The sequence below is a fragment of the Nocardioides sp. NBC_00368 genome (assembly GCF_036090055.1).
Classification (GTDB): domain Bacteria; phylum Actinomycetota; class Actinomycetes; order Propionibacteriales; family Nocardioidaceae; genus Nocardioides.
This window is the reverse complement of record NZ_CP107970.1, coordinates 3400053-3625059: the sequence shown is the minus strand read 5'-3', so window position 1 is coordinate 3625059 and position 225007 is coordinate 3400053. Positions and strand designations below refer to the sequence as shown.

Below are 225007 nucleotides of genomic sequence, written 5' to 3'. Positions count from 1 at the left end.
CCTTCCGGACGACGTACGCGAACAGCTGGTGAAGTCGGCGGAGAAGGTTGCGACCAGCGACGAATGGGTCACCTGGGCCGAGGAGCAGGGCAACGTGCCGGCGGCGGTCGTCGGGGACGACCTGACTCAGGCCCTGCGCGAGCAGCGCAAGCAGTTCGAGGCTGCCCTCGAGCTCGCCGATCAGCACCAGGACTGATGTTCGGCTCATGAGCTCAGTCGTGGAGAGAGGAACAGTCATGCAGACAGTTCGCCATATGGACGGTCGACGACTCGGCCGGTTGGCGCTCGGGCTGGTGAGCGCGGCGGTTGCCATCGGCTACCTCGTCAGCGCCTACAACATGCCGCAGGGAGATCTCGCCTCGCCGGGGCCCGGGATGTTCCCGATGGGAGTCGGATACCTCTGGGCACTCGCATCCGTCGTCGTCGTGCTCGAGGCCATCCTCAGCAAGCAGGACGCCGGTGGCTTGGATCTACCGCGCGGGTTCGAGCTCCGGCAGGCGCTCGTCTTCATGGGGACGTTGGTCGGCTTCATCGCGATCCTGCCGCTTCTCGGGTTCGTGATCTCGGCCTCGTTGTACGCCACTGCGTGCCTGAAGCTTCTCGGCCCCTATTCATGGATCCGCGCCGTCGCGTACGGCGTGGCCATGGGGATCGCCACGGCCTTCCTGTTCGGGGACGTCCTTGCCCTGCCGTTGCCAACCCCGGGTCTGTGACCGGACAAGGAGACTTTGATGAATCCCCTCGAAGGGTTGATGCACGGGCTGGGTCTCGCGCTGACCCCCGAACTGCTGCTGGCTGCGCTGATCGGAGCGTTGGCCGGCACCCTGATCGGCGTCCTTCCGGGGCTCGGGCCGGTCGCCGGCGCCGCGCTCATCCTCCCGCTCACATTCGCCTACGACCCCGCGGTGGGTCTGATCATGATCGCCGGTGTCTATCTCGGGGCGCAGTACGGCGGTTCGACCACCTCCGTGCTTCTCAACATCCCCGGTGATGCATCGGCGGTGGTCGCCACGTTCGACGGTCACAAGATGACGAAGGCAGGTCGTGGCGGAGCCGCACTGACGATCATGGCATTCGGCTCGTTCATCGCCGGATGTATCGGCGTCGTGATCTTGCTGCTCACCATCCCGGTGGTCTCCGGTGTGGCTCTCGAGTTCGGAGCACCGGAGTTCCTCGCGATCACCGGCGGAGGACTGCTCCTGCTCGCCCGGATCTCCGGAGGAAGCCTGGGGTCGGGGTTGTTGCCCATGGTCCTCGGTCTGGCTCTGGCGACCGTCGGAGCCGAGCAGACGCAGAGCTACAACCGATTCACGTTCGGGAACCTCGACCTGACTCTCGGCATCGCCCTGGCCCCGGTCGCTGTGGGCATCTACGGCATCTCCGAGATGCTCTACATGCTCGAGGACAAGGACAAGTCGAAGGCGCCGATCCGGGTCCGCATGAAGGAGTTGCTCCCGACGCGCCGCGAGTTGCGCAGGGCGAGCGCCCCGTGGCTCCGAGGGTCGTTGCTCGGCTTCCTCTTCGGCATCCTCCCCGGTCCTTCCGCCACCCTCTCGACCTTCGCCTCCTACAAGCTGGAGAAGTCCATATCGCGGAGGCCGGAGGAGTTCGGAAAGGGCGCCGTCGAGGGTGTCGCCGGGCCCGAAGCAGCCAACAACTCGGCAGCGATCGGCAGCATCGTGCCGGTGCTCATGCTGGGACTGCCCTTCTCGGCGACCCTTGCGCTGATGATCTCGGCCATGACGGTCCAGGGCATCGAGCCCGGCCCCCTGCTGATGACCCAGCAGCCCGACCTGTTCTGGTCGATCGTGGCCGCGGTTCTGGTCGCCAACTTCATGCTGCTGGTGCTGAACCTCCCGTTGGTCGGCATGTGGGTCCGCGTCCTCCGGACGCCCATCCACTTCCTGGTGCCGGCGATCATGCTGCTGGCGGTGATCGGCGCGTACAGCATCAACAACAACTTCATCGACGTCCGCATCATGCTTGCCATGGGTGTCGTCGGGTACGTCCTGCGGAAGCTCAACTTCAGCCTCGCCTCGTTGCTCGTGGGCCTGGTTCTCGGCCCGCTGGTCGAGAAGTACTTCGTGCAGTCCATGCTGATCAGCGGTGGCGATGTGTCGGAGGTCGTGTTCGCCTCGCCGATCGCCATCGGGACCTGGCTCCTCGTGGCTGCGGTGCTCGTCCTGAGCCCGGTCGCGGCGGCTGTCAAGCGCCGGCGGCTGAAGAACCGAGGCCTGGTTGAGCCGCCCGTCGTCCTCGAAGACGCGGACGCCCGCTAGGCGGAGACTCCGGGAAGATCCGGGATTCACGCCGGGGCCGTGCACCAAGAAGACCTCCGGGTGAGGGTGGATATCCACTCTCACCCGGAGGTCTTCGTCAGTGTCCGGCTGCCGGAGGCCTGCGCCTCGCGGCCCGGGTCCGCTCAGTCGCAGCGCGCCGTCATGCCTCCGTCGACGACGATCTCGGTGCCCGTGACGAACCTCGCCTCGTCGGAGGCGAGGAAGAGCGCGGCGTACGCGGTGTCCCGTCCGTCGCCCATGAAGGCGAGCGGGATGCGGGCCAGCCTCTGGGACAGGAGGGTGTCCACGTCACCGCCCGTGCGTTGACCAGCGAGCCTGCTCTCGACCATCGGGGTGTGCAGCTGCCCTGGCACGACGGTGTTGACGCGGACGCCGAAGGGTGCGTACTGCACCGCTGTCACCCGCGAGAACTGGATGATGGCTGCCTTCGACGCGGCGTATGCGACCTGGGGAGATCCGGTGTAACGGAGCCCTGAGGTCGAGGCGATGTTGACGATCGAGCCGCTCTGCTGATCCAGCATGTGGGGGATCGCTTCGTGGCATGCGCGATACACACTGGTGAGGTTGAGATCGAGCTGGTTGTGCCACTCGGCCTCGGAGAGCTCGGCGGCGCCGCCATGACGGGATCCTCCGACGACGTTGACGAGGACGTCGATGCGTCCTGCGGCCCGGTGCACCTCTGAGACCAGGGACGCGACCGATTCGGTGTCTCGGACGTCGCAGGTGTGGGCGGTCAGGGAGTGGCCGGCCTCCTGGATCGTGTCGACCGTGGAGGCGAGTGCGGCCTCGTCGAGGTCGGCTCCGTGGACCTGGGCACCTTCAGCCGCGAAGATCGCGGCGGTTGCGCGGCCGTTCCCCCATCCGGGGCCGGCGCTCCCCGCGCCGATGACGAGAGCCACCTTGTCCTTCAGACGTTCCATCAGTTCCTCCTCGAGTTCTGGTCGGTGCTCGTGGTTGCACTGTCGACCCTGAAGTTGAAGCAAGTAGTGGGGTTGTCGACGAGCAGCAGCTGCCGCTCCAGCTCGGTCGGGGCGATGATCGCGATGCCGTTGACGAGGTCGCTATCGACGGGCATGAAGCCGTGGGTGTTCGGGTGCGGGAAGTCACTGCCCCAGACGCACCTGTCGGGACGGTGCTCGAAGAAGGAGCGTGCGAGCGCGAGCCCGTCCGACATGGACGGAAGCTCCTCGGACACACGGTCGGCCCCGCTGAGCTTGATCCAGACGTCGTCCTCGTTCAGCAGGTCGAGGATGGTGCGGTGCTCGGCAGGGCTGCGGTCCACAGGCATGGGAAAGCGGCCCATGTGGTCGAGCACGATCCGCAACGGCAGCTCGGGGTAGTAGTCGGCGAAGTCGAGGATGCCGGAGCCCATCGTGTGCACCTCGAGGTGCCAGCCGTGTGGGCTGATCAGGTCGCACAGGCGTGCCAGCGCATCCGGTGAGGGAGGTGCGCCCAGGTGAGGGGCGAAGTGCACGCGGACTCCGCAGAACCCGGCAGCGTCCAGGGTCTCGACCTGACGGGCATCGGCGTCGTCGCCGAGCAGCGCGACACCCCGGTAGCGGTCGGGATATCGCGTCAGGGCATCGAGGACCGCGGCGTGGTCCTGTCCGTGGGCAGCCGTCTGCACCAACACTGCTCGTGCGAAGCCCATGGTGTCGTGCATGTCCTGGAGCAGCTCGAGCGGCGCGTCCTCAGGCGTGAACGGACGGCCCGCCGCGTAGGGGAATTGTCGGTGCGGGCCGAAGATGTGCACATGTGAGTCGCATGCACCCGCGGGCAGATCGATGTCCGGAGCTGCGAAGTCGCGGTGCGGGCCGGGAGTGGTGGGGGTGAGGTCATGCATGACGGCCGACCTCCATCGTCGCCGCTTCGCGGTCCTCGGTTCGCACGTCGAGCGCGACGAGGAAGCGGCTGACCATGTTGTAGACCGCGGTTGTCGCCGTGATCTCGACGATCTCGCTCTCCGTGTGGTGGCCGCGTAGGGCGTCGACGACATGCTCGGGAACCTCGACGTCGAGCGTCATGGCGTCGACGTAGGCGATCACAGCGTCAAAGGCCTCGTGACCTGTCATCGCGACGTCCTGGGCCAAGCAGTCGATCACGTCCTGCGGCAGACCCTCGCGGACGGCTACTGGCAGGTGTGAATCCCACTCGTAGGGAGCGCGGTTGAGCCTGCCGACGCGCAGGATGATGAGCTCTCGTACGTCTCCGCCGATGGTGAAGTTGCTTCGAACCCCACCCAGCAGGCGATCCCACCCCAGAGCCAGCGACTCGTTGTGGGACAGCAGCAGGTCGAGCGGCGTCAGCACACCTCCTCTGCGGGCCGCGATCTGCTCGGCGGTGTCGGCCGTGGGTTCGGCATAGGAAACTCGGGGCAAGGTGTGTTCCTTATCTGGTGGTGCTGGGTTACCTGACTGCTGGCTAGCGGTCGGCGTTGGTGAAGACGGTGTCCGCGAAAGATGCGATCGCCTCGCTCACAGCGCGTGGCTGCTCGGGGAGCAGGGCGTGCCCGGCGTCGCGGATGAGACCGACGCTCACGCGCTCTCCGAGCAGTGGTTTGAAGAGGTTCGGAATCACCACGGCATCGAACTCGGCCTGAAGATCGAGGATGGGTACGCCGCCGGCATCGAAGTAGTCGTCGACAGCCGTGTTCTCCCGAGCTTGGGCCTGCACCTCGTGCGTCGGCCAGGACCAGCCGTCGAGCCACACCATCGGGTCGTGGCCCGGAGCGAAGAAGGCGGCTTCGAGGCAACGGATCCGGGTCTCGACTGGCAGAGCCGGGTTGCCGGACCCATCGATCTCCGCCCGCAACCTGGAGAAGGGTGCCTCTACCGCGCCTGGAGGCATCTTGCCGGCCGAAGCGGCAGCGAGAACGAGGCCGGCGACGAGGTCCGGGCGTTCGGTCGCCAGCATGCGCGCCGGTTGGCTCCCGAACGCGTGTCCGACGACCACGGCAGGTTGGTCCAGCAGAGCGTCCATGACGATCGCCACGTCGTTCGCCAGATCCTTCATCGACACCTCAGTCATCGGGCCGGCGCTTCGGCCGATGCCTCGGGGCTGTGGTGTGAGGACACGAAAGCCTTCGGCCGCGAGGTACGTCGCGATCTCGGCGAAGTCGGCGGCGCCACGGCCGAGAGACGGGAGAAGCACGATGGGGCGGCCCTGGCCCAGGCTGCCGCACTCGATGGTGACGGCGCCGCGCGTGTGGGTGCTCCACCGGACGCCCCTCGCGGACGTTTCCGAGCCGCGCTCACTGGTCTCGTTCTGAGCGGCTGGTTGGCGCTGGATCATCGGTCAGTCCTGTCTGTGATGGTGAGGAGACGCTTGCGGCGTGCGGACATAGCCGCGAAGCAGGCGCCGGCAACGATGAGGAGCAGCACCGCGTAGATCGAGCCGCTCACAGGCGTGAAAAGGCCGACGATCGAGCCCTCGCTGATAGCGAGGGTGCGGCGCAGCTCCGTCTCGGCGAGCGGGCCGAGGATGACGCCGATGATGAACGGGGCCAACGGCACTCCCGTCTCACGCATCAGCAGCGCGACGAGGCCGATCACGACCATGGTCCCCACGTCCCACGTCGAAGAACCGAGTGCGTAGACACCGAATGCCGCGAAGACCGAGATGCCTGCGTACAGGTAGGGCCGTGGAATCAGGAGCAGCTTGGCCCACAGGGACGCGAAGGGAAGGTTGATGAGAAGCAGTACGGCCAGGCCGATGAACAGGCTCGCGATCAGCGTCCACACCAGGTTCGGGGCTCGGTCGAAGAGGAGTGGTCCGGGTTGCAGGCCGTACTGCTGGAAGGCGGCGAGCATGACGGCCGCCGTCGCCGACACGGGCAGGCCTAGCGTGAGGAGTGCGCCCATGGCGGTACCTGTCGTCGCGTTCGAGGCTGCCTCCGGTGCCGCGACACCGCGGATGGCTCCGCTGCCGAACTCCGGATCGGGCAGCTTGCTGTCGAGTCGCTTCTCCAACCCGTAGGCGAGGAAGGTGGGCACCTCCGCCCCGCCGACCGGGATCACACCGAACGGAAGACCGAAGCCAGTGCCTCGCAACCAGGCCGGCACCGCCTTCTTGAACTCGGCGCGCGTGAGCCAGGCGCGTCCCTTTCCGGTCGCAATCGCACGGGCCTTGTCCCCGCCGGTCAGACATACGTGGAAGACCTCTCCGAGGGCGAGCAGGGCGACCGTCACCAGGACGACACCGACACCATCGAGAAGTTGAGGATGCCCGGCGGTGAAGCGCGTCGCGCCGGACATCACGTCCATGCCCACCAGGGCGATGGAGAGCCCGAGGGTCAGGGAGACGAGCCCCTTGAGCATCGAGTCGGACACGACCGCGGCGATCGCGACGAATGCGGTGAGAGCAAGTGCCAAGTACTCGGGTGGGCCGAACGTGGATGCCAGCTCAGCCATGAGGGGCGCGCCGAAGGCGACGATCGTGGTCGCCACCACCCCTCCGAGGAAGGCTCCGATCGCAGCCGTGGCCAATGCCTGCGGGGCCCGGCCGTTCAGCGCCATCCGGTGACCCTCGATCGAGGTCGCGATCGCCGACGACTGGCCTGGTGTGTTGGTCAGGATCCCGCTGGTTGAGTCGCCGAACATGCCGCCGTAGTAGATGCCCGCGAACATGATGAAGGCAGCGGTGGGGTCGAGGGTGAAGGTGAGGGGGAGGAGGAGCGCCACGGCCATCGATGAACCGAGGCCAGGCAGGACGCCGACGGCGGTACCGAGCAGCGCGCCGAGGGTGACCCACATGAGATTCATGGGGGAGAGAGCGGTCTCGAAACCGCCGAGCAGCGAGGTGACCGATTCGAGCATCAGAACCACCCCATGATGCCGACGGGGAGATAGAGACCCAGCCCTGCGGAGAAGACGAGCTGAACGGTCGAGGACACGATCAGCGCCACTGCGAGGTCGAAGACCGGCCTGCGACTGCCCAAGCTGGTGGCAAGACCCCAGAAGAGAAGCGCTCCAGAGATCAACCAGCCGAACAGATCGAGAACAAGGACGAAGGCGGCGAAGGTTCCGACAGCCAAGGCCAGCCCACTCCAGCGACGTGCGGTCGGCTTGGCCGCTGACTGAGCAGGTGGGTCTCCGGCAGAGCGCAGGTGTCGCCAGCCTTGGAAGCCAAGAGCCAGCGCGACGGCGTAGCCCAGTCCGATCACGATCGTCGGAAAGAAGAGCGGTCCTGGTGGGGTGGAGGTCTCCGGGATCCGCATCGTCAGCGCGCCCACCAAGAGGTAGGTGCTCACCACCGCAGCGAGAGCAGACAAGGCGAAGAAGCCGACGGGACTCGAAGTGGAGTCGGCGATCTCCGTTATGTCGGTCGAGTCGAGTGGCGGAGTCTTTGCTTCAGGTGTAGCCATGGTCACGTCCTAATCTGTGTCAGTCGGAGATGCCGGACTCGACGATGACGTCGCGAACGCGGCGCGACTCACTGTCGAGGAGGGTGGCGAAGTCGTCTGCGGGTCGGTAGGAGTCGGTCCACCGGTTGCGCTCGCGCGCCTCGGCCCACTCGGAGGTGGCGACGGTCTCGGCGATGATGTCGCCGAGCTCGTCCTTCGCCTCGTCGGAGATTCCGGGAGCTGCCACGACTCCTTGCCAGTTGGGGACGTAGAGGTCTAGGCCCTGCTCGGTGAAGGTCTGAACGTCGATGCCCGGTTGATGCTTTGGTGCCGTGAGAGCCAGGGCCTTGAGCTTCCCGGCTTCCACCTGGTCCTCGAACTCGGCGTACCCGCCGATCGCCGCGTCGACGCTGTGGGACAGCAAGGCAGGCAGCACCTCGCCGCCGCCGGCGTAGGGGATGTAGTTCACCGATGCTGGATCGATGCCCACCTCTTCGGCGAGGGTGTGCGCGATGAGGGAGTCGGTCCCGCCGAGGGCGCCACCGCCGATGGCGGTGCCGCCGGGGTTCTTCTTCCATGCCGAGATCAGGTCGTCCAAGGTCTGGAAGGGCGAGTCGCCGGGGACGAACACCGCTTGGTAGTCCTGCACCAGCTGGGCGATGGGGGTGGTGTCGGCGACCGCCTCAGGCGAGTCGTTGACCACGACGCCGCCGAGCATCACGGTGCCCGTCATCATGATGATGTCTTCCCTGCCGTCCATCTGGACAAGCTGGCTCAGCCCCAGCGTCCCGGCACCGCCGGGGAGGTTGATGACCTGTGGGTTGGCGACGATCCCGTTCTCCTTCATCGCTCGCTGGAGCTCGCGGGCGTTGGTGTCCCACGTCCCGCCAGGAGCCGAAGGCACCAGGATCGTGAGGCTGTTGCGGGTGCCCGATCCGTCGCGATTGCCATGAGCGTCGATGGCCGCGGCGGTGAAGGTCACCGCGGTGATAGCTGCGAGCAGGGCTCGGGGCAGAACTCGACTCCGTGTCACGTCCACTCCTCTGTTGTACGCATTGCGTACTTATGTACGCATCGTGGAAAGTGAACGCCATCACGCCGCCGTGTGTCAAGCGCCACTTCCTCGGCTGGTGGTGGGCGTTGCTGTCGGCGGGCGCGAAGAGGAGCGGTGATCCGGTGTGAAATCGGTCACTTGATCGATATTCGGGCCGGATCTCTTGACGCGCACGGGATGACTCAGCAACCATTGAGTCAATGGATGTTGAGCGACAAGCCGAACTGGGACGTCGAACCGCGTTGCGTCCCTACGCGTGAGGAGCAGCCCCATGGACACCGAGGTCACCCGCACCACCGCTCACCCCGGCGAGGAGTTCCGCGGCAGCTATGACGCTGCCGCGATCGAGCAGATCCTGCACGCTTCCCTCGATGAGCAGGCGAAGAGCTCGGCCGCTGATACCGACGAACCGTCGCTGGCCGAGCAGTTCGCCGGCATCGTCTACTTCTCGGAGATGGCCGCCGGCACCCAAAGGGATCCACGTCCGGCCTACGGCCGCGCCAACCGTGCTGCAAGGAACGGGACCGACACCGCGCGCTCTGCACGCGGACGTCGAGCCCCGGTTCCGCCGTGGCGGCTTCCCGCCGTCACGCGGAACGCCAAGAGCTGAGAAAATCTAGAGCCGGGCCCGCTCAGGGTGTGATCGCGGCACCTGATGCGTCGTGGCGTGAGGTGATGTCCTCGCCCTCGATGGGGCGGCGGGACCAGTAGCTCGCCAGGGTCGAGCCGGACACGTTGTGCCAGACCGAGAAGATCGCCGCAGGCAGTGCGGCCGCGGGCGAGAAGTGGACGGTCGCGAGGGCGGCGGCGAGGCCGGAGTTCTGCATGCCGACCTCGATGCTGATGGCGCGGCGGCTCGAGACCGGCATGCCGCACAGGCGCCCGACGGCGTACCCGAGGGTCAGGCCGGCGACGTTGTGCAGCACCACGGCGGCGAAGACCAGGAGCCCGACGGAGAGCAGGGTGGACGCGCTGCCGGCCACGACCGCCAGCACGACACCGGTGATGCCGGCGACGGAGATCAGCGGGAGCAGGTCGACGACCCGCTCGACGAGACGCGGAAACACCAGCCGGAGGACAAGCCCGAGCAGCACCGGTACGAGCACGATCTTCACGATCGAGAGGAACAGCTCGCTCGCGGAGACCGGGAGGTCCTCACCGATCAGCAGCAGCACGAGCAGCGGAGTCAGCACCGGGGCGAGCAGCGTCGACACCGACGTCATCGCCACGGAGAGCGCCGTGTCGCCGCGGGCGAGGAACACCATGACGTTGGAGGCGGTGCCGCCGGGCGCGCAGCCCACCAGGATCATGCCGGCGGTGAGCACAGCGGAGAGGCCGAGCAGGTGCGCGATGCTCCAGCCGAGCAGCGGCATCAGGGTGAACTGCGCGGCGACGCCGAGCAGGAGTGCCCAGGGCCGCCGACCGATGATCACGAAGTCGCCGGGTCGCAGCGTCATGCCCATCCCGAGCATGATGATCTGCAGAAGCAGGGGCACCTGGGCCGCCCACCCGTCGAAGGTGCTGGGAGTGGCCAGTGCGATGGCACCTGCGATGAGGACGATCAAGGCGAACCAGCGCCCCACGAAAGCGCTGATCCTTCTGACTGTGTTCATGCTCTTCCTTCCCGGACGGTGAGCGGCCAGTGGGCGCTCGCATGCGCGAGCGCCGGCTTCTCGAGCACGTCCACCAAGCGTTCGAACAGGGCGGTCGCGGCGGGCGCGCTCCAGTCAGGGGCGAGCACCTCGTGGGGCAGACCCGGATCGCGGAAGGGCAGCTTGCGCCAGCGCCCGACGATGCCGAGGTACGCCACGAAGGCCTCCTGCCCCGATGGCGCGGCGCTCTCGATCCGCTCGGAGAGATCGCCGTGGGCCGTGATGAAGTCGCGGTAGCTCTGGTCGATCGCCGCCAGGTCCCAGCTGTTGTAGAGCAGCTCGGTGAGGTCCTGGGTGCCCTGGTAGCCACCGACGAAGATCGCCGCGTAGGACGCCAGCCCGAGCTCGGTCACCGCTCGCTCGGCCGCCTCGCGCATCCGTGCCGGCGCGATCCAGAGCGCGGTGCCGACGTTGCCGAAGCCGAGGTGCGAGAGGTGGGCACGCAGCTGGTGGCGCTTGGCGCGCAGCGACTCCGGTACGCCGAAGTGCACGATGCACCAGCCGTCGGCCAGGTTCGCGGGCTCGCGCGCGTGCCAGATCACCTCGTCGCCGGCGGCGAGCGTGGTCAGCGCCGTCGGGGTGAGGGAGTATCCGCGGGTGCCGTCGCGGGTCTCCGAGGCGAGCCAGCCGTTGCGTTTGAGGCGGTGGACCGCGGTGCGTACGGAGGGGGCGTCCAGGCCGGCCTGGGTGAGCAGGTCGACAGCGCCGGCGATCGGCATCCAGTCCCCGAGCGGGCGGACGACAGCACCGAGGAAGGTCACCATGGTGGTGCGCGATCGTCGGTTCTGCTGTGTTGCCGGTGCAGCCTCCGTCATGGTCACCTGCGGCATTCTGCCGGATTCTTTGCCGGCCTCCCGGGCGTCCACCTCAGGTGGACATCGTCGGTCTCGCCGGCCCGGAGCAGCTGCAGGCGCGGCGGGATCTTGTCGCTGCGCGACGTCGGTGGCTTGCGCCGGCCGGCCGCCCACGGCACCGGCCAGTCCGCTGCCGCACCCTGGTAATCCTGCTCGGCGGCGGCGTGCAGCGTCCAGCTGGGGTCGAACAGGTGCGTGCGGCCGAGAGCGCAGAGGTCGGCACGGCCCGCGAGCAGGATCGAGTTGACGTCGTCGTAGGACGAGATGGCACCCACCGCGATCACGATGGCCCCGGCCGGTTCGGCGACACGGTGGCGGATCTTGTCGGCGAACGGGGTCTGGTAGGAGCGGCCGAAGGCCGGCTTCTCGTCCTTGCTGACCTGGCCGGAGGAGACGTCGATGGCGGCCGCGCCGTGCTCGACGAACGCGCGGGCGATCTCCACCGCATCCTCGTCGGTGTTGCCGTCGGGCATCCAGTCGGTCGCGGAGATCCGGACCGTCACCGGGATGTGGGCCGGCACCGTCGTACGGACCGCGTCGAAGACCTCCAAGGGGAACCGGAGGCGGTTGACGAGCGGCCCGCCGTACTCGTCGTCGCGGTGGTTGGCGAGAGGCGAGAGGAACGAACTGAGCAGGTAGCCGTGCGCTGCGTGGATCTCGATCAGGTCGAAGCCGGCCTCGACCGCGCGCCGGGCGGCGGCGACGAAGTCTGCGACCACCGTGTCCAGGTCGGATCGCGTCGCCTCGCGCGGGACGTGGCAGCCGTCGCCGTAGGGGAGCGGGGAGGGCCCGATCACCTCCCAGTTGCCATCCTCGAGCGGCTCGTCCATCCCCTCCCACATCAGCTTCGTCGAGCCCTTGCGGCCCGAGTGGCCCAGCTGCATGCCGATCTTGGCGGTGGAGTGGCGGTGCACGAAGTCGGTGACCCGCCGCCAGTGGGTGCCCTGGTCGTCGGTCCAGATGCCCGGGCAGCCGGGCGTGATCCGGCCCTCGGGGGAGACGCAGGTCATCTCGGTCATCACCAGGCCGGCTCCACCGAGCGCCTTCGAGCCGAGGTGGACCAGGTGGAACTCGTCGGGGACGCCATCCACAGCCGAGTACATGTCCATCGGCGAGAGCATGATCCGGTTCTTCAGCTCCAGCTCGCCGATCCGGACCGGCTGGAACATCGCCGGCGCAACGGTGGGCGCGCCCTGGTGGCGGGCGAACTCCGCCTCCATCCGGCGCGCGAACTCGGCGTCGCGCTCCTTCAGGTTCTCGAAGGTGATCCGGCGGGAACGGGTCAGCAGGTTGAAGACGAACTTCGCGGGGTCCTGGTCGGCGTACATGTCGATGTTCTCGAACCACTCCAGCGAGGCCTGGGCCGCGCGCTGGGTCGACTCGACCACCGGCTTCCGCTCGGTCTGGTACGCCTCGAGCGCCTCGTCGAGGGAGGCGTGCTCGTGCAAGCAGGCGGCGAGCGCGAGCGCGTCCTCCATGGCCAGCTTGGTGCCCGAGCCGATCGAGAAGTGGGCGGTGTGGGCGGCATCGCCGAGGAGCACCACATTGCCGTCGAACCAGTGCTCGTTGCGTACGGTCTGGAAGCTGATCCACCGCGAGTTGTTGGTCAGGATCGTGTGGCCGCGGAGCTCGTCGGCGAAGATCTCGGCGATCCGCTCGACGGCGTACGCATCGGAGGCGCCCGGCGTGAGGACCTGGTCCTCGGTGCGGTCCAGGCCGGCGCGGCGCCAGACCTCCTCGCGCATCTCCACGATGAACGTCGAGCCGCGGTCGGAGAACGGGTAGCCGTGGATCTGCATCGTGCCCCACTCCGTCTGTTTGACGAAGAACTGGAAGGCCTCGAAGACCAGGTCGGTGCCGAACCAGATGTACTTGTTCCGCCGCCGGTCCAGGCTGGGGCCGAACCGGTCGGCGTACTTGGTCCGGACGGCCGAGTTGACGCCGTCCGCGGCCAGCACCAGGTCGTACGAGGCCCGCAGCTCATCGGGGTCGGGGGCTGCGGTGCGGAAGTGGACGGTCACGCCCAGCTCGGCGACCCGCTCCTGCAGGATCTGGAGCAGGTCCTTGCGCGACATCGCCGCGAACCCCTGCCCACCGACGGTGAAGGAGTGGCGCGCGCCCTGCCGGTCGGTGAGGCCGACGTCGATGTCGGTCCAGCGGGCGAACAGCTCCTCCATCCGGTCATGCACGACCTGGTCGGCGCCCTCGATGCTGCCGAGGGTCTCGTCGGAGAAGACCACGCCGAAGCCGAAGGTGTCGTCGGGGGCGTTGCGCTCCCAGACCGTGATCTCGTGGCTCGGGTCGAGGGTCTTCATCAGGGTGGCGAAGTAGAGCCCGCCGGGCCCGCCGCCGACGATCGCGATTCTCATGTTCCAGCCCTCATGTCCCGGTCTCCGAGGCGATGATCTGGCGCAGCTTGAAGTGCTGCAGCTTCCCGCTGGTGTTGCGTGGCAGGGACGTGACGAACCGGACGTGGCGCGGGTACTTGTAGGGAGCGAGCCGCCCCTTGACGTACTGCTGGATCTCCTCGGCCTTGGCGGCATCGCCGTCGACGCCCTCGCGGAGCACCACGAAGGCGCACACGATCGCACCACGGTCCGCGTCGGGTCCGCCGACGACGCCGGCCTCCACCACGTCGGGGTGGGTGCCCAGGGCCTCCTCGACCTCGGGTCCGGCGATGTTGTAGCCGGAGGAGACGATCATGTTGTCGGTGCGGGAGCGGTACCAGTAGTAGCCGTCCTCGTCGCGGACGAAGGTGTCGCCGGTGACGTTCCAGCCGTCGACGACGTAGCCGCGCTGGCGCTCGTCGTCGAGGTAGCGGCAGCCGACCGGGCCGATCACCGCAAGGCGTCCTTCGACCCCGGGGCCGACCTCGTTGCCCCCGGCGTCGAGGACGGTGGCTCGGTAGCCGGGCACCGGCTTGCCGGTGGCACCGGGGCGGATCTCGTCGCCGGCGGCGGAGATGAAGATGTGCAGCATCTCGGTGGCGCCGATGCCGTCGATGACCCGGAGCCCGAGCTCGCGCTCGAGGTCCTCCCAGGTCACCTGGGGCATGTGCTCGCCCGCGGTGACCGCGACGCGCAGTCCGGAGAGCTGCCCGATCTTTCCGGACTTGAGGATCTGCTTGTACGCCGTCGGGGCGGTCGCGAGCGCGGTGACACCGTGCTCGGCGATGAGGTCGGCGAGCTGAACGGGTGAGGCGGCCTCGGTGAGCAGCGCGCAGGCCCCCGCCCGAAGGGTGAAGACGACCAGCATGCCGAGGCCGAAGGTGAACGCGAACGGTGCCGTGCACGCGACCACGTCGGTGGGTTCCAGTCGCAGGGTCGCCCGCCCGAAGGTGTTGTCGATGGAGAGGATGTCGCGGTGGAAGTGGGTGGTGATCTTCGGGACGCCGGTGGTGCCCGAGGTCGGCCCGAACAGCGCGACGTCGTCGGCCGCGGTGTCGACGGCGGTGAAATCACCGGGCTTGGTCAGGATGCGGCGGGTCAGGTCATCCTCGGCCGCGCCGCCGTAGGTCACGACGGTCAGGTCGGGTGCGACGGTGTCCCGGACCGCGTGGACGTCGTCGATGAACCGGTGGTCGACGAGCGCGACCGCGGGCCGGGTCTTCGCGACGATCGGCCCGAGCTCGGTCGCCCGGAGCGCCGCCATCGTGGTCACCACGATCCCGCCGGCCTTGAGCACGCCGAGCCAGGCGGCCACCGTCCACGGGTTGTTCGGGGAGCGCAGCAGCACCCGGTTGCCGCTGACCAGACTGAGGTCGTCGACCAGCACGTGGGCGATCTGGTTCGCGCGGGTGAGCAGCTCGCCGTAGGTCCAGACCGTGCCGTCCGGGGTGCGCAGGGCAGGGCGTTCAGGTCCGTGGGTCGCGATGGTCGCGTCGATCAGCTCGGTGGCCGCGTTGAGGCGCTCGGGGTAGTCCAGGAGCGGGGTGGTGAACTCGAGCGTCGGCCACTGCTCGGCCGGCGGGAGGTGGTCGCGGGCGAAGGTGTCCTGGTAGCCGCTCGGGCTCAGCTCGGTCATGACGCGGCCCCTGCCGCGCGGATCATGCCCTCCTGGACGACGGTCGCGACGTGCACGCCGTCGGTGGTGAAGAACCGGCCGATCCCGGTGCCACGGCCGTCCTCGAGCGAGACGGCGTCCTGGGCGTAGAGCAGCCAGTCGTCCATCGCGACGGGGCGGTGGAACCACATCGCATGGTCGAGGCTCGCGGTCACCAGGCCCTCGTCGGCCCAGGCCAGACCGAGCACCCGCAGGGCGGGCTCGAGGATCGTGTAGTCACAGACGTAGGCGAGGGCCGCGGCGTCGCGCTGCTCGTCGGTCAGCCCTTCGACCGGGCGGAGGGCGTCGTACGGCTTCACCCAGATGGCCTGGTGCGGCGACCGTTCGCCCTCGACGGTCAGATAGACCGGCCCCGGGACGTGTCGCATGTCGAAGCTGCGCCCGCCGGACCAGTACGCCTTGGAAGTCTCGGTCATCGTGCCGCCGGTGCGGTCGGCGAGGTAGGCCGCGGAGGTCGGCACGGTCTCCGGACCGGGTACGTCGGCCGGCATCGTGACCTGGAAGCTGCCGCTCGGCTCGCCGGCGGCGAAGCTCGCCAGGCACACGTAGACCGGCTTCCCGTTCTGGAAGCCGCGAACCTGGCGGGTGCTGTAGCCGCGGCCGTCGCGCAGCACCTCGACCTCGTAGCGGACCTCCGCGCCGATGTCGACGGGGCGCATGAAGTAGGAGTGCATCGAGTGCATCGCCTTCCCGTCGGTCACCGACCGGGAGGCGGCGACCAGCGCCTGGGCGACCATGTCGCCGCCGTACGCCTTCGGCCACGGGCACGGCTGGGTGGTCGCGGTGAAGGCGAGGTCGAAGACTTCCGCCGTGCACTCCTTGAGGGTGACGGCGTCGGTGAATGTCTCAGAGGTGGCGGCGGTCATGGACGGTCCGCCCAGTCGCGGAGGTCGGCGTCGTCGACCTGGGGCAGGTTGACCACGATGTTCTCGGGCGTGCGCGTGGTCATCCAGGTCAGCGGATGGTTGCGGTCGAGGTTGCACTCGACGTGCGGCATGAACGGCGGCACGAACACCCAGTCGCCCTCGGACATGTCGATGTAGTCCTCGAACCTCTCGCCGAAGTAGATCCGGGCCCGGCCCGACAGCACGTAGCCGCCGGTCTCGGCCTCGCCGTGGTGATGGGGGACGGAGCGGTAGCCGGCGAGGTTGTGCACCTTGCCGAACCACAGCTTCGTCGCGGGCGTGTGCTGGATGCTCACGCCGCTGATCCGGGTCGCGCCCTCGCTCTGCCCGGTCAGGTCGGGCTCGAAGCCGGCGCGGGTCACGACCGGGACGACGAGACCGTTCTCGGAGGCGTACGCGGTGTTGTCGCCCTCGAGCACGAAGTTGGCGGGATTGGGGTCCATGGGGGTGTCCTGTCTGTGCGCTTCAGGATGTGTTTCATTTTCTGCACGAACGTTGTAGAGATGTCAATAGATGCCCTACCGTCGAACCATGAACACGGACCTCACGCCCGTACCGGTCAACCCCGCGGCACTGCCTGCGCCGAGCGGCTACTCGCACGGCACGCTCAGCGGAAACACGCTCCACCTCGGCGGCCAGACCGCGCTGGACGAGAACATGCGGATCGTTCCCGGAGGGATCGTCGAGCAATTTCGACAGGCGTTCGGCAACGTACTGACCACGCTGCGGGAGGCGGGCGGCATCCCCGAGGACCTGGTGTCGATCACCATCTTCCTGACCGACATCCCCGACTACCAGGCGCACGGCAAGGAGATCGGTGCCGTCTGGCGCGAGCTGGCCGGGCCGGTCTACCCGGCGATGGCCGGGATCGGGACGACCGCGCTGTGGCAGCCCGAGGCGATGATCGAGATCCTCGGCGTCGCCGTCATCCCCGACGAACGGATCGTGCGTCCGGACATGCAGTGAGGTTGTGAGACCTAGGAGTCCTGCATGTTTACGCCGCCGTGGTTGTAGGTGCGACCGGGCTCGCCGAGGATTGACGGGCAAGAGGTCAGGCGCCTCCCGTTGCCCCGCTCGTGTCAGAGCCACCGACGGATGTGGCCCCTTCGTAGGACCCACTTCTCTCGTCGGGCGCAACGGTGCGACCCTCGCCACCAGCACCAACAACTGGAGACCCTACGGGGGGTGCCATGTCTGCCACGGATAGTGCCGAGACGCCGACGTCGAGCACGAAGCGGCGCGTTGTCGCACACGTCGACCTGATTGTCCTGTCGTTCGTATGGACCGCGCACCTGATGAGTCCATACGCGGTCGCCAGCGCAAACGGGCTGGGCGCCGCGCCATCCAGCCGCATCTCGGTGCCGGTGGAGGCGCCGCAGGCACCGGCGAGCTACTCCCAACCCGCGGTCGTCGGGGCCGACGTGCCGCAGAAGCGTGGTGTGCAGGTTGCATCGGCCGCTCCAGCAGGTGGCATCCCGAGACCTGCGCTTGCCGCGTACCAGCGCGCTGAGACCGTCATCAACGCTGCCGACGCGGCGTGCAACATCGACTGGCAGCTGCTCGGGGCCGTGGGCCACGTGGAGTCGGACCACGGCCGCTTCGGCGGCAACACACTGGGCGCCGACGGCGTTTCCCGTCCAGGCATCTATGGCGTCCCTCTTGACGGTACGAACGACACCCAGGCGATCGAGGACACCGACGCCGGGCAGTACGACCGAGACAAGATCTGGGATCGTGCTGTCGGTCCGATGCAGTTCATTCCCGGCACCTGGTCGGCCGTCGGCGTCGACGCCGACGGCGACGGCCAGAGGAACCCGCAGAACATCAATGACGCCGTGCTCGCGGCAGCGGTGTACCTGTGCTCGGGGTCCGATGACCTCGGTAGCGAGGCCGGCCGCTACGAAGCGCTCCTCCGCTACAACCGGTCGCGGTCCTACGCCGACCAGGTGCTGCGGACACGAGTGGCGTACCTGAAGGGTGACTACGCCGCCGTTCCCGACCACATCGGGCCGGCGACCTCCATGTCGGGCTCCTATCAACGGGCTGACGCTGCTGCGACCGGCGAGAACGGGGCGCCGAACACAGGGCGGTTCCCGCGGGGTGACGACGGCGCCACGGTTCGCCCGGGCTCCGCTCCGAACCAGGATCGTGGTGGTCAGGGAGGCACGGAAGACGAGCCTGAGACCCCACCCGAGTCACCTGCTCCGGAGCCGTCTTCGCCGCCCGAGCAGGGGCAGGACGAGGGCGAGGGGATTCTCGAGAAGGTCACCGAGCCACTTCCAGCCCCTGTCGGCGAACCTGTCGATCAGGTCTTGACGCTGACCCAGGCGATCACCCGGTGCACGGCGAGCGGTGTGAGTCGGCTCGACCTGGTGGCCTGGAACCGGTGCATCGACGACCTGGTCCGCTGAGCCCTGACGCGGACGGCGCCCGCCGGCGCGGTGAGCTGTCGGCGGACGTGTCAGGCTCCGAACAGCAGGTAGAGGCCCATGTAGGTGTAGAGCACCATCGCGACGAGTAGCGGCAGCTGGCCGGCGACCTGATGGCGCCGGGGGAGGATCTCCAGGGCGCGGTCGTGAGCGGCGATGACGCCCAGGACGTGCCCGGTCACGATGGCGACCACCTTGGTGGTGGCCAGGAAGGCCGCATGCTGGGAGAACCAGTAGTTGACCTCCCAGTCCCCGGTCCCAAACAGATTTGCCCCGGTTCCGACGGGATCGCTGATCTGGATCAGAGTCTGTGAGCCGACCTGTACGAAGAAGCTCAGGTAGTGCGCCACCATGTAGCCGACGACGATCGGGACGATGGAGTGAGCGAGCTGACGCGGGAGCTGCCGGCGATCGACGCTCTCATCGGCCCCCGTTGCCATCGACGCCGCCACGAAGACGACTCCGACGACGGTGACCGCCGTCAGGAGCCCGGCCGTTCCCAACACGGTCTGATCGATGCCACTGGACTGGACGAACCGGATCCAGGTCACGCTCTCGCGCCAGCTGTCGTACGCGGTGCTTGCGAGGAGGACGGCGACCGTGGCCACCAGTCCTGCTTCGCCCGGCACACGGGCGATGTGCCGCAGCGGACTGATCCAGACGAGGTCGCCTTCGTCGTTGCGTGCCCATGGTGAGAGGTGGGCCAGGAGGGTGGAGTAGACCTCGAAAGGGTCGGCCCGCTCGAGCCATCGTTCGCCGAAGACCGCGCCGCCGAGCAACATCGCCGCCAGGTAGCACGCGAACCACGCGCGAACCGAGCCCAGGTAGGTCGCTTGGGGTGAGACGAGCTCGAGCCAGACGAAGGCGAACAGACCGATTGCTGCGGGCCAGTACCCCAGGCGGGCCGGATATCGGCGAATGCCTTCGCCAGGTGGTCGTCCCGCGACCTTCGCGAGGATCAGGTGAAGGGTGCGGGCCGGGCTGACGGCACGGTAGAAGCGGCCGAACAGCAGCGAAGCCGGGACGATACCGACCCAGAGCCAGACGTAGACCACGCCGAAGGTGGGGTTGTTCAGCTGGTCCGGCCCGAACAGCGCGGGCCAGAGCATGAAGCAGAAGAACGTCATCCCGAGTGTGCGGAGGCTCATCGTCCAGCCGCGACTGTCCAGGAACGCTGCGAGGCCCAGTGGGACAGCTCGTTCGCCGCCGGCCGTCGCGAACCGAGGTGTACGCCACGCCACGAGCAGAACGAGGAAGGACAGCGCGAGGGCGGCGGTGCCGCCCGCGATCGCAAAGGGGGCCGGAATGGGCAGGTCGGCGCCCCCGCCCAGGCCATGCATGGGCAGGATCAGCGGGAACAAGTCAGCGCACCTCGATGAGGGCGACGACGGCGGTGGTGTCGTGGTCCTCGACCTCGACGGTGCCAGGCGTGTTCACGACGATCTCGCTGTTCGTGGTCCCCGCGGCGAACTCGATGAGCTGCTCAGCGGCCGAGTGGACGTGCAGCTCGCCGGCTCGATCGGAGTCGATCTCCACGAGAAGCCTCTCTCCGGTGTCGAGATCGATCTCCTCAGCATTGGGCGACACCTCGTCTCCGTCGATCGTGACCGTGAGCATCGGGCCGCGACCGGTTGACGCGGTCGTGGGGCTGACCGGAGTTGCTGGCGATGTGGTGACCGACGGGGTCGCGGAGGACGTTGTGTCGGTCGACTCGGCCGATGGGGCGGTGTCATGGTGGGCGCTTCCGCACGCGGCGAGCGCGAGGACGAGCGTGAACGTTGCCGCGATGGTGGTGCTGAATCGCCCGAGAGGGCGGTGGTGCGTAGGCATGGGTACCTCTCGTGTGAGCCGCTTCCTAACCGGGGAGGGCCGAACCGGGGAGCGCTGCGAGCGCCACGACGGTGGCCGAGGCCGACACCGCGGCTACGTCCTGCAGCCGCCGGCGAGCGGGCTTGTCCCGCCGACCGTTGCCTTTCTCGGGATCGGGTCTGCGCCGCCGCTCCCGGATCAGAAGTGCCACCTCCGTGCCGAAGATCACCACCGCCAGCGCGCCGTACGCGATCAGACGCCAGCCGTCGGCCGCTGTCGTCGCGAGCAGCATCGCCGCACCGGCCACCGGCATGATCCGGGCAAGCAGCCGCTTGGCGGGCGTCGCCTGTCCACCGGCTCGACGCAGGGTCGTCCACTGCATCACCGCGGCGCCGACGACGACCGCAGCCGCGAGTAGGAGCGCGGTGCCCGCAGTCACGGTGAGCGGCCCCGGTCCCTCCGGTGCGTTCGGGCGGGCGAAGACCCAGGTGGCCGCCAACGCCGAGGCGGCGCCGAGCACCGTGGCCGCAGTCGTCCAGCGCTCGACCGAGGTCCGGGCGGGCGCGCTCCGCAGGAGCTGCCAGAAGCCGAGTGTGACCGGCACCAGGATGAGCAGCCTGGCCATGAGAGCCGCCCCGATGTCCGACTTGACCGTCCCGGCGAGGAGCGCCGGATCGAACGCGTCACCGAGCGAGGTCCGGGCGGCGTAACCGCCGAACGAGAGCAGGGACACGAGCGTCGCCAGCACGATGGTCACCCAGGTGTACCGAAGCAGACGGCGCGTTCCCGAGCGGCGGGCGCCGTCGGGCCAGGCGACCCCGAGCACGAACACGGTCCCGACACCGAGCACCAGGGCGGCTGTCGCGAGGGCTCCCGCGACTGTGTAGACCGTGACGACGACCGGGTCGCGGTCGACGACGAGCCCTGGGACCGCGGTGAGCCTCGCCGCGGAGAACACCGAGAATGTCGACGACCCGACCATCGGTTCGAGGGCACTGGACGGCACCGACCAGACGACCGAGTAAATCCCCTCGTAGCGGGTCTTCGGCATCGGCACGGCAATGGTGTCGTCGGCACCCGGCGGGTTGTACGGCCGGGTCGACACGATGCGTTCGCCTGCGGGATCCGTCATCTGGACCGTCGCGAGCTCCGCGGGGACCGGCCGGTCGAACGTGATCCGGACCTCGTCGGGGGACCTGACCGTCTCGCCGTCCTTCGGGCTCAACGAGACCAGCACCGGGTCACCGGTTGGCGACGGCAACACCGTGAGCAACACTCCCCAGCAGACCGCAACCAACACAATTAGCCCGATCACGCGCCGACGGAGCCCGGGGCGCGGCGGGGTCGTGACAGCCTGTGGGCGAATCTTCTGCGCCGTCATCGGCCAGCCTCCTGCATGAGTCGGAACCTGGACGAAGTGCCAGGCCCCGGGTGGAGACGGTCCGGGGCTGGGCTGCGCTGCACAGCCCCGGACCGTCGGTGGTGTCAGATGGTGATCAGCAGGCCGACTTGTCGATCGGGTTGATCTGCTCGCAGGTCAGACCCTTTCGCCAGGCCGCCGGGATCTCCTGTGACCAGCCGTTGTAGACCAGCGGGAGGGCCAGGACGCCCTGTCCGCCCACACCGGGGTGGGCGACGAGCTCGTCGTCCATCTTGGTGTCCGACGTCGGGCCCAGCGGCAGCTGGCCGGCGATGGCGGCATCCGAGATGTCGCCATCGTTGTTCGGGTCGACATCGATGACCTGCATGGCGTTGGAGAACTTGTTGGAGACGTAGGCGTAGTAGCCGCCACCCTCCTTGGCGCCGAAGTTGGCGCCGTGGCAACCGGCGTTGCACGGCAGATCCTTGATCAACTTGTGTGTCTTCGGGTCGATCACGTTGACCGTCTGGGACAGGGTGTTCACCGCCAGCAGCGCCTTACCGTCCGGGCTCACCGGGAGCTGGATGGTCAGTCCGCCCCACGACTTGCCCTTCTCAGGACCGGTCTGTGGGTCGTAGTTCTCCCACAGGTCGATCGTGGAGTTCTTGGCCACACCGCCGTCGGGGGTCGCACACGCGTCCTCCTTCAGCGACACGCACGAGACGCTCATGCCCAGGAAGTTGGACAGGTACGCCTTCTTCGAGTCCGGCGTCATAGACGTGGCGATCGGGAACGCCCCGACCGGCTCGTGCCTGACGGTCCCCGAGTCCAGGTCGGCGATGACGGCCTCCTCGGTCATCGTGTTCGGCGCGACGACCGTCTTGCCGTCATGGCTGGTCCAGTGCGCGTGCGGGTGCGGGGTCATGCCGCTGTCCGGGTCGGCGTGGATGCGCTTGACGACCTTCGTGGCGCCTGGTGCCGCCTCGACGATGTCCGTCCCGGCGTTGATGCCGATCGTGAGGTTGTCGTTGCCCGGACGGGTCATGACGTGCGCCGGGTTGGGCCCGACCTCGAGGCTCCGCACGAACTTGCCGGTCTCCCGGTCGAACACGTCGGTCTCGTTGTCGAACCACTCGTTCCCGTACACGTACTTGTAGTTCTTGTCCGACCACATGTTGTGGACGTTGTTCATGTTGATCTCGGGGGCCGCGATCTTCCGATCGATCGTCCAGTTCTCCACGTCGATCTTCGTGATGGAGCCGTGCTTCTCCTTCCCTGCGTAGTCCTCCATCTGAGTGGCCATCCAGACCTCACCCACGCCAGGGGTGGTCGGCTTCTTCAGCGCCGGCAGCTTCCTCGGGTAGTCGAACTTCTGGTCGTAGTACGCGTCCAGGTTCGGGATCAGCACCGGCTTGCCGTCTGCGTCGTACTGCAAGATCGGGGCGGGCGGCTGGACCGGGTTCCAGGACACCTCCTTGGTGCTGCTGAACTGCTGCCAGTTGTTCGGGTTGGTGATGGTGAAGAAGGCGTTCACCAGCCGCTGGATGATGTCGGCGTTCGACGGAACGGCCTCGGGCTTGCCGTTGACCACCAGCTTCTCGCCGAAGTCGAGACCCAACGTGAGCGGGTCGTCGACCACGACCGCGCCGAGCATGTACGGCGCGACCGAGTCGGTGAAGGCGTACAGCCCCGGCTCGGTGAGCTGGATCGTCTTCTCGCCGAAGAAGGCGCCCTTGGCATCCATGTACGGGAACTCGTCCGCCCCCTCCGGGGCGATCAGCCCGATCGGGTTGCGGATTCCCTGCGACTTGGCCGGGTCCACGTTGAACGTGACGGTGACCGGAGGCCCTTCGACCGCGAACTCCTGGAGGGAGTCCAGGACACCCGCCAGGTCCACGCCGACCGGCAGCGAGGCCAGGTCGACCGGCTCGTCCGCCGGCATGTCGGCGACGGTCGCCTCGAGCTGGCCGATCAGCTTCTCGGCCTCGGCGGCCTTGGAAGCCGCCTCCGGCGAGGACTTCCCGATGCCCTTCACGGTGGCCAGGGTCGTGTCGAGGGCCAGCGGATCGGTCGGGGCCCCCGCCCCGCCGGTGGCGCCGAGCCCGCCGAGGAGGTTCTCCACCAACGACCCGTCAGCCGGCAGCACCGGGCCACCGACAGAGGGCAGGCCGCCGGCAGGTACGCCGACCCGGGGGAGCACGCCGACCGCGAGGGACTTGCTGCCGAAGAGGTTGAGACCGGCGTCGAACCATCCTCCGTTCTCATCGGTCAGGTCGAAGGTGATGGGGAGCGGGCCCACCCCGATCGGCTGCTGGCCCACCGCCGGCATCGTGGTCAGGCTCGCCGCTGTGATCGCCGAGGCCGCCGCCACGGCCACTGCACCGAGCCGTCGTCGTCGCTTCTTGGGCCCCAAGAAGCCTTGGGGAGCTAATTCAGACATAGAGAATGCATCTCCTTTTCGCGCATTGATTTGGGCTCCAAGGTGAAGATTTGGGGATTCCGAGGAGTGCGATCCACTAAATCCTGTGCGCATTAAGGCCCCAGAACCCTGGGCGAAATCTAATCGTTAATGGGACCTCACAGCCTCACGAGCGGCATTAGAACCGGAAAGTGATGAGGCGAAAATCGGGCCTGTTGTTCTCGATGATACCCCGGGTGGTTTCGCTTCGATAATACCCCCGGGTGCTTATTTGGGACAGCTAATGCTGGGCTGGAACGAGCTGTCCGAAAAGGGAGTATTGGATGCCGGCGAGCTCTTTTTACTGTCGCGTTACGTTACAGCGACGAAGCAGACATACCTGGTCGGCCTACTGGCTATCTGACCCCGAATAGCGCTTCTGTGAAGCCCTGAAACATCCAAAACAAGCCTCTGAAACATCCACAACCAATGGGGTGGAGGGAGGTGAAAAGTAAAGAAGGAGAGGCCATGCCCAGTCTTACCTACGTTCACCAGGACGGCGCCGGAAGGAAGATCCGGGTGGTCGGCGCCGGCGCGGCGTGCAAGCGGGAGCTGGCATGACCACGATCCCCGCCGAACCCTCACCGCCTCGGGCTGGTGTCGGCACGCCCGATCGAAAGCGTTCCGGCGCCCTGCTGTGGTTGCTCGCTCGACGTGTGCACTTCACGGCGGGCCTTCTGGTCGCGCCGTTCCTCGCGGTGTTGGCGTTGACCGGCCTGGCCTATGCCTTCAGCCCCCAGATCAACGATGTGCTGTACGGCGACAAACTGTATGTCGAGGCGCAGACCGGAAGCCCGCGACCGCTGTCGGAGCAGGTCGAGGCCGCCCTCGCCGTCCATCCTGACGCGTACGTCACGTCGGTCGTTCCGGCGGACGAACCCGACCGAACCACCGAGGTGGTGCTCGGGGGCATCGAAGGCCTGAACGAGACCGGGAGCGACTTCTCCTCGGAGTCGCTGACCGTGTACGTCGATCCGTACACCGGTGGCGTCAACGGGGAACTGGTCACCGTGGACAACCGGCCACCGGCGCAGGTGTGGCTGCGCGAGTTCCACGGCAACCTGCACCTGGGTGACGTCGGTCGGCTCTACTCCGAGTTCGTTGCCAGCTGGCTGCCCTTCATCGTGCTCGGTGGCCTGGTGCTGTGGCTCGGCAGACGCGCCCGTGGCCGATCGCTGCGGACCGTGCTGGTGCCGTCCTTCACCGCGAGGGGACGTGGACGCGATCGGTCCTGGCACGGGGTCCTGGGTCTCTGGCTGGCGGTCGGACTGCTCGGCATCAGCATCACCGGCCTGACCTGGTCGAACTACGCCGGTGGCCGCGTCGACGCCGCGATCACGGCCCTCAACGGCAAGACCCCCTGGCTCTCCATGCCGGAGGTGACGCCCGCGGACGGTGCCGAGCCGATCGGTTTCGACCGTGCTGTCGAGGTGGCCAGGTCGGAAGGTCTGCAGGGTGAGCTCACGCTCGTCCCGCCGCACACCGCCGAAGAGCCCTTCGTCGTCAAGGAGTCCTCCGACGGGCTGCCGATCCGCAAGACCTCCGTCGTCATCGATCCCTACACCGAGCAGGTCACTGCCCGCCTGGGCTGGGAGGACTACCCGCTGATGGCCAAGCTCACCAGCATCGGTATCGCTGCCCACGGCGGCACCCTGTTCGGGCTGGCCAACCAGCTTGCGCTGGCCCTGCTGGCCGTGGGGTCGCTCGTGCTCCTGGGCCTGGGGTATCGGATGTGGTGGCAGCGTCGCCCCAGTCGGTCCGGGCGTACCCTCCCGGCGCCGGTGTGGCGCACCCTGTCGGTGCCGATGCTGGTCCTGGTGATTCTCGCGGCCGGTGCTCTGGGCTGGGCGATGCCGGTCTTCGGCGTCACCCTCGTCGCCTTCGTCGTCCTCGACGGCACCGTGGGTGCGCTGAGGCGGCGCCGTGCCCGCGTGGGCGCTGCGTGAGGCGCCAGCGAAGCCGTCAAAGCCTCGGCGGCGTGTCACCCTGCCCTTGACAAGGGGTCATCGCACATCAGAGCGGACGCCCGAGCGCCGTGGCCAGCGAGACCGCCACCGCCATCACGGCGAGCTCGAGTCCGGCCCACACGGTCAGTGGCGTGGGCTGCTGGCGCGCCACGCGGTCGACGACGGCAGTACGGATGTACGCCCCTGAGCAGCCCAGCAGGGCCATACAGGCGAGCTTGCCCATGACCAGCCAGCCGGCACCGGTCTGTGTCAATGCGTCGACCGCCTCTCCGAGGGACGGCGTCACGTCGCCGGTCAGCCGGGTCGTGGCCAACAACAGGCCGCTGATCCCCACCAGCACGAAGCTCGCCTCGGCGACCCTCGAGAACCGGGGTAGAACGATGGCCAGCGACCGCCGGTCGGCGCCGACGATCAGAGCGGTGATCGCCAGTCCGCCCACCCAGAGTGCCGCTCCGGTCACGTGGAAGGCGCTGGCCGTCATCAGCAGCAACGCCGGCTCACCCTGCGAAGGATGCCCGCTCATCGACACGGCCGTGAGGCCCGAAAGTGCGATCAGAAAGCCCACGTCCGGCGGCAGCGACGGCCGCCGCAGGCGGGCAACCGAATAGGCGGTCAACGCTCCTGCCGACCCGACGCTGATCAGCAGTGCGAGACCCAGGCTGACGTTTCCGCCGTAGCCGAGCACGCCGCCGACCGGCAGCCGTAGCTGGCGGAGCGAGATCTCCGCCGCGTTGAACCAGAGACCAAGCAGCGCCGCGACCGCCCAGACCGCTGCGGTCCACGCTGCCGCCGTTGACGTACGCCGCGCCAGGGCAGGAGCACGGTCACGACCAGCCTCACCCAGAAGTACCAGCACCAACACGGAGCCCACGGCTCCGATCGCGCACACGTTGGCGATCCAGCGGAGCAGCGGGATCCCGGTGCGCACCACCACCGACGGCTCGGGAATGCCGACCACTGGCTTGGGCAGCGTGACCAGGATCCCGAAGGCAAGCACAACGAGACTCGCGCCGACAATCACCGAGACCTGTAGGAGCCGGACGCGGTCGTTCATGTCGCATCCGTTCGGCGTACGGTCCGGCGACCGGCAGCCCCGACGCACACCGCGATCACGGTCAGCAGCGCGATCCACAACCACGTGGGCATCGCTGCCAAACCACGTGGCTGATCCACGTCGAACGCCGTCATCGCGGAGGCCGCGGACGCCGTGGAAACGGCGGGAACGGTGGACGCGGTGGACGCGGTGGACGCCGACGGCCGGATGTTGATCGGCACCGACCCCGTGATCGGATGACCGTCCGCTCCGAGCACCCGGTAGTGGATCTCGTAGTTGCCCGGAGGCCCCACATCACTCATCGAGGCGGTCAGGGTGTCCCCGTTGATGCGAGCACGACCACACGCCCAGTGGCTGCTCTGTGGTCCGGTCACCACTATGCCGTTTGCGCCGGGAAAGGCTTGGACCGGCTGGTCGAAAGTGAGCACCACCTCGGACGGGCCGGCGGCGAGCACGGCGCCGGCCCGCGGAAGGCTCTTGACCAAGTGGGCGTGCGCAGACGCTGGCGCCGCTGTGAATAGCACGGGGATCAGGAACGAGAGCGCAAAGATCATCGCTGCGAACCCCGTGGCGAGGCGCTGCGAGCCGCTTGTTGAAGAATTCGACATTGCTTTCACCTAAGCGAGTTTCGAGAGTCATCGAACTAGGGATGGTCCGTGGCTCAGCCGACACCGGGCCCGCGCATGAGAGAGCAGTGCCACGTGTCGGGCGCCTTCTATGGCCTCAGTGCCCGGTGGCGAGGACGAATGGGATGGGGATGGCGGCAGTGCCGCGGGCGATGACTCTTCCGCACGGCGGATGCCCATTCTGTGCTCGCGACCGCGCACGGCAATGCGTACTCGGCTAGCTCCGAAATCCGGCACTTATAGTTCAACTCAGACCGGTTCCGGAGCAGTTACGTGTGCGCTTGTCCCCGGTAACAAAGAAAAGTGTTGAGTGAAGTGTTCTTAACGCTGGTGTTCAGGGAATTGGGGTGGCTGCAACAGCCCCGTAACACCTTCGTTCGCGTTCAGCCTTTTCGACGTTGGGGTGAGTGTGTCGTGACGTGAGAATGCAGTTACGTGCTGGGAAATCGACTTCAGGAGGAAACATTTGTGCCCATGCGCCTCGCGCGGTGGAGGAGCCTCCTTCGCCCGGCGCCAGAGCATGCAAGAAGCCAGGCCCGGCTGGCTGCCGGAACCTGGCTTCTCGCGGAGTTGCTGGGTGAGTCAGGCCTTCTTGGTCGCCCAGAAGATCTCGGCGATCTCGTCGATCTTGGCGAGGAGCTTGTCGGCGGTCTCCAGGTCGAGGGTGCCCTTGGTGCCGGCGGCGCCGGCGAGCTTGGTGGCCTCGTTGACGAGGGTGTGGAGCTGGGGGTAGGCCTCGAAGTGCGGGGGCTTGAAGTAGTCGGTCCACAGCACCCACAGGTGCTCCTTGACCAGGTTGGAGCGCTGTTCCTTGATGATGATGGCGCGGGTGCGGAAGTCGGGGTCGTCGCTGTCCAGGGCCTTGGCGATGACCGCCTTGACGGACTCGGCCTCGATGCGGGCCTGGGCGGGGTCGTAGACGCCGCAGGGCAGGTCGCAGTGGGCCGAGACCTCGATGGTGGGAGCGAACAGACGCATGGTGGATCCTCTCGGTGATGTGGTGGAGAGACCGTCGAGCTCGACGGTCAGGAAGCCTTCTCGGGTAGGATGCGATCGAGCGGCACGGTGCCGGCGGACGGGCCGAGCGACCAGTAGTCCCGGTCGTGGTGGAGGAGCGGCTCGGCGGACTCGTCGAGGCTGACGGCGTCGATCTCGAGGAGCACCAGCCAGGCCTCGCCGGCAGGGACGACCCGGACCACCTGCCCGTAGAAGCTCGCTGCCGCGTCGTCCAGGACCGGCGGCTCGCCGTGCTGCAGCGTCCAGCCCTGCGCCACCGTGAACCGGGGCGCGGTCCGGTCGGCGAAGGCCGCCGCCACGTGGGCCTGGGAATCGGTCAGTACGTGCACCGCGAGACGGTCGCTCCCGGTGAATGCGGGCCCGGACCGGCCGGACCGCGAGACCGAGAACGACAGCATCGGCGGGTTCGCACTCACTGAGGCCACGCTCGAGACCGTCGCCCCGACGGGCCCGGTGTCGGTCGAGGTGGCAACGACGGCCACGCCGGTGGGGTATCGACGGAAGCCGGCCTTGAACTGGTCGGTGAGTGTGTCGCTCACACCCCCTCCTCTCTCTTTCGCAGTGACGCTAAAACATCAAGTCCAGTTGAGGTCCAGTCATCCACGGTGTGATCGCCGACTCATCTGTCGTTGCGCACCTGAGATCATGTGAAGGGCCGGAGGTGCTGCTTGTTAGACTAGCTAAGCACTTGTTATACAACTCCGGTTGGGATGGCGCAGTCCGCCGATTCCAGCGTCTGTCGCCGATGCCGTCGACGGACGCTGCGGCCGCTACGACTTCGAAGCTTGGACCCCGGTCGCCTAATCTTCCCAAAGAAACGCTCTGCCTCACGATCTAAGGAGTCCCTTCGTGGACGTCTCCCCGCTCATCTGGTGGTTGACCATCGGCATCGCCAGTGCCGTGCTGCTCTTCGACGTACTCGTCATCGGCCGACGGCCGCACGAGCCGTCGCGTCGGGAGCTGATCATCGCGCTGAGCGTCTACATCGGCCTGGCCGTACTGTTCGGCATCGGTGTCTTCGCGTTCTCCGGTCCGAAGTACGGCACCGAGTTCTTCGCGGGCTGGCTGACCGAGTACTCGCTCTCGGTCGACAACCTGTTCATCTTCATCATCATCATGTCCAAGTTCGCGGTGCCGAGGCAGTTCCAGCAGAAGGCGCTGCTGATCGGCATCATCCTGGCGCTGGTCTTCCGCGGCATCTTCATCGCCGTGGGCGCGGCCGCCATCGAGAACTTCAGCTGGGTCTTCTACCTGTTCGGCGCGTTCCTGATCTACACCGCGGTCAAGCTGGCCATGGAGGGTGGCGAGGACGAGGACGAGTACGAGGAGCCCGCCGTGGTGAAGTTCCTCGAGCGCCACATCCCGCTCACCTCGAGCTGGGACAGCGCCAAGATGTTCATCCGTGAGAACGGCAAGCGGATCGCGACCCCGATGTTCGTGGTCATCTGCGCCCTCGGCACCACCGACCTGCTGTTCGCGCTCGACTCGATCCCGGCGATCTACGGTCTGACCAACGAGGCCTACCTGGTCCTGACCGCCAACATCTTCGCCCTGATGGGTCTGCGTCAGCTCTACTTCCTCATCGGTGGTCTGCTCGAGCGCCTGGTCTACCTGTCCTACGGCCTGGCGATCCTGCTCGGGTTCATCGGTCTCAAGCTCGTCTTCCACGCGCTGCACGAGAACGAGCTGCCCTTCATCAACGGCGGCCACCACGTCGAGTGGGCCCCGGAGGTCTCCATCGAGGTCTCGCTCAGCGTCATCGTCGGCATCCTCGCGATCACCACCATCCTGAGCCTGCTGAAGTCGCGCAGCATGACCGAGAAGGAGCGTGACGACGCCACCGGCCCGCGCAGCATGTGACGTAGAACAGCCCGACTGGGTCGGGACGACGGCAGGTCCGCTCCGATCGGAGCGGGCCTGCCGTCATTTTCAGAGCTCGGGCTGTGGCGGCAGCGGCCGCGAGCACAGGTCGGCCGCGTCCTGCTTGCTCATCCCGAAGGCTCGCAGGAGGCGTACGGTCATCTGGTCGGAGAGCGCGTCCGCGTCCGCATCCGGCTCGGTCTCGAGCAGCTGCAGCAGGCCGAGCAGTGCGCCGCCGGCGGTCATGAGGGCGAGCTGAACGTTCTCGATGTCGAAGCGTCCTGCGGCCACCCCGGCCTCGATGTCGTGCAGGGCCCTGGGGGCCAGTCCGCGGTCGTGGATGAGCACGCGCATCCCCTCGTTGAGGATGACGCGTACGAACTCCGGCAGCTGCCGCTGGAGGCGTCCGGTCATGCGGAAGCTGACCGCGAAGACCTCGGCGGGATCGTCGTACGTGGCCACCAGGTCGTCAAGCATGGTGCCGTAGGTCTCGAGCACCCGGGCGACGGCCGCCTCGAAGAGCCCTTCCTTGCTGTCGAAGTGGTTGTAGAAGCTGCCGAAACCGACGTCGGCGGCGTCGGTGATCTGCTGGATGCTCACGTTCGGCTGGCCGTTGGCAAGGAAGGTCGTCGCGGCCTCGAGCAATGCGTTCCGCGTGCGTTCCTTGCGTCGATCGATCCGCGTCGGTGGCGACGCCGCTTCCGAGGTCATGGGTCTGACCCTACCTGATGATCTCATCAGAAACGCTTGACAGATAGAACCATCGCTAGTGATGATCTCATCAGTTAACCGATGAAGGGACACTGATGACCACTGTGGGCGACTGCGTCGAGCGCACCATCCGCGTCGGGCGACGCGACATCTTCGTGACCGAGGCCGGATCCGGCCCCGCAGTGGTGCTTCTCCACGGCGGAGGCGCCGGCGCGACGGGTGCCTCGAACTACGCGCGGAACATCGACGCCCTCGCGCAGCACTTCCGCGTGATCGTCCCGGACATGCCGGGCTACGGGCGTTCGACGAAGGACATCGATCACGATGACCCGTTCGGCGACCTCGCGGCAGCCGTCCGAGGTCTCCTGGACGAGATGGACATCGACCGGGCCCACCTGGTGGGGAACTCCTACGGTGGGGCGGCGGCTCTGCGCTTGGCGATGGACCGCCCTGACCGGGTCGACCGGCTGATCCTGATGGGACCCGGAGGCATCGGCACCACGCGAGCCCTGCCCACAAAAGGTCTCAATGCGTTGCTCGACTACTACCAGGGCGAGGGGCCGACCCGGGAGAAGCTCGAGACCTTCATCCGCGACTACCTGGTGTTCGACGGCTCGGACGTGCCCGACGAGCTGATCGAGCTGCGCTACCAGGCCAGCATCCAGCCGGAGGTGGTCGCCGACCCGCCCCTGCGTCGTCCGTCCGGCAGGTCCGCCCTGCGGACGCTGTGGCGGATGGACCTGACCCGCGATCGCCGCCTGGCCGACGTACGAGCGAAGACGCTGGTGATCTGGGGGCTGGACGACAAGGTGAACCGTCCCTCGGCGGCGCAGCTGCTCGCCCGGACGATGCCGAGCTGCGACGTCTACCTGGCAGCCAACACCGGCCACTGGGTCCAGTGGGAGCAGGCCGACCTGTTCAACGAGCTGGCGACGGCGTTCCTGGCATGAGTGTCTTCGGCAAGGTTCAGCTCGGCTATCTGGTGGTCGAGTCGCAGCGCTTCCGTGAGTGGCGGAGCTTCGGAGCCGATGCGATCGGGCTGCACGTCGACGAGCTCGACGCCGACACGATGCGATTCCGCCTCGACGAGCGTCAGTGCCGCTTCCTGATCCAGCGTGGTCCCGCCGAGGACCTGATGGCCATCGGCTGGCACATCGCCGACCACACGACGTTCGACCGCGTCATCGGCCGGGTGACGGACCGGGGCGTACCTGTCGTCGAGGGGGCGCCGGAGGAGGCAGCGCTGCGCGGCGTCGAGAGGCTGTGGCGCTTCCCCGGCCCCAAAGGCATCGTTCAGGAGGTCTTCACCGTCGCCCACGACTCCCCGAAGCCGCTGCGCATGACGACCTCGGCGTTCGTCACCGGCGACAGCGGTATGGGCCATGTCGCGATCACCTCCCGGGAGCCGCTCGCGATCCATCGCTACTACGACACGGTCTTCGACTCACGGCTGACCGACTACATCGACGAGAACATCGGCGGGCTGACGCTCAAGATCCGGTTCCTGCGGGTCAACGAGCGCCACCACTCGATCGCGGTCGCCAACGTCCAAGGCCTGAAGATCGAGCCGGTCCGTACGCGTTGCCAGCACGTCAACATCCAGGCCGCGACGCTCGAGGACATGGTGGGCGCGTACAGCCGCGTCCGCGATCTCGGCTTCAAGATGGCCTGGTCCATCGGCCAGCACACCAACGACAAGGAGCTGTCCTTCTACTGCGTGAGCCCATCGGGCTTCGAGGTGGAGGTCGGCTGGAACCCCATCGTCATCACCCCAGAGCTGGAGGATGCCTGGCAGGTCGCGACCCATCAGGGCATCAGTATCTGGGGCCATCAGACCGTCGACCCCGGCATCCTCGACAAGCTCGGCCAGCTCCGCCAGGCGGCCGCCCACCTGCGCCACCCGGAGATCACCGTCCCTGCCCTGAGCGGAGCATCTGCATGAACACCTACGACATCGCCGTCGTCGGACTCGGCCCGACCGGCCTCACCCTCGCCCACCTGCTCGGCCGCAGGGGCCTGTCAGTGCTGGTTCTGGAGCGGGAGCCGGAGTTCTACGGCAACGCCCGCGCCGTCTACACCGACGACGAGGCGCTGCGCGTCTTCCAGACCGCGGGGGTGGCCGACGAGATCCATCAGGACATGAACATCGACTCCGCCGTGCAGTGGGTGAGGTCCGACGGCACGACCCTGGTCCAGTTCCGTGAGACCCGGCGCCCGCTGTGGTGGCCGGTCGTGAACTTCCTCTACCAGCCCTACCTGGAGACCAGGCTCGAAGCGCTGCTGGAGCGTAGCCCCCACGTCGAGGTATGCCGCGGGAGGGAGGTCCTCGGCTTCGCCCAGGACCACAACGGTGTCACCGTCCGGCACGCTGCCGCGACCGGAAGCCAGTACGGGAGGCGCGAGAACGTCGTCGACGAAGCCAACGCTGAGACCGTGCGGGCGGCGTACCTGATCGCCGCCGATGGCGGGCGGAGCGTGGTGCGGACCCAGCTCGGGATCGACATGTCCGGCAGGAGCTACCCCGAGCGTTGGCTCGTGGTCGACCTCGCGGCGAAGGAAGGGGCCGACCCCTTCCGCCACCTGCCGTACTTCGACTTCGTCTGCAGCCCGGACATGCCGACGGTCAGCTGTCCGCAGCCGGGTGGCCACCACCGGTTCGAGTTCGCGCTGAAGGACTCCGACGACAAGGCCCACTTCGAGTCCGACGAGACCGTCCACCGGCTCGTCAGCCGGTACGTCGACCTGGACGAGGTCGAGGTGAGACGCCAGCTCGTCTACACGTTCAACGCGGTCACCGCGGACCGCTGGCGCGAGGGCCGGGTCCTCCTCGCCGGCGATGCCGCGCACATGACGCCTCAGTTCATCGGGCAGGGGATGAACGCCGGTGTGCGTGACGCAGACAACCTCTCCTGGAAGCTCGAGGCGATCCTGCGGCACGGCGCGGACCCGGCGATCCTGAACACGTATGAGACCGAGCGGAAGCCGCACGCCAAGGCGATGATCGCGCTCTCGGTCTTCAACAAGTCCCTGGTCTCCCTCAAGCACCCGGTCGGGGCGAAGGCGCGCGATGCCGCGATGTGGACCGCACTGCGCGTCCCCGGGCTCGGCGGCTGGATCGAGCGGGCCGGCATGAAGCCGAAGCCCCGCTTCGGTCGCGACGCCTACCTCGGCATGCCCCGCGGTCTCCTGGGTGCCGAGGGCACGCTGGCGCCTCAGCCTGTCGTACGCCGCTACGACGGCCGCCCGGCCCGCTTCGATGATGCCGTCGGAATCGGATGGGCGGTGGTCGGCATCGGGGTCGACCCACGCAAGACGCTCGGCAGCGACATCGCCACCTGGGAACGGGTCGGGGCGACCTTCGCGACGGTCTTCGCACCGGGCGCGCGTCCACAGGGCTCCGTGGGCGACGGCCGTCGCCGGATCGGCCTGGCCGATCTCGAGGACACCACCGGTGAGCTGGGTCGCTGGCTCCGGCGTCACCGGATCAGATCGGGTGACGTGCTGGTCCTGCGTCCGGACAAGTTCGTGTTCGGTGCGGGCAGCGATGTCGCTGCCCTGACCGCCGGACTGCGGCAGCAGCTCGGTCTGCCTGAGCAGCACCTCGCCGCCCAGCCCGCCGAGGCGATCTGATGCGCCGGCAACCTGGCCGAGTCGACGTACACCACCATGCGGTGCCCGCGTTCTATCGCCGCCTCCTCGAGGACCGCGGGCTCCGGCCCGGGGGAGTGGACGTTCCGGACTGGACCCCGGAGAAGTCGCTGCGGGTCATGGACCGCAACGGCATCGCGACGAGCATCCTGTCCGTCTCCACGCCCGGGGCCTGGCTGGGGGACGACCCTCAGGCGCGTCACCTGGCGCGCCGGCTCAACGAGTTCTGCGCCGGCGTCGTCGACGACAACCAGCCGCGCTTCGGCTTCTTCGCCACGCTCACCCTGCCCGACGTCGTGGGCGCCATCGCGGAGGCCGAGCACGCCCTGGACGTACTCGGTGCCGACGGCGTCGCGCTGCTCAGCAACGCTGCGGGCAGCTACGTCTACGCCCCCGAGTTCGAGCCGCTGCTCACCTACCTGCACGAGCGGCGGGCCGTCGTCTTCCTGCACCCGGGTGAGCTGCCGGCGGAGCCGGCGCCGGGCATCCCCTCGTTCACCGCCGACTTCCTGCTCGACACCGTTCGGGCCGCATCGGGACTGGTCCTCAGCGGCGCCCTGGAGAAGTACGACGGGATCAGCTGGATCCTGGCCCACGCGGGCGGTTTCCTGCCGTACGTCAGCCATCGGATCCTGCTGACGATGATCCGCGGTGAGCACAAGCTGTCCCAGGCCAAGGCCCTGGTCGACCGCAAGCGCGAGACCAAGCGCCGCCTCGACCTGCTGCGCCGGTTCTACTTCGACGTCGCGCTCTCCTCCAGCCCATCGGCCCTACCGAGCCTGACGGCGTTCGCCGACCCGAGCCGGCTGCTCTACGGCAGCGACTTTCCGTTCGCTCCGGCGCCGGCGGTGCGCTTCATGCGTCAGGAGTACGAGGAGACGGCGATCGACGCCGATCTCCGGGTCGCCATCGACCGTGGGAACGCCCAGGACCTGTTCCCTTGGCTCGCACGAAAGGAGCTCCTCCCATGAGTACACCCGCCTTCGGTCGTCGAGCCCTGCTCGGCGGCGGGGCCGGCTTGGCGGCGGGCGCCCTTGTCACCCGTGGTGCCGACGCGGCCACGACGAGCCCGCGGGGCGCCACTCCGTCGCGTATCGACGTGCACTGCCACCACATCCCCGACTTCTACCGGCAGTCCCTCGCCCAGCACGGGATCGTCACGGCCGGCGGCATCCCGATCCCCGTGTGGACGCCGCCGGCGGCGGTGAAGTTCATGAACGACTACGGGATCGCCGCCCAGGTCGTCTCCATCTCCGAGCCGGGAGTCACCTATCTGGACACCGCAGTGGAACGGAAGGAGATGGCCGAGCGGATCAACGACTGGACCCGTGAGACCCTCGTGACCACGGCAGACCCGTTGCTGGCCAACCGATTCGGTGGTTTCGCCGTACTTCCGCTGGGGGACCCGGACGACCCGGTCGACGTCGCGAACGCCTGTGCCGAGGCTGTTCGTGCCATCAGGACCCTGGAGCTCGACGGCATCGGCGTCTTCAGCCACTACGACGGCGTCTACCTCGGTGACCCGCGGCTCGAGCCGCTGATGGCGACCCTGAACGGCCTCGGCGCCTTCGTGTTCGTACATCCCGTGACCCCGGCCGCCTATCCGGATCTGGGTCTGCCGACCTTCCTCTACGAGTTCCCCTTCGACACGACTCGGGCTGCAGTCAACATGAGCTACCACCAGGTCTTCACCCGATACCCGCGGGTGCGCTGGCTGCTGGCTCATGCCGGTGGCACGCTTCCGTACCTGGCCTGCCGTACGTCGCTGCTGCAGGTGACCACCGCGGTCGCCCAGAACCTCGACCTGAGGCGCTTCGACGAGCAGAACCTCGACTTCGGGCGGCTGTACTACGACACCGCGCTGTCTCCGGTGCCCTCGGCGATGATGTCTGTGCGTGAGGTCACCTCGGTCTCCCACATCATGTTCGCGACGGACTGGCCGTTCTCCGGACCGGTGTTCGTCGTTCCGGGGGACCCGGCACCGCAGCTCGCCGAGAGCTTCGGTCCGGCTGAGCTGCCGCGAGTCCTGCGGACAAATGCCCTCGAGCAGCTGCCGGGGCTGCGCGCGCGGATGCGAACTGCCTAGTCACGGAACGCACGACGACCTGCACATCGACTCGGCTGCGCCGCCTGCTGATTTCCATGGCTGCCACGACGACCTCGTCCTAGGGTGAGCGCATGACCGTGGCAGCCGCTCCCGGACCCCGCTGGCTCGGGGACGTCGGACAGGTCGCGTTGGCCGGGGCGCTCGCGCTGGTGCTGCTGCCGGTCGGCTGGACGTCGGTGGTCGAGGGTGAGGTCGCCAGAGGCTGGGAGATCGCGCTCGTCGCCGCCCTGGTCGTCCTGCACAGCGCCGTGGCCACCGCCCGACGCCGGCCGCTGGTGTCCTTCGCCGTCGGGGCCCTGGCCGAGCTGGTGCTCGTCGCCGCTCCGGATCTGAGCGGGCCCACGGCCGAGGCAGCAGGCAGCGACTACGGGCCGGTGCTGCTGCCGAGCAGCCTGTGCTTCTTCGTGCTGCTCTACGCGGTGAGCGCGGAAGATCGACGGCCCTGGCCAGGGGTGGCCCTCGGCATCGGGCTGGTGGGGTGCCTGGTCACCGTCGTACGCCTGTCGGGGTTCGAGGGCACCGGCCTGGAAGGGTGGACGTGGTGGCTGATGGTGGCCACCGCGACGCTGGGTGCGACGGTGGCGGCATGGGCGCTCGGCCGGTTCCGAGCCACTCGGGCCGCCTGGATCGACCAGCTCGCCGACCGAGCCGCCGCGGAGGAGCGCCAGCGCATCGCGCGCGAGATGCACGACGTGGTCGCGCACTCGCTGGCGGTCGTGGTCAGCCACGCCGAGGCCGGCCGGATGGTCGTCGGGCAGCAGCCCGAGCGGGCCTCCGGGATCCTCGACACCATCGCGACCACGGGTCGGGAGGCGCTCGACGAGATGCGCGGGCTGCTCGGTGTGCTCGGCGGCGAGTCATCTCGACAAGCTCGATACATCGCCTCGACCGAGCCGCAACCCGGGCTGGACGATGTCGGCGACCTCGTCGAGCGGATGCGCGAGGCCGGTCTGACGGTCCACCTCGACGCCGATGATCTCGGTCAGGTCGCGCCGGCCGTGGGGCTGACCGCCTACCGCGTCGTCCAGGAAGCGCTCACCAACGTCACCCGCCACGCGGGACCGGGAGCGGTCGCGACCGTGTCGGTGACCCGCGCCGGGCGCCAGCTCCGGATCGAGGTCAGCGACGATGGCGTGGGGATCCGACGACCGCCCGGCCGTGGGCTGAGCGGCATGCGCGAACGGGTGTCCGCGGTGGGCGGCACGCTCGAGGCCGGGCCGAGCGAGGAAGGCTGGCGTGTCCGCGCGATGATGCCGCTATGACCGAGCAAGAGGCCCCCATCCGGGTCGCGATCGTCGACGATCAGGAGCTGATGCGCTCGGCCCTCCGGATGATGGTGGAGAGCCAGCCCGACCTGGAGCTCGCCGGGGAGGCGGCCGACGGTCACGAGGCGCTCGCCCTGGTGCGTACGAAGCGGGTCGACGTCGTCCTCATGGACCTGCGGATGCCGCGCCTCGACGGGATCCAGGCGACGGCCGCGATCACCGGCGAGCAGCCGGCGACGAGGGTGGTCGCACTGACCACGTTCGACCTCGACGACTACGCGTTCCCGGCAATCCGCGCCGGCGCCAGCGGGTTCCTGCTCAAGGACGCCCGGGCCGAGGAGATCGTGACCGCGATCCGCACCGTCCATGCAGGTCACGCGGTGGTCGCGCCGTCGACGACGCGTCGTCTGCTCGAGCACGTGGCGACCGCACCAACCCCGGACAACGGGAAAGCCGCCGAGATCCGGGAGACGCTCACACCCCGCGAGCTCGACATGCTGCTCGAGCTCGCCACCGGTGACAGCAACGCCGAGATCGCCCGCCGCGTCCACCTCTCCGAGGCGACGGTGAAGACGCACGTCGGCCATGTGCTCGCCAAGCTCGGCCTGCGCGATCGGGTGCAGGCGGTCGTGCTGGCGTACGAGACCGGGTTGGTCGGACCCCGGAGCTGAGTCTCATCCCAGAGGTGGAGACGTCCGCGACCTGAGGGCGACGCACCGCCGGCTCGGGCCGACCAGTGTGGAGGCATGACCACACCAGCACCCACGAGACCACTTCCGTCGGGCGTCTACTCCAGTCGACCCTGGCGGATCCACCAGATCACCGAGGACTTCGAGCTCGAGGACGTCTGGGCCCTGCCCGTCCAGGGCGGCGCCGACGACTTCCCGCGCTTCGTCGAGTCGACGATGAGTGGTGACGACCGTGACTTCCCCGCGGCGTACCGCTTCCTCTTCGCGGTCCGCTGGGCCCTCGGCCGGATGCTCGGCACCGAGCAGGACGAGCACGGGCTGGGGCGCCGCGTCGCCTCGCTGGGCGACCGGCTGCCCGACGACCTCCGCGACCTACCCGCGCCCGAGCGCGACGACAGCCCGTTCCATCCGCTCTACCTGACGGATCGGGAGTACGCCGCGGAGATCGCCAATCGCACGATGCACGGCGTCCTGCACCTCGGCTGGGTCGAGGACGATGGCGCGCCCGACGGCTTCAGCGCGCAGCTGAGCGTGCTGGTGCGGCCGAACGGGCTGTTCGGGGAGGCATACATGGCCTTCATCAAGCCGTTCCGCTACCTCGTCGTCTACCCGGCGCTGCTGCGCACGGTCGGCCGCCGCTGGGAAGCTGCTCAGGAGGTGGGCAGGTGACCACCACGACTGAACGTACGCAGCCCCGATCGTCCGTGCGGCGCGCGGCGCCCTGGGTGGCCGGTGCCTGGGCCCTCGCCTTCGGTGCCCTGTCCGGGCTCGCGCTCGTCGGCCGGACATCCGACCCGTGGGCGCCCGAGGCCGCCTCGCCGCTGGGCGGACTCAGCGGCACGCAGATGTCCTGGGTGGTGACCGTCGCCGCGTTCCTCGTGCTGGTCGCCGGAGTCGCGGGAGCCGTCGGCCGGGAACGCCTCGCGCACCGACGGGCCGGCTGGCTGCTGGTCGGGGTGGGGCTCGTGGTGGCGCTGGTCGTCTCCGACGTCCGCGCGCTCTCGTTCCTCGGCTATCTGCCGCAGACACTGCTCGCGCTGGTCGGCATCGGCCCGGCCGCCGGCCACCTGAACTGGGCGATCTTCCTCGATTCGGGCACCGCGCTCGCCCACGCGGTCGGTGGGATCGCGAGCGTGGTCGCCGGTATCGGCCTGCTCGAGCGAGCCGCCCCGGAGGGTCGGATCGGCTGGGCCCGCTGGGCGCGCTGGGGGCGCCCCGCCGTCACGGTCGCGGTCGTCGTACCCCTTCTCTACGCCGTCACCCGGATCGCCTGGGCGGTGGGCGTGCCGTTCGGGATCAGGCAGGAGATGCTCGACGAGCTGGGCTCGGCGAGATGGGCCGGCCTCGGACTGGCGCTCTTCGCGGTCGTCGGGGCCGTGCTGACCTGGGGTCTGATCGCCCGCTGGGGCGAGGTCTTCTGGGCGTGGGTGCCGCGGTTCGGTGGCCGTCCGGTGCCGGTGGCGATGGCGCTGGTGCCCGGGATCCTGGTCGCCGCCGCGGTCACCTCCGCCGGGTTGTCCTTCTGGCGGATGGTGTTCGCCGGTGACCTCTGGGCCGTCCCCGGAGCCACCTCGGACTGGGCGGCCTGGGCTCCCGAGATGCTGTGGCCGGTGTGGGGTGTGGCACTGGCTGTCGCCTGCCTCGCCTATCTGGGGCGCCGTGTCGGGCGCCGCTAGCGCGCAGACGGGCCCGCTTGACCTGGAAAACCCCAGGTCAAGCGGGCCCTGTCGGTCGTCAGGCGGTGACCGCGAGCTCGCCGAGCTCGGACCACTCCTGACCGTGCACGTTGGTGTTGACGATCCGCGGCGTCTCGGCGAGATGGCGCGGCAGCTCCTCCTGGGCGTGCTTGAAGTGGGCCGAGGTGACGTGGGCGGCCCCGGCCTCGTCATCGACGAAGGCCTCGAGCAGGAAGTACTCGTCGGGGTCGTCCAGGCTGCGGGCCCAGTCGAACCAGAGGTTGCCGGGTTCGGCCCGGGTGGCCTCGGTGAACGGGCCGGAGATGGCCGGCCAGTCGTCGGCGTACTCCGGCTTGATGCGGAAGCGGGCGGCGATGAAGATCATCGGGCTCTCCTGGGTGTCGAGGGGATCGGTTGACCGGCTCGTTCGACCGTTGCCTGGATCTGCCGGCCGGCGATGTCGGAGAGCCAGCCGAGCAAGGCACCGACCACGAGCGCGATGAGTGTGCCGCCGAGGTCGAACGAGGTGCCGAAGAACACCGCGGTGCCGGCGAAGGCCCCGGGGATGAAGGACAGCAGGTCCACCGCCGCCTGCAGGCACAGGATGAACGCGACGACCGTGACGACCAGGGCCACCGCACCGGTGAACGTGGCGTAGGTCAGGACCAGGCTCGCGAGGTATCCCCACAGCGCGCCGGCCAGGTTGGCCGCGAGGCCTTTCCGGAAGCCCTCGCGTCCACCTCCCGCCGCGAAGTAGCAGGCCCAGGCGACGAACCCGACCCAGGTGATGAGCGCGAGCTCGATGCTGACCTGGGTCCAGATGCCGGCGAGCGCTCCGACCGAGATGCCGATCCCGATGAGGTTCTTCATGTCGTCACCTCTCAGGGACCAGGATCGCGCGGCCGCGGACCCTGCCGTCGTCGAGGTCGGAGATCGCGGTCTGGAAGTCGTCGAGCGCGTACTTCTGGGTATGCAGGGTGACCGCGCCGCGGGCGGCGAGCGCCATCAGGTCGCACAGGTCGTTGTAGGAGCCGACCAGGTTGCCGACGAAGTTGATCTCCGTCGAGATGATGTCGATGGTCGGGACGTCGATGTTCTCGCCGTAGCCGACCACGTGGTAGTCGCCCGCGCGGCGGAGCATCTGGACCCCTTCCGCGGTCGCGCCGCCCTCGCCGACGAAGTCGACGAGCACCTCCGCGCCCGCGCCCGACGTCAGCTCCAGCACCTGGTCGACCTGCGTGCCGTCGGCGACGACGCCGTGATCGGCACCGATCGACAGGGCCAGCTTCACCGCCTCCGGGTTGCGGTCGACCACGATCAGCTCGGCCGGGCTGAGCGCCTTGAGGACCTGGATGCCGATGTGGCCGAGCCCGCCGGCACCGATGATCACGCACCGGTCGCGCGGGGTCAGCCGGCGGGCGGCCTTGGCGGCCGCGTGGTAGGCGGTGAGCCCGGCGTCGGCCAGGGCGGCGACGTCGGCCGGCTCCAGGGAGTCGTCGATCTTCACCACCGAGCGGGCCGAGGTCTTCAGGTACTCCGCGTAGCCGCCGTTGGTGTCGATGCCGGGGAACTGGTTCAGCTCGCAGTGCACGTCGTCGCCCGATCGGCAGGCGCGGCACAGTCCGCAGGTGATCAGCGGGTGCAGGATCACCTTGTCGCCCTCGGCGACGTTGGTGACGGCATCGCCCACCGCATGCACCCAGCCGGCGTTCTCGTGGCCGATCGTGTAGGGCAGCGTGACCCCGGACTTCTCCTCCCACTGCCCTTCGAGGATGTGCAGGTCGGTGCGGCAGACGCCGGCGCCGCCGATCCTGACGATGACGTCGAACGGACCGGTCGGCTCGGGGACCGGGACCTCGGCCATGGCCAGGGGCTGGTGGTAGCCGACCACCTGGACGGCTCGCATGGTGCTCATGATGAAGCTTCCTCTCGGTGAAGGTCGGTCAAGGGAACGAAGGCGGGCGAGGTGACCTCGTCGCCGTAGCGCGTCGCCAGCAGCCCCCGGCAGAAATGGGCGTTGCCGTCGATCGAGATCCGGGTCGAACGCGCCCTCCGCAACGCCAGGGGTACGTCGCCGGGTCGCTCCCCGGCGTGGTCGACCAGGACGTACGCCTCCGGCAGGTCGGGCAGCCCGAGGGCCGCCCGGCGCCGCAGGAGTGCGGCGGTGAACTCGTCGTCGGGCAGGTCCCCGAGCCGGACCTCGCCCACGGCGGCCTCGGCCAGGTCCGGCTGCCCCCTCAGCAGCCGGGTCAGGCAGCGCTCGAGCGCGGCCGTGTGGGCCTTGCGGTGGAACGTCGTCCGCAGCTCGTCCAGCGACGTCTCGGCCTCGTGGCGGAACGTTCCGAGGTAGCCGGCATCGGCCGCCAGGCCGGCGTTGATGAGGTCGGAGTCGTGGTGGTCGTCGAGCTCGACGACCACGTCGTCGGTCCACGGCAGCGCGGTCAGCGCGTCCTTGGCGTCGCTCGCCATCAGGTAGGCGAAGTTGGGCGAGCAGAACGACGTCGGCAGTCGCAGGTGGACCTCGATCGAGCCGGTCGCGGATCCGGTCGAGGTGACGGTGAGCGAGCGGACGAAGCCGAGATCGGTGATGGGCTCGTCGAGCTCGGGGTCGACGACCGAGCCGAGCGCTGCGTACGCCTGGGTCTCGCGGGTGTTCTCGCAGGTCAGCAAGGCCATGTCACACCGCCGCGAGGTCGGCGCGCTCGGGCTCACGGGGACCGGTGGCGGTCTCGTCGGCCGGGGGCAGGCGCAGCTCGGCGGGGACATCGAGGTCGTACATCTTCGCCGCGTTGAGGCCGAGGATCTTCTTCTTCTGCGCCACGGTGAGCGGGGCGTACTCGGTCATGTCCTCCGGGATCTGGAAGTCGACGAACCGCTCGATCAGCCACTTGGGCGTCCAGAGGGCGTAGTCGGATGAGAACTGGATCCGGTCCTCGCCGATCCAGTAGACGAGCTCCCCGATGATCTGGGCGAAGTAGCGCGGCCGGGTATGGATGAACGGCATCGCCACCGCCAGCCCGCCGTGCACGTTCGGCTCCTGGGTGCCGATCCAGCAGAAGTCCTCCAGGCGCGGCAGACCGACGTGCTCGACGACGAAGTTCAGGTCCGTGAAGTCGCTGGCGACGTGGTCGATGTCGGCGACGTCGAAGGCGTCGCGGTCCAGCGGCCGGATCGTCGGACCCTTGTGGATGTGGATGTTGGTGATCCCGAGCTCCCGGCAGGCCTCGAAGTAGCGGTAGGCCCACGGGTCGGTCAGCTTCCAGCCACGCGACTCCCCGTGCCACTCGGCGGTGTAGAGCTTCACGCCCTGGAGCCCGAACCGCTCGGCGTCCGCGTGGAGCTGCTCGAGCCCGGCCTCGCCGTTGCGCGGGTCGAAGTGGTGGTTGTACGTCAGCTGGTCGGGGTGCTTCGCGGCCAGCGCCGAGGCCTCCTCGGTCTGGCCGAAGCCGTTGTTGTAGAACTCGCCCAGGTGAGCCGGCTGGAAGATCGCGTGATCGACGTAGCCGACCTCGAACAGGTCGTGCATCAGTCGCTCGCCGCCCTGGTAGAGATAGTCCTCGTAGGGCCACTGCTCCGACTCGGGGGAGAGGTTGCGGTGGTAGTCGTAGAAGCAGTCGATGAACTGCTTGCCGTGGATGTTGCGCTGGTTCTCCGGGCGGGCGTCCCAGAGCGCGACGTGGGCGTCGACGATGAAGTAGGACTCGCCGTCTTTCGTGTACATCAGGTCCTCCGATCTGTGGCTTCCGTCACAGGACGCTAGGGCGGCTGCGCGGTGCAGATCAGGGGTGCGGCGTCTCAATGTGAGACCTCGACCGTCTCAATCTGAGACGTTGCCCGACTGCCGTCCGCGACCGCCGGATGTAACGTCGATCACATGACCGGGCGCCATCCTCCTGTGCAGCGCACCGCGGCGGTCGACCCCGCCGCGCTGGCGCCTCGCGTGCGCGCCTCCTGGCAGCGCAGCCAGGAGTACGGCGTCTCCGTCGAGGACGTCGACCCGGTCTTCTCCGGTGCCTACGACCAGGAGTCGCTCTTCTTCCAGTGCGGCCAGGAGGTGCTCGACGACCTCCATCGCACCCTCGTCGACGAGCCGGTCAGCCTGATGCTCACCGATCCCGGCGGCCTGGTACTCAACCGGCTCAGCGGCGACCAGCAACTGCTCCGGGACCTCGATGCAGTTCACCTGGCACCTGGGTTCAGCTACGCCGAGCGCGCGGCCGGCACCAACGGGCTCGGTCTCGCCCTGGCCGACCGGACGCCGACCGTGGTCCGGGCCGAGGAGCACTACTCGCTCTCGCTGTGCAGCTACACCTGTGCTGCGGCGCCGGTGATCGACCCGATCAGCGGGCGCCTGGAGGGCAGCGTCAACCTGACCACCTGGTCGGAGTCGTCCCACGACCTGCTGCTCGCCCTGGCCCAGTCGGCGGCCAGCAACACCGCCTCGCTCATGCTGGCCCGCGCCCATGGCCGCTTCCCGCGACCGGCTCCCCGTGGCGAGGTGTTCCGGGTCGAGGCGCCCCGGCTGGAGCCGGGCGCCGGCAGCCTCCGAGATCTCTCCTCCGGCTGGCGCGAGGCGTTGGGAAAGGTACGAGACGCCCTGACCGCCGGCCGACGGGTCGCGGTGGTCGGGGAGCCCGGGGTGGGACGTACGACGCTGGTCGCGCAGGCCTTCCGCGACCTGCGGCCCCGCGACCGGATCCTCGCGGCCTCCGCCCCGGACCCCGCCGACGCCGAGGCCTGGCTCTCGCTGTGGACACCGGAGCTCGCCAAGCAGGACACCGCGGTGGTCGTACGCGACGTGAACATGCTTCCCGCGTGGGTCGCCGAGCGGCTGCACGCCCTACTCGTCGAGGTCGTGCCCGGGACGGTCGCGGCGGTGCCGTTCGCGATGACCGCCGACACCTTCGACGGCATCCCGGCGGCCCTGGCCGACCTCGTCGACACTGTGGTCGAGGTGCCGCCGCTGCGGGAGCGACCCGAGGACGTACTGCCGCTGGCGCATCGGGTGGGCCTGCGCCTGCGCGGCCGGGAGATCGCGCTGACCCCGGCCGCGGAGCGGGCGCTGCACGACCACGGCTGGCCGGGCAACGTCACCGAGCTAGTCCACGTCGTCCAGCGGGCCGCGAGCGCCGGCGACCAGATCGACCTTCGCCACCTGCCCGCCGAGGTGCTCTCCGACACCAGGCGCCCGCTATCCCGCATCGATGCCTTCGAACGCGGCGAGATCGTCCGCGTCCTGACCCGCCCCGGCATCACCATGCAGGAGGCGGCCGCAGAGCTCGGGATGTCGCGGGCCACGGTCTACCGGAAGGTGCAGCAGTACGGGATCCGGCTCCGGCCGGGCTAGCGCACGGGGCAGCGGAACTCTTGGCCAAGTCCAGGAAAACTCTCGGGTGATCCGAGGCTGGAACGACGCTCAACAGGGACTATGTACCCATGCGTATCCGTCCCCCACGCGCCGGTCGCCAGCATTTGAATCATCTGACCGGACAGGGCGGACCCGCTCTGAACAGTCAGAGCCTTGCTGACCGGCTTGCCCAGGAGAACCGATTCTCTGCTGACCAGGCCTCCGCCATCGTCGCGCAGGTGGCGCGCATCCTCGAGGCGGGCCACGCCGTCGGACAGGTGCACGGCGACGTCCGGCCGGCCACCATCGGATACGCGCCCGACGGCCGGATCGCGCTGATCGGCGCGGTCCCGCCGCGCGGCGGCGAGGCCCTGCCCTACATGTCGCCCGAGCAGATCGACCGCCGGCGGACCAGCCCGGCCAGCGACATCTACTCGCTCGGTGCGGTGTTCTTCGAGCTGCTCGTCGGGCGTCCGCCGTACGCAGGCATCGAGCCCGAGCGGGTCGGCACGCTGGTGACCGTACCCGGCCACCTGGACGGCATCACGACCGCGATGCTCGCCGAAGACCCGGGCAAGCGCCCCCGGGCCGACGAGGTCGCGGCGGTGCTCGAGAGCGGGGTCGCGGCCCCACCGAAGCGGATCGTACGTCCGACCGGCATCACCGGCCCGCGACTCTCGCCCACGCTGCTGGGTGTGCTGATGCTGCTGGTCCTGCCCGGGCTGGTCCTCGGCGGCTGGAACACGCTCCGGGCCGGCGACACGACGTCGACCGTCGGGAGCGCGCGTCCGCTGGCCGACATCTTGCCGACCAGCTTCCAGCTCGCCTTCGACCTCTCGATAGAGCGCGACGCGCTGCGGACCGACGCGGACTTGACCGAGGACTTCCTGCAGATCACCGACAGGTCCATCGAGGCCTGGACCACCGAGGTCAGGGACCTCGACTCCACCGGCGACCCGGGCCTGCGGCGGCGTACGGAGCGGACGGCGGCCGCCATCGAGCGGCTCTCGGACATCCGCGCGGCCGCCCGCGCGGGCGACCGGTCCGGGAAGCTCGTGGCCGTCGAGCTGTACACGAACGCGGTCAACGGGCTCTTCGACCTCGCCGCCGAGCTGCCCACGTTCCAGGACGACTCGCTGGCGCGGCAGGCGCGGAACCTCGAGCTGATCGGGTCCGTCTCGGAGGTGCTCGGGCTCGAGCGCCGGATCATGGCGAACGCGTTGCGCAACGAGCGGATCAGCGAGCAGGGCATCGCCGATCTCAGCGCGGCCCAGGACTCCTGGGCGACCCACTCGCAGTCGATCTACGCCCACGCCGACCCGGCGACACGGCAGACGCTCGACAAGATCTCGGGTCAGTCGTTCGAGTTCGGGTCCTACGCGGTCTCCTCGCAGCGTGCCGTCATCCGCCTGCTCAACGCTCGTGACGTCGACGACCTGATCCGGCAGCTGAAGGACAGCTCCGACGGCAGGCCTGTCGACCAGGTCTGGCTGGCCGATGCGGCCAGCTACGTCCAGGACCTGAAGAAGGTGGTCGTGGACTCGGCTCGGCAGCTCGCCGACGATGTCGACCGCGAGCACCGGGAGGCGAAGAACCAGACGATCGGCTGGGGCATCTTCACCGGCATCGTGCTGACGGTGCTCGTCGGGCTCGGCATCGCTCTGCTGCGCGCGCGAAAGCGAACGGTTGATGCGTAAACCGGCGACTTCAGCGAAGATCGGCGGATTTCATCGGTGCGTACACGAGACGCACAGGGTGTGAGTCCGACACCATATGCGCATGCGAACGCGCCCCCCGATCGCAGGCCGCTACCGCCTGCACCGACTGCTTGGCCGCGGCGGGATGGGCGAGGTCTGGCAGGCGGCCGACATCAGGCTCGAACGCTGGGTCGCCGTGAAGGTCGTGGAGACCTCGGCCGACCCGAAGGTGACCGAGCGGTTCCGGCGCGAGGCCCTCTCGACGACGGCGGCGAGCCACCCCGGAACGGTGCAGGTGCATGACGTCGGGGTCGAGCAGACCGAGTACGGCAGCATCGTCTATCTCGTCATGGAGCTGCTTCCCGGGCCGACGCTGGCCGACCGGCTCGAGAAGCAGGGACGGTTCAGCATCGAGGAGACCGGCGAGGTGATGGTCCAGGTCGCGCGTACCCTCAGCGCGGTCCACGCCTCCGGGATCATCCACCGTGACATCAAGCCGTCCAACCTCGTCTACGACGGCGACGGCCGGATCCGGGTGCTCGACTTCGGCATCGCCCAGCTGGCCAACCATCAGGCCGAGCGGCTCACCTCCACCCGCCACGTGATGGGGAGCCTGCCCTACATCTCTCCCGAGCAGGCCGCCGACACCGTGGTCGGCCCGCCGAGCGACATCTACGCGCTCGGGTGCGTCGCGTTCGAGCTGCTCACCGGGCGGGCTCCCTACGCCGGCTCCGAGCCGGTCTCGATGATCTACCAGCACGTGACCGCTCCGGTTCCGCGCGTCAGCGACGTCGTCGCCGTGCCCGCCCACATCGACGAGTTCGTGGCGTCGATGTTGGACAAGGACCCGTCCCGGCGGCCCACTGCCGGCGAGGTCGTCGCCTTCGCGCGCAGACCCGCGGTCGTGCCCGCGATCACGGCCGGCAGCCGGGAGCTGTCGCCGGCACCCAAGCTCGCGGCGATCGCCGCCCCCAAGTCGTCCTCGCCCTCCTCGCCGTCGCCGGCCTCGCCGGTGACGGCGATCGCCGGCGTGGCGGAGTCGGGGCAACGTACGCCTCGGTCCCACGCCGCCCCGAAGCCGAGACTCCTGCGCACGCGGGTGCTCGGCACGCTTCTGGTTCCGGTCGTGATCGCGCTGGTGCTGGGCGGGATGACCTTCGTCGACGCGTTCGAGGAGCGGTCCGTCTCCAACCGCGCGATGACGATCGCGGGCGCACTCCCGGAGAGCTACGAGCTCGGGATGGACCTCATCTTCGAGCGGGACGCGCTCGGCTCCGACCAGGTCCCGGACGCGGTCCGGCAGGCCTATCGCCAGGTGACCGACGACTCGATCGAGGCGTGGCACGCCGACATCACCAAGATCGACCTCGCCGACACCCCGAGCCTGCGGGAGCGGGTCGAGCGCACCTACACCGTCCTCAAGGGCATCGACGCCTATCGCAACGACCTCGAAGAGGGCGACAAGGCGAGCACGGAGGCCGCGATCGCCGCCTACACCGACACGGCCTACGAGCTGCTCGACTTCGCGACCGAGATGCCCAACATCCGCAACGAGAAGATCTACAAGCAGGTCACCAACCTCAAGTACGTCCGGTCGGCGGCCGAGTCGCTGGGCATCGAGCGCGCCGTCATGGTGCCCGCGCTGATGACCGGGAAGATCGACGAGGATTCGATGGAGGCGATGAGCGAGGCGCGTACGTCCTGGCAGCTCACCTCACGCTCCTTCTACGCCGACGCCCCGAAGGCGACCCAGAAGGCACTCGACAAGATCTCGGACGGCACCTTCGCGGACGGCTCCCGGGGCGTGGTGTCGCAGAACGCGGTTGTCCAGGTCATCAACGACGGGTCGCTCGAGGGCGTCGTCCCGGACCTGGAGGACCGCGGTCTGGGCCGGCCCGCCGCACAGGTCTGGGCCGAGGACATGACCCGCTTCATCCAGCTCCTCAAGGACACCATCGTGGCGATGACGCTGATCGTCTCCGACGATGTCGGCGAGGAGCACCGGAGCATCCAGACGAAGGTGGTCCTGAGCGGGATCCTCGCCGCCGCCGCGTTCCTCGCCGGTCTCGCGCTGCTGGCAGGGATCTTCGTCGTGCGCCCGCTTCGCGGGCGACGGCGGTTCGTCGAGGGCTGATCGGGGAGCCGCCTCGGTCAGACGAGGGTGCTGAGGTTCGAGATCAGGACTTCCCATCGGCTGTCGACGTCGAATCCCATCTGGCTCAGCAGCGCCCAGCCGAAGCCGACGATCGCGTAGAGGCTGATCGGCGTCATCACGACCCACTCCCGGACGGAGCCGGCGTCGCCGAGGATGGGGAGGGCGAAGTTGCCGCCCCGGGTCCACATGTTGTCGAAGGGCAGCCACTTGTTACGCCGGACCCATCTGGGCGGCTTCGGCGCGATCGGCCAGAACAACGGGATCCCCATCGTGGTCACGAAGTCGCCGATGAGGTGGACGACGCAGCCCAGGGCGACCGAGAACGGCATCCACCACCACTCCTCGGGCGCGAAGATCGCGATCACCGTCGCCAGCGTCACCGCGGACACCCAGGGCCAGATGAATCCCCTGCGGGTGAGCTTCAGCGCGTTCATCGCGAAGGCGACCAGCAGGACGCACATGATGCCCGGGCCGATCAGGATGCTGCCGAAGCGCTCGGTCTGCATGGACAGCGTGCCGGCGCCCCAGGCCAGGCCGGTGAAGGCGAGCACGCCGAGGATCGAGTGGGTGCCGTTTCGGTGGCCGCCGGAGACCTGCCCGACGATCCTGGTCAAGCCATCGGAGATCGGTGGCAGCGAGTTGGCGATCGTGCCGTTGTGGTGGTCCGCGTCCGGAAGCAGCGCGGCGCCGGCGCACACCAGGGTTCCGGTCATCACGCCCACGTCCGAGACGCCCGGGTACCACCCGAAAGCGATCGGTGCCGACGATGTCACTGCGATCCACGCGGCAGCCCCAGAGGCCGCGTGATGCCCGCCCATCATGTGAAGTTGTGTCCCTCTCCCGTGTTCCCCCGCCGAATGACCGCGGACGAACGTACCGGTCATCGGCGCCCTGCATGTGCGTTGGGGTGGTGTGTCTCGTGACGAGATTCGAATCACTGTTCGAGGGGTGATCCGAGGAGCGAAAGGGGTGCGGCCGGGGCGGCAACCTGAATATGATCCGCGGTCATGACGACTCCCGGCGCCCAGGGCGAGGCCCGCCGTGCGCCGTGGACGTTCGAGACCGGCCGGTGCGCGGCCACGGTGACTCCCGAGGCGATCGAGTTCCGGTTCATGGTCGCCGCGCCCGACGGGTCGCTGAGTGAGATGCTGCTCTCGGTCGGCCGGCACGACATGCCGACGCTGCTCGAGGAGATCGCCTTCGAGATGCCCGAGGCGCTCGAGTGGATGTCGGCCGCGATCATGACGGTCGCCCGGGAACGGCGCCTGGCCGAGGTGGCCTCGTCCGTGCCCCATCGGCGCGGGGCATAACCTCGGGCAGAGCTAGGTTGTCCCCCTGCACCGCAACTCGATCGAGGAGAGACCTGTGACCACCACGTACGACTTCGAAGTGAACGCCGCCGATGGCAGCACCGTCTCGCTCAGTGACTACCAGGGCAAGCTGCTGCTGATCGTCAACGTCGCCAGCAAGTGCGGTCTGACGCCGCAGTACGAGGGCCTCGAGGCGCTCTATCGCGCCACCAGCGACTCCGGCGTCGAGGTCATCGGGTTCCCGTGCAACCAGTTCATGGGTCAGGAGCCCGGCACCGACGACGAGATCCAGGAGTTCTGCAAGACGACCTACGACGTGACGTTCCCGGTCCTCTCCAAGATCGATGTCAACGGCGAGAACTCTGCTCCGCTCTACGAGTTCCTTCGTGCCGAGGCGCCGGGCGACATCCAGTGGAACTTCACCAAGTTCCTCATCGGTCGCGAGGGCGAGGTCGTCAAGCGCTACGAGCCGCAGGTGACGCCCGAAGAGATCCAGGCGGACCTCGCCCAGTATCTCTGAGGCGATGCCGGACGGCGTTCGATCCCGATGTCTGCGGGGTCGGGCGCCGTTCTGCATAGATAGTTGATCAGAAGATAGTTCCGTATCAGATGGTTCGTTATGATCTAGTTCATGACCGGACCGCGTATTGACCTGCTGTTCCTGCTCAACCAGTCGGCTCACGCCTTCGCGGCCCAGGTCGGTGAGGCGTTGGCGGACCTGGAGCTCTCGGTGCGGGAGTACTGCGTGCTGATGAAGGCTGCCGAGGGGGAGTACACCCAGAACGCCGTGGCCGAGATGGCCATGCTCGACAAGACCACGATGGTCACCACGCTCGACAACCTGGAGCGCCGCGGGCTCGCCGAGCGACGCGTCTCGAGCACCGACCGCCGCGCCCGCATCGTCGCCCTCACCCCGGCCGGGGCGAAGGCCCTCAAGGAGGCATCGAAGGCCTACAACGCGACGGTCGAGAGGGCTCTCGAGGGCTTGGCACCGAGCGAGGGTGAGGCGTTCATCGAGGCGCTGCAGCACCTGGTCGAGGGGCCGTGGGCCACGCCGTCGCACACGATGACGCTGCGACGCCGCGCGCCTGCGTCGACCCGCTGAGAGATAGGTCTAAAACCGAATATCCAGAAACAGATTGTTTCATAACAAACAATCTTCTATGGTCGTATCTATGACGACCAAGACAGTCGCGCTCGCGACCCTCGCAGCAACTCAGCTGATGGTGATCCTCGACGGCACGGTCGTGACCGTCGCCCTTCCTGCCATCCGTGACGACCTCGGCTTCGGCGACACCTCGCTGGCCTGGGTCGTCAACGGCTTCCTCCTCGCCTTCGCGCTCGTCCTGCTTCCGGCGGGCCGGGCCGACGACGCCTTCGGGACCCGCCCCGTCTTCCTCGCCGGGTTGAGCATCTTCACGCTCGCCTCGGCATGGTGCGGCCTCGCCTGGGACCCGGCCTCTTTGGTCGCGGCCCGGTTCGTCCAGGGTCTCGGCGGTGGCATCGCCTCGGCCGTGGTGCTCGGCATGATCGCGGGCCTCTACTCCGAGGCCCGCGACCGCCTCCGCGCCTTCGCGGTGCTCGCCTTCGTCGGCTCGATCGGCGCTTCGGTGGGGACGGTCCTGGGTGGCGTACTCACCGAGGTCGCCTCGTGGCGCTGGGCCTTCCTGATCAACGTGCCAGTGGGGATCGTCGCGCTGATCGTGGCGCTCCGCGCGGTGGAAGGTACGCCGCGCACCGGTGCCAAGGGTGGCCTGCTCCCGCGCGGTCTGTTCGCCGAGCGCAGGTTCGCCCTCGCGAACCTGATCCTGCTGACCCTGACCTTCGCCGGGTTCACGTTCCAGTTCGTCACCACGCTCTACCTCCAGGACGTCCTCGGTTTCGGGGCGCTCGCGACGGGCCTGGCGTTCCTGCCGGTCAGCGGGGTGATCGCGGTCGCGAGCCTGGGATTCAGTGCCACGCTGGCCGAGCGGTTCGGTTCCGAGCGCGTCCTGGTCGCCGGTGTGCTCGGCTTCGCCGCCGGCATGCTCTACCTGGTCCGTCTGCCGGAGGCCGGCAGCTTCCCGTTCGACGTCCTCCCGGGCGCGGTCGTGATGGGCCTGGGCTTCGGACTCGCGATGCCGCAGGTGACGGCGCTGGCGATGGGCGCGCTGGCGCCGGAGCACGCCGGGATCGGCTCCGGCCTGACCACGACCACCCAGCAGGCCGGCGGGTTCATCGGTACCCTGATCGCGGCAGGCCTGGTCACGACCGCCGGCTACGGGGCCGCCTATGCCTCGGCGGCGATCGCGCTGGCCGTCGGTGCGGCGGTCGCGGCGTACCTGCTCGTGAACACCGCACGCGCCCGGGACCCGAAGGTCTCCGAGCGTGTGCCGGACGAAGTCAGCCTCTGAGCTCTCGATGCCGGAGCCGGACCCTTCGGCGCTACCTCCGGACCGGGAGGACCAGCGTCGAGGGGTTCGCCATCGTGTGATGGACCGTGACCACGCCGGCCACGCCCCGGACCAGCTGCTTGACGTTGGGCAGCAGGTGGGGGACGTCGTAGGAGTGGACGGTGACCCGGAGACGGTGGCCCTTCTCGATCACCGCGCCGGTCGGAAAGACCTCGACCGGGACACGGTAGATCTTGCCGGGCGTGACCGGCTGCTCGGCCTCGCGGGTGAAGGGGTGCCAGGGCTGCACGACCTGGCCGTTCAGCGTCCGCGACCTCGACGGGATGACGGCACGGTGGCGCAGCGTCTGCCACCCGCCGGTGATGCGGTCGACGGACCCGTCAGGCGCGACGTCCTCGACCGAGACCGAGATCAGTCCGTCGGTGCCGGTCGTGGAGACGGACAGGTCGGCGTTGAGCGGCCCCGAGAATGCCGTGCGAGAGGTGGCCGGAGCTGTCTCGTAGGAGACCCCGAGCGCGTCGTTGATCCGGTTGTCGGTCACGCAGCCGGGGATCGCGAGGGCCCCGGCGGTCCATTGTGCGGTGCTGCGAGAGCACAGTCCCTGCACCGGCAGCGGCGCGATCGTGTCACCGCCGAGCGGCTTCAGGTCCGACCCGAGGGCGTACGTCCTGGCCCGGACCTCGCTCCCGAGCCACGACTTCATCGTGCGCCACTTCCCGGACCCGATCTCGTGATAGGTCACCGGGGCGACGTCCTTGTCGAGGGTCGCGTCGGGGATGTCCTTGATGTAGGTGTCGAACCATCGCAGCGCCATCTCGCTCAGGTTGTCGATGCCGCTGCCCTCCAAGCCGGCTCCGGTCGAGGCCTCGGCGTGCGTCCAGGGGCCGATGAGCAGCTTGGTGTCGACCCCGTTCCGCTGCATCCGGTCGAAGAGCATGGGCGTGCCGCGCTGGAAGATGTCGTACTGCCCGGCCGTGACGAACGTCGGCACATCGATCTCGTCGACCACGCTCAGCGGCGATCGCTTCGCATAGAACGGCCCGTCGTAGCCCGCGTCGCTCCCCAATGCCGCGCTGACGAGCATGGGCACCTGGAACCCGAGGGCACCGCCGACGTGCTGCAGCAACGTGGTCAGCGTGGCCTCCGGGCGGGTCTTGTTGACGGCCGGCGGCACCAGCCCCGATCCGGTGACCAGTCCGAACCACAGCGGGATGAACCCGGCGTCGATCTGCCCGCCGGAGGCGACGACGTCACGGTAGACGTCGCCCGCCGGCACGATCGGGAACATCGCCTTCAGCCCGCGCGGGTGCTGGGCCGCGGTGAAGAACTGGTTGATCGCCATGTAGGACGGACCCCACAGGCCGAGCTCGCCGCTGCTCCACGGGCGCTTCTTCGAGGTTGCCCAGTTGGCCACCTCGAGGCCGTCCTTCTGCTCGCGGTCGCCGAAGGCGTCCCACTGGCCGGCGGAGGAGCCGGTGCCGCGTACGTCGGTCTGGACGAAGACGTAGCCGCGCTGCACGAAGTAGTCTCCGCCGCTCCCGCCGGCAACGTTCTTGTTGTAGGGGTTCTGCGTCAGGATCACCGGGAACCGACCCGGCGCGGCGGTGCCGTCGGCCTTCGCGGGACGGTGGATGTCGGCGCGGAGCACGACGCCGTCGGACATCGTGAGCTCGACGTCCTTCTCGACCACCACGCCGTACGTCGCCGGGCGCGGCTTCCACGTCCCGGCCCGCGCCTGCGGCACCTGGGCGGTGACCGCAGGTGCCGCCGAGGCGGCGGGCGGGGAGAGTGCTGGCGGCAGAAAGGTCGTGACGAGAGCCAGGAACGGAACGAGGAACGCCAGTCTGCCGAGTTTCACGACTCACTCCAGGGGGTGTGGTGGGTATCACACCCCGAAACGAGGAAGTGCAAACGCGAGTTACGGAACCCCGCTCCGATATTGGATAGTGAGACTAAGCGACGGCTGCTGTCGTCTTGTCGACGACCGGCGCGCCCGTGGCCGCCACGACCTGGTCGTACGTCACCCCGGGAGCCAGCTCGACGAGCTCGAACGCCTCACCGGCGACATCGAGAACCCCGAGGTCCGTGATGACCCGCTTCACGATCCCGCGGCCGGTCAGCGGCAGGTCGCAGGCCGCCAGCAGCTTGGGGGCGCCCTTCTTGGTGACGTGCTCCATCAGCACGATCACGCGCCCGGCGCCGGAGACGAGGTCCATCGCGCCGCCCATGCCCTTGACCATCTGGCCGGGGACCATCCAGTTGGCGATGTCGCCGTTGGTCGCGACCTGCATCGCACCGAGGACAGCGACGTCGATGTGGCCGCCACGGATCATCGCGAACGAGGTCGCGGAGTCGAAGTAGGAGGCCCCCGCGAGCACCGTCACGGTCTGCTTGCCGGCGTTGATCAGGTCGGGGTCGACCTCGTCCTCGTAGGGGAACGGGCCGACGCCGAGGATGCCGTTCTCGGCGTGCAGCACGACCGTCGAGGTCTCCGGGATGTAGTCGGGGATCAGCGTCGGCAGGCCGATCCCGAGGTTGACGTAGTCCCCGTCCTGGAGCTCCTGCGCGGCGCGCGCGGCCATCTGGTTGCGGTCCCAAGCCATGACTCAGGCCTCCTTGCTCGAAGTGGTCTCGGTGGGGCGCTCGCCGCGCGTCGTACGCTTCTCGATGTCCTTGCGTGCTGCCTGCTCAGGCGTCAGCGCGACGATCCGCTTCACGAAGATCCCCGGAAGGTGCACGTCGGCCGGGTCGATCTCGCCCACCTCGACGACCTCCTCGGCCTCGACGACGGTCACCCGACCGGCCATCGCGGCCGGCACGTTGAAGTTGCGCGAGGAGGCGTGGAACTGGGCGTTGCCTGCCCGGTCGACGCGGGTCGCACGTACCAACGCGAAGTCGGTGATGATGCCCTCCTCGAGCACCATCTGCTTGCCGTGGAACTCCCGGACCTCCTTCGGCTCGGAGGCCTCGGCGATCGTGCCGTCGGGGTGGTAGCGGTAGGGCAGGCCGCCGTCGGAGACCATCGTGCCGACGCCGGTCGGGGTGTAGAACGCGCCGATGCCGCTGCCGCCGGCGCGCATCCGCTCCGCGAGCGTGCCCTGCGGGGTGAGCTCGAGGGTGATCTCGCCGGCCAGGTACTGGCGGCCGAACTCCTTGTTCTCGCCGATGTAGCTCGCGATCACGCGGGAGATGCGGTGGTCGTCGAGCAGCAGCCCGAGCCCCGCACCGTCGACGCCGCAGTTGTTGGAGACGACCATCAGGTCGTCCGCCCCCTGCTCGCGCAGCGCCTCGATCAGGAACCACGGGATTCCTACCAGCCCGAAGCCGCCCACGGCCAGGCTGGCCCCGCTGTGAATGTCGGCGACCGCCTCTGCGGCCGACCCGACCACCTTGTCCAGACCCATGTCTTCTCTGCTCTCTCGAGATTTTCCGTACGAAGCGTGCCGGCTGCTCAGCGGACCGACTCGAACACCGCCGCGAGCCCCTGCCCGCCACCGATGCACATCGTCTCCAGGACGTACCGGGCCTCGCGGCGCTGCGCCTCGCGGGCGGCCGTGGCGAGGATCCGGGCACCGGTGGCGCCGATCGGGTGGCCCAGCGAGATGCCCGAGCCGTTGGGGTTGAGCCGCTCGTCGGTGGCGTCGATCTTCCACTCGCGCAGGACGGCGAGGACCTGGGCGGCGAACGCCTCGTTGAGCTCGATCAGGTCGATCTCGTCGAGGGTGAGCCCGGCCCGGCCGAGCGCGGCGCGGCTGGAGAGGACGGGGCCGATGCCCATCCGCTCGGGCTCGCAGCCGGAGACTGCCCACGACTTGAGCGTCAGCAGGGGAGTGAGGCCGCGCCTCTCGGCCTCGGCGCGGGTGGTCACGATGCACATCGCGGCGCCGTCGTTCTGGCCGGAGGCGTTGCCCGCGGTGACCGTCGACTCCTCGTCGATCTTCAGCCGGATCGGGCGCAGCGAGGCGAGCTTCTCCAGGGAGATGTCGGCGCGCGGGTGCTCGTCGCGGTCGACCACCACGTCGGGCTTGCGGCGCCCGCCGGGGACGGTCACCGGGACCAGCTCGTCGGCGAACTTGCCGGCCTCGTGGGCGGCGACGGCGCGCTGGTTGGAGCGCAGCGCGAGCTCGTCCTGCTCCTCGCGGGAGATACCGTACTCGCGGCGCAGGTTCTCGGCGGTCTCGATCATGCCGCCGGGGATCGGGTGGTCCTTGCCACCTGCGGTCTCGCGAGCCCGGTCGAGGCGGTCGAGCAGCTCGATGCCGCCCTGCTTCACCCCGCCGCGCAGCCCGAGGGCGTAGTGCTCGACGTTGGACATCGACTCCGCGCCACCGGCGATGACGAGGTTCGCGGCGCCCGTGGCGACCGAGCCCGCGGCGTACAGGATCGCCTGCAGACCCGAGCCGCAGCGGCGGTCGATCTGGAGGCCGGGCACGCCGGTGCCGAGGCCGGCGTCGAGGGCCGCGATGCGGCCGATCGCGGGGTTCTCTCCGCTCGCGTAGCCGTTGCCGAGGATGACGTCGTCGACGTCGCCCTCCTGCAGGCCGGTGCGCTCGACCAGCTCGCGCAGGACCGTCGTGGCGAGGTCGGTCGCGGTCAGGGGCGACAGGGCTCCCAGGAAGCGGCCGACCGGGGTGCGGAGGGGCTCGCAGATGACGATGTCGTTGGCGGAGCTGCTCATGCCTTCGACGGTACGCGCGCAGTCATGACTTGAGAAGTATTCATTTGGTGCCGATTGACACCTGTGAAGTCTTGATTCACTACCCGACCGGACAGTGCGCGGGCGAGGCTATTGCGATAAGTTCGCGTTAGCAGTTCTCATGTCTCGGGCTCCCCTTCGACCGACCCCACGCAGATCCCAGAGGTGACCATGCACGTCCCCGACGGCTTCCTCGACGCTCCGACGTCGATCGCCACCGGCGCTGTCGCTGTCGTCGCGGTCGGCGTCGCGCTGCGCGGCGCTCGCCGCGAGCTCGACGACAAGACCGCTCCGCTGGCCGGCCTCGTCGCCGCGTTCGTCTTCGCGACCCAGATGCTCAACTTCCCGGTGGGCGCCGGCACGAGCGGACACCTGATGGGCGGCGCGCTGGCAGCCGTGCTGGTCGGTCCGTGGACCGGGGTGCTGTGCGTCTCGGTCGTGCTGATCGTGCAGTCGCTGCTGTTCGCCGACGGCGGCATCACCGCCCTCGGCACCAACATCCTGCTGATGGCCGTCACCACGGTGGTCGTCGGCTGGGTCGTCAGCCGGGTCCTGATCAAGCTGCTGCCGAAGCGGGTCGGCCTGGTCGCGCCGGCCGCGGCGATCGGCGCCTTCGTCTCCGTCCCCGCGGCCGCGCTCGTCTTCACCGCCCTCTATGCCGTCGGCGGCACCGCCGACATCTCGCTGACGACGCTGGCCACCGCGATGCTCGGCTGGCACACCCTCATCGGGCTGGGCGAGGGCGCGATCACCTTCCTCGCGGTCGGTGCGATCCTGTCCGTACGCCCCGACCTCGTCTACGCCGCCCGAGGCGTGATCACCGAGCGCGACCTGGTCATCAAGCCCAAGGAGTCGGTGGCGTGAGCACGACGACGAAGAAGCACGTTCCGTTCACGTGGGTCGCCGTCGGCATCGCCGTCGTCGCCCTGCTCCTGGCCGGCGTGGTCTCCTACTACGCCTCCGCCCACCCCGACGGCCTCGAGTACGTCGCCGGCAAGACCGGCTTCCTCGACAGCGCCTCCGACCACGGCGCCGCCGACGGCCCGCTGGCCGACTACGGCACCAAGGGTGTCGACAACGAGCGGCTCTCCGGCGGTCTCGCGGGGGTGATCGGCACCGTGGTGGTGCTCGTCCTCGCCGGCGGCCTCGCTCTGGTCGTACGCCGTCGTTCCGCCGAGTCCGACGAGGCCTGAGGTGCCCGCCCATCTGAAGGTGCTGGCCCTCGTCGGCTTCATGCTCGTGGTGGTGGCGACCCCACGGGAGTGGTTCGCTGCGTACGGAATCTTCCTCGCCGTCCTGGTGACGGTCGGGGCGGTGGGCCGGGTTCGTCCGGGATGGGTGCTGAAGCGGATGGTGGTGGAGACGCCGTTCGTGGTCTTCGCGGTGCTGATGCCGTTCATCTCCCACGGGCCGCGGATCGAGGTGCTCGGGCTGAGCCTGAGCGAGTCGGGCCTGCTCTCGGCGTGGGGGCTGCTGGCCAAGGGCACGCTCGGCGTGATCGCCGGCCTGCTGCTGGCCGCGACGACGACGCCGCAGGAGCTGGTCCACGGCCTGGAGCGGCTGCGGCTGCCTCAGCAGCTGGTGCAGATCATGGCGTTCATGGTGCGCTACCTGGAGGTGGTGACCGACGAGATGCGCCGGATGGCGGTGGCGCGAGCCTCACGAGGCTTCGTCGCCCGCAACCCGCTCCACTGGCCGGTGCTCGCCCGCTCGGTCGGCGCGCTGTTCATCCGTTCCTTCGAGCGCGGTGAGCGGGTGCACCTGGCCATGGTCTCGCGCGGCTACACAGGGAGAATGCCCCGGTGACGACTCCAGTCCTCGACGTACGCGGCTTGGCCTTCGCCTACCCCGACGGCCATCAGGCGCTCTTCGGCGTCGACCTGCACGTCCACCGCGGTGAGCGGGTCGCGCTGCTGGGGCCCAACGGCGCCGGCAAGACGACGCTGGTCCTGCACCTCAACGGCATCCATCTCGCCGGCGCCGGATCCGTGTCGGTCAGCGGGCTCCCCGTGACCAAGGCCAACATCAAGGAGATCCGCCGCCGCGTCGGCATCGTCTTCCAGGACCCCGACGACCAGCTCTTCATGGGCACCGTCCGCGAGGACGTCGCCTTCGGCCCCGCCAACCTCGGGCTGCGCGGGGACGCCCTCGAGGCGAAGGTCACCGAGGCGCTCGCGAAGGTCGGGATGGAGGACTTCGCCGACCGGCCGCCCCACCATCTCTCCTTCGGCCAGCGCCGTCGGGTCGCGGTCGCCACCGTGCTCGCGATGGACCCCGAGATCCTGGTCCTGGACGAGCCGTCCTCCAACCTCGACCCGGCCTCGCGCCGCGAGCTCGCCGACATCCTCCGCGACCTCGACGTCACCGTCCTGATGGTCACCCACGACCTGCCGTACGCCCTCGAGCTCTGCGAGCGCTCCGTCATCCTCGACGGTGGCATCGTCGCCGCTGAGGGTCGCACCGTTGACGTACTCTCCAACGCCGACCTCATGCGCGCCCACCGCCTGGAGCTCCCCTTCGGCTTCGACCCCGTGGCCGCTGCCGCCACCCTCTAGCCGAGACCGCAGTTCTGGTGGGCGAATCTGTAGTTGTGGACGCCGAGATTGCAGTTCTGGGCGACGAAACGACAGTTTCGTCCGCCATTTCTGCAGTCTCGGCCGCCGCAACTACCTATTCGGCGAGGCGCCTCGAGCGGTAGTGGAGCTTGGCGCTCACGTAGCCGCGCCAGCCGACCAGGGTGAGGCCGAGGAAGAGGATCGAGACGACCAGGAAGGCCGGCGCGAGGCCCTCGCCGGTGAGGCCGCGCAGCACCATCCCGATGGCGTACGTCCCCAGCCAGACGATCACGCCCGCCGGCCAGGCGCGGAGCGCCTGCCAGCGGCGCCAGGCCAGCACGGCCCAGGCCACGACGAGACCGACCAGGAACGGCCAGGCGATGCGGAGCACGACGAGCGCCGGACCGGAGTCGTGGGACTGGCGTCCGGCGAAGGCGAAGAGGAGCACGAAGAAGACGTCGACCGCGAAGGCAGCGACCGCCCACTTCGGCACGAGCCCGGCGACGAGTGGGGAGGAGGACTCCGTGGAGGACATGGTGCTCAGGATACGAGCCCGGCCTACGCGGACAGCCAGGCCCCGCCGCGCATCACCCGGGTCGGCCGCAGCGACTCGTCGGTGATCACCAGGTCGGCGCGGGCACCGGGCTCGAGGCGGCCCGCGTCGAGCCCGACCACCGACGCCGGCCGCAGGCTCGCGGCCTTCATGAGCATGGCCAGATCGATCCCCGCGGCCGCGTGGCGGCGTACCTGGTCCAGGAGGCGCGAGGTGCCGCCGGCGATCGACCCGTTGCCGGTCCCGTCGGCGACTCGGGCGACCCCGGAACGTACCTCCACGGACAGCGGGCCGAGCTGGTAGTCGCCGTCGGCCATCCCGGCCGCGGCCATCGCGTCGGTGACCAGCACGACCGAGCCGGGCACCATCGACATCACCGCCCGGACGGTCTCGTCGTCGAGGTGTACGCCGTCCGCGATCAGCTCCACGCAGGCATCTCCCACACCCGCGGCTCCCAGGGACCCGAGCACAGGCCCAGGAGCGCGATGGTGCGCGGGCGGCATCCCGTTGAACAGATGGGTGACCAGACCGCCCGGTCCGGCGAGGAACGCGCGGGCCCGGGCGGCGGAGGCGGCGGTGTGCCCCAGCGCCACCACGGCCCCGGCCTCGGTGAGCACCGCGGCGACCTCGTCGGCGCCGGGGAGCTCGGCGGCGAGCGTCATCACCCGCAGGTGGCCGCGTGCGGCGGCGACGAGCTCGCGGGCGAGCCCGGCATCCGGCGCCATCAGCAGCTCGGGATCGTGGGCGCCGCGGCAGGAGTGCTCCAGGAACGGCCCCTCCATGTGGATCCCGGCGATCAGCCCGTCCTCCGCGGCGGTGGCCAACGCGGAGACCACCGACAACAACCGCGCAGGCGCGTCGGTGACGGTCGATGCGAGCAGCGTGGTCGTGCCGGCGGCATGGTGCACGCCGGCGGCGACGGCGATCTCGTCGGCGGACGTGGAGTGGAACGACGCGCCACCACCGCCGTGGTTGTGGATGTCCACCAGGCCTGGCAGCAGAATCCCCGAGGACGCAGCGTCACCGGACACGGCGGCCCGCACGTCGGAGACGACCCCGGCGGACACCGTCACGACGACGTCGTCGAACCCGCCCGGCCGGGGCACCCGGCCGCGTACGACATGGTCTAGATCCATCGCTTGAACCAGATCCTCGTCAGCCATTCCTGCCGGGTGAGCAGCTCGTCGGTGTAGATCGGCCAGAACCAGGCGAAGTTGAGGATCACCAGCACCACGAAGATGCCACCGGCGACAGCACCCCCGACCCGACGCCGACTGGCGACGCCCCCACCTGCCAGAGGCGGCGGCCGGTCCAGCAGCTTGCCCAGACACAGGCACAGGCCGAGCACCAGGAACGGCAGCGCGATGATCATGTAGAAGGAGAAGATCGGCCGCCCGGCGTACTGCAGCCACGGCAGCCACGTCGACAGCACCCCGACGACGGCGACCCCGAACCTCCAGTCGCGCGCGGCAACCCACATGAATCCCGAGACGATCAGCGCGACGAACGCTCCCCACCACAGCACCGGGGTGCCCAGCAGCAGCACCTGGCGCAGGCAGGTCCCCGCCTCCTCGGGGCCGTCGCCGTCGGGATCGGTCGAGGGCGACGCCTCGCACATCTCTCCCCGCGACTTCGAGCCGGACAGGATCCCGGTGTCGGCGGCGACACCCACCGGCCTGTTCAGGACGAGCCACCCGATCGGATGCGAGCCGTAGGTGTGTTCGGCGCACTCCAGGAAGTGGGTGTGGAAGGTGAAGACGTCGCGGTGGTAGTACCACAGCGACCGCAGCGACTGGGTCGCCTCACCGAGCCCCGAGGCGTCCGGCTCGGTCGCGGTCGGCCAGCGGTTGTCGTTGAGGTTCTCGGGGACGTACGACTTGTTCTCGCAGTGCCCCTCGCCGGTGTAGCGCGTGTACTGCGTCGCCGAGAGCGCGCCCTCGTAGACGTCGGCATGGGCCATCCACGGGATCCAGGTCATCACGTAGACCGCGAGCGCGACTCCCACCAGGTGCACGAACGCCGTCGGTCCGTCGGCCACACAGGCACGCAGCCAGGACAGCCGTACGCCGAAGGAGCGCCGCATCCCGGCGGACCAGGCGACATAGAGGAGGCCGAAGGCGGCCAGCGGGTAGAGCGCCTCCCACTTCGAGCCGATCGCCAGGCCCCAGGCGACGCCCGAGCAGAGCAGCCACGGCCGGAACAGCATGCGCCGGACCGGTCCCCACGCGCCGGGCTCGGCGAGCTGGGTGGGCGCGAGCGCAGAGAACCGGCGCCGGCACCAGTCGCGGTCCATCACCATCAGGTGCACCGCGAGCAGCAGGAAGAAGGCGACGAAGAGGTCGAGCAGGGCCAGCCTGGAGAGGACGAAGGCGAGCCCGTCGAAGGTGACCAGGATGCCGCCGACCAGACCGAGCAGCATGGACCCGGAGACGCGGCGTACGAACCGGATCGTCAGCAGCACCAGGAGCGAGCCGATCACGACCGAGGCGATCCGCCAGCCGAACGGGTCCATCCCGAAGAGCTTGATGCCGATCGCGATGAGCCACTTGCCGACGTCGGGGTGGACGATCATCGACGGCCCGTCGGCGAACTGCCCGTCGAGCCGGCCGGCCAGGATGTTCTCGTCGGCGCCCTCGATGAAGTTGCGGGCATAGCCGAACTCCAGCAGCGCCCAGGCGTCCTTGGCGTAGTAGGTCTCGTCGAAGGCGAAGACCTTCGGCGTGCCGAGGTGCCACAGCCTCAGCAGGAACGCGAGCGCGGTGATCCCGATCGTGGCCGTCCAGCCGGCTCGCGGCGAGCCGCTGATGCGGCGCCGGGCGCGCTCCCAGGCGGTCGGGAGAAGGTGACCCGAGGGGGTGCTCGCGAGCCCCTCCATGGGCTCGTCGGCCCTGGTCACCGTCGTTGTCACGATGGCACCCTATAGGCCTGCGACAATATCGGGGTGGTAGTTCCAGACGACGGCGTGCTCGTACTCGCGGCAACCCCCATCGGACGTGTCGAAGATGCCCCACCCCGTTTGGCCTCCGAGCTGGCCACCGCGGACGTCATCGCTGCCGAGGACACCCGCCGCCTGCGTCGGCTGACCACCGATCTCGGGGTCGAGCTCAAGGGCCGCATCGTGTCCTACTTCGAGGGAAACGAGAGTGCTCGTACGCCGGCGCTGCTCGCAGATCTGCTCGACGGCAACCGCGTCCTCCTGGTCACCGACGCGGGCATGCCGTCGGTCTCCGACCCGGGCTATCGGCTGGTCGCCGCGGCGGTCGAGAAGGACGTACGCGTCACCGCGGTGCCCGGGCCCTCGGCCGTGCTCACGGCGCTGGCCGTCAGCGGCCTTCCCGTCGACCGGTTCTGCTTCGAGGGCTTCCTGCCGCGCAAGGCCGGCGAACGCTCCCGCCGCCTCGCGTCGCTGGCGAAGGAGGAGCGCACCATGGTCTTCTTCGAGGCCCCTCACCGCACCGAGGCGGCCCTGGAGGCCATGCGCGAGGCCTTCGGCGACACCCGCGCCGCCGCGGTCTGCCGCGAGCTCACCAAGACCCACGAGGAAGTACGCCGCGGAGGCCTCGCCGAGCTGGTGGCCTGGGCCGCCGAGGGCGTGAGGGGTGAGGTCACGATCGTCGTCACCGGCGCCGACCCGAGCGCCGAGATCGGCAGCGACCCGGACAGCCTGCGCGCGGCCGTGGCCGACCTGGAGAGCGATGGCCGCACCCGGAAGGAGGCCATCGCCGAGGTCGCCAAGCTCGCCGGCGTACCGAAACGTGAGGTCTACGACCTCGTGCACAAGAGCGTATAGAAGACTGGTGAGCATGAGCTTCGCCCCGGCACCCGAGCCACTGCCCGCACCGGTCGTCGACAACCACACCCATCTCGACATCGTCCGGGGAGACGAGAGCCTCCCTGTCGAGGAGGCGCTCGCCCAGGCGGCGGCGGTCGGCGTGACCAGGGTGGTCCAGATCGGCTGTGACCTGCCCGGGGCTCGCTGGGCGGTCGAGGCGGCCGAGACGTACGACAACATGGTCGCCGGCGTCGCGCTCCACCCGAACGACGCTCCGCGCCAGCCCGACCTCGAGGCCGCTCTCGACGAGATCGAGAAGCTGGCCGGGGCGCACGACAAGGTGCGCGTGGTGGGGGAGACCGGGATGGACTTCTTCCGCACCGACGAGGAGGGCCGCGAAACCCAGGCCTACTCCTTCCGGCGCCACATCGACATCGCCAAGCGCCTCGACAAGACCCTGATGATCCACGACCGCGACGCCCACCAGGCGGTGCTCGAGGTGATCGACAGCGTCGGCCCGCCGGAGCGCTGGGTGATGCACTGCTTCTCCGGCGACGCCGAGTTCGCCCGGCAGTGCCTGGACCGCGGGGCCTACCTCTCCTTCGCCGGCACGGTGACGTTCAAGAACGCCCAGTACCTCCGCGACGCCCTCGCGATCACGCCCCAGGACCGCATCCTGGTCGAGACCGACGCCCCGTTCCTGACGCCCCACCCCCACCGCGGCGCGATCAACTCCAGCTACATGATCCCGGCCACGATGCGGGTGATGGCCGAGGTACGCGGCGACGACCTCGAGGCGCTCTGCAGCGCCGTCAACACCAACACCGAGACCGCCTTCGGCGGCACCTGGTGATCTGCGGACGCTGACCGGCAGACTGAAGAAGGGCCCGAGGCGATCGCCTCGGGCCCTTCTGTCACGGCTGAGTCAGGTCAGGAGACGCTGATCTTCATGATGCCGGCCCTCTCGTCGGAGGAGAGCACCTGAATCTTCACGCCACTACCGGCCGTCTTGGTCGAGTGGCGGGGGTTGTCGGCGTTCCAGTAGGCCGTCTCCGAGCTGTCGAAGAAGGTGGTGACACCCTTTCGCGACGGAATGTCGAGGACGTTGTTCGGAGCGCCGGCGATCTCGCTCTCCAGGTGGAGCGCGTTGGTGCGGTCCACGTCGAAGGTCGAGTCGTAGCCCTGGATCCGGTTACGGGACAGGGTGCCGTTCGACCACTTCTGGACGCCGGCCGTGGCGTCGACGATCAGTGCCTGGCCACCACCGGGGTGGGCGGAGGTGTTGTTGTCGGTGTAGAGACCGTTCTGGTACCAGACCAGCAGGCCGTCCTGGTAGCGGTAGTGGTCGACCTTGTCCGGCGCGGTGACGGCGTAGCCGAAGTTGTACGGACCCTCGGCCAGCGTCTTGTCGTAGCCCTTGTACTGCCGGTTCTCGGCGATGTAGAAGTGCTTGTACGGCAGGGTGTAGGTGCCGTCGGTGAGCTCGAAGTACTTGTTCACCGTCCAGCCGTCGAAGGACGAGAAGTCCGTCGTGTAGGCCGAGCCGACGGCCAGGTCGTCGATCGCGAAGCCGTAGTAGTGCAGGCCACCGTCGTTGGCGGTGCGGAAGCGGAGCTTCACGTTCTGGCCTGCGTACGCCGACAGGTCAGCGGTCAGGTTGGTCCACTCGACCGGGTCCTTGGTCGCGCAGTTGCCGGTGCAGGAGCTGTCCGAGGTGCCGTGGATGCCGTTGTTGTACTCAGCCGTGGACAGGTTCGTCGCGATCGGCGTCGACCAGGTGGTGCCGCCGTCGGTGGAGGCCTCCAGGAAGGTGAAGTCGTACTCCGCCTCGAGGTCGTACTTCACCTTCGCCGACAGGGTGCCGCCTGCGGGGACGGCGATCGACGGGCTGACGGCGGTGGCCGTACGGTCATCGCCCTTGCCCGAGTAGAGGAACGAGCGCCCGGAGGAACCCTCGCCGGCGTCGTACGTCTTCTCACCATCGGGCAGGTTGACGATCAGTGCCTGCGGCGTCTTGGCGCCGGTGTCGTGGTACGACGGGCCGAGTGCGAGCTTCTTGGCCGTGCCGGCCTCGACGGTGGCGTAGTTGAGCCAGCCGAGGAAGAGCTTCTCCGGGGCACCCATGTGGTTCGGGGTGGTGCCGATCGCGCCGTCGCCGTGACCCAGCCACGAGCCGGAGCTCATCAGGGTCCAGAAGCCGGTGCCGTTCTCGCCACCGGCGGTGTCGTAGAAGTCCGGCAGGCCGAGGTCGTGGCCGAACTCGTGCGCGAAGACGCCCAGACCGCCGTTCTCGGGCTCCGTGGTGTAGTCACGGATCCAGATGTCGGTGTTGCCGATCTGTACGCCGCCGACCTTCGGGAAGTTTGCCGGGCCCTCGGAGCCGGAGGCGTTCGCGGCCCAGCGGTGCGACCAGATGGCCCACGGGTCGGCGCCGGCCTCCTCGCCCTCGCCGGAGTGGATCGCCTGGAAGTGGTCGATGTAGCCGTCGGCCTCGTTGAAGTTGCCGTCACCGTCGATGTCGTAGCGGTCCCAGATGTCGTAGTCCTTCAGGTAGGACACGATCTCGGCGTCGGTCTTGCCGGCGGCCTTCTGGGCGTCGTACCAGGCGTTGGCGCTGTCCTGGATGAAGTTCTTCATCGAGCTGGCGGTCTCGTCGCCGGTCTCGCTCTGGTAGTAGGACGCGGCGTGCGGGAGCTTCACCCAGTCGCTGGTGTCGCCCTGGAGGTCGAAGCGGCCGCTCGACATCTCCTTGTAGACGTTGTGGAACGACTCAGCGCTCCGGTCTTCGTTGAAGAACATGTCCTGGTAGTGATCCCGCGAGAAGTCGGGCTCCCAGTAGGTGGAGTTGTCGCCCTCCTCCGGGGCCTCGATCTCGTTGTGGAGCGGGCCCGAGGTGTTGTCGGGGAATGCCGGGTTGCCGCCCTCGCCGAACTCCACCAGGAAGCTCAGCAGCTGGGACTTCTCGGTCGGCTGGTGCTCGACCCAGCGGGTGTTGTCGCCCTTGCCCATCTTGACGACTTCGCTGCCGTTCTTGGTGACAGTTGTCTTGTCGCCCGTCACAAGGGCCTCGGCAGCGGCCTGCTTCAGCTCGGTGCGCTTGGTGTGGAGTGCGTCTGGCTTGTTGTCGATCTTCTGCTTCACGCTGGCGGAAGCCGGGGTCCTGTTCACTTCGGCGGCGCTTGCCGTCGAGTGGGAGAGGACAACCGGCGTCACTCCCGCGACCGCAACTGCGGCGAGGGCGCTGAAAACGCGCTTGTTCATCGTTCCTCCGGAGTCTGGTGACATCGCGCACATCTGCCTTCCCCGAGAACTGACCGGCACGACGGGCCATCACGACAGAGATGGCTTCGGAGTACAACACCAAGCAACGGAGTTACCTGTAAAGGATTTGTCGCCTATTGGCCAGCGGCCGCGATATTTCGTGGCGGGATTACGACATCGACCATGATCAACCCGCTTGACCTGCGATTTCGGCGTGGTGAATCGCACAGCTGTCATTCGGTACGACAGGTATTGACAGCCCTGTCTGACCCTCATTTGATGCCAAGATTGCATGCTTGTTATTGCCTGCGGAGCGGGCACGGGACTTGCATTTAACCGCCCGCATTTGGTCCGCTGTCCGGCGAGATAGCCGGGATCGGGATAGATCCGGACGGTGTTGGGGGTGGGCCTCAGCGCGTAGATCACCAGATCTCGCAACATCGTTCGCCCGTGCCCGGGGAGCACGAACATCGGAGCATTGTGCCCGTCAGCAGCACCACCTCATGGGTTCGCAACATCGCATCCACCCGTCGCCGTAAGGCCCTGTTGGTCGGCGGACTCGCCGCCGCAGTCGTCGCCACAGGCGGCACCGCGTACGGGGTCAAGTCCTCCCAGACCGACGTCATCCTCTCGGTCGACGGCAAGGCCAAGGACGTCAGCGTCCACGCCGACACCGTCGGCGAGGTCCTCGAGGCGCAAGGCATCGAGATCGGCGACCGTGACGCCGTCGCCCCCTCGGTCGACACCGAGGTCGAGGACGGCAGCGCCATCAGCGTCCGCTACGCCCGGCAGCTGAGCCTCGAGGTCGACGGCAAGTCCCAGGACCACTGGGTGACCGCCACGACCGTCGGCGGGGCTCTCGCCGAGCTGGGCCGTGACTACGACCGGGCCGAGCTCTCGACCAGCCGCGGCGCCTACATCGGTCGCGACGGGATGTCGCTCGACGTCATCACGCCGAAGACCGTCAAGGTCGCGCTGGCCGGGAAGAAGACCAAGAAGGTCAGCGTGACCGCGCTGACCGTCGGCGACGCGCTCGAAGACCTCGGTGTCGAGCTCGAGCGCCGCGACAAGGTCTCGCCGGCCTCCGACAAGGCCCTGAAGACCGGTCAGAAGATCGTCTTCACCGACTTCTCCGCCAAGATCCGGAAGGTCGCCCGCGAGAAGGTCGAGGCGCCGGTCGAGGAGCGCGAGGACTCGACGATGTACGAGGGGGAGACCGAGGTCGTGGACGAGGGCTCCGACGGACTCCGTTCGGTGACCTACCGCGTCTTCTACAAGAACGGACAGGCCGTCTCCAAGAAGGTCCTCGAGCAGAACGTGATCGAGAAGGCCGAGCCGCGCATCGTCAAGGTCGGCACCAAGGAGAAGGAGGCCCCTGCGGCCAACTTCGCCGGTGGCAGCACCGTCTGGGACCAGCTCGCGCAGTGCGAGTCCGGTGGCAACTGGGCGATCAACACGGGCAACGGCTACTACGGAGGCCTGCAGTTCAACCTGCAGACCTGGCAGGCCTACGGGGGTCCCGGCTACCCGCACGAGGCCAGCCGCGAGACCCAGATCGCGATCGCGACCAAGGTCCGCGACGCCAACGGCGGCTACGGCTCCTGGCCGCACTGCTCGCAGCAGCTCGGTCTGCCGCAGTAGGGCTGTTTCGGCCTTCGGGCCATAGTCTGTACCCATGACCGACCGCACCCCGCCGCGCCTGTTGGGCCCGGCGGAGGTGCGGTCGCTCGCGTCCGAGCTCGATCTGCGTCCCACCAAGCAGCGTGGGCAGAACTTCGTGATCGACGCCAACACCGTGCGCCGGATCGTCCGCGAGTCCGGCGTCGACGCCTCCGACGTCGTCGTGGAGGTCGGCCCCGGCCTCGGGTCGCTCACCCTCGCCATCCTCGAGACCGGCGCGAGGGTGACCGCGATCGAGATCGACGAGGTCCTGGCCGAGCGCCTGCCGCGGACGATCGAGGAGTACGCCCCCGACCAGGCCGGCGCCTTCAGCCTGATCCGCGCGGACGCTCTCCGGGTCGACTCCGTCCCCGGCCCGCCGCCCACGGCCCTGGTCGCCAACCTGCCCTACAACGTCTCGGTCCCGGTCCTGCTGCACCTGATGTCCCTGCTGCCCTCGCTGCGCCACGGATTGGTCATGGTGCAGGCCGAGGTCGCCGACCGGCTGGCCGCCAAGCCCGGCTCCAAGGTCTACGGCGTCCCGTCCGTCAAGGCTGCCTGGTACGCCGACGTACGCCGCGCCGGAGCGATCGGCCGCAACGTCTTCTGGCCGGCCCCCAACGTCGACTCCGGTCTCGTCTACTGGAGCCACCGCGAGCCGCCGTCGACCGAGGTCTCCCGCGAGGAGGTGTTCGCGGTCGTCGACGCCGCGTTCGCGCAGCGTCGCAAGGCGCTGCGCGGCGTGCTCAAGCCGCTGGCCGGCTCTGCCGACGCGGCCGAGAAGGCGCTCGTCGCGGCCGGCATCGACCCGCTCGCGCGCGGGGAGTCGCTGACCATCGCGGACTTCGTACGCATCACCGAATCGCTCCAGAAGGTTCCCTCATGACGACCACCGTCCGTGCGGCCGCGAAGTTCAACCTGCACCTCGGCGTGGGGCCTGTTCGTGAGGACGGGTATCACCCGCTGGCGACCGTCTACCACGCGATCGGGCTCTACGACGACGTCACCGTGAGCGAGGCCGACGGGTGGCAGGTCGCGGTCACCGCTGAGGACCACATCGCGCTCGGGGAGGTCCCCACCGGCGACGACAACATCGTCGTGCGGGCCGGCAAGGCTCTCACCGCCCACCACGGCGTCGACAAGGCGGCGAGGGTCGAGATCCACAAGGGCATCCCGGTCGCCGGCGGCCTCGCCGGTGGTTCGGCCGACGCCGCCGCGACGCTCGTCGCCCTCGACCGGCTGTGGTCGCTGGAGACCTCCGACGAGGATCTGCTGAGCCTGGCGGGCCAGCTGGGCTCCGACGTACCTTTCGCGCTGATCGGCGCCACCGCCGTCGGCGGCGGCCGCGGTGAGATCGTCGAGCCGGTCACCGACAACGGTGCCTGGTGGTGGGTCGCGGTCGGCAACGAGCAGGGGCTCTCCACGCCGTCGGTCTACCGCGCCTTCGACGAGCACGCCGGTGCCGAGATCGGCGACCCGCAGGTTCCCGAGCGCCTGCTCATGGCGCTGGAGAAGGGCGACCCCGACCTCCTCGCCGAGGCGCTCACCAACGACCTGCAGGCCCCGGCGCTCGGGCTCCGTCCCGACCTCGCCCAGACCTTCGCCGACGGCGAGGAGGCCGGCGCGCTGGCGGTCCAGCTCTCCGGCTCGGGCCCGACGGTCCTGATGCTCTGCCGCGACGCCGCCCACGCCCGTGAGGTCGCCGGAGCGATGCAGGCCAAGGCCTACGACCGCGTCTGGACCGCTCCGGGCCCGGTCGCCGGCGCCCACGTCGTCACCTACTGACCCGACCCTGCCGAGGCGTCGGCGGCGTCGGCCGAGGCGTCAGGTAGGACGGTCGAGATGTCAGCGTATGACGGCTCGACCGACCTAGCCGACGCCTCGGCCGACGTACGTGACGCCTCGGCGGGAGGTCAGGCGGCGCTGGAGACGACCTCGTCGGAGATCGCGGCGGCGGCGCGGCGCAGGTGTCGGGTGATGGTGGCGGCGTTGAAGCCGGCGGCGCCGCCGGAGACGGAGACGGCAGCGATCGCCCGGCCCTCGATCATGATCGGGACCGCGGCGCAGACGATGCCGAGCTGGGCCTCCTCGCGGTCGAACGCGATGCGCTCGCTGTTGGCGCGGCGGAGCTCGGCGAGGAACTTCGCCGGGTCACCGTGCGAGTGCCGGGTGCGCCTCACCAGGCCCGACTCCAGCACGGCCGCGATGTGGTTACGGTCGCTGAAGGAGAGGATCGCCTTGCCGGCGGCAGTGCAGGCCGCGGGCGCTCGCCCGCCGACGTACGTGTCCGGCTGGATGCCACCACGTCCGGTGATCTTCTCCAGGATCACGATGTCGGTGCCCTCGAGGATGGCGAGGTGAACGGTCTTGCCCGTGGCCACGTAGAGCTCGGCCAGATGCGGCATCGCAGTCTCACGGATGCCCTGCGGGCGGCAGATCTGGACCGCGTTGCCGAGCTCGAAGAGCCGACGTCCGAGCACATAGTGACGGCCGGTGCGCTCGACGTATCCGCTCTGCTCGAGGTGACGCAGGAGGCGGAAGGCGGTCGACTTGGGCAGGCCCGCGGTGCGTGCGATCTCGCTGACACCGAGCTTCGGGCCGGCTCCGAGAAATGCCTCCAGGATCTGGAGGGCCTTCGTCGCAGACGGGGTAGCCGAGGAGGTCGTCCTCGGGGCACCTTCATGGTCGTGCTGACTAGCCAGGGTGGGGATAGCAGAGACGCTCATGGGGGGATCTCCTTAACTGAGACAGAGGCACACCACGAGGGGGGATCTGGTGGCTCGGACTCTCTGTGACAGCAGTCACTGTAACGATCGTTCCGGAGGTTGTGGCGGAAATGTTGGATAAATCTCATTCCTGACCTGCGGAAATAGATGACACAGCACACATTTCAATGCGTTTTCGACCGTTAGCGTCGTAGACCGTCTGTGGGTCTACGGTAGTAGGTCAGTGGCTTATCTGTGCATGAATCGGCGTCGCCGTGACCAGTCGCGCCAGCAGGTCCGAGGTCGTGGCCGGTGGCATGTCGGCGCTGTCGAGCGCCTCGGCGAAGAGAAGTCCGTCTGCGATCACGAGCAGTAGCGCGGCCATCTCCTCGGCGTGATCAACACCGTCGTCGCCGAGGGCTCCGCGGAACCAGCCGGCGAAGTCGTCGCGCGACTGGAGGCGTACGGCGAGGAACCGGTCACGGCCGGGGAGCGGCTCGGGCCGCTTGGGAAGCACCAGCATGAGGCCGATCCGAAGGAACGGGGGCAGGCGGCGGAGGCTGGCCACCAGGGGCCTCAGCATCCGGGGGAGCTCGGTCGCCCAGTCGCAGTCCGCGCTCGGCGGCTGCCACGAGGACTGAGCGCTGCTCCAAGCGCGGTAGGAGTCGTCCACCGCGGCCGAGAACAGGTCGTCCTTGTTCGCGAAGTGCCAGTAGACCGAGGAGGCCGGCAGCTCGGCTGCCGCGCAGATCCGGCTGATCGAGGCGCCCTCGTAGCCGCTCTCCGCGGCGACCTCCAGCGCGGCCGCGACGAGCCTCTCGCGGCTGCTGCCCCTGCTCTCGTACGTCGAGGGCGGCAGGTCCACGTCCTCCGGGACGGTCGTCGGGTCCTGTTTGCGGAGGTGGCCCGCGACCTCGGCCAGCCCGTCGGCGAGCCGTTGCCGGAGCGGGTCGAGCTCGGCGTACGCATCGGTCTGGACGTGGATGAAGAGGCCGTCGTGGGCGGCGAGGGTCAGCCGGGCGAGGGTCTCGATGTGGGCAGGCGGAAGGTCGACCGCCTCGGACCACCACAGCTCGAAGCCGGCCAGCGTCTGGGTGCGGATCTGGAGGAAGCGCTGACGCGGGCCGTCGCCGACCGTCGGCCCGGACTCGAGGGCGAGCATCAGCCCCATCCGCCACCAGTCGGCACTGGCGTCGCGGGTGTCCGACGTCGTACGCCGCAGGTTGGCCAGCAGCCGTTCGCGCAGGTTGCCTCTGCTGGGTGTCTCCTCCCATCGGGGGACGGCCCGGTGCCAGCGGGTGTAGCCGTGCTCGAGCGCCTCGGCGAGAAGCTGGTCCTTGTTGGGGAAGTGCCAGTAGAGAGAAGACGGCGGGAGACCGGTAGCGCGTCGGACCAGCGCCATCGTCGTCCCGACATAGCCGCGCTCGGCCGCCAACCGGAGCGCTGCTTCGAGGATCATCTGACGCGAGCCGTGGGTGTGCTCGCGGAGCGTCTTCTCGACCATTGCATGGAGTCTAGGCAGGTCAGCGGCGCTTTGTCCGCCCGGTGTGCCGCTGGGTGGCCGCCGCGATGGTGGCCGCCTCACCGCCCTCGGGGACAATGGGAAGCGATATGGCGAACCTCCTCAACCTCGAGCACGTCTCCAAGGCCTACGGCATCCGGCCCCTCCTCGATGACGTCTCCCTCGGCATCAACGCCGGCGAACGGGTCGGCATCGTCGGCCGCAACGGTGACGGGAAGACGACGCTGCTGCAGGTGATGACCGGCTTGGAGGAGCCCGACTCCGGTCGCGTCTCGCGCCAGCGTGGCCTGCTCGTGGGGTTCCTGCACCAGGGCGACCAGCTCGTCGACTCCCACACCGTCCGCGAGGCGGTGCTCGGTGGCCGCTCCGATCACGAGTGGGCCGCCGTACCCGCGCTGCGCGAGATCGTCGAGCAGCTGCTGGCCGGGATCGATCTCGACCGGGCGGTGATGGGTCTCTCCGGCGGCGAGCGTCGTCGCTGTGCCCTGGCCGAGCTGCTGCTCGGCGAGCACGACCTGATCGTGCTCGACGAACCCACCAACCACCTCGACGTCGAGGCCGTGGCCTGGCTCGCCTCCCACCTCGCCGCGCGCACCTCCGCGCTCGTCGTGGTCACCCACGACCGCTGGTTCCTCGACGCGGTGTGCCAGTTCACCTGGGAGGTCCACGACGGCCAGGTCGACGCCTACGAGGGTGGCTACGCCGCCTTCGTGCTGGCGAAGGCGGAGCGGCAGCGACAGGCCGCGGCCTCCGAGGTACGCCGCCAGAACCTGGTCCGCAAGGAGCTGGCCTGGCTGCGCCGTGGTGCCCCGGCACGTACCTCCAAGCCGAAGTTCCGCATCGATGCCGCCAACCAGCTCATCGAGGACGTACCTCCGCCGCGCGATCGCTTCGAGCTGCAGAAGTTCGCCACCCAGCGGCTCGGCAAGGACGTCATCGACGTCGAGGACGTCGACCTCTTCCGCGGCGAGCGCCAGCTGCTGTCGCACGCCACCTGGCGGATCGGTCCGGGCGACCGGATCGGCATCGTCGGCGTCAACGGCGCCGGCAAGACCTCCATGCTGTCGCTGCTCGACGGCTCCCTGGCGCCTGCGGCCGGGAAGGTACGCCACGGCCGCACCATCGCCCTCCAGCACCTGACCCAGCAGCTCGACGACCTCGACCCCGAGGCCCGGGTACTGCCGACGGTGGAGTCGATCAGGCGGGTCACCAAGACGACCGACGGGCAGGAGCTCTCGGCGACCTCGATGCTCGAGCGCTTCGGCTTCACCGGCGACAAGCTGGTCACCCGCATCGGCGATCTCTCCGGTGGTGAGCGCCGCCGCTTCCAGCTGCTTCGCCTGCTCCTGACCGAGCCGAACGTCCTGCTGCTCGACGAGCCCACCAACGACCTCGACATCGAGACGCTCAACGTCCTCGAGGACTTCCTCGACGCCTGGCCGGGCACGCTGATCGTGGTCTCCCATGACCGCTACTTCCTCGAGCGCGTCACCGACTCCGTCTGGGCGCTCCTCGGCGACGGCCAGATCTCGATGCTGCCGCGCGGTGTCGACGAGTATCTCGAGCGCCGCCTCCCGATCCCCGCCGAGGCGTCGGCCCCGCAGGCCGAGGCGTCGCTCGCGTCGGCCGAGACGTCATCGGCCGGCGCGACGAAGGCGAAGCCCGGCTCGGCCGAGGAGCGAGCCGCGAAGAAGGTCATCGCCCGGATCGACAAGCAGCTCGAGCGGATCGGCGAGCAGCAGCAGAAGCTCGAGCTCGCGATGGCCGAGGCCGTCAACGACTACACCCGGCTCGCCGAGCTCAGCGCCGAGCTCGACCAGCTCGCCGCGGAGAAGGACGAGCTCGAGCTGGAGTGGCTCGAGGCGGCCGAGGCGTTGTCCTGAGCCTGTAGAAGGGTGCTGGAGTAGCGGTCCGCGGCTGCTGTAACACGCTGTTCGTAGGACTATCCGGTCGTTCGAATAGGGCGAGTAGTCCTACGAACGACGTGTTACAGCGCGCGTGGAGATCGGCGTCAGGACGAGAACGGGACCAGCAGCCGGCGCAGCAGGTCGGTGAGCTGGCTCTGCTGGTCGGCGGAGAGTCCGTCGAGGAACTCCCGCTCGGCCGCGAGCAGGGCTTCGAATGCGCTGTCGACGGTCGCCTTGCCGTCGGGGGTGAGCCGGACGAGGACGCCGCGGCGGTCGGCCGGGTCCGGGAGTCGCTCGACGAGGCCGCGGGAGGCGAGCCGGTCGACGCGGTTGGTCATGGTCCCGCTGGTCACCAGGGTCTCGCGCAGCAGCCGGCCGGGGGAGAGCTCGTAGGGGTCGCCCGCACGCCGTAGCGCGGCGAGCACGTCGAACTCCCACGACTCGATCCCGGAACCGGAGAACGCGTCACGTCGAGCGAGGTCGAGGTGGCGCGAAAGCCGGGAGAGACGCGAGAAGATCTCGACGGGGCCCAGGTCCAGATCGGGGCGCTCGTGTGCCCAAGCCTCACTCAGATCGTCGACTTCGTCGCGCATGGCGTTGAGCGTAGCCCAAGTTCGCCTCATCGAGAATCTTGACATCGAGACAAGTCGGGAGGACGATCGGAATATCTTGACGTCAAGAGAAATCGAGAGGACGTACGCCATGACCGCATGGGATCCCGAGCGCTACCTGACCTACTCCGACGAGCGAGGCCGGCCCTTCGGCGACCTGCTCCGCCGGGTGGCCGCGGACCAGCCGAAGTCGGTGGTCGACCTGGGTTGCGGCCCCGGCAACCTGACCGCCCTGGCGGCGGGACGCTGGCCGGGGGCGAGGGTCGTCGGCCTGGACTCCAGCTCTGCGATGATCGACAAGGCGCGCTCGACCATCGACGGTGTCGACTTCGCGGTGGCGGATCTCCGCGACTGGGCCGACTCGGCGGTGCCGGGGTCCGTCGATGTACTCCTCTCCAACGCGACGCTGCAGTGGGTTCCTGGTCACCTGGACCTGCTGCCGGCTCTGGCTCGCGCTGTGAGCGACGACGGATGGTTCGCCTTCCAGGTTCCAGGCAACTTCGACGAGCCCAGCCACCGGCTCCGCGAGGAGCTGGCCGCGGAGGAGCCGTACGCCGAGCACACCCGCCACCTCGAGGCGCCCGGGTCGCACGATCCTGCCGAGTACTACGACGTGCTCGTGAAGGAGGGTTTCGCGGTCGATGCCTGGGAGACGACGTACCTGCACGTGCTGACCGGCGAGGATCCCGTCTTCACCTGGATCGCCGGGACGAGCCTGCGCCCCACGGCGGCCGCGCTGGAGAAGGCCGGGCTCTTCGAGCCCTTCGCTGAGGAGCTCAAGAACCGTCTGGCACGGGCCTATCCCGTACGAAACGATTCGATAGGAAACAGTTTCGTCCTGCTCCCGTTCCGCCGCGTCTTCGTGGTCGCCCGCAGGCTGGCGGCATGATGCGGATCCATCACGTGCAGGTCGGCATGCCCGCCGGCCACGAGGACGAGGCCCGGACCTTCTACGCCGACGGCCTCGGGCTGAACGAGGTGCCGAAGCCGGCCGAGCTGGCCAAGCGCGGTGGCGCCTGGTTCCGATCGCCGGGCGGTACGGAGATCCATCTCGGCGTCGAGGACCCGCACCGGCCGCAGGCCAAGGCCCATCCCGCTCTCGCCGTCGAGACCGAGGCGGAGCTGGAGGCGTTGGGGGCAAACCTTGCGCGACTCGGCTTCGACGTCGACTGGAGCCAGCGTCACAACGCCGACGGATTCCAGCGCTTCCACGTCCGCGATCCGTTCGGCAACCGCGTCGAGATCGTGTGGCCAACCGCCGTTTAGCACGAACTTCTGGTCCATGTAGGCGAAAACTGGAATCAAGCAAAAAGAACCGTAACGCCAACTGGTCTGGACCGTTGTCCCCCGGGGGATACAACAACGAGCCAGGAATGATGCCAGAAACGATGGAAGGCAAGACTTTGACTGACGACGTGACCGTCCCCCAGCCTCGGGACGCGGAGACGACGAGCGTGGTCAATCGAGTCCGCAGGGCTCAGGGCCAGCTCGGTGGCGTGCTCCGCATGATCGAAGACGGCCGCGAGCTCGCCGATGTGGTCGGCCAGCTCAAGGCAGTGACCCGTGCCCTCGACAAGGCGGCTTTCGCGCTGCTCTCCAACGAACTGCGCCGTGCGCACGCCGATGGGGACCGCCCGGAGCAGATCGAGGAGCTCGAGAAGGTCTTCCTCTCCCTCTCCTGATCTCGGGCCAGGAGAGGGGAGGGGGTTACCCTCGGGTAACCTGACCGCCATGAGCCAGCTCTACGACCTCTGGAAGTCCTTCAACCGCGTGCCGGTTGTGGGCAAGCGAGCATTCTCGGTCGCGTTCGCGAAGAAGGCGCCCTACTTCGGGTCCATCCACCCGCTGGTCAACCAGCTGCGGCCCAACTACGCCGAGGTCATCGTGCCCAACCGCAAGGGCAACCACAACCACATCGGGACCGTGCACGCCATCGCGCTGTGCAATGGCCTCGAGATGGCGATGGGTGCCCTTGCGGAGGTCACCATCCCGCGCGACAAGCGCTGGATCCCCAAGGGGATGACCGTCTCCTACACCGCCAAGGCGACCTCCGACATCACCTGCATCGCGGAGACCGACCAGGAGGACTGGGAGACCGCCGACGGCGACCTCGCCGTCCGGGTCAAGGGCATCCGCGAGGACGGCACCGTCGTCATCGAGGGCACCATCAACCTCTGGGTTACCCCGAAGAAGAAGTAGAAGCAGGTACGCAACGGCCCGCTGCCCCGAAACGGGGTAGCGGGCCGGTTCCGTGCCGATGCGCCTAGATCGCGGTGCCGTGGCCGCTGGCGTTGCCCTTCTGAACGAGCTCGGCCTCGGCGGCGACCGGGTCGACCGCGCCGGCGTGACCAACCGGTGCCGCGGTGCGTGCCACTCGCCGCGTACGGACTTCGACGTAGTTGGCGATCAGTCCGAGGATCGTGTTGAGGGCGATGTAGATCGCCGCGACGACGATCGCTGCCGGGATCAGGTTCTTGAAGTTGCCGTCCAGCTTGACGATCTGATTGAGCAGCTCGCTGTAGGCGAGGATGTAGCCGAGCGCGGTGTCCTTGAGGAGAACCACCAGCTGGGCGATGATCGCCGGCAGCATCGAGCGCACCGCCTGCGGCAGCAGGATCGTGCGCATCACCTGCCCATCCGAGAGCCCGATCGCGACGCCGGCCTCCGCCTGCCCCTTGGGCAGCGCGCCGACGCCGGCTCGGATGATCTCGGCGAGCACGGAACCGTTGTAGAGCATCAGACCCAGGACGACCGCCCAGAAGACATCGGTGTCGAACCCGAGCGGCGCCTGCATGAAGTAGATGAACATCATCAGCAGGAGCATCGGGATGGAGCGGAAGAACTCGATGACCACCGCCGAGGGGATGCTGACGAGCTTGCTCTGGGAGAGCCGTCCGACGGCGAACACGAACCCGAAGACGAGCGCGAGGACCGAGCCGACCGCGAAGGCGCGCAACGTGCCGATGATGCCGGGGATGAGGAAGTTCTCCCAGGCGGGTGCCTCGAGGAACGGTGTCCACTTCGCGGCTTCCCACTGGCCGGTCTCATCGAACTTCGACCAGACAAACCAGGCGAGGACCAGGAGCACCACCACCGTGACACCGGAGTAGACCCGGTTGAGCGCCTTGCCGCGCGGGCCGGGCGCGTCGTAGAGAACAGAGGCGGCCATTATCGGATCACCGCGAATCGCTTGGAGGCCCAGTTGGCGAGGAAGCCGATGGGCAGGGTGAGGATCATGAAGCCGATCGCGAAGATGATGAAGATCAGCAGGATCTGGTCGGCCTCGTTCTCCATCATGGTCTTCATCTGACCCGATGCCTCGTTGACGCCGGTCGCGGTGACGACACCGATGGTGACGGCGACGGTGGTGTTCTTGGTCATCGCGATCAGCACGCTGGCCAAGGGGTTGATCACCGAGCGCAGCGCCTGCGGTAGAACGACGTGACGGAGGTTCTGGGTGAAGGTGAGTCCGATCGCGCGGGCCGCCTCGGCCTGACCGAGGGGCACCGTGTTGATGCCGGCACGGAGCACCTCGCACACGAACGTCGAGGTGTAGATCCCCAGCGCCAGGACCGCGAGACGGAAGTTGTTCTCGTAGAGGTCGTCAGGTGCCGGGTTGAACCCCAGTTGATACGCGAGCCCGAAGAGCGCGAAGAACATCACCAGCGTCAGCGGCGTGTTGCGGAACGTGTAGACGATGGCCGCACCGACAAACCGCAGCACCGGCACCGGAGACACCCGGAACACGGCGAGCACGGTGCCGAGGATAAGCGCGAAGATGCCGCTGTAGACGGCAAGCCTCAGAGTCAGCCCGAACGCGGTCAGGATGGCTGACCCGTACTCGGAGAAGAGATCCATGGGTCCTTCCAGGATTGTTCAGATACAGCGTTTGCTTACGCCGAGTCGGCGCAATCCGGTCCTCGCTTCGCTGTGGTCCGTTTGCGCCGACTCGGCTTTCGCTGAACGCTCAGTAGCGGTCGACCGCCGGCGGCTCCGGCAGCTCGTAACCGGACTCGCCGAGGTTGTCGTTGAACGCCTTCTCCCAGGCGCCGTCCTCGAAGGACTGCTCGATCAGGTCGTTGATCTTGTCGCGGTCCTTGCTGCCCTTGGGCAGACCGACGCCGTAGTTCTCCTCGGAGAAGGGGGCGCCGACGATCTTGAACTTGCCCGGCTCCTGCTGGGCGTAGCCCGCCAGGATGATGTCGTCGGTGGTCATGGCGTCGAGCTGGCCGCCGGCGATGGCGGTGACGCACTTGCTGTAGGTGTCGAACTCCTGCAGCTGGACGCCCTTGGCGTACTCGTCCTTGACCTTCTGGGCCGAGGTCGAGCCGGTCACCGAGCAGAGCTTCTTGCCGTCGAGCGTGTCGGGGCCGGTGATGTCGGTGTTGTCGGCCGCGACCAGGAGGTCCTGACCGGCGATGTAGTAAGGACCGGCGAAGTCGACCTCGGCCTTGCGCTCGTCGGTGATCGAGTAGGTCGCCAGGATCATGTCGACGGTGCCGTCCTTGAGGAAAGTCTCGCGGTTGGCGGAGACGGCCTCGACGAACTCGATCTGGTCGCCCTCGTAGCCGAGACCCTCGGCGATGTAGGTCGCCATGTCGACGTCGAAGCCCGAGTAGGAGCCGTCGGCCTCCTTGAAGCCGAGACCCGGCTGGTCGAACTTGATGCCGATCTTGATCTTGTCGCCGCCGGCGTCGGAGCCGGTGTCGTCGCCGCCACCACAGGCAGCGAGCGAGCCGGCGAGCGCGAGGGCGCCCACGACCGCGGCGATCTTCTTGAACTTCATCGAATCCACCTTCTGGAATATGAGTGTTGGTGCATTGCAGGGTTCGCGAGCTCAGGGGCTCACCCGAGACGTACGTTCAGTGTTTGAGGATCTTGCCGAGGAAGTCCTTGGCGCGCTCGGACTGCGGGTTGTCGAAGAACTCGGCCGGGGTGTTCGACTCGACGATCTGGCCGTCGGCCATGAAGACGACGCGGTCGGCGGCGACCCGGGCGAAGCCCATCTCGTGGGTGACGACGATCATCGTCATGCCCTCCTTGGCGAGGCTGACCATGACGTCGAGCACCTCCTTGACCATCTCCGGGTCGAGGGCGGAGGTGGGCTCGTCGAAGAGCATCACCTGCGGCTTCATCGCCAGCGCGCGAGCGATCGCGACGCGCTGCTGCTGGCCGCCGGAGAGCTGGGCGGGGTACTTCGCCGCCTGCGCGCCGACGCCGACGCGGTCGAGCAGCTTCTTCGCCTCGGCCTCGGCGTCGGCCTTCTTCAGCTTGCGCACCTTCATCGGGCCCAGCGTGACGTTCTGCAGGATCGTCTTGTGGGCGAAGAGGTTGAAGCTCTGGAAGACCATCCCGACCTCGGCGCGCAGCTTGGCCAGGCCCTTGCCCTCCGCGGGCAGCTCCTTGCCGTCGAGCTTGATCGTCCCGGAGTCGATCGTCTCCAGCCGGTTGATCGTGCGGCAGAGGGTCGACTTCCCCGAACCCGAGGGCCCGATCACCACGACGACCTCGCCACGCTTGATCTCCAGGTTGATGTCCTGGAGCACGTGCAGGTCGCCGTAGTGCTTGTCGACATGGTCGAGCACCACCAGGGCGTCTCCCGAAGGTGCGCTGGTGGGATCTGTGTCAAGCACGGTCATGCCGCAGACCTAACCACATCCTGCATTGCACATCCATGACTTGGTCCCCGGTATCGGTTACAAGCGCATAACCAACAAGATTCAGTACGCCGGGCCGCCACCGCCATCCGCGCTGGATTCCTCCGCGCGGCCCCTGCGGTCGTACGCTTGAGGGCGCTATGACTACGTCGATCGCCTCTGGCTCCGCAACGGCCCGTACGTACGAAGTCCGCACCTACGGCTGCCAGATGAACGTCCACGACTCCGAGCGCCTCTCCGGGCTGCTCGAGGACGCGGGCTACCTCAAGGCGACCGAGGGCACGCAGGCCGACGTGGTCGTCTTCAACACCTGCGCGGTGCGGGAGAACGCCGACAACAAGCTCTACGGCAACCTCTCCCACCTGGCCCCGATCAAGGAGGCCAACCCCGACCTCCAGATCGCTGTCGGCGGCTGCCTCGCGCAGAAGGACCGGGCGACGATCACCGAGAAGGCGCCGTACGTCGACGTGGTGTTCGGGACGCACAACATCGGCTCGCTCCCGGTGCTGCTCGAGCGGGCCCGGGTGCAGGAGGAGGCCCAGGTCGAGATCCTGGAGTCCCTCGAGGTCTTCCCGTCCACGCTGCCCACCAAGCGCGAGTCGGCCTACGCCGCCTGGGTGTCGGTGAGCGTGGGCTGCAACAACACCTGCACCTTCTGCATCGTTCCGAGCCTGCGGGGCAAGGAGAAGGACCGGCGCCCGGGCGAGATCCTCGCCGAGATCGAGGCGCTGGTCGCCGAGGGCGTCACCGAGGTGACCCTGCTGGGCCAGAACGTCAACGCCTACGGCGTGGAGTTCGGCGACCGGCAGGCGTTCTCGAAGCTGCTGCGCGCCTGTGGCGAGATCGAGGGCCTGGAGCGCGTCCGGTTCACCAGCCCGCACCCCGCGGAGTTCACCGACGACGTCATCGAGGCGATGGCCGAGACGCCCAACGTGATGCCGTCGCTGCACATGCCGCTGCAGTCCGGCTCCGATCGGGTGCTGAAGGCGATGCGGCGCTCCTATCGGTCGACCAAGTTCCTCGGCATCATCGAGCGGGTCCGGGCGGCGATCCCGCACGCGGCGATCACCACCGACATCATCGTCGGTTTCCCGGGGGAGACCGAGGAGGACTTCCAGGCCACCCTCGACGTGGTCCGCGAGTCGCGGTTCGCGAGCGCCTTCACGTTCCAGTACTCCAAGCGTCCCGGCACCCCTGCTGCCGACCTCCCCGACCAGATCTCGCCCGAGGTGGTCAAGGACCGCTACGGCCGGCTCGTCGACCTCGTCAACGAGATCGCCTACGAGGAGAACAAGAAGAACGTCGGACGTACGCTCGAGCTGATGGTCGCCGAGGGCGAGGGCCGCAAGGACGCCGAGACCCACCGCCTCTCGGGCCGTGCTCCCGACAACCGGCTCGTTCACTTCAATGCGGCCGGTGCCGAGGGCGTACGTCCCGGCGACATGGTCAAGGTCGAGATCACCTACGCGGCGCCGCACCACCTGGTCGCCGACAACCCGGTGCTCGAGGTGCGTCGCACCCGTTCCGGCGACGCCTGGGAGGCGCGGCAGGGCCGGACCGAGCCCGAGACGCCTTCGGTGGGCCTGGGCATGCCGTCGGTCGGTGTGCCGGCTCCGCTGCCCGCTGCGCCCGCCTGCGGCTGATCGTGCGGCGTCACGTTACTCGAACAGCAAATTCTCCGTAACTCCGTTCCCCCGAGGGTATTTCTGTCCTAGCCTGAGGCAACTTGTCTCAGGAAGGGATACCCCCATGTCGATTCCCAAGCTGGCCGGCAGAGCAGCGGCGATGGGTGCGCTCGGAGTGCTGGTGGCATCAGGCCTGGCGGCCGCGGCGCCCGCGTCCGCGATGCAGGCGGCAGGAGAAGGTGGTGCCTGCTTCGACCCGCACGAGGTCGGCGCGACCCGTGTCGCCGAGGGCGCCAAGCAGGTCCGCGACACGAACCATCTGACCGCCAAGCAGGCCGACGCCAAGGAGAAGGCGCTCAGCGACGCGCTGGCGGCGAAGGGGAAGAAGGGTGGCAGCGCCACCCTCGGCCCGACGACCATCCCGACCTACATCCACGTCATCCAGGAGGACGCCACCACCGGCGCCGTCCCGCAGGCCAACATCGACGCGCAGATCGACGTGCTCAACGCGGCGTACGCCGGCACGCCGTTCTCCTTCGAGGTGGCCGGCCAGGAGACCACGATCAACCCGGCCTGGTACCCCATCATCTCCGGCTCGGCCGGGGAGCGGGAGATGAAGTCGACGCTGCGCCAGGGCGGTGACAACGCGCTCAACGTCTACATCGGCGAGATCGACGACGGCCTGCTCGGCTGGGCGACCTTCCCGACCAAGAACATCTCGTCGCAGGACGGCGTGGTCATCCTGGCCGGTTCGCTCCCGGGCGGTGACGCGGCGCCGTACGACGAGGGCGACACCGCCACCCACGAGGTCGGCCACTGGCTGCACCTCTACCACACCTTCCAGGGTGGCTGTCACGGCAAGGGCGACCAGGTCGCCGACACCCCGGCCGAGGCGGCGCCCGCGTTCGGCTGCCCGGAGGGGTCGGACACCTGCACGGCTCCGGGCCTCGACCCGATCCACAACTTCATGGACTACACCGAGGACGCGTGCATGGACGAGTTCACGCCGGGCCAGGTGCAGCGCATGATCGACGGGTGGGTGGCGTACCGCGCCTGATCGCTGCTCGACGATCTCCGTGCAGAAGCGCCGAGCGCCGGGTCCCTTGCGGGCCCGGCGCTCGATCCGTCTGCGATCAGCGGAGCTGACTCAGAACTGCGACTGCTCCTGCTCGCCGCCGAAGCCACCCTCGCCCGAGCCCTCGTCGGAGCCGTAGGCGGAGCCCTCGGACTGCTCCTGGCCGCCACCGAAGCCGCCCTCGCTGGACTGCTGCTCGCCGTAGGAGCCGCCCTCGTTCTGGCCACCCTCGGAGCCGTAGGAGGAGCCCTCGTCGGACTCCTGGCCGCCGTAGCCACCCTCGCTCGAGCTCTCGGACTGCTCGCCGCCACCGTAGGAGCTGCCCTCGTCGGACTGCTCACCGTAGGAGGAGCCGCCCTCGCTCTGGCCACCCTCGGAGCCGTAGCCCGAACCTTCGGACTGCTCGCCGCCGCTGAAGCCGCCCTCGCTGGAGGACTGCTCGCCGTAGGAGCCACCCTCGCTCTGGCCGCCCTCCTGGCCGCCGAAGCCGCCCTCGCTGGACTGCTCGCCGTAGGAGGAGCCCTCGTTGGGCTCCTGGCCGCCGAAGCCGCCCTCCTGGCCGTAGTTCTGCTGCTCGTCGCTGTTGCCGTAGTTCTCAGACATATTGGTCCACACTTCCGAGTAGTTGTGTTCGGACCGGCTTCGGAACATGCGTCGCACGTCCGCCCCCCGGCTGCCCCATTCGGTGAGGCACGCGAATGAGACGCTCTCGACCGTTCCATGTGACGGCACGAATGGCAACAGGTACGTAACAGTGTTTCGGAAAAACCCACGCAAAATGTCAACTGGGTGTAGCGCTCACGCAAAGCGAGGCGGGGAGCAACCCGGTGTGGGTTGCTCCCCGCCTCGATGCGTGGATGGGCTCAGTTGCCGTCCAGCTTCTCCGCCTCGTTCTTCGCGGTCTCGACGCCCTGGTCGATCTGGTCGCTGAACTTGCCACCGGTCTTCTCGTCGGCGAACTCGCCGGCCTTGTCCAGGCCCTCGCCGACCTTGTCGGCACCGACCTTGTCGACACCCTGTCCGATGAGGTCCTTTGCCTTGTCCAAGAAGCTCATGCTTCCCCCCTCGTGTTCGGTGGCTCCCCGTATGAGCCAACTAGCCGCCAGACTAACCACATGGAGTACGACAGCAACAGGGGGACACGCGAGCCGGATAGTTCACCTGAGCTACCCAGTTTGGGATCTTCTCCTCGGTCCAGCACCCCGATCGTGGCGGTCGTGGGAGCCACCGCGGCGGGCAAGACGTCACTCTCGCTGGACCTCGCCGAGACCCTCGGCGGCGAGATCATCAACACCGACGCGATGCAGGTCTACCGCGGCATGGACGTCGGAACCGCGAAGCTCCCGGTCGCCGGGCGGCGCGGGATCCCGCACCATCTGCTGGACCTGCTCGACATCGCCGAGCCGGCCTCCGTCGCCGACTTCCAACGGCTGGCGCGCGAGCGGATCGCGACGCTCCGCGAGGCCGGGAAGACGCCCGTGCTGGTCGGCGGCAGCGCTCTCTACACCCGAGCGATCCTGGATCGGTTCGAGTTCCCCGGGACCTCGACCGAGGTGCGGGAGCGCCTGGAGAAGGAGCTCGAAACCGCAGGTGAGAAGGCACTTCACGACCGACTGCGAGCCCTTGACCCGGTGGCGGCAGAGCGGATCGAGGTCGACAACGGCCGTCGCGTCGTACGCGCCCTGGAGGTCATCGAGCTGACCGGCGAGCCGTTCAGTGCGCGGCTGCCCGAGCAGGTCTACGAGGACCCGGCCTCCATCCAGATCGGCGTCGACATCTCCCGCGACGCCCTGGACGTACGCATCCGGCAACGCGTCGCGGAGATGTTCGAGGCCGGGTTCGTCGATGAGGTCGCCCGGCTCCTGGAGGCGGGACTCGGACGGTCGCGGACCGCGGCGAAGGCCATCGGCTACAACGAGGTCGCCGCGTACCTCTCCGGAGAGATGACCCTGGAGGAGGCCATGGAGCGGACCGCGATCAGGACCCGGCAGTTCGCCCGGCGTCAGGACGCCTGGTTCCGCAAGGATCCGCGGGTCGTGTGGGTCTCCTACGACGACCCGTCCCGTCTCGAGAAGGCCGTCGCGGCGGTGCGGGCGGTGGCGCTGTGAGCGAACACGTGCGGGACCGCCTGCGGGAGCTGCTGGACGCCGTGCTCGACGGCGCCGACGAGGGGGAGCCTCGCACGCTGGCTCAGATGGCGGGTGACGCCTACACCTCGCCCTACCACTTCAACCGGCTCCTCTCCCGCGGTGCGGGCGAGCCGCCGGTGGCGATGCGACGGCGGGTGATGCTGGAGCGGGCTGCCTGGCAGCTGCAGCACGGCGGCACCGTGACCGACGCGGCCTGGGCAGCCGGATACGAGTCGGTCGAAGGGTTCTCGCGGGCCTATGCGAAGGCGTTCGGGCACCCGCCGAGCACGGCCGCCGTCAGCCACTGGCTGCCCGCGCCGAACGGGATCCACTTCCACCCGCCCGAGTCGCTGTGGGTCGACTCCCAGGAACGGGTGCTCGCGCCGCTGACCGAGCAGCTGGTGATGCACGACGTCGACGACACCCGGGCGCTGCTCGATCTGGCCAAGGGCCTGCCCGAGGAGGTGCTCACCGGGGTGCGGCTGCCGGGCCACGAGGTGCTGCCGTGGGACGGGCCGGAGGAGTCTCTGCGCCAGGTCCTCGAGGCGACCGTGTGGGCCAAGGAGTGCTGGGTGGCCTCCATCGAGGGGCTCTCGATGCCTGTCCGGCGCCATTCCGACGACGTCGCCGCGCTGATCGAGCGCCACGAGTCCGTGGCCGCACGCTGGCTCGCGGTCGTCCGCGACATCGAGCGGCGCGGGGCCTGGGAGGACCGGCTCGTGGACGCCCTGTGCGAGCCGCCGGAGAGCTTTCAGATGGGGTCGGTGGTCGCCCACGTCCTGACGTACGCAGCCCACCGGCGTCTGCTGGCCCGGATGATGCTCCGGATGGCCGGCGTCGAGGTCGACCGGGGTGACCCGATCGACTGGCTGCGGGCTCGCCGCGGCGAGGTGCCGCCTCGTACGCTGGGGCAGTGACCCCTACCTGGACTGAGATCAGCACGCTCGAGGAGCTCGTCGGCGTGGTCGGCACGCCGCACGAGCGGGCGGCGACCAAGGGGCGTCCGGCGCTCCTCGACATCGACCGGGAGTGGCTCGCCGCGACGCCGTTCTGCGTGCTCGCGACCTCCGACGCCGACGGCAACTGCGACGCCTCGCCCAAGGGGGATCCGGCCGGGTCGCTGGTGCACGTCATCGACGACAAGACGATCGCGATCGCCGAGCGACCGGGCAACAAGCGGGTCGACGGCTACCGCAACGTGCTCTCCAACCCGCACGTCGGGCTCAACTTCCTGATCCCCGGCCGGGGTGACACGCTGCGGATCAACGGCCGTGCCCGGCTGGTCTCGCACGCGCCGTTCTTCGACGAGATGGCCGTGAAGGGCAAGCGGCCGATCCTCGCCCTGGTCGTCGAGATCGACGACATCTTCTTCCACTGCGCCAAGGCGTTCCTGCGCTCTGGCCTGTGGGACCCGGAGACCTGGAACCCCGACCACCTCCCCAAGCGCGCGGTCATCGCCAAGCAGGTCGAGAACGACCCGCGCACGCTGGCGGAGATGGAGGACTACTACCGCACCGACGTCTACTCGAAGTACCTCTACTGATGACCTACTCCTACCTCAAGGGCCACGGCACGGAGAACGACTTCGTGCTGCTGCCCGACCTCGACGGCTCGGTGCACGGCGCCCTCTCCGAGGACGAGATGGTCGCGCGGGTCCGGGCCCTGTGCGACCGTCGCGCCGGGATCGGTGCCGATGGGATCCTGCGGGTGATCCGCACCTCCGCCTACACCGGTGCGGACCGGCCGGCGAGCGACGCCGAGTGGTTCATGGACTACCGCAACGCCGACGGCACCCTGGCCGAGATGTGCGGCAACGGCACCCGCGTCTTCGCGGAATATCTGCGTTCTGCCGGGCTCGCCGGTGACGAGGTCACCTTCGCCACGCGCGCCGGCGACAAGACCCTGCGCGCGGAGGGGGACGTCTGGACGGCCGATCTGGGCTCGCCGAAGCTGCTCGGGTCGACCCAGGTCACCGTCGCCCACCACTTCTGGTCGGCGTGCAACGTCGACATGGGCAACCCGCACGCTGCCGCCGAGGTCGAGTCGATCGACCCCCACGGCCCGGTCGGCGACCTCTACGACTCCCCGATCTTCGACGAGACCGTCTATCCGCACGGGGTCAACGTGGAGTTCTTCGTACGCGTCGCCGAGCGTCACGTCGCCATGCGGGTCTACGAGCGCGGCGCCGGCGAGACCCGCTCCTGCGGCACCGGGGCGTGTGCGGTGATGGTCGCGGCCGCCGAGGCCGACGGCCTCGCGATCGCGCGCGATGCCGATGTGACGTACCGGGTGGATGTGCCGGGCGGAACGCTCCACGTCACCTGGACGACCGACGACCGCGTTCTGCTCACCGGACCGGCGATCCTGGTCGCTGAAGGCACCACCTCCCTCTGACCCTCCCCGCCGAGACTGCAGAAATGGCGGGCCGAGTCTGTAGTTGTGGGTGACGAACCTCTACTTTCGCCGCCCATATCTGCAGTTTCGGCCCGCCACAACTACAGTTTCGACGAGACGGTTAACGGGTATTCACCACCGTGAGGGTGGTCACGTCTATGGTGCTGCCCATGGAGTTGACTGACAGCACAGCGATCGTGACCGGAGCGGCCAGCGGAATCGGGGCGGCAACGGCCCGGGCGCTGGCGGCCAAGGGTGCGACGGTCATCGTCGCGGACATGCAGAAGGACAAGGGCGAGGCCCTGGCGGAGGAGATCAAGGGGCTGTTCGTGCCCGTTGACGTCACCGACACCGACCAGATCACCAACGCCGTGGAGAGGGCCGTGGAGATCGCGCCGCTGAAGGCGGTGGTCAACTCGGCCGGGATCGGGTGGGCGCAGCGCACCATCGGGCGTGACGGTCAGATCGGGTCGGCGCACGACCTGGACGCGTACAAGAAGGTCATCGCGATCAACCTGATCGGCACCTTCGACATGTGCCGCCAGGCGGCGACCTACATCAGCCGCAACGAGCCCGACGCCAACGGGCAGCGGGGCGCCATCGTCAACCTGGCCAGTGTGGCCGCCTTCGACGGCCAGATCGGGCAGGTGTCCTACTCCTCGTCCAAGGGCGGCGTCGTCGGGCTCACCCTTCCGCTCGCGCGCGACCTCGCCGCGGTCGGCATCCGGGTCAACACCGTCGCCCCGGGGCTGATCGACACCCCGATCTACGGCGAGGGCCCCGAGTCGGAGGCGTTCAAGGCCAAGCTCGGCGAGAGCGTGCTGTTCCCGCACCGCCTCGGCGTGCCCGAGGAGCTGGCGAGCATGGTCGTGGAGTGCCTGACCAACGACTACATGAACGGCGAGACCATCCGGGTCGACGGCGGCATCCGGATGCCACCGAAGTGACCGGACGCAACTGGTAACAGGACGCAGGTAGTACCCCGACGGCTGGCGCACCGCTAATGTGTGCGCCAGCCGCGGACCGTTCAGACCGCTCTGCGGATGTCGGAGCTAGGGGAGTTCGCATGTCCGATAAGGCGGACACCGGTACGTCGAAGGCGCTCGCGATCATCGAGCCCGAGGCGCCCGCCGGGCCGACCGAGCCCACGAGGGAACCGCGGTTCACCCGGGAGACGGTCGGTGTGATCGCCGGTGCCGCCGGCGTCTTGGCGCTGTGCCTGCTCGCGACCGCGCTGGTCGCCGAGGGCAAGGCGGGCTCGAGCAGCGAGCGGACCTGCCTGGGCCCGCAGATGACGGTCGCGGTGGCCCCCGAGGCGGCGACCGTGGTCGGCAACATCCTCGAGGACGCCGGCTGCGGCCAGATCGAGGTCGAGGCGACCAAGGCCGACCAGGTCCTCCAGCCGATGGCGCTCGGCGGCGAGCTGCCCGACGTGTGGATCCCCGACTCCTCCGTATGGCTCGACCGGATCACGCCGGCGACCGAGCCGGTGACGCTGCGGGCCTCGATGGCCTCCTCGCCGGTCGTGCTCGTCTCCGGCGACGGGCTCGCCCGCACCTCCTACGCCGAGGCGTTCGCCGAGGACGACCTGCTGATCGGCGACCCCCAGCGGATGATGAGCGCCCTCGGCACGGTGGTCGCCGGCCAGGCGAAGCCGGCGAGAGAGGCCAGGCTGGAGCCGTACGGCGAGCGGATCGCCTCCGGCGACGAGGCTGCCGCGCCGACAGATTCGGGCCGCCTGGCCGAGCTGCAGACCGTCATGAGCGGGGTGACCGCGACCAGCGAGCAGCAGTGGTCGACGTACGCGCCGATGCTGAAGGCCGCGGCGCCCAAGGAGGGCACGGTGGTCCTCGACTACCCGGTCCTGATCACCGCCGACTCCTCCCGCCGCAACGCGATCGCCGAGTCCATCACCAGCTTCGCCCGTGTGCTCGACAGCGGCGCGGCCGACACCGCGCTGACCCAGGCCGGGTTCCGCACCACCGGTGCCGGCAAGCCGTCGCCCACCGTCGGTGCCTACACCCGGGTGGACGCGGCGAGCGTGACCAACGCCGCTGCCGAGTGGGACGCCAAGCTGCGGCCGACCCGGACGATCGCAGTCGTCGACGTCTCCGGGTCGATGGCCTGGCAGACCGGTTCCGGGACGACCCGTCTCCAGCTCACCCAGGCGGCGGCGTCGGAGGCCGTCGAGCTCCTCCCGGGTGGCGCCGCGGTCGGGCTGTGGGCCTTCTCCGAGGCGGCCGAGGGCGATCCCGCCGACCACACCGTGCTCGTCCCGACCCGCCAGCTGGCCTCGAAGGACCAGCGCGCACAGCTGCGCGAGGAGATCGCCGGCCTCACCGCGCGCACCGGCGGCGGCACCGCACTGCACGACACCGCGCTCGCGGCCTACCAGGCGGCGGTCGCCTCCTACGACCCGCTCGCCTCCAACACCGTCCTGCTCTTCACCGACGGCACCAACGACGACCCCGGTTCGATGGACCTGGACGAGCTCGTACGTCAGCTGGAGGCTGCCTCCGACCCACGCCGGCCGGTCCGCGTCCTGGGCATCGGGATCACCGCCGACGCCGATCTGGGCGCGCTGCAGGCGATCGCCGATGCGACGGGTGGGGCTGCGTACGTCGCGGAGCGTCCGGAGGACGTCGGGACCGTGCTGCGGGAGGCGCTCGAGCAGCGCTGAGGGGCGCTCTTGGATAAGCATTGTCCCCCGGGTGGTGTGGCGCCGTACCCTTGTTGGTATATGACGAACAACGCACACGATTTCTCACTCGCTGACGAGCTCGAGGCCACCCAGGACTGGGACGCGCTCGACGACAGCTTCGAGAGTGGTTACGCCGACGAGGATCCCGAGGACAACGATCCGACCGTCGGCGCGATGGAGCTTGCCGAGCGGCACGCGCTCAAGCGCGTCGCCAGCCTGCGCACCGAGCTCGAAGACATCACCGAGGTCGAGTACCGGCAGCTGCGCCTGGAGCGAGTGGTGCTCGTGGGCGTGTGGGCCGGCGGCACCCAGACGGACGCCGAGAACTCCCTCGCCGAGCTCGCGCTGCTGGCCGAGACGGCCGGTTCCGAGGTCCTCGAGGCGATCTACCAGCGCCGCCAGGCGCCCGACCCCGCGACCTACATCGGCCGCGGCAAGGTCGAGGCGCTCAAGGAGATCGTCGCCACGACCGGCGCCGACACCGTGATCGCCGACGGCGAGCTGGCGCCTTCGCAGCTGCGAAACCTGGAGGACCGCACCGGGGTCAAGGTCGTCGACCGGACCGCCCTGATCCTCGACATCTTCGCCCAGCACGCCAAGTCCCGCGAGGGTCAGGCGCAGGTGGAGCTGGCTCAGCTCAACTACATGAAGCAGCGGCTTCGTGGTTGGGGTGGCAACCTGTCCCGCCAGGCCGGTGGCCGGGTCGCCGGTGGTGCCGGTATCGGTGGTCGTGGTCCCGGTGAGACCAAGATCGAGACCGACCGTCGCCGGATCAACACCAAGATCGCGAAGCTCAACCGCGAGCTGAAGGCGATGAAGGGCACCCGCGACACCAAGCGCGCCGACCGCAAGCGCCACCAGATCCCCGCGGTGGCGATCGCCGGCTACACCAACGCCGGCAAGTCGTCGCTGCTCAACCGGTTGACCGGTGCCGGGGTGCTCGTCGAGGACGCGCTCTTCGCGACCCTGGACCCGACCACCCGGCGTACGACCACCGAGGACGGGCGGGTCTACACGATGTCCGACACCGTCGGCTTCGTACGTCACCTGCCGCACCAGCTCGTCGAGGCCTTCCGCTCGACGCTGGAGGAGGTCGCCGACGCCGACCTGGTCGTGCACGTGGTCGACGGCTCCCACCCCGACCCCGAGGGCCAGCTGGCCGCGGTGCGCGAGGTGTTCGCCGAGATCGGTGCCGGCGACGTGCCGGAGCTGGTCGTGATCAACAAGGCCGACATCGCCGACCCGCTGGTGATCAGCCGGTTGCTCCGCGCCGAGCCGCACTCGGTCGCGGTCTCGGCCAAGACCGGCGAGGGCATCGATGCGGCGATCAAGGCGGTCGAGACCGACCTGCCGCGGCCGGGCGTGGAGTTCTCCGCGCTGGTTCCGTACGAGCGCGGCGACCTGGTCAACCGGATCCACCAGCACGGCGAGATCGACCACCTCGAGCACACGGCCGAAGGCACCGTCGTCAAGGGCCGCGCCAACGCGGACCTGGCCGGGGAGCTGGCGGCGTACCCTGCGTGATCTCGGGCGCTGATCCGGGGCGCTGATCCGGGCCCGGTTTCGGCGTTTCGACATGGGCGATGCCAGGCTCGTCCCTCACACTTGGGGACGGTCGGTCGACGGAGAGGGCACGGATGCGCACAGAGGTACGCCGCACGGCGCGCGCCACGTTCGTGAGCGCGCTGGCCGGTGCTGTCCTCGTGGCCACGCTGGCCGGCTGTGCCGGCGAGGGCGACGGCGCGCTTCCGGGCGACGAGGGGAGCCACGGCGCCGAGGTGACCCAGGACCTGTGCACCCGGCTGGCGGCCGAGTCGGTGACCCGCGCCTCGGTGGTGACCGGGGCCGGTGAGCGGGTCGTCGTGATCGGCGACTCCTGGGCCTCGGGGTTCGGGCTCGACGACCCCGGGCTGTCCTGGCCGCGCTATCTCGACGGTGAGGTCCGGGTCTCCGGGTTCGGCGGCACCGGCTACTCGCACGAGCTGATGGAGCGGTGTGGCCCGATCTCCTTCCCCGAGCGGGTTCCCGACGCCCTCGCGCAAGGAGCCGACCTGGTCGTGCTCGAGGGCGGCATCAACGACTCCAAGAGCGACATCGAGGACGTCGAGAAGGGCTTCCGGGCCACCCTCGACGAGCTCGAGGGCTATGAGGTCATCGTGCTCAGCGCGCCCAGGGTGAACTCCCGGGCCAAGGCGATCAGGGTCGTCAACAAGATGATGCGCCGGGTCTCGGCGGAGTACGGAGTGACGTACATCAACGTCTTCGACCTGCAGCTGCCGATGCTCGAGGACAACACCCACCTGACGGTCGCGGGCCACATGCAGTTCGGGGAGATCGTCGCCCGCCGGATCGCGGAGAGCCGATCGGAGACTGTCCCCGCCCACGGCTAAGGTTGCCCGAGTGACCGCAACCGAGATCGCCTCCCAGACGCCCGTACGTGAAGCCCTGGCGGATGCGGTCGCGACCCTCGGCGGGGCCACCCGCGAGGGCCAGGTGATGATGGCCGACGCGGTCGCGCAGGCCCTGGCCGACGAGGAGCACCTGCTGGTCGAGGCCGGCACCGGCACCGGGAAGTCGCTGGCCTATCTGGTCCCATCGCTGCTCCACGACAGCCGGGTCGTGGTCGCCACCGCGACCCTGGCGCTGCAGCATCAGCTCGTCGAGCGTGATCTGCCGCGTCTGGTCAAGGCGATCGGCTCGCGCCCCGGCGTGGATGCCTCCTACGCGGTGCTCAAGGGCCGCTCCAACTACGCCTGTCTCCACCGTGTCCGCGAGGGCGCACCCGACGACCAGGGCACCCTGGTCGACGTCCCGCTCGGCCCCATGGCCGAGAAGGTCCTCGAGCTGCGCAGCTGGGCCGAGAAGGAGGCCGAGAAGGGCGGCAGCGGCGAGCGCGACTCCGCGCCGCGCCACACCGACCGCGAGTGGCGTCAGGTCTCGGTCAACCACCGCGACTGCCTCGGCGCGGCCAAGTGCCCCTTCGGCGAGGAGTGCTTCGCCGAGGTCGCTCGCGACAAGGCCCAGAAGAGCCACCTGATCGTCACCAACCACTCGCTGCTCGCGATCGACGCGATCGAGGGTGTGCCGATGATCCCGGAGTACGACGCGGTGGTGATCGACGAGGCCCACGAGCTGGTCGCTCGCGTGACCCAGGCCGCGACCGACGAGCTGACCGCCGCAGAGGTGGAGCGTGCCGCCCGCCGGGCGCAGAAGCACGTCGAGGGCTCCGAGGCCGACGACCTGGCCGACGCCTCCGACGCGCTGCGGGCGGCGATCAACGAGACCTCACCGGGACGGTTCGTGACCCTGCCGGAGCTGGTCTCCGACGCGCTCGTGCTGGTGCGTGACGCCGCACGGTCCGCGCTCTCAGCGCTCCCGAAGCCGAAGGACTCCGACAGCGCCGACCCCGGCTTCCAGCAGGCCAAGGGCGGACTCCAGGAGGTCTTCACCACCGCCGAGCGGATGGCCGCGGCCTCCGAGCACGACGTGATCTGGCTCAACGAGGGCAGCGACCGGATCCCGCCGCGACTCTGCGTCGCGCCGCTGCAGGTCTGGGCGCAGATGCGCGAGAAGCTGCTGCGCGAGAAGACCGTGGTCTTCGCCTCGGCGACGCTCAAGCTCGGCGGCGACTTCGGTTCCGTGGCCGGATCCCTCGGGCTCAAGGCGGAGGAGCGCACGGAGGTGGGCGCCGGGGCGCAGCGTACCGAGGACGTGCTGCCGTGGGTCGGGCTCGATGTCGGCAGCCCGTTCGACTACGGCAGGCAGGGGATCCTCTACGTCGCCCGCCACCTGCCTCCTCCCGGCCGCGACGGCATGGGCGCCAAGACCCTCGACGAGATCGTCGACCTGGTCGACGCCGCCGACGGGCGTACGCTCGGGCTCTTCTCGTCCCGCCGCGCGGCCGAGGCGGCCGCCGAGGTCGTGCGCCAGAAGCTGCCTCACCTGACCACGCTGGCCCAGGGCGACGCCCAGCTGCCCGAGCTCGCCGCGCAGTTCGTCGCCGACCCGCACACGGTGCTCTTCGGCACCCTGTCGCTGTGGCAGGGGATCGACGTTCCCGGCGACACCTGTCAGCTGGTGATCATCGACCGGATCCCGTTCCCGCGGCCCGACGACCCGCTGATGTCGGCCCGGCAGCAAGCGGCCGACAAGGCCGGCGGCAACGGCTTCATGCAGGTCGCCGCCACCCATGCCGCGCTGCTCATGGCCCAAGGGGCCGGCCGGCTGATCCGCACCACCACCGACCGTGGGGTCGTGGCGGTGCTGGACGCCCGGCTCGCCACCGCCCGCTACGGCGGTTTCCTCAAGGCCAGCCTGCCGCCGATGTGGGCCACGACCGACCCGGCCATCGTGCGCCAGGCGCTGAAGCGACTCTCCGAGTCAGCCTCTGCCTGATCGACCAATGGGTGAGACACTGGGCTGGACTTGACGGGCACTTCGTGGGCTTGTCGGGTGTTTCAGTGCCCGTCAAGCCCAGGGATACCCGGTCGACCGGGTATCCCTGGGACCCAGCCGCTCAGCGGTAGGTCTTGGCCCACCAGCGGTGAGTGGCCTTGTCGGGCGTGGCGACGCCGTGGCAGGAGTACGGGGTGCCCTGGCCGCACTTGAAGTTGCTGCTCGCGTTGGCGAAGGTGACCTCGACCTTGCGGATCCGCTTGGAGGAGAAGCCCTCGATGGTCTTGGTGGCGATGCCCTTGCTGTTGGGCTTGAGGTAGTAGACGCCGCGGGTGCCGTCGGTGCGGAAGATGCTGACCACGGCAGCGTTGGCGTTGGGCCGGGCGACGTCGACCTTGATGCGCAGCTTCCAGCCCTTGCCGACGTTCTTCGGGACCAGGCGCTGGGAGGCGTAGGTGAGGTGCTTGAGGGTGAACTGGCCGTCGACGGTCTGGCGCTTGGCGGGCAGCGCGGTGCGGCCGTCGTAGACCGGCGGGTAGTAGGCGCCACCCTCGCTGTAGCTCTTCGCGGGGGCCAGGTTGGCGGCGGCGAAGCGGGCGTACTGCAGCTTCAGCGTGGTGCCGCGCGCGGCGAGCATCTGTCGGATGGCGGCGGTGGAGTAGGTGGACGGGGCCCGGTTCCAGACACCGAGGACCACCTCCGGCAGGGAACCCCGCTCCTTGGCGAAGCGCTCGGAGAGGTAGCGGAAGAAGATCCAGTTGCCGTAGATGCCGAGGTTGGAGACGTTGGAGTTGTCCAGCGGCTTGCGCTGGTCCTCCAGCTGGCCGTAGGCCAGGTACTGGCGGTTGTCGTTGATGCTGTCGTAGACCTCGTCCTCGACCCAGGTCGCCGTGGACTCCATCATCCAGCGGTCCTCGCCGGCGTCGTAGGCGAACTGGACGGCGTGGAAGTACTCGTGGGCGGCGGTGACCCGGAGGTTCTCGGTGGGCGTGTTGGCCGTGCCGTACTCAGCGGTGGCGTAGTCGTTGTCCAGGACGCAGTAGGCGGTCGCGGCCGTCTTGGAGACCTTCGTCTCGGGCGCGCAGTAGCCGTAGTAGCCCTCGTCGTACAGGTTCTCCAGGTAGATGTCGACCTTGCCCGGGGTGACCGTCTTGTCGGCCGCAGGCTTGCGGTAGCCCGCCTGCACATAGACGTTGTGGACCTTCGTGACCACGTCACGGACCTGTGTCGCGTACGCCACCGAGGCGCTGTCGCCGCCCTTGCCCGGCGTGTAGTGGACGCAGACGACGTCGCTGCAGGTCTGGGTCGCGGTGCGCGGGCGGGCGAGCAGCTCGCGCGCGGCCTTCTGGTTGGAACCGTCCAGGGCGTCCTTGGCGTTCCACAGGTTCGTCAGCGCGATGGTCGCGTCGGGCCGGCCGGCGACGTGCCGACCCGGCACGACCTGGCGGGCGCCGCGGACCGACTGGTTGCGCTTGACCTTCTTGGCCTCGGCGAGAGCCTCCCGGGCCTCCTCCTCGGTCACCGGCTGCGCGGCGCTGGTGTCACCGCCGGTCCGCACCGAGCTCGCCGGGGTCGACCCGGTTGCGGGCATGGTGGCGGCGAAGGTGGCCACTACCATCCCTGCGATCAAGACGAAGGAGCGTTGTTTGCGGTTGATCCGGCGGGCAATGTTTCGCATGAGATACCAGACGTTCGGGAAGGCAGACCAGGGCAGTCTAAGGGCACAACGACTCGGCCACACCAGTGAAACGCCTAGACGGGCTCGGTGACGTGATGGAGCCGGTTGCTCCCGGTCGCGGTGGCGTACGACCTGGCCCAGGTGGCCGTGGTCCTGGCGTCCTTGCGTTCGACGATGACGTACCAGTCCATCTGGGCCCGGTTGCGGGTCACGTCGAGGACCGAGAAGCCGTGGTCGTCGAAGTTGAGGTAGCGGACGTGGCGGTTGGCGGTCCTGATGATGTTCTCGACCGTCACGCTCACCGTGCGGCGCGGAGCGCCGAGGATGTCCTTGAGGTTGTTCGAGGTCACCGAGGTGGCGACGAACTCGACGCCGGCGGTCCTGCCGAGCGGGTAGACGGCGGAGTCGTACGGCAGGTCGCAGGCCCACGCCGAGTGGATGTCGCCGGTGACGAAGACCGTGTCCGTGATCGCGTTGTTGCGGATGTGCTCGAAGAGCTCGGTGCGGTCCGCGGTGTAGCCGTCCCACTGGTCGACGTTGTAGGCGATGCCGTTGTCGGGGAGTAGCCCGGTGACGTCGTTGACCGGGCTGACCAGGCTCTTCGGGAGGGCCGCGAACGTGACCGGCGCGATCATGACGGGGTTGCCGACGATCTTCCACCGGGCGTCGGTGAGCAGCCCCTCCTTGAGCCATTCCAGCTGCTCGTCGCCGGTGATCGTACGGTCGGGGTCGTCGACGCCGGCCAGATCGGTTCGGGCGACCTGCTCGGAGCGGTAGGAGCGCAGGTCGAGCATGCTCAGCTCGAGCAGGGTGCCGAACCTCAGCCGCCGGTAGATGCGGTCGTGGAGGTGGCCACCGGTCTCGACGACGGCAGTGCCGTCGACACGTAGCGGCATCCACTCGTCGTAGGCCTGGTTGGCGTTGGTCTTGCGCTCGATCCAGTCGTACTCGCCGGGCTCGTTGTTCTCCGCACCCAGCAGCCAGGCGTCGTTGGCCGACTCGTGGTCGTCCCAGGTCACGATCCACGGCAGGTGTGCGTGGGCGTCGGCGAGGTCGGCGTCGCGCTTGTACTGCGCGTGCCGGATCCGGTAGTCGGCCAGGGTGTGCATCTCGTGGGCCGGCTCGTGCGGGCGGATGTCCTCGTTGGCCATGCCGTAGCCGTACTCACCGGGACCGTACTCGTAGAGGTAGTCGCCCAGATGGAGGATCGCGTGCAGGTCGTCACGCCCGGCGAGGTGGCGGTAGGCGGCGAACCAGCCGGCCTGCAGGTTGGAGCAGGAGACCACCCCGAAACGTACGTTGTCCGGGGTCGCGTCCGCGGCCGGAGCGGTGCGGGTGCGACCGACGCGGCTGGTCCGGCCGTTGTAGGTGAAGCGGTAGAAGTACCAGCTCTCGGGGGAGAGGCCGGTGACGTCGAGCTTCACGGTGTGGTCGCGCTCGGGTCCGGTCTGGTGGGAGCCCTTCGCGATGACCCGGCTGAAATCCGCGGTCGGCGAAACCTCCCAGCGGACCAGGATCTCCTCGCCCAGGCCGGACCCCGGAGTCGCCTCGGCGGTGGGCGTGATCCGGGTCCAGATGACCACACGATCCGGGAGTGGGTCGCCGGAGGCGACGCCGTGCTGGAAGTGGTTGAGTGTGGTTCCCGCCGCCTCGGCGGGCGCCGGCAGGGCCACGACCCCGGCTCCTGCGGCGGTGGCCAGCCCGGCGGCGATGAGGGTGCGGCGGTCGATCTGCGTCTGGGGCGTGCTGCTCTGGGTCACGCCGTATGGAACGACGCAGCCGCCGGCCCTGTCATGGGCCGGCGGCTGGATTTCACGCAGTGTTCCCGGACTGGTTCCGAGAGGTGTGGCGGAGGACTCAGAGGCTGCGCAGGACCGCCGTCACCTTGCCGAGGATCGTCGCGTGGGTGCCGTCGATCGGCTCGTACGCCGCGTTGTGCGGCAGCAGCCAGACCTTGCCGTCCTTGCGGGAGAGCGTCTTGACCGTCGCCTCGCCGTCGATCAGCGCGGCCACGATCTCGCCGTTCTCCGCGGTCGGCTGCTGGCGCACGACCACGAAGTCGCCGTCGCAGATCGCCGCGTCGACCATCGAGTCACCGGAGACCGAGAGCAGGAAGAGGTCGCCGTTGCCGACCAGCTGCTTGGGCAGCGGGAAGACGTCCTCGACGCTCTGCTGGCTCGAGGTCTCCTCGGCCAGGATCGGGCCACCGGCCGCGATCCGACCGACCAGGGGAACCATGGCGGCGTCGGGGTTGGGGTTGACGACGGCCTCGGCCGCGATCGCCGGCTCGGTCTCCTCGCCGGACATGGCCTTGCGGTGGGCCATCACCTCGGGGAGGAAGACCTCGAGGGCACGGGGTCGCTTCGGGTCCTTGCGGATCAGACCACGCTGCTCCAGCGCGCGCAGCTGGTGGGCGACGCTGCTGGTGCTGGTCAGCCCGACGGCGGCGCCGATCTCGCGCATGCTGGGCGGGTAGCCGCGCTGCTCGATGCTGTCGCGCAGGTGAGCGAGGATGCGCTGCTGACGCGGCGTGAGCCCGGTCGCGTCCGGCGGCCCGTCGGGCAGCTCGCGGACGCGGCTCTTCTTCGAACCGCCTGATCCGGTGCCTGTCTTCTGCGTGGTCATGTCATCACATTAGTCCCTCTGGCACCACGACATCAAACATCTGTTCGATCTCGTTCGAAGTGCGTGTCGGCGTTCGAAAATTCTTGGCGTCGCTACTTGCGTTGTTCGAACACGTGATCTACCTTCGAACATGTGCTCGATCGAACACGTGATCGAGAGACTTGTGAACTGGAGGCCGTGATGAGTGCAACCGTCTATGTGCTGCCCGTAGCCGAGCCGCCCCGGCCCGTGCGGGAGGTGCGTCGCTCGACGGTGCGGCTCACCCGTCGTGGGCGGATCGTCGTGTTCGCCTTCGCGCTCGTCGTGCTCTTCGCGATCGCGTTCGTCGGGGCGCGAGTGGCCTTCGCGGTGGACGGTGATGCCGACAAAAGCCCCGCCCCCGCCGCCCACACGATGGTCGTCGGTGATGGCGACACGCTCTGGGACATCTCCGCGGAAGCGGTCGCCGGGACCGACGCTTCGATTCGGGAGATGGAGCAGAGGATCAAAGAGCTCAACAGTCTCGAGTCCTCGATGCTCGTGTCCGGGCAGACCCTGATCGTTCCGACCGCGCCGTAGAGGCGCCGACAGATGTCCGGCTGCTCCTTCGACCCTGGCGGCCGGCAACCGGGGAAAAAGTGAGAGTGCTGCAGACGATGGGAAGCGTCTGCAGCACTCTCGCTGTCCTGGCGGTCGTCGTCAGTGACGCCCGCGGTAGGGGGTGTCCGGCTCGGGTGGCGGCCACTGCTTGTTGCGGGTGGTGTGACGCGGTGGCCACTCGTCGTCCGGCTGGGCGGCCGGCGGTTCCTGGGGCTGCCGCTGGGTGGGCATCGCCTGCGTCGCTGCGGGATCCTGGGTCAGCCGAGCCCTCGAGCCGGTCTGGCCGTAGCTGGTCGGAGCCTGGTAGGCGCCGGACTGATACTGGGACGAGCCGGCCTGCTGGGTGGGGTAGCTGTCCGTGCCGTAGCCCTGAGAGCCGTACGCCGGGGAGCTCGTCGGCGTGGAAGCCGGGGTCGGCGGGCTCGTGTAGTAGGGCGGGGTGCTCGGCGGTGTCGGCGTCGGGGGCTGGTAGCTCGGCGTGCCGTAGGCCGACCGGCTCCCGGTGGTGCCGAAGTCCGAGGAGCTGCTCGTATAGCCGTAGGGCGACTGGGAGCCGGTATCGGTGTAGGCCGAGCGGCTGCCGGTGTCACCGTAGGGAGACTGGCTCCCGGTGTCGGAGCTGTGTCGGCCGTAGGAGCCGGTGTCCTCGTAGCCGTAGGAGCCGGTGCCGTAGTAGTCCTGCTCCATGTAGGTCGTCTGGTCGCCGTAGGGCTGCTCCGGGTAGTCCTGCTCCTCGACGTAGGCGTTGGAGTGGCTTCCGGTGTAGTCGTCGGCGGGCGGTGGGGTGGGGGAGCCGGTGAGGGCCCGCCAGGCCTTCCCGGCGAAGGTGAAGGTCAGGAAGAGACAGGCGACTGCGACGACGGCAGCGATGGCGAGCTTCACCCAGGCGCCGAATTCGCCTCCTCGTGCGTCGGCCCCGAAACCGACGGCGACCCACACCAGCACTCCCCAGATGACGAGGAATGCCAGCGTCGCGATCGCAGGCAAGATGAACGGTGGCCGGGGACCGCTTCTGGGGCGCGTGCCTCTCCGCGACCCGACGCGATTTCCTCCGGAGATGTTTGTCACGGGGTCATTCTTACCCATCTGGGCCAGCGCGTCGCCGCTGAACCGGAATCTTTCGGTGTTTGACCGGCGACACGCCGGGCGCACGGGGAAACGCGACGCTCGCTTGCATCGGCTGAGGGGCGGGCGTACGGTTACCACTACATCTAGTAGTTACACCGCTGTAGTTATCCACATCTAGTTCACATGAACGGGTGGATGACCCACAGCGATGGGGGTGTTGTTCCACAGGGACTCACGCTCAATTCCACAGGTTCCACAGGCTCGGGCCGCCGCTGAGACGGCCTGGATCCACAAGGCTTCACGAGAGGGGCTCGACCGTGCACTGTCCGTTCTGCCGACACAGCGACACCAAGGTGCTCGACTCCCGCGTGGCCGAGGACGGCGGCCAGATCCGGCGCCGTCGGGTCTGCCAGGAATGTGGGAAGCGGTTCACGACCGTCGAGCAGATGCAGCTGATGGTGGCCAAGCGCTCCGGCGCGGCGGAGCCGTTCAGCCGCGACAAGGCGGTGCACGGCGTACGCAAGGCGTGCAAGGGCCGCCCGGTCACCGAGGACCAGCTCGCCTGCCTCGGCCAGGAGGTCGAGCAGGCGCTGCGGAGCCAGGGGTTGGCCGAGGTTCCCAGCCACGAGGTGGGGCTGGCGATCCTCGCGCCGCTGCGCGAGCTCGACGAGGTGGCCTACCTGCGCTTCGCGAGCGTCTACCGGGCCTTCGGGTCGGCCGACGACTTCGAGCGCGAGATCCAGATGCTGCGTACGGAACGGGAAGTCCAGGACTTCGAGGCAGAACATCCGGTCGAGGCCCCGGTGGGCAGCGACTAGATCCCACGGCCATTCGCAACGATGGCGCCACAGACCGGCCCGGGCAGGCCGTGGGGAAGCGACCTGTCCGGGCCATCCAGCACAACAACAGCACGACGCACGAAGCCCGAACGGGCGCTACAGGAGACTCCACCATCAGCACCGACCAGCAGTACGGCACAGCGATCGATGACAACAGGGGGAACGAAATGACAGACACGGCAGCAGAGGCACAGGCATCGTCGAAGGCGGGCGCCGGGCTGAAGATCGAGCGGATCTTCAGCACCGAGGGCGTCCACCCGTACGACGAGATCACCTGGGAGCGACGCGACGTCGTCCAGAAGAACTGGAAGACCGGGGAGACCGTCTTCGAGCAGACCGGAGTGGAGTTCCCCGACTTCTGGTCGATCAACGCCTCGACGATCGTCACGACCAAGTACTTCCGCGGTGCCATCGGCACCGACAAGCGTGAGCAGAGCCTGAAGCAGCTGATCGACCGGGTCGTGAACACCTACGTCGCCTCCGGCAAGGAGAACGGCTACTTCGCCTCCGAGGCCGACGCCGACCTCTTCGGTCGCGAGCTCACCTGGCTGCTGGTCAACCAGCACTTCGCGTTCAACTCGCCGGTCTGGTTCAACGTCGGCACCGAGTCCCCCCAGCAGGTCTCGGCCTGTTTCATCCTCTCGGTCGACGACTCGATGGACTCGATCCTGAACTGGTACAAGGAGGAGGGCCTGATCTTCAAGGGCGGCTCCGGTGCCGGTCTCAACCTCTCCCGAATCCGCTCCTCCAAGGAGCTGCTGAAGTCCTCCGGCGGCACCGCCTCCGGTCCGGTCTCCTTCATGCGCGGCGCCGACGCGTCCGCGGGCACCATCAAGTCCGGCGGCGCCACCCGTCGTGCGGCGAAGATGGTCGTCCTCGACGTCGACCACCCCGACATCGAGGAGTTCGTCGAGACCAAGGCGCGCGAGGAGGACAAGATCCGCGCCCTGCGCGACGCCGGCTTCGACATGGACCTGGGTGGCAAGGACATCTCGTCCGTGCAGTACCAGAACGCCAACAACTCGGTGCGCGTCTCCGACGAGTTCATGCGCGCGGTCGAGGAGGGCAAGAAGTTCGGTCTCCGGGCGCGTACGACCGGTGAGGTCATCGAGGAGATCGACGCCCGCGAGCTGTTCCGCAAGATCTCGGTCGCCGCGTGGGAGTGTGCCGACCCGGGTCTGCAGTACGACGACACCATCAACGACTGGCACACCAACCCGGAGACGGGCCGGATCACCGGCTCCAACCCGTGCTCGGAGTACATGTCGCTCGACAACTCCTCGTGCAACCTGGCGTCGCTCAACCTGCTGAAGTTCCTCAAGGACGACGACACCTTCGACGCCGTGCGCTTCCAGCAGGCCTGTGAGGTCGTCTTCACCGCGATGGACATCTCCATCTGCTTCGCCGACTTCCCGACCGAGGCGATCGGCGAGACCACCCGCGACTACCGCCAGCTCGGCATCGGCTACGCCAACCTCGGCGCCCTGCTGATGGCGATGGGTCTGGGGTACGACTCCGAGGGCGGCCGCACCATGGCCGCCGCCATCACCTCGCTGATGACCGGTGCCGGCTACAAGCGCTCGGCCGAGCTGGCCGGCGTCGTCGGTCCGTACGCCGGCTACGCCCGCAACGCCGAGGCCCACCAGCGGGTCATGCGCAAGCACCAGGCCGCCAACGACGCGGTCCGCTCGATCAACCCGGTCGACCGCAACATCATCGACGCGGCGACGAAGGTGTGGAACGACGTCGTCGAGATCGGCAAGGTCAACGGCTTCCGCAACGCCCAGGCCTCGCTGCTCGCGCCGACCGGCACCATCGGCTTCATGATGGACTGCGACACCACCGGCATCGAGCCCGACTTCTCGCTGGTCAAGTTCAAGAAGCTCGTCGGTGGCGGCTCGATGCAGATCGTCAACCAGGTGATCCCGCGGGCCCTCACCAAGCTGGGCTACCAGGCCGAGCAGATCGAGGCGATCGTCGCCTACATCGCCGAGCACGGCCACGTCGTCGACGCCCCCGGCCTGCGCCAGGAGCACTACGAGGTCTTCGACACCGCGATGGGCAAGCGCGCGCTGCAGCCGATGGGCCACGTACGCATGATGGCGGCGACCCAGCCGTTCCTCTCCGGCGCGATCTCCAAGACCGTCAACCTGCCCGAGTCCGCGACCGTCGAGGACATCGAGCAGGTCTACATGGAGTCGTGGAAGCTGGGCCTGAAGGCCACCGCGATCTACCGCGACAACTGCAAGGTCGGCCAGCCGCTGGCCGACGGCAAGTCGGAGAACGCCAAGAAGGACCAGGGTCTCTCCACCGCTGCTGCTCCGGCTCCCGAGGCCGAGGTCGAGCCCGAGGTCGTCGAGAAGATCATCGAGAAGATCGTCTACGCCCCGACCCGCAAGCGCCTGCCGAAGTCCCGCGTCTCGCGCACCACCTCCTTCACGGTCGGTGGCGCCGAGGGCTACATGACCTCCGGTGCGCACGCCGACGGCGAGCTCGGAGAGGTCTTCCTCAAGCTCGGCAAGCAGGGCTCGACCCTGGCCGGTGTCATGGACGCCTTCTCCATCGCGGTGTCCGTCGGCCTCCAGTACGGCGTTCCGCTGGAGACGTACGTCTCCAAGTTCACCAACCTGAAGTTCGAGCCCGCCGGTCTGACCGACGACCCGGACGTACGCATGGCGCAGTCGCTCATGGACTACGTCTTCCGCCGCCTGGCGCTGGACTACATGTCCTTCGAGGACCGCTCGGCTCTCGGCATCTACTCCGCCGACGAGCGTCAGCGCTACCTCGAGACCGGCTCCTACGAGCAGCTCGGCAACGGCACCACCGCCGCCGAGCTCGTCCAGAAGCCGGCTCCGGAGCGCAAGGTCGAGGCGAAGACCGAGGTCGTCGAGGCCGACGTCGAGGAGGAGGCTCCCGCCGAGGCGCCTGCAGCGGAGGCGCCCAAGGCCGCCCACACCACCGCCGAGCTGCTCGAGTCGATCAGCGGTATGGCCATCGACAGCCCGCTCTGCTTCACCTGCGGCACCAAGATGCGCCCCGCCGGGTCCTGCTACGTCTGCGAGGGCTGCGGCTCGACCTCTGGTTGCAGCTGAAACCCTCCGCTATTGCATCTGATGCATCAATAGCCGGGCGCTGAGTCAGCGCCAGTACCTCCTGCAGAGAGGGGTCATCGACTTCGGCCGGTGGCCCCTCTTGCGTTGCGCGGGAGCGGAGAGGCGACTGGACGCCTGGACCAGAAGTTGCAGACTCGCCGCCATGGCCGGCCACACAGAGAAGGATTCCGATGATCACATCCATCGCACTGCTGACGGCCCGCCCTGGGATGAGCCGTGACCAGTTCATCGACTATTACGAGCACCACCACGTACCGCTCATCCTGAGCGTCGCGCCGGCTCCGGCAGCATATTCACGCAGTTATCTCCCCACTCTTGACGAGCGGAGCTCCGACGCGGACTTCGATGTCATGACCCGCTTGCAGTTCGAGGACCGAGCAACTCGGGACAAGTGGATCGCTGCTGTGTACGCACCTGGCTCCGGCGTAGCCGAGGACGAAGCGCGCTTCCTTGACCGAACCCGTACCCGTTCCTGGATCATCGAGGAATGGGAGACGACGCACGAATAGCATTCCGGCTACAGCCGCCACCGTCGACAGATCCCGTTCGACCGAGGGCGCGCCTGCGGTACGAGGCGTACGGCCTCGTCGTCGAGCTCATCGGGCCACGGGTCAGGCACATTGGCGCCGGGTGAGCGGGCTCGGCATCGATGTCGGTCTCCTCGGAACCATGACGTGGGAGCACCGACAGCCTTCCGGCCCTCCGATGGGTGGCTTTCGTCCCTGTGGCCCGGACGGTCGGCGCGTGACGATCACTGTAGGAACGGAGGCGCGCGCCGCGCGGTCGCGATGTTGGGCTCCGCTCGAAGGACAGGAGTCGACAAATGATGGGTTACGGATACGGCATGGGGGTCGTGGGCTGGATCGCCATGACCATCTTCTGGGTCGGGCTGATCACCTTGGTCATCTGGGTGATCGCCCGCGTCCTGCCGACCGGAGGTGCCGGGGGTGACTCCGCGCCGCGACGAGGCGGAGCTCCCACGGAGAGTGCTGAGGACATCTTGGACCGGCGTTTCGCCGCCGGTGAGCTGGATGAGGAGACCTACCGGTCGATGCGCGCCACCCTGCGTTCCTCCAGGACCACCGGGACCGAGTCCCGGTGATGCGTACGCTGAAGAGCCTGTGGGTTCCACTGGTCGCCCTGCTCGCGATGCTCGGTTCCGGAGCCTGGCTGGTCGCCCAGGATGACGACTCCCGCCGCGGGTACGGTCCCTGGGGAGGAACGGGCATGCCGATGATGGGCGGCGCGGCCGAGTCGAGGTGGCTGTCCGGCGATCGCGACCCGGTGGACGATCTCGCGGAGGCACGAGACCGAGCCGAGGACTTCGCCGAGACGCTGGGGCCGGGGCTGCGCGTAGGCGAAGTGATGCGGTTTGCGAACAACTACTACGCCGAGCTCGAGGAGTCCGACGGGGCCAAGGCCACCGAGGTGCTGGTCGACCCGTCGACCGGGGCCGTGCAGCTCGAGTTCGGGCCGGCCATGATGTGGAACACCCGCTACGGGATGATGGCCCGCCCCGGCGCGTCTGCTCGGCTCAGCGCCGAGCAGGCCCGGGCCACCGCACAAGCCTGGGCCGAGGATCACGACGGTCTCACCGTCGCCGAAGCCGAGGCCTTCCCTGGCTACTACACGTTGCACACGCTCGAAGGCGACCGTATCGAGGGGATGCTCTCGGTGAACGCCACCACCGGCGCCGTCTGGTATCACAGCTGGCACGGGGAGTTCCGGGAGATGTCCGAAGGCGCGTAGCTGCAGGTGCGGGCGACGAACGCCCGCACCTGCAGGTCTCGGAGCGGGTTCCCCGGGAATCGTCAACGGCCGAAGAAGCGGCTCAGCCAGGTGCCGTTCGGGTCCTTGGGGTCGGCGGAATGTCCGGGGCACCACTGCCCGGCGGGTACAGAGGCCTTGATGGCGGCGACATGGCGGCCGCAGCCGGCCCAGGTGGTCTTCTTGCACTTCTTGCAGCGGACGGGACGACACATTGCTCGTTTCCTTTTCTGTGGTTTCTGATGGTTTCAGCTGTGGGAGAACGTGATGTTGGGCAGCACGCGGCGCAGCCAGGCCGGGGTGGCCCAGGCGGCGCGGCCGGCGACGCGGAGCATCACCGGAAGCAGGACGAGACGGACCAGGAAGGCGTCGAGCAACACGGCGACGCCGAGGATCACGCCCATCTCCTTCGGCGGCAGCGGGCCCGACAGGGCGAAGGTGAAGAACACCGCGACCATGACACCGCCGGCGGCGAAGATGACCCGCCCGGAGTGCGCGACCGCGCCGACCATAGCCTCGTGCGGGTCGCCGGACTTCTCCCAGTGCTCCTTCGCGGAGGCGAGCAGGAAGACGGTGTAGTCCATCGCGATCGCGAAGATCATCGCGAAGAAGAAGACCGGCGCCCAGGCGTCCAGGAAGCCTTGAGGCTCGAATCCGAGGAACCCGGAGCCGTGTCCGTCCTGGAAGACCAGGCGAGCGACCCCGAACGCCGCGGCGGTCGACAGCAGGCTGACCAGCGTGCCGAGGAGCGAGATCAGTGGCGCCTGCAACGCCACGAGCAGCAGGAGGAAGCCGAGCACCAGGACGACGCCGATCACCAGTGGAGTGGTCGTATCGAGCTGGTTCTTCAGGTCGATGTTCTCGACCGCTGCGCCGCCGACCAGGGCGGAGTCCGGCAGATCTGCGCGGAGACGGTCGACGCTCGCGGCAAGGTCAGGATCGGAGGGATCGACCGTCGGCACCGCCTGGATCAGGCTGTAGTCGGTGCCGTCCGAGGCGGGCGCCGAGGGCATGACGGTCTCGATACCCTCGTCGTCGGCCAGGATCTGCGATGCGGCCTCGGCGTCGCGCTTGTCGACGACGACCTGAAGCATGCCCGGAGCACCCTCACCGAAGGCGTCCTGGACCTGGTCGTAGCCGACTCTCGCGCTGGAGTCCTCGGGGAGCACCTTAATCGACGGCATCGCGGTCTCGAGGCCGAGGATCGGGGCGGCCAGCACGATCAGCACGACCAGCGAGCCCAGGCCCCAGACCATGGGGCGTCGCCACAGTCGTTCACCCCAGGCGGCGAACACGGGGGAACGGTGCTCGCCGGCCCTGACCCAGGGCAGCGAGAACTTGTTGATCTTCTGGTCGAGGGCCACCAGCACCAGGGGCAGCAGTGTCAGCGTCGCGGCGAGCACGAAGACGACCGAGAGCATGATCCCTCCGGCCATGGAGCGGAACGACGGTGAGGGCACCAGCATCACTGCAGACAGCGAGACCAGCACCGTCACGCCGGAGAGCAGCACCGCCTTGCCCGCCGTGTCCATGGTTTCGGCGATCGCCGCGCGCGCGGAGCTGTGGTGTCCCATTCGGGCCGCGCGGTATCGGGCGACGAGGAAGAGGGCGTAGTCGATGCCCAGCGCGAGGGAGAACATCATCGCGAAGTTCATCGCCCAGATCGAGACCGGAACCAACTCGTTGATCAGCACGAGCGAGCCGGCGGAGGCGACCAGGCCGGCGAGGGTGAGGACGAGTGGAAGGCCGGCAGCGACCAAGGCCCCGAAGGCGAGTACGAGGATCGCGAGCGTGACGGGCCACGACATCATCTCCGAGGTGAGCATGGCCTCCAGGTTGGCCTCGTTGAAGTCCGACCACAGCAGCGACGAGCCCGTGGGATTGACCTGCACGGTGTCGGTGGAAAGACCCTGGAGCTCTTCCTTGAGATCGGTGGCGACGCGGACCATCTCGTTGGTGTCCACGCCGGCGCCGGCCAGCACCACTGCGGTGGCGCCGTCCTGGGACAGGCTGACGCCAGGCATGGGTTCGATCACCTCGTCCAGCCGCGGCTCGTCCCGGAGGATCTGGATCACGTCTGTCAGGACCTGCTGACCCGCACCGTCCTGGAGCGAGCCGTCGGTGCTGTGGACGACCACCTGGATCGCGTGGCTGGCGTTGCCGGCGAAGTGCTCCTGCGCGAGCTCGCGGACGGCCACAGACTCTGATCCGTCGGCCTGCCAACCGGCCCCGGAGAGGTTCTTCTCCACGGCGGGAGCGAAGACGCCCAGCCCGATCACCAGGAGCACCCAGCCGATGGTGACCAGGCGTCGGTGATCGGTCACCCACACCCCCAGCCGGCCCAGCGGGCCAGGTTGTGGGAACGGGGCGGTCGCTGGTGGGCCAGCGGCGTACTTCGTCTGCGGCATGCGTGCTTCCTCTCGATAGCGTAACCCCCTGGGGGGATGCGGCGACGACGGTAGCATAACCCCCCGGGGGGTTGTAGAATCGCTGGAGACGAACGTGATCCTCGGAGTCCGTATGCCCCGGCTCGCCCATCGCGCGCTCGAGGCCGACCCGTTGGACCCACTCATTGAAAGAAGAAGGACGATGCAGCTCGAGCCTGACGAGATCAAGGCCGTCATCACCCGACTCAAGCGCGCCAACGGACACCTCGCCTCGGTGATCCGGATGCTCGAGGAGGGCTCGGAGTGCGAGGACGCGCTCACCCAGCTCGCGGCGGTGAACAAGGCGGTCAGCCGAGGTGGATACGCGCTGGTCGCCACGGGGCTGGAGAAGTGCCTGGCGGAGGGTGGTCGCGACAGCGTGGACACGAAGAAGATGGAGAAGCTCTTCCTCGCGCTGGCCTGAGCTGCCGGGCCGGTTGCCGTCCACAGGCGGCGTTCGGCACCGGGTTGTCCACAGGCGCCCGAACACGGGTGGCGGAGCGGCGAGATCCGGGTTCTGCTGGGGCCATGCCCAAACCAAGGAAGCACGACAGATCGCCTCGCCCGCCGAACAGAATCGGCGATCCGCGGCGGCGTTCGTTCGCCGAGAAGGTCGTCGGCAGTCCCTACTGGCCGGCGATGTTCGCGGTGAACGATGCCGAGTCCCGTGGAGACGTGAAGGCGGCGCTGGAGATCGTCCGCAAGACCGCCCGTCAGCTCGACGACGAGCAGTTCTGGCATCCCTCGCGCCTCGAGCGGCTGGAGCAGATCCGGCTGCTCGAAGCGCTCCTGCCGCGGTGGGCGCACTCGCGGTGGATCGTCGCGCAGGCGATGCAGGGGACCCACCCTCGCAACCAGTGGCGGATGGCGAAGGCGATCAACGTCGCGCTCGACGTCCGTGGTGGTCCCGACCCCGACCGCGACCGGGAGGATGACCGGATCCGGGTCATGGATCGCGACTGGGTCTATCGCCAGTCGTTCCTCTACGACCTCGGCGGGCTCGAGGCGTTCCTGCGTCACAACGCCTCCGGCGCCCTGATCGCCGGCGCGGACCGGATCTGGGAATGGGCACGGGCGCCGATGCGCGGCGTGCGACTTCTGGAACGGGAGCCGAGACACCTGTTGTGGGAGGATCCCGAGACCGGGGAGCAGGTGCGCACGATCAACATCGGAGCCGGCATGCTCGTCGAGGACGGCGAGTGCGCGATCGGCCGGATCGTGCCGCTGGAGAGCGGGGCGATGTTCGAGACGGCGCCGTTGCGGGTCCCCGACGAGGTGGCGTACGCAGTAGCCGACGAGCCCGACAGATGGACCGAAACGCTGCGGGACGCCTGCGCCCAGGGCCCGGACGAGATCTGGATCCGCCGGGGGCTGCGCGACTACGGGCTGCTCACTGACATCCCTCACGCCCTGGTCGGTCTCGCCATGGACGCGGGCCTGCACGCATTCCACGACCCCGATGACGAAGAGCTCGCCGAGATGTTCACCCACCCCGCCGACTACCCAGCCTGCCTCGCCGCCTGGCTGGTCCGTCCGGAGACGATCAATGCGCTTCGCGCCGGGGTGCCCGCTGAGGGGCGCGCGGCCCTCGTCGGATTCGCCGAGTTCGTCCACGAGCCGGCGGCGAGCCTCATCCACGACCTCGTCGACCACCACCAGGAGGCCGCCTGAGACTCCGCGAGGTCCCTCGCACGAACCTGGAGTTTGACCTAGTTTGATTCCAGTCGGCATCGCGGTGATCGCGCTCGCCAGCCTGACACTGCCGCATAACGCCCGCGGTTCCTGGATTTCAACAAGAAGGGCCTGACGATCGCGGAATACGCCGACAACAGCAACAGCCCGGCTGAGCCCAGCGGCGAGCGGATCAACTACTCACCCCGCATCGACTGGATCGAGGAGGGGCCGCCGGTGGTGGTGCTGTTCCATGAGATGGCGCACGAGTACGACTTCCGCCACGACCAGTTCGACCGCACGGAGTACTCCGGGGACGACACGGTCAACCACGGCGTCGAGCAGGGTGAGCGGGTAGCGGTCGGTCTGCCGATCGACCACGACAACGACCCCAGCACCCCGGAGCGGATCGACCCCGACCACTCCTACGATCTGACCGAGAACGGACTTCGTGAGGAGATGGGTGCGCCCGACCGGCCGCACTATTGAGACGATGAGGAAATTGCTGATGAGCTCGGCGATCGCAGCCCTGCTCGCCGCGTTGAACGGCTGTGGTGGCTCGGCCGTGCCGGCCTTCGAGGACGGCGGCGAGCCGCCCGCCCCGAGCTCCACGGCGTCTGTGCCCGACATCGACTTCTCGGCCGACATCGAGGCCGACTCGACGACGGTGTCGGTGACCTACACGGTGACCAACAACGAGTCGTCCGCGGTCTTCGTCGCCGACCGCACGCTGGTGCCGTCCGGGGCAGGAACGAAGCTGTCCACCGCTCCCCACGTCACGGCCGAGAGCGGTTCGGACGGGCCCGTCCTGGTGCTCTCCCATCGAGTGTTCCCGTGGCCCCGGGCGTCAACCTGGCGGTCGCGCCCACGGGTGGCGGGCAGCTCCTCGCACCGGGCAAGACGCTGAGGGTCGAGACCGGCGTCGACCTTCCGGCCACGCGCAACCAGCCCTTCGGCAACGACCTGGGGCACGGCAAGATCGCACTGCCCGAGGACCTCGTGGCCGTGCGCTTCTGCCTCGGTGTCATCGCGTCACCCGTCCCGCCCGCGCTCAAGTCGGCTGACGCGGGGGACGGGATGGTCACCTTCGCCCACGGCAACGCGGGCATGACGCGCAGCACCTCTTCTGCAGCGAGGTCAAGCGGCTCGGCGACTACTGATCCCGGCGGAGCGTGAGGGTCGCGATACGGACCGACCAGCGTTACCGCCGCGTTCACGCGTAAGGGGTTGTCACGCGATTGCGGCCCTGGTTGCATCTGTCCACCCCCTTCCCCCACCGACAAGGGACCCACATGACCCTCGGGAAACGACTCACGCGCAAGCTCGCCCTCGCGCTTCCGCTCGCCACACTTCTCTCCGGCGTCCCAGCCGCCGCCTGGGCAGCTCCGCCGCCGGCGCTGCCGGCCTCGGCGCCGGAGGCCGACCGCACCTGGCAGCCGGCGCTCGACTTCGACACCGACGGCTGTTACAGCACCCCGGCGATCGGGCCGGACGGCACGCTCAACGGCGGCCTCGCGATGGGTGGCACGGTCAACGGCCAGTGCCGCGACCTCTCGGACCTGCAGAACACCAACGTCTACTCCCGCTCGAAGTGCAACAACGGCTGGTGTGCGTACCTCTACGGCTACTACTTCGAGAAGGACCAGGTCTCCTGGGGCCCCGGCTCGGCGGGCCACCGGCACGACTGGGAGCACATCATCGTGTGGGTCCAGGACGGCCACGCGCGCTACATGTCGGTCTCCCAGCACTCCGGCTACGCGATCAAGCCCGAGTCGGAGCTGCAGTTCGAGGGCGGTACGCACCCCAAGGCCGTCTATCACAAGGACGGTGGCAGCACCCACTGCTTCCGCTTCCCCAAGACCGGCGGCGGAGACGAGCCGCCCGAGAACCACGAAGGCGTCTGGCAGGTCAAGGGCCTGGTCGGCTGGGACAACTACCCGGCCGGCATCCGCGACCGCCTGGTCGCGGCCGACTTCGGCGCCGCCACCTTCAAGCTGACCGACGCCCGCTTCGGCAACGCGCTGGCGGGCGGGAAGCCGGCTGCGGTCACTCTGGATCCGTACGCCTGACCCACGGTCACACCAGAGCGTGAGGCGCCTCCGTCGCGCGCCCCTGGAAGGCGAGGATGGCACGGTTGAGCACGCGGCCGTCGCGGACCTCGATCGCTCGGCGCAGCGTCTCGACGGCGTCCCACGCGGTCGGTCCCTCGAGCACCGGACGCAGGAACGGGATCAACGCGTTGCTGTTCTCCCAGGTCGCCGAGTTCCACAGGTACGACGGACTGTGGTCGACCGCGTAGTACAGGACATTGTCGCCGACCAGGAAGGCCGGGTCGTCGAAGGTGGTGGGCCGGGCCCAGGTGAAGCCCATGCCCAGGTCGCAGGAGACGTCGACGATGACACTGCCGGGGCGGAAGGCGGAGAGGTCCTCCTCCTCGAGGAAGACCAGTGGGTTGGCCGTGTCCTGCAGGGTGCAGTTGACGACGATGTCGTTCTCCGCCAGGTACGGCGCCAGCGGCTCGCGCCCCCGCTCGGTGATCACGTGGCTGACGTGCTTGCCGTCGGGCTCGTGGCCGAACTGCCGGATCAGCACCGAGTGGATCGGTGAGCCGACCGCGGCCACCTCTCGGTTGGTGAGCACCGCGACCTCGTGCACACCGTGCGCGTTGAGGGCGGTCACGGCGCCACGTGCGGTGGCCCCGAAACCGATCACCACCGCGCTCAGGCGGCGACCGTAGTCGCCGGTCAGCCCGGCCAGCTCGAGTGCTTGGAGGACAGAGCAGTAGCCGGCCATCTCGTTGTTCTTGTGGAACACGTGCAGACCGACCGCACCGTCGCGGGTCCAGTGGTTCATCGCCTCGAAGGCGATCAGGGTCAGGCGCCGGTCGATGGCGACCTGGGTCAGCTCCGGGTCCTGTACGCAGTGTGGCCAGCCCCAGAGCGTCTGCCCCGGGCTCAGCGCCTCGACGTCCTCGAGTTGCGGCTTGGGGAGCAGCACGACGTCGGAGTCGGCCAGGATCTGGTCGCGTGACGCGAACCCGGCGACGTACGTCCCGAGAGCCTCGTCGCTGACCCCGAACAGGGCGCCATAGCCGTCCTCGAGCGTGATTCTGGACCGGATGTCAGCGTCCAGGTTCGGGATGTGCTCGGGGTGGAGCGGCAGCCGGTGCTCGTTCTCCTTGGCCGACGAGCCGATGACACCGAGCCCTAGGCGCATCACTTCTTCTTCGGCGGATGGATCTTGTCGGCAAGGGTCTCCGTGGACCCCGAGCTGCGCTTCTCGGCGCGCTTCGCCTTGATGGATTTCCCGGACTTCTTGGACATCTTCTGCCGCGGCGACTTGTCGCTCATGGGGATCTCTCTGATGGGAAGCCTGAATGGCTCCATCCTGCGACAGTACGCCCTTGCTGGTCGGAAGCCGGCCGGGGTCTCCCTCGCCCCGTGCGCCTGAGCCGGCCGGCCTCCACTTCTCGCAGGTCAGGTGGCCTGCGAGAAGTCGAACAGGGCGATCGGGGCCGAGGTCGGTTCGTCGGAGCCTCCCTCGGGCTCGACGGTGATCCCGGCCGCGCTCGCATCCGCGGCGTCGCCCTCGAGGACGAAGGTCTGGTCGCTGCCGGCAGGCATCAGCCCGGCCGGCACCATGACCTCGTCGTGCTGGAGCCACAGCTCGTAGACCTTGCCGGTCGGCGCGGCCGGCATGCCGGAGGTGACCAGCACCGCCCTGTTCTCCGAGACCGAGCGGACCACCCGGGCACGGGCCTTGCCGGGCAGGTCGACGGCCACGGTCGTCGCGTCCTTGGCGCTCAGTACCCGCTCTGCGGTCGTCATGGTCTGGCTGGAGTCGTCGTCGCGGATCAGCTCGACCGCGGCGACCGTACCGGTGCCGACGACGGCCAGCACCGCAGCCGCGGCGGCGAACGTACGCCAGCCGAACCGGCGACCGCCGGACGAAGCCTCTGCCTGGACGGCAGTGTCCTCGTGGATCGCCGGGGTCTCGGGCGGAAGCGGCCGGATCTCCTTGATGCCGGCGAGCAACCGGTCGCGCAACTCGGGCGGAGGCGCGGTGTCGGTCAGGCTGCCGAGCGTCCAGGCACTGTCGCGCAGGCTGGCCACCTCGTCGCGGCAGTCCGCGCAGACGGCGAGATGCTCCTCGAACCGAGCGCGTTCGATGTCGTCGAGGGCGTCGACGGCGTAGGCGCCGGAGAGGGCGTGAATGTCGTGCGCGGTCATCGGCTCACTCCCATCGCGTCGCGCAAGCGGATCAGTCCGTCCCGGATACGGGTCTTTGCAGTGCCTATCGGCAGGTCAAGCATGGAGGCGACCTCGGTGTGGGTGTAACCACCGAAGTACGCCAGCTGTAGAGCCTCACGCTGCACAGCTGTCAGTGTCTCGAGTGCGGCGTGGACGCGTCGAGCCTCCAACGAGGCCTCCACGGCTTCGGCAGTCGTGTCGTGGGGTGGGGTCTGGGTGGTCCCGTGGTAGGCCGTGTCGTTGCGGCCGGCCGACTCCGCGGACCGGACCCGGTCGACGGCGCGACGATGGGCCAGCGTCAGGAGCCAGGACTGGGCACTGCCCAGGCTCTCGTCGTAGCGGCTGGCCGTACGCCACACCTGGAGGAACGTCTCCTGAGTGACTTCCTCGGCCTGAGCCGGGTCGCGCACCACCCGCAGCACCAGTCCGTGCACGCGGGCGGAGGTCGCGTCGTAGAGGGCGGCGAAGGCTGCTTCGTCGCCTCGGGCGATGCGGCGAAGCAGCCCGGCCAGGCCCGGCGACCCGGTTCCCTCCGGCGACGGGTCGCCGGAGGGAACTGAGCTGAGCGATCTCATGTGTCGATCCTTGCGGATATCCGGTTCGATGTCCCGATCAGGGCATCAGAACGGTGTCGACGACGTACACCGTGGCGTTGGCGGTCGGGATGTTGCCGCACAGCACCTTGGCGTTCTCCTTGCCCACGGTGAACTCCTCGTCCGAGCCCTCCACGGTGATCATGTCACCGGCCAGGGTCTCGTGCTCACCGGCGACCTCGTCCGGGCCGAGCTGTCCGGCCACCACGTGGTGGGTGAGGACCTTGGTCAGCATGTCCTTGTCGGCCAGGACGGCGTCGAGGTCGGCCTTCGGGATCTTCTTGAAGGCGTCGTCGGTCGGGGCGAAGACGGTCAGCGCGTCGGCGCTGTTGAGGGTGTCGACGAGCTCGGCCTGGCCGACGGCGGAGACCAGCGTCTTGAGCAGCGGGTTGGCGCTCGCCGCCGAGGCGACCGGTGCGGTCGACATGCCGTTGAACGAGCCGGCACCGTCGGCGGGGATCAGCTTGCACCCTTCGCCGAAGGTCTGGGCCCCGGCCTCCTCGGTCTCCTCCGGTGCGGCCTCGGTGGTCTCGGAGGTCTTCGAGTCGCCGTTGTCCGTGGATGCGGTGTCCTCGGAGCCACATGCCGAGAGGCCGAGACCCAGCAGGAGGGCCAGGGTGGCAGCCGCGCCGCCGGTGCGGGTGAGCGTGTTGGTCTTCATGGATTGGCCTTTCGAGGGATGGTTCGTGTTGCTGTCATGAGGGCTTCGGCACGGTGGCCGGATCGGATTTCGTCTTTTTTCAGGCGACCGTGACGACGATCTGCTGGATGCCGCTCGACCCGTCGGGGAACGGGGCGGCCCGCTCGTCGCTCTGCACCGTGCCGTCGCGGTCGGTGACCCGTACGGCCAGCTGGTGGCTCCCCGGCTCGGCATCCCAGGGCAGGAACCACTGGCGCCAGTAGTCGATCCCGGCATCGGGGCCGAGCTCGGCCGGCTGCCAGCGGCCGCCGTCGATGCGTACGTCGACCTTGGCGACGCCGTGGTGCTGGGCCCAGGCGACGCCCCCGATGACGGTGCGGCCGGCGGAGATGTTGCTCAGCGGCCGGGGCGTGTCGATCCGGCTGGACAGCTTGATCGGGGCATCGACGGCCCAGTCGCGGTCGGTCCAGTAGGCGGTCGCCTCGTCGTACCGGGTCAGGGTGAGCTTGGTGACCCACTTGGTGGCGCCGACGTACCCGTAGAGTCCGGGAACCACGAGCCTGGCCGGGAAGCCGTGGACGCGGGGGAGGACCTCGCCGTTCATGCCGAGGGCGACCATCGCGTTGCGGCCGTCCAGGGCCGCCTCGAGCGGGGTGCTGATCGTGAAGCCCTCGACGTCGGTCGAGAGGATCTGGTCGGCGTTCTTGCCGACCCCGGCCTCCTCGAGCAGGTCCTGGAGAGGTACGCCGGTCCAGCGTGCCGCGCCGACGAGCTTGCCGCCGACCTCGTTGGAGACGCAGGTCAGGGTGATGTCGTGCTCGACGTTCTCGCGCTCGCGCAGGTCGTCGTAGCTGAAGGTCAGCTCGCGGTCGACGTCGCCGTCGATGGTCAGCGACCAGCTGTTCTGGTCGACGATCGGGACGGCCAGCTTGGTGTCGACCCGGTAGAAGTCGCGGTTGCGGGTGATGAACCGGGAGATGCCCTGGTGGGTCTCCTCCAGTCCTGCCGGGAGCGCGGGCAACGGGTCGCGGACCCGCGGCAGCATCAGGTCGGCGAGCGCTGTGCGGCTGCGTACGATCAGCTGTCCGCCGGTCGCGGCCGCGGCGGAGAGCAGGGCGAGCGCCCCGAAGCCGATCAGGACGCTGCGGCGGGTGGCGGCGCCTTCGTCCGGGGCCTCGCGCCGGTGGCTCGGTGCGGCATCGGCGGTCAGGGCGCGGGTCAGCAGCACCAGCACGGCGGGGCCGAGGACGAGCGCCACCAGGGTGGGCACGAGGTCGGTGATCTCGAAGAGCGGCTGGCGGACCACGGCGGCTCCGGCGAGCACGACCAGGCCGGCGATGAGCCCGACGCCGAGTCTGAGCCGCCGTCGGGCGATGACGCCGATCACGGCGGCGAACGCGATCGTGACCAGCAGCACGCTGCCGATCAGGATCGGCTTGTCCGCGCTGCCGAGCTCGCGCACCGCCCACTCCTTGACCGGGGTGGGCGTCGCGTCGATGACCGCGGTACTGACCGCGAGCGCTGGGGACGAGGCCGGCGTCAGCAGCGCGGCCGTGAGGTGCGCGACGGACATTCCGACGGCACCGGCGAGCACACCGGCGGCGGCATGGGCGAGGGTGTGGCGATCCAGGTGTCTCATAGCGGGGATTCGCGCCCGGCGGCCGAACGGATTTCTGTGTAACACGCTGTTCGTAGGACTACTCGCCCTATGAGAACGACCGGATAGTGCTACGAACAGCGTGTTACACGTGCTCGGGCTAGCGATCGGACGTCAGCGAGCGGCCCGAACGACAGGCTCAGTCGGTGTCACGCATCTTGGCGAGCCTGGCCCGCAGGCCGGGCACCCGGTGCGCGTTGGCACGCAGCTCGACGTACTTGTCGCCGTAGACCCAGAGCAGGGCGTCGTCGAGCCGCCGCACCGCGCCCGGCGGATAGCGGTAGTCCATCCGCGCCATCAGGGTGTCCTCGTCCACGGAGCGCAACGCGTCGCCGAGTTCGGTCAGCGAGGTGATGCCCAGCTCGAGGATGACGCCGGAGATCCAGCCGTAGTGGTCGGTGCGCGACCAGCCGGCGTCGGCGTACTGTCCGGCGAGGAAGGCCGCCAGCTCCCGGGAGCTGATCCGCGGGTCGTCGTCGACGGGCTCGGTGCTGGCGCCGGTCACGCCCTGCCGCAGCCGGTCCCTGATCGTGGAGAACTCACGGTCCGCGAGCTCGAGCAGCCCCGCGGCGAGCGTGAACCGGCGGTCGAAGTCGGGCACGTGCTCGCTGGGGATCGTGCCCTTGTAGCGGATGTCGTGCTCGAACTCGGCCCAGGCGTGCTGCAGTACGGTGCGGATCTGGATCTGCGCCTGGCGGCCGCGCAACAGCTCGTACGCCGCCTGTCCCTCGCGAGCGGGGTCGAGGCTGACCAGCAGGTGACGGCTGGCGTACCCGAACCGGCCCTCGCTCGCGGTCTCCTCGCCCATGTCGCGGTCGTCGAGGACCACCACCTGGTCGTCGAGGAGCTCGGCGACGGCCTGGACGTCGCTGTGGACGTAGGTGATCACCCGCAGCCCGATCTGGTCGGTGATCTCGCGGAGCGGGTCGGTGTAGACCGGCCGTCCGTCGACGGTGCGAGCCGCCTTGGCCGCGAACGACGCGACCGACTTCGCGCGCGAGGTCACGGTCAGGTAGTTGATGCCCGCCTCGTCGAGGATCGAGGTCACCAGCTGTACGTACTGGTCGGCCGCCTCCTGCAACGTCGGCTGGATCGCGGCGTACTCGCGGACCGCGGTCCCGGGGTCGTGGATCTTCGCCCCGGCCTGCCCGCGCTGTCCGCGCGGGGTGGGGCGGAGGTCGTCGGGCAGCGTCGGGGTGACGATGTAGCCGGTGGCGAAGTCGCCGTAGGTCGTGGTCCGCTCCGGTGCGCGGGTCGCGAACAGGCCGATGTAGGCACACAGCACCGCGTCGACCTGGTCCTCGACCGCGCGCAGCTCGCTCTTGCGTACGGCGTTCTCGGCGGCGGTGCGGAGGGCGAGCCACGCCGGGTCGTCGAGCAGCAGCGGCGGCTCGGAGCTCTGGAGACCCTCGAGCAGGCCGAGCAGCACGAGCAGCTCGGCACGGAGCTGGTCGATCTCACGGCCCGACTTGTGCTTGTACTTCAGGGTCCGGCCGAGGCGGAAGAGGGCGACCGTCGCGGGGTGCGGGTAGACCTCGATCGCCCGGCGCCGGCGGCCCGAGCGGGGGTTCATGTCGAGCCCGAGCCGGGCCGCGATCCGGGCGCCTCGAGGCTGTTCGCCGAACTCCGGCTTGCTGGTGTTGGTGGGGTGGGCGCCGGCGTCGAAGCGAGCGAAGTCCTTGTTGAGCGCCGCCTCGGCCGGACGGTTCCCGGTCGGGTTGGTGACGATCAGGGGAGCATCGATCGCGACCAGGCAGTCGCTGTCGACGTACGGCTCCAGGGCGGCGACGATCTCGTCATCGGTCCTGGCGGCCGAGACGTGGACAAGACGGCCCTCCTCGTCCAGGACGGCCAGGCCCGTCGGCCTGCGCACGCCCCAGGCGAGGTCGACTCCGATGAAGTGCATGAGGCCAGACTGCCCGTCCGCGCGGCGCGTGCCTAACCTCCGCGGTCGTCAGCGGGTCGCCTGCACGATCGTGATCGGGCCGAACCGGTGGTCGATGTGGTCGATCTCGCGGGCGTCGGTGAATCCGGCGTCGGTCAGGATGGTGACGATCCCGTTGTCGAGGTTGCGCTCGGTGTAGGCGTTCATCCCGCGGTGCCGGTGGCCCTCGTGTCCCTTGTGGCCGTGTTGCTTGCCGTGTGCGCCGTGGCCGTGGCCGTGGTCGGGGGCGCCGAAGTCGACGAGGGTCACCCGCCCGCCGGGCTTGAGCACCCGGTACGCCTCGCGCCCGAACCCTTCCCGCCCGGTGTCGTCGACGTGGTGCAGCGCGAGCGAGGAGACGATGTGGTCGACGCTGCCGTCGTCCGGCAGCAACCGGTCGGCGTACCCCTGCACCAGCGAGAGACGTACTCCTCGCCGACCCGCCTTCCGGGCCGCCAGCCGCAGCGCGCCCGCGTCGGGGTCGTGCCCGGTGACGACGGCCCCGGGTACGGCGCGGAGCACCGCGAAGGAGAGGTTGGCCGTGCCGCAGCCGACGTCGAGGACGGTCTGACCGGGCTGGATGCCGGCGAGCTCGACGGTGCGCTCGTGAAGCGGGCGCACGCGCGCGAACCGGGTGAAGAGGTCGTAGAGGGGGAGGAGCCAGGTGCGGCCCATGCCGGGGAGGAACTCGCGGTCCTGATCGCTCTCGGCGCGGCCGTCGATGATCTGTATGGTGGTCATGGTTCTACGATGGGACATTCTGTGGATCTGCGGTGGGAGGGAAGTCGGTGGCGATGGGACGTTCTTCGGATCCGCTCTCGACGAGGGTGCGGTCGGTGCGTACGGTCCGGGCCGACGGCACCCCGATCTACCGTTGGGAGCAGCGCCCCGGCATGCCCGCGGTCAGGGTCGTACCCCTCGATCCCGACTGCGACACCGAGCACCTGCCTCCCGACAACCGGCACGCCCACGACTTCTGGGTGCTGGCCTACGTCGAGCGCGGCGGAGGCGCCGTCGGCCTCGACGGCCGGCAGGTGGCGCTGCGCGACGGCGAGGTCCACGCGGTCGCTCCCGGACAGGTCGTCGCCGCCGAGTCGCTCGCCGAGCTCACCCACGCCCGGGCCTGGTCGGTGGCCTTCACCCCCGACGCCATCCCCGCCCTCGCCTCCATCTCCCCGCTCACCTGGGCCCACCACCCGCTGCTCGCCCTCTTCGCCGCTGAAGGTCGTCATGCAGTGGTGCCCGAGGAGGAGCGCCCACGCTGGCAGGCCTGGCTCACCGAGCTCGCCGACGAGCTACGCCACCCCGACCGCCTCGGCGCCCACGAAGCCGTCACCGCCACTCTCACCAATCTGTTGGTCGCCTCGGCCCGCTTGGCCCCGACCGCCCCCATCGCCCCCGACCCGCTGGTCAGTCGCGTCTTCGACGAGATCGAGAGGACGTACGCCGCCAAGGTCTCCGCCGGCGACCTCGCCCGCTCCCTCGGCTACACCCCCGGCCACCTCACCACCGTCATCCGCCAACGCACCGGCCGCACGCTCCTCGACTGGCTCACCGAGCGCCGCCTCACCGAAGCCCGCCGCCTCCTCCGCGAGACCGACCTCCCGCTCTCGGTCATCTCCACCCGCACAGGCCTCACCGACCCCGGCTACCTCGTACGTCGCTTCAAGGCCCGTTACGGCACCACCCCCGACCGCTGGCGCAGGGAGGCGTGAACCAGCGAGGCTTCACCAATCCCCGAGGTTGAGATCTTGGGCGCGCGAGACTGCGCTGTCTATCTGATACGCAGCTGAGGTCAGCATGGCGGCCGAATCTTCAAGGCCGCCGAGGTCATCGGCCGCGCCTGCCAACATGCTGGCCGCGTCCTCGAGTCCGCCTATGTTCGAGGCTGCCGTGGCTAGGAGGCTGGCTGAGTCGTCGAGGCCCGCCAGGCGGTCCGCCGCGTCAAGCAACATCCAGGCAACGTCAGGGTCGACGAGCGGACGTTCAAGTTGAACCGCCTCTAACTCGCCGATCAAGGATCGCATGAGCGCGGCAGCTTCTTGGTCGACTTCCGCTAGTTGGCTGACCGCATCTTCGATCTTCTTGAGCCGTGACTCAAGTGCACTGGTGATTGCTTCCCCAAGGTTCTCTGGCGTCCAGAAGTTGCTCCCGAGCGTGTCGAAGGCGTCCCCGTACCGTCGCTCGGCCTGGATCTTCCAATCGTTGAGAAGCTCAACTGGATACTGATGCTCTCGGGAGTCGACCCGCTTGTGGTGAGGGCGACAGAGCAGGATGAGGTTGGGATAAGCATTCCGCTCGTGGTCGCTCATCGTCTCGTCGTAGCGGGCTCCTCCGATGTGAAGGGCGCGGATATGCGCGATATCGACCGCAATCTCCGGCGCATCATCAACCATGGTGACGGCCTGTACCGTGCAATCTGGCCAATAGCAGACTAGCGATCGAGAGAACAGCGCCGCCTTGTCGGCGGCTCGATAGTTGCGAGTTCCCACTGTGACCTCTCCTCTTCCCCGGATGGCGTCAGTCGAGTCGGGCCCACGAAATCGTTCCACAAGTCGCGCGTCGATACGCCAGGTCCTGTGAAGGTCGTCTCTGGACGGTGCCGGTGATCAGCGCCTGCCGCAGGTCAGGTGTTGCGGATCTTGTCGAGGCCGTTGGCGGAGAAGGTCTGGAGCATGCCGCCGACGACGGCATCGGCGTCCCAACCATCGGGAGCTGAGAGATACGAGCCACCCGCAAGGCGCTCTGCCACGATGCCGTCTGCTGCTGTAGCGACCTGACCGACACTGTCGGCGATCCAGGTTCGGTAGCCGACCGGGATCGACCAGCCGCCACGGCCAGCCTCGATGAGGGTCTCTTCGTCCCGCAACGCGGCGACGAGTGGGCTCCACGATTCGATCACGGCACGGATCGCTGCGTCTGCCACATCCCCCGTGAAGGTCCGCGGGATGACCTCCTTGATCTCCACGGTGAGCGAGTTGCTCGGTGCGCGACGTCCAGACGCCAGTGCACCGGCAGTGAGCTGGACGTCGAAACGGAGTCGCTCGCCGGCCGCCGTGAGCATGAGGCTGTAGCCACTCTCGGGCTCGGCGTCGCCGAGGTCGTCGCGGACAACCTCGCGGGCGACGAGGTCTATGCGACGCTCGGGTTCCTCGGGCCACGGCTCGTTGCGGGTTGTCAGCCACTGGGCATGGTCGACCAAGGGAGCGTAAGCGGTGATGAGGTGTTGGATCCGCTCGGCGATGGTCGAGGGATTCTCGTCCCGTGCCAGCCAGGTCGCGTACAAGAACGCGCCGTCTGCGCCCCAAAGAAGCGTCGGAGATGCGGTCGGCGTCATGTCTCTGGAGTGTAGATCACGTCGATGTCCGTGAAGCCCTCTCGCAACAGGATCCGCCGGATCTCACGGGCAGCATGAGCGTCGGAACAATGCCATTCGAGGGCCGCGTCGTCAGGTAACGCGTTCAGTTGTCTCCTTGCTTCGGTCACCAGGTTGACCTTCATTGCCTTGGCCTTCTCGAGGTCAGGCTTGAATACGATGAGCTGGTATCCGCGCTTGGCGTCTAGAAAGATTTCCTGGTCCCCGTCTCCACGGCGGGTGTGCCCGTCGAAGCGCACCACCTTGCCCGTGCTCGGGTTGATGATGTGGTACTCCGGGATGTGGCCTTCTGGGGTCCGCTGGATTCCGGTGATCTGTTCCTGATAGCCCATCCACGGCTTGTACGGACCTCGGTTGACGGCACGCCACCCGGGCTCTGAACCGCCTGGCTGGAAGCTCGTCGCTGGCAGGTGCGCCGGTGAATCGCCTGGCCGGTACGCGTCCCCGGATGTGTAGGACGCAGCCCGGCTTGCGTCGAAGTTGTCCTTCTTGAACTCACGGGCCGGGGTAGCCGGTATCGAGGGACTGGACGACTGGGTCGACGTCGGCAATGCCGGACCAAGGGTCGAAACAGGCGCCGAAAGAGTTGGCGGAATGGCCTGGATCGGGCCCCCATGAACGGTCGGCTGGATGGCTGCCCGCCCCTGAACCACCTGCGGATGCTGTGCAGGTGCAGTCAGCGTGGGAGGCGCTTCCGCTGCGGGCGCGCGGTTAGGAATGACCTGGCGACGCCATCCCGTGGCCATCCCCCAGGCGAACCCAGCAGCACCCCAGATATGGCCGATCCCGTAGGCCGCGGGGCGTGTGAAGCGCCAGGCGATGTAGGTAAGGGTTGCGCAAACCGCGAGCTTGAGGGCGTAGTGCACCTGGGCGCTGGTCAGGACCGCGCTGAAGAACCGGAGCAGGCACAGAGCCACGACGAAGTAGATCGGCCCCATGACCAGTGGGCCGATCACGCGATGCAACCAGCCCACGGCCAGGTCGCGAGTGCGGTCGAACATGAACAGGATCCCGGCCGCCGGCGCGAACGGGACGATGAGGCGGATGAGCACGAACGCGAGCAGGATCGCCAACCCCGCGATCAGCAGATAGCCGCAGGTCACGACCACCGCGACCAGGTTGACCAGACCGGCGGTGGCGCGCTGACCCCAGTGCTCACCTTTGAAGTACTCGTACGCGACCGAGTCCTCACGCTCGATCTGACCCGCGATCGTCTTGAACGTATCCTGCTTCCCCTCGACGATCGCGTTGCCCTCACCTTCGGGGTCGGACCGATAGGTCTCGTACTCGTCGAAGGTGAAGTGGGTCGCCCGGAACAGGTCCGGTCCGTATTCGCGGGCGGTGGCGGAGTCGGCATCGCCCAGGGCGCCGGTGAGCCAGGTGCGGTATTGCGTGGAGCGTACGACCTCGTCCATCTGGCCGTTGATCGCTGCCACTGCTGGATCCTCGCCGGGTGCCGGGTGGTCCTCGAACCCGGTCGCGATCAGCGTGACCGCGTTGCGTACGCCGTCATCGACCAGGCGGACCGACTCGGCGGGGTAGGAGATCAGCAGAGACGTTCCAAGAAGTACGACACCAGCCCATGTCACGGCGGTCGCGGATCCGGCGATGTGGCCGGTGCGTGCGCGCCAGATCGCGGTCGCTGCGACGAGGAGGACGGCGATGGTGATCCAAGGGCGCCAGACGCCCTCGGTGACGGCACGGGTGGCGTCCACGACTGGGTTGTCGAGGGCCTGGACCGGAGAATCTGGATCGACGACGGCGGCCAGCAGAGCGTGGGTCCAGTTCGGGATCGCGCCGGAGACCTGCAGCAGGATGTTCCCGATCGCCGTCCCTGCTCCGGCGACGAACTGGCCGGTGCAGCCGTTGTCGTAGGTCCAAAGCTGTGGGGTCGTGCCGTAGGTCGACTCCAGGGTCACGCCGTCGTCGTCGAAGGGATCGGCGTCCTTCGGGCTCTCGCCGAGCTGAACGATCCACGATCCGGCACCGTGTGGGGAAGCAGGGATGGGCGCTTCGTCGTTGTTGCATGCGAGGTCGGCCGCGCCAGCCGGCGAACCGGCCACGACCGGCCCGAGCACGACGAAGGTCAGGGCGAGCAACGCCACGAGCAGGCGCGGTTGCCCGCCCTGTCGGCGTGTTCGAAGCGGTGCCCGACCACCCAACCCCATGTCTCCCGATGCTCCCGAAACCTGGACAGCGTCTCACCCACTATGCCGAAGGCTTCCACCGTTTACCGGTGATCGCCGGCAACTGTCGGCCCCATGGACGGACGAGCGGCTGGATGCGGCCTGCACGAGGTATCGGGAGGGTCAGGCTGAGGTCGATGGGCTGTCGAGCGAGGTCGTTTGTGCTCGGGCTCTGGCCGAGCGACCGGACAGGGGCTCGCAGGGCCGTTCGTTGAGCCGGTGTGGAGCGAGGTGGCCGATGGCTCATGGATTGCCTGGGACGAGCCCTACGATCGATGCAACAACGTGCATGGGACATACGCACTGCCGGCAGTTGGCCGGAGGACATCGATGACGCGCCATCGACGTCTGAATCCGGCTACGCAGTGATCTCCGGGTGGACGCAGTCAAGGGGGCAAGTGTCGATGAGTTGTCAACGCGTAGAGATGCTGACGACATCCGCCCCGAACCCTGCACTGTCGGTCTTGGATGCATTCCGGGGGTCCTTACCACGCCCGGCGAGCCGACACCTGCCATCTGTCTCCCAATTGACTGAACCTGGCGACATTCGCCGAATGCATACACAGGCCGGAGCCGGGCTACTAGGTTGCTGTGGGTAAGCACCGTCTGCACTTGTTCCCGGGAGACTGATACATGGATCCGGCGTTCGTCCGTGACCTGCTGATCGCGCGGACACGCCGTCATCACGAGACGCTCGAAGAAGCGGCCCGCATGACGGCCGAGGGGCTCGGCGTCCCGATTGCCGAGCTCCAACCTGCGATTGATTCGATCCGAGCTGACATTGATCGAGCACAGCTCTTGGATTCACCCACTGGGGTTGTCGACAGGCACACCGAGGACGAGGCTCGCCTCGCCGGGTGGTACACCGGGCCAGAACCGGGTGACGCCTTCTGGGAGAAGCTGCGCGAACGGCTCAAGTCGAGCAGCATGGCCGACGTCGTCGATGAGATCGACCAAGCCTCGACGAAGGTAGTGGCGCAACTGAGCAACCCCAACGTGCAGCGGCTGAAGAAGAAGGGACTGGTCGTCGGCTACGTCCAGTCCGGGAAGACCGCCAACTACACCGCGGTCATGGCGAAGGCGGCCGATGCCGGCTTCAAGCTCTTCATCGTGCTGGCCGGACTCCACAACAATCTGCGCAGGCAGACGCAGGTGCGCCTGTCGAAGGACATCGTGGACAGCGATTGGGCCTCGCTCACCACCAACGACGCCGACTTCGGGAACGTGATCAACGGTGCCGCGATGCTTAGCCGCGGCGTCCATGCGGTCGCGGTTGTCAAGAAGAATCCGAGTCGACTTCAGAAGCTACGGAACTGGTTACGCGACATCCCTGAGGACATTCGGCAGAGCGTACCCATCCTGATCCTCGACGACGAAGCCGATCAGGCAACGCCGAACTCGGCAGCGGCGCGGCAGCGGCGTTCGGAGATCAACCGGCTCGCGACAGAGATCTGGGCTGAGGTACCCACCGGCACGTATCTGGGGTACACGGCCACGCCGTTCGCGAACATCTTCATGGATCCCGAGGATGAGACCGACCTGTACCCATCGGACTTCATCATCGACCTGCCACGACCGGAGGCGTACTTCGGCGCGGAGCGGGTCTTCGGTCGCGAGCCTTTGGACGACGCCGACGAGCCCGACCCGGGCCTCGACATGGTGCGCGACGTCCCCGAGCTCGAGGCGGACGGGCTGCGTCCGCCGAGCTCGAAGGATGCCCGGGGTGAGTTCGACCCAGAGCTTCCCGACTCCCTGAACGATGCGGTGACGTGGTTCATCGTCGCGACGGCGATCCGGCGAGCCCGCGGTCAGATCGACAAGCACAGCTCGATGCTGGTCCACACCACCCACTTCGTCGGTCCCCACTTTGCGATGCGCGACAGGATCACGGCCCTTCTTCACACCCTCCGCGACGAATGGGAGCAGCACCGCACCGACCGGTTCGAGAAAAGCTTCATCAACGAGTCTGCGCGTGTGAAAGAGGTCGCGACGCGGCCGCTTCCGACATGGGACGAGGTGGCGGTCGTCCTCGGCGAGGTCCTGGCCGGGGCGCGTGTGGTTGTGGACAACGGCTACTCGGACGACCGTCTGGACTACGAGCGGGTCGATAGCGACGGCCGGCCGATCGCGGAGACCGTCGTCGCTATCGGCGGCGGCACTCTCTCCCGTGGGCTCACCCTGGAGGGGCTTGTCGTCTCGTACTTCACCCGAACGTCCAATACCTATGACACGTTGCTCCAGATGGGCCGCTGGTTCGGCTATCGCCCGGGCTATGAGGATCTGCCGCGCATCTGGATGCAAACCTCCCTTGCAGACGAGTTCAGGTTCCTAGCCCTCGTCGAGGAGGAGATCCGCCTCGACATGCGCCATATGGAGCGGATGAAGGCGACCCCCCGTGAGATGGGCGTACGTGTCAGGGCACATCCCGGGCGGCTCGCGATCGTCGCTCGGAACAAGATGCGCCATGCCGACGTCGTGCGCGTCTCGTACAGCGGTACACGTCATCAGACATTCATCTTCGAGGAACGCGGGCCTGCCATCGACCAGAATCTGAAGGCCGCACAGGTCTTCATCCAGCGGTGCTCCGAGGTGACCTCCGCTGTCAAAGAGGCGAAAGCGAAGCGCTGGCAGTTCAACGATGTTCCCCGAGAGGTGATCACCGAATTCCTCGACGCGTACGCCTTCCATCCGGACCAGGTCTCTCTCCGCGCGGACCACATGGTCGGGTGGATCGAAAGGGTGGCCGCAGAGGCTTCGTGGAACGTGGTGGTTGCAGGAAGCTCCAAGCCCGCCAAGGACGCCTCCGGAAGGATTGTCGACCTCGGCACCGTCGATCTCGGCCTCGATGAGGAGGTTCCGACCGTCAACCGTGCGCCTTTGAAGAGCCCCGGAGTCGGGACGGCCAACATCAAGGCGCTGCTGTCTCATCCGGACTGGTTCAGAGATCTTGCAGAGGAAGTGCTGGACTCGCTTTCCGCCGAGGAGAAGAAGATCCCCCAGACCGTACGCCGGGACCATGCTGACGGCAGAGGACTGCTCCTCGTGTATCCAGTGAGCAAGGACTCGGTGCCGATGGGCAAGGCCGCGAAGGTCGGCACCACCAGGCGCAACATGGAGGCGGAGTCACACTTGATCGGTCTGGGAATCATCTTCCCCGACGTCGATCGCGACGGCATTGCGACCGAAGCGACCTACTATTCCGTCCACCCGGATTGGGAGCCGGTTGTCGAGGACGACGACGAGATTCCCGTTGATAACGAGGCCAGCGCGCAGGTCGACGGCGAGACCGCCGGGACTGGGGAGGTCTGATGGCAGACGTCTCGGAGACCTTCGTTCTTCTGAGCATGGCGGAACGCCCGAAGGTCGAGACCAAGCTCCTCACTCGCGCACTTGACCTCACGATCGGCGATCGCGAGGTTCTCCTCGGCATCGACAGCCTCGGGCAGCGTCATCTCCTTGTCCCCGCGGCGACGGAGCGCGTCGCAACCGATCGTGCGAGCCAAGGGGCGGTGCTGGCGCAACGCCTTCTGACCCACGGCAAAGACGACGTGGTGTACGCCGACCTCTACTGCACCATTCCCCGGCTGGACTTGGTCTTCGAGCGATTAGCCATGGACGTCGTCCTTCGCTTGGAGAAGCAGCCCTCCAAGCCCGTTGACACGGTTCGAATGGCCCTCGACGACTGGAGGGCGCTGCTCCGTTCGGCGAGCCAGGGCGTCGACCGGGAGACGGTGGTCGGCCTGATCGGCGAGTTGGAGGTCCTGCGACTGCTGGCTTATCACGATGCACCGGCTGCGCTGAATGCCTGGCGGGGCCCGACCAAGTCGGTCCACGACTTCGTCCGCGGCGGATCCGAACTGGAGGTGAAGACGACGGTCTCGGTCGACGGCAACTTCGTCGCGATCTCCAACCTCGACCAACTCGATCCCGCACTAGTTGATCGACTCCACTTGGCTGTGGTGCACGCGCGCGAGGATGACGCTGGCCCCACTCTCGACGAGCGTTTGGACGAGCTGATCAGGCTCGGCGTCCCCCGGGAATCCCTGCTCACCAAGACGAAGGACGCGGGGTACGTCTATGAGAGCGATCCGCAGATCAACACCCGGTACACCGTGCGGGGCGTTCGGGTCTGGCGGGTGGACCAGAGGTTTCCGGGCCTGCGGTCGTCGGACCTGAGCGTGGACCGCCGCCGCGGGGTGGCCAGGGTTCAGTATGAATTGGCACTCGACACAGCACCGGCCCCGCTCACTGCGGGTCAGCTCGCTACGCTGATGGCGACGTGGTTGGGCGGTTCGACGTGAGCCGTACGAAGGTGCTCCCTCTCAACTGGTTCCCGAAGAAGTTCGACGCGGGCGCGATCGATGGCGAGGGCGCCAAGAAGTTGCTCGGAACGCCCGCGGTCGAACCCGCCGCGGTCCTCGTCAGAGAGATGGCGCAGAACAGCTGGGACGCTCGCGGTACCGCAACCGAGATCTCATTCATTCTCAATCTTCGCCGGCTCGACGCTGACATCGTCGACGTGCTGCGCCACCACGTGTTTACCGCGGACGCGACCGGCACCGGCATCCGCGAACTGCTGGATAAGGACGAAGTCTGGGCGCTTGAGGTGATCGATCGCGGAACGGTGGGGCTCGGAGGGCCGGTTCGCAACGATCTTGCAGTTCCCGACGGAGTCAGCACCAACTTCATCGACCTCGTCTTCAACATCGGATCCACCAAGAGCGATCCTCACTCGGGTGGTAACTACGGCTTCGGAAAGACGATTTCATACTCGATAAGTGAGGTCGGTGCGGTACTGATCTGGTCGCGATGCCGCACAGACGAGGGCGTCCAGGACCGACTCATCGGGTCTGCAATCGGCGAAGCTTTCGATCGTGACGGCAAACGGCATACCGGTCGCCACTGGTGGGGCAGGGTCCCAACCCGGGATCGCGTCGAGCCCGTCGTTGACGATGACGCGGCGGAACTTGGAGGCTTGGTCTTCTCCCGTGGATTCCAAGCGAACGAGACCGGAACCAGCCAGTTGATCCTCCAGCCGCGCTTGGGCGGCGCCACTGCGAAACAGAACACAGAGCTGCTTCTGCGTGCCGTGCTGTGGAACCTCTGGCCCAAACTGCTTCAGGACCAGCAGGAACGACCCCGGATGAGGATCCAGCTACAAGTAGATGGTGTCGACCAGCCAATCCCAGCGATTGAGGAACACCCCGTTCTATCCGGACATGCGGACTGCCTCCGCGCGGTTCGAGCGATGCAGGGCGATATGGCCCATCCATCGACATCGTGGAACGTCGACGTGCAGGAGGTATGGCTCGGCAAACCGAAGAAGCTGTTGGGACACTTGGCACTGACGAAGTACCCCGCCGACCATCGCGCACTTGCGGCCGCCGAGCTGGAACCGAGCCGAGGTGTCACCCTAATGCGCCACGAGGCAGAGCTCGTCGTCAAAACGCAGCTGGGGCCACCCCATAGCACGCCAGGGTTCCAATGGGCGGGCGTCTTCAAGCCGATCAATGACGTTGATGCCTCATTCGCTGCAGCTGAGCCGCCCGCGCACGACGACTGGTCGACCGCACATATCAGAGACGCGGTCGCTAAGCGGGACGTGAACGTCGCGTTCAAGCGGATGAGGGAGGCAGTGGATGAATACCTCGCACCACCGCGTACGGAGTCGGACGACGCCCCAACGTCCGCCGCAACGGTGGGCGACATGCTCGCCGGAATGCTCGGCGGGATCGACGGCTCTGGCCCTTCAACTAGGGACTCTGGATCGCGCCCCGGGGGTAAACGAGCACCACGACCGAAGGTCCTGCTTGCCCCAGTCAAGGACGAGCCGAGCGAGCCCGGCTGGGCTCGCTCGACGGTCGCATTTGAGGTTCAGGACGCTCCCGCGACTGGAGCCCGCGTCCAAGTTGATCTCAGGGTTGGAGTCGATGGCGGAAGCGAGGATGGCGGAGATGTCATCCGCATCGTCGGTTGGCGGGGGCACGGGCCACATGCCGATTTCCAGCTCCTACCCGGGATGAAGGTCGAGTACGTCTACGAGTATCGCGATGACTTGGCGATCGATATCGATGCAAGGGTGGTTGCGGAGGACGCATGACGAAGCTGCGCCTGTATCCCCACCGCGTCATCCCGGTCGCGGCAGTCACGTGGCGCCCTTGGTGGCGAGAGGTTGATGGCGTGCGTACGCCACTTCCATCGTTGCTCGATGGCTGGGACTACGCCCGCGAAGAGCGAATCGGGGTCGGCGTCATCGTCGACCCGGCCGAGGTGCTCGACGCGACCGGTCTGGAGTCGACCGCGCAGATCAAGCTCGTTGCGCTAGCCGAGTGCCGCGAACTCTTGAGACGGTTCACCGCCGCGCAGTCCCTCCCGTCCGCTCCCGAAGGCCCGATCGAGGTGACACTGACCATTCCTGCGGGTGAAGCCGCACACCGGCTACACCTTTCCACCCACCTCGTCTTGGCGGACCCAGGTCAGACCAGCGGCCATCGAGTTCCCCGCGTTCGAGGGGCCCGCCTGGCGGCCGGTCAAACGTTTACCTTGACGCTTGAGGGAGACGCGTCGCGTTTCCCGACCGAGGCTGTTGCCTTCTCCTCCCTCGGCTTGGAGGACGTGCCGTGGACCATGATGCGGACCTTCACCGACCTCGACGACTCGTTCATGGGCGGCGTACGACTGTTCATCAACACAGAACACCCAATCGGACAGCGGGCGTTGGACCAGACGAGCGGCGCACAGATGAAGGGCTTCCTCCAGACCGACATTCTGCGGATCCTCGTCGGCGAGGTGGCGCGCTCGGACGAGGTCGTCCGGCGCGGCTACGTGGATGGCTCCGTCGGGGACGTGCTCTCGATGATGTGCGAGCAGTTCCTCCGCCGCGACCTCGAGTCGACGATACAGGTCTATCGCGACAACATCGCCAAGTTCGAGCGCCTCCTTCACCTGGGCGTGAACCAGTGGGATGGAGTCATCTGATGACCCGATTCGGATATCCGCGCCTACCATTGTCAGCGGCTAAGACTCTTGTCACCGAACTCGCCGACGAATTCAGGGACGCCGGGCTGCATGGTGTCGCGGCGCGTGCCGCAGCCGAGCATCCGAGAGCTGAACCTGTACCTACCGGCGCAACGATCGCTGATCTGAACCAGATCCTTGCTGTTCGCAAGGCGGTGCTCGACGCCGTCGAGCCCTGGTACACACGCCAAGAGGTCAGCCGTTCCGCCGTGAGCCTCTTCGACAACGCTCTGGGACTTGCGCTTTATGAGAGTCTCCAGATCCTGCCCGCCGACGCATCTCACGAGGGCACGTGGAGCTTCCTCTCTCTCGTCGTGCTTCCTGACGTGGTGATCCTCAGATTCCCGACCATGCACGACGACAGGCTGATCGGCACTCCACGCAATGCCCTGCGTAGGCTCTGGCAGCGCCAAGAACTCTTGGGTGACCTGATGCAGGGGGCGAGCCGTCCGCTCGGCGAGGACGAACTTGTAGGCATCTTCGAGCGAACGGCTCTGGCCCGCAACCGCTCTCTAACCCGCCGCCTCGCGGTGGCGGTGATGTCGTATGAGGGCAAGGGGTCTCGCTCCGAATGGGCGAGAGGACTGTACAAGCGAGTTACCTTTGTTACCGGCCCGCGCCTGCTCGACGTGCTGGACGACGCCGAGATCGACGACCTCGTCAGCCGGATCTGACTGCCATCGCAACCCGTCTCTCAGTCAACAGCAGCCTCAGCGCTTGTCGCGCAGCGCACGATACATGCGCGCAATCAGCTCGGCTGCGTCGACAGGGTCCTCGTGTTCCCACACGCGTATGACGGTGTGCCCGAGCTCACGGAGTCGACGGTTGGTGTCGTTATCGCGACCTTGGTTTCCTTCGATCTTGGACATCCAGAAATCGGTGCGAGTCTTCGGGCGCACGAAGTGCACAGGACAGCCATGCCAGAAGCAACCGTCGACGAAGACGTACAGGCCGACCTTCGTGAACACCAGGTCCGCACGACGACGCCGGTCGATGGGGAGTGGCATGTCGACCCGGAATCGCAGCCCGGAGGCATGGAGCAGACGTCGCAGAGCGAGTTCCGGAGAAGTGTCGCGGGACCGGTTCGCGCGCATCGTGCGCAGCGTGGCCGGCGTCACCGGCGGGTCGGGATGTGCAGATGCCATCGGTAGCGGCGACTGCCGGTAACGTTCATCAGACACGTGTTCGGGTGACCGGGATCTGGGGGATGCGCGTGTCATCATCGGAGTGTAGGAGGAGATGCTCGTGGGAATGAGTCGATCGTACGATGTAGCGCCGTCAGCAGCACGGCTGACGCAGTCGCTCCGGGACATCGGCTACAACTTCCACACAGCCATCGCCGACTTAGTTGACAACTGCGTCGCAGCCGGTGCTACGCACATCAACGTCGAGACGGTGTTCGAGCCAAATGGGTCGTACGTGCTCATCTGCGACGACGGCACCGGCATGAACGAGACCGAGGCAGTCGAGTCCCTCCGGTTCGGCACCCGACGCGACTACGAGCTCAACGAGCTGGGCCGATTCGGGCTCGGTCTCAAAACCGGCTCATTCTCCCAGTGCCGGCGCCTAACCGTGGTCTCACGGAAACACCGCACAAAGTCGGAGGTCCACGTCGTCACCCTCGACCTGAACCGTGTCGCCCGCGACGACTCTTGGGCAGTTCTCGCAGACGAGTCTTCTCCCGCGATCGAGCGCGCCGTCGACATGTTGCAGGAGTCGCCGGGGACCGTCGTCGTGTGGGAGGACCTCGACCGGGTGCTCCCCGACCGCTACGCGGAGAACGGCTGGGGACGGCGCCGGCTGGCGAGCCTTGCTGGAAAGACCAGCGAGCACCTCGCGATGGTGTTCCACCGCTTCATCGAAGGAGCGGTGGCCGGGCGCGGTGACGTTGTGATCGCAGTCAACGGCGAGAAGCTGCGCGCGTGGAACCCGTTCGCGCCCGACGAGGCTGAGACCAAGTCACTGCCTCCCCAGCGCTTCCAGATCGAGACCGCTGACGGCTCCTCGCCCGTGCGGTTCTGTGGGTTCATCCTTCCGGCACGTGATCGCTTCTCCTCTCCTGAAGAGTTCGACCGGATGTCCGGCCCGCTCAAATGGAACCGGCAGCAGGGTCTCTACATCTACCGTGCAGACCGGCTTGTGCAACATGGTGGCTGGTCCGGCATCCGTGGCATCGACGAACACACCAAGCTCGCCCGCGCCTCCATCGACTTCGACACCAACCTCGACGAGGTCTTCCAGATCAATGTCGCGAAGATGAAGGTCGAGCTCCCGCCCACGCTCAAGAGCATGTTGGAGCGACCCGTGCACGAACTCTCCGTCCTGGCCAACGACGCCTACCGGCGTTCCGCCAACGCGGCCGAGCGCAAGGAGACGACCAAGTCGGCGATGACCGAGGTCGCGCTCCAAGACGTCGGCGTCGCGTTAAAGGCAGCACTACTCGAGGAGAGCGAGTTGCCCGCCTTCCGCCAGGCCCTCGACACCCTGCGGCGCCGCAACCCAACGCTCGCCGACTCTCTTGGTCTTTGAGCTTCCCCTGATCTGATCGGCGATATATCGCTCGCACCACAACGCGAGCGGACAGGCGCCGCAATCGGGCGCCTTCGGCGTGCAGACCGTCTGACCGACCTCGATCAGGGCAAGGTGGGCCTTACGGCTCGTGGAGTCGGCGTTCCCGATCAGTCGGGCGATGGCAATCCGACCGTCACTGTTCCGGTTGCGGACCCACCCTTCGTAGCCATTGAAGAATCGTCCCGCAACCCGGAGCGCGCCCGCCGTCGCCACAACCGGCTCCTCGTCATCGGACTGGACCAGCATCGCGATCTCCGCGACGCTTGACGCGACCATTCCATCGTCGACGAGAAACTCCAGCTCCGCGTCCGGAATCGTTGATCCGACACCATGGTCGACGAGGGTCTCTGCGATTGCGAGTAGACGGTCGGCGGCGTCCCCGCGATCGATCCAGGCGCAAATCTCGCGCATCCTGTCATGCTCCGCTACGAAGTCCTTCGGCGTGGGCACTCGGGCGAAATGGGGCCAGAGCGCGTCCTTTACCGTCTGCCTAGCGTCGCCGAGAATGAGCTCACCCACAATTGCGAGCCACCGCGACCTCGAGGTGATCCAAGGCTCCAGCTCAGCCTCGTGTGCGGCGAACCAAGCCGCGAGGGCCGAGCTGGTCTGCGAGCTCGACACCGCCCTTAGCGCCGAAGCATCGCTGAGCGCTCGGGCCACAGTGCGTCCGACTGCGCGACCTAGGAACGGCGGCACGGCGTTCCCGATCTGACGGAAAGCTGACGTCGGGGAACCCGCGAACCGGAAGTTGTCCGGGAAGGTTTGGATCCTTGCCGCCTCACGGACCGTCAGGGTCCGGTTCTCCTTCGGATGGATGTACCAGTAGCCATCCTTCGCGATATGCGCGGTGATCGTCCTCGACAGGTCATTGCCGTCGAGACGCTTGTACTTGTCATCGAAGATGTCGTCCCGATAGCGCTTGAGCTCGTCGGGCAACTCGGAATACTTCGTCTTCGTGTCCAAGTGCTCGAACGCGATCAGATCATCGTCACGCACTTTGCGCGTGACGTGGTCGTAGATTCGGTGCCGATGGAGACTCGACACCTTACTCCGCATCTCCTGCTGGAATGGCGTGACCGCACCGCCGTACGGCTTGTATTCCGTCCGCGTCGTCTCTGACTGCCAACCGGCCTTCGGATCCACACTCGGCAGGTCGGAGATCGCGTTGCTAAGCGTGACCCGATCCTCCGTCGGCTCGGGCCAAGTGAACGCCGCGCCGCTCCGGAGTGCAATCAGAATCAGCCGCTGTCGAAACTGCGGGACGCCGTACGACGAGGTCTCGACCACCCGCTCCTGGACCGAGTAGCCCTCGTCTTCCAGCTCCTTGACGATGCCGCGGAGGATGAACATCTCACGGTCGAGTGCCATGTCCGGGACGTTTTCCATGATCACGGCTCTCGGCTTGGCCATGCGGATGATGTCGACGTACGACTGCCACAAGTCACGACGACGGTCATGTGGATCCCGAAGCCCTTCCCGAACCAAGTGCCGCATCTTCGAACGGCCAGCCTTGGAGAACGGTTGACACGGTGGACCCCCGGCGATCACGTCGATCTCGACGGACCGGAGAATCTCCCCCACCTTGTCAACGTTCTCCGTGTCGCCGAGGTCCCAGCCAACGGACATACCGCCGAAGTGATGGGTGTGCGTCGCCAAAGCATCTGCGTCGAAGTCCGCGCCGAACACCACGCGCATCCCGGCGTCTTCGAGTCCTAGGCTCATACCTCCCGCCCCGGAGAACAGGTCTGCAGCCAGCAGCAGGTCCGGGTTCTCCTCGCGCATCCGGGCGCACAGCGCCACGAGCTCATCGGCACCGTCGACGTGCTCGGCATGGGACGCCAGCTTCAGGGGCATCCCCCTGTCGAAGACTGCGGGCTGACTCGGAATTCGTTCGCTCATGTGTTCACCTCGGGATCAGTCTACGGATCTCGGTCGCGTCGACGTGATCGCCGCTGTCGGTGTCGGCGGGCAAGTCGGGATTAGTACGCGAAGATGTGTGCGCTGAGGACGTCCAACTCGCGACGCGTATCGCCGAAGAACGCTCCGAGGCGGCGGGAAACGGTCTGGAACGGTCGCTCCCGGGGGGACCCGTCCTCCCGCCAGTTGTTGCGAGGGACCAGGAGGAACAGGTGTTGGGCGTCGACGGCGATATGCGCCTTCCACATGTCCTTGAGGTCATGGTTGTTCGTCGTCGCACCGCCGCGCTCGACCTCTGCGATGATGCCGCGGCCAGCTCCGAGCTGAAAGAAGAAGTCCGGTCGAGCCTTCGTTACGAAGCCTGCCTGCGGGGTCAGGACTACCTCCTCCCTGAAGCCGAGCTCAAGACGAAGCAAACGGGCGAAGTGCGCCTGAATCTCTTGACTCTTGGCGCCATGTACGTGGATCGCGGCGATCTCATTCCTTGTCGCCTCGATGTGTGCGAGGAGATTTTGAGCGAGTTCATCTACCTTCTTCATCTCCGCGGCATGATGCAGTGGCACCAGGGTTCCTACATGCCGCGCATAGCCCTCCACGTCGGCGAGCTTCGCAGCTCATCCGCGAAGAAGCTAGTCCACGATCAGCGTCTTCGCGCCACGCTCGGCCCCGGTCAAGGGCGCGCAAGGCGGCAGAAGCGCGGATGCTTGGTGCCCTACCGGATCCTCGGTGGGATATGACCGCAACATCGCTCATTCTGCGGCGGGCTCGGCGCCGTTGTCCTAGCGTGGAATAAGGATCCTCGAGGAGGGATTTCGTGGCTCGTATCAGGACGCTCGACCAAGGGACGCAGAATGTGCGCCCGCACACGTCAGAAGTGGACTGCTTCTATCAGATAGTCCACGGCCCGCGGAATGAGCGGCTGCTGCACCTCACGACGTTCGGTTCGGATTCACGCGAGAGCGCGCCGAAGAGCAGTCAGTCGATACAGGTCGATCGGGCCATCGCTGAGCAGCTGATGGAGGTGCTTCGGAAGACCTTCCCCGGTCTCTGACGCTCATGGGTTCATTTACGCTGACCCCATGACCACGGGGCCGCGCCGAGCGACGGTGAAGGATGTTGCGGCGCTTGCGGGGGTGTCGCCGAAGACGGTGTCGAACGTGATGAACGAAACCGTGTTATGCACGCCCCGACACCCGCGAGAGGGTGCTGGCGGCGGTGGAGGAACTGGGGTTCGTACCGAACCTGAGTGCCCGAAGCCTGCGGAACGGAAGGACCGGGGTGATCGCGCTGGCGCTGCCGGACCTGGCGACGGCGTTCTCGGCGGATGTCGTGCACCCGGTGGTGCAGGTGGCGCACGAGCGCGGGATGGTGGTGCAGATCGAGGAGACCGCGGCGGAGCCGAAGCGGGAGTACGACCAGTTCTCGCGGGCTCGGGAGAGCACTAGATCGAAGGGGTGATCCTCAATCCGATCCGGCTCAAGGACAGCATCGTCGTCCACGACGCCCAGCTGCCGCCGGTGGTGCTGATGGGGGAGGTCGAGCAGCGCAAGGTCGATCGGGTGCTGATCGACAGCCGCGGCAGGCCGGGTATGAGGTGACGAAGCACCTGCTCGAGCGCGGCGCGCGACGGTGTTCTCGTCAGCCTTCTTTCTGAGTTTCTCGAGATGTTGGTTTAGGACATCCGATTCTGGGTATGAGAGTCCGTGACCACCCGTTCTCGACTGGAAGCAGACGATGGCCCACCACATAGCAGGAGCGATCTGATGAGGGCGCCAGAAGCGATCCCGTTCCGCGGCCGCGCGAAGTGGGGTGAGGTTGCGGGCAATGTGTTGTTGGCGGCGCTCGGTTCTCTGCTTGCTTGGGTTGCGTTCTCGCAGGTCCCGGCGAACGTTCTTCCGGTGCGCGTTGCTGCCTGGTTCACGCTGTTCGCCGTCGTGATCACCTTGGTCTTGGTCTTGGCGTTGGTCGTGACGAGACAGATGCCGACGGTCGAACCGCATGTCCACGATGGCAAGGCGGGATTCGAGGTTCATGCATGGCGCGGGGACTGGTGGCACGCGATCGGGCTCGACCTGGGACTGGGGACGGCGGGAGTCGTGATCTGTGTCCTGGCGGTCCGCGCTGGCAGCGACTGGCTCCTTGGAGCTCTGGTCGTCGGAACGCTTGGCGCATGGTTCCTGATTCGTGCGCTGCTTGCTGTGGTTGGTAGGCGTCGCAACGAGGCGCTCCTGTTTTTGGATGACTATGTCATTCATCGCACCCCGGCCGGTTGGTCCGGTTGTCCTGGGAGCTCGGTTCAGGCGGTGCGTGGCAGGGGGAACGCCGTGGTTCTGATTTTGGACTCACCCGCGGTAGTGACCGAATGTCCGGCGCTGTGGCGGGGAAGCCGAAGGATCGCTGCGGATTCGATGGTTGTCCGCTGTTCAATGATGGGACACACCGCTGAGGCCCTTGCGGACTGGCTTCAGGATGCATTGGGGTTGAACGCCGACGGCGAGCCACAGCAGCCCCATCGTCGGCGGTGACGTGTTGTGGAGTTCACATCTCTATCGGGAGGGTTTGGCCATGGTTGACAACGAGTCCAGTGCGGAAACATCGGAGAACCGGAGCGAGTTTCCGCCGCTCGTGTACGTACCCACGACAAGCGAGCAAGATCCGGCAACACGCAGGATTCTCATGCACAAGGTGGAGGACGGACGTACGGCTCTCTACACGTACTCGGCGATCGACCGACTCCATCGCTACTACCTGCCGAAGGCGCCGTGGGTGGTCTGCGATGTGCCAGCGCTCCAGCGTGTGCACGACGAGACGCCCTACGACCTGTTGTTCCTCGATGTTGACCCAGGTCTCCGCGACTGGGATGAGGACGATGCCTCATGAGTGTCGATGTCGAGCTTAGTGTGCTCAGCGATATCGCCAGTGATCTGGACGGCGGCGCGGAAGGTTTGGAGGGCCTGGCTGGTGGGGTTCCCAGCGGTATCGATGCTGGTCCGATGACCGCGGTGATCACCAGCATGTTGAGCCAGATCGTCGACAGTGCTGGCAACGTGTCCACGTCGATGTCTGGTGCGGCCGATGCCGTCCGGTTGTGCCGCCGCTACTACGAACGTGCAGACGCCGACGCTGAGGCTGGTCTCGGCGACATCAAGAAGGCGATGGGCAAATGAGCGTCGACACCGAGATCCAAGGAAACCCCGCGCACGTGGAAAGCGCCGCCAACTGGGTCAAGGGCAAACTCGCTTCCAAAGTCGGAGACGCTGCCGACAAGCTCAACGACTCGCGACGAAACGCGGACGGGTCGTGGAACTCGGACGCTGGTGATGAGTTCGTCGACATGATGTCTCGGGCGCGTGACAAGACCGAGGACCTGGAGAAGGCCGCGAAGAAGATGGCTGGAGACCTCGAGGACTTCGCCGAGAAGCTGCGCCGATGCCAGGACCAGATGGAGGACGTACGGCGTGACGCGCGGGCTGCACACCTTGTCGTGTCTGGCTTTCTTGTCCAGGATCCTGGGCCACCGCCAGTTGAGCCGCCTGGAAGCTTCACCGGGACACCTGAGCAGGTGGCGCAGTATGAGAAGGACGTGAAGGCCTACAACGATCACCTGGACAAGGTCATCGCGTATGGCGACGCCAAGGCGGAGGCTGCTCGCATCGACCGGCAATACGCGACGGCATGCAAGGCCCTTCAAGAGGAATATGCGCTCAACCAGCATGCGGCCTGGATCCTGAACGCCTCGGACGTGCTCGGTGCCGCCGCGGCAGGTGCGATCGGCGTGAACGTCGCCGCGAAGCAGTCGAAGCTCCACGGCCAGGCACAGGCACTTGTCGATGAGACGAAGCAGGCCATTCGAGATCTACAAGCGCACCCGGAGCGCTACATGAAGAGGAAGTGGCTCTTCTTCGAGACCCTCGATGAGACCAAGCTCAGGGCCGATCAGCTTGCCCTTGAAGGGAAGCTCGACAAGGCGGAGAAACTTCTCGACGACGCAGCTAAACTCGACGGAGGGAAGATCCCGAAGTTCCTGGGACGTGCGGGCAAGGTTCTTGGTCCCCTGGGACTCGGCCTTGGTCTGTACAACGACTACCAAGAGGGTGAAACGGGGACGCAGATCGTCGTGTCGCAAGGCGTGTCCGCAGGACTTGGAGTCGCAGCAGGCGCCGGTGCAACCATCGCCACCGGCGCTATCGTAGGGGCGACGGTCGGCTCAGTGGTTCCCGGCCTGGGCACCGCAGTTGGTGCGGTTGTGGGCACAGCTGTCGGTGCTGGCATGGCGATCTTTGCCGATGGGGCGATCGATTCACTCTTCGAGAACGGGCCCGATGTGGGCAAGGCGCTGGAGGAAGGCGGGAAGGCTTTGGCTGGCACAGGCGAAGCCATCGGAGACGGAGTGTCAGGAGCAGTGAAGGCCGTTGGCGGGTGGTTCGACTGAGTTCGCCCCAGGCCCCCGGCCCGGTTGGCAGTGCCCTTGCGGTTTTCTCCGGGTTGGCGTCGTTGGGGATCGGCGCTGTGGTCCTGAGGAACTACCACGATGAGCCTTTCACCATCGTGTGGTCGTCGCTCCCCATCGTGCTCGGTCTGATCGTTCTGATCTCCTGCGTCGACTTGATTCTCGCCAAGCGTTCAAGGAAACCGGCTTACCCTGCCCGCGACAGTGTCCTCGACAACGAGCCCGCACGGTTCCTGCCTCGTAGGACAAACCGAGGCAGTGTCGTCAGCAACGTCGTGCTTGTCCTGCTCGGTGGTTGGTTTCTGGTGATGGGCGTCGTCGGCGCGGTCGAGGAGAACTGGCTCTGGCCAGTGCTCGCAGCCTTCCCCGCGGCGTACTTCTTGGGTTTCCCTGTCCTGCGTGCTGTCGGTCTGTTCCGGCCTGGTGGCGTGTGGTTGACGCCGACGAGGCTTGTGAACGAACAGTTCGGGCTGCGCAGTGAGATCGCGCTGAGCGATGTGGACACGGCGATGCCCCGCGTCGACGACGTACGGGTGGTGCCAGCTGATCCGTCTGCGATCCACCACAAGCGGCGGACGCCGCGACTGTGGTGCGCTCGCCTGGTTCCCGGCGAGATGCTCATTCTCGACGGTATCGAGGGTGGCATCGACGGGCTGGCTGCCGAGATCCGCAAGCGCGCCGAGGTCGCTCAAGACGGCGGCCAGCGTCGGCGCCGCAGGTTGTGGGGGCAGCGGTGATCACGCTGACCCCATGACCAGGCGGCAGCGCCGGGCGACGGTGAAGGACGTCGCGGCGCTTGCGGGGTCCTGGGGACTACGACGCGGTAGCGCGGGCGCGGCGATCTAGTGAGCGGTCCGGTGGCCGTGCGCGATCCACACGCCGACGAGGATGCCCAGCAGGTAGCCGATACCTGCGCCGATGAGGAGCGCCGTGCTCATCGGAAGAGTGGCCTTCGGGACTTCATGTGTCCATTGGCGCTCGTGATCGAGTCGTGGTCGATCTGCGTCGGAAGGTATCCACCGAATCGGGGATGCGGGGATCGCCACCTGTTGCCGTTTGGCCTGGGCTTGACGTGATTGTGTGTGGCTGGGATCCGTGGGAGCGAGCGGGTTTCGCGGAGTGTCATCGTCTAGTAAAAGGGCCGATTTCCGATCGGCTCGAATGCGTCGTGGAGGTTTACGTTGGCCGTCAGTGAGAGCGGGCTCCTTCGGCTGGCGGAGCAGCTAAAGGAGAGGGGCAGCAGCAGATTCCTGCTCGGGATCGTCGGGCCGCCGGGGGCGGGGAAGTCGACGTTGGCGGAGCGGCTGCGGGACGTACTCAACGAGGACGGACCCGTCGCGGTGGTGGCGCCGATGGACGGGTTCCACCGGAGCAACGCGGAGCTGGACGCGATGGGGGCGAGGGGGCGGAAGGGGGAGCCGGACACCTTCGATGCCGAGAGGTTTGTGGCGGCGTTGCGACAGGTTCGCGCGGGACGGCAACGGGTGGAGTGGCCGACGTTCAGCCGGGTCACTGACGAGCCCGTGCCCGGCGGGGTGGTGATCGAGGACGAGCCGATCGTGATCACCGAGGGCAACTACCTGCTGCTGGACGAAGGGCCGTGGAAGGACGTACGCGGGTTGTTGGACGAGGCCTGGTTCGTCGATGTCCCGGACGCGATCCTGGTGCCCAGGCTGCTCGAGCGGTTCCTCGCCGGCGGGAGGTCGCGGGCGGAGGCGGAGGCGAAGATCGCGCAGAGCGATCTGCGGAATGCCGCTCTGGTGCGGGCGACGAGGGATCGAGCGGATCTCGTCCTCGGTGGCTTCGTGTCGGGCTAAGGTCTGACGGCCTTGGCCAATATCCCCGGGAGTACGTGAACGATGAGTGATGCCCGGCATCGGCGTCGACAGAAACGGCAACGGAACCTGAAGCGTGGGTCTTCTCGGAGAGTTGTACGCGAGGTTCGTAGAGCCAGGGGACTCCAGTCGATGTCGGGGACGTGGGAGGGCTGGCCCGATTGGCTCCGCTATTCGTTAGGGGGCGCGGCCATCGTCGGAGGGTTGCTCGTGCTCCTCCCTGCCGGGGAGTGGCTCGACGTCCAGGGTGACACGAAGGAACGGGCCGAGGTTGTCGCAGTGCGTGCACACCCCGGAACCGACTACTGCCATACGCGGACCGATGGAACGAGACCCAACCGTTCAATCACCTGGCACTCCCTGAATCCTCCGGACGGCATGGATGAGACCTTCGTCCAGATCGGAGGATGCTTCGTTCCGGACGTCGGTGAGACCTTCACCGTCTATCGGGTCGGAGGTGAGCCCGGGAATGTTCGGGTGCGTGTGAATCCGGCGGACTCGATCGGGGAGGTCCTTCAATGGGCGGGATTCGGCGCAGGTGCCGGCGTGTTTGTCGGAATCCTCTATCTCGGCATCGACCGGGCTCAAGACCGATTCGCCAGTTGGCGCGGCAAGCATCCGGGTCGATGGTGGATCAAGCGCTGAGTCGGCACGTCTGATCAGCCCTCGGTGACGGCGCAGTCGACGAGGAACGACATCAGCTCGGTGGCGTCGTCGGTGGTGACAAGAGTGTCGAGGGCGTGGTCGAGCTCGAGGCGCCGGACACCGGGGACGGTGATGGCGTCGAAGCCGTTCGAGATCAGGATGCCGGTCATCATCAGCAGGGCGGTGCGCTTGTTGCCGGCGGTGTAGAAGCGGGTCCGGGCGGCGGAGCAGAAGTAGATGAGCGCCTGGAGACGAGGGTTGGCGGTCTCGGCGACGCGCTCCCGCAGTCCCGCGAAGCGGGTTCGGAGCAGTTCGCTGCCACCGCGGCGCAGGGTGCCCTCGCCGCGGAACCTTCCGGCATCAGGTGCCTCATGGCGGGCGAGGATGCGGTTGAGGCGGTCGGACGTCGATTTGTCGATTTGGAACCTGCCGTAGCCGACCAGATCGCGGAGAATGCCGTACGCCTCGCCGAGCGCCAGCACCTGCCGCTCCTCCTCGGCCGGGTGGTCACCGACGGTGATGCCGGCGAGGAGGGTGCGCACCTCGGAAAGGGTGAAGCTGTTGCCCTCGAGCCGCGCGGCGTTCCAGACCAGCTCGGGGAGGTGTGCGCGGAAGCGACGCCAGGCCCGCTCGGTGTCGCCGGGGAGCATCCGGGAGAGGTCGACCTCGGTCCACCAGACGCCGGTGTCGCGCACCTGGGCCTCACGGTCCCCGACCACCCGGAAGGTGTCGTCCGTGGCCGGCTTGCGGGCGGCGTACGTCTCGGGGTCCGGTGCCCAGCGGGGCTGCTTCGTCACCACGTCCGGATCTCCTCGCGGGCTCGGTCCGCGGCGTCACCGCCGACGGATATGGCGTCGATGGCGATCTGGATCGGGGCGGCGTAGACGACGCGGTCGCGCTCGAACGTACCGAGGAACAGATCGGGTTCGGCGGCGGCGACGACCACGGCGGCACCGTCGGGGGCGGACGCCGGGCGGAGGGCCCCGCCGAGGAGAACGGGCACGAGAGCGCTCGGGTCCTCGCACCACATCACCGAGATCGCAGGGACGGCCTCGTCGAAGGACGGGAGGTCCAGGCCGGCCGCGCCGGAGAGCGCCCACCGCTGTCCTGAAGCGTCGCCGGCGGAGGCGAGCCGGCCGATGGTGGTCTCCCCGCTGAGCCGGACGGCATCCGGACGGTGCAGTACGCCGGAAGTCCGCGCGGCCTCCTCGACGATCTCGACCGGGTCGCCGTCGGCCCAGGCGTCGAGCCGGCGGGCCCAGAGCTCGATGTCGGCAGCGACGTCGGCCGGATAGAGCGGATCCAGAATCGCGCGCGCAGCTGCGGCGGCCGCCGGCGTCGCCAGCGGAGCGGCGATCATCGTCAGCCCGGCGCCACAAGCCGTGGTGATGGTGTCGAGCGTGTCGACCGACGGGCTGACCACGCCGTTGACGATCCGGTGGACTGTCGAAGCGGACACGCCGGCGCGCGCAGCCACCTGCCGAGCGCTCAGCCCCGAGCGCTCGATGCACTCCGCGACGAGCCGCCCGACGCCCTGTTCCATATATGCAACCCTAGTAAAGGATGTTGCATATATGGAACAGGCATGCCGACGTACGTTCTTCTAAGGTGTCCGCCATGACGCGACCGATCACGCTGCTCGTCGAAGGGGAGTCGGACAAGGCTCTGGTGGAGGCGCTGGCGCCGAGGTACGGAGTGGAGCTGGTCGAGCTCGGGATCGAGGTCGTCTCGATGAACGGCGCCGGCAACGCCGGGCGGTTCATCAAGGAGACGACGGCGGCGGGACACCGGGTCGGCGGGCTCTACGACGAGGCCGAGGAGCGCTTCGTCGCCAACGCGCTCGGTCGCCAGCTCGGCGAGGACCTCTCCGGGCAGGGGTTCTTCGCGTGCCGGCGCGACTTGGAGGACGAGATGATCCGGGCGATCGGCGCGGCGCGGATCGTCGAGATCCTGGAGGCCAACGGCGAGGGCGGCAAGTTCCGTACCCTGCAGAACCAGCCCGAGCACCGCAGCGAAGAGGTCGCCGACCAGCTGCACCGCTTCTTCGGCACCGCCTCGGGACGCAAGATCCGCTACGGAACCATCCTCGGCGAGGCCGTCGAGCTCGAGGCGATCCCGGACCCGCTGGTCGGGCTGCTGACCTGGTGCTGGGGCTGATCTGGGGCAGAACTAGGGCTCCATGTCGTCGTGGACGACGACGCGGGAGAGCTCGATGGTGCCGTCGGGGCACTTCCAGAAGTGCAGCCGGCGGGCGCTGGGGGTGTGGATCTGCATCGAGACCCGGTAGCAGACCGCGCCGTCGGGACGTGACTGTGGCGCGGCATTGCCCCCGGCAGACGTACGCAGCTGGTGCAGCTCGCGCCCGGTCGACTGCTCCGCGAGGCCGGTGAGCACCTCCATGACCACGTCGGCGATCTTGTCGAGGGCGATGCCCTCGAGCGCGTCGACGCTGTCGAGGAACCGCTCGCCGATCGCGAACTGGGGCAGCGGCCGGGTGGGCTGCTCGCCGACCGGGATCCGGCGGGCCCAGGCGGCCTCGACCAGATGACGGAAGCCGCGCTCGCGGTCGGCGAAGACCGGCGGGGCGACGTCGGTCGGTGCGGTGCGCTGCTTGGCGCGACGCAGCTGGGAGCGCATCCGGGCGAGCTCGGCGTCGCGGGTCTCGACCTGGCGCGCCGCGCGGGCGAGGTCCTTGGCGAACTGCACGCGCTCGTTGCGCAGCCCCGAGACCTGGTCGCGGAGCTCGGCCAGCTCGGCCTCGAGGTGGGCCTTCTCGGCCTTGATCGCGGTGACCTGCAGCGACATCGACTGCACCGCCGCCTTCTTCGCCGGGGCAGGCTCCTTCTCCGGCACCGGCTCGGGCGCGGGCGCGGGGGGCGGCCGGAGGGCGCGGACCGGTTCGCCCTTGCGGCGCGGCATCATCGCCGGGGTCGGGATCGCCGGCCTGGGCGGGGCCGCGGGAGCGGGCTCGGCAGCGGCCTCCGGCATGCTCTCGGCGGGCTCGGGAGCCAAGCGCTCCGGGACGGTCTCGACGTGCTCGACGATCGCCGGCGGTGGCGCATCCGGGTCGAGCCAGGGCGGGCCCCCGGCGTACAGGGAAAGGGCTTCGCGGGCGGTGTCGTGCTCGCGGACCTCGCGCAGCGACAGCCGCCACTTCGGTCCGGTGGCCACGATCCGCGCGAGCACGACCTCGCCGGGAGTGAGGAGGGCCTGGAGGTCGTCGTCGGGGTCACCGGTCACGTCGGAGCGGAAGACCTCGACGGTGACGTCGGGATGCAGGCGGAGGTCCGCGGAGCCGGCGAGGACGGAGCGGACCTGCGCGGGGACGACGTCCCCGGCGGCGTACGTCTTCAGTGCCTCTTCCGCGGTGGGGCGGCTCTCCCGGATGTCGAGCCAGCGTGACTTCTTCTCCAGGACGCCGTCGACGTGCATGCCTGGGGCGAGGACGTGCTCGATCGGCACCCCGGCCTGGGCGAGCTGGGGCGGGATCGATGCCATGTCGCCGCCGTCGAGGTCGACGAGCGCGCGCTCGCTCATGATCGAGCGCACGGTGCCGGCGCGGCGCTCCCGGGTGGAGGCGGTGCGGGCGCTGTCGAAGAGGCCGGCGGCTGCGGCCATGTCGAGGGCGTCGTCGATGAGTTGCCCGGTGAGCTTCTTGCCCTCGGACTTGTTCCAGGCGAAGCGCAGGGGTGCCTGCTTCAGGTCGACGTTCCACGCCAGGCCGATCGGGTAGACGCGCCCGGCGCCGCCGTAGACCTGCGTGCCCGGTGTCATCTTGTTGGAGAAGGCCCAGGTGTGGCCGCCGGTCGTGACCAGGTAGAGGTCGGCGAGGTCGCCGATCTCGGCCGCGATCCGCTCCACGTCGGCGTAGGGATCGCTGTGTCCGGACGCGACGGTCACCACCACGGTCGGCTTGGTGCGGGTGTCGCCGTTGAGCAACGCCGCCAGCGCCTCGGCCTCGGACGTGTTCGTCACGCGCTTGATCGCAGACATGCCCCTCCTTTCACAAAAACGTACAGCGAACGGAAAGCGGACCCACCCCAACGACCCGCGGTCATCGAGGGGGCATTGGATCTGCGCGGATACCGGGGCCGGTGTCAATGACGCGCCCGTGTCATATTTGACTCGCCAACTTGTCTAGAGCCGTGACGCTTTTACGACATTGTCAGATATCTGCCGCGCTCCAGCGCTCCGAATGACTGCGCCTGTAACAAATCAGGAGAACGGTTTCCCGTGGCAATAATCGATCCGTCCGCATTACCCGGAAAAACGCGCACGATCTGTCACGGGCTTTGCCGACGGTTTCCGCAAGGAGACCCACCTTGAGATATTCACGCCTCGGCCGATCGGCCGTAGTAGCCACGGGCATACTCGCCGCCACCGCTGCGATGCTTGCCGCCACCCCCGCATTCGCCGGCACCCCTACAGCCGACGACAAGGCCCCCGCGGCCAAGCTCTCGTCCACCCTCGAGTCGAAGTTCGAGAAGTCGGACTCGACCGACTTCTGGCTCCGGTTCTCCGACAAGGCCAACCTCGGGCCGGCCACGTCCATCAAGGACTGGACCGAGCGCGGCCAGTACGTCGTCGACGCGCTGGAGAAGACGGCGAAGGCCTCCCAGGCCGGCGCCGTCGCGCAGCTCGACGCCGCCAAGGCCAGCTACAAGACGTACGCGATCTCGAACGCGATCCTGGTCAAGGGCGGCTCCGAGGAGCTGGCCCTGAAGCTGGCCGCCGACCCCGAGATCAAGACCGTCCACGAACGGGCCAAGCTCTCGCTCGTGGAGCCGGTCAAGGAGGAGACGGCCACCAAGGCGCCGCAGGGCACCGAGTGGGGCATCGACTTCATCCATGCTCCCGAGGCCTGGGCGCAGGGCGCGACCGGCGCCGGCATCGTCGTCTCCAGCGTCGACTCCGGCACCGACTACACCCACCCGGCCCTGGTCGGCCAGTACCGCGGCAACAACGGCGACGGCACCTTCACCCATGACTACAACTGGTTCGACGCCTACGGCGACTGCTCCAGCGGTCCCTGTGACCTCGACGGCCACGGCACCCACACCATGGGCACCATGGTCGGCGACGACGGCGCCGGCAACCAGATCGGTGTCGCCCCCGACGCCGAGTGGATCGAGACCAACGGCTGCTGCGGCACCGACGCCGGTCTCCTCGAGTCGGGCTGGTGGCTCCTGGAGCCGACCGACGCCGACGGCGGGAACCCGGACGTCTCCAAGCGTCCGCACGTCATCAACAACTCCTGGGGCTGGAACGGCGTCGGCTACATCGACTCCTTCTTCGACGACGTGAACGCCGCCTGGAACGCAGCCGGCCAGTTCTCCTCGTGGGCCTCGGGCAACCCGGGATCGATGTGCCAGGGAACCTCCTCCCCGGGCGCGAACACGCTCACCTACTCGGTCGGCGCGGTCGACTCCTCGGGCACCGTCGCCTCGTTCTCGGGCCGTGGCCCGGGTCAGGACGGCCTGGTCAAGCCCAACATCGCGGCACCGGGCGTGAACGTACGCTCGTCGGTCCCGGGTGGTGGGTACGCCAGCTACAACGGCACCTCGATGGCCGCGCCGCACCTGGCCGGCGCCGTCGCGGCGCTGTGGAGCTACAACCCGACCCTGATCGGCAACGTCGAGGAGACCCGCCGCCTGCTCAACGAGGCAGCAACGGACGTCGACGACACCACCTGCGGTGGCACCGCCGCGAACAACAACGTGTACGGCGAGGGTTACCTCGACCTGGCACGCCTGATCGCCCTGGCCCCGGCCGAGGGCGGCACGGTCGCCGGGACCGTCACCAGCGGCGGCGACCCGATCGCGGGCGCGACCGTCGAGCTCGACGGTGACACCCTCGACCGCACCCTCACCACCGACGCGGAGGGTCACTTCTCGGCCGACGTCTACGTCGGCGACTACGAGCTGACCACCTCGGCCTTCGGGTTCGTCACCGAGACCGGGTCCGCGTCCGTCACCGAGGACGCCACCACGACCGTCGACTTCGACCTCGCCGAGGCGCCGAAGCACACGGTCAGCGGCACGGTCACCAACGCCGGCACCGACGCCCCGGTCGCCGGGGCCGAGGTGCGGCTGTCGCCGGGCAACCTGTCCGCGACCGCAGGCGCCGACGGCACCTACTCGTTCGCGGGCGTCCCGGAGGGGACGTACACGATCTTCACCGAGGGGTCGGGCTGTGCCGAGGCCACGAGCTCGGAGATCGAGGTCATGGGCAACAAGACCCACCACGTGAAGGTGGTCTTCTCCTACGACGACTACGGGTACTTCTGCTCGGAGGGCTCGAGCGGCGTACGTTCGGGAAGCACCGCGCTCGGGCTCGAGGGTGACGACGTGGCCGCCTCGGTGGACCTGCCGTTCAGCTTCCCGCTCTACGGCGGCAGCTATGCCAAGGTGTACGTCGCCTCGAACGGTCACGTGAACTTCCTCGCTTCGAGCACGGCCTTCGCCAACGGTGCGATCCCGGCGGCGAGCGTGCCGAACGCGGCGATCTACCCGTTCTGGGACGACCTCGACGCCCGTGGCGACGCGGACGTGTTCACCGGGCCGACGACCGTCGACGGTGAGGACGCGTTCGTCATCGAGTGGCGGGACATCCTGCTGCTGGGCACCACGGACGCGCTCGACTTCTCGGTCACCCTCTTCGAGGACGGCCGGGTCGAGCTGGGCTATGGCGACCTGCCCAGCGGGGACCGGGCCCTGGGTGGCTCGGCCACCATCGGCATCGAGAACGCCACCGGCACGATCGGCACCCAGTTCTCGCTCAACACCGCCTCGCTGAGCGACGACAAGTCGATCATCTTCGACCTCGCCCCGATGGGCACGGTCTTCGGTGTCGTGAAGGACTACAACACCAAGGAAGGCATCGACGGCGCCGAGGTCACCCTGACCCCGGCCGCCGGCGGGTCCGCCAAGACGGTCGAGACCGGCGCCGACGGCTCCTACAGCGTCGACGCGGTGACCGGTGCGTACGGCGTGAGCATCACCGCGCCCGACTACGTCTCGGTCAGCCGCGACATCAGCGTCGCAGAGGACGCGACCGTCACCTCCGACGCCCAGCTCAAGGCCGGCCGGCTCGCCGTCACCCAGACGGCGCTCAACGCCAGCCTCGCGATGGGTGGCTCGGTCTCCCGCAACCTGAAGATCGCCAACAACGGGTCCGCGCCCGTCGAGGTCGATCTGGGTGCCACCGGCGAGGAGGTGGTCATCCTGGGTGACAAGACCGCCTCGGCCGGCGTCACCAAGAGCGCGACCAAGAAGTCCACGGCGGTCAAGACGGCGCCGGGCGCGGGCTCGAAGTCGTCGGGGCTGACGTCCTCGAAGTCGGGGAGCAAGCTCGGTACGTCGGGGAAGCCCTCGGTCACCGCGCTCGCGCCCACGCCGGCGGGTGAGACGACGCTGTCCCACTCGAGCTCGCACGAGGTCGTGCAGTCCAGCTCGGTCGCGTGCCCCTCGGGGACCACGACGATCCTGCGCACCTACTCGCCGGGTGACTTCGGGATCTCCGGGAGCTTCACGCCCACCAGCGTGAGCTTCGCGGTCCAGGAGACGGCCAACGGGAACACGCCCGTGACGGCGACGCTCTACACACTGCCGGCCGGTGCTGCGTTCACCTTCGCCAACCTGACCCCGATCGGGTCGGGCACCACGACGGTGACCAGCGACTTCGGAGCGACCTACACGGTGCCGATCGCGGCCTCCGCGGAGATCGCGCCGGACGACATCCTGGTCGTCTCGGTGGCAGGTGCGGCGGTCTACTTCGGTGGCAACCCCGCTGCCGAGACCTCGCCGACCTACCTGGCCTCCGACGCCTGCGGTACGCCGGAGCCGACCGACGCCGCGGAGCTCGGGTTCCCCGACTCCAACATCATCCTCGATGTGACCGGTGAGACCGGCGGCGGTGGCGTCGCGTGGCTGGACGTCCAGCCGCCGTCGTTCACGCTGGCGCCGGGCAAGGCGGTCACGGCGATCGTCACGTTCGACGCCGCGGTCGACCAGCCGGGCACCTACACGGCCGACGTCGTCATCGGGAACAACACTCCCTACACCGTGGCGCCGGTCCCGGCGACCATGATCGTGAAGGCGCCCTCGGGCTGGGGCAAGATCACGGGCACGGTGACGGGTTCGGGTGAGCCGCTCGAGGGTGCTGTCGTGGCTCTCGACGGTGTGTCCTACGACGTGACGCTGCGGACGAAGGCGGACGGCACCTACGGGTACTGGATGCAGAAGTCCAACGCGCCGCTCCAGGTGATCGTCGCGGCCGACGGGTTCGTCCCGGCGACCAAGAAGGCGCAGATCGTGGCTGGTCAGACGACCGTCTACGACTTCGACCTGAAGCCGCTGAACTAGCTCGACGACGGGGCCCCGGACACCTGGTGGTGTCCGGGGCTTCGCCTTGTTGTGCGCAACGGGCTCCTGGCGGAGCTCGATTGTCGGTGGGCCGGTGTACGATCGCCGCGCCTGCGAGAACGACCCCTTTAACCAGCCCTTATGCCTGAATCCTCCAAGCCGGCCGTCGCCGAGATCCTGCGCCTGCGGGCTCCGTTGAGCCTGCAGGTCCTGCGCGCCGCGCTGAAGGGGAAGCGCGTCCTGCTGACCGAGGAGGAGCTGCTCGCCGTGCTCGGCTCGGGTGGCTTCGTCGAGGGGCCTCCGGGGCAGTGGAGTCTGGCTCCGGCCTCGGCCCCGGCGCCCGCGCCGGCTCGGTTCAACCAAGCCTCGCTGGCCGCGCGTGCGGGGGTGGAGGGTGACGTACTCCTGAAGGTGCTGGAGGCGCTGGTCACCGACCACCCCGAGGTCAACTGGGGTGCGCTGCGCGACCGGCTGGAGTCGGGCGCCGACGTCGCGGTCTCCGACCGCACCCTCGGTCTGCTGGAGGAGGGCGTACGCCGCTTCGAGGTCGCCCGGCTGCGAGCCGAGAAGCAGGCCGCCGAGGAGCGTGCCCGGGAGGCGGAGCGCCGCCGGGAGCTGCAGCAGCTGGCCGAGAGCGAGGTCGCGATGCTGCGCGCCGAGCTCGACGACGAGCGGCGGCGCGCGCACGACGCGGCGCTCGAGCGGGACCGGCTGCGCCAGGAGGCCGAGAAGCTGATGGCGCTCAAGGAGCAGGAGACCGCCTCGTGGGTGGCCACCGCCGCGGGCGGCTGGATGCTCGACCTCGGTGCGCCGGAGACCTTCGGCGAGGAGAAGCTCCGTCAGGCCCTCGGCCAGCTCGAGTCGGCGCTGGTGGTGCTCAACGTGCCGGTCTCCGGCCGCGAGATCGAGGCCGTCGTGGTGCACCCCGGCGGGATCGCGGTGGTGGAGCAGTACGACATCCCGTCCACTGCCGGTGTGGTCTCGGTGCCCGCCGCGGGGAAGGCGTCGGTCGACGATCGTCCCCTGGAGGTCAGCGATCCGCGCGGCGAGGTGCTCGCTGCCGTACGTGTCCTGCAGAAGGCCGCCTCGCTCGACCTCGCCTACCTGCCGGTCGTCGCGTTCCAGGGGCCGGCCGACGCCGAGGGTGAGGACGTGCTCGTCTGTCTCACCGCCGAGGTCGACCTCGCGGTCGACGACATGCTCCACACCCAGTCCTCGCGGGTCGCCGCCGAGGACGCGGTGGCGCTGCTGGCCAAGCTCGGGGTCCCCGAGCTTCCCCAGGCTCCTTCAGGCTTCTGAGCTTCTGCCGAGGCGTCAGGTAGGTCGGTCGAGACGTCACCACCGCCGGCCGAGTTGGCACGCGTTGCCGATTCGGCCGACGGGGGTGACGCTTCGGCCGACCGGGGTGACGCTTCGGCAGGTCAGATGATGCCGGCGGCGCGAGCGGCCTCGGCGTACGCGGCGGCGAGAGTGGGGACGGTCTCGTGGGCGTTGAGGCCCGACGGGTTCGGCACGACCCAGAGCTCGGCGCCCGCGAGCGGCTCGGGCTGGCGGCCCTGCTTGGCCTTGGGACGGTTGAACGCGGTCCGGTAGGCGGTGATGCCGGCGATCGCGACGACGGCCGGTTTCCTCCGTGCGACCAGGGAGAACAGCTCGGCGCCGCCCTCCTTGAGCTCGGCGTTGCTGAGCTCGGAGGCCTTGGCCGTGGCACGCCGGACGATGTTGGTGAAGCCGATGCCCTGGGACCGGAAGTAGTCGCGGTCCTCCGGCGTCATCCCCGCCGAGGCGTCGATGGGACGCGTCGTGATCCCGGCGCGGAAGATCGCGGGGTAGAAGCGGTTCAGCGGGTGCGCGAAATGGGTCTGGGTCGCTGCGGTCCACAGGCCGGGGTTGATGCCGACGAAGAGGAGTCGCAGGGGTTGGTCGTCTGCCGGGAGGAGGTCGGGGACCGAGGCGCCGTAGTAGGTCTGGAGCTCGGCCTGGGTGAAGCGGGCCACGGCGTGATCCTTCCATCTGCGTAACGACCTTCCCGCCCGGGGTGCAACAGCCGGGTGCCGTGGGGAGTATGTGAAATATGCACCCCACGCGTCTTCTCCCACTCGCAGTCGCTGCGACGGCGCTGCTGGTCTCCTCCTGCGGCACCCCCGAGGAGGCGACCGACCCGGGCTCGAGCCCGACGCCCTCCGCCTCCTCGCCCGCCACGCCCAAGTCGCAGCCCGAGCCGTCTCGTCCGCCGAGCTCGGAGAAGCCGGTGCGTGGCCTCGTCTCCGCCGGCGGAGCGGCCGAGGGCGACCTGGAGAAGACCGCGACCCCGCTGCCGGACGCGGCCGCGATCAAGGCGTACGCCGCCACCCTCGGCACCTCGCTCCAGGACTCGTTCACCACCGAGGCGACCAGGCTGCTCGCGCACGTCCCGTCCGGCCAGCGGCTCCATGCCCAGACCGTCTACGACGGTTGCGAGGCGCCGGACCCGGCGACCATCACGGCTTCCACCTCCGGCGCTGACGTGGTCCTCCGCGTCACCCCGCCGAAGACCACCAAGATCCAGTGCCTGGTGGCCGAGCGATCGGTCGCGTTGCTGAGTGTCGATCAGCCGGTCGGCTAACGTTCCCCGCGTGGGGGAGCCGTGGAACACCTTCGTCGAGGGCGACAACCTCGACGTGCTCCAGGCGCTCTCGGCGGCGGGTGAGACGTTCGATCTGATCTACATCGACCCGCCCTACAACACCGGCAGCCTCTTCGCCTACCACGACGACCGGCGCGGGAAGGACGGCAAGCGAGCCGGCCGCCACGAGGCCTGGGTCGCGATGATGCGGCCACGGTTGGAGGCGGCGCGCACCGTGATGTCGGAGCGCGCGGCGATCTACGTCTCGATCGACGACAACGAGGCCGCCCACCTCAAGGTGCTGATGGACGAGGTCTTCGATGAGCGCAACCAGCTCGCGCAGATCGTGGTCAACCTCAACCCCAAGGGCCGCCAGCTCGGCAACGGATTCGCCACGTCGCACGAGTATCTGCTCGTCTACGCCAAGGACGCCCGGACCTGTGCGCTGGAGTCGAGCATCCCCGAGGCCGTCAACGAGCGGGACTTCCCGCTGGTCACCGACGACGGGCGCCACTACCGGCGGCTGCCGCTGCGCAACACCAACAAGAAGTTCAACCCGGCGACGGCCAGGACGCTCCACTTCCCGGTGTGGGGAGACCCGGACTCCGGCCGCGTCGACGTCGAGCCGTTCGACGGCGGCCAGGAGATCTGGCCGGTCTTCGGTGACGGTCGCCCGGCGGTCTGGCGGTGGAGCGCCCCGCTGATCGCGGCCCGTCCCGACGATCTGATGTGCCGTCGCGTACGCGGGAAGCTGGGGGAGCGGGTCGACGTCTACCAGCGCGACTGGCTCTCCCGCGACGCCTCGGGCGACGCCCGGCGCAAGAAGCTCACCACGATCTGGCTGGCCGAGGAGATCGGCTCCACCGACTCCGCCGTCGCCGAGCTGAAGGCCCTGGTGGGACCGCTGTTCGAGTCGCCCAAGCCGACCGGCCTGATCCGCCGGATCCTGGCCACCATGCCGACCGACGCGCGGGTCCTCGACTTCTTCGCCGGCTCCGGCACCACCGGCCACGCGGTGGCGCTGGCCAACGTGGAGGACGGGGCGCGGCGTACGTGCTGGTCGGTGCAGATCGCCGAGACGACCCGACCGGGTTCGAACGCGGCAAAGGCCGAGATGGCGTACGTCTCCGACGTCACCCGAGCGCGGCTGCGAGCCGTGGTCGCGGTGCACGGGAACGGCGGCGTGAAGGGGTTGGTCGAGCGCGACCTGGGTGAGCTTCTCGAGGCGTCTGGCGTGACGCGGGGCGCGTAGAAGGCGTGGCAGGATCGCGGCCATGGCCCCCAGCGTCCCCCGCCTCCGGATCGGATCGACCGAGATCATCGCCCTCGCCGACGGCGAGGGTCCGTTCTTCTCCCCGCGCGCCGATGCCTTCCCCGAGGCCACGGCCGCGGAGTGGGCCGAGGCCGACCGCTACGACCCGGGCGCGGTCGACGCCGAGGGCCGCTGGCGGCTCCAGTTCCGTGCCTACGCGATCCGCGGCGACAAGGGCCTCACCGTCGTGGACGCCGGAATCGGTCCGGCGGACGGCCCGGCCGCCTCATGGGCGCCGGTGCCCGGGGTGCTTCCTCAATCGCTCGACGCCGCGGGCATCGACCCGGCCGAGGTCGACACCGTGGTGCTCACGCACCTCCACACCGACCACGTCGGATGGGCCGTCGTGACCGAGGCCGACGGCCGCCACCCCTACTTCCCGAACGCCGACTACCTGCTCCAGCGGGCCGAGTACGACGCCCTCGACTCGCTCAACCCCCAGCTCCGGGAGAGCCTCACCGACCCGCTCGCAGCCGCCGGTCGGCTCCGGCTCCTCGACGGTGACACGCCCCTGCGCACCGGGCGTACGCTCGCCACGCCCGGTCACACGCCGGGGCACCAGAGCGTGCTGGTCGACGAGGGCCGCGAGCTGGCGCTCGTCACCGGCGACCTCCTGGTGCACGCGCTCCAGCTGCTCCACCCCGAGCTCGCCTACGCGCACGAGGTCGACGCCGATGCGGCCAGGCAGTCGCGGGAGCGCATGCTCAGCCGCGACGCCGCCACCACGCTGCACCTGGCGACGCCGCACCTGACGGAGCCGTTCGTCTCGGGGTGATCGTGCCGTTGGGTGAACTTCTCGAAACATCTGGTAACCGCGTTACACGGGGTGCGTAAAACGCGGCATCGTCTGGGGTCGACCGAACACCTCACCTCGGGAGACCCCCATGAAACTCCGTGGCCTGTTCATCCTCGCCTGCGGCGCCCTCGTGCCGCTCACGATTCCGGCGGCAGCACACGCCGAGTCCTACTCCCAGCCGCTCTCGACCGCCATCGGCGACCTCCCGGTCGCGGCCGAGAACCGCACCGGCTACAGCCGCGACCTCTTCCAGCACTGGATCGACGCCGACGGCGACGGCTGCAACACCCGCAACGAGGTGCTGATCGCGGAGGCCGAGGAGGCCCCCACGGTCGGCTCGAGCTGCTCGCTGTCGGGCGGCCGCTGGTACTCCTACTACGACGGACTGTCCTGGACCGCCACCAGTGACATCGACATCGACCACATGGTCCCGCTCGCCGAGGCGTGGGACTCCGGCGCCCGCACCTGGACCTCGACCGAACGCAGGAACTACGCCAACGACCTCGGCTACTACGGCTCCCTCGTCGGCGTCACCGACAACGAGAACCAGGAGAAGTCCGACGCCGACCCGGCCGGGTGGATGCCCGACCTGCAGAAGTGCCGCTACCTGAAGGAGTTCGTCTCGGTGAAGATCCGCTGGCGCCTCTCCGTCGACAGCACCGAGAAGTCGGCCCTCACCAACCTCTCCTCCGCCAACGGCTGCGGCAGCCAGACCGTCTCGGTGACCCTCGCCCGCTGACCCCACGCCGACTATGCAGAAGTGGCGGCCGAATCGGTAGAAGTGGCGTACGAGATCCCGATCTCATTCGCCAGAACGACCGAATCGGCCGCCACAACTGAGGACTCGGCTGGCCTAGGATCTGCGGCATGGCGTTCACTGCTCCGCGAGTCACCCGTGAGCAGGTGGGATCCGACGTACGTCGCCGGCTGGCGCGCCTGAAGTCGAAGCGGTGGCACGTGTTCCAGGCCGCGGGAGCGGCGGGGGTGGCGTGGTTCATCGCGGCCGGGCTGCTCGGCCACGTCCAACCGGTCTTCGCGCCGATCGCCGCGGTGGTCAGCCTCGGCACCTCCTACGGACAGCGTCTGAGGCGGGTCACCGAGGTGACCATCGGCGTCGCGCTGGGCGTCTTCCTCGGTGACGTCGTGGTGCAGGTCATCGGCGAAGGCGCCTGGCAGATGACCCTCGTCGTCGGGATGGCCATGGCCGTGGGCATCTTCATCTCCTCCGGGCAGGTCTTCCGCAACCAGGCGGCGGTGCAGTCGATCTTCGTGATGGGGCTGCTGCCGACGCCCGGCGCGGCGTTCACGCGCTGGACCGACGCGCTGATCGGCGGTGCGGTGGCGCTGGTGGCCGCCTCGATCGTGCCGGCCGCACCGCTGCGGCGGCCCGGCGAGCAGGCGGCGGTGGTCGCCAGGAAGATCGCCTCGCTGCTGCGCGCCGCCGGCCAGGTGATGCTCGACGCCGACGCGGTCCACGGTCTCAAGGTGCTCGCCGACGCGCGCGCCACCGATCCGCTGATCCGGGAGCTGCAGGACGCCTCCGACGAGGGCATGTCGGTGCTGGCGGTGTCGCCGTTCCGGTTCCGGCATCGCAGCCACGTACATCGGATGGCCGAGCTGGTCGAGCCGCTCGACCGCGCCCTACGGAGCACCCGGGTGCTGGTGCGGCGGGCGGCGGTGTCGGCCTATCGCGGGGACATCGTGCCGGAGAGCTACCACCAGCTGGCCTTCGGGCTCGCCGACGCCGTCGACGTCGTCGAGGCCGAGCTAGCCGCGGGCCTCGGGCCGGACGGACTGAGCGGGGAGGCCAGGTCGGTGCTGCTCGCGGTCGGCGAGCACTCGGCCGAGGTGGAGCGTACGGAATCGCTCAACGCCGAGGTCATCCTCGTCCAGATCAGGTCGATCATCGTCGACCTGCTCGGGGTGACCGGGATGGGGCAGTTCGAGGCGACCGACGCGCTGCCGCCGCTGCCGCCCCGCTGAATGCTCACCGAGTTACCTCGGTGAGTGGTCGCTTCCTCCGCGGAACTCCACGAAGTATGTGGCGCCCGACCGAGTTACCTCGGTGAGCATCCCGCTACAGCGATCCCCGCAGGTCCCGCACGACCGAGTCGACCACCGCGACCAGGTCCCCTTCGGTGGACGCCGCGATGGCGCGTTGTCGCTGGTAGGAGGCACCTTTGTGGATGATGTCGTGCACCCCGGCGAGCTCCTTCTCGCAGCCGAGGCGCGCGGCCACGGGCTCGAGCCGCACCAGCAGCTCGGCGAGGTCCTCGGTGACCAGCCGCTCGTCGGAGGCGTCGTTGAGGATCACGATCGCGTCCAGGCCGTAGCGGGCGGCACGCCACTTGTTCTCCTGGACGTGCCACGGCGGCATCGTCGCGATGGGCTCGCCAGCGGCGACCCGGGCGTCCAGGTCGACGCAGAGACAGTGGGCCAGAGCCGCGATCGCGGCGAGCTCCTGAAGGGTCGCGACACCGTCGCAGATCCGGTTCTCAATGGTGCCGATCCGGGGCGAGGGCCGGATGTCCCAGCGGATCTCACTGATGTCCTCGATCACGCCGGTGACCGTCTGGTCCGAGACGTACGCCTCGAACTCCGGCCACGTCGCGAACTGGAACGGCAGCCCCGCCGTCGGCAGCTGCTGGAACATCAGCGCCCGGTTGGACGCGTAGCCGGTGTCCACGCCGGCCCAGATCGGCGAGGAGGCCGACAGCGCCTGGAAGTGGGGGTAGTAGGTCAGCAGCCCGTTGAGGACCGGCAGCACCCGGTCGCGTTCCGGCATCCCGACGTGCACGTGCACGCCCCAGATCAGCATCTGCCGCCCCCACCACTGGGTGCGGTTGATCAGCTCCTCGTAACGGTGCCCGGCGGACAGCTCCTGCCGGGTCCAGGACGCGAACGGATGGGTGCCGGCACCGAAGAGGTCCACGCCGAGATCGTCCCCGGCGCGTACGACCTCGGACGTCGTAGCCCGGATCTGGTCGATGGCCTCCTCGACCGTCTCGCAGATCCCGGTGACGATCTCGACGGTGTTGCGCAGCAGCTCCTTGTGGATCCGCTCGGGGTTGGGCACGCGGGCCTTGGCCCGGGCGAAGAGATGGTCGGCGACGTTGACCAGGTCCCGGGTCTGGCGGTCGACGAGGGCGAGCTCCCACTCGACGCCGAGCGTCGGTCGAGGGGAGGGATGGAAGTCGATCCGCATGTATCGAGCGTTCCTTGCGCGAGCCCGTTTGTCGAGCACCGTGAATGCCTGTTGATCACCGCCCCGATGGCACCCTGTGACGGTGGACGCGCGCGAGGTGAACCTGACTCTGGACTTCTGCCTCCGCGTCGGTGAGCTGCTGATCTCCACCGGCGCCGGGGCCGCTGACGTGACTGCGACGATGAGGTCGCTCTCTCAGCATCTCGGGCTCCGTGGAGCCGAGGTCGACGTCACCTACACCAGCCTCTCGATGAGCTATCAGGCTGATCCCGAGGCGATCCCGATCCACACCACGCGGCAGGTCAAGAATCGCACGATCGACTACGACCACCTGACCGCCGTCGACCACCTGGTCCGCCGGGTCGTACGCGACGAGGTGGATCTCCAGGGCGCCCGGATCGCGCTGGGCCGCATCATCTCCGGCGGCCACCGCCGGCCGCGGTGGGCGGCGACCCTCGGCATGGCGGTGATGGCCGCCGCGTTCACCGTCTACGTCGGCGGTGAGCTCCGGGTCGTCATCCTGGCGTTCATCTCCGGTGCCGCCATCGACCAGCTGCAGGCGCTGCTCCACCGCCGCTGGCGGCTGCCGCTCTTCTACCTGCAGGTCGCCGGCGCAGGCGTGGCCACGCTGCTCGCGGTCATCGCCGCGGCGCTGCCCCTGGACCTCGACGTCTCCACCTCGATCACGGCCAACATCACCGTGATGCTCGCCGGGATCAGCTTCATGGGTGCCCTCCAGGACGCCCTGACCGGATTCCACGTCACCGCCAGCGCCCGGATCATGGAGGCCCTGGTCTCCACGGCCGGGATCATCGCCGGGGTCACCGGCGGTCTGGTCTTCGCCGGCGCCGTCGGGGTGCCGATCCACGGTGCCGTCTCCGGCGGCACCAGCACGCTCCAGTCGATCACCCTCGCCACCATCGGCGGCGCGGTCGGTGCCGCGGCCTTCGCCTACGCGGCGTACGCCCCCAAACGGACGCTGCTCCCGATCGCGGTCATCGCCGGCATCGCCGTGGTGCTCTCGATCGTCGTGCCCGGCGACGTCGGACGTACGTGGCGGGTGGCCGTGGCCGCCCTCTTCATCGGTCTCATCGCCTACTCGGTGGCCACCCGGCTGAAGGTGCCGCCGCTGGTCATCGTGGTGTCCTCGGTGGTGCCGTTCCTGCCCGGCTACTCGATCTACCGCGGTCTCACGATGCTGGCCCAGGAGACTCCGGCGACCACCTCGGTCGGCCTGGTCGCCCTCTTCACCGCCGCCTCGGTGGCATTGGCTCTCGCCTCGGGCGTCTATCTGGGCGAGTTCATCGCCCAGCCGCTCAGCCGCCGGTCCTGGCGGATCGAGACGCGACTGTCCGGGCCGCGCCTCGTCGGTCCGCTGCGGAAGGACCGCACCACCACCCCGGTCCCCGCCGAGGTCGACTCCTAGGGCGGCAGCGGGGGTGCCGGTTCGTCAAGGTATGCAGAGAAACCGTCGCATCCCTAGCGGAGTTCCGCGAGGGATGCGACGGTTCGGCTACATACCTTGACGAACCAGCGCCTCGAACCAGCGCTCGGTGGTGACATTGTCGTACGGCGCCCGGCCCTCCTTGACCGCGAGATAGACCCGCTCGGCGGAGTCCTCGGTCATCGAGATGATCTCGGGCGGATAGCCGTACTCGATCTGGTGGTGCTCGAACTCGTCCTGGTCGTCGATGTAGACCGACCCGTCGAACTTCTTGACCACGTCGAGGTCCAGGTCGATGCAGGTGACCGTCGAGTCCTGCCACAGCGGCGGAGTACACATGTCGACATATATCTGCGAGCTCACCCGCCCGTTGGGCCGGTTGAAGGCAGCGAAGTGGGCGGCGTCGCGGTGAGGGATGAGGCTGACCGAGTCCCAGTCGGCGACCCATCCCTTGCCCGGCCGGGCGAACGCGGTGCCGACGGGGTGGCCGATCCACTCGCCGTGCTCGTCCTCGCCGAGGTAGATCCCGTCGAAGCCCCAGTGGGGTTTGTTGCCCCACTTCTTCATCTCGACCCGGATCCGGGTTCCTGCCTCGAAGCGCGTCATGAGGTCAATCTCCCACGGGCGGGGCGAGGCTCGCGAGGATCTCGAACCAGCGGTTCGCGCTGCCGTCGTACGGAGCGGTGCGGGCCTTCACCTCGGCCAGCACGCGGTCGGCCGCGGTCCGGGCCAGGTCGATGACCTCGGGCGGGTAGCCCAACGAGACCTGGTGTTCGGCGAACTCGTCCTCGTCATCGATGAATACGGTCCCGTCGTGGCGCTCGATCACGTCCAGGTCCAGGTCGACGCAGGTCAGCACCGTGCCGGACCACTCCGGCGGCGTGCTCATGTCGACGTAGATCGCGAGGTCGGGATGGTCGGCGCCGTTGATCGTGACCAGATGGGCGGCGTCGCGTCGAGGTCTCAGGGTCAGCCACGGCCACCCGGACGTGAAGGTGCTGCCGGGCTTGGCAGCAAAGGTGCCTGCGGGATGGCCGATCCACTCGCCGTGCTCGTCCTCGCCGAGGTAGATCCCGTCGAAGGCCCAATGAGGCCGGCCACCCCATTTCGTGAACTCGACACGAACGGGGTGGCCGGCCTCGAAGCGCATGGGCGCCGATTCTGCCTCAGCCGTTCTTCTTGGGCATCACATATTTGGCCCCGAGTGCGATCAGGTCCTGGTAGCGAGAACCGGTGAACTTGCCGAAGTTGTGGATCACGTGGGCGTCGAGGCCGACCAGCACGCGGGCCTGCTTCTTCTCGATGCCCTTGACGATGATCTCGGCGGCCCGCTCGGGCTCCATCTTGGCGAGCTTCTCGTCGAAGAACTTCGCGGTCGCGGCCTGGTCGTCCTTGGCCGAGACGCGGGCGCTGCGGGCGACCGCGGTCTTGATGCCACCGGGGTGGACCGAGGTGACGCCGACCTTGTGGCCGTCGATCAGCATCTCCTCGCGCAGGGCCTCGGTGAAGCCACGCACGGCGTACTTGGCTGCGTTGTAGAAGGCCTGGTCGGGCATGGAGACCAGCCCGAACAGCGAGGAGATGTTCACGATGTGCGCGTCGCCGGACTCGATCAGGGCCGGCAGGAAGAGCTTCGTGCCGTGCACGACGCCCCACCAGTCGATGCCGATGATCCAGTCGATGTCCTCCCAGTCGAGGTCGTTGACCCGGCCCGACAGCGCGACGCCGGCGTTGTTGATCACGACGTTGACCGCGCCGAAGTGGGCGATGATGCCCTCGGCGTACGCCGTGAAGGCCTCGCGGTCGGCGACGTCGAGCTTGTCCGCCTTGATCTCGCGGGCGCCGGCCTGCTTGGCCAGCTCGACGGTCTCGGCCAGACCCGCCTCGTTGACGTCGGAGAGCGCCAGCCGTGCGCCACGGCCGGCGAGGTTGACCGCGAGGGCGCGGCCGATGCCGGATCCGGCTCCGGTGAGCACGACTACCTTGTCGTCGAAGGACTTCATGCGGGGACACTCTCCTTGGTCGTTGCCGGGTTTCCGGCGGCGGTGACGGCGTACTTGTCGACGTCGAACTTGCTGGTCAGGTGGCGGAACAGGAACGTGAAGCTCGGCCACAGGGTGGTGTTGCGGCCGTGCTCGTCGAGGTACCACGACGCGCAGCCGCCCTCCGACCAGACCGTCTTGTCCATCTTGCGCTGCAGGTCGTCGTTCCAGGCGGAGGTGGCGTCCTCGGTGGGTTCGACGGTGGCGTAAGCATTCGTACGCATCGTGCGGATCGCGTCGCGGATGTAGGCCACCTGGGACTCGATCATGTAGACCATCGAGGAGTGGCCCAGGCCGGTGTTGGGGCCGACCACGAAGAAGAGGTTGGGGAACTCGGGGACGGTGGTGCCCTTGTAGGCGCTCATCCCGGTCTCGGCGAACCGCTCGGCCATGGTGCGGCCCTTGCTGCCCGTGATCGCGTGCGCGATCGGGAGGTCGGTGGTGTAGAAGCCGGTCGCCACCACCAGGACGTCGATCTCGCGGCTGGTGCCGTCCTTGGCGACGATCGCGTTCTCGCTCACCCGGTCGATGCCGTCGGTGATCAGGTCGACGTTGTCGGCGGCCAGCGCGGGGTAGTAGGCGTTGGAGATCAGCGTGCGCTTGCAGCCGAGCGTGTAGTCGGGGGTCACCTTGCGGCGCAGTTCGGGGTCCTTGATGCCGCGGCGGATGTTGTTCTTCGCCATCAGCTCGTGGGCCTTGGTGAGCCTGGGCTCCACGGCCAGGCCGAGGACGCGGACCTCCAGGCCCCAGTAGACCGCGGCGCGGGCGAGCCGCTGGACGCCGGGGACGTGGCGGAAGGCGGCCTTCTCGAGCTTGGAGTAGCGGTGCTCGTTGCGGGGGAGGACCCACGGCGCGGTGCGCTGGTAGACGTCCAGCCGCGCCGCCTTCTTCTGGATCTCGGGGACGATCTGGATAGCGCTGGCACCGGTGCCGATCACGGCGACACGCTTGCCCTCGAGTGAGACGTCGTGGTTCCACTGGGCGGAGTGGAAGATCTCGCCCTGGAAGCCCTCGATGCCCTCGATGTCCGGGAGCTTCGGCTCGGAGAGCGCGCCGGGGCCGGCGATGACGGTGGTCGCTGCGTACGTCTTCCTCCCGTTCCTACCCTCGGTCTCGACGAGCCAGCGCTGCTGGGTCTCGTCCCAGGACGCGGCGGTCACCGCGGTGTCGAAGACGAAACGGTCCAGGGTGCCGGAGTTCTCGGCGACCTTCTTGATGTACGCCTCGATCTCCGGCTGGGGCGAGAAGCTCATCGACCAGTCGGGGTTGAGGGCGAAGGAGTAGCTGTAGAGCTGGCTGGGCACATCGCAGGCGGCGCCGGGGTAGGTGTTGTCGCGCCAGGTGCCACCGACGCCGGAGCCCTTCTCGATGACGACGAAGTCGCGCTCGCCGTCCTCCTCGAGCTTGATCGCCGCACACAGGCCCCCGAAGCCGGCGCCGACGATGAGGTGGTCGACGTGGGTGAGGTCAGCAGTGGTCATACCGAGAGTATTCTTGCCTATTGAACAGATGTCAATAGAATGGTCGGCATGAGCCAACGGACGCGCCTGACGCCCGAGCAGCGCCGCGAGCAGCTGCTCGACCTGGGCATTCGCCTCTTCTCGCGCCACTCCCTCGACGAGATCTCGATCGACGTGGTGGCGCGCGAGGCCGGCATCTCGCGCGGGCTGCTCTACCACTACTTCGGCGACAAGATGGCCTTCCGTGAGGCGGTCGTACGCCGCGCCGCCGACGCTCTCGTCGCCCAGACCGCGCCGCCCGCGACGGGGGAGCCGGTGGAGCGCCTGCTGGCCTCGATGACGGCCTACGTCGACTTCGTCGACGCCAACTACGAGGGGTACGTCTCGATGGTCCGCGGCGCCGCGAGCGACCCGGTCCTGCGCGAGATCTATGACGAGGCCTTCTTGGCGTTGGGGCTCCGGATCTTCGATGCCGGTGCCGACTTCGTCGAGGACACCCCCGCGGCGCGGCTGGTGGTGCGTGGCTGGCAGGCGATGTCCGAGGAGCTGGTGCTCTCGTGGAAGGCAGATCCCGCAGGGCTGTCGCGCGAGGAGCTGCTGGGGATGTTGGCCGGGTCGTTGCCGGTGCTGCTGGAGATGCTCGGGCCCGCGGAGCTGTAACACGTCGTTCGTAGGACTATCCGGTCGTTTGGATAGGGCGAACAGTCCTACAAACGACGTGTTACAAGGGTCCGCACACCCCGGTGGGTGTTCGCTATGCTCCGCTGGCCAGGCTCCGGGAGTGCCCGTGAGCCGGTTGAACTCGAGGAGTCCCCCATGTCATGGATTTCCGCCGCTCGAGGTGCGCGAAAGGTGCGCTTCGTCGGTGCGATCGCACTGGTTACGGCTGTGCTCACCCCGGTCGCGACCAGTGCCCCGAGCGCGTTTGCCGAGACGGCTCCGCCCTCGATCACCTCCACGTCGTATCCGACGTTCGTCGAAGCCTCCGCGATGCGCTGGCGTGGTACCCACTGGAGTGCGACGCCGGCCTTCCGGTGGAGTACGGCCACGGCCGAGGGCGTTGCGAAGTACCAGGTGCAGACCTGGCACGGGAAGCGCCGAGGATCGATGGTCGGTGTGGACTCGACGGGTTCCGGTTACCAGTCGACGATCGCGACCTACCCGGCCTCGCGCACGTCGCTCGCCGGACACATCTACTCCGGTGATCAGGTCTGCCGCCGCGTACGAGCCGTCAACAATGCCGGGACGGTCGGCCGGTGGTCGGGATGGAAGTGCAGCCATGCCCCGCTCGGCACCGAGGAGTTCGTGCCGGGGTACGGCTTCGACAACGGTGTCTTCGACTACTACGTGAGGAACAACGGGGCTTCGAACAACCCGGTGCGCTCGGTGAGCTACCTCGCCAAAGGTGTTCGGGTGAAGGTGCGTACCGGCCCGAAGTACGGCAAGGCGCGGATCCTCATCGGGTCGACGCTGCTCGGCACGGTCAGCGGCTACGCGAGCAAGGCCGGCTACAAGGTCGTGACGCTGCAGAAGTCCGCCAACCTGACCGGCGCGATCAAGGTCAGGGCGATCTCGGCCGACACCCGTCCGTTCCGGTTCGTCGGCCTGTGGGCGCTGCGGGCGACGGCCCCGCTGGGGTCGAGCAAGGTGGTCACCTGGCAGCCCCGAAGCGAGCTGTGGCCGGCGGACCCGGTCGAGAGCACTGACACCACGCGACCGACGATGACCGGCTTCTCGCTGTCTCCGACCTTCCCGACCACCCGCAACAGCAACGGCTTCTACAGTGTGAAGGCGTCATGGCGAGGCACTGACAACGTCAAGGTCGCCGGTTACGAGTTGGCTGGAAAGCGCGGCGGCTCGACGTCCTACTACGACGACGGCTCGTCCGTGACGAGCAACACGTCGATGCCGGTAGATGTCGACTGGGCCGGGTCGGCGACCTGCTACCGGGTCCGGGCGTTCGATGAGGCCGGGAACTACTCGGCGTGGACGGGCTGGAAGTGCTCCTTCGCGCCGATCGAGCCGATGGACGGCTGGACCGCTGGCGTCGGGATCCCGTCCGGAGGCAAGATCTGGACCTCGGTACGGACACGCGACGACTACTACCACCAGACCGCACGGACCACGGACCGCTTCTCCGCGAAGAAGCTGCGGATCCAGTACCGCGTCGGCCCGAAGTGGGGCCGGGCGAAGGTCTATGTCGGCGGGACATACTTCGGCACCATCAACGCCTATGCCAGCACGGTCGGCAACAGGTGGATCGCCCTCACCGGCACCCGTGAGGCGCACGAGCGGATCCGTTTCGTCCCGATCACGACGAAGGACGTCCTCATCGGCAAGGTGTTCGTCATCCCCGACGTCTCCAAGAACCTGCCTCCGGCCCCGACCCGCGGCTGACTGGCGGGTGTAACACGTCGTTCGTACGACTATCCGGTCGTTCAGATAGGGCGAGTAGTACTACGAACGACGTGTTACACGTTCGCCCGCACTCAGGAATGCACGCGCCCGCTCCCAACCGATCGACGACCGACCGCGTCAGTAGGGCGTCGGGGGTTGGAACCGGAGGAGGAGACTGGTGAGTCGGGACGAGGAGTTCACCGCCTACGTCAGGGAGAGACGTGCGCATCTGTTCCGCGCGGCCTACCTGCTGTGCGGTGACGAGCATCGCGCCGAGGACATCGTGCAGCTGACGCTGTCGAAGGTGTACGCAGCGTGGCGAAAGGTGCAGAAGGCCGACAGCGTCGATGCCTACGTACGTCGGGTGCTGGTCAACAGTCATCTCGACGAGGGCCGCCGTCCGTGGCGGCGCGAGCGGGCGGGCGAGATCGCCGACCGGCCGGCACCCGTCGGCCTCGGGGCCGAGGACCTCGACGAGCTCTGGACCGCGCTGCGATCTCTTCCTGCAGGTCAGCGCCGGGTTGTGGTGCTTCGACACTACTGGGGTCTGTCGGTCGAGGAGACCGCCGCCGACCTCGGTGTCAGCAGTGGGACGGTCAAGAGCCAGACCTCTGAGGCCCTGGCCAACCTGCGCCGCACCCTTCGTCCTGGCCACGCTGACTCCGACGCTGCCCGAGGAGGCCGGCGATGAACATCTTCGACGACGACACTCTGCTGACCGAGCGCCTCCACCGCATCGGCGTCACTGCTCCGGTCCCACGCGTGGACCCCTCCGAAGACGTACGTCGCGGCCGCCGCCGCGTGCGCCGAGCCCGCCTGGTCGCCACCGCTGGGACCGTCCTGGCGGTCGGCGTCATCGCCATCGCAGGGGTGGCGCTGCGGCCCGTCGTTGCGGACCGGGCCACGGATCCGGCAGATTCCCCGACCTCAACGTCGACATCGTCGGTGCGTCAGGCCGAGTCGGTCGCACAGGCGCTGCCCAGCAGCCTGGACCTGGCGATCAACCTGATCTTCGAGCGCCACGCCACCATGGAGGCCGTCCCCGACGTGGTGCTGAGGCCGATGCGGACGACGACCGATGAGTCCATCACCACCTGGAGCGCGAAGGCGGAGCAGATCGACGCCGGCGGGAACCAGGAGCTCGCGGATCTCCTCTCCAGGATCCAGCAGTCGTTGGACGGCATGGCGGAGATGCGCGCCGACTCCCTCAAGGCCGAGACCCAGGCGGGGCAGCTGGCCTACCTGGCACTCGTCAACGACCTCCTCGCGATCTCAACGTTCGTGCCGTGGGTCGGTGACTCCGAGATCGACTCCGAGATCCAGGCGCTCGGCAGCGTTCAACCGGTCTTCGATTCGCTCCTCGAGGAGCAGGCCGTCATGACGAACGCCATCACCAAGCACCAGCAGCCGCAGGCTCCGGGTGCTGTGCAAGCCGAGCCCATCAGCAAGGAAGACCTCGTCTTGCTGGCTGCGGCCGAGGCCACCTGGCGCCGATCGCTCGCGGACTTCTACACCGCGACCTCGGAGCGTCAGCGCGAGACTCTCGACCAGATCACCTACAACACCGCGACCGACGGGGCCATCGGGCTTCCCGCGCCGCGGGCGGTCAACCAGGTCCTGACCACCGGCAGCCTGGACCGGGTGACGATGACGCCTGACCAGACCGCGGCGTCCTATACCGAGCTGATCCGCGTATTGCAGGAGCTGTTCGTCGCCGCGGCGAACGAGATCATCGACGATCTCGCCGCGCTCGACGGCTAGCGGACGAGTAACACGTCGTTCGACGTACTATCCGGTCGTTCTCTTGGGGCGACCAGTACGTCGAACGACGTGTTACAGGGCGGCTCGGGTCTACTCGGAGACAGCGGCCTCGAGCTGGTCGAGGGCCCAGTGGAGGTCCTCCTCGGCGATCACCAGGGGCGGCGCGAGGCGGATGGTGGAGCCGTGGGTGTCCTTGGCGAGCACGCCGCGGGCGAGGAGGCGCTCGCAGATCTCGCGACCGGTGCCGACGGCCGGGTCGATGTCGACGCCGGCCCACAGGCCGCGGGAGCGGAAGCCCACGATGCCCTTGCCGACCATCGCCAGGAGCCGGTCGCGCAGCACCTGGCCGAGGGCCTCGGCGCGGGCCTGGAACTCACCGGTCTCGAGCAGCTCGATCACGGCGGTGCCGACGGCGCAGGCGAGCGGGTTGCCACCGAAGGTGGAGCCGTGCTGGCCGGGGCCGATGACGCCGAGCACGTCGCGGTCGGCGACGACCGCCGAGACCGGGACGATGCCGCCGCCGAGCGCCTTGCCGAGGATGTACATGTCCGGCTTCACCCCCGCGTGGTCGCAGGCGAAGGTGTAGCCGGTGCGGCCGAGGCCGGCCTGGATCTCGTCGGCGGCGAAGAGCACGTTCTCGCGGGTGCAGACCTCGCGCAGCCCGACCAGGAAGTCGTCGCCGGGGATGACGACGCCGGACTCGCCCTGGATCGGCTCGACCAGCACGGCCACCGTGTTGGGGGTGATGGCGGCCTCGATCGCGGCCAGGTCGGCGTACGGGACCATCACGAAGCCGGGGGCGAACGGGCCGAAGCCGTCGCGGGCGTCGGCGTCGTCGGAGAAGCCGACGATCGTGGTGGTGCGGCCGTGGAAGTTGCCGGCCATCACGATGATCTCGGCCTGGTCGGCGGGGACACCCTTGACGTCGTAGCCCCACTTGCGGGCGACCTTGATGGCCGTCTCGACGGCCTCGGCGCCGGTGTTCATCGGCAGCACCATGTCCTTGCCGCACATCGCGGCCAGGCGGGCGGTGAACTCGGCGAACTGGTCGTGCACGAACGCACGCGAGGTCAGGGTGACCTTGTCGAGCTGCTCACGGGCGGCGGACAGCAGTGCGGGGTGGCCGTGACCGAAGTTCAGCGCGCTGTAGCCGGCCAGCATGTCGAGGCAGCGGCGACCGTCGACGTCGGTCACCCAGGCGCCCTCGGCGTGGCTGATCACCACCTCGAGCGGGTGGTAGTTGTGCGCGGAGTGCGCTTCGGCGGCAGCGAAGGCGGCGGGGGTCAGGCTGGTCGCAGCGGCGTCCTGAGCGTCGTTGAGCAGGGTCATCGCACTCCTCCATCTCGTGGGGCGTTCTCGGTGATCTGAGGCAGAATCATCTGATTGTCAGACAATCCTACGATCAGGCTACGCCAGATGCCTCATCGTTGTCGCCAGCTCGGTAACGCGGCAGCAAATACCGGTGCGGAGGGTGTGCGCCCCGGGGTATATGTTCCGTCGGCCATCTCGGCCCCGCCTCGCGTTCTCTGGCAGCGAAGCGACACCAAGACCATCTCGGGCAAGAGACTCGGAGGAACCACAGATGCGCATGCGCGCACTGGTGGCGGCTGCTGCCGTCGCCCTGATCGTGCCGGCGGTGCCGGCCTTCGCGACGGAGACCCCGTCGACCCCCACGGACTCGTCGGAGACGACGACCGTCGAGACGACCCCGGCCGACTCGCAGCCCGCTCCCGAAACGGAGACCGAGACGGGCACCGAGGCGGACACCGTGACGGAGCCCGAGACCCAGCCCGAGACCCAGCCGGAGGCCCAGCCCGAGACCGAGCCCGGCGCCGAGGCTGAGCCTCCCGCGGCAGGCGTGGCGGAGGAGCCGGCGGCCGCCGTCGTGACCACCGTCGTGATCACCGTTCCCGCCACCACCCCGGCCGGGGGCGCGACGTTCCCGGTGACGTACGACGTGGACAACATCGAGGCGCTCGGCGCCAACCCGGTGGCCAACTGGACGATCACCGGCTCGAACGGCACCTCGCCGAGCGGCCCGCAGTCGGCGCCGATCACGCTCGACACGAACGGTGTCGGGTCGGTCCAGGCGACGATGCCGACCGCGACCGACACCTACCGGCTCACCGGGTTCGTCGAGGGTGAGAGCGGCGCGACCGACTCCGTCACCGTCGAGCTCGGGTCCGTCGACGCCACCAAGCCGGTCGTCACCCTGAGCCGCAGCCTGACGACCTTCTACCCATACCCGGACGGCTACCGCGACACGGTCACGGCCAAGATGACCGTGAACGAGACCGTCGGCTACACCGCCAAGGTGGTCACCGCCGGCGGCACGCTGGTCCGCACCCTGGGCTCGTCCACGAGCTTCACCGGCACCGCGTCCCACACCTGGAACGGCAACAACAACGCCGGCACCCGGGTCTCCGGCACCTTCTACATCCGCATCGAGGCCAAGGACAAGGCCGGCAACGCCACCACCGCCCAGATCTCGGTCGCCGCGTCCGCCAAGAAGCTGACCTGGAAGACCTACAGCAGGACGGTCACCGCCGCCGACGCCCTCGACTACAAGTACGTCGGCTCCTGCTCGACCCTCAAGGCGCCCGCTCGCAGCGACTGGTCGGAGTCCCGCGGCCTCCGTTCGAACGTGCGCTGCAAGGCCCCCGGCGACAGCGCCAAGGCGACGGTCTACACCGAGAACGTCAAGTGCCTGCCGAAGTCGGTCGACGGCAACTACCGCAACCTGACGCTCAAGCACTACGGCGGCCGTCCGAAGGGCTACACGAAGGACGTCTACCTGGTCACCACCGTGCTGCGCCCGTCGGACTGGTCGACGCGTCAGCGCCACCAGTTCGGCAACTCGATCAAGTGGAAGACGATGGCGTCCGTCGCCTCGCCCAACAGCCTGATCCAGAGCCGCACCTCGACGCAGTACTGCCCCGCCGTGTGGTGGACCGCGGGCCTCAACTCGAGCTCGCGCTACGACATCTGGAAGTACGCGGTCGGCATCCAGTACCGCGTACTGGCGTGACCATGACGCGCAAGCTGATCCTGGCGGGCGCCGCGGTCGTGCTGCTGGTTGCTGGTGCCTTCGGTGGAGTCCTCGCCCTCTCCGGCGAGGACGAGCCGGAGCGACCGGTGGTCGAGAAGAACCAGCCGGCTCCGTCGGGTCCCGAGGAGCGTCCGGAGCCGGATCCTGAGGAGGTCGCAGACCTCTACGCCCCCGAGGGTGAGGTCGGCGTCGACCAGTAGCCGACCATCAAGCAGAGAACGACGTACGCCGCCGGGCACGGCTCCGGCGGCGTACGTCCTGCTTCTCACCGAAGCCAAAGGTCTCGCACAGCCTCACCACAGGAACCCGGCGGACTCTGGAAGCATGAGCGACAAGAGTACGGACGAGGCTCCCGAGCCGGTGGAACCGACGGCCGAGCAGTCCGCCGCCGAGCAGCCCGCGCCGGCGTACGCGCCGCCTGCCTACGGTCCTCCGACTGCTGCACCTGTGGCGGCGGTTGCGCCGAAGAAGAAGCTCTCCGACCGGGTCTTCGGATGGAAGAGCGTCGCGGCCGCAGCGGCCGCCGGGCTCGTCCTCGGTGGCGGCGTTGCCGCCGGGGTCGTCGCCGCGGTCGTCGACGGAGGCGCGGACCGCGGCCCGCGGGAGCTGGGCCAGATGCGCGGGGGCGGCGAGATGCCGTACGGCCAGCCGCCCGACTTCGGCCACGACGGCCGTGGTCCGGGCGGCCTCGGCCAGCCCCAGGGCCAGTCCGACGGACGGTCCTTCCCGGGTCAGTCGAGCTGACCCGCCCAAGAACGCGTACGCCGCCCGGCTCCCCGACCGGCGGCGTACGTTCTTGATTTGTCTCCGCTGCGCGGGGACTCGTAACCTTGTGAGGTCGTGACTCCTGCCGCGTCCTGATCCAGTTCGATGAGAACTGTCGCACGGTCAGGGGCGCAGATCCGGATGACTGTCGCTGGGTTCCCAGCGACGGGGCAAGCCGGGCCGTGTTCGTCAGAAGCCACGCAGCAACATCCCGCCTCCTGCACCCGCTGGGCGGGCACTACGAACTAAGAAGGCACACGTGCGTACTTACGCTCCCAAGCCGGGCGACATCGAGCGCGCCTGGCTCGTGATCGACGCGACCGACGTCCGTCTCGGCCGCCTCGCTGTCCAGGTCGCCGAGCTCCTCCGCGGCAAGCACAAGGCGATCTTCGCGCCCAACGCGGACACCGGCGACTTCGTCATCGTGATCAACGCCGAGAAGGTCTCCCTCTCCGGCAACAAGAAGACCACCAAGCTGGCTTACCGTCACTCGGGCTACCCGGGCGGTCTGACGGCCACCCCGATCGGTGAGGTCCTGGACAAGGACGCTCGCAAGGCGATCGAGAAGGCGGTGTGGGGCATGCTGCCGAAGAACAAGCTCGGCCGTCAGATGCTCAAGAAGCTGAAGGTCTACTCCGGCCCTGAGCACCCGCACGCCGCGCAGCAGGCCGTTCCGTTCGAGATCAAGCAGATCGCCCAGTGAGCCAGGACCAGAACATGACTGAGAACACCGTAGAGGTCGAGGAGACCTTCGAGACCGACGAGCAGGGCCTCGCGTACACCTCCGAGAGCGCCCCATCCGCCGACACCCCCGAGCGCCCGGCGACCATCGCCCCGGCCGCCGCCACCGGCCGCCGCAAGGAGGCCGTCGCCCGCGTCCGGATCGTTCCGGGCACCGGCGCGTGGACCATCAACGGTCGCACCATCGAGGACTACTTCCCGAACAAGCTGCACCAGCAGGTCGCGAACGAGCCGTTCGTCGCGCTGCAGCTCGAGGGTCGCTTCGACGTGATCGCCCGCATCGACGGCGGCGGCATCGCCGGTCAGGCCGGCGCGCTGCGTCTCGGCGTGGCCCGTGCGCTGAACGACGTCGACGTCGAGGCCAACCGCCCGACCCTGAAGAAGGCCGGTCTGCTGACCCGCGACGCCCGCGTCGTGGAGCGGAAGAAGGCCGGTCTCAAGAAGGCCCGCAAGGCCTCGCAGTTCAGCAAGCGCTGATCGCCCTCGCGATCGCCTAGCATTGTTGGGGTGCCTCGGCTCGCCGAGGCACCCCGACTCATTTTCGGGCGGGGGCCGACGTACGAAAGAAGGTCACACGGACGTGGCACGCCTTTTCGGCACTGACGGAGTTCGCGGTCTCGCGAACGGCGAGGTCCTCACGGCCTCGCTCGCCCAGAACCTGGCGACCTCGGCAGCACTGGTCCTCACCGAGGAGCTTCGCGGCTCCGGCAGCGGACGCAAGCCGCTGGCGGTCATCGGCAACGACTCGCGCGTCTCGGGACAGTTCTTGCAAGCGACGGTCGCCGGCGGTCTGGCCTCGGCCGGCTGCGACGTGATCGAGGTCGGCGTGCTGCCGACGCCCGGGGTCGCCTACCTGACCGCGGCGCTGCAGGCCGACCTCGGCGTGGTCATCTCGGCCTCGCACAACCCGATGCCCGACAACGGCATCAAGTTCCTCCAGCGCGGCGGGCACAAGCTCGACGACATCCTCGAGGACCGGATCGAGGCGCACCTCGACGAGCCCTGGGACCGCCCGACCGGTGCGTCGGTGGGCCGGATCTCGTCCCACGACAACCCCGTGGAGACGTACGCCGCCCACCTGGTCTCCACGCTCGAGCGGCGTCTCGACGGGCTGACCGTCGTCGTCGACTGCGCCAACGGCGCGGCAGCGGCCGCCGGGCCCTTGGCCCTGGACCAGGCCGGCGCGAAGGTGATCGCGATCAACGACACCAACGACGGGCTCTCGATCAACGACGGCGTCGGCTCGACCCACCCGGAGATGCTCCAGAAGGCTGTCGTCGAACATGGCGCCGACGTCGGCTTCGCCTGGGACGGCGACGCCGACCGCTGCCTGGCCGTCGACGCCCAGGGCAACCTGGTCGACGGCGACCAGCTCATCGCGATCCTCGCCCTCGGGCTCCACGACGCCGGCCGCCTCCCGGACGACACCGTCGTCGTCACCGTGATGAGCAACCTCGGCTTCGTGAAGGCGATGGACGCCGCAGGCGTCCGCGTGAAGCAGACCGCCGTGGGCGACCGCTACGTGCTCGAGGAGATGCGCCGCGGCGGCTACGCCATCGGCGGCGAGCAGTCTGGCCACATCATCATGAGCGAGCACGCCACGACCGGCGACGGCATCCTCACCGCGCTCCACGTCCTGCAGCGGATGACCGACACCGGGCGTACGCTCGCCGACCTCGCCTCCGTCGTCACCCGGCTCCCGCAGGTCCTGCTCAACGTCAAGGGGGTCGACAAGGCCCGCTGCAAGACGGACTCCGGTCTCCTGGAGGCGGTCGCCGCGGAGGAAAAGGCCCTCGCCGGCTCCGGTCGGATCCTGCTGCGTCCCTCCGGCACGGAGAATCTCGTACGCGTCATGGTCGAGGCTCCCACCCACCACGAGGCCGAGGCGTGCGCCGAGCGGCTCGCGGGCGTGGTGCGGTCCCGGCTGGCACTCTGAATGTTCGTCTAGGTATGCAGCCGAACCTTCACTTCCCGGGCGGAACTCCGCACGGGAAGTGAAGGTTTCTCTGCATACCTAGACGAACCAACCGCCTAGATCTTCCGCAACCTCACATACCGCACCGAGTGGTCGCGGTCCTTCCGGAGCACGAGGGTGGCGCGGGAGCGGGTCGGGAGGACGTTCTCGCGGAGGTTGGGGCCGTTGATCTCGTTCCAGATCTCGGTGGCGCGGGTGATGGCCTCGTCGTGGCTCAGGGCCGCGTACTTCGTGAAGTAGGACGACGGGTCGCGGAAGGCGGTCTCGCGCAGACGCAGGAAGCGCTCGACGTACCACTGCTTGATGTCGCGCGAGTCGGCATCGACGTAGACGGAGAAGTCGAAGAAGTCGGACAGGCCGAGCGAGATGGTGCCGTCGGCGCGGACCCGGGAGGGCTGCAGGACGTTGAGCCCCTCGAGGATGACGATGTCGGGTTTCTTGACGGTCACGGTCTGGTCGGTGACGTCGTAGGTCAGGTGTGAGTAGATCGGCGCGCGCACCTCGTCCTCGCCCGACTTGAGGTCGACGAGGAAGCGGAGCAGCGCCTTGCGGTCGTAGGACTCCGGGAAGCCCTTGCGCTCCATCAGGCCGCGCCGCTCGAGCTCGGCGTTGGGGTAGAGGAACCCGTCGGTGGTCACCAGGGCGACGTTGGGGTGCTCGGGCCAGTGGGCGAGCATCTGCTGGAGCACACGCGCGGTGGTCGACTTGCCGACGGCGACAGACCCGGCGACGCCGATGACGAAGGGCGTACGCTCCGGCATCGTCTTGCCGAGGAACAGCTCCTGCTGGTCGTGGAGCTTGGCGGAGGCGCTCACGTAGAGGCTGAGCAGGCGGCTCAGCGGCAGGTAGACCTCCTCGACCTCCTTGAGGTCTATCTGGTCGCCCAGGCCACGCAGCGACTCGATCTCGGCCTCGGTCAGCGGACTCTCGGTCTCGGTCGCGAGCTCGGCCCACGCGCTACGGTCGAGCTCGACGTAGGGCGAGGAGCCGCGGTCATCGCCGTGTGGCCCGGGGTGTGACATGGCAACGATTGTTACGCACTGGCGCCGCCACTTCCTGATGGGGTCCACGAGCGCCGTAGGATCATCCGCCATGTGCGGCATCGTTGGGTACGTCGGAGACCGGTCGGCGCAGAGCGTCGTGATCGATGGCCTGCGGCGGTTGGAGTACCGCGGCTATGACTCGGCCGGGATCGCGTTGGTGGCCAGCAGGAAGCTGGCCGTGGACAAGCGGGCCGGCAAGCTCGCCAACCTCGAGAAGGCGATCGCGGACACGCCGTTGCCGGCGGCGACGACCGGGATCGGCCACACCCGCTGGGCGACCCACGGTGGCCCGACCGACGGCAACGCCCACCCGCACGTCGGCCGCATCGGGCGCGTCGCGGTCGTGCACAACGGGATCATCGAGAACTTCGCCGAGCTGCGGGCCTCGCTGGAGACCGACGGGCACGAGTTCGCCTCGCAGACCGACACCGAGGTGGCCGCCCACCTGCTCGAGCGCGAGGTCGTCGGCGGCGCCGACCTGACCATCGCGATGCAGAAGGTCTGCTCGGTCCTGGAGGGTGCCTTCACCTTCGTCGCGGTCGACGCCGAGGACCCGTCCCGCGTCGTCGCCGCCCGACGCAACAGCCCGCTCGTGGTCGGCCTGGGCGAGGGGGAGTCGTTCCTCGGCTCCGACGTCGCCGCCTTCATCGAGCACACCCGCGAGGCGATGGAGCTCGACCAGGACCAGGTCGTCACGATCACCCGCGAGGGCGCGACGGTCACCAACTTCGACGGCACCCCCGCCGAGGGCCGCCGCTTCCACGTCGACTGGGATCTGGCCGCCGCCGAGAAGGACGGCCACGACTGGTTCATGCGCAAGGAGATCCTCGAGCAGCCTCGTGCTGTCGCCGACTCGCTGCTGGGGCGGCGTACGCCTTCGGGGTCGCTCCACCTCGACGAGATGCGGCTCGACGACGACGAGCTGCGCGAGGTCACCAAGATCATCATCATCGCCGCGGGGACCTCGTTCTATGCGGGCATGGTCGCGAAGTACGCCATCGAGCACTGGTGCCGGATCTCGGTGGAGGTCGAGCTGGCGAGCGAGTTCCGCTATCGCGACCCCATCCTCGACAACTCGACCCTGGTGGTGGCGATCTCGCAGTCCGGCGAGACCGCCGACACGTTGCAGGCGATCCGGCACGCGCGCTCGCAGCGCTCCAAGGTGCTGGCGATCTGCAACACCAACGGCTCCACGATCCCGCGCGAGTCCGACGCGGTCATCTACACCCACGCCGGCCCGGAGATCGGGGTCGCCTCGACCAAGGGGTACGTCACCCAACTGGTCGCCTGCTACCTGCTCGCGCTCTACCTGGCCCAGGTCAAGGGCACGATGTACGGCGACGAGATCGACGGCGTGATGACGCAGCTCGAGGCGATGCCTGCCGCCGTGTCGAAGGTCTTGGAGACCGCGCCGCAGGTCTACGACCTGGCACGTGAGTACGCCGACCGCCGGGCCTTCCTGTTCCTGGGCCGCCACGCCGGCTACCCGGTGGCGCTGGAGGGCGCGCTCAAGCTCAAGGAGCTCGCCTACCTGCACGCCGAGGGGTTCGCCGCCGGCGAGCTCAAGCACGGCCCGATCGCGCTGGTCGAGGAGGGACTGCCGATCTGGTGCATCGTGCCCCCACGCGGCCGCGACTTCCTCCACGACAAGATGCGCTCGGGGATCATGGAGGTGCGCGCTCGCGGCGCGCGCACCATCGCGCTGGTCGAGGAGGGCGACGACTCGGTCGACTCGGTCTCCGACACGATCATCCGGCTGCCGAAGGTGCCGGTGCTCCTGCAGCCTCTCGTCGCGGTCGTGCCGATGCAGCTCTTCGCCTGCCAGCTCGCCACCGAGCTCGGCTACGACGTGGACCAGCCCCGCAACCTCGCCAAGTCCGTCACGGTCGAGTGACGGTGCTGCGCTGATGGCCGTGATCGGAGTCGGGATCGACGTGTGCGACCTGGCGCGTTTCGAGGAGTCGCTGGAGCGTACGCCGCGGCTGCGCGAGCGCCTGTTCACCCCCGCCGAGGCGGGGAAGCCGATGGCCTCGCTGGCCGCTCGGTTCGCCGCCAAGGAGGCGCTCGCCAAGGCGCTCGGCGCGCCCCAGGGGATGGAGTGGCACGACGCCGAGGTGATCTCGGAGTCGTCGGGACAGCCCCGGTTCGAGCTCCGCGGCACGGTGCTGGCGCAGGCCACGAAGCTCGGCGTCGCCACCGTCCACCTCTCGCTCTCCCACGACGCCGGGATCGCCTCGGCGATGGTCGTCCTGGAGGACTGACGGGCTGGTTCGAGCCCTTCGGCCCGGCCCCGGCAGCGACTCGGCGCGTAGGCTGGGGTCATGCGGCGTGCGCACTCGGTTGAGCAGGTCAGAGCGGCAGAGAAGGCCTTGATGGCGAGCCTGCCAGAAGGCGCCCTGATGCAGCGCGCTGCGGCCGGGTTGGCGTATGCGGTCATCGGTCACCTGGGCGGTGCCTACGGGAAGCGTGTCGTGCTGCTCGTCGGGAGCGGCGACAACGGCGGGGACGCGCTGTACGCCGGGGCGCTTCTCGCGCGTCGCGGCGCGCGGGTCGAGGCGTGGCTGCTCTCGGATCGGGCGCACACGGGTGGGGTCAGTGCTCTGAAGGCGGCAGGGGGGACTGTTTCCTCTGGGGTGGCCTCGACAAGCTCGACCACCGGTGCGGACGTGGTCATCGACGGGATCGTGGGGATCGGGGGGAAGCCCGGGCTGCGGCCGGAGGCCGAGGCGGCGCTGGGGATGCTCGCCGGGGTCCCGGTGGTCGCCGTCGACACGCCGAGCGGGGTCTGCGTCGACGCAGGGGAGGTGGACGGCGCCCATGTGGACGCCGATCTGACGGTCACCTTCGGCACCTACAAGCCGTGTCATCTGCTCGACCCGGCGGCCTCGGCCTGCGGGAAGGTCCAGCTGATCGATATCGGCCTCGACCTCCCGACGCCGGCGATCGAGAGTCTCGAGGCGGCCGACGTGGCCGCTCTGGTGCCGCGCCCGGCGCCGGACGTGCACAAGTACACCCGCGGCGTGGTCGGCCTGCGGGTCGGCAGCGCCACCTATCCCGGCGCCGCGCTGCTGGCCGTCGCCGGCGCCAACACCGGGCTCGCCGGGATGGTCCGCTACGTCGGGACCGCCTCGGAGTGGGTCAAACGCCAGCATCCGGAGGTGGTCGGCGACGGGCAGGCCCAGGCCTGGGTGGTCGGCTCGGGCAGCGCCGACGGCGCCAACAGCGCGCTCGCGTTCGCCCGGGCCAGCGGCGTACCTCTGGTCATCGACGCCGACAGCCTCCGTCCGTTGACGGGGCCACTCGGCGTGCCCGCGATCCTGACTCCGCACGCGGGCGAGCTGGCGACGCTGATCCGGGAGGACCGCGCCGACATCGAGGCCCGTCCGCTGCACTACGCGCGGCTCGCGGCCCAACGGTTCCACGCGGTGGTGCTGCTCAAAGGCCGCCGCACGACGATCGCCTCGCCGGACCCCGACACGCCGGTACGCGTCAACACCACGGGCACCTCCTGGCTGGCCACTGCCGGCTCGGGGGACGTGCTCGGCGGCCTGATCGGCTCGCTCCTCGCCACCGGTCTCGCGCCCATCGACGCGGCCTCGGCCGGGGCCTGGCTGCACGGTGCGGCGGCGAGCCTGGCGAGCGCCGGCGGGCCGGTGACCGCGAGCGGCGTCGCCGCGGCGATACCCGCCGTTATCCGATCCCTTCCTGCTGTCTTGCCCCCTGCCTAAAAGAGCACAGCGCGGCAACTATCCTTGACATCATGTCACCGAGCCCAGCGCCTCGGGCTCCGCTTCGGCGAGCCGAGATCGTCATCGACCTCGCCGCGATCCGCCACAACGTCTCGCGGCTGAAGGAGCACCTTCGTACGCCGATCATGACGGTGGTGAAGGCCGACGGCTACGGGCACGGCCTGGTCGAGGCCGGACGGGCCGCTCGTGAGGGCGGTGCCGACTGGCTCGGCGTGGCCTCGGCCGACGAGGCGCTCGCGCTGCGCGCGGCCGGCGACGAGGGCAGGCTGCTGGCCTGGCTGATCATGCCGAGCGAGCCTGCCGAGGACCTCGTGGCCGCGGACATCGACGTCACCGCCTACACCGTCGCCGACCTGGAGAAGTTCGCCGCCGCCGGCGACGCCCTGGGCCGTACGCCGCGGGTGCAGCTCAAGGTGGACACCGGGCTCTCCCGGGGAGGCGCGGCCTTCGCCGACTGGGGCAACCTGGTCGCGCTGGCGCGGATCCTGGAGGCGGAAGGGGCGATCCGGGTGACCGGCATCTGGTCGCACTTCAGCTCCAGCGAGAACACCGCCGACCCGGCCAGCGCCCTCCAGGAGAAGGTCTTCGGTGAGGCGCTCGCAGTCGCCGAGGAGGCCGGCCTCCGGCCCGAGGTGCGCCACCTCGCCAACTCTGCGGGAGCGCTGCTGCGGCCGAGCGCACGGCTCGACCTGGTGCGGGTCGGGATCGCGACGTACGGCATCGACCCGGCGCCGGGCGTCGACGGATCGCCGTGGCACGAGCTCGGACTCGTCCCGGCGATGACCGTGCGCGCCGAGCTGGCGCTGGTGAAGCGGATCGAGGCCGGCGCGGGCGTCTCCTACAACCACACCTGGGTGGCCGAGGCGCCGACGACCGTCGGGTTGGTCCCGGTCGGCTACGCCGAGGGCATCCAGCGTCGTTCCGGGAATCGCGCGTCGGTGTGGGTGGACGGGCTACGGCGCCCCGTACGCGGCACCATCTGCATGGACCAGATCGTGGTCGATCTCGGCGACGCCGCGGTCGAACCCGGTGCCGAGGTGGTTCTGTGGGGCACCGGAGCCGATGGCGAGCCGACCGCCCAGGACTGGGCCGAAGCGAGCGAGACCATCGCCTACGAGGTCGTCACCAGGATCGGAGGACGGATGAAGCGGCGTTACGTCGACACCGAGCAGGGAGGCGACCAATGAGCATCGCAACACGGATCGGTCAGATCGCGGCAGGGACGCTGGGAGCTGCGGCGGTCGCTGCCGCGGCCCGCGGCGCGGTGGTGGTCAAGAAGCGCCGCCGCGCGATCGAGGAGCGCCCCGAGGACAAGACCCCGCTCGGTACGCTGCGGTCCTGTCCGGTGACCGTGGTGACCTCCGACGGCGTACCTCTTCATGTGGAGATCGACGAGGTCGACTCGGCTCACCACAACGGTGGCGCGAGCGAGGTGACGCTCGTCTTCGTCCACGGCTACTGCCTCAACCTCGACTGCTGGCACTTCCAGCGCGCCGCCTACCGAGGCCTGGTGCGGTCGGTCTTCTACGACCAGCGCAGCCACGGCCGCAGCGGCCGGTCCTCGCTCGGCAACGCCACCATCGACCAGCTCGGTGACGACCTGCTCCGCGTGCTGGACGCGGTCGTGCCGGAGGGCCCGGTGATCCTGATCGGCCACTCGATGGGCGGGATGACGATCGCCGCGCTCGCCGAGGACCACCCCGAGCTGTTCGCCCCCTACGACGAGGGTGGCCGCATCATCGGTGCCGCCCTGATCTCGACGACCGCCGGAGGTCTGGACCCGAGCCGGCTGCTGATCCCGGTGCTCCCGGCCAAGCTGTCCGGCGGGATCGCCAACAGCACGATGCGCACGCTGGCCCGCGGGCACGGGATCGTCGACCGGTTCCGGGCCATGGGGTCCTCGGTGGCGACCGTCTTCACCGACGTGTTCGCCTTCGGGGACGAGGTGCCGGAGGCGTACGTCGAGTTCGTCGACGGGTTGCTCTCGCAGACGCCGTTCGAGGTGGTCGCGGAGTTCTTCCCGAGCTTCCGTGCGCTGGACAAGTTCTCGAGCGTCGCCGCGATGGGGCGGGTGCCGACCACGATCATCTGCGGCACCGCCGACCGGCTCACCGCCGTCGGTCACAGCCGCAAGCTGCACTCCTACATCCCCGGATCGCGGCTGGTCGAGTGCGAGAAGGCCGGGCACATGGTCATCCTCGAGCGGCACGGTCAGGTCAACGCCGAGCTCGACCAGCTGCTCGCCTCGGCCACCCGGGATGCGGCCTCGGCATGACGCTCGTCTTCGAGCGGGTCGGGGCGGAGGCCGCGGCCGAGGTGCTCGGTATCGTCCGCACGGCCTTCTCCGCCCGCCCGCCTCTGGACCCGCCCGCCGACGCGCTCGGGGAGACCGAGGGGTCGATGAAGGAGCGCCTCTCCGGCTTCGGAGGTGTCTTGGCGCGGTTGGACGGGGTCGGGGTCGGGGCCGTCGTGATGGATCCCGCAGACTCGACGATGTGGCTGCGGCGATTCGCTGTTCTGCCTGATCAGCAGGGTCATGGTGTGGCGCACAAGATGGTGACGTACGCCGCCGGGCTGGCGCGCTCGGAGGGTTTCGGCGACCTCGCGGTGATCGCTCGTGAGGAGCTCCCGGAGACGCTGCGGTTCTGGGAGCGGCAGGGATTTCGGGAGATCTCGCGTGACGCGCCCGCGGTGCGGCTGCATCGTCCGCTGAACGAGCACGTCGTCGAGGCGCTCGACCCCGACGCGATGTTCGAGCTGGGCCGGCGGATGTCCGGTCTGCTCGCCGCTGGCGACGTACTCGTCCTCTCCGGCGGCCTCGGCGCCGGCAAGACCACCTTCACCAAGGGCCTCGGGGCGGGGCTGGGGGTGCGCGGTGAGATCACCTCGCCGACCTTCGTGATCGCCCGGGTGCACCCTTCGACGGTCGGTGGTCCGGAGCTCGTCCACGTCGACGCGTATCGGCTGGGTGGGATCGACGAGCTCGACGATCTCGACCTGGACACCGATCTCGACGACGCGGTGACCGTCGTCGAGTGGGGCGAGGGCCTGGCCGAGGGGCTCTCCGAGTCGCGGCTGGAGATCCGGATCGTCCGCGCCGAGGCCGACGAGGCTCCGCTGGATCTGGTCGAGGCGCCTGACGGTGCCGACCCTCGGCGTGTGGAGATCGTTCCCGTCGGGGCCCGCTGGCGTGGCGTGGACCTGAGCGCGCTCTAGGGTGTGAGTCGTGCTTCTCGCCTTTGACACCGCAACGCCCCAGGTCACCGTGGCGCTCCACGACGGCGACGATGTCGTCGCCGAGCTCGCCTCCGACCGGACCATGAAGCACGGTGAGCAGCTCGCGCCGCTGATCTCCGACGTCATGGCGGCGGCCGGGATCGTACGTCAGGATCTGACGGCCATCGCCGTGGGCGCCGGACCGGGGCCGTTCACCGGTCTCCGGGTCGGCTTGGTCACCGCTCGGACTCTCGGGTTCGCGCTGGAGATCCCGGTCTATGCGGCCTGCTCCTTGGACGTGCTCGCGGTGGAGGCGGTGGAGTCCGGCGTGGTCTCGACAAGCTCGACCACCGAGGGGTTCTTCGTGGCGACCGATGCGCGGCGCAAGGAGGTCTACCTGGCGTCCTACGACGCCGACGGCGCACGCCTCGAGGGACCTGTCGTCGCCCGCCCCGCCGAGGTCGCCACCTCGGTGCCGGTGGTCGGTGAGGGGGCGCTGCTCTATCCCGATGCGTTCCCGACGCCGCTCGGCCCGGTGCGCCCGTCCGCCGCTTGGCTGGCGCGGGCGGTGGCCGAGGAGCGGGTCGAGCTGATGGACCCCGAGCCGCTCTACCTACGCCGGCCCGATGCGGTGGAGCAGGCTGCCCAGAAGAAGGTCCAGAAGAAAGTCTCGCAGTGACCGTACGCTCGGCCGGCCCGGACGACGTCGACGCGATCGCCGACCTCGAGGTCGAGGCGTTCCCCGACGACGCGTGGACGCCCGAGTACCTGCAGGTGGCGATCGAAGGCAAGATGCCCACCGTCCGGATCCTGGTCGCGGTCGATGATGCGGGGACGGTCGTCGGTCATGCGCTGGTGAGCGTCGTCTACGAGATCGCCGAGCTCCAGCGGATCGCGACCGCTCAGGAGCAGCGCCGCCGCGGGATCGGTGGGTCGCTCCTCGCGGCGTCGATCGAGCTCGCTCGGAGCGAGGGAGCCGAGCGACTTCTCCTCGAGGTGCGTGAAGGCAACGTCGCGGCCCTCCAGTTCTACGACCAGGCCGGATTCGTCGAGATCGACCGCCGTGAGCGCTACTACCGCGACGGGGCGACGGGGATCGTGCTGGCGATGGAGCTCACCGGCCCGCCGACGACATCTGGCTGAGGTCGTATCGGGCCGAAATGTCGGTGGTCTGTGGTGCGATCAGTGTCATGGCCTTCAACCGCAGCGGTTTCGAATCGACGACAGCCGGCCTCGCCATGGCGAGGACGATCGGGCGCGACGGCTTGCGTGCGCCCACCCTCAAGGTGGTTGCCGAGGAAGCGAACATGGCGGTGTCGACGCTGCACAAGTGGTTCGCCGGGCGGGAGAACATGCTGCCCCATGCCAGCGCGGGATTCGCCGGCATCTACTGGGAGGGGATCGCTCGGCGCGTGAACCTACGGGGATGGGCCGGCTACCTGCCTTCGACCCGGGACGAGATGTTCTTTCTCAGAGCCTGGCTGGGTTTCGAGGAACTCGCTCGGACGAACGACGATGTCGGCGAGGCGGTCCGCTACGTGTGGCACAACGTCAAGTTCTGGCTCAGCAGGTCGATCGGCCGGGAACTCACGGACTACGAATCGGGTGGGCTGGTGATATTGCTCCGTGGGCTGTGGGACGGCCTCTGCTCCGCCGATCCGATCGAGCCTGATCTCGCGCAACAACTCTGGGCCGCCGCTTACTCAGCCCTCCATGACGATCTGGACAGCGCCCAAGCCGCCTGAGGGGCCGGACCTTCGCCTGAGTCGTTCTCGGGGCGTTTCTCGGGCGGGCTGTGAGGCCCGGGCGAACGAACGTTCTTTCGCGCGCCCGTGACGAACGAAGATTCATTCGAGCGCCTGTCACGAATGAAAGTTCGTTCACGTGTCGGGGGTGAATGAAGATTCGTTCACGTGTCGGGGGTGAATGAAGATTCGTTCACGTGTCGGGGGTGAATGAAGATTCGTTCACGTGTCGGGGGTGAATGAAAATTCGTTCGTCCGCCGAAGCCAGGGGCCGCGTCCCCGCCCTGGGCCGGCGCTGAGCCTCAGAGCGACGTGGAGGCAGAATGGGCTCATGACTTCCGGTGCCCTCGTTGATGAGCCCCTGGTCCTCGGGATCGAGACGTCGTGCGATGAGACCGGGATCGGTGTCGTGCGCGGTCACACACTGCTGGCCGACGCGGTGGCGAGCAGCGTCGAGGAGCATGCCCGCTTCGGTGGGGTGGTTCCCGAGGTCGCGAGTCGGGCGCACCTGGAGGCGATGGTGCCGACGATCGAGCGGGCCTGCGAGGAGTCGGGGATCAAGCTGAACGACGTCGACGCGATCGCCGTCACCTCTGGTCCCGGGCTCGCCGGCGCCCTGCTCGTCGGGGTGGCCGCGGCCAAGGCACTCGCCCTCGGGCTCGACAAGCCGATCTACGGGGTCAACCACCTGGCCTCACACGTCGCGGTCGACCAGCTGCAGCACGGTCCGCTCCCGGAGCCATGCGTGGCCATGCTCGTCTCCGGCGGCCACTCCAGCCTGCTCAAGGTCACCGACATCACCGAAGGCGTCGACCCGATGGGCGCGACGATCGACGACGCCGCCGGAGAGGCCTTCGACAAGGTCGCCCGTCTGCTCGGCCTGGGCTTCCCGGGCGGTCCGGTGATCGACAGGACCGCCACGTCGGGCAGCTCGATCGCGATCGACTTCCCCCGCGGGCTGACCAGCCGGCGAGACCTGGAGCGACACCGGTTCGACTTCTCCTTCTCAGGACTCAAGACCGCTGTCGCGCGCTGGATCGAGGCCAAGGAGCGCAGCGGCGAACCCGTCCCGGTCGCCGACGTGGCGGCCAGCTTCCAGGAGGCCGTGGTCGACGTGCTGGTGCGGAAAGCCCTCGACGCCGCCTCCTCCGAAGGCATCGAGGACATCATCATCGGCGGCGGGGTCGCCGCAAACAGCCGGCTCCGGGTGCTCGCCGAGGAGCGGGCCACCAAGCTCGGCATCCGGGTCCGGGTCCCGCGACCGGGCCTGTGCACCGACAACGGCGCGATGGTGGCGGCTCTCGGGGCGGAGATGGTGGCCAGGGGACGTACGCCCTCGGCCCTGGATCTCCCGGCCGACTCCTCCCAGCCGATCACGACCGTCCTGGTCTGACCCTCAGAAGGGCCGCACCAGCAGGCACGTCCCCTCGCCGGCAACCCTGGTGAGCACGATCGTCGCCTCGGCCGAGCCCGACAGCGCGAGCCGCTTGCGGAGCTGTTCGGGCACGACCTGCACGCCACGCTTCTTGATGGTCAGCTTCCCGATCCCACGCTCGCGGAGCGCCGCCTTGAGCTGCTTCTCCCGGTAGGGAAGCTCCTCGAGCACCTGATACCCGCGGGCAAAGGGTGTCTCGAAGGAGGCGGAGGAGGTGACGTACGCGATGTGCTCGTCGACCAGATGGCCCTGCACCCCGGCGGCGACGGCGGTGACCAGCCCGGCACGGATCACCGCACCGTCGGGCTCGTAGAGGAACTCGGCGACCCCGCCGACCTCACCGCCCGGATCGTCCTCGGAGGTGAGTGTCGCCAACCCACGCTCACCGATCACGGTGGCCCGACGATGCGTGCTGGCCAACGAGCCCGACCACAGCGCCGCCTCCTTGACCTCGCCGCGGTCACTGACCCACTCGGCCTCGACCTCGCCGGGGACGAGATCGTGCGGGATCCCGGGGGCGACCTTCACGCAGGCATCGCGCTCGAAGAGCGTCTCGACCCACGACCACGGCGGGGTCCACCCCTCGGCGGAGAAGACCCGGCCCTTGGCGCCGCGACGTGCCGGATCGGCGTACGCCACGTCGAAAGGGGAATGGTCGACACCGGTCGCGTCGGCGACGGTGACCGCGCCCGGCAGCCCGAGAGCATCGAGATTCGCCTGGGCGACGGCGACCCGCTCCGGATCGTGGTCGACCCCGGCCGCGGTGAGCCCGGCGCGGGAGGAGGCGATCAGGTCGCCGCCGATCCCGCAGCCGAGGTCGATGACGCTCGCCGCGTCGAAGGCACGCAGCCGCGCCGCCCGGTGGTGCGCGACGGCGAGCCGAGTGGCCTGCTCGAGGCCGTCGGGGGTGAAGTACATCCTCGGCGCCAGGTCGCCGAACTTGGCGGCCGCCTTCTGGCGCAGATCGATCTGGGTCATCGCCGCGGCCACGCGCTCGGCGGTCTCGTCCTTGCGCAACGCGGTCTGCACCGACAGGGCCGATCCGGACGACTCCATCTCGGTGGCCCGCGCCAGCAGCCGTTGCCCGTCGTCGGTCAGCAACCAGGCGAAGGCATCGAGATCCATGAACCGATCCTCTCAGGCGGGATTACGGACGCGGCAAACTCCATTACCCTGCGGGGTGTTTATGTAGGATCCGCCGAGTGCGTAGATCCCCCCGCATGACCCTGCCGATCCTCGGGGCGGCCGGGGCCGTCCTGACTCTGCTGTCGCTGACGCTGTCCCCGCCCGCGTCGGCTGACACCGCGACCCCGGTGAGCCAATGCTCATCCGGGGACCGCTCCTACACGTCTGTGGGTGCCACATCCGCCACCGCGACGGCGCCCGATGGCTACCGGATCGCGTCGTTCTGCGTGGTCGGACGCGGGAACGCCGGCGCCGAGAGGCACACGCTGTCCACGCCGCAGAGGACCACCGTCGTCAGTCACAGCAGCGGCAAGCAGCTGGAGAGCTACTCGGTGACGTACGTGCAGATCCCGGTCGCGAGCGAGCCCGAAGCGGCCCCGGAGACAGCGGCGCCGGAGGAGGAACCGAAGGCTGAGATCACCGCGGAAGCACCGGAGAAGAAGGCGGAGCCGAGCGGCTCGGCCGGCGCCGAGAAGTCCCCGGCACCGGGCGAGCCGTCATCCCTCGGCCCCCTGCCGGGCGATGGCGAGGAGCTCAAGATCACCACATTCGAGGAAAAGGACGAAAGCGAGGATCGCTGGTCCCTCCTGGTCGTCGGAGGCATCATCGTCCTGGGCCTGGTGGCCGGCGCGATCGCGCTCACGGTGAGACTCCCGGGACAGCGATAAGCGGGCCTTGCTGGCACTCATTGTGGTCGAGTGCTAACGTCTGCATTGGCACTCTCCCCCTGAGTGTGCCAGCGCTTGCGAGCCGGGTGCGACCCCCGCGACGGCGTACGTGGCATGTCGCAAGCACAGACGTAGCAACACCCACCCAGAATCATCTGACTCCATAGAAGAAATGGGGAGGTCGACACAGTGTCGGTCAACATCAAGCCGCTCGAGGACCGCATCGTCGTGAAGGCCGTCGAGGCCGAGCAGACCACTGCCTCGGGCCTGGTCATCCCGGACACGGCCAAGGAGAAGCCCCAGGAGGGCGAGGTCCTGGCCCTCGGTCCGGGTCGCATCGACGACAAGGGCAACCGCGTCCCGCTCGACGTCGCCGTGGGCGACAAGGTCATCTACAGCAAGTACGGCGGCACCGAGGTGAAGTACGCCGGCGAGGAGTACCTCATCCTGTCGGCCCGCGACATCCTCGCGGTCATCGCCTGACGTCATCCGTCTCGCAAAGCGCGGCCGGGCCGGGCGGGGTATATGTCCCGGCGGCCTCGGCCGCGCACTGCGTACTAGGGAGTAAATACTAATGCCGAAGATCCTGGAGTTCGACGAGAACGCCCGCCGCGCCCTCGAGCGTGGCGTCGACGCCCTCGCCAACGCCGTCAAGGTGACGCTGGGCCCCAAGGGCCGCTACGTCGTCCTCGACAAGAAGTGGGGCGCCCCGACCATCACCAACGACGGCGTCACCGTCGCCCGTGAGGTCGAGCTGGACGACCCGTTCGAGAACCTTGGTGCTCAGCTCACCAAGGAGGTCGCGACCAAGACCAACGACATCGCTGGTGACGGCACGACCACCGCGACCGTCCTCGCCCAGGCGATGGTCCACGAGGGTCTGCGGGCGGTTGCCGCCGGCGCCAACCCGATGAGCCTCAAGCGCGGTATGGACGCCGCTGCCGCCGCCGTCGGCGACGCGCTGCGTGCCGCCGCTCGTGAGGTCGTCGACGAGTCCGACATGGCCTCGGTCGCCACCATCTCCTCCCGCGACGCGAAGATCGGCGAGATCCTCGCCGAGGCCTTCGCCAAGGTGGGCAAGGACGGCGTCATCACCGTCGAGGAGTCCAACACCACGGGCACCGAGCTCGAGTTCACCGAGGGCATGCAGTTCGACAAGGGCTACATCTCTCAGTACTTCGTGACCGACCAGGAGCGGATGGAGGCCGTCATCGACGACCCGCTGATCCTGCTCGTCCAGGGCAAGATCAGCTCCATCCAGGAGCTCCTGCCGCTGCTGGAGAAGGTCATCGCCGCCGGCAAGCCGCTGTTCATCATCGCCGAGGACGTCGAGGGCGAAGCCCTCTCGACCCTGGTCGTGAACAAGATCAAGGGCACCTTCAACGCGACCGCCGTCAAGGCGCCCGCGTTCGGTGACCGCCGCAAGGCCATGCTGCAGGACATCGCGATCCTGACCGGCGCGCAGGTCGTCGCCGAGGAGGTCGGCCTCAAGCTCGACCAGGTCGGCCTCGAGGTGCTCGGCACCGCCCGCCGCGTGACGGTGTCCAAGGACAACACGACCATCGTCGAGGGTGGCGGCGACGCTGCTGCCGTCGAGGGCCGCGTCGCCGAGCTCAAGTCCGAGATCGAGCGCACCGACTCCGACTGGGACCGCGAGAAGCTCCAGGAGCGCCTCGCCAAGCTCGCCGGTGGCGTCTGCGTGATCAAGGTCGGCGCTCACACCGAGGTGGAGCTCAAGGAGAAGAAGCACCGCATCGAGGACGCTGTCTCCGCGACCCGCGCCGCCATCGAGGAGGGCATCGTCCCCGGCGGTGGCTCCGCGCTGATCCACGCCGTCTCCGTCCTGGAGAAGGACCTCGGCCTCGAGGGCGACGAGGCGGTCGGCGTACGCGTCGTCCGCAAGGCCGCCGACGAGCCGCTGCGCTGGATCGCCGAGAACGGTGGCGAGAACGGCTACGTCATCACCACCAAGGTCCGCGACCTCGGCGTCGGCCAGGGCTACAACGCCGCCACCGGTGAGTACGGCGACCTGGTTGCCCAGGGCGTCATCGACCCGGTCAAGGTGACCCGCTCCGCGCTCATCAACGCCACCTCGATCGCGGGCATGCTGCTCACGACCGAGACCCTGGTCGTCGACAAGCCGGAAGAGGAAGAGGCGCCCGCGGCCGGTCACGGCCACGGTCACGGCCACTGACACAGAGCCGAGTCGGCGCATCTGACCCCGTGCTTCGCGAAGCGAAGCGAGCGAAAGGGGTCCGATGCGCCGACTCGGCGATTTCAGCGGACGACGAGCGATCCGAGCGAGACGTCGTCCGAAAGCACATTCATATCGACGTACGCCTCCTTCTCACTCCCCACGCCGTCGAGCCGGTCCCGGTTCGAGTACTGCCAGATGGTCCAGGAACGTCCGTCGGGGACACGGGGCGGCCAGGCGACGGAGCGGAACCAGATCGGGTTGTCGGGGTAGGCGTCGACCAGATAGGCGCGGTAGGCCGACGGGGTGGTGTAGATGACCGGCGCGGTGCCGTAGTGCGCCTCGAGCGTGGACAACAGCGGGTCGAGGATGGCGCGGACCTCGGTGGCGGGCGGCAGATTTCCCTTGAAGGAACCGTAGGGCTCCAGGTCGACGACCGGGGCGAGCGTGCCGGGGACCCGAGGCACCGTGGCGATCATGTTGTGCGCCTGGTCGGCGCCCGGGCTCTCGAAGCTCATGAAGTGGTAGGCGCCGGTCGCGATCCCGGCGCGCTGCGCCTGGGCCCAGTTGGCGGCGAAGCGTGAGTCGACGTGGGAGGAGCCCTCGGTCGCCTTGATCCAGGCGAAGTCGATGTCCTGCTCAGCGACCCGCGGCCAGTTGACGGTGCCGTTGTGGTGGGAGACGTCGATGCCGCGTACGTCGTACTTCGCCGCGAACAGACGGGTCGGCATCACGACGCCGGTGTAGACCAGCGCGGTCATGACCAGGGCGAGACAGGCGAAGACGGCGGAGCCGATCAGCACCCGTCGGCGACGGGCAGGGGTGAGGGGCATCGCCGCAACGTACCGGTTCTCACAGGTCCGCGAGCAGCTTCTCCATGATCTCGATCTCCACCGACTGGGTGGCCTCGACGTCCGTCGCCATCTCGATCGCCAGCGCGTCGCCGCCCTTGGACGCCATCGGCTCGGCCATCTCCAGGGCGCCCTGGTGGTGCTGGATCATCCCGGTCAGGAAGAGCCGGTCGAACTCCTCGCCACGGGCCTTGCCGAGCGCGGTCATCTGTTCGGGGGTGAGCATGCCGGCCATGGTGTGCGGGGGATCCGAGGCCCGGGGAACCCTCAGCCCGCGCAGATCGAGCCAGCCGCTCATCGCCACGATCTCGGGGCCCTGGGCCGCCTCGATGCGCTTGGCCAGGGACACGACCTCGGGGTGGACGCCGTGCTCCCGCGCCAGCCGGGTCATCTCCAGCGCCTGGGCGTGGTGAGGGATCATCATCGTCACGAAGTCGGCGTCGGTCTGGGTCCACTCGTCCGTGCCGGCGGCCGACGGCGAGATCGTCTCGGCGGTCTCCCCGGGCGCACCGCCCTGAACCACCGGCGCCGACTGGGTGGCTGCCTCCGGGCTGGGCGAGTGGGACCCGTGGGAGGCATGGGCGTCGTGCGAGGAACCCCCGCACCCGCCGAGCGACATCGCCGCGAGCACGACCACCGAGATGACACCGAGTCGCCTGGGCATGTGTCTCCTTCCGAGATCCCGTGGGAGGAACAATTTATTCACATTCCATGCCGGCCATGTACGAGATTTACTAAAGTTGAGAGGTCATGCCCTGCCACCCCACGGCGGCCGACTCGGAAGGCTTGCAACATGAGGCTTAGACGACCTACCCATTACCTGGCCCCCATCGCGGCGGTCCTGGTTGTCGCAGGAGGGCTGGCCGTCGCCGCCCCGTCCTCTGCAGACGAGTCCCACACCCACGGCACCGAGACCGACTCGAGTCAGACGACTCAGGCTCCCGAGGCCCAGACGAGCTGCACGGCCGAAGAGAAGCAGGCGATCACCAAGCTCGGTGACAACTTCGCCTCCGCCTGCGTCGCCGGCAACGACCTCGCCCAGCTGGGCGCCAACAATCCCGTCGTGCCCGCCGGCGAGTCCGACGGCACACCCAACATGCACCTGATCGCCAACATCCCCAAGTCGGGTGCCTTCACCCCCGCCAACGCCCTCAACAGCGACCTCGCCTTCCAGGGCAACTACGCCTTCGCGGGCAACTACAACGGGTTCAACGTCATCGACATCAGGAACCCGGCCAGCCCACGGCTCGTGAAGCAGTACGTCTGCCCCGGCTCCCAGAACGACATCTCCGTCTACGGCGACCTGCTGGTCCTCTCCGTCGACTCCAGCCGCAGCAACAACACCTGCGACAACGTGGCGCAGTCGGCCGCGATCAAGGAGTCGTGGGAAGGCCTCCGCGTCTTTGACATCAGCAACCCGAGGGACCCGGAGTACGTCGCGGCGGTCGAGACCAAGTGCGGCTCCCACACCCACTCGCTGGCACCGAGCAAGGACGGGCGGGCGGTCTATGCGTACGTCTCCTCCTACGGGCCGCGCCTCGAATACCCCGACTGCCAGCCCCCGCACGACAAGATCAGCATTGTGAAGATCCCGAAGCGGGCGCCGGAGCGGGCCGCGGTGGTCGGTGAACCGGTGCTGTTCCCCGACGGTGGCTACACCAACACCGCCGGCTGCCACGACATCACGACCTACCCGTCCAAGGACATCGCGGCCGGCGCCTGCATGGGCGACGGCATCCTGATGGACATCTCCGACCGCGAGCACCCGGTGGTGACCGAGCAGGTCACCGACACCGAGAACTTCGCGTTCTGGCACTCGGCAACCTTCAACAACACCGGCACCAAGGTCGTCTTCACCGACGAGCTCGGTGGCGGCGGTGCGCCGACCTGCAACCCGGAGACCGGGATGGAGAAGGGCGCCAACGGCATCTACGACATCGAGGACGGCCAGCTCGTCTTCAAGTCCTACTACAAGATGCCGCGCACCCAGTCCAACACCGAGAACTGCGTCGCCCACAACGGCTCGCTGATCCCGGTCAAGGGCAAGGACATCATGGTCCAGGCCTGGTACCAGGGCGGTGTGTCGGTCTACGACTTCACCGACTCGGCCAACCCGAAGGAGATCGCCTGGTTCGACCGCGGCCCGTTCGAGGACACCTCGACGATCGCCGGCCCCTGGTCGACCTACTACTACAACGGCTACATCTACTCCAACGAGATCCAGCGCGGCTTCGACGTCTTCGACCTGCGTGACCCGCGCGTCGCCTCGGCGAAGAGGGTCAGGTTCGACGAGCTGAACGTCCAGGCTCAGCCCTCCTACTGAGCAGGGCCGAGTCGGCGCATCTTGCGGGGCAAGATGCGCCGACTCGGTGATTTCAAGGAATGACCAGCTGATCGCAACCTGCTGGTCACCAGGAGACGCCAGGGTTCACCGCGATGACCGAGACCGTTGCCGCCGACAGGACCGGCCGGGCAGACGCGACCCGGCTGATCCAGCGTGGCGCGATCGAATGGGTGATCGCAGCCCTTCTCGCCCTACTCCTGATGAGGTTCCTGTGGAGCCTGGCGAGGAACGAGAACCTCCTTCCGGGCGAGGTCGTCCACCATCTGCTCCATCCGGACGTCCTCGCCGGTGTCTGGCTCACGATCCGGCTGACCGCGCTGGTCTTCGCGATGGCCTCGGCGATCGGACTCGTCGTGATCAGGATGGAGAGGTCGGGCAACCCGTTGCTGGGCGGGATCGCGGCTGCGTACGTCTGGGTCTTCGGCAGCATCCCGGTGCTCGTCCAGCTCCTGCTGTGGAGCAACATCGCGCTGGTCTTTCCCGACATCACGTTCGCGATCCCCGGGGTGCACATCGATGCGATGCGGCTGGTCACGCCCGTCCACGCGGCGATCGCGGGGCTGGCCCTGGCGCTGGGAGCGTACGCAGCGAGGGCTCTCCAGGACGACGACCGGCTCACCGCCTCGGGCGACATCCTGGTGACGACGCTGCAGGCGACCAGCCTGGTCTCGGTGCTCTCGATCACCGACCTGCTCGGGGTCGTCCAGGCGCTTGAGGAGCGCAACCACCTGATCATCCCGCTGCTGACGGTGGCCGCGATCTGGTACCTCGTCATGGTCACCGCGGCGCGCGGTGCGATCCACCTGGCCAGGCTCGCACGGGGGAGGGGCCAGGCACACAGCCGGTGAAGCCGAGGGTAAAAGTCGGCGACCATTGCAAGACCTGGCAACGCATGTCTTTGTAGAGTGCGGCGCGTGACTTTCGAGCAGGCCTGGCAGCGATGGCGCGATGAGCGGGAGGCCGAGCTGAGAAGTCCCGAAGGTTTCCTGGCGATCACCGGCCTGCACTGGCTGGGGCCGAGGCAGCAGCGCTTCCCCGGGATCCCGGGTGTCTGGTCGAACGGTCCGGAAGGTGCCGTCGTCGAGCTCGGCGAGGGCGAGTGGCTCGAGCTCGGCGGGGTCACCCTCGCCGGGCGTCACGTCTTCGGCCACGTCGATCCCATCGGCGTGATCGCGACCTTCGACGCAGGCACGGTCGAGGTCGCGGACCGTTTCGGCACCCCGGTGCTCCGTCCGCGACAGCCCGACGGCCCGTTCCTGCGCGACTACACGGGCACCCCGACGTACGATCCGGACCCGTCATGGCAGGTCAAGGCCGCCTTCACCGCGTACGAGACGAGTCGCCCGATCTCGGTCGGCTCCGTGGTCGAGGGTCGTTCGAGCATCATCGACGCGGTGGGGGAGGTCGCGTTCGAGGTGAACGGACGCCCGCAGCGGCTGATCGCCTTCGACGGCGGCGACGAGGAGCTGTGGCTGCTGTTCACCGACGAGACCAGCGGGGTCACGACCTACGCCGCCTGCCGCCAGCTCGCCGTCCAGCGGCCGGTCGACGGCAAGGCCGTCCTCGACTTCAACCGTGCCGCCAACATGCCCTGCGCCTACACGATCCACGCCACCTGTCCGCTTCCGCCCGCGAGCAACCACATCGACGTGCTCGTCGAAGCGGGCGAGCAGACTCCGCCGCGGCCGCCCGCGGACTGAAGGTTTAACCGTGGGAAACGGACCAGAAACAGCGAAACAGGCAGACTAGGGCTCATGGCGGGGACGATGTTGTGGAGAGTACGTACGACGCTGCCGGACCGACCGGGTGCACTGGCGGCGCTGGCGCAGCGCTGCGGTGAGGCCGGGGTCAACATCCTGGGGATGCAGATCTTCCCGGGACTGGCGCAGGTGACCGACGAGTTCGTGCTGCGTACGCCCGAGGGCTGGGGCGAGGCCGAGATCTGTGACGTGATCTCCTCCGCGGGTGGCGGCGACACCGTCATCCAGGCCGCCAACGAGGCGGCGCTGGCCGACCAGCCGACGCGCTACGTGCAGGCGTGCCGGCACGTGCTGGAGCGGCCGATGTCGTTCCCCGAGGTGGTCGCGCAGCTCTTCGACGCCGAGGCCGAGGCTCCGCCCGGGGTCGTCCACGACACCATGGAGCTGCGGGTCGCCGACGTCGACGTCCAGCTCCACCGCACCGCCCCCTTCACCGCGACCGAGCACGCCCGCGGCTCCGCGATGGCCGACCTGGTCAACGACGTCCTCGACCGCAGCCGCGAGTCGGCGGCGATCGGCACCACCCCGCCCGTACGCCGCCTGGGCACCGGAAGCACCCCCGACCTCGTCGTCACCGGCGAGACCGTCAGCGCCCTGATCGACGGTGTCGCCGTCGGCATCGGCGAGGTCCTGGGGGCGGCGGAGGACGACGAGAACGTACGCGTCGTCAACCTGCGCGTCGACCCGGCCTGGCAGCGTCGCGGCATCGGCACCCGGCTGCTGGTCGACACCGCCAAGCTCGCGCACATGCTCGGCGCCGACGAGATCCTGCTCACCACCCAGTCCGACAACCAGGCCGTGCTGCCTATGGTTCTCGCCGCCGGGATGCGCGGCCGGATCCGGATGGCCGGCGATCTGCTGACCGTCAAGGTGCCGGTGCGGGATCTCAAGCCGTTGGACCGGTAGGGAGGGATACCCGGTTAACCGGGTATTCCTGCACTTCTCAGGCAATGCAACACCCGAGAAGTGCAGGAAACACCTGAGAAGTCTCGCCGTTTCGGCGATCTCCAGGGCCCGGCCGTAACATTTCTCCATGGAGATCCCGGAGAAGTTCGCGACGCTCGGCCTCACCTACGACGACGTACTCCTGATGCCTGGATACTCGGATCTGGCGCCGTCTGACATCGATACGACCTCCCGGCTGACCCGCGAGATCGACCTGCGGGTCCCGCTGATCTCCGCGGCGATGGACACCGTGACCGAGTCGCGGATGGCGATCGCGATGGCCCGTCAGGGCGGCATCGGCGTGCTCCACCGCAACCTGAGCATCGAGGATCAGGCCTACCAGGTCGACCTGGTCAAGCGCACCCAGACCGGGATCATCTCCAACCCGGTCACCATCGGCCCCGACGCGACGCTCGAGCAGCTCGACAAGCTGGCCGGCGAATACCGGATCTCCGGGTTCCCCGTGGTCGACGTCGACCAGAAGCTGATCGGCATCATCACCAACCGCGACCTCCGGTTCACCCCGGTCGCGGAGTGGGCGACCACGAAGGTCAACGAGGTGATGACCTCGAAGGACCTGATCACCGGGCCCGCCGAGATCTCCCGCGAAGAGGCCACCAAGCTGCTGCGCCAGCACAAGCTGGAGCGCCTCCCGCTGGTCGACACGGACGGTCGCATCACCGGCCTGATCACCGTCAAGGACTTCGTGAAGTCCGAGCAGTTCCCCGACGCCTCCAAGGACGCGCAGGGCCGTCTGCTCGTCGGCGCCGCGATCGGCTACTTCGGCGACGCCTGGGAGCGGGCCACCACGCTCATCGAGGCCGGTGTCGACGTGCTCGTCGCGGACACGGCCCACGGCAACGTACGCATGCTGATCGACATGGTTCGCCGCCTCAAGACCGACCCGGCGACCAAGCACGTCCAGGTCATCGGCGGCAACGTCGCCACGCGCGAGGGCGCCCAGTCATTCGTCGACGCGGGCGCCGACGCGGTCAAGGTCGGTGTCGGCCCGGGCTCTATCTGCACCACCCGCGTCGTCACCGGTGTCGGCGTGCCGCAGATCTCCGCGGTCTACGAGGCGAGCCTGGCCTGCAAGCCGGCCGACGTCCCGGTGATCGCCGACGGCGGCTTGCGCTACTCCGGTGAGATCGGCAAGGCCATCGTCGCCGGCGCCGACACGGTGATGCTCGGCTCGATGCTCGCCGGCACCGAGGAGACCCCCGGTGACACGGTCCTGATCAACGGCAAGCAGTTCAAGGCCTACCGCGGCATGGGCTCCATGGGCGCCATGTCGTCGCGCGGAAAGAAGTCCTTCTCCAAGGACCGCTACTTCCAGGCCGAGGTCACCGACGACGACATGATCGTCCCCGAGGGCGTCGAGGGCCAGGTCGCCTACAAGGGCGCGTTGGCGACGGTCGCCCACCAGCTCACCGGCGGCCTGCACCAGACGATGTTCTACGTCGGCGCGCGCACCATCCCCGAGCTGCAGGAGAAGGGCCGCTTCATGCGGATCACCTCCGCCTCGCTCAAGGAGTCGCACCCCCACGACGTCCAGGTCACCGCCGAGGCGCCGAACTACCACGTCTGACCTGCATCAACGCGAGCCCCGGATCCACGGATCCGAGGCTCGACCCTTTCGTACGACGAGATGGTCACGATGTGGGCAATTCGGGCACAAAGCCGGACCGGACAGAGTTCAATCCCAGAGCTGGATCTGGGGCTTGCATCTGAACCTTTCGGGAGGACCAATGACCGTCGTCGACATCGAGACCTTCGCCGAGGAATGGGCGGCGTGGCACGAGGCGCACGAGAAGCGGCGGGCCTCGGCCCACGGCTTCCTCGCGATCACCTCGATGCGCTGGCTCGACGAGGAGCCCGAGACGTACGACGACGTACCGGGTGCCTGGTCGAGCGGCCCGGACGGCGTCGTGGTCTCGCTCGCGCCGGGTGAGTCGCTGGTCGTGAACGGCGCCGAGATCACCGGGCGGCACTCCTTCGGTGTCATCGACGAGCGTGGCGGCATCACCGCCGCGTTCGGCGACGCCGTCGTCGAGATCGCCAGGCGTGGCGACAGCGACATCCTCCGCCCGCGCCATCCCGACAACCCGGTCCTGACCGGCTACCGCGGCACCGAGGCCTACGCGCCCGACCCGAGCTGGGCCGTGCCGGGGCGTTTCGTCGCCTATGAGTCGCCGGTGCCGACGACGGTCGGCTCGGTCGTCGACGGCCTCGAGCACGTCTATGAGGCGGTGGGCGAGATCGAGTTCACGGTGGGCGACGCCACGCACAGCCTCACCGCCTTCCCTGGATCCGCACCGGGATCTTTGCACGTGCTCTTCGTCGACGAGACCTCCGGCAGGACGACGTACGCAGCCAACCGGAGCCTCTCGGTGGAGGCACCGGACGGCGCCGGCAACGTGCTGGTCGACTTCAACCGCGCCACCAACCTGCCGTGCGCCTACACCGACCACGCCACCTGCCCGCTTCCACCGGCCGGCAACCGGCTGCCGGTCGCGGTCGAAGCGGGGGAGAAGATTCCGTTCTGAGCGCGGGGCTCAGGCGGGCTCGGGTGCCGGGCGCCGGAGGGGCAGGCCGACGGCCACCAGCACCGCGGCGAGGAGGACAAGGACCGCGTTGACCGCGATCGCCACGTGCAGAGCATCGAGAGAGGCGACGCCGCCCGCGGCGGTGGCGACGGTCGACATGATCGGGATGCCTAGCGCGATCGCGACCTGCTGGGTCATCATCGCCAGCCCGGTGGCCAGCCCCTGCTCGTGGTCGGGGAGCCCGGAGGTGGCGGCGACCATGAAGCCGACGATCGCGGTGACGTGCCCGATCGCGCCGACGAAGTTCATCAGCCCGAGGAACCAGAGCCAGCCGACCGAGGGCCCGACGAGGACCAGCACGCCGGTGGTGACCGCCTGGACGGCGAGCCCGCCGGCCACGGCGTTGCGTATTCCGAAGGCGTCGATCAACCGCGGCGCGACGGACCCGCCGATGATGGCGCCGAGCCCCATCGCGACGAGCATCAGGCCGGTCTGCAGAGCATCGAGACGGAGGACGTGCTGGAGGTACATCGTCAGCACGAAGACCAGCGACGACTCGAAGGCGAAGGTCGCGAAGCCGGCGATGTTGCCGAAGCCGATCGTGCGCCGGGTGAGGATCTGCAGCGGCACCAGCGGATGCGGGTGCGTGGACTCGGCGCGCCAGAAGGCGACCAGCAGGACCATCGCGACCCCGATCGCCGTCAGCCCCCACACGTCGGCGATGCCGGCCTCACCCAGTCGGGTCGCGCCGTAGACGAGCGCCAGCAGACCGCTGGTCACCAGCACGGCGCCCGGCAGGTCGAGCCGCGACCGCTCCCGGTCCGCGGAGTCGCGCAGCACGAACGGTGCGACGGCGACCACCAGCAGCGCGATCGGTACGTTGACCAGGAACGCCCAGCGCCACGACAGCAGATCGGTGAGTACGCCACCGAGCACCGCCCCGGCGGTGAAGCCGGTCGACATCACCACGCTGTTCAGACCCAGGGCACGCTGCCGCAACGGACCCTCGGGGAAGGAGACGGTGAGCAGTGAGAGCGCCGCCGGGGTGACCGCGGCGGTGGCCAGGCCCTGGGCGACCCGGGCGGTCAGCAGCACCTCGGGAGAGGTGGCGACCCCGCCGAGCAGCGAGGCGGCGCCCAGCGCGACCATGCCGACCAGGAAGACCCGCCGGCGGCCGACGTAGTCGCCGATCCGGCCGAAGAGCAGCGTGAACCCGGCCGCGCACAGGGCGAACGCGGTCGCGATCCACTGCACGTGGGCCTCGGCGAACCCGAGGCTCACCCCGACGGTCGGCAGCGCCACGTTGAGGATCGAGAAGTCGACGGTGAGGGTGAACTGGGAGGCGAGCAGCAGCAGGAGCACCAGCAGCTGTCCGCGGGTCATGCCGGCCTCGCGTACGGGCTCGGCCTGGGTAGTCGTGGTCATGACCCCAACGCTCCGTCGGATGACGTACGCCAGCCAGACACCTGTCCTGCCACCCACCCGCGTGCCTGGCACTGACAGGGTCAGGAAGAAATCGCCGTGTGACGGCACTATGGGAACCATGACGACCGAGCTCGGAGAGTTCCTGCGCAGCCGCCGGGCGGCGATCAGTCCCGAGGACGCCGGACTGGTGTCCTACGGCGCCCGACGGGTCCCTGGCCTGCGGCGCGAGGAGCTGGCGATGCTGGCCGGCGTCTCGCCGACCTACTACACCCGGCTCGAGCAGGCCGACCACCACAACGCCTCCGACGCGGTGATCGACTCGCTCGCCCGGGCGCTGCGGCTGAGCGCCGAGGAGCACGACCACCTGCGGCGGCTGGCGCGTCCCGTCGGAACGGTGTCGGGCAGCCGCGACGTGGAACCGCGCCCGGCCGCGGTGGCGATGCTGATGGACTATCCCGGTCCGGCGCTCATCGTCGACCACGCCAACTACGTGCTCACCTGGAACGACCTCGGACACCGCCTCTACGGACACGGGCTGGACTTCGACGCCCCGTACGCCGGCCGCCCCCACCGCCCCAACCTGATCCGTCGGTTCTTCCTCGAGCCGGACGGGCCGGAGCTCTTCGTCGACCCCGAGGGCACCGGGCTGCAGATGGTCGGCTTCCTGCGCTACTCCTCGGGTCTCCACCCCGAGGACCACATCCTCAGCTGCCTGGTCGGCGAGCTCGTCCAGCGCAGCGACCTGTTCGCCGAGCTGTGGGCCGAGCATCCGGTGATGGACTGCGGCTACGGGATCAAGCGGTTGCGGCATCCGGTGGCGGGGCGGATGGACCTGGCGTACGAGGCGATGGTGCTGCCCGAGACCAGCCAGCGGATCGTGCTCTACCGGGCTGAGCCCGGCTCGCCCTCGGCTGCCGCGCTGGCCACGCTGGCCGCGATGCCCTCGACCGATCAGCCGGGTGGAAGCAGCGGCCGCGGCGGCAACGGGGACGAGTAGACGACGCTGGTCGTGACGCTGCCGAGCGAGCCGACCCGGCCGCTGATCTGCTCGAGGTGCTTCATGTCGGTGGCGACGACCTTCATGACGAAGCAGTCGTCGCCGGTGACGTGGTGCGCCTCGATGACCTCGGGCAGGTCGGCGAGCAGCTTGTGGAGCGGGTCGTAGACGCTGCTCGGGTAGCGCAGGCGCAGGTAGGCCAGGATCGTGAAGCCGAGTCGTTCCGGATCGACCTGCGCGCCGTAGCCGGAGATGACGCCGGACTCCTCGAGGCGACGGACCCGTTCGGCTGCCGCGCTGTGGCTCATGTTGATGTGCCGTGCCAGCTCGGCGATGCTCTGTCGCCCGTTGGCCTGCAGCGATTTCAGGATGGCCGTATCGACCTTGTCAGGCTCGAAAGGGAGATTCGCGGGCACGGGGCGAGAATGCCACGAAATCGAAGGCGATCCGGCAGAGATGCCGGGGAACGGACCTTCAGATCGCGTTCCGACGTCCATACGATTCGGGACATGAACTCTCCCGCCGCCTCCGCCGAGGCTGTCTCCCACTTCGCGAGCAAGCTCGCCTTCGAGACCGACGCCTCAGACGTCCACGCCGACCAGGCCGAACGCGCCCGCTTCGTGCTGGTCGACTCACGTGGAGAGGCCGCCTGGGCGCAGGGCCGCATCGTGGGCGCGATCCACATGCCCACGGCCGAGATCGCCGGCCGGGCCGCCGACGAGATCCCGCTGGACATGCCTGTCGTGACGTACTGCTGGGGGCCGGGCTGCAACGGCGCGACCCGGGCGGCCCTGGAGTTCGCGAAGCTGGGCTACCAGGTCAAGGAGATGATCGGCGGCTTCGAGTACTGGGCGCGCGAGGGCTATCCCGTCGAGGACGAGCGTGGCCCCGTCGTTCGTGCCAAGGACCCGCTGACCGCGCCGTTGGACACGATCTTCTGTGCTTGCTGACTCCAGGATCCGCTTGGCCCGCAGCGTCTCGATCCGTCCGGTAGGAGCTGACGACCTGCCCGAGCTGGTCGACCTGATCCGGGAGCACGCCAGCTACGAGCGAGCGGCCGATCCTCGACCGGACCTGCAGACCGCGCTCGCGGCGTGGCTGTTCGTCCCCCGGCCGCGGCTCCGGGTCCTCGTCGCGGTCCAGGGCGACGCGCTCGTCGGCTACGCGAGCTGGAGCCCGGAGGCCTCGACCTGGCAGGCGGCCGAGTACGCCCACCTCGACTGTCTGTTCCTGCGGGAGTCCACCCGGGGTCGGGGCGCGGGCCGCCTGCTGATGCAGGCGGTGGAGGCCGAAGCGCATGCGGCCGGCGCCGGTGAGCTGCAGTGGCAGACGCCGGAGTGGAACGACGGAGCGATCCGCTTCTACCGCCGCACCGGCGCCCGCGAGGCCGCCAAGGCGCGCTTCACGCTGCCCCTCACAGGTCCTTCGCGTACGTAGCCGGGGGAGCGCCCACGACGTCTCGGAACGTACGCACCAGGTGGGCCTGGTCGCTGAAGTCGAGCTCCGCGGCGACGGCGGCCCAGTCGACGTCGCCGGAATGGGCGCGGGCGGCGACCTCCAGCACGCGGAACCGCTGCACGACCCACTTCGGGCCGATCCCGACGTACTCGCTGAACAGGCGCTGCAGCGACCGCAGGCTCAGGCCGGCGTGGTCGGCGAGCTGCTCGGCCCGGGTGATCGAGCGGTCGTCCTCGGCGAGAGTGACCCAGCGGCGTACGTCCTCGGCGACCGGGTCCGCGGGCAGGCCGACCTCGAGGAGGTAGGCCTCCATCGCGGCGGCCATCTCCTTCGGATCGGCCGACGACAGGATCCGGTCCGCGGCCGGGCGGTCGTCGACACCGAGCAGGTCCTGCGCGGGCACCACCTGGTCCGCGATCGCGCTTACCCGGCTGCCGAGCACGGGGCGGAACAGGCCGGGCAGGAACGCGACACCGAGCGTGTGACCGCGGCCGGTGAGGTGCCGGACGAACGGGCGCCGGCCGATCCCGTGGACCAGCAGCCGGCCGTCCTCGGCGGCGATGTGGATCCGGGGCTGCGGGATGACCTGCTGGTCGTGCGGGTGCTCGAGGTCCCAGCCGACGTACCAGTGGTAGTCCACGTGCCCGGCGATCTCCGCGGAGGGCGCGAACCGCTCGGTCGTGATGGTCCGCGCCGCCGTGACCGGCCGCACGATCGCGTCGGGATAGCCCCTGCCCTCCATCTGGCCCACCATGCCGCCAACGATATGGCGCGTTCCTTCAATCCCGCGCCCCTGTTCCGGCAGCAGGCTGGAGCCATGAAGAGCCCCAGCAACACCTACGGAAACAAGGCAAGCACCACGATGACCGTCGCGCGCTGGATCGAGGCGGCCTACGTCGACATCGACGGCGAGGGCACCCGGATGGGCGACGACGTCTACATCCCCACGCGCGGCCTGACCACCTCCGAGACCGACTACACCTACGCCGGCGAGATCGAGGGCACGGGCGTCGCGCGGATGATCGGGGCCTACGGCAACCCCGCCGGGGGAGCGGTCTTCGAGGCGTACGAGCAGTTCACCGGCTCCATCGCCGGCCAGGAGGGTTCCTGCGTGTGGCGGATCAGCGGGACGTACGCCGACAAGACCGTCCGCTCCCACCTCACCGTCATCCCCGGACTCGGCACCGGCGGCCTCGAGGGCCTCGTCGGCGAGGCCGACATGATCCTCTCGGAGGAGGGCGGCGGGGAGGCGTACGGCTTCGTCCTCTCCTACGACTGGAGCTGATGCACGGTGGGGTGGTGGCGCAAAAGATCCTGAACTTCGATGAGTTCGGAACGTGCCGTGTCGTCCGTCGGGCGCCCGGGGTGAGGCTGGAGCTCCAGATCACATCTCGGGTCGACGTCGTGGAGGAAGACATGACCGCATCACCAGCTTCACCCGACCTGAAGGCCAAGCACCGGACGATGTGGGGGCTGGGGAACTACGCCCGGGTCGCCGACGAGCTCATCCCCGAGCTCGGTCGGGTGCTCGTCGAGGCCTGCGAGATCGGGTCCGGCGACCGCGTGCTCGACATCGCCGCCGGCACCGGGAACGCCGCCGTACCCGCCGCGCTCGCCGGCGCGGACGTCACCGCGAGCGACCTGACGCCGGAGCTGCTCGAGATCGGGCAGGCGCACGCGGAGGAAGCCGGCGCGGGCTCGATCACCTGGCGCGTCGCTGACGCCGAGGCCCTGCCGTTCGACGACGCCGCGTACGACGTCGTGATGTCGTGCGTGGGCATCATGTTCGCGCCGTTCCACGAGAAGGCCGCCGCCGAGCTGGTCCGGGTCGTGCGGCCGGGCGGCCGGATCGGTCTGATCAGCTGGACGCCCGAGGGCTTCATCGGCCAGATGTTCGCGACGATGAAGCCGTTCATGGCACCGCCGCCCGAGGGTGCCCAGCCGCCTCCGAGGTGGGGCGACGAGAGCCACGTACGCGGCCTGCTCGGTGACTCGGTGAGCGACGTCCGGGCCGAGAAGCGGACGGTCGCGATCGACTCGTTCGACACCGGCGCGGAGTTCCGCGACTTCTTCAAGGCCTGCTACGGGCCGACGATCGTCGCCTATCGCGGGATCGCCGACGACGAGTCACGGACCGGCGAGCTCGACGCCGCGCTCGCCGAGCTGGGGGACCGGCACCTCGACGGCGGGACCATGAACTGGGAGTACCTGCTGCTCACCGCCGTACGCAGCTAGCGCCTCGACGGTCCAGGTCGGTGCGTGCTTTCCGATCTCGATCCGGTCACGTGGAACAATCCGTCCTGTGACTGAGATCGAGATCGGCCGGGCCAAGCGAGCACGACGGGCGTACGCCTTCGACGACGTGGCGATCGTGCCGTCCCGCCGCACCCGCGACACCACCGAGGTCAGCACCGACTGGCAGATCGACGCCTACCGCTTCGACATCCCCGTCCTCGCCGCGCCGATGGACTCGGTGATGTCGCCGTCGACCGCGATCGCGATGGGCAAGCTCGGCGGTCTCGGCGTGCTCAACCTCGAGGGCGTGTGGACCCGCTACGACGACCCGCAGCCGCTGCTCGACGAGCTGGCCGAGCTGAGCGGTGTCGACGCGACCCGGCGTCTGCAGGAGATCTACGAGGCTCCGATCCAGGCCGAGCTGATCACCGAGCGGCTGCGCGAGGTGCGCGCCTCGGGCGTCACCGTCGCCGGGGCGTTGTCCCCGCAGCGGACCAAGGAGTACGCCAAGGCCGTCGTCGACGCCGGCGTCGACCTCTTCGTCATCCGCGGCACCACCGTCTCGGCCGAGCACGTCTCCTCGCAGGCCGAGCCGCTCAACCTCAAGGAGTTCATCTACGAGCTCGACGTGCCGGTCATCGTCGGTGGTTGTGCCACCTACCAGGCCGCACTCCACCTGATGCGCACCGGCGCGGCCGGTGTGCTCGTCGGCTTCGGCGGCGGTGCCGCCCACACCACCCGGACGGTGCTGGGTGTCGCGGTGCCGATGGCCTCGGCCGTCGCCGACGTGGCTGCTGCCCGTCGTGACTACCTGGACGAGTCCGGCGGCCGCTACGTGCACGTCATCGCCGACGGAGCCGTCGGTCGTTCCGGCGACATCGCCAAGGCGATCGCCTGCGGTGCCGACGCGGTCATGGTCGGGTCGCCTTTCGCCCGCGCCACCGATGCTCCCGGCAAGGGATTCCACTGGGGCAACGAGGCTCACCACGCCGACCTGCCCCGCGGCGAGCGCGTCGCCTTTTCGCCGGTCGGCACCTTCGAGGAGGTCCTCTACGGCCCCTCCCACGTCGCCGACGGCACCATGAACCTCGTCGGTGCCCTCAAGCGCGCCATGGCCACCACCGGCTACACCGACCTCAAGGAGTTCCAGCGGATCGAGGTCGTCGTCGGCTGACGACTCCATCCGGCCGAGTCCGCAGTTCTGGCGGGCCGAGTCCGCAGTTCTGGCGGACCGAGTCCGCAGTTGTGGGCGACGAAACGACAGTTTCGTCGCCCACAACTGCGTTTTCGCTGTTGCTTCTGGGGCGGGTCGCGGGTGGGCGGGCACTTTCCCGCCATGGCGGGAAAATGGGCTGCTTGAACGGGCATGGAGTCCGCACTTCCCCGCCATGGCGGGATTCTGGCCGCTGGCACCTTCGCCGTACGGCCGGTGCGCCCGTCGGCCGAGTGGTCGGGCACGACAGCTCGGCCGACGCGCGGGACGCTTCGGCCGACCTACGCGACGCCTCGGCCGACGGGGCTGACTTCTCGGCATTGCTTGGACGCCGACCTTCCATGTTCTCGGGCTACCCCGTAGAGTGACCGCTGTCACCACCTAAGCAAGCGCTTAGATTAGCCGAGCACACGAGGGAATGAGCATGTCGAGGTTCGAGGGACGTACGGCGATCATCACCGGGGCCAGCCGGGGCATCGGGCTGGGTATCGCCCAGCGGCTGGTGGAGGAGGGTGCGAAGGTCGTCATCACGGCGCGCAAGCCCGAGGCGCTGGCGGAGGCGGTCGAGGGCCTCGGTGGCAAGGAGGTCGCCCTCGGCATCGCCGGCAAGGCCGACGACCCGGCCCACCAGGAGGAGGTCGTCAAGGCGGCGATCGACACCTTCGGCAGCGCGGACCTGCTGGTCAACAACGCCGGCATCAACCCGAAGGCCGGCGGCCTGATCGACATGGACCGCGAGTCGGCACGCAAGACCGTCGAGGTCAACTGCCTCTCGCCGATCGGCTGGACCCAGCAGGTCTGGCGGCAGTGGATGTCCGAGCACGGCGGCGCGGTCGTCAACATCTCCTCGGTGGCCGGCCTGGCCCCGACGCCCCTGATCGCGACGTACGGCGCGAGCAAGGCGATGCTCAGCTACATCACCCAGGAGCTCTCGGTCGAGCTCGGCCCGAAGGTGCGCGTCAACGCGATCCTCCCGGCGGTCGTGAAGACCAAGTTCGCCGAGCTCCTCTACGAGGGCCGCGAGGCCGAGGTCTCGGCGGCCTACCCGCTCAAGCGCCTCGGCGTACCCGAGGACATCGCCGGCGTCGCCTCCTTCCTCCTCTCCGAGGACGCCGGCTGGATGACCGGCCAGCTCGTCACCGTCGACGGCGGCCTCACCCTCGCCGGCGGTCGCGTCTGATGCCGATCGCTCCCGACAGCACCGCCGTCGTCACCGGCGCCGCGGGCGGCATCGGCCGGGCGCTGGCCGCCCGGCTCGTCGCCGAGGGCGTCCGCGTGGTGGTCAACGACATCGACGACGTACGCCTGGCCGAGACCGCGAAGGAGATCGGCGCCCACCCGGTGGCCGGCGACGCGGCTTCCGTCGAGGGCGTCGCCCGCCTGGTCGAGGCGGCGAAGGGCCACCTCGGCCAGATCGACGCGTGGTACGGAAATGCCGGCATCGACCGGGGCATCGGCCTGGACTGTCCCGAGGAGGACTGGCAGGCGTCGTACGAGGTCAACGTCATGGCCCACGTCAGGGCAGCGCGGCTCCTCGTCCCCGAGTGGGTCGAGCGCAAGGCCGGCCGCTACGTGGTGACCGCGAGCGCGGCGGGGCTGCTGATGATGATCGGCGCGCCGACCTACACCGTCACCAAGCACAGCGCGGTTGCCTTCGCGGAGTGGCTCTCGGCGACTTATCGCCACCACGGGATCGTCGTCCAGGCGATCTGTCCGCAGGGCGTGCAGACCGGGATGCTCGAGCGGTCCGGCGTGATGAAGGACCTGCTCAGCCGCGACGCGGCGCTGACGCCCGAGCAGGTCGCCGAGAGCGCCTGGGAGGCGACCAAGGACGACCGCTTCCTGGTGCTCCCGCACCCGGAGGTGGGCGACTACTACGCCGCGCGGGCGACACAGACCGACAAGTGGCTCGGCGGGATGAACCGACTCTGGCAGCACGTGGAAGGACAGGTATGAAGGCGTGGCGGATCAACGAGCTCGGTGAGCCCAAGGACGTGATGAGGCTCGAGGAGGTGCCCGACCCGTCCCCCGGGGCCGGACAGCTCGTCGTGAAGGTGCTGGCCAGCCCGGCCAACTTCCCCGACGTCCTGATGGCCCGCGGTCTCTACCAGGTCAAGCCCGAGCTGCCGTTCACCGCCGGCGTCGAGCTGTGCGGCGAGGTGGTCGAGCTCGGTGGCGGAGTCGACGGCTTCCAGGTCGGTGACCGCGTGATCGGCGGCGCCGCCCTGCCCTACGGCGGCTTCGGCGAGCTCGCGCTGATGGACGCCGCGACGACGTTCCCGGCTCCCGAGGCGCTCACCGACGCCGAGGCGTCGAGCCTCTACATCGGCTACCAGACCGGCTGGTTCGCGCTGCACCGCCGCGCCCACATCCAGCCCGGCGAGACGCTGCTCGTGCACGCCGCCGCGGGTGGGGTCGGCAGCGCCGCGATCCAGCTCGGCAAGGCCGCCGGTGCCACGGTGATCGGTGTCGTCGGCGGCCCGGAGAAGGCCGAGGTCGCCAAGAAGCTCGGCGCTGACGTCGTCATCGACCGCCATACCGAGGACTTCGTGAAGGTGGTCAAGGAGGTCACCGGAGGCAAGGGCGCCGACGTGATCTACGACCCGGTCGGCGGCGACACCTACGACCGCTCCACCAAGTGCATCGCCTTCGAGGGCCGGATCCTGATCATCGGCTTCGCCGGAGGCCGCATCCAGGAGGCCGCGCTCAACCACTCGCTGATCAAGAACTACTCGATCGTCGGACTCCACTGGGGCCTCTACAACATGCTCGCTCCCGAGCTCGTCAAGGAGTGCCACGCCGAGCTCACCCGGATGGCGGACGAGGGCTCGATCAAGCCGCTGGTCAGCGAGGAGCTGTCCCTGGACGAGGTGGCCGACGGCGTACAGCGTCTTGCCGACGGCACCACCGTCGGACGGGTCGTGTACGTCGCATGAAGGCTGTCATCTTCGACTACGGCGGGGTGCTGACCACGCCGATCGGCGACTCGATCCGGGCCTGGCTGAAGGCCGACGGCATCAAGCCGGAGAGCTTCACGACCGTGCTCAAGGAGTGGCTGGGTCGCTACGCCGACGCCGGCACCCCGATCCACCGCCTCGAGCTCGGCGAGCTCTCGGTCAAGGAGTTCGACAAGCTCCTCGCGGCCCGCCTGGAGACGTACGACGGCAGCCCGGTCGACCCCGACGGCGTCCTGTCCCGGCTCTTCGCCGGGATGCGGCCCAACCCGGAGATGTTCGCGCTGGCCGAGGAGCTCCGCGACGCCGGCATCCGGCTCGCCCTGCTCTCCAACAGCTGGGGCAACTTCTACCCGCGCAAGCAGGTCGACGCGCTCTTCGAGGTCGTGGTGATCTCCGAGGAGGTCGCGATGCGCAAGCCGGAGCCGCCGATCTTCGACCGCACCCTGAGCAGGCTCGGCCTCCCGGCCGAGGAGTGCCTCTTCATCGACGACGCCGAGCCCAACGTCCTCGGTGCCCGCGCGGTCGGTCTCGACGCACTGCTCCACACCGACCCGGCGAGCACCCGCGCAGCGCTCGCCCGGATGATTCCCACCCTCGGAGGTGCCGCGTGACGACCGAATCCCTGCCCGGCCTCGACCTCGACAGGCTCGGGCCATGGTTCGCCGAGAACGTGGAGGGCGCCGGCGCCGAGCTGAGCGCCACCCACATCTCCGGAGGCAAGTCCAACCTGACGTACGCCGTCTCCGACGGCACCCACGAGTGGATCGTCCGGCGCCCGCCGCTGGGGCACGTGCTCGCCACCGCGCACGACATGAAGCGTGAGCACACCGTGATCACCGCGCTGCGCGACACCGACGTACCGGTGCCGCACACCTTCGCGTTCTGCGGGGACGAGGAGGTGCTCGGGGCGCCGTTCTACGTGATGGAGAAGGTCGACGGCCGGCCCTACCGCTACGCCCGCGAGCTCGAACCGCTCGGCGCCGAGCGGACCCGCGCGATCTCGGAGCAGCTCATCGACGTGATGGCTGCGCTGCACGCGGTCGACCCGGCCGAGGTCGGGCTGAGCGAGTTCGGCCGTCCTGAGGGTTTCCTGTCGCGGCAGGTCAGGCGCTGGAAGAAGCAGCTCGAGGCGTCGTACTCCCGCGATCTTCCTGCCGCCGACGAGCTCCACGCGCTCCTGGAGGCACGGGTCGGTGCCGCCGAGGCCGCCTCGACCGGACCGGGGATCGTGCACGGCGACTACCGCCTCGACAACGTCCTCACCTCTGCAGATGACCAGATCAAGGCGGTCGTCGACTGGGAGATGGCCACCCTCGGCGACCCGGTCACCGACCTGGCGATCCTGCTCACCTACCAGCGGATGGCCTCGGTCTCCGGCGACGGCACCGTGACCGACGTCAGCAACGCACCCGGGTGGCTCTCCGAGGACGAGATCATCGCGCGCTACGACGCCGCCAGCCCGCGCGACCTGAGCGAGTTCGGCTTCTACCTCGGGCTGGCCGCCTACAAGCTCGCCGCGATCCTCGAGGGGATCCACTACCGCTACCTCAAGGGCCAGACCGTCGGGCCCGGTTTCGACACGATCGGGGACGGGATCCACCCGCTCCTGGACATGGGACTGTCTGCAATGAAGGAGAAGTGACGCATGGACTTCAAACCCGACGCCAGGACCGAGGAGCTCGTCGCCTCGGTGTGGGACTTCCAGAAGACGTACGTCGAGCCGAACGAGGCCGTCTTCGACGAGCAGCTCGCGGCACTGCCGGACAAGTGGGCCTGGGACTCGGTGCCCGTGCTCGGCGAGATCCGCGCCGAGGCCCGCAAGCGCGGCCTGTGGAACCTCTTCCTCCCCGGTGAGGGCGGGGCGGGGCTGACCAACCTGCAGTACGCCCCGCTGGCCGAGATCACCGGCCGCAGCCACCTCGCACCGGCCGCGTTCAACTGCGCCGCGCCCGACACCGGCAACATGGAGGTGCTGCACGACTTCGGCAACGAGGCGCAGAAGAAGGAGTGGCTCTCGCCGCTGCTGGAGGGTGAGATCCGCAGTGCGTTCGCGATGACCGAGCCGGCCGTCGCCTCCTCGGACGCGACCAACATCGAGACCTCGATCGTGCCCGACGGCGACGAGTACGTCCTCAACGGTCGCAAGTGGTGGATCACCGGCGCGATGAACCCCAACGCCAAGATCTTCATCGTGATGGGCAAGACCGACCCGTCGGCCGAGCGCCACAAGCAGCAGTCGATGATCCTGGTGCCTCGCGACACCCCGGGTCTCACGATCAAGCGCGGCATGGAGGTCTTCGGGTACGACGACCACGACCACGGTGGTCACGCCGAGCTGGTCTTCGAGGACGTACGCGTCCCGGCGGCCAACCTCATCGGGACCGAGGGCATGGGGTTCGCGATCGCGCAGGCGCGCCTGGGACCCGGCCGCATCCACCACTGCATGCGCTCCATCGGTCTGGCCGAGCGGGCGATCGAGCTGATGTGTGCCCGGGTCGAGGACCGTGTCGCCTTCGGCAAGCCCCTCTCCGAGCAGGGCGTGATCCGGGACTGGATCGCCGAGTCGCGGGTGCGGATCGAGCAGCTGCGGCTCCTCGTCCTGAAGACCGCCTGGCTGATGGACACGGTCGGCAACAAGGGCGCCCACACCGAGATCCAGGCGATCAAGATCGCGACCCCGGCGACCGTGCAGTGGATCCTCGACAAGGCGATCCAGGCGCACGGCGCCGGCGGCCTCTCCCAGGACTTCCCGCTGGCCAAGGCCTACGCCGGCATCCGCACGCTCCGGTTCGCCGACGGCCCCGACGAGGTGCACAAGAACGCCCTCGCCAAGGCCGAGCTGCGCCGGCAGGCCGCACGTCGAGAGGGCCGGCAGTGACTCCTGAGGAGATCAGAGGCCGGGTCGAGGAGTTCCTGGCAGCGCACCCGGTCGCGACGACCGAGCCGAGCGCCTTCCTGCACGCCCGCTACCGGGCCGGGCTGGCCTGGGTCGCGTTCCCCGAGGGCGAGGGTGGTCTCGGGGTCTCCCGGGCCCTGCAGCCGCTGGTGAACGACCTCTTCGAGGCCGCCGGTGCTCCCGACAACAACCCACGGCGCAACGGGATCGGGCTCGGCATGGCCGCGCCGACGATCCTGGCCTACGGCACCCCGGAGCAGAAGGCTCGGTTCCTGGAGCCGCTGTGGTGCGGCGACGAGATCTGGTGCCAGCTCTTCTCCGAGCCCGGTGCCGGCTCCGACCTGGCCGGACTGGCGACCAGGGCGGTCCTCGACGGCGACGAGTGGGTCGTCAACGGGCAGAAGGTGTGGACCTCGGGTGCCCACAACGCCGACTTCGCGATCCTGGTCGCCCGCACCGACCCTGACGTCCCGAAGCACCGCGGTCTGACCTACTTCTTGTGCGACATGCACGATCCCGGCGTCGAGGTGCGCCCGCTGCGCCAGATCACCGGCGAAGCGGAGTTCAACGAGGTCTTCCTGACCGATGTGCGGATCCCCGACGCGCACCGGCTCGGCGCGGTCGGGCAGGGCTGGGAGGTCGCCAACGCCACCCTCAACAACGAGCGTGTCGCCATCGGCGGCGCCGCCATGCCCCGCGAGGGCGGGATGCTCGGCGTGGTCGCCGAGTCGTGGCGTACGCATCCTGACAACCACACCCCCGAGCTGCGCGACAGGCTGCTGAAGCTCTGGGTCGAGTCGGAGGTGGCCCGGCTGACCGGGGCACGACTGCGGCAGAAGCTGGCCGTCGGTCAGCCCGGCCCCGAGGGGTCGGCGATGAAGCTGACGTTCGCCAAGATCAACCAGCAGCTCACCGGGCTCGACCTCGAGCTCCGTGGTGAGGAGGGTCTTCGCTACGAGGACGGGGAGGGCTGGACGATGGTCCGGCCCGAGCACGTCGACTTCGCCGGCCGCGACGCGGTCTACCGCTACCTGCGCGCCAAGGGCAACTCCATCGAGGGCGGCACCTCGGAGATCCTGCGCAACATCGTGGCCGAGCGCGTCCTCGGCCTCCCCGGGGAGCACCGGGTCGACAAGGACGTCGCCTGGAAGGAGATCCCGCGATGAGCGGACCCGAAGTCGAACTGCTCGACAACGAGCTCGACGCCGACCTGCGGGCCACGGTCCGGTCGTACCTGGCCGAACGCTGCGACCCGGCCGATGTCGTCAAGGCGTACGAAGGCGACAGCTCGCTCACCCCGGTCCTGTGGAAGGGGATCGCCGGCGAGCTCGGGCTCGCGGGGCTGCTGATCCCGGAGTCCTACGGCGGCGCCGGCGCGTCCGCCCGCGAGGCCGCCGTGGTCCTGGAGGAGCTGGGGCGCTCGGTCGCCCCGGTGCCGTTCCTGACCAGCGCGGTCGTCGCGACCTCGGTCCTGCTGGCGGGACCCACCGAGAAGGGTGTGGAGCTGCTGGGCGGGCTGGCCGCGGGTGAGCGGACCGCGGCGCCGGTCGTGCCGCTGACCGCCACGACCGTCCAGCCGCTGGAGGCCGTCGAGACCGAGGTGCGATCGGTCGCCGGTGCCCTCGAGGCCGACACCCTCCTGGTGCCGGTGACGACACCTGCCGGCATCGAGGTCCGAGCAGTCCCCGCGGACCAGGCCACGATCGCCCCGGTGAGCTCGCTCGACATGACCCGCCGGCTCGCCGACGTACGCCTCGACCCGGCCGCAGGCGAGGTGGTCGTGGCCGCGGAGCACGGTGCCGACGGCGTACGTTCCGGTCTGCTGGCCGGGGCCGCGCTCATGGCCTCCGAGCAGGTCGGGGTCGCGCAGTGGTGCCTGACCACCACGGTGGACTACCTCAAGGTGCGCCGCCAGTTCGGCCGGATCGTCGGCGGCTACCAGGCGCTCAAGCACCGGCTCGCCGACCTCTACACCAGCGTCGAGGGCGCCGGCGCGGCCGCGCGCTACGCCGCCGGAGCGCTGGCTCTCGGCGACGCCGAGGAGGCGGAGCTCGCGACCCATGTCGCCGCCGCGTACTGCGGTGACCTCGCCGTCACCGCGGCCGAGGAGGCGGTGCAGCTGCACGGTGGCATCGGCATGACCTGGGAGCACCCCGCCCACCTCTACCTCAAGCGGGCCAAGGCCGACCAGATCGCGTACGGCCTCCCCGGCCTCCATCGCGACCGTCTGGGGGCGCTGGTCGACATCTGATGCCGAGGCGTCACGCCGGTCGGTCGAGTGGGCACCACGGTGCCCACTCGACCGACGCCGGTGACGCCTCGGCTACTTCTCCAGGGCCATCAGAGCGAGCGCCAGGAGCAGGCGGTCGCCGGGGTCGGAGATGCTCTTTCCGGTGAGATCCTGGATCTGCTTGATGCGGTAGATGACCGTGTTGCGATGGCAGATCAGGTCCTCGGCGGCGTGGGTGGGGGAGCCGCCATGGGCGATGAGGGCGCGCAGCGTCGCCAGGAGCACGTCGGACTGGTGCGTCGGCTGGGCCAGGATCGGGCCGAGGGTGCGGCGTACGAGCAGCGATGAGACCGCCGGGGAGGCGGTCAGGAGCACCTGCGGGAGGCGGTCGTCGACGACCGCGATGTCCGTACGTCCCCGGGGCACCGTCTCCACCGTGTGCGTGGCGAGCTGGAAGGCGGTGCCGAAGCCGCTCAGGTCGTCGGCGGTGGCGATCCCGACCCGACCGGAGTTGCAGCAGGCGAGCTGCTCGACCAGGTCGTCGACGGCCTCCGCGACCGGCCGCGACCCGAGCGGGACCAGCCCGAAGTGGTGGTCGCCGCGGACATGCCAGAACGAGATCAGGTCGGCCTTCTCCAGCCGGTCGTCGGGGTTGCGCAGCGGTGAGTCGCGGTTGCCGTCGAACGCGGCGACCACGCAGGCCATCTGCTCGTCGGCGGCGATCCCGAGGATGTCCTGCACCTCGGCGGCGAAGGCCGGGTCACCGCCACGGCCCTCGGCCAGGCCGTCCAGGAGCCTGCCCTGGAGCTGCAGGTCGCGGCGCTGCAGCAGCGCCGCCTCCTTCCGGTAGGCGCCCGACATGACCGAGTTCTGCACGTCCAGGTCGGTCCACACCTGCCGCCCGGCGAGCACCATCACCCGGTCGTCGATGCCCAGGGCCTCCTGCTGGCGGACCATCGCCTCCCACAGCATCCGGGTGCCGACGGTGTAGGCGTTGAGGCAGTACTCCAGCGGCACGCCCTGCCGTGCCCGTCGCCGGCCGGTCTCGCGCCACAGGTCGACGGGATTGGCGCCCGGGGTCATCCCGGCCATGGCCCGGATGCCGCGGCGGACGTGCTCCCGGGTGCTCGACCGCAGGTCGGCCCGCACCGACGGCTCGGCGTTCTGGTGCCACTCCGGCTGGATCGCGATCAGCGTCAGCGTGATGTCGTCGGCGATCGCATCGGCCTGGCTCACCAAGGAGGCCCAGGCACGCTCCACCAGCGGTCGTAGCTCCGAGTCAGGAGATGTGTCGCGCATCACACCCATGTGCGGAGCGTCCCATGCCCACTGCCGTATCCGCCAGTGAACCAGGGAATCTCGGACGGAGCGCCCGAAGGATTTTGGGCGCATTGCCCATATCCCCCGTTGTGCAGAGAGTCCAAAGTGATAGCCGTCACAACAGGCGAAGGGAGCACGATGCAGAACCCTGGCGAGGCCCCGCCACTGTTCGCCGTCCAAGGCGTCTCGGTGAGATTCGGTGGTGTACGCGCCCTCGAGGACGTCTCCTTGGAGGTCGCGCCCCACGAGGTGCTCGGCGTCATCGGCCCCAACGGTGCCGGCAAGACGACCCTGTTCAACGTCGTGTGCGGCTTCGTGAGTCCCGCCGAGGGCGAGCTCCGCCTGCGCGGCGAGACGATCCACGGCCTCCGCCCGCACCAGCTGGCCGGCCACGGCATCGCCCGGACCCTGCAGGGGCTCGGGCTCTTCGAGCGGATGACCGTGCTCGACAACGTCATGGTCGGCGCCGACCGCCTCGCCCGTGCCGGCTTCCTGCGCGGGCTGCTCGGCCTCGGTCACCGCGACGACGCCCGGCTGGCGGCCAAGGCGCGCGAGGTGCTCGGTGAGCTCGGCATCGAGTCGTACGCCGCCCGCTACCCGGGCAGCCTGCCGTACCCGATCCGGAAGAAGGTCGCGCTCGCCCGCGCCCTGGTCGCCGAGCCGGAGCTGCTGCTCCTGGACGAGCCCGCGAGCGGGCTGAGCGCCGAGGAGATGAGCGAGCTCGGCGAGATCATCACCGGCCTGACCGAGCGCACCGCCGTGATGCTCGTCGAGCACCACATGGACCTGGTGATGTCGGTCTGCCACCGGATCACCGTGCTCGACTTCGGCCGCGTGATCGCGGCCGGCACGCCCGACGAGATCCGCAACGACCCCGCCGTCCTCGCCGCCTACCTGGGCGACCAGGTCGAGCACGACGACGAGGACGCCGAGGTCCACGCCATGGTCTCGACAAGCTCGACCGATGGGGAGGAGGCCTGATGTTCGCCGTCGAGGACCTGAGCGCTGCGTACGGACCCGTCAAGGCGCTCAACGGCGTCACCTTCACCGCGTCGAGAGGGCAGGTCACCGCGGTCCTGGGCGCCAACGGCGCCGGGAAGACCACGTTGCTGCGCACCGTCTCCGGGCTGGTGAGGTCGACCAAGGGCACCGTGAAGCTGGACGGCAAGGACATCACCCGCACCGCGACCGAGAAGCTGACCTCGTACGGCCTCTCCCACGTCCCGGAGGGGCGCGGCGTCATCGCCGAGCTCACCGTCGTCGAGAACCTCCGCCTCGGCGGCCTGCACCGCGCGACGGGCTCGCAGCCGATGCCGATCGAGCGGGTCTTCGAGCTGTTCCCACGCCTGGGCGAGCGCCGCGACGCGACCGCCCATCAACTGTCCGGCGGTGAACGGCAGATGCTCGTCATCGGCCGCGCGCTGATGGCCCGCCCGTCCGTGCTCCTGCTCGACGAGCCCTCGCTGGGGCTCGCACCCCGGGTCGTCGCCCAGATCTTCGACCTTCTCCGCGGACTGGTGCGGGCCGAGGAGCTCACGGTCGTGCTGGTCGAGCAGAACGCCCGCAGTGCCCTGTCCATCGCTGATCACGGCGTCGTGCTCAACCTCGGCAAGGTCGTCGCCTCGGCGCCGGCCGCCGAGCTGGCCGCCGACGAGCAGCTCCGCCACGCCTACCTCGGGTTCTAGGAGGCCACGAACGATGCAACAGTTCCTCGACACCACCCTCGGTGGGCTGGTCCTGGGCGCGGTCTACGCCGCGTTCGCGCTGGCCCTGTGCCTGATCTGGCGCTCGACCCGGATCGTCAACTTCGCTCAGGCGGCGATGGCGATGGTGACCACCTACATCGCGCTGTCCCTGATCAACGCCGACGTGCCCTACTGGGTGGCCTTCGTCGCCGCGTTGGCCGCGGGCTTCGGGCTCGGCGCCGTGATCGAGCGGGTGATCATCCGCCCGGTCGAGGGCAAGGCCGAGCTCAACGCGGTGATCCTGACCCTCGGGCTGTTCATGGTCCTTCACGGCCTGACCGCGATCACCTTCGGCGTGCAGCACCGCGGCTTCCCGGCCCCGGTCAGCACCAACGCGATCGCGGTCGGGGACACCTCGATCGGGATCACCCCGTTCGGCATCCTGACGATCGTCGTGGTCGCCGTCGTGATGGCCGGGCTCGTCGTCCTCTTCCGCTTCACCGACCTGGGGCTGCGGATGCGGGCGGCGGCGTTCAACGGCGAGGTCTCCCGCCTCCTGGGCGTACGCGTCGGCCGCATGCTGACCCTCGGCTGGGCGCTCGCGGCCGCTGTGGGCGCGGTGGCCGGGATGCTCATCGCCGGCGGTGACCTGGTCAACCCGGCGTTCATGGACCCGTTCGTGATCTACGGCTTCATCGCCGCCGTGCTGGGCGGTCTCGACTCGCCGCTCGGCTCGGTCATCGGCGGCCTGATCCTCGGGCTCTCGCTCTCCTACGTGACCGGCTACATCGGGGAGCACCTGGCGCCGCTGGTGGCGCTCGGGATCTTGATGGTGGTGCTGCTGGTGCGTCCCAGCGGCCTCTTCGCGGCGGCTGCGGCCAGGAGGGTCTGACCCATGGAAAGTCTGCGCTCTCTCCTCCGTCCGGTGATGTCGGTGCCGCTGGCCCGCCACCTCGTCGTCGCCCTGGTCGCCTTCGTGGTGGCGATGGCGGTCATCGGCACCTCCAGCCAGTACCTGCAGACCCGCTACGCCGAGATGGCCTACTTCGCCATCGCCGCCGGCGGTCTGACGCTGCTGACCGGCCTCTCCGGCCAGCTCTCACTCGGGCACGGCGCGCTCATGGCCGTCGGGGCGTACGCCGCCACCCTCGTGCTCGAGCGCACCGGCGGCGAGACGCTGGCCGACGTCTTCGTCGCCCTGCTCGTCGCGATCGCCGTCTGCGCGGTGGTCGGCGTGGTGGTCGGGGTCCCGGCGGCGCGGCTGCACGGGCCCTACATCGCCGGCGCGACGCTGACCCTGGCTGTCGCGGTGCCCCGGCTGGCCAACCAGTGGGACGTCCTCGGTGGCGAGCAGGGCCTCCAGGTGCCGGTGCCGCGGGCGAGCGAGCTCCCGGCCTGGATCCAGGACCTGATCTGGTTCTTCACCGCCGTCGAGATCGACCAGTACTCCTTCCTCGCCTACCTCGGCTGGCTGCTCCTCGTGCTCACCTTCGTGGCGCTCGCCAACCTGAGCCGGTCCCGGGTGGGACGCCGCTGGCGGGCGGTGCGGGACGACGACGTCTCCGCCGAGCTGGCCGGCATCCACCTCGGTCGCGCCCGCGTCGTCGCCTTCACCGTCAGTGCCATGTGCGCCGGGCTCGCCGGCGGGCTGATGGCCATGAACGTACGTCTCACGGCGCCGGGCGCGTTCACGATCACGCTCTCGCTGACGCTGCTGGCCGCCGTGGTCCTGGGCGGGCTCGGCAGCCTGACCGGAGCGCTCATCGGGGCCGGCGTACTCGCCTTTCTTCCGCACTTCGCCACCGATCTCGGGGAGTCGGCCGGGCTCAGTGCTACCCAGGCCGCGGAGGTCACCCCGGTGGTCTACGGGCTGGTGCTGATGCTCGTCATCCTCCTCGCTCCGGCGGGGATCGTCGGCAGCCTGCGCTCGTTCCTGGCGCGCTCATCTCTCACCTCATCTCTCGGGCAAACCAAGGAGAAGACAACATGAGAAACACTGCACGCAGAGCCGTACAGGTCGTCTGTGTCCTCACCACTGCCTCCCTCCTCGCTGCCTGTGGCGCGGGGAAGGAGCGGCCCTCCGAGGACGGAACGGCGGTCGGCGTCACCGACACGACCATCAAGGTCGGTGCGCACTTCCCGCTGACCGGGCCGGCCGCACCCGGCTATTCCGAGATCCCCTCCGGGCATCAGGCGTTCTATGAGTACGTCAACGACGCCGGCGGCGTTCACGGCCGCGAGATCGAGATGGTCGTCAAGGACGACGCCTACAACCCGACCAACACCAGCGCCGTCACCAACGACATGATCCTGCAGGACGAGATCTTCGCGATGGTCTCCGGCCTCGGCACTCCCACGCACCGCGCGGTCGTGCAGCGGCTCAACGACGACGGCATCCCCGACCTGTTCGTCTCCAGCGGCTCGCTGCAGTGGGGCGACGACCCGGCGGCGTCGCCGATGACGTTCGGCTGGCAGCCGGACTACGAGGTCGAGGGCAAGGTCATCGGCCAGTACGTCAAGGAGAACATGCCCGACGCCAAGGTCGGTCTCTTCCTGCAGGACGACGACTTCGGCGAGGACGGCGAGAAGGGCGCGCGCCAGTTCCTCGACGCCCAGATCGTCGACGTGCAGAAGTACACCCCGGGCGGGTCGACCGACTTCTCCCCGCAGATGTCCTCGTTCAAGTCCAAGGGCGTCGACCTGGTGATCGGCTTCAACACCCCCTCCTACACGGCGCTGAGCCAGATCGCCGCCCAGGGCGTCGGCTTCAAGTCGAAGTGGTTCTACTCGAACGTCGGCTCCGACCCGGCGCTCGTCGGCGGCCTGCTGGCCTCCATGACCAAGGGGAAGATCCCGGCCGAGCAGGGCGTGAAGCTGATGGACGGGATGATGACCACCGAGTACATCCCCGGCGTCGACGCTCCTGACGACGAGTGGGTCAAGCTCTGGCAGAAGGTCTGGGACTCCTACTCCAAGAAGGGCACGGAGAAGCTGACCAACTACCGGATCTACGGCATGTCGCAGGCCTACACCTTCGTCCAGGCGCTGCAGGCCAACGGCAAGGACCTCACCCGCGAGTCGATCGTGGAGACGATCGAGAAGGAGGGCGCCTCCTTCGAAGGACCCGGGCTGGCGCCGTTCCGCTTCTCCGAGGACTCCCACATGGGCATCTCCGGGGTGAGCGTGGTCGAGATCAAGAACGGTGCCTCCGAGCCGCTCACGCCGGTGCTGGTCACCGACATCGGCGACGCGCCCATCGAGGAGGACGACAGCGCCGCCTCGGACGCCCCGCCCTCGTCCGGGCTCCCCGAATGAGTTGGGCGGAGTGATCCGTACTGATCAGTAGGTAGTCACACGTTCACGGATCGACCTCGGTACAGTGGTCAGCCAACCCAAATGCCACTGGAGGTGGTCGGTCCGTGAACGTACTCGCACCCGGGAGCGGGGTAGTTGTGACCGGAGCAGCCCGAGGGATCGGGAGAGCCCTGGCCACGCGGTTCGCCGCGGAAGGGTGTCGCGTCGTCGTGGCCGACATCGACGACGCCGAGCTCTGCTCGGTGGCCGACTCGATCGGTGCCCTTGCGGTCCCCGGCGACGCCGCCTCCGCCGCCGGCACCGCGGCACTCGTGGATGCTGCCCGGGAGGAGCTCGGCAAGATCGACGCCTGGTACGGCAACGCGGGGGTCGAGCGCGGCCGCGGCCTCGAGGCCTCCGACCACGCCTGGTTGACCTCCTACGAGGTCAACGTCCTCGCCCACGTACGCGCAGCGCGGCTGCTGCTGCCGGACTGGGTCGCCCGAGGTGCCGGTCGGTTCGTGGTCACCTCCTCCTCCGCGGGCCTCCTCACCCTGCTCGGCTCCCCCTCCTACGCGGCCACCGAGCACGCCGAGATCGCCTTCGCCGAGTGGCTCGCCGCCACCTACCGGCATCAGGGCATCGTCGCTCAGGCGATCGTCGCGCGCAGCGTGAAGACGGCCATGCTCGAGCGCTCCTCCGGACTCCCGGGTTTCCGGACGGCCGAGGGCGCGCTCACCGCCGAGGAGGTCGCCGACGCCGTCTGGGATGCCGGGCAGAGCTCGCAGTTCTGGATCTCGCTCGAGCCCGACGTGGCCGAGGAGTACGCCACGCGCGCCTCGGACGTCGACGCCTGGATCGACGACGTGAACCGTGTCCGGCAGGAGCTCGACCGGACCGACTAGCCTCGAGGCGTGGAATCTTTGGTCTCGACCTGGCTCAGTGGCCTCGACGGCATCCCGACGCAGGCACAGAACGTCAACCAGCAGCACTACGCGGCGAGCCTGATGAAGGTGCCCGTGGCGATCGCGGCCTATCGGCTGCGCGATCGCGGGCTGCTGTCGCTCGACGAGCCGATCGCGGTGCATCCCGACTTCGACTCCGCGGCCACCGGGGCGCGGTTCGAGATGGATCCGGCCGAGGACCAGGATCCCGAGACCTGGGAAGCGGTCGGTTCCGCGCTGCCGCTGGGTGATCTCGTACGCCGCTCCCTGACCGTCTCCGGCAACCTGGCCGTCAACCTGGTGCTCGAGCGGGTCGGGCTCGAGGAGGTCGCCGCGGTGCTCGCGGATGCCGGGGTGACGCCGATGACGACGGTCGCGCGGGGGATCGAGGACGCGCCCGCGCGCGAGGCCGGGCTGCAGAACCTGGTGACCGCCAACGACATGGGCAAGCTGCTCACCAAGCTCGCCTCCGGCCGGCTGCTGTCGCCCGAGTCGACCGCCGAGCTCGAGGGCATCCTGGTCGCTCAGCAGTATCGCGACGCGATCCCGCTCGGGGTGCCCGAGGATGCGGTGGTCGGCAACAAGACCGGCTGGGTCGACGGCGTACGCCACGACATGGCGATCATCCGGCCTGCTCAGGGCGAACCTCAGGTCATGGTCGTCCTCACGACCGGCCTGGACGACGACGAGTCGGAGTTCCGGATCAGCGAGGTCGCTCGCTATCTGTGGTCGACCCTGTGACGGTGCCTCGGGTCGCGGCGGTGCGCACCCGGCGTGTGCGGGTGCCGCTGCACACCCCGTTCGTGACCGCGCTGCGGCGTACGGAGTTCGCGGAGACGGTCGTGGTCACCGTCGAGGACTCCGACGGGTGCGTCGGGTGGGGTGAGGCGCCGCAGGTCTGGAGGGTCACCGGAGACTCGCTCGCCGGGTCCGTCGCGGCGCTGGAGGGGCCGATCTCGGATGCGCT

Annotated in this window: 221 protein-coding genes and 1 pseudogene (2 of these 222 only partly in view); 139 read left to right on the top strand and 83 right to left on the bottom strand. The window is 68.6% G+C overall.

The annotated features are described in order from the left end of the window. The 3 genes in view from OG984_RS17255 to OG984_RS17245 are tightly spaced (at most 58 nt apart) and all read left to right on the top strand, a layout consistent with a single transcriptional unit that may run on beyond the window. Nucleotides 1-196: the end of a Bug family tripartite tricarboxylate transporter substrate binding protein gene (locus tag OG984_RS17255; RefSeq protein WP_328527517.1), read on the top strand. Its footprint begins 824 nt before the window's first position; the window shows 196 of its 1020 coding nt (coding positions 825-1020); its start codon lies off the left edge, out of view; the stop codon is at nt 194-196. A 58-nt stretch (nt 197-254) separates the two neighbouring features. Then, complete coding sequence (locus OG984_RS17250; protein ID WP_328527516.1) at nt 255-713, top strand: tripartite tricarboxylate transporter TctB family protein; 459 nt, start codon at nt 255-257, stop codon at nt 711-713. Between the two features lie 18 nt (nt 714-731). After that, nucleotides 732-2279: a tripartite tricarboxylate transporter permease gene (locus OG984_RS17245; RefSeq protein ID WP_328527515.1), complete on the top strand. Its 1548-nt coding sequence runs from the start codon at nt 732-734 to the stop codon at nt 2277-2279. A 143-nt stretch (nt 2280-2422) separates the two neighbouring features. Here the strand turns inward: OG984_RS17245 and OG984_RS17240 are convergent, their stop codons facing one another. From OG984_RS17240 to OG984_RS17210, 7 genes are read right to left on the bottom strand one after another with little or no spacing between them, the layout of a single operon-like run. Beyond that, a complete protein-coding gene (locus tag OG984_RS17240; protein WP_328527514.1) occupies nt 2423-3220 on the bottom strand; it encodes an SDR family NAD(P)-dependent oxidoreductase in 798 nt (265 codons plus the stop codon). Beyond that, nucleotides 3220-4143: an amidohydrolase family protein gene (locus tag OG984_RS17235; RefSeq protein ID WP_328527513.1), complete on the bottom strand. Its 924-nt coding sequence runs from the start codon at nt 4141-4143 to the stop codon at nt 3220-3222. The genes OG984_RS17240 and OG984_RS17235 overlap by 1 nt, the downstream gene beginning before the upstream one ends. Then, complete coding sequence (locus OG984_RS17230; protein ID WP_328527512.1) at nt 4136-4678, bottom strand: carboxymuconolactone decarboxylase family protein; 543 nt, start codon at nt 4676-4678, stop codon at nt 4136-4138. The genes OG984_RS17235 and OG984_RS17230 overlap by 8 nt, the downstream gene beginning before the upstream one ends. A 43-nt stretch (nt 4679-4721) precedes the next feature. Beyond that, nucleotides 4722-5591 carry an alpha/beta fold hydrolase gene (locus tag OG984_RS17225; protein WP_328527511.1) on the bottom strand — a complete coding sequence of 290 codons (870 nt, stop codon included), beginning with the start codon at nt 5589-5591 and terminating at the stop codon, nt 4722-4724. Then, complete coding sequence (locus OG984_RS17220) at nt 5588-7114, bottom strand: tripartite tricarboxylate transporter permease (RefSeq protein ID WP_328527510.1); 1527 nt, start codon at nt 7112-7114, stop codon at nt 5588-5590. Before OG984_RS17220 ends, OG984_RS17225 begins: the two co-directional genes overlap by 4 nt. Further along, nucleotides 7114-7662, bottom strand: coding sequence for a tripartite tricarboxylate transporter TctB family protein (locus tag OG984_RS17215; protein ID WP_328527509.1), 549 nt, complete (start codon nt 7660-7662; stop codon nt 7114-7116). Before OG984_RS17215 ends, OG984_RS17220 begins: the two co-directional genes overlap by 1 nt. Before the next feature lie 19 nt (nt 7663-7681). Then, a complete protein-coding gene (locus tag OG984_RS17210) occupies nt 7682-8674 on the bottom strand; it encodes a Bug family tripartite tricarboxylate transporter substrate binding protein (protein WP_328527508.1) in 993 nt (330 codons plus the stop codon). Between the two features lie 292 nt (nt 8675-8966). On the opposite strand from OG984_RS17210, the gene OG984_RS17205 reads away from it, so the two are divergent. Next, a complete protein-coding gene (locus tag OG984_RS17205) occupies nt 8967-9305 on the top strand; it encodes a hypothetical protein (RefSeq protein ID WP_328527507.1) in 339 nt (112 codons plus the stop codon). Nucleotides 9306-9327: 22 nt separating this feature from the next. On the opposite strand, the gene OG984_RS17200 is transcribed toward OG984_RS17205, so the two are convergent. The 6 genes from OG984_RS17200 to OG984_RS17175 are packed head-to-tail and all read right to left on the bottom strand — an operon-like array spanning nt 9328 to nt 16611. Beyond that, nucleotides 9328-10308, bottom strand: coding sequence for a bile acid:sodium symporter family protein (locus OG984_RS17200; protein ID WP_328527506.1), 981 nt, complete (start codon nt 10306-10308; stop codon nt 9328-9330). After that, nucleotides 10305-11162: a PaaX family transcriptional regulator gene (locus OG984_RS17195; protein WP_328532369.1), complete on the bottom strand. Its 858-nt coding sequence runs from the start codon at nt 11160-11162 to the stop codon at nt 10305-10307. Before OG984_RS17195 ends, OG984_RS17200 begins: the two co-directional genes overlap by 4 nt. Before the next feature lie 2 nt (nt 11163-11164). Then, a complete protein-coding gene (locus OG984_RS17190) occupies nt 11165-13570 on the bottom strand; it encodes a bifunctional salicylyl-CoA 5-hydroxylase/oxidoreductase (protein WP_328527505.1) in 2406 nt (801 codons plus the stop codon). Nucleotides 13571-13580: 10 nt separating this feature from the next. Beyond that, nucleotides 13581-15224: an AMP-binding protein gene (locus OG984_RS17185; RefSeq protein ID WP_328527504.1), complete on the bottom strand. Its 1644-nt coding sequence runs from the start codon at nt 15222-15224 to the stop codon at nt 13581-13583. Continuing rightward, the gene (locus OG984_RS17180) at nt 15221-16129 is read right to left on the bottom strand and encodes an acyl-CoA thioesterase (protein WP_328527503.1); all 909 of its coding nucleotides are present in this window, start codon (nt 16127-16129) and stop codon (nt 15221-15223) included. Before OG984_RS17180 ends, OG984_RS17185 begins: the two co-directional genes overlap by 4 nt. Beyond that, the gene (locus OG984_RS17175; RefSeq protein WP_328527502.1) at nt 16126-16611 is read right to left on the bottom strand and encodes a cupin domain-containing protein; all 486 of its coding nucleotides are present in this window, start codon (nt 16609-16611) and stop codon (nt 16126-16128) included. The genes OG984_RS17180 and OG984_RS17175 overlap by 4 nt, the downstream gene beginning before the upstream one ends. Before the next feature lie 88 nt (nt 16612-16699). On the opposite strand from OG984_RS17175, the gene OG984_RS17170 reads away from it, so the two are divergent. After that, on the top strand, nt 16700-17134 hold the full coding sequence (locus tag OG984_RS17170) for a RidA family protein (protein WP_328527501.1): 435 nt from the start codon (nt 16700-16702) through the stop codon (nt 17132-17134). A gap of 329 nt (nt 17135-17463) precedes the next feature. Next, complete coding sequence (locus OG984_RS17165) at nt 17464-18579, top strand: lytic transglycosylase domain-containing protein (RefSeq protein ID WP_328527500.1); 1116 nt, start codon at nt 17464-17466, stop codon at nt 18577-18579. A gap of 50 nt (nt 18580-18629) precedes the next feature. Here the strand turns inward: OG984_RS17165 and OG984_RS17160 are convergent, their stop codons facing one another. The 4 genes from OG984_RS17160 to OG984_RS17145 form a co-directional block, all read right to left on the bottom strand. After that, nucleotides 18630-19958, bottom strand: coding sequence for a hypothetical protein (locus tag OG984_RS17160; protein WP_328527499.1), 1329 nt, complete (start codon nt 19956-19958; stop codon nt 18630-18632). A 1-nt stretch (nt 19959) separates the two neighbouring features. Then, nucleotides 19960-20427, bottom strand: coding sequence for a hypothetical protein (locus OG984_RS17155; protein ID WP_328527498.1), 468 nt, complete (start codon nt 20425-20427; stop codon nt 19960-19962). Between the two features lie 25 nt (nt 20428-20452). Continuing rightward, the gene (locus OG984_RS17150) at nt 20453-21670 is read right to left on the bottom strand and encodes a copper resistance CopC family protein (protein ID WP_328527497.1); all 1218 of its coding nucleotides are present in this window, start codon (nt 21668-21670) and stop codon (nt 20453-20455) included. Nucleotides 21671-21902: 232 nt separating this feature from the next. Next, complete coding sequence (locus OG984_RS17145; protein ID WP_328527496.1) at nt 21903-24206, bottom strand: YncE family protein; 2304 nt, start codon at nt 24204-24206, stop codon at nt 21903-21905. Nucleotides 24207-24781: 575 nt separating this feature from the next. On the opposite strand from OG984_RS17145, the gene OG984_RS17140 reads away from it, so the two are divergent. Then, on the top strand, nt 24782-26170 hold the full coding sequence (locus OG984_RS17140; protein WP_328527495.1) for a PepSY-associated TM helix domain-containing protein: 1389 nt from the start codon (nt 24782-24784) through the stop codon (nt 26168-26170). A gap of 67 nt (nt 26171-26237) precedes the next feature. Here OG984_RS17140 and OG984_RS17135 read toward each other — a convergent pair whose 3' ends face one another. The 4 genes from OG984_RS17135 to OG984_RS17120 all read right to left on the bottom strand — a co-directional run bounded on the left by OG984_RS17135 (nt 26238) and on the right by OG984_RS17120 (nt 29427). Further along, on the bottom strand, nt 26238-27245 hold the full coding sequence (locus OG984_RS17135; RefSeq protein WP_328527494.1) for a copper resistance D family protein: 1008 nt from the start codon (nt 27243-27245) through the stop codon (nt 26238-26240). Further along, entirely contained in the window at nt 27242-27853 is a 612-nt protein-coding gene (locus OG984_RS17130; protein WP_328532368.1) for a copper resistance CopC family protein, read from the bottom strand. Before OG984_RS17130 ends, OG984_RS17135 begins: the two co-directional genes overlap by 4 nt. Before the next feature lie 600 nt (nt 27854-28453). Beyond that, entirely contained in the window at nt 28454-28849 is a 396-nt protein-coding gene (gene sodN / locus OG984_RS17125; protein WP_328527493.1) for a superoxide dismutase, Ni, read from the bottom strand. A 47-nt stretch (nt 28850-28896) separates the two neighbouring features. Further along, nucleotides 28897-29427, bottom strand: a complete 531-nt coding sequence (locus OG984_RS17120; protein ID WP_328527492.1) for a flavin reductase family protein — start codon at nt 29425-29427, stop codon at nt 28897-28899. Between the two features lie 310 nt (nt 29428-29737). Here OG984_RS17120 and OG984_RS17115 point away from each other — a divergent pair, with 310 nt between their 5' ends. Continuing rightward, a complete protein-coding gene (locus OG984_RS17115) occupies nt 29738-30748 on the top strand; it encodes a TerC family protein (RefSeq protein ID WP_328527491.1) in 1011 nt (336 codons plus the stop codon). Between the two features lie 69 nt (nt 30749-30817). On the opposite strand, the gene OG984_RS17110 is transcribed toward OG984_RS17115, so the two are convergent. Beyond that, nucleotides 30818-31459: a TetR/AcrR family transcriptional regulator gene (locus OG984_RS17110; RefSeq protein WP_328527490.1), complete on the bottom strand. Its 642-nt coding sequence runs from the start codon at nt 31457-31459 to the stop codon at nt 30818-30820. Nucleotides 31460-31554: 95 nt separating this feature from the next. Between OG984_RS17110 and OG984_RS17105 the strand changes: the two genes are divergently transcribed. From OG984_RS17105 to OG984_RS17065, 9 genes are all read left to right on the top strand, one after another. Continuing rightward, nucleotides 31555-32409 (top strand): alpha/beta fold hydrolase, encoded by an 855-nt coding sequence (locus OG984_RS17105; RefSeq protein ID WP_328527489.1) that lies wholly within the window; start codon nt 31555-31557, stop codon nt 32407-32409. Beyond that, nucleotides 32406-33401: a VOC family protein gene (locus OG984_RS17100; protein WP_328527488.1), complete on the top strand. Its 996-nt coding sequence runs from the start codon at nt 32406-32408 to the stop codon at nt 33399-33401. Before OG984_RS17105 ends, OG984_RS17100 begins: the two co-directional genes overlap by 4 nt. Further along, nucleotides 33398-35089 carry a bifunctional 3-(3-hydroxy-phenyl)propionate/3-hydroxycinnamic acid hydroxylase MhpA gene (gene mhpA, locus OG984_RS17095; protein ID WP_328527487.1) on the top strand — a complete coding sequence of 564 codons (1692 nt, stop codon included), beginning with the start codon at nt 33398-33400 and terminating at the stop codon, nt 35087-35089. Before OG984_RS17100 ends, mhpA begins: the two co-directional genes overlap by 4 nt. Further along, a complete protein-coding gene (locus OG984_RS17090; RefSeq protein ID WP_328527486.1) occupies nt 35089-36078 on the top strand; it encodes an amidohydrolase family protein in 990 nt (329 codons plus the stop codon). Before mhpA ends, OG984_RS17090 begins: the two co-directional genes overlap by 1 nt. Then, a complete protein-coding gene (locus OG984_RS17085; protein WP_328527485.1) occupies nt 36075-37193 on the top strand; it encodes an amidohydrolase family protein in 1119 nt (372 codons plus the stop codon). The genes OG984_RS17090 and OG984_RS17085 overlap by 4 nt, the downstream gene beginning before the upstream one ends. 92 nt (nt 37194-37285) lie before the next feature. Then, the gene (locus OG984_RS17080) at nt 37286-38476 is read left to right on the top strand and encodes a sensor histidine kinase (RefSeq protein ID WP_328527484.1); all 1191 of its coding nucleotides are present in this window, start codon (nt 37286-37288) and stop codon (nt 38474-38476) included. Then, nucleotides 38473-39150 (top strand): response regulator transcription factor, encoded by a 678-nt coding sequence (locus tag OG984_RS17075; RefSeq protein ID WP_328527483.1) that lies wholly within the window; start codon nt 38473-38475, stop codon nt 39148-39150. Before OG984_RS17080 ends, OG984_RS17075 begins: the two co-directional genes overlap by 4 nt. Before the next feature lie 75 nt (nt 39151-39225). After that, complete coding sequence (locus OG984_RS17070; RefSeq protein ID WP_328527482.1) at nt 39226-39837, top strand: DUF2867 domain-containing protein; 612 nt, start codon at nt 39226-39228, stop codon at nt 39835-39837. Then, nucleotides 39834-40844 (top strand): hypothetical protein, encoded by a 1011-nt coding sequence (locus tag OG984_RS17065; protein WP_328527481.1) that lies wholly within the window; start codon nt 39834-39836, stop codon nt 40842-40844. Before OG984_RS17070 ends, OG984_RS17065 begins: the two co-directional genes overlap by 4 nt. A 58-nt stretch (nt 40845-40902) precedes the next feature. Here the strand turns inward: OG984_RS17065 and OG984_RS17060 are convergent, their stop codons facing one another. From OG984_RS17060 to OG984_RS17040, 5 genes are read right to left on the bottom strand one after another with little or no spacing between them, the layout of a single operon-like run. Beyond that, nucleotides 40903-41229 carry a putative quinol monooxygenase gene (locus OG984_RS17060; protein WP_328527480.1) on the bottom strand — a complete coding sequence of 109 codons (327 nt, stop codon included), beginning with the start codon at nt 41227-41229 and terminating at the stop codon, nt 40903-40905. Then, a complete protein-coding gene (locus tag OG984_RS17055) occupies nt 41226-41714 on the bottom strand; it encodes a DUF1097 domain-containing protein (protein WP_328527479.1) in 489 nt (162 codons plus the stop codon). The genes OG984_RS17060 and OG984_RS17055 overlap by 4 nt, the downstream gene beginning before the upstream one ends. A 4-nt stretch (nt 41715-41718) precedes the next feature. Then, a complete protein-coding gene (locus OG984_RS17050; protein WP_328527478.1) occupies nt 41719-42759 on the bottom strand; it encodes an NAD(P)-dependent alcohol dehydrogenase in 1041 nt (346 codons plus the stop codon). Next, nucleotides 42756-43520, bottom strand: coding sequence for an iron-sulfur cluster assembly protein (locus tag OG984_RS17045; RefSeq protein WP_328527477.1), 765 nt, complete (start codon nt 43518-43520; stop codon nt 42756-42758). The genes OG984_RS17050 and OG984_RS17045 overlap by 4 nt, the downstream gene beginning before the upstream one ends. Before the next feature lies 1 nt (nt 43521). Next, the gene (locus OG984_RS17040; RefSeq protein ID WP_328527476.1) at nt 43522-44565 is read right to left on the bottom strand and encodes an amidohydrolase family protein; all 1044 of its coding nucleotides are present in this window, start codon (nt 44563-44565) and stop codon (nt 43522-43524) included. 153 nt (nt 44566-44718) lie between these two features. Here OG984_RS17040 and OG984_RS17035 point away from each other — a divergent pair, with 153 nt between their 5' ends. From OG984_RS17035 to OG984_RS17025, 3 genes are all read left to right on the top strand, one after another. After that, nucleotides 44719-46191, top strand: a complete 1473-nt coding sequence (locus OG984_RS17035) for a GAF domain-containing protein (protein ID WP_328527475.1) — start codon at nt 44719-44721, stop codon at nt 46189-46191. 239 nt (nt 46192-46430) lie between these two features. Beyond that, complete coding sequence (locus tag OG984_RS17030; protein WP_328527474.1) at nt 46431-47888, top strand: nitrate- and nitrite sensing domain-containing protein; 1458 nt, start codon at nt 46431-46433, stop codon at nt 47886-47888. A gap of 82 nt (nt 47889-47970) precedes the next feature. After that, on the top strand, nt 47971-50022 hold the full coding sequence (locus OG984_RS17025) for a protein kinase domain-containing protein (RefSeq protein WP_328527473.1): 2052 nt from the start codon (nt 47971-47973) through the stop codon (nt 50020-50022). A 17-nt stretch (nt 50023-50039) separates the two neighbouring features. On the opposite strand, the gene OG984_RS17020 is transcribed toward OG984_RS17025, so the two are convergent. After that, nucleotides 50040-50861, bottom strand: coding sequence for a metal-dependent hydrolase (locus OG984_RS17020; RefSeq protein ID WP_328527472.1), 822 nt, complete (start codon nt 50859-50861; stop codon nt 50040-50042). A gap of 189 nt (nt 50862-51050) precedes the next feature. Between OG984_RS17020 and OG984_RS17015 the strand changes: the two genes are divergently transcribed. The 4 genes from OG984_RS17015 (at nt 51051) to OG984_RS17000 (ending at nt 53746) form a co-directional block, all read left to right on the top strand. After that, nucleotides 51051-51353 (top strand): hypothetical protein, encoded by a 303-nt coding sequence (locus OG984_RS17015; protein WP_328527471.1) that lies wholly within the window; start codon nt 51051-51053, stop codon nt 51351-51353. Between the two features lie 55 nt (nt 51354-51408). Next, nucleotides 51409-51873: a glutathione peroxidase gene (locus OG984_RS17010; protein ID WP_328527470.1), complete on the top strand. Its 465-nt coding sequence runs from the start codon at nt 51409-51411 to the stop codon at nt 51871-51873. A gap of 111 nt (nt 51874-51984) precedes the next feature. Continuing rightward, nucleotides 51985-52458 (top strand): MarR family winged helix-turn-helix transcriptional regulator, encoded by a 474-nt coding sequence (locus OG984_RS17005; RefSeq protein ID WP_328527469.1) that lies wholly within the window; start codon nt 51985-51987, stop codon nt 52456-52458. Nucleotides 52459-52528: 70 nt separating this feature from the next. Further along, on the top strand, nt 52529-53746 hold the full coding sequence (locus OG984_RS17000; protein WP_328527468.1) for an MFS transporter: 1218 nt from the start codon (nt 52529-52531) through the stop codon (nt 53744-53746). 31 nt (nt 53747-53777) lie between these two features. Here OG984_RS17000 and OG984_RS16995 read toward each other — a convergent pair whose 3' ends face one another. The 4 genes from OG984_RS16995 to OG984_RS16980 all read right to left on the bottom strand — a co-directional run bounded on the left by OG984_RS16995 (nt 53778) and on the right by OG984_RS16980 (nt 58424). After that, complete coding sequence (locus tag OG984_RS16995) at nt 53778-55604, bottom strand: CocE/NonD family hydrolase (protein WP_328527467.1); 1827 nt, start codon at nt 55602-55604, stop codon at nt 53778-53780. Between the two features lie 94 nt (nt 55605-55698). After that, complete coding sequence (locus OG984_RS16990; RefSeq protein WP_328527466.1) at nt 55699-56349, bottom strand: CoA transferase subunit B; 651 nt, start codon at nt 56347-56349, stop codon at nt 55699-55701. 3 nt (nt 56350-56352) lie between these two features. Then, nucleotides 56353-57150, bottom strand: a complete 798-nt coding sequence (locus tag OG984_RS16985; protein WP_328527465.1) for a CoA transferase subunit A — start codon at nt 57148-57150, stop codon at nt 56353-56355. Nucleotides 57151-57197: 47 nt separating this feature from the next. Continuing rightward, nucleotides 57198-58424, bottom strand: coding sequence for an acetyl-CoA C-acetyltransferase (locus OG984_RS16980; RefSeq protein ID WP_328527464.1), 1227 nt, complete (start codon nt 58422-58424; stop codon nt 57198-57200). A 189-nt stretch (nt 58425-58613) separates the two neighbouring features. On the opposite strand from OG984_RS16980, the gene OG984_RS16975 reads away from it, so the two are divergent. Genes OG984_RS16975 through OG984_RS16960 form a run of 4 tightly spaced genes read left to right on the top strand, consistent with a single transcriptional unit; the run spans nt 58614 to nt 60997 of the window. Further along, nucleotides 58614-59306 (top strand): energy-coupling factor ABC transporter permease, encoded by a 693-nt coding sequence (locus OG984_RS16975; protein ID WP_328532367.1) that lies wholly within the window; start codon nt 58614-58616, stop codon nt 59304-59306. Beyond that, nucleotides 59303-59635 (top strand): PDGLE domain-containing protein, encoded by a 333-nt coding sequence (locus tag OG984_RS16970; RefSeq protein WP_328527463.1) that lies wholly within the window; start codon nt 59303-59305, stop codon nt 59633-59635. The genes OG984_RS16975 and OG984_RS16970 overlap by 4 nt, the downstream gene beginning before the upstream one ends. 1 nt (nt 59636) lies before the next feature. Further along, the gene (gene cbiQ / locus OG984_RS16965; RefSeq protein ID WP_328527462.1) at nt 59637-60248 is read left to right on the top strand and encodes a cobalt ECF transporter T component CbiQ; all 612 of its coding nucleotides are present in this window, start codon (nt 59637-59639) and stop codon (nt 60246-60248) included. After that, nucleotides 60245-60997: an energy-coupling factor ABC transporter ATP-binding protein gene (locus tag OG984_RS16960; RefSeq protein WP_328527461.1), complete on the top strand. Its 753-nt coding sequence runs from the start codon at nt 60245-60247 to the stop codon at nt 60995-60997. Before cbiQ ends, OG984_RS16960 begins: the two co-directional genes overlap by 4 nt. 115 nt (nt 60998-61112) lie before the next feature. Here OG984_RS16960 and OG984_RS16955 read toward each other — a convergent pair whose 3' ends face one another. The 3 genes from OG984_RS16955 to OG984_RS16945 are packed head-to-tail and all read right to left on the bottom strand — an operon-like array spanning nt 61113 to nt 64458. Continuing rightward, on the bottom strand, nt 61113-61532 hold the full coding sequence (locus OG984_RS16955) for a DUF3054 domain-containing protein (RefSeq protein ID WP_328527460.1): 420 nt from the start codon (nt 61530-61532) through the stop codon (nt 61113-61115). Nucleotides 61533-61555: 23 nt separating this feature from the next. Then, on the bottom strand, nt 61556-62686 hold the full coding sequence (locus tag OG984_RS16950) for an N-acetylglucosamine-6-phosphate deacetylase (RefSeq protein ID WP_328527459.1): 1131 nt from the start codon (nt 62684-62686) through the stop codon (nt 61556-61558). Continuing rightward, nucleotides 62677-64458: a dolichyl-phosphate-mannose--protein mannosyltransferase gene (locus OG984_RS16945; RefSeq protein WP_328527458.1), complete on the bottom strand. Its 1782-nt coding sequence runs from the start codon at nt 64456-64458 to the stop codon at nt 62677-62679. Before OG984_RS16945 ends, OG984_RS16950 begins: the two co-directional genes overlap by 10 nt. 33 nt (nt 64459-64491) lie before the next feature. On the opposite strand from OG984_RS16945, the gene rsmI reads away from it, so the two are divergent. Continuing rightward, nucleotides 64492-65340, top strand: coding sequence for a 16S rRNA (cytidine(1402)-2'-O)-methyltransferase (gene rsmI, locus OG984_RS16940; RefSeq protein WP_328527457.1), 849 nt, complete (start codon nt 64492-64494; stop codon nt 65338-65340). A gap of 13 nt (nt 65341-65353) precedes the next feature. Next, nucleotides 65354-66175, top strand: coding sequence for a TatD family hydrolase (locus OG984_RS16935; RefSeq protein ID WP_328527456.1), 822 nt, complete (start codon nt 65354-65356; stop codon nt 66173-66175). Between the two features lie 77 nt (nt 66176-66252). Here the strand turns inward: OG984_RS16935 and OG984_RS16930 are convergent, their stop codons facing one another. Beyond that, entirely contained in the window at nt 66253-68583 is a 2331-nt protein-coding gene (locus OG984_RS16930) for an immune inhibitor A domain-containing protein (protein ID WP_328527455.1), read from the bottom strand. 480 nt (nt 68584-69063) lie between these two features. Between OG984_RS16930 and OG984_RS16925 the strand changes: the two genes are divergently transcribed. Genes OG984_RS16925 through OG984_RS16915 form a run of 3 tightly spaced genes read left to right on the top strand, consistent with a single transcriptional unit; the run spans nt 69064 to nt 72027 of the window. Further along, entirely contained in the window at nt 69064-70224 is a 1161-nt protein-coding gene (locus OG984_RS16925) for a ubiquitin-like domain-containing protein (RefSeq protein WP_328527454.1), read from the top strand. Between the two features lie 34 nt (nt 70225-70258). Then, nucleotides 70259-71128 (top strand): 16S rRNA (adenine(1518)-N(6)/adenine(1519)-N(6))-dimethyltransferase RsmA, encoded by an 870-nt coding sequence (gene rsmA, locus OG984_RS16920; RefSeq protein ID WP_328527453.1) that lies wholly within the window; start codon nt 70259-70261, stop codon nt 71126-71128. After that, nucleotides 71125-72027, top strand: coding sequence for a 4-(cytidine 5'-diphospho)-2-C-methyl-D-erythritol kinase (locus OG984_RS16915; protein WP_328527452.1), 903 nt, complete (start codon nt 71125-71127; stop codon nt 72025-72027). Before rsmA ends, OG984_RS16915 begins: the two co-directional genes overlap by 4 nt. A gap of 128 nt (nt 72028-72155) precedes the next feature. Here OG984_RS16915 and OG984_RS16910 read toward each other — a convergent pair whose 3' ends face one another. Both OG984_RS16910 and OG984_RS16905 read right to left on the bottom strand, forming a co-directional pair. Then, nucleotides 72156-72968 carry an IclR family transcriptional regulator gene (locus tag OG984_RS16910; protein ID WP_328527451.1) on the bottom strand — a complete coding sequence of 271 codons (813 nt, stop codon included), beginning with the start codon at nt 72966-72968 and terminating at the stop codon, nt 72156-72158. Nucleotides 72969-73188: 220 nt separating this feature from the next. After that, nucleotides 73189-74451, bottom strand: a complete 1263-nt coding sequence (locus OG984_RS16905; protein WP_328527450.1) for a TetR/AcrR family transcriptional regulator — start codon at nt 74449-74451, stop codon at nt 73189-73191. Between the two features lie 107 nt (nt 74452-74558). Here OG984_RS16905 and OG984_RS16900 point away from each other — a divergent pair, with 107 nt between their 5' ends. Then, nucleotides 74559-76352 carry an ABC-F family ATP-binding cassette domain-containing protein gene (locus OG984_RS16900; RefSeq protein WP_328527449.1) on the top strand — a complete coding sequence of 598 codons (1794 nt, stop codon included), beginning with the start codon at nt 74559-74561 and terminating at the stop codon, nt 76350-76352. Between the two features lie 128 nt (nt 76353-76480). On the opposite strand, the gene OG984_RS16895 is transcribed toward OG984_RS16900, so the two are convergent. Beyond that, entirely contained in the window at nt 76481-76969 is a 489-nt protein-coding gene (locus tag OG984_RS16895) for a MarR family winged helix-turn-helix transcriptional regulator (protein ID WP_008362597.1), read from the bottom strand. 109 nt (nt 76970-77078) lie between these two features. On the opposite strand from OG984_RS16895, the gene OG984_RS16890 reads away from it, so the two are divergent. The 4 genes from OG984_RS16890 to OG984_RS16875 all read left to right on the top strand — a co-directional run bounded on the left by OG984_RS16890 (nt 77079) and on the right by OG984_RS16875 (nt 79186). Beyond that, entirely contained in the window at nt 77079-77876 is a 798-nt protein-coding gene (locus tag OG984_RS16890) for a methyltransferase domain-containing protein (RefSeq protein WP_328527448.1), read from the top strand. Beyond that, the gene (locus OG984_RS16885) at nt 77873-78253 is read left to right on the top strand and encodes a VOC family protein (RefSeq protein ID WP_328527447.1); all 381 of its coding nucleotides are present in this window, start codon (nt 77873-77875) and stop codon (nt 78251-78253) included. Before OG984_RS16890 ends, OG984_RS16885 begins: the two co-directional genes overlap by 4 nt. Before the next feature lie 149 nt (nt 78254-78402). Beyond that, a complete protein-coding gene (locus OG984_RS16880; RefSeq protein WP_008362591.1) occupies nt 78403-78669 on the top strand; it encodes a metal-sensitive transcriptional regulator in 267 nt (88 codons plus the stop codon). A 49-nt stretch (nt 78670-78718) separates the two neighbouring features. Beyond that, nucleotides 78719-79186 (top strand): hotdog fold domain-containing protein, encoded by a 468-nt coding sequence (locus OG984_RS16875; RefSeq protein WP_008362589.1) that lies wholly within the window; start codon nt 78719-78721, stop codon nt 79184-79186. A gap of 64 nt (nt 79187-79250) precedes the next feature. On the opposite strand, the gene OG984_RS16870 is transcribed toward OG984_RS16875, so the two are convergent. From OG984_RS16870 to OG984_RS16855, 4 genes are all read right to left on the bottom strand, one after another. Next, nucleotides 79251-80156 (bottom strand): amino acid ABC transporter permease, encoded by a 906-nt coding sequence (locus OG984_RS16870; protein WP_328527446.1) that lies wholly within the window; start codon nt 80154-80156, stop codon nt 79251-79253. Further along, nucleotides 80156-80845, bottom strand: a complete 690-nt coding sequence (locus tag OG984_RS16865; RefSeq protein ID WP_328527445.1) for an amino acid ABC transporter permease — start codon at nt 80843-80845, stop codon at nt 80156-80158. Before OG984_RS16865 ends, OG984_RS16870 begins: the two co-directional genes overlap by 1 nt. Before the next feature lie 109 nt (nt 80846-80954). Further along, complete coding sequence (locus tag OG984_RS16860) at nt 80955-81773, bottom strand: glutamate ABC transporter substrate-binding protein (protein WP_328527444.1); 819 nt, start codon at nt 81771-81773, stop codon at nt 80955-80957. Nucleotides 81774-81849: 76 nt separating this feature from the next. Further along, complete coding sequence (locus OG984_RS16855; RefSeq protein ID WP_442940905.1) at nt 81850-82626, bottom strand: amino acid ABC transporter ATP-binding protein; 777 nt, start codon at nt 82624-82626, stop codon at nt 81850-81852. A gap of 158 nt (nt 82627-82784) precedes the next feature. On the opposite strand from OG984_RS16855, the gene miaB reads away from it, so the two are divergent. Both miaB and OG984_RS16845 read left to right on the top strand, forming a co-directional pair. Then, nucleotides 82785-84287, top strand: a complete 1503-nt coding sequence (gene miaB, locus OG984_RS16850; RefSeq protein ID WP_328527443.1) for a tRNA (N6-isopentenyl adenosine(37)-C2)-methylthiotransferase MiaB — start codon at nt 82785-82787, stop codon at nt 84285-84287. Nucleotides 84288-84393: 106 nt separating this feature from the next. Continuing rightward, a complete protein-coding gene (locus tag OG984_RS16845) occupies nt 84394-85326 on the top strand; it encodes a zinc metalloprotease (RefSeq protein ID WP_328527442.1) in 933 nt (310 codons plus the stop codon). 90 nt (nt 85327-85416) lie between these two features. On the opposite strand, the gene OG984_RS16840 is transcribed toward OG984_RS16845, so the two are convergent. After that, complete coding sequence (locus OG984_RS16840) at nt 85417-85947, bottom strand: hypothetical protein (protein ID WP_328527441.1); 531 nt, start codon at nt 85945-85947, stop codon at nt 85417-85419. 260 nt (nt 85948-86207) lie between these two features. Continuing rightward, complete coding sequence (locus OG984_RS16835; RefSeq protein WP_040756889.1) at nt 86208-86399, bottom strand: antitoxin; 192 nt, start codon at nt 86397-86399, stop codon at nt 86208-86210. A 120-nt stretch (nt 86400-86519) separates the two neighbouring features. Between OG984_RS16835 and miaA the strand changes: the two genes are divergently transcribed. From miaA to OG984_RS16790, 9 genes are all read left to right on the top strand, one after another. Continuing rightward, nucleotides 86520-87452 (top strand): tRNA (adenosine(37)-N6)-dimethylallyltransferase, encoded by a 933-nt coding sequence (gene miaA, locus OG984_RS16830; RefSeq protein ID WP_442940904.1) that lies wholly within the window; start codon nt 86520-86522, stop codon nt 87450-87452. Next, nucleotides 87449-88390, top strand: a complete 942-nt coding sequence (locus tag OG984_RS16825) for a helix-turn-helix transcriptional regulator (protein ID WP_328527439.1) — start codon at nt 87449-87451, stop codon at nt 88388-88390. The genes miaA and OG984_RS16825 overlap by 4 nt, the downstream gene beginning before the upstream one ends. Then, nucleotides 88387-89016 carry a pyridoxamine 5'-phosphate oxidase family protein gene (locus OG984_RS16820; protein ID WP_328527438.1) on the top strand — a complete coding sequence of 210 codons (630 nt, stop codon included), beginning with the start codon at nt 88387-88389 and terminating at the stop codon, nt 89014-89016. Before OG984_RS16825 ends, OG984_RS16820 begins: the two co-directional genes overlap by 4 nt. Beyond that, nucleotides 89016-89867, top strand: a complete 852-nt coding sequence (gene dapF / locus OG984_RS16815; RefSeq protein ID WP_328527437.1) for a diaminopimelate epimerase — start codon at nt 89016-89018, stop codon at nt 89865-89867. Before OG984_RS16820 ends, dapF begins: the two co-directional genes overlap by 1 nt. Nucleotides 89868-90037: 170 nt before the next feature. Further along, the gene (locus OG984_RS16810; RefSeq protein WP_328527436.1) at nt 90038-90814 is read left to right on the top strand and encodes an SDR family NAD(P)-dependent oxidoreductase; all 777 of its coding nucleotides are present in this window, start codon (nt 90038-90040) and stop codon (nt 90812-90814) included. A 119-nt stretch (nt 90815-90933) separates the two neighbouring features. After that, nucleotides 90934-92547, top strand: coding sequence for a VWA domain-containing protein (locus OG984_RS16805; RefSeq protein WP_328527435.1), 1614 nt, complete (start codon nt 90934-90936; stop codon nt 92545-92547). Between the two features lie 60 nt (nt 92548-92607). Continuing rightward, nucleotides 92608-94092 (top strand): GTPase HflX, encoded by a 1485-nt coding sequence (gene hflX / locus OG984_RS16800; RefSeq protein WP_328527434.1) that lies wholly within the window; start codon nt 92608-92610, stop codon nt 94090-94092. Between the two features lie 113 nt (nt 94093-94205). Further along, entirely contained in the window at nt 94206-94958 is a 753-nt protein-coding gene (locus OG984_RS16795; RefSeq protein ID WP_328527433.1) for an SGNH/GDSL hydrolase family protein, read from the top strand. Between the two features lie 10 nt (nt 94959-94968). Then, on the top strand, nt 94969-96963 hold the full coding sequence (locus tag OG984_RS16790; protein ID WP_328527432.1) for an ATP-dependent DNA helicase: 1995 nt from the start codon (nt 94969-94971) through the stop codon (nt 96961-96963). A gap of 121 nt (nt 96964-97084) precedes the next feature. Here OG984_RS16790 and OG984_RS16785 read toward each other — a convergent pair whose 3' ends face one another. The 3 genes from OG984_RS16785 to lexA all read right to left on the bottom strand — a co-directional run bounded on the left by OG984_RS16785 (nt 97085) and on the right by lexA (nt 101266). After that, nucleotides 97085-98641 carry an MXAN_6640 family putative metalloprotease gene (locus tag OG984_RS16785; protein ID WP_328527431.1) on the bottom strand — a complete coding sequence of 519 codons (1557 nt, stop codon included), beginning with the start codon at nt 98639-98641 and terminating at the stop codon, nt 97085-97087. Between the two features lie 74 nt (nt 98642-98715). Continuing rightward, nucleotides 98716-100401: an alkaline phosphatase D family protein gene (locus OG984_RS16780; protein ID WP_328527430.1), complete on the bottom strand. Its 1686-nt coding sequence runs from the start codon at nt 100399-100401 to the stop codon at nt 98716-98718. A gap of 97 nt (nt 100402-100498) precedes the next feature. After that, nucleotides 100499-101266 carry a transcriptional repressor LexA gene (gene lexA / locus OG984_RS16775; protein ID WP_328527429.1) on the bottom strand — a complete coding sequence of 256 codons (768 nt, stop codon included), beginning with the start codon at nt 101264-101266 and terminating at the stop codon, nt 100499-100501. A 180-nt stretch (nt 101267-101446) separates the two neighbouring features. Here lexA and OG984_RS16770 point away from each other — a divergent pair, with 180 nt between their 5' ends. Continuing rightward, nucleotides 101447-101824: a LysM peptidoglycan-binding domain-containing protein gene (locus tag OG984_RS16770; protein WP_328527428.1), complete on the top strand. Its 378-nt coding sequence runs from the start codon at nt 101447-101449 to the stop codon at nt 101822-101824. A 120-nt stretch (nt 101825-101944) separates the two neighbouring features. Here OG984_RS16770 and OG984_RS16765 read toward each other — a convergent pair whose 3' ends face one another. Beyond that, nucleotides 101945-102832 (bottom strand): hypothetical protein, encoded by an 888-nt coding sequence (locus tag OG984_RS16765; RefSeq protein ID WP_328527427.1) that lies wholly within the window; start codon nt 102830-102832, stop codon nt 101945-101947. Nucleotides 102833-103230: 398 nt separating this feature from the next. Between OG984_RS16765 and nrdR the strand changes: the two genes are divergently transcribed. From nrdR to OG984_RS16740, 5 genes are all read left to right on the top strand, one after another. Further along, nucleotides 103231-103731, top strand: a complete 501-nt coding sequence (nrdR, locus tag OG984_RS16760; RefSeq protein WP_008362544.1) for a transcriptional regulator NrdR — start codon at nt 103231-103233, stop codon at nt 103729-103731. A gap of 188 nt (nt 103732-103919) precedes the next feature. Next, on the top strand, nt 103920-106844 hold the full coding sequence (locus tag OG984_RS16755) for a vitamin B12-dependent ribonucleotide reductase (protein ID WP_328527426.1): 2925 nt from the start codon (nt 103920-103922) through the stop codon (nt 106842-106844). A 191-nt stretch (nt 106845-107035) separates the two neighbouring features. Further along, nucleotides 107036-107374 (top strand): EthD domain-containing protein, encoded by a 339-nt coding sequence (locus tag OG984_RS16750; RefSeq protein ID WP_328527425.1) that lies wholly within the window; start codon nt 107036-107038, stop codon nt 107372-107374. Between the two features lie 314 nt (nt 107375-107688). Then, the gene (locus tag OG984_RS16745; protein WP_328527424.1) at nt 107689-107967 is read left to right on the top strand and encodes an SHOCT domain-containing protein; all 279 of its coding nucleotides are present in this window, start codon (nt 107689-107691) and stop codon (nt 107965-107967) included. Continuing rightward, complete coding sequence (locus OG984_RS16740; RefSeq protein ID WP_328527423.1) at nt 107967-108614, top strand: hypothetical protein; 648 nt, start codon at nt 107967-107969, stop codon at nt 108612-108614. The genes OG984_RS16745 and OG984_RS16740 overlap by 1 nt, the downstream gene beginning before the upstream one ends. A 62-nt stretch (nt 108615-108676) precedes the next feature. Here OG984_RS16740 and OG984_RS16735 read toward each other — a convergent pair whose 3' ends face one another. Together OG984_RS16735 and OG984_RS16730 are read right to left on the bottom strand one after the other, a co-directional pair. Next, nucleotides 108677-108847 carry a hypothetical protein gene (locus OG984_RS16735; RefSeq protein ID WP_328527422.1) on the bottom strand — a complete coding sequence of 57 codons (171 nt, stop codon included), beginning with the start codon at nt 108845-108847 and terminating at the stop codon, nt 108677-108679. Between the two features lie 33 nt (nt 108848-108880). Continuing rightward, nucleotides 108881-111040, bottom strand: a complete 2160-nt coding sequence (locus OG984_RS16730) for an MMPL family transporter (protein WP_328527421.1) — start codon at nt 111038-111040, stop codon at nt 108881-108883. A gap of 181 nt (nt 111041-111221) precedes the next feature. Here OG984_RS16730 and OG984_RS16725 point away from each other — a divergent pair, with 181 nt between their 5' ends. From OG984_RS16725 to OG984_RS16700, 6 genes are all read left to right on the top strand, one after another. Further along, a complete protein-coding gene (locus OG984_RS16725; protein ID WP_141802705.1) occupies nt 111222-111482 on the top strand; it encodes a metal-sensitive transcriptional regulator in 261 nt (86 codons plus the stop codon). A 104-nt stretch (nt 111483-111586) separates the two neighbouring features. Further along, entirely contained in the window at nt 111587-112729 is a 1143-nt protein-coding gene (locus OG984_RS16720; RefSeq protein ID WP_328527420.1) for a hypothetical protein, read from the top strand. Nucleotides 112730-112840: 111 nt separating this feature from the next. Beyond that, complete coding sequence (locus OG984_RS16715; protein WP_328532365.1) at nt 112841-113218, top strand: type III secretion system effector protein; 378 nt, start codon at nt 112841-112843, stop codon at nt 113216-113218. 19 nt (nt 113219-113237) lie between these two features. Then, nucleotides 113238-113636 carry a hypothetical protein gene (locus tag OG984_RS16710; protein ID WP_328527419.1) on the top strand — a complete coding sequence of 133 codons (399 nt, stop codon included), beginning with the start codon at nt 113238-113240 and terminating at the stop codon, nt 113634-113636. Next, a complete protein-coding gene (locus OG984_RS16705; protein WP_328527418.1) occupies nt 113564-113905 on the top strand; it encodes a hypothetical protein in 342 nt (113 codons plus the stop codon). The genes OG984_RS16710 and OG984_RS16705 overlap by 73 nt, the downstream gene beginning before the upstream one ends. Before the next feature lie 116 nt (nt 113906-114021). Beyond that, nucleotides 114022-114798: an NPP1 family protein gene (locus tag OG984_RS16700; RefSeq protein WP_328527417.1), complete on the top strand. Its 777-nt coding sequence runs from the start codon at nt 114022-114024 to the stop codon at nt 114796-114798. A gap of 7 nt (nt 114799-114805) precedes the next feature. Here OG984_RS16700 and OG984_RS16695 read toward each other — a convergent pair whose 3' ends face one another. The 8 genes from OG984_RS16695 to OG984_RS16660 form a co-directional block, all read right to left on the bottom strand. After that, a complete protein-coding gene (locus OG984_RS16695; RefSeq protein ID WP_328527416.1) occupies nt 114806-115945 on the bottom strand; it encodes a N(5)-(carboxyethyl)ornithine synthase in 1140 nt (379 codons plus the stop codon). Then, the gene (locus tag OG984_RS16690) at nt 115945-116079 is read right to left on the bottom strand and encodes a hypothetical protein (RefSeq protein ID WP_256206805.1); all 135 of its coding nucleotides are present in this window, start codon (nt 116077-116079) and stop codon (nt 115945-115947) included. Before OG984_RS16690 ends, OG984_RS16695 begins: the two co-directional genes overlap by 1 nt. 126 nt (nt 116080-116205) lie before the next feature. After that, nucleotides 116206-116958 (bottom strand): anti-sigma factor, encoded by a 753-nt coding sequence (locus tag OG984_RS16685; protein WP_328527415.1) that lies wholly within the window; start codon nt 116956-116958, stop codon nt 116206-116208. Further along, complete coding sequence (sigK, locus tag OG984_RS16680) at nt 116955-117554, bottom strand: ECF RNA polymerase sigma factor SigK (protein WP_328527414.1); 600 nt, start codon at nt 117552-117554, stop codon at nt 116955-116957. The genes OG984_RS16685 and sigK overlap by 4 nt, the downstream gene beginning before the upstream one ends. A gap of 37 nt (nt 117555-117591) precedes the next feature. Beyond that, nucleotides 117592-118233 (bottom strand): fasciclin domain-containing protein, encoded by a 642-nt coding sequence (locus OG984_RS16675; RefSeq protein ID WP_328527413.1) that lies wholly within the window; start codon nt 118231-118233, stop codon nt 117592-117594. A gap of 79 nt (nt 118234-118312) precedes the next feature. Next, on the bottom strand, nt 118313-119851 hold the full coding sequence (locus OG984_RS16670) for a molybdopterin-dependent oxidoreductase (RefSeq protein ID WP_328527412.1): 1539 nt from the start codon (nt 119849-119851) through the stop codon (nt 118313-118315). A gap of 157 nt (nt 119852-120008) precedes the next feature. Continuing rightward, the gene (locus OG984_RS16665) at nt 120009-121775 is read right to left on the bottom strand and encodes a DUF429 domain-containing protein (RefSeq protein ID WP_328527411.1); all 1767 of its coding nucleotides are present in this window, start codon (nt 121773-121775) and stop codon (nt 120009-120011) included. Between the two features lie 48 nt (nt 121776-121823). Beyond that, the gene (locus OG984_RS16660; RefSeq protein WP_328527410.1) at nt 121824-122534 is read right to left on the bottom strand and encodes a class I SAM-dependent methyltransferase; all 711 of its coding nucleotides are present in this window, start codon (nt 122532-122534) and stop codon (nt 121824-121826) included. A 95-nt stretch (nt 122535-122629) separates the two neighbouring features. Here OG984_RS16660 and OG984_RS16655 point away from each other — a divergent pair, with 95 nt between their 5' ends. Further along, nucleotides 122630-123508, top strand: coding sequence for a helix-turn-helix transcriptional regulator (locus OG984_RS16655; RefSeq protein ID WP_328527409.1), 879 nt, complete (start codon nt 122630-122632; stop codon nt 123506-123508). A 12-nt stretch (nt 123509-123520) separates the two neighbouring features. Here OG984_RS16655 and OG984_RS16650 read toward each other — a convergent pair whose 3' ends face one another. The 3 genes from OG984_RS16650 to OG984_RS16640 form a co-directional block, all read right to left on the bottom strand. After that, entirely contained in the window at nt 123521-124285 is a 765-nt protein-coding gene (locus tag OG984_RS16650) for an HNH endonuclease signature motif containing protein (protein ID WP_328527408.1), read from the bottom strand. A 134-nt stretch (nt 124286-124419) separates the two neighbouring features. Further along, the gene (locus OG984_RS16645) at nt 124420-125130 is read right to left on the bottom strand and encodes a hypothetical protein (protein WP_328527407.1); all 711 of its coding nucleotides are present in this window, start codon (nt 125128-125130) and stop codon (nt 124420-124422) included. Further along, complete coding sequence (locus OG984_RS16640; protein WP_328527406.1) at nt 125127-126884, bottom strand: type IV secretion system protein; 1758 nt, start codon at nt 126882-126884, stop codon at nt 125127-125129. The genes OG984_RS16645 and OG984_RS16640 overlap by 4 nt, the downstream gene beginning before the upstream one ends. A gap of 1104 nt (nt 126885-127988) precedes the next feature. Here OG984_RS16640 and OG984_RS16635 point away from each other — a divergent pair. The 5 genes from OG984_RS16635 to OG984_RS16615 are packed head-to-tail and all read left to right on the top strand — an operon-like array spanning nt 127989 to nt 135046. Then, nucleotides 127989-130664 (top strand): Z1 domain-containing protein, encoded by a 2676-nt coding sequence (locus OG984_RS16635; RefSeq protein WP_328527405.1) that lies wholly within the window; start codon nt 127989-127991, stop codon nt 130662-130664. Next, a complete protein-coding gene (locus OG984_RS16630; protein ID WP_328527404.1) occupies nt 130664-131656 on the top strand; it encodes a PD-(D/E)XK motif protein in 993 nt (330 codons plus the stop codon). Before OG984_RS16635 ends, OG984_RS16630 begins: the two co-directional genes overlap by 1 nt. Beyond that, entirely contained in the window at nt 131653-133455 is a 1803-nt protein-coding gene (locus tag OG984_RS16625) for a hypothetical protein (protein ID WP_328527403.1), read from the top strand. The genes OG984_RS16630 and OG984_RS16625 overlap by 4 nt, the downstream gene beginning before the upstream one ends. Continuing rightward, on the top strand, nt 133452-134333 hold the full coding sequence (locus tag OG984_RS16620; protein WP_328527402.1) for a hypothetical protein: 882 nt from the start codon (nt 133452-133454) through the stop codon (nt 134331-134333). Before OG984_RS16625 ends, OG984_RS16620 begins: the two co-directional genes overlap by 4 nt. Then, nucleotides 134333-135046 (top strand): hypothetical protein, encoded by a 714-nt coding sequence (locus tag OG984_RS16615; RefSeq protein WP_328527401.1) that lies wholly within the window; start codon nt 134333-134335, stop codon nt 135044-135046. The genes OG984_RS16620 and OG984_RS16615 overlap by 1 nt, the downstream gene beginning before the upstream one ends. Before the next feature lie 36 nt (nt 135047-135082). Here the strand turns inward: OG984_RS16615 and OG984_RS16610 are convergent, their stop codons facing one another. Then, entirely contained in the window at nt 135083-135592 is a 510-nt protein-coding gene (locus OG984_RS16610) for a very short patch repair endonuclease (protein ID WP_328527400.1), read from the bottom strand. Between the two features lie 19 nt (nt 135593-135611). Here OG984_RS16610 and OG984_RS16605 point away from each other — a divergent pair, with 19 nt between their 5' ends. Then, nucleotides 135612-136901: an ATP-binding protein gene (locus OG984_RS16605; protein ID WP_328527399.1), complete on the top strand. Its 1290-nt coding sequence runs from the start codon at nt 135612-135614 to the stop codon at nt 136899-136901. Here OG984_RS16605 and dcm read toward each other — a convergent pair. Together dcm and OG984_RS16595 are read right to left on the bottom strand one after the other, a co-directional pair. After that, nucleotides 136809-138842: a DNA (cytosine-5-)-methyltransferase gene (gene dcm / locus OG984_RS16600; protein ID WP_328527398.1), complete on the bottom strand. Its 2034-nt coding sequence runs from the start codon at nt 138840-138842 to the stop codon at nt 136809-136811. The two genes, OG984_RS16605 and dcm, sit on opposite strands and share 93 nt — an antisense overlap. An 80-nt stretch (nt 138843-138922) precedes the next feature. Beyond that, a complete protein-coding gene (locus OG984_RS16595) occupies nt 138923-139399 on the bottom strand; it encodes a hypothetical protein (RefSeq protein WP_328527397.1) in 477 nt (158 codons plus the stop codon). A 275-nt stretch (nt 139400-139674) separates the two neighbouring features. Between OG984_RS16595 and OG984_RS16590 the strand changes: the two genes are divergently transcribed. From OG984_RS16590 to OG984_RS16545, 11 genes and pseudogenes are all read left to right on the top strand, one after another. Then, complete coding sequence (locus tag OG984_RS16590; protein ID WP_328527396.1) at nt 139675-139911, top strand: hypothetical protein; 237 nt, start codon at nt 139675-139677, stop codon at nt 139909-139911. A 28-nt stretch (nt 139912-139939) separates the two neighbouring features. Then, a pseudogene (locus OG984_RS29525) lies at nt 139940-140023 on the top strand (LacI family DNA-binding transcriptional regulator); the annotation flags it as partial. Nucleotides 140024-140138: 115 nt separating this feature from the next. Next, complete coding sequence (locus OG984_RS16585) at nt 140139-140318, top strand: hypothetical protein (protein WP_328527395.1); 180 nt, start codon at nt 140139-140141, stop codon at nt 140316-140318. Next, a complete protein-coding gene (locus tag OG984_RS16580; RefSeq protein ID WP_328527394.1) occupies nt 140315-140458 on the top strand; it encodes a hypothetical protein in 144 nt (47 codons plus the stop codon). The genes OG984_RS16585 and OG984_RS16580 overlap by 4 nt, the downstream gene beginning before the upstream one ends. 165 nt (nt 140459-140623) lie before the next feature. Then, a complete protein-coding gene (locus OG984_RS16575; RefSeq protein WP_328527393.1) occupies nt 140624-141385 on the top strand; it encodes a hypothetical protein in 762 nt (253 codons plus the stop codon). Between the two features lie 40 nt (nt 141386-141425). Then, nucleotides 141426-141740 carry an SAV_915 family protein gene (locus OG984_RS16570; RefSeq protein WP_328527392.1) on the top strand — a complete coding sequence of 105 codons (315 nt, stop codon included), beginning with the start codon at nt 141426-141428 and terminating at the stop codon, nt 141738-141740. Next, the gene (locus tag OG984_RS16565) at nt 141737-142027 is read left to right on the top strand and encodes a hypothetical protein (RefSeq protein WP_328527391.1); all 291 of its coding nucleotides are present in this window, start codon (nt 141737-141739) and stop codon (nt 142025-142027) included. The genes OG984_RS16570 and OG984_RS16565 overlap by 4 nt, the downstream gene beginning before the upstream one ends. Then, nucleotides 142024-143292 carry a WXG100 family type VII secretion target gene (locus tag OG984_RS16560; protein ID WP_328527390.1) on the top strand — a complete coding sequence of 423 codons (1269 nt, stop codon included), beginning with the start codon at nt 142024-142026 and terminating at the stop codon, nt 143290-143292. The genes OG984_RS16565 and OG984_RS16560 overlap by 4 nt, the downstream gene beginning before the upstream one ends. A gap of 77 nt (nt 143293-143369) precedes the next feature. Next, on the top strand, nt 143370-144047 hold the full coding sequence (locus OG984_RS16555; RefSeq protein WP_328527389.1) for a hypothetical protein: 678 nt from the start codon (nt 143370-143372) through the stop codon (nt 144045-144047). Nucleotides 144048-144491: 444 nt separating this feature from the next. Next, entirely contained in the window at nt 144492-145127 is a 636-nt protein-coding gene (locus OG984_RS16550) for a nucleoside/nucleotide kinase family protein (protein ID WP_328527388.1), read from the top strand. Between the two features lie 396 nt (nt 145128-145523). Then, the gene (locus OG984_RS16545) at nt 145524-145790 is read left to right on the top strand and encodes a hypothetical protein (protein ID WP_328527387.1); all 267 of its coding nucleotides are present in this window, start codon (nt 145524-145526) and stop codon (nt 145788-145790) included. Between the two features lie 14 nt (nt 145791-145804). Here the strand turns inward: OG984_RS16545 and OG984_RS16540 are convergent, their stop codons facing one another. Both OG984_RS16540 and OG984_RS16535 read right to left on the bottom strand, forming a co-directional pair. Continuing rightward, a complete protein-coding gene (locus tag OG984_RS16540; protein WP_328527386.1) occupies nt 145805-146587 on the bottom strand; it encodes a hypothetical protein in 783 nt (260 codons plus the stop codon). After that, nucleotides 146584-147333 (bottom strand): helix-turn-helix domain-containing protein, encoded by a 750-nt coding sequence (locus OG984_RS16535; protein ID WP_328527385.1) that lies wholly within the window; start codon nt 147331-147333, stop codon nt 146584-146586. Before OG984_RS16535 ends, OG984_RS16540 begins: the two co-directional genes overlap by 4 nt. A gap of 74 nt (nt 147334-147407) precedes the next feature. On the opposite strand from OG984_RS16535, the gene OG984_RS16530 reads away from it, so the two are divergent. Then, a complete protein-coding gene (locus OG984_RS16530) occupies nt 147408-147947 on the top strand; it encodes a TOPRIM nucleotidyl transferase/hydrolase domain-containing protein (RefSeq protein WP_328527384.1) in 540 nt (179 codons plus the stop codon). Nucleotides 147948-147959: 12 nt separating this feature from the next. Here the strand turns inward: OG984_RS16530 and OG984_RS16525 are convergent, their stop codons facing one another. Then, a complete protein-coding gene (locus OG984_RS16525; RefSeq protein WP_328527383.1) occupies nt 147960-149783 on the bottom strand; it encodes a hypothetical protein in 1824 nt (607 codons plus the stop codon). Between the two features lie 329 nt (nt 149784-150112). On the opposite strand from OG984_RS16525, the gene OG984_RS16520 reads away from it, so the two are divergent. Beyond that, the gene (locus tag OG984_RS16520; RefSeq protein ID WP_328527382.1) at nt 150113-154153 is read left to right on the top strand and encodes a carboxypeptidase regulatory-like domain-containing protein; all 4041 of its coding nucleotides are present in this window, start codon (nt 150113-150115) and stop codon (nt 154151-154153) included. 141 nt (nt 154154-154294) lie between these two features. Next, nucleotides 154295-155452, top strand: a complete 1158-nt coding sequence (locus OG984_RS16515; RefSeq protein ID WP_328527381.1) for a hypothetical protein — start codon at nt 154295-154297, stop codon at nt 155450-155452. A gap of 122 nt (nt 155453-155574) precedes the next feature. On the opposite strand, the gene OG984_RS16510 is transcribed toward OG984_RS16515, so the two are convergent. Beyond that, nucleotides 155575-156150, bottom strand: coding sequence for a mismatch-specific DNA-glycosylase (locus OG984_RS16510; protein ID WP_328527380.1), 576 nt, complete (start codon nt 156148-156150; stop codon nt 155575-155577). 77 nt (nt 156151-156227) lie between these two features. Here OG984_RS16510 and OG984_RS16505 point away from each other — a divergent pair, with 77 nt between their 5' ends. The 5 genes from OG984_RS16505 (at nt 156228) to OG984_RS16485 (ending at nt 160849) form a co-directional block, all read left to right on the top strand. Continuing rightward, entirely contained in the window at nt 156228-156758 is a 531-nt protein-coding gene (locus OG984_RS16505; protein WP_328527379.1) for a hypothetical protein, read from the top strand. A 10-nt stretch (nt 156759-156768) separates the two neighbouring features. Next, the gene (locus tag OG984_RS16500) at nt 156769-158010 is read left to right on the top strand and encodes a site-specific DNA-methyltransferase (RefSeq protein WP_328527378.1); all 1242 of its coding nucleotides are present in this window, start codon (nt 156769-156771) and stop codon (nt 158008-158010) included. A 22-nt stretch (nt 158011-158032) separates the two neighbouring features. Then, nucleotides 158033-158845 carry an MBL fold metallo-hydrolase gene (locus tag OG984_RS16495; protein WP_328527377.1) on the top strand — a complete coding sequence of 271 codons (813 nt, stop codon included), beginning with the start codon at nt 158033-158035 and terminating at the stop codon, nt 158843-158845. A 109-nt stretch (nt 158846-158954) separates the two neighbouring features. After that, nucleotides 158955-159605: an HNH endonuclease family protein gene (locus OG984_RS16490; RefSeq protein WP_328527376.1), complete on the top strand. Its 651-nt coding sequence runs from the start codon at nt 158955-158957 to the stop codon at nt 159603-159605. Between the two features lie 128 nt (nt 159606-159733). After that, nucleotides 159734-160849 carry an FUSC family protein gene (locus OG984_RS16485; protein WP_328527375.1) on the top strand — a complete coding sequence of 372 codons (1116 nt, stop codon included), beginning with the start codon at nt 159734-159736 and terminating at the stop codon, nt 160847-160849. Nucleotides 160850-160943: 94 nt separating this feature from the next. Here the strand turns inward: OG984_RS16485 and OG984_RS16480 are convergent, their stop codons facing one another. Beyond that, on the bottom strand, nt 160944-162071 hold the full coding sequence (locus OG984_RS16480; protein ID WP_328527374.1) for a glutamate--cysteine ligase: 1128 nt from the start codon (nt 162069-162071) through the stop codon (nt 160944-160946). Nucleotides 162072-162153: 82 nt separating this feature from the next. Between OG984_RS16480 and OG984_RS16475 the strand changes: the two genes are divergently transcribed. Next, the gene (locus OG984_RS16475; protein ID WP_328527373.1) at nt 162154-163497 is read left to right on the top strand and encodes a threonine/serine ThrE exporter family protein; all 1344 of its coding nucleotides are present in this window, start codon (nt 162154-162156) and stop codon (nt 163495-163497) included. An 87-nt stretch (nt 163498-163584) separates the two neighbouring features. Here the strand turns inward: OG984_RS16475 and OG984_RS16470 are convergent, their stop codons facing one another. The 4 genes from OG984_RS16470 to OG984_RS16455 are packed head-to-tail and all read right to left on the bottom strand — an operon-like array spanning nt 163585 to nt 167038. Continuing rightward, nucleotides 163585-164121, bottom strand: coding sequence for a DUF402 domain-containing protein (locus tag OG984_RS16470; protein ID WP_328527372.1), 537 nt, complete (start codon nt 164119-164121; stop codon nt 163585-163587). 4 nt (nt 164122-164125) lie between these two features. Continuing rightward, nucleotides 164126-164665 carry a DUF402 domain-containing protein gene (locus OG984_RS16465; RefSeq protein WP_328527371.1) on the bottom strand — a complete coding sequence of 180 codons (540 nt, stop codon included), beginning with the start codon at nt 164663-164665 and terminating at the stop codon, nt 164126-164128. 16 nt (nt 164666-164681) lie between these two features. Continuing rightward, nucleotides 164682-165518, bottom strand: coding sequence for an SDR family NAD(P)-dependent oxidoreductase (locus OG984_RS16460; protein ID WP_328527370.1), 837 nt, complete (start codon nt 165516-165518; stop codon nt 164682-164684). Beyond that, a complete protein-coding gene (locus tag OG984_RS16455; protein WP_328527369.1) occupies nt 165515-167038 on the bottom strand; it encodes a flavin-containing monooxygenase in 1524 nt (507 codons plus the stop codon). The genes OG984_RS16460 and OG984_RS16455 overlap by 4 nt, the downstream gene beginning before the upstream one ends. 48 nt (nt 167039-167086) lie before the next feature. Between OG984_RS16455 and OG984_RS16450 the strand changes: the two genes are divergently transcribed. The 4 genes from OG984_RS16450 to OG984_RS16435 all read left to right on the top strand — a co-directional run bounded on the left by OG984_RS16450 (nt 167087) and on the right by OG984_RS16435 (nt 171175). Next, nucleotides 167087-167677, top strand: coding sequence for a TetR/AcrR family transcriptional regulator (locus tag OG984_RS16450; RefSeq protein ID WP_328527368.1), 591 nt, complete (start codon nt 167087-167089; stop codon nt 167675-167677). A gap of 156 nt (nt 167678-167833) precedes the next feature. Then, complete coding sequence (locus tag OG984_RS16445; protein ID WP_328527367.1) at nt 167834-169414, top strand: hypothetical protein; 1581 nt, start codon at nt 167834-167836, stop codon at nt 169412-169414. 178 nt (nt 169415-169592) lie between these two features. Continuing rightward, entirely contained in the window at nt 169593-170105 is a 513-nt protein-coding gene (locus tag OG984_RS16440; RefSeq protein ID WP_328527366.1) for a SigE family RNA polymerase sigma factor, read from the top strand. Next, on the top strand, nt 170102-171175 hold the full coding sequence (locus OG984_RS16435) for a nitrate- and nitrite sensing domain-containing protein (RefSeq protein ID WP_328527365.1): 1074 nt from the start codon (nt 170102-170104) through the stop codon (nt 171173-171175). Before OG984_RS16440 ends, OG984_RS16435 begins: the two co-directional genes overlap by 4 nt. Before the next feature lie 90 nt (nt 171176-171265). Here the strand turns inward: OG984_RS16435 and rocD are convergent, their stop codons facing one another. After that, nucleotides 171266-172504 carry an ornithine--oxo-acid transaminase gene (rocD, locus tag OG984_RS16430; protein WP_328527364.1) on the bottom strand — a complete coding sequence of 413 codons (1239 nt, stop codon included), beginning with the start codon at nt 172502-172504 and terminating at the stop codon, nt 171266-171268. A 253-nt stretch (nt 172505-172757) separates the two neighbouring features. Between rocD and OG984_RS16425 the strand changes: the two genes are divergently transcribed. The 6 genes from OG984_RS16425 to glmM all read left to right on the top strand — a co-directional run bounded on the left by OG984_RS16425 (nt 172758) and on the right by glmM (nt 177666). Further along, the gene (locus OG984_RS16425) at nt 172758-174203 is read left to right on the top strand and encodes a hypothetical protein (RefSeq protein ID WP_328527363.1); all 1446 of its coding nucleotides are present in this window, start codon (nt 172758-172760) and stop codon (nt 174201-174203) included. A 2-nt stretch (nt 174204-174205) separates the two neighbouring features. Next, a complete protein-coding gene (locus OG984_RS16420) occupies nt 174206-174424 on the top strand; it encodes a hypothetical protein (protein ID WP_328527362.1) in 219 nt (72 codons plus the stop codon). Nucleotides 174425-174548: 124 nt separating this feature from the next. Beyond that, nucleotides 174549-174968, top strand: coding sequence for a hypothetical protein (locus OG984_RS16415; protein ID WP_328527361.1), 420 nt, complete (start codon nt 174549-174551; stop codon nt 174966-174968). A gap of 280 nt (nt 174969-175248) precedes the next feature. Then, entirely contained in the window at nt 175249-175692 is a 444-nt protein-coding gene (gene rplM / locus OG984_RS16410) for a 50S ribosomal protein L13 (RefSeq protein WP_008362447.1), read from the top strand. Between the two features lie 14 nt (nt 175693-175706). Next, a complete protein-coding gene (rpsI, locus tag OG984_RS16405) occupies nt 175707-176207 on the top strand; it encodes a 30S ribosomal protein S9 (RefSeq protein WP_008362446.1) in 501 nt (166 codons plus the stop codon). A gap of 103 nt (nt 176208-176310) precedes the next feature. Next, complete coding sequence (gene glmM, locus OG984_RS16400) at nt 176311-177666, top strand: phosphoglucosamine mutase (RefSeq protein WP_328527360.1); 1356 nt, start codon at nt 176311-176313, stop codon at nt 177664-177666. 95 nt (nt 177667-177761) lie between these two features. Here glmM and coaA read toward each other — a convergent pair whose 3' ends face one another. Beyond that, nucleotides 177762-178727, bottom strand: coding sequence for a type I pantothenate kinase (gene coaA / locus OG984_RS16395; protein ID WP_328527359.1), 966 nt, complete (start codon nt 178725-178727; stop codon nt 177762-177764). Nucleotides 178728-178797: 70 nt separating this feature from the next. Between coaA and glmS the strand changes: the two genes are divergently transcribed. From glmS to tsaD, 10 genes are all read left to right on the top strand, one after another. Further along, the gene (gene glmS / locus OG984_RS16390) at nt 178798-180642 is read left to right on the top strand and encodes a glutamine--fructose-6-phosphate transaminase (isomerizing) (RefSeq protein WP_328527358.1); all 1845 of its coding nucleotides are present in this window, start codon (nt 178798-178800) and stop codon (nt 180640-180642) included. 13 nt (nt 180643-180655) lie between these two features. Beyond that, entirely contained in the window at nt 180656-181009 is a 354-nt protein-coding gene (locus OG984_RS16385) for a holo-ACP synthase (RefSeq protein ID WP_008362440.1), read from the top strand. Nucleotides 181010-181120: 111 nt separating this feature from the next. Next, nucleotides 181121-182476 carry an NAD(P)H-hydrate epimerase gene (locus tag OG984_RS16380; RefSeq protein ID WP_328527357.1) on the top strand — a complete coding sequence of 452 codons (1356 nt, stop codon included), beginning with the start codon at nt 181121-181123 and terminating at the stop codon, nt 182474-182476. Between the two features lie 32 nt (nt 182477-182508). Next, the gene (gene alr / locus OG984_RS16375) at nt 182509-183684 is read left to right on the top strand and encodes an alanine racemase (protein ID WP_328527356.1); all 1176 of its coding nucleotides are present in this window, start codon (nt 182509-182511) and stop codon (nt 183682-183684) included. Beyond that, nucleotides 183681-184772: an alpha/beta fold hydrolase gene (locus OG984_RS16370; RefSeq protein WP_328527355.1), complete on the top strand. Its 1092-nt coding sequence runs from the start codon at nt 183681-183683 to the stop codon at nt 184770-184772. Before alr ends, OG984_RS16370 begins: the two co-directional genes overlap by 4 nt. Next, nucleotides 184769-185713, top strand: coding sequence for a tRNA (adenosine(37)-N6)-threonylcarbamoyltransferase complex ATPase subunit type 1 TsaE (gene tsaE, locus OG984_RS16365; protein WP_328527354.1), 945 nt, complete (start codon nt 184769-184771; stop codon nt 185711-185713). The genes OG984_RS16370 and tsaE overlap by 4 nt, the downstream gene beginning before the upstream one ends. Before the next feature lie 10 nt (nt 185714-185723). Further along, a complete protein-coding gene (tsaB, locus tag OG984_RS16360; RefSeq protein WP_328527353.1) occupies nt 185724-186392 on the top strand; it encodes a tRNA (adenosine(37)-N6)-threonylcarbamoyltransferase complex dimerization subunit type 1 TsaB in 669 nt (222 codons plus the stop codon). Next, nucleotides 186389-186856 carry a ribosomal protein S18-alanine N-acetyltransferase gene (gene rimI / locus OG984_RS16355; RefSeq protein ID WP_328527352.1) on the top strand — a complete coding sequence of 156 codons (468 nt, stop codon included), beginning with the start codon at nt 186389-186391 and terminating at the stop codon, nt 186854-186856. The genes tsaB and rimI overlap by 4 nt, the downstream gene beginning before the upstream one ends. 47 nt (nt 186857-186903) lie before the next feature. Beyond that, the gene (locus OG984_RS16350) at nt 186904-187458 is read left to right on the top strand and encodes a hypothetical protein (protein ID WP_328527351.1); all 555 of its coding nucleotides are present in this window, start codon (nt 186904-186906) and stop codon (nt 187456-187458) included. A 331-nt stretch (nt 187459-187789) separates the two neighbouring features. Then, entirely contained in the window at nt 187790-188851 is a 1062-nt protein-coding gene (gene tsaD, locus OG984_RS16345; RefSeq protein WP_328527350.1) for a tRNA (adenosine(37)-N6)-threonylcarbamoyltransferase complex transferase subunit TsaD, read from the top strand. 3 nt (nt 188852-188854) lie between these two features. Here tsaD and OG984_RS16340 read toward each other — a convergent pair whose 3' ends face one another. Beyond that, a complete protein-coding gene (locus tag OG984_RS16340) occupies nt 188855-190018 on the bottom strand; it encodes a class I SAM-dependent methyltransferase (protein WP_328527349.1) in 1164 nt (387 codons plus the stop codon). A gap of 95 nt (nt 190019-190113) precedes the next feature. Between OG984_RS16340 and OG984_RS16335 the strand changes: the two genes are divergently transcribed. From OG984_RS16335 to groL, 3 genes are all read left to right on the top strand, one after another. After that, nucleotides 190114-190746: a hypothetical protein gene (locus OG984_RS16335; RefSeq protein WP_328527348.1), complete on the top strand. Its 633-nt coding sequence runs from the start codon at nt 190114-190116 to the stop codon at nt 190744-190746. Between the two features lie 189 nt (nt 190747-190935). Further along, nucleotides 190936-191229 (top strand): co-chaperone GroES, encoded by a 294-nt coding sequence (gene groES, locus OG984_RS16330; protein ID WP_008362423.1) that lies wholly within the window; start codon nt 190936-190938, stop codon nt 191227-191229. 91 nt (nt 191230-191320) lie between these two features. Continuing rightward, nucleotides 191321-192940, top strand: coding sequence for a chaperonin GroEL (gene groL, locus OG984_RS16325; RefSeq protein ID WP_328527347.1), 1620 nt, complete (start codon nt 191321-191323; stop codon nt 192938-192940). Between the two features lie 83 nt (nt 192941-193023). On the opposite strand, the gene OG984_RS16320 is transcribed toward groL, so the two are convergent. Next, on the bottom strand, nt 193024-193773 hold the full coding sequence (locus OG984_RS16320) for a glycoside hydrolase family 25 protein (RefSeq protein WP_328527346.1): 750 nt from the start codon (nt 193771-193773) through the stop codon (nt 193024-193026). 19 nt (nt 193774-193792) lie between these two features. Beyond that, complete coding sequence (locus OG984_RS16315; RefSeq protein WP_328527345.1) at nt 193793-194455, bottom strand: DUF305 domain-containing protein; 663 nt, start codon at nt 194453-194455, stop codon at nt 193793-193795. A 129-nt stretch (nt 194456-194584) separates the two neighbouring features. Here OG984_RS16315 and OG984_RS16310 point away from each other — a divergent pair, with 129 nt between their 5' ends. From OG984_RS16310 to OG984_RS16285, 6 genes are all read left to right on the top strand, one after another. Next, nucleotides 194585-196114 (top strand): LVIVD repeat-containing protein, encoded by a 1530-nt coding sequence (locus OG984_RS16310; protein WP_328527344.1) that lies wholly within the window; start codon nt 194585-194587, stop codon nt 196112-196114. 113 nt (nt 196115-196227) lie between these two features. Further along, nucleotides 196228-196983: a hypothetical protein gene (locus tag OG984_RS16305; protein WP_328527343.1), complete on the top strand. Its 756-nt coding sequence runs from the start codon at nt 196228-196230 to the stop codon at nt 196981-196983. 66 nt (nt 196984-197049) lie between these two features. After that, the gene (locus OG984_RS16300; RefSeq protein ID WP_328527342.1) at nt 197050-197835 is read left to right on the top strand and encodes a DUF1684 domain-containing protein; all 786 of its coding nucleotides are present in this window, start codon (nt 197050-197052) and stop codon (nt 197833-197835) included. Nucleotides 197836-197889: 54 nt separating this feature from the next. After that, a complete protein-coding gene (locus tag OG984_RS16295) occupies nt 197890-198801 on the top strand; it encodes a GNAT family N-acetyltransferase (RefSeq protein ID WP_328527341.1) in 912 nt (303 codons plus the stop codon). A 127-nt stretch (nt 198802-198928) separates the two neighbouring features. Further along, nucleotides 198929-200428: an IMP dehydrogenase gene (gene guaB / locus OG984_RS16290; protein ID WP_328527340.1), complete on the top strand. Its 1500-nt coding sequence runs from the start codon at nt 198929-198931 to the stop codon at nt 200426-200428. 160 nt (nt 200429-200588) lie between these two features. Continuing rightward, entirely contained in the window at nt 200589-201386 is a 798-nt protein-coding gene (locus OG984_RS16285; protein WP_328527339.1) for a DUF1684 domain-containing protein, read from the top strand. 9 nt (nt 201387-201395) lie between these two features. On the opposite strand, the gene OG984_RS16280 is transcribed toward OG984_RS16285, so the two are convergent. Then, nucleotides 201396-202811, bottom strand: coding sequence for an MFS transporter (locus OG984_RS16280; RefSeq protein ID WP_328527338.1), 1416 nt, complete (start codon nt 202809-202811; stop codon nt 201396-201398). Nucleotides 202812-202929: 118 nt separating this feature from the next. Here OG984_RS16280 and OG984_RS16275 point away from each other — a divergent pair, with 118 nt between their 5' ends. Beyond that, nucleotides 202930-203808, top strand: a complete 879-nt coding sequence (locus OG984_RS16275) for a helix-turn-helix transcriptional regulator (RefSeq protein WP_328527337.1) — start codon at nt 202930-202932, stop codon at nt 203806-203808. Here OG984_RS16275 and OG984_RS16270 read toward each other — a convergent pair. Then, nucleotides 203763-204224: an Lrp/AsnC family transcriptional regulator gene (locus OG984_RS16270; protein WP_328527336.1), complete on the bottom strand. Its 462-nt coding sequence runs from the start codon at nt 204222-204224 to the stop codon at nt 203763-203765. The genes OG984_RS16275 and OG984_RS16270 overlap by 46 nt on opposite strands. Before the next feature lie 93 nt (nt 204225-204317). On the opposite strand from OG984_RS16270, the gene OG984_RS16265 reads away from it, so the two are divergent. Together OG984_RS16265 and OG984_RS16260 are read left to right on the top strand one after the other, a co-directional pair. Beyond that, nucleotides 204318-204758: a rhodanese-like domain-containing protein gene (locus OG984_RS16265; RefSeq protein WP_328527335.1), complete on the top strand. Its 441-nt coding sequence runs from the start codon at nt 204318-204320 to the stop codon at nt 204756-204758. Nucleotides 204759-204771: 13 nt separating this feature from the next. Further along, complete coding sequence (locus tag OG984_RS16260; protein WP_328527334.1) at nt 204772-205245, top strand: GNAT family N-acetyltransferase; 474 nt, start codon at nt 204772-204774, stop codon at nt 205243-205245. Here the strand turns inward: OG984_RS16260 and OG984_RS16255 are convergent. Then, nucleotides 205223-206020, bottom strand: a complete 798-nt coding sequence (locus OG984_RS16255; protein WP_328527333.1) for a helix-turn-helix domain-containing protein — start codon at nt 206018-206020, stop codon at nt 205223-205225. The genes OG984_RS16260 and OG984_RS16255 overlap by 23 nt on opposite strands. Nucleotides 206021-206083: 63 nt before the next feature. Here OG984_RS16255 and OG984_RS16250 point away from each other — a divergent pair, with 63 nt between their 5' ends. The 11 genes from OG984_RS16250 (at nt 206084) to OG984_RS16200 (ending at nt 216818) form a co-directional block, all read left to right on the top strand. Then, nucleotides 206084-206551: a DUF3224 domain-containing protein gene (locus OG984_RS16250; protein WP_328527332.1), complete on the top strand. Its 468-nt coding sequence runs from the start codon at nt 206084-206086 to the stop codon at nt 206549-206551. 131 nt (nt 206552-206682) lie between these two features. Beyond that, nucleotides 206683-207501 carry a class I SAM-dependent methyltransferase gene (locus OG984_RS16245; protein WP_328527331.1) on the top strand — a complete coding sequence of 273 codons (819 nt, stop codon included), beginning with the start codon at nt 206683-206685 and terminating at the stop codon, nt 207499-207501. 67 nt (nt 207502-207568) lie between these two features. Then, complete coding sequence (locus OG984_RS16240) at nt 207569-208675, top strand: GuaB3 family IMP dehydrogenase-related protein (protein WP_328527330.1); 1107 nt, start codon at nt 207569-207571, stop codon at nt 208673-208675. A gap of 463 nt (nt 208676-209138) precedes the next feature. Continuing rightward, complete coding sequence (locus OG984_RS16235; protein WP_165113379.1) at nt 209139-209894, top strand: SDR family oxidoreductase; 756 nt, start codon at nt 209139-209141, stop codon at nt 209892-209894. Continuing rightward, a complete protein-coding gene (locus tag OG984_RS16230) occupies nt 209894-210670 on the top strand; it encodes an SDR family oxidoreductase (protein WP_328527329.1) in 777 nt (258 codons plus the stop codon). The genes OG984_RS16235 and OG984_RS16230 overlap by 1 nt, the downstream gene beginning before the upstream one ends. Then, nucleotides 210667-211650 carry an NADPH:quinone oxidoreductase family protein gene (locus OG984_RS16225; protein WP_328527328.1) on the top strand — a complete coding sequence of 328 codons (984 nt, stop codon included), beginning with the start codon at nt 210667-210669 and terminating at the stop codon, nt 211648-211650. Before OG984_RS16230 ends, OG984_RS16225 begins: the two co-directional genes overlap by 4 nt. Further along, a complete protein-coding gene (locus OG984_RS16220; RefSeq protein ID WP_328527327.1) occupies nt 211647-212282 on the top strand; it encodes an HAD family hydrolase in 636 nt (211 codons plus the stop codon). Before OG984_RS16225 ends, OG984_RS16220 begins: the two co-directional genes overlap by 4 nt. Next, entirely contained in the window at nt 212279-213313 is a 1035-nt protein-coding gene (locus OG984_RS16215; RefSeq protein ID WP_328527326.1) for a phosphotransferase family protein, read from the top strand. Before OG984_RS16220 ends, OG984_RS16215 begins: the two co-directional genes overlap by 4 nt. A gap of 3 nt (nt 213314-213316) precedes the next feature. Continuing rightward, entirely contained in the window at nt 213317-214549 is a 1233-nt protein-coding gene (locus OG984_RS16210) for an acyl-CoA dehydrogenase family protein (protein WP_328527325.1), read from the top strand. Beyond that, nucleotides 214546-215733, top strand: a complete 1188-nt coding sequence (locus OG984_RS16205) for an acyl-CoA dehydrogenase family protein (RefSeq protein WP_328527324.1) — start codon at nt 214546-214548, stop codon at nt 215731-215733. Before OG984_RS16210 ends, OG984_RS16205 begins: the two co-directional genes overlap by 4 nt. Beyond that, nucleotides 215730-216818 (top strand): acyl-CoA dehydrogenase family protein, encoded by a 1089-nt coding sequence (locus OG984_RS16200; protein ID WP_328527323.1) that lies wholly within the window; start codon nt 215730-215732, stop codon nt 216816-216818. The genes OG984_RS16205 and OG984_RS16200 overlap by 4 nt, the downstream gene beginning before the upstream one ends. A 72-nt stretch (nt 216819-216890) precedes the next feature. Here OG984_RS16200 and OG984_RS16195 read toward each other — a convergent pair whose 3' ends face one another. Beyond that, on the bottom strand, nt 216891-218105 hold the full coding sequence (locus tag OG984_RS16195) for a PucR family transcriptional regulator (RefSeq protein WP_328527322.1): 1215 nt from the start codon (nt 218103-218105) through the stop codon (nt 216891-216893). A gap of 150 nt (nt 218106-218255) precedes the next feature. Here OG984_RS16195 and OG984_RS16190 point away from each other — a divergent pair, with 150 nt between their 5' ends. From OG984_RS16190 to OG984_RS16155, 8 genes are all read left to right on the top strand, one after another. Next, nucleotides 218256-219098, top strand: a complete 843-nt coding sequence (locus OG984_RS16190) for an ABC transporter ATP-binding protein (protein ID WP_328527321.1) — start codon at nt 218256-218258, stop codon at nt 219096-219098. Next, entirely contained in the window at nt 219098-219802 is a 705-nt protein-coding gene (locus tag OG984_RS16185) for an ABC transporter ATP-binding protein (protein ID WP_328527320.1), read from the top strand. The genes OG984_RS16190 and OG984_RS16185 overlap by 1 nt, the downstream gene beginning before the upstream one ends. 13 nt (nt 219803-219815) lie before the next feature. Continuing rightward, entirely contained in the window at nt 219816-220694 is an 879-nt protein-coding gene (locus tag OG984_RS16180; protein ID WP_328527319.1) for a branched-chain amino acid ABC transporter permease, read from the top strand. A gap of 3 nt (nt 220695-220697) precedes the next feature. Continuing rightward, nucleotides 220698-221792 carry a branched-chain amino acid ABC transporter permease gene (locus tag OG984_RS16175; RefSeq protein WP_328527318.1) on the top strand — a complete coding sequence of 365 codons (1095 nt, stop codon included), beginning with the start codon at nt 220698-220700 and terminating at the stop codon, nt 221790-221792. Next, nucleotides 221789-223117: an ABC transporter substrate-binding protein gene (locus OG984_RS16170; RefSeq protein WP_328527317.1), complete on the top strand. Its 1329-nt coding sequence runs from the start codon at nt 221789-221791 to the stop codon at nt 223115-223117. The genes OG984_RS16175 and OG984_RS16170 overlap by 4 nt, the downstream gene beginning before the upstream one ends. A 104-nt stretch (nt 223118-223221) precedes the next feature. After that, nucleotides 223222-224001: an SDR family oxidoreductase gene (locus OG984_RS16165; protein ID WP_328527316.1), complete on the top strand. Its 780-nt coding sequence runs from the start codon at nt 223222-223224 to the stop codon at nt 223999-224001. A 9-nt stretch (nt 224002-224010) separates the two neighbouring features. Then, nucleotides 224011-224781: a serine hydrolase gene (locus OG984_RS16160; protein ID WP_328527315.1), complete on the top strand. Its 771-nt coding sequence runs from the start codon at nt 224011-224013 to the stop codon at nt 224779-224781. A gap of 2 nt (nt 224782-224783) precedes the next feature. Beyond that, nucleotides 224784-225007 carry the beginning of a dipeptide epimerase gene (locus tag OG984_RS16155; protein ID WP_328527314.1) on the top strand. It continues 931 nt past the right edge of the window, so only the first 224 of its 1155 coding nucleotides appear in the window; it begins with the start codon at nt 224784-224786; its stop codon lies off the right edge, out of view.

What these genes read in the sequence shown, in the direction of transcription:
- OG984_RS17250 (WP_328527516.1), top strand. Translation starts at nt 255, where the DNA reads ATGGACGGTCGACGACTCGGCCGGTTGGCGCTCGGGCTGGTGAGCGCG.
- OG984_RS17245 (WP_328527515.1), top strand. Translation starts at nt 732, where the DNA reads ATGAATCCCCTCGAAGGGTTGATGCACGGGCTGGGTCTCGCGCTGACC.
- OG984_RS17240 (WP_328527514.1), bottom strand. Translation starts at nt 3,220, where the DNA reads ATGGAACGTCTGAAGGACAAGGTGGCTCTCGTCATCGGCGCGGGGAGC.
- OG984_RS17235 (WP_328527513.1), bottom strand. Translation starts at nt 4,143, where the DNA reads ATGCATGACCTCACCCCCACCACTCCCGGCCCGCACCGCGACTTCGCA.
- OG984_RS17225 (WP_328527511.1), bottom strand. Translation starts at nt 5,591, where the DNA reads ATGATCCAGCGCCAACCAGCCGCTCAGAACGAGACCAGTGAGCGCGGC.
- OG984_RS17220 (WP_328527510.1), bottom strand. Translation starts at nt 7,114, where the DNA reads ATGCTCGAATCGGTCACCTCGCTGCTCGGCGGTTTCGAGACCGCTCTC.
- OG984_RS17215 (WP_328527509.1), bottom strand. Translation starts at nt 7,662, where the DNA reads ATGGCTACACCTGAAGCAAAGACTCCGCCACTCGACTCGACCGACATA.
- OG984_RS17205 (WP_328527507.1), top strand. Translation starts at nt 8,967, where the DNA reads ATGGACACCGAGGTCACCCGCACCACCGCTCACCCCGGCGAGGAGTTC.
- OG984_RS17200 (WP_328527506.1), bottom strand. Translation starts at nt 10,308, where the DNA reads ATGAACACAGTCAGAAGGATCAGCGCTTTCGTGGGGCGCTGGTTCGCC.
- OG984_RS17195 (WP_328532369.1), bottom strand. Translation starts at nt 11,162, where the DNA reads ATGACGGAGGCTGCACCGGCAACACAGCAGAACCGACGATCGCGCACC.
- OG984_RS17190 (WP_328527505.1), bottom strand. Translation starts at nt 13,570, where the DNA reads ATGAGAATCGCGATCGTCGGCGGCGGGCCCGGCGGGCTCTACTTCGCC.
- OG984_RS17185 (WP_328527504.1), bottom strand. Translation starts at nt 15,224, where the DNA reads ATGACCGAGCTGAGCCCGAGCGGCTACCAGGACACCTTCGCCCGCGAC.
- OG984_RS17180 (WP_328527503.1), bottom strand. Translation starts at nt 16,129, where the DNA reads ATGACCGCCGCCACCTCTGAGACATTCACCGACGCCGTCACCCTCAAG.
- OG984_RS17175 (WP_328527502.1), bottom strand. Translation starts at nt 16,611, where the DNA reads ATGGACCCCAATCCCGCCAACTTCGTGCTCGAGGGCGACAACACCGCG.
- OG984_RS17170 (WP_328527501.1), top strand. Translation starts at nt 16,700, where the DNA reads ATGAACACGGACCTCACGCCCGTACCGGTCAACCCCGCGGCACTGCCT.
- OG984_RS17165 (WP_328527500.1), top strand. Translation starts at nt 17,464, where the DNA reads ATGAGTCCATACGCGGTCGCCAGCGCAAACGGGCTGGGCGCCGCGCCA.
- OG984_RS17155 (WP_328527498.1), bottom strand. Translation starts at nt 20,427, where the DNA reads ATGCCTACGCACCACCGCCCTCTCGGGCGATTCAGCACCACCATCGCG.
- OG984_RS17145 (WP_328527496.1), bottom strand. Translation starts at nt 24,206, where the DNA reads ATGTCTGAATTAGCTCCCCAAGGCTTCTTGGGGCCCAAGAAGCGACGA.
- OG984_RS17140 (WP_328527495.1), top strand. Translation starts at nt 24,782, where the DNA reads ATGACCACGATCCCCGCCGAACCCTCACCGCCTCGGGCTGGTGTCGGC.
- OG984_RS17135 (WP_328527494.1), bottom strand. Translation starts at nt 27,245, where the DNA reads ATGAACGACCGCGTCCGGCTCCTACAGGTCTCGGTGATTGTCGGCGCG.
- OG984_RS17130 (WP_328532368.1), bottom strand. Translation starts at nt 27,853, where the DNA reads ATGTCGAATTCTTCAACAAGCGGCTCGCAGCGCCTCGCCACGGGGTTC.
- sodN (WP_328527493.1), bottom strand. Translation starts at nt 28,849, where the DNA reads ATGCGTCTGTTCGCTCCCACCATCGAGGTCTCGGCCCACTGCGACCTG.
- OG984_RS17110 (WP_328527490.1), bottom strand. Translation starts at nt 31,459, where the DNA reads ATGACCTCGGAAGCGGCGTCGCCACCGACGCGGATCGATCGACGCAAG.
- OG984_RS17105 (WP_328527489.1), top strand. Translation starts at nt 31,555, where the DNA reads ATGACCACTGTGGGCGACTGCGTCGAGCGCACCATCCGCGTCGGGCGA.
- OG984_RS17100 (WP_328527488.1), top strand. Translation starts at nt 32,406, where the DNA reads ATGAGTGTCTTCGGCAAGGTTCAGCTCGGCTATCTGGTGGTCGAGTCG.
- mhpA (WP_328527487.1), top strand. Translation starts at nt 33,398, where the DNA reads ATGAACACCTACGACATCGCCGTCGTCGGACTCGGCCCGACCGGCCTC.
- OG984_RS17090 (WP_328527486.1), top strand. Translation starts at nt 35,089, where the DNA reads ATGCGCCGGCAACCTGGCCGAGTCGACGTACACCACCATGCGGTGCCC.
- OG984_RS17085 (WP_328527485.1), top strand. Translation starts at nt 36,075, where the DNA reads ATGAGTACACCCGCCTTCGGTCGTCGAGCCCTGCTCGGCGGCGGGGCC.
- OG984_RS17080 (WP_328527484.1), top strand. Translation starts at nt 37,286, where the DNA reads ATGACCGTGGCAGCCGCTCCCGGACCCCGCTGGCTCGGGGACGTCGGA.
- OG984_RS17075 (WP_328527483.1), top strand. Translation starts at nt 38,473, where the DNA reads ATGACCGAGCAAGAGGCCCCCATCCGGGTCGCGATCGTCGACGATCAG.
- OG984_RS17070 (WP_328527482.1), top strand. Translation starts at nt 39,226, where the DNA reads ATGACCACACCAGCACCCACGAGACCACTTCCGTCGGGCGTCTACTCC.
- OG984_RS17060 (WP_328527480.1), bottom strand. Translation starts at nt 41,229, where the DNA reads ATGATCTTCATCGCCGCCCGCTTCCGCATCAAGCCGGAGTACGCCGAC.
- OG984_RS17055 (WP_328527479.1), bottom strand. Translation starts at nt 41,714, where the DNA reads ATGAAGAACCTCATCGGGATCGGCATCTCGGTCGGAGCGCTCGCCGGC.
- OG984_RS17050 (WP_328527478.1), bottom strand. Translation starts at nt 42,759, where the DNA reads ATGAGCACCATGCGAGCCGTCCAGGTGGTCGGCTACCACCAGCCCCTG.
- OG984_RS17045 (WP_328527477.1), bottom strand. Translation starts at nt 43,520, where the DNA reads ATGGCCTTGCTGACCTGCGAGAACACCCGCGAGACCCAGGCGTACGCA.
- OG984_RS17040 (WP_328527476.1), bottom strand. Translation starts at nt 44,565, where the DNA reads ATGTACACGAAAGACGGCGAGTCCTACTTCATCGTCGACGCCCACGTC.
- OG984_RS17035 (WP_328527475.1), top strand. Translation starts at nt 44,719, where the DNA reads ATGACCGGGCGCCATCCTCCTGTGCAGCGCACCGCGGCGGTCGACCCC.
- OG984_RS17025 (WP_328527473.1), top strand. Translation starts at nt 47,971, where the DNA reads ATGCGAACGCGCCCCCCGATCGCAGGCCGCTACCGCCTGCACCGACTG.
- OG984_RS17020 (WP_328527472.1), bottom strand. Translation starts at nt 50,861, where the DNA reads ATGGGCGGGCATCACGCGGCCTCTGGGGCTGCCGCGTGGATCGCAGTG.
- OG984_RS17015 (WP_328527471.1), top strand. Translation starts at nt 51,051, where the DNA reads ATGACGACTCCCGGCGCCCAGGGCGAGGCCCGCCGTGCGCCGTGGACG.
- OG984_RS17005 (WP_328527469.1), top strand. Translation starts at nt 51,985, where the DNA reads ATGACCGGACCGCGTATTGACCTGCTGTTCCTGCTCAACCAGTCGGCT.
- OG984_RS17000 (WP_328527468.1), top strand. Translation starts at nt 52,529, where the DNA reads ATGACGACCAAGACAGTCGCGCTCGCGACCCTCGCAGCAACTCAGCTG.
- OG984_RS16990 (WP_328527466.1), bottom strand. Translation starts at nt 56,349, where the DNA reads ATGGCTTGGGACCGCAACCAGATGGCCGCGCGCGCCGCGCAGGAGCTC.
- OG984_RS16985 (WP_328527465.1), bottom strand. Translation starts at nt 57,150, where the DNA reads ATGGGTCTGGACAAGGTGGTCGGGTCGGCCGCAGAGGCGGTCGCCGAC.
- OG984_RS16980 (WP_328527464.1), bottom strand. Translation starts at nt 58,424, where the DNA reads ATGAGCAGCTCCGCCAACGACATCGTCATCTGCGAGCCCCTCCGCACC.
- OG984_RS16975 (WP_328532367.1), top strand. Translation starts at nt 58,614, where the DNA reads ATGCACGTCCCCGACGGCTTCCTCGACGCTCCGACGTCGATCGCCACC.
- OG984_RS16955 (WP_328527460.1), bottom strand. Translation starts at nt 61,532, where the DNA reads ATGTCCTCCACGGAGTCCTCCTCCCCACTCGTCGCCGGGCTCGTGCCG.
- OG984_RS16950 (WP_328527459.1), bottom strand. Translation starts at nt 62,686, where the DNA reads ATGGATCTAGACCATGTCGTACGCGGCCGGGTGCCCCGGCCGGGCGGG.
- OG984_RS16935 (WP_328527456.1), top strand. Translation starts at nt 65,354, where the DNA reads ATGAGCTTCGCCCCGGCACCCGAGCCACTGCCCGCACCGGTCGTCGAC.
- OG984_RS16930 (WP_328527455.1), bottom strand. Translation starts at nt 68,583, where the DNA reads ATGAACAAGCGCGTTTTCAGCGCCCTCGCCGCAGTTGCGGTCGCGGGA.
- rsmA (WP_328527453.1), top strand. Translation starts at nt 70,259, where the DNA reads ATGACCGACCGCACCCCGCCGCGCCTGTTGGGCCCGGCGGAGGTGCGG.
- OG984_RS16915 (WP_328527452.1), top strand. Translation starts at nt 71,125, where the DNA reads ATGACGACCACCGTCCGTGCGGCCGCGAAGTTCAACCTGCACCTCGGC.
- OG984_RS16910 (WP_328527451.1), bottom strand. Translation starts at nt 72,968, where the DNA reads ATGAGCGTCTCTGCTATCCCCACCCTGGCTAGTCAGCACGACCATGAA.
- OG984_RS16905 (WP_328527450.1), bottom strand. Translation starts at nt 74,451, where the DNA reads ATGGTCGAGAAGACGCTCCGCGAGCACACCCACGGCTCGCGTCAGATG.
- OG984_RS16900 (WP_328527449.1), top strand. Translation starts at nt 74,559, where the DNA reads ATGGCGAACCTCCTCAACCTCGAGCACGTCTCCAAGGCCTACGGCATC.
- OG984_RS16895 (WP_008362597.1), bottom strand. Translation starts at nt 76,969, where the DNA reads ATGCGCGACGAAGTCGACGATCTGAGTGAGGCTTGGGCACACGAGCGC.
- OG984_RS16890 (WP_328527448.1), top strand. Translation starts at nt 77,079, where the DNA reads ATGACCGCATGGGATCCCGAGCGCTACCTGACCTACTCCGACGAGCGA.
- OG984_RS16885 (WP_328527447.1), top strand. Translation starts at nt 77,873, where the DNA reads ATGATGCGGATCCATCACGTGCAGGTCGGCATGCCCGCCGGCCACGAG.
- OG984_RS16875 (WP_008362589.1), top strand. Translation starts at nt 78,719, where the DNA reads ATGAGCCAGCTCTACGACCTCTGGAAGTCCTTCAACCGCGTGCCGGTT.
- OG984_RS16870 (WP_328527446.1), bottom strand. Translation starts at nt 80,156, where the DNA reads ATGGCCGCCTCTGTTCTCTACGACGCGCCCGGCCCGCGCGGCAAGGCG.
- OG984_RS16865 (WP_328527445.1), bottom strand. Translation starts at nt 80,845, where the DNA reads ATGGATCTCTTCTCCGAGTACGGGTCAGCCATCCTGACCGCGTTCGGG.
- OG984_RS16860 (WP_328527444.1), bottom strand. Translation starts at nt 81,773, where the DNA reads ATGAAGTTCAAGAAGATCGCCGCGGTCGTGGGCGCCCTCGCGCTCGCC.
- OG984_RS16855 (WP_442940905.1), bottom strand. Translation starts at nt 82,626, where the DNA reads ATGACCGTGCTTGACACAGATCCCACCAGCGCACCTTCGGGAGACGCC.
- miaB (WP_328527443.1), top strand. Translation starts at nt 82,785, where the DNA reads ATGACTACGTCGATCGCCTCTGGCTCCGCAACGGCCCGTACGTACGAA.
- OG984_RS16845 (WP_328527442.1), top strand. Translation starts at nt 84,394, where the DNA reads ATGTCGATTCCCAAGCTGGCCGGCAGAGCAGCGGCGATGGGTGCGCTC.
- OG984_RS16840 (WP_328527441.1), bottom strand. Translation starts at nt 85,947, where the DNA reads ATGTCTGAGAACTACGGCAACAGCGACGAGCAGCAGAACTACGGCCAG.
- OG984_RS16835 (WP_040756889.1), bottom strand. Translation starts at nt 86,399, where the DNA reads ATGAGCTTCTTGGACAAGGCAAAGGACCTCATCGGACAGGGTGTCGAC.
- dapF (WP_328527437.1), top strand. Translation starts at nt 89,016, where the DNA reads ATGACCTACTCCTACCTCAAGGGCCACGGCACGGAGAACGACTTCGTG.
- OG984_RS16810 (WP_328527436.1), top strand. Translation starts at nt 90,038, where the DNA reads ATGGAGTTGACTGACAGCACAGCGATCGTGACCGGAGCGGCCAGCGGA.
- OG984_RS16805 (WP_328527435.1), top strand. Translation starts at nt 90,934, where the DNA reads ATGTCCGATAAGGCGGACACCGGTACGTCGAAGGCGCTCGCGATCATC.
- hflX (WP_328527434.1), top strand. Translation starts at nt 92,608, where the DNA reads ATGACGAACAACGCACACGATTTCTCACTCGCTGACGAGCTCGAGGCC.
- OG984_RS16795 (WP_328527433.1), top strand. Translation starts at nt 94,206, where the DNA reads ATGCGCACAGAGGTACGCCGCACGGCGCGCGCCACGTTCGTGAGCGCG.
- OG984_RS16785 (WP_328527431.1), bottom strand. Translation starts at nt 98,641, where the DNA reads ATGCGAAACATTGCCCGCCGGATCAACCGCAAACAACGCTCCTTCGTC.
- lexA (WP_328527429.1), bottom strand. Translation starts at nt 101,266, where the DNA reads ATGACCACGCAGAAGACAGGCACCGGATCAGGCGGTTCGAAGAAGAGC.
- OG984_RS16770 (WP_328527428.1), top strand. Translation starts at nt 101,447, where the DNA reads ATGAGTGCAACCGTCTATGTGCTGCCCGTAGCCGAGCCGCCCCGGCCC.
- OG984_RS16755 (WP_328527426.1), top strand. Translation starts at nt 103,920, where the DNA reads ATGACAGACACGGCAGCAGAGGCACAGGCATCGTCGAAGGCGGGCGCC.
- OG984_RS16750 (WP_328527425.1), top strand. Translation starts at nt 107,036, where the DNA reads ATGATCACATCCATCGCACTGCTGACGGCCCGCCCTGGGATGAGCCGT.
- OG984_RS16745 (WP_328527424.1), top strand. Translation starts at nt 107,689, where the DNA reads ATGATGGGTTACGGATACGGCATGGGGGTCGTGGGCTGGATCGCCATG.
- OG984_RS16740 (WP_328527423.1), top strand. Translation starts at nt 107,967, where the DNA reads ATGCGTACGCTGAAGAGCCTGTGGGTTCCACTGGTCGCCCTGCTCGCG.
- OG984_RS16735 (WP_328527422.1), bottom strand. Translation starts at nt 108,847, where the DNA reads ATGTGTCGTCCCGTCCGCTGCAAGAAGTGCAAGAAGACCACCTGGGCC.
- OG984_RS16730 (WP_328527421.1), bottom strand. Translation starts at nt 111,040, where the DNA reads ATGCCGCAGACGAAGTACGCCGCTGGCCCACCAGCGACCGCCCCGTTC.
- OG984_RS16725 (WP_141802705.1), top strand. Translation starts at nt 111,222, where the DNA reads ATGCAGCTCGAGCCTGACGAGATCAAGGCCGTCATCACCCGACTCAAG.
- OG984_RS16720 (WP_328527420.1), top strand. Translation starts at nt 111,587, where the DNA reads ATGCCCAAACCAAGGAAGCACGACAGATCGCCTCGCCCGCCGAACAGA.
- OG984_RS16710 (WP_328527419.1), top strand. Translation starts at nt 113,238, where the DNA reads ATGAGCTCGGCGATCGCAGCCCTGCTCGCCGCGTTGAACGGCTGTGGT.
- OG984_RS16700 (WP_328527417.1), top strand. Translation starts at nt 114,022, where the DNA reads ATGACCCTCGGGAAACGACTCACGCGCAAGCTCGCCCTCGCGCTTCCG.
- OG984_RS16695 (WP_328527416.1), bottom strand. Translation starts at nt 115,945, where the DNA reads ATGCGCCTAGGGCTCGGTGTCATCGGCTCGTCGGCCAAGGAGAACGAG.
- OG984_RS16690 (WP_256206805.1), bottom strand. Translation starts at nt 116,079, where the DNA reads ATGAGCGACAAGTCGCCGCGGCAGAAGATGTCCAAGAAGTCCGGGAAA.
- OG984_RS16685 (WP_328527415.1), bottom strand. Translation starts at nt 116,958, where the DNA reads ATGACCGCGCACGACATTCACGCCCTCTCCGGCGCCTACGCCGTCGAC.
- sigK (WP_328527414.1), bottom strand. Translation starts at nt 117,554, where the DNA reads ATGAGATCGCTCAGCTCAGTTCCCTCCGGCGACCCGTCGCCGGAGGGA.
- OG984_RS16675 (WP_328527413.1), bottom strand. Translation starts at nt 118,233, where the DNA reads ATGAAGACCAACACGCTCACCCGCACCGGCGGCGCGGCTGCCACCCTG.
- OG984_RS16670 (WP_328527412.1), bottom strand. Translation starts at nt 119,851, where the DNA reads ATGAGACACCTGGATCGCCACACCCTCGCCCATGCCGCCGCCGGTGTG.
- OG984_RS16665 (WP_328527411.1), bottom strand. Translation starts at nt 121,775, where the DNA reads ATGCACTTCATCGGAGTCGACCTCGCCTGGGGCGTGCGCAGGCCGACG.
- OG984_RS16660 (WP_328527410.1), bottom strand. Translation starts at nt 122,534, where the DNA reads ATGACCACCATACAGATCATCGACGGCCGCGCCGAGAGCGATCAGGAC.
- OG984_RS16645 (WP_328527407.1), bottom strand. Translation starts at nt 125,130, where the DNA reads ATGACGCCGACCGCATCTCCGACGCTTCTTTGGGGCGCAGACGGCGCG.
- OG984_RS16635 (WP_328527405.1), top strand. Translation starts at nt 127,989, where the DNA reads ATGGATCCGGCGTTCGTCCGTGACCTGCTGATCGCGCGGACACGCCGT.
- OG984_RS16630 (WP_328527404.1), top strand. Translation starts at nt 130,664, where the DNA reads ATGGCAGACGTCTCGGAGACCTTCGTTCTTCTGAGCATGGCGGAACGC.
- OG984_RS16620 (WP_328527402.1), top strand. Translation starts at nt 133,452, where the DNA reads ATGACGAAGCTGCGCCTGTATCCCCACCGCGTCATCCCGGTCGCGGCA.
- OG984_RS16615 (WP_328527401.1), top strand. Translation starts at nt 134,333, where the DNA reads ATGACCCGATTCGGATATCCGCGCCTACCATTGTCAGCGGCTAAGACT.
- OG984_RS16610 (WP_328527400.1), bottom strand. Translation starts at nt 135,592, where the DNA reads ATGACACGCGCATCCCCCAGATCCCGGTCACCCGAACACGTGTCTGAT.
- OG984_RS16605 (WP_328527399.1), top strand. Translation starts at nt 135,612, where the DNA reads ATGCTCGTGGGAATGAGTCGATCGTACGATGTAGCGCCGTCAGCAGCA.
- dcm (WP_328527398.1), bottom strand. Translation starts at nt 138,842, where the DNA reads ATGAGCGAACGAATTCCGAGTCAGCCCGCAGTCTTCGACAGGGGGATG.
- OG984_RS16595 (WP_328527397.1), bottom strand. Translation starts at nt 139,399, where the DNA reads ATGAAGAAGGTAGATGAACTCGCTCAAAATCTCCTCGCACACATCGAG.
- OG984_RS16575 (WP_328527393.1), top strand. Translation starts at nt 140,624, where the DNA reads ATGAGGGCGCCAGAAGCGATCCCGTTCCGCGGCCGCGCGAAGTGGGGT.
- OG984_RS16570 (WP_328527392.1), top strand. Translation starts at nt 141,426, where the DNA reads ATGGTTGACAACGAGTCCAGTGCGGAAACATCGGAGAACCGGAGCGAG.
- OG984_RS16565 (WP_328527391.1), top strand. Translation starts at nt 141,737, where the DNA reads ATGAGTGTCGATGTCGAGCTTAGTGTGCTCAGCGATATCGCCAGTGAT.
- OG984_RS16560 (WP_328527390.1), top strand. Translation starts at nt 142,024, where the DNA reads ATGAGCGTCGACACCGAGATCCAAGGAAACCCCGCGCACGTGGAAAGC.
- OG984_RS16545 (WP_328527387.1), top strand. Translation starts at nt 145,524, where the DNA reads ATGGATGAGACCTTCGTCCAGATCGGAGGATGCTTCGTTCCGGACGTC.
- OG984_RS16535 (WP_328527385.1), bottom strand. Translation starts at nt 147,333, where the DNA reads ATGGAACAGGGCGTCGGGCGGCTCGTCGCGGAGTGCATCGAGCGCTCG.
- OG984_RS16530 (WP_328527384.1), top strand. Translation starts at nt 147,408, where the DNA reads ATGACGCGACCGATCACGCTGCTCGTCGAAGGGGAGTCGGACAAGGCT.
- OG984_RS16525 (WP_328527383.1), bottom strand. Translation starts at nt 149,783, where the DNA reads ATGTCTGCGATCAAGCGCGTGACGAACACGTCCGAGGCCGAGGCGCTG.
- OG984_RS16515 (WP_328527381.1), top strand. Translation starts at nt 154,295, where the DNA reads ATGCCTGAATCCTCCAAGCCGGCCGTCGCCGAGATCCTGCGCCTGCGG.
- OG984_RS16505 (WP_328527379.1), top strand. Translation starts at nt 156,228, where the DNA reads ATGCACCCCACGCGTCTTCTCCCACTCGCAGTCGCTGCGACGGCGCTG.
- OG984_RS16495 (WP_328527377.1), top strand. Translation starts at nt 158,033, where the DNA reads ATGGCCCCCAGCGTCCCCCGCCTCCGGATCGGATCGACCGAGATCATC.
- OG984_RS16490 (WP_328527376.1), top strand. Translation starts at nt 158,955, where the DNA reads ATGAAACTCCGTGGCCTGTTCATCCTCGCCTGCGGCGCCCTCGTGCCG.
- OG984_RS16485 (WP_328527375.1), top strand. Translation starts at nt 159,734, where the DNA reads ATGGCGTTCACTGCTCCGCGAGTCACCCGTGAGCAGGTGGGATCCGAC.
- OG984_RS16480 (WP_328527374.1), bottom strand. Translation starts at nt 162,071, where the DNA reads ATGCGGATCGACTTCCATCCCTCCCCTCGACCGACGCTCGGCGTCGAG.
- OG984_RS16470 (WP_328527372.1), bottom strand. Translation starts at nt 164,121, where the DNA reads ATGACGCGCTTCGAGGCAGGAACCCGGATCCGGGTCGAGATGAAGAAG.
- OG984_RS16465 (WP_328527371.1), bottom strand. Translation starts at nt 164,665, where the DNA reads ATGCGCTTCGAGGCCGGCCACCCCGTTCGTGTCGAGTTCACGAAATGG.
- OG984_RS16460 (WP_328527370.1), bottom strand. Translation starts at nt 165,518, where the DNA reads ATGAAGTCCTTCGACGACAAGGTAGTCGTGCTCACCGGAGCCGGATCC.
- OG984_RS16455 (WP_328527369.1), bottom strand. Translation starts at nt 167,038, where the DNA reads ATGACCACTGCTGACCTCACCCACGTCGACCACCTCATCGTCGGCGCC.
- OG984_RS16450 (WP_328527368.1), top strand. Translation starts at nt 167,087, where the DNA reads ATGAGCCAACGGACGCGCCTGACGCCCGAGCAGCGCCGCGAGCAGCTG.
- OG984_RS16445 (WP_328527367.1), top strand. Translation starts at nt 167,834, where the DNA reads ATGTCATGGATTTCCGCCGCTCGAGGTGCGCGAAAGGTGCGCTTCGTC.
- OG984_RS16435 (WP_328527365.1), top strand. Translation starts at nt 170,102, where the DNA reads ATGAACATCTTCGACGACGACACTCTGCTGACCGAGCGCCTCCACCGC.
- rocD (WP_328527364.1), bottom strand. Translation starts at nt 172,504, where the DNA reads ATGACCCTGCTCAACGACGCTCAGGACGCCGCTGCGACCAGCCTGACC.
- OG984_RS16425 (WP_328527363.1), top strand. Translation starts at nt 172,758, where the DNA reads ATGCGCATGCGCGCACTGGTGGCGGCTGCTGCCGTCGCCCTGATCGTG.
- OG984_RS16420 (WP_328527362.1), top strand. Translation starts at nt 174,206, where the DNA reads ATGACGCGCAAGCTGATCCTGGCGGGCGCCGCGGTCGTGCTGCTGGTT.
- OG984_RS16415 (WP_328527361.1), top strand. Translation starts at nt 174,549, where the DNA reads ATGAGCGACAAGAGTACGGACGAGGCTCCCGAGCCGGTGGAACCGACG.
- rpsI (WP_008362446.1), top strand. Translation starts at nt 175,707, where the DNA reads ATGACTGAGAACACCGTAGAGGTCGAGGAGACCTTCGAGACCGACGAG.
- coaA (WP_328527359.1), bottom strand. Translation starts at nt 178,727, where the DNA reads ATGTCACACCCCGGGCCACACGGCGATGACCGCGGCTCCTCGCCCTAC.
- glmS (WP_328527358.1), top strand. Translation starts at nt 178,798, where the DNA reads ATGTGCGGCATCGTTGGGTACGTCGGAGACCGGTCGGCGCAGAGCGTC.
- OG984_RS16385 (WP_008362440.1), top strand. Translation starts at nt 180,656, where the DNA reads ATGGCCGTGATCGGAGTCGGGATCGACGTGTGCGACCTGGCGCGTTTC.
- OG984_RS16380 (WP_328527357.1), top strand. Translation starts at nt 181,121, where the DNA reads ATGGCGAGCCTGCCAGAAGGCGCCCTGATGCAGCGCGCTGCGGCCGGG.
- alr (WP_328527356.1), top strand. Translation starts at nt 182,509, where the DNA reads ATGTCACCGAGCCCAGCGCCTCGGGCTCCGCTTCGGCGAGCCGAGATC.
- OG984_RS16370 (WP_328527355.1), top strand. Translation starts at nt 183,681, where the DNA reads ATGAGCATCGCAACACGGATCGGTCAGATCGCGGCAGGGACGCTGGGA.
- tsaE (WP_328527354.1), top strand. Translation starts at nt 184,769, where the DNA reads ATGACGCTCGTCTTCGAGCGGGTCGGGGCGGAGGCCGCGGCCGAGGTG.
- OG984_RS16350 (WP_328527351.1), top strand. Translation starts at nt 186,904, where the DNA reads ATGGCCTTCAACCGCAGCGGTTTCGAATCGACGACAGCCGGCCTCGCC.
- tsaD (WP_328527350.1), top strand. Translation starts at nt 187,790, where the DNA reads ATGACTTCCGGTGCCCTCGTTGATGAGCCCCTGGTCCTCGGGATCGAG.
- OG984_RS16340 (WP_328527349.1), bottom strand. Translation starts at nt 190,018, where the DNA reads ATGGATCTCGATGCCTTCGCCTGGTTGCTGACCGACGACGGGCAACGG.
- OG984_RS16335 (WP_328527348.1), top strand. Translation starts at nt 190,114, where the DNA reads ATGACCCTGCCGATCCTCGGGGCGGCCGGGGCCGTCCTGACTCTGCTG.
- groL (WP_328527347.1), top strand. Translation starts at nt 191,321, where the DNA reads ATGCCGAAGATCCTGGAGTTCGACGAGAACGCCCGCCGCGCCCTCGAG.
- OG984_RS16320 (WP_328527346.1), bottom strand. Translation starts at nt 193,773, where the DNA reads ATGCCCCTCACCCCTGCCCGTCGCCGACGGGTGCTGATCGGCTCCGCC.
- OG984_RS16315 (WP_328527345.1), bottom strand. Translation starts at nt 194,455, where the DNA reads ATGCCCAGGCGACTCGGTGTCATCTCGGTGGTCGTGCTCGCGGCGATG.
- OG984_RS16310 (WP_328527344.1), top strand. Translation starts at nt 194,585, where the DNA reads ATGAGGCTTAGACGACCTACCCATTACCTGGCCCCCATCGCGGCGGTC.
- OG984_RS16305 (WP_328527343.1), top strand. Translation starts at nt 196,228, where the DNA reads ATGACCGAGACCGTTGCCGCCGACAGGACCGGCCGGGCAGACGCGACC.
- OG984_RS16295 (WP_328527341.1), top strand. Translation starts at nt 197,890, where the DNA reads ATGGCGGGGACGATGTTGTGGAGAGTACGTACGACGCTGCCGGACCGA.
- guaB (WP_328527340.1), top strand. Translation starts at nt 198,929, where the DNA reads ATGGAGATCCCGGAGAAGTTCGCGACGCTCGGCCTCACCTACGACGAC.
- OG984_RS16285 (WP_328527339.1), top strand. Translation starts at nt 200,589, where the DNA reads ATGACCGTCGTCGACATCGAGACCTTCGCCGAGGAATGGGCGGCGTGG.
- OG984_RS16280 (WP_328527338.1), bottom strand. Translation starts at nt 202,811, where the DNA reads ATGACCACGACTACCCAGGCCGAGCCCGTACGCGAGGCCGGCATGACC.
- OG984_RS16275 (WP_328527337.1), top strand. Translation starts at nt 202,930, where the DNA reads ATGACGACCGAGCTCGGAGAGTTCCTGCGCAGCCGCCGGGCGGCGATC.
- OG984_RS16265 (WP_328527335.1), top strand. Translation starts at nt 204,318, where the DNA reads ATGAACTCTCCCGCCGCCTCCGCCGAGGCTGTCTCCCACTTCGCGAGC.
- OG984_RS16255 (WP_328527333.1), bottom strand. Translation starts at nt 206,020, where the DNA reads ATGGTGGGCCAGATGGAGGGCAGGGGCTATCCCGACGCGATCGTGCGG.
- OG984_RS16250 (WP_328527332.1), top strand. Translation starts at nt 206,084, where the DNA reads ATGAAGAGCCCCAGCAACACCTACGGAAACAAGGCAAGCACCACGATG.
- OG984_RS16245 (WP_328527331.1), top strand. Translation starts at nt 206,683, where the DNA reads ATGACCGCATCACCAGCTTCACCCGACCTGAAGGCCAAGCACCGGACG.
- OG984_RS16235 (WP_165113379.1), top strand. Translation starts at nt 209,139, where the DNA reads ATGTCGAGGTTCGAGGGACGTACGGCGATCATCACCGGGGCCAGCCGG.
- OG984_RS16230 (WP_328527329.1), top strand. Translation starts at nt 209,894, where the DNA reads ATGCCGATCGCTCCCGACAGCACCGCCGTCGTCACCGGCGCCGCGGGC.
- OG984_RS16225 (WP_328527328.1), top strand. Translation starts at nt 210,667, where the DNA reads ATGAAGGCGTGGCGGATCAACGAGCTCGGTGAGCCCAAGGACGTGATG.
- OG984_RS16220 (WP_328527327.1), top strand. Translation starts at nt 211,647, where the DNA reads ATGAAGGCTGTCATCTTCGACTACGGCGGGGTGCTGACCACGCCGATC.
- OG984_RS16210 (WP_328527325.1), top strand. Translation starts at nt 213,317, where the DNA reads ATGGACTTCAAACCCGACGCCAGGACCGAGGAGCTCGTCGCCTCGGTG.
- OG984_RS16200 (WP_328527323.1), top strand. Translation starts at nt 215,730, where the DNA reads ATGAGCGGACCCGAAGTCGAACTGCTCGACAACGAGCTCGACGCCGAC.
- OG984_RS16195 (WP_328527322.1), bottom strand. Translation starts at nt 218,105, where the DNA reads ATGGGTGTGATGCGCGACACATCTCCTGACTCGGAGCTACGACCGCTG.
- OG984_RS16190 (WP_328527321.1), top strand. Translation starts at nt 218,256, where the DNA reads ATGCAGAACCCTGGCGAGGCCCCGCCACTGTTCGCCGTCCAAGGCGTC.
- OG984_RS16185 (WP_328527320.1), top strand. Translation starts at nt 219,098, where the DNA reads ATGTTCGCCGTCGAGGACCTGAGCGCTGCGTACGGACCCGTCAAGGCG.
- OG984_RS16180 (WP_328527319.1), top strand. Translation starts at nt 219,816, where the DNA reads ATGCAACAGTTCCTCGACACCACCCTCGGTGGGCTGGTCCTGGGCGCG.
- OG984_RS16175 (WP_328527318.1), top strand. Translation starts at nt 220,698, where the DNA reads ATGGAAAGTCTGCGCTCTCTCCTCCGTCCGGTGATGTCGGTGCCGCTG.
- OG984_RS16170 (WP_328527317.1), top strand. Translation starts at nt 221,789, where the DNA reads ATGAGAAACACTGCACGCAGAGCCGTACAGGTCGTCTGTGTCCTCACC.